This window comes from Methylophaga nitratireducenticrescens, from assembly GCF_000260985.4.
Lineage (GTDB): Bacteria > Pseudomonadota > Gammaproteobacteria > Nitrosococcales > Methylophagaceae > Methylophaga > Methylophaga nitratireducenticrescens.
Genome location: NC_017857.3, coordinates 2,188,914 through 2,362,500, shown reverse-complemented (window position 1 = coordinate 2,362,500; position 173,587 = coordinate 2,188,914). Strand labels below are relative to the sequence as shown.

The following is a 173,587-nucleotide window of genomic DNA, read 5'->3' as shown; positions in this document are numbered from 1 at the left end:
TGAATGAATACTTCATAGTGAACTTGAGTTTAAGTTGATTATAAAGTGTTTAATACACTGCTCTTTAACAAAACGGGAAGTAAAGTAAACAAGGCGCATTATTGTGTTGTCGTGAGACACGGCAATAATGCACGTAAAGAAACTTATGTAGCAAATACATATAACTCAATTTATTTCGGGTTATATGGTCAAGTGAATAAGCGCACATGGTGGATGCCTTGGCGATAAGAGGCGATGAAGGACGTAGTAATCTGCGAAAAGCGTAGGGGAGCTGATAAACGAGCTTTGAGCCTGCGATCTCCGAATGGGGCAACCCACATACCCTTGGGTATGTATCATTAAGTGAATACATAGCTTAATGAAGCGAACCCGGCGAACTGAAACATCTAAGTAGCCGGAGGAAAAGAAATCAACCGAGATTTCCCTAGTAGCGGCGAGCGAACGGGAAACAGCCTGCAAGTAATATTTAACGTTTTAGTGGAACGAGCTGGAAAGCTTGGCGATACAGGGTGATAGCCCCGTACACGAAAAGGCGTTAAAGGTACTAAGCTTGCGACAAGTAGGGCGGGGCACGAGAAACCTTGTCTGAACATGGGGGGACCATCCTCCAAGGCTAAATACTCCTTATCGACCGATAGTGAACTAGTACCGTGAGGGAAAGGCGAAAAGAACCCCGTTTAGGGGAGTGAAATAGAACCTGAAACCGTGTGCGTACAAGCAGTAGGAGCCCCATCACTAAGCTGCTTTAGTGGTGGGAAACGAAAATACCTTTGATTTTGAGGTGGCGAGCGAGAGCGAGCCCAACCCCAAAACAAGCAGTCAATTTACGTTAGAGAGTAAAGAGGCGGTTTTGAGGTGGCGAGCGAGAGCGAGCCCAACCCCAAAACAAGCAGTCAATTTACGTTAGAGAGTAAAGAGGCGGTTTTGAGGTGGCGAGCGAGAGCGAGCCCAACCCCAAAACAAGCAGTCAATTTACGTTAGAGAGTAAAGAGGCGGTTTTGAGGTGGCGAGCGAGAGCGAGCCCAACTCCAAAACAAACAGAGGTAGCTTAGTGATGGGGTGACTGCGTACCTTTTGTATAATGGGTCAGCGACTTAATTTATGTAGCGAGCTTAACCGAATAGGGGAGGCGAAGGGAAACCGAGTCTTAATAGGGCGACTAGTTGCATGGATTAGACCCGAAACCTGGCGATCTATCCATGGTCAGGCTGAAGGTTGGGTAACACTAACTGGAGGGCCGAACCCACGTATGTTGAAAAATGCGGGGATGAACTGTGGATCGGAGTGAAAGGCTAATCAAGCCAGGAGATAGCTGGTTCTCCTCGAAAGCTATTTAGGTAGCGCCTCATGACTCACTCTTGGGGGTAGAGCACTGTTTGGGCTAGGGGGTCATCCCGACTTACCAACCCCATGCAAACTCCGAATACCGAGAAGTGCAATCATGGGAGACACACGGTGGGTGATAACGTCCATCGTGGAAAGGGAAACAACCCAGACCATCAGCTAAGGTCCCAAAATTATGGCTCAGTGGAAAACGAGGTGGGAAGGCACAGACAGCTAGGAGGTTGGCTTAGAAGCAGCCACCCTTTAAAGAAAGCGTAATAGCTCACTAGTCGAGTCGGCCTGCGCGGAAGATGTACCGGGGCTTAAGCCATATACCGAAGCTATGGATGCCGTGCATCTTTAAACTGATTTACGCTTGTCGCTGAAAGCGACCAAGCCCTCCCGAACGTTAAGTTGGTAGGGGTGGAGAAAGCGCTAAAACGAGTTGGTTTAAAGATGCACGGCATGGTAGAGGAGCGTTGTGTAAGTCTGTGAAGGTGAGTTGAGAAGCTTGCTGGAGATATCACAAGTGCGAATGCTGACATGAGTAACGATAAAGGGGGTGAGAGGCCCCCTCGCCGAAAATCCAAGGTTTCCTGCTCAACGCTAATCGGAGCAGGGTGAGTCGGTCCCTAAGGCGAGGCAGAAATGCGTAGTCGATGGAAAACAGGTTAATATTCCTGTACCGGTTGTTACTGCGATGGGATGACGGAGAAGGTTAGGTTAGCCAACTGTTGGATATGTTGGTTTAAGTGTGTAGGCGTGTGCTATAGGAAAATCCGTAGCGCTAAGCTGAGGCATGATGACGAGTCTCAATGGAGACGAAGTAACTGATACCAGGCTTCCAGGAAAAGTCTCTAAGCTTCAGGTAACAAACGACCGTACCCCAAACCGACACAGGTGGATGGGATGAGAATTCTAAGGCGCTTGAGAGAACTCGGGTGAAGGAACTAGGCAAAATAGCACCGTAACTTCGGGAGAAGGTGTGCCCTTGTTAGGTGAAGCGACTTGCTCGTGGAGCTGAAGAGGGTTGCAGTGAACTGGTGGCTGCGACTGTTTATTAAAAACACAGCACTCTGCAAACACGAAAGTGGACGTATAGGGTGTGACGCCTGCCCGGTGCCGGAAGGTTAATTGATGGGGTTATTCTTCGGAAGAAGCTCTTGATCGAAGCCCCGGTAAACGGCGGCCGTAACTATAACGGTCCTAAGGTAGCGAAATTCCTTGTCGGGTAAGTTCCGACCTGCACGAATGGCGTAACGATGGCCACACTGTCTCCACCCGAGACTCAGTGAAATTGAAATTGCGGTTAAGATGCCGTATACCCGCGGCTAGACGGAAAGACCCCGTGAACCTTTACTACAGCTTTGCACTGAACTTTGAACCTACTTGTGTAGGATAGCTGGGAGGCATCGAAGCGTGAACGCCAGTTTGCGTGGAGCCAACCTTGAAATACCAGCCTGGTATGTTTGGAGTTCTAACCTCGTTCCCTTATCGGGAATAGGGACAGTGTATGGTGGGTAGTTTGACTGGGGCGGTCTCCTCCCAAAGAGTAACGGAGGAGCACGAAGGTACACTAAGTATGGTCGGACATCATACGGTTAGTGCAATGGCAAAAGTGTGCTTGACTGCGAGACAGACACGTCGAGCAGGTACGAAAGTAGGTCATAGTGATCCGGTGGTTCTGAATGGAAGGGCCATCGCTCAACGGATAAAAGGTACTCCGGGGATAACAGGCTGATACCGCCCAAGAGTTCACATCGACGGCGGTGTTTGGCACCTCGATGTCGGCTCATCACATCCTGGGGCTGTAGCCGGTCCCAAGGGTATGGCTGTTCGCCATTTAAAGTGGTACGCGAGCTGGGTTTAGAACGTCGTGAGACAGTTCGGTCCCTATCTGCCGTGGGCGTTGGAAATTTGAGAGGAGCTGCTCCTAGTACGAGAGGACCGGAGTGGACGTACCCCTGGTGTTCGGGTTGTCATGCCAATGGCATTGCCCGGTAGCTATGTACGGACGGGATAACCGCTGAAAGCATCTAAGCGGGAAGCCCCCCTCAAGATTAGATTTCCCTGGACTTTAAGTCCCTGAAGGGCCGTAGAAGACCACTACGTTGATAGGTTGGGTGTGGAAGTGCAGTAATGTATGAAGCTAACCAATACTAATTGCCCGTGAGGCTTGACCATATAACCCCAAGTAAGTTGGGCGCGCATAAGAACCAATACTTTACTTCCCGAATTAGCTTACCCGAAAAGTAAGCAGCCAGTTATGCCTGGCGGCCATAGCGAGTTGGCACCACCTGTTCCCATCCCGAACACAGAAGTGAAACAGCTCAGCGCCGATGATAGTGTGGGAGTTCCCATGTGAAAGTAGGTCACTGCCAGGCTTTAATACAAAAAAAGAGCTCATCCAATCGGATGGGCTCTTTTTTTTGTATTGAGGTTTGGAATTGTTCTGTCTTGAATCGGGAAAACAAAAACACCGGGAGTGTTTTTGGACGCCGTCAGGCGCCCGAAGGGCTGAGCCCATGGATGGGCTCAGTCAAAGTAGGTCAATGCACAAACTACTTCTTCAGGGTGGCCTTTTTTATTATTTGAAGTTTAGATAGTGTGACCTACTTGAACGGAGTGACAAAAACGCCAGGACAGGCAATGCTCCCAGCATTGCTTCTGCATACACTCCATCCATGGAGATAAGCGTTTTTGCATGAGCGAAGCGAGCCCGAAGGGTCAGCCACAGGGAGGTGGCTGATAAAGTAGGTCACTGCCAGGCTTTAATATAAAACGATACCCGGTCCTCATAAAGGCCCGGGTATTTTTTTGTCTTGAAGGTTGGCTTTAATCCTGCCTGAGCATGGGAACACCCCATGTGACATTATCGCCAGGACATGCAATGTTCCAGACATTGCTTTGCATACACTCCGTCCATGGAGATAAGCGATAATGGACGCCGCCAGGCGTCCGAAGGATGAAGAGCATGGAGGCACTTCATCAAAGTAGGTTAACGATAACCGCTTATGCGCTCTAGGCACACATCAACTCCCTGTAAATAAATGTCGGGCTTTTACATAAAACACCAAGTCGATATCAGGCATATTGAGTGATATTCATGTGAGTTAGAAGTTAACCATTTGAAGACAAAAAAGGCTCCGTTTAATGACACGAGACCTTTCTAATATTTATTTGATGTGCCAAAAAATAAATCTTTCATAGAACTTGATCTATTTACCAATAATAGTAAGGATAACCAAATCGTGGATGGTGCCAATATCTATTGTGGTAACCATAATAGGGATAAAAACCGTTATAAAAGAACGGATCATAAAAAGGATCTCGCTGAATCGGCTGATACGGTTGCCACTTATACATCGATGAAACTTCTAATACAGGCATGATCAGCTCTTTCTGGTCTACTTTTCTTGTATCCTCTCCATTTAGTGTGCCGGTAAAAGTCAGTAAGGTTCCTTTTTTGTAAACAACAGGATCAATAAATTCTGTTGTTTTTGCCAGAAAACGGCCATCACTTGAGTGATTTATAATTGGTTTACCGTAATGGTTAAGTGGATATTGAACAATTTGCAGAATCGATGCATCATTATTATTTTCCACACTGACTACTTCACCACCCCAGCGAACATTCTGATTAGCAAAGTTTTCAATATGTCCCTGGATTTCGTTAAGTTGTAGATCGTTACTCGGAGCGGTCGTGATTTGCTTTGGGATATTACTACAACCTGACAGTAAAACTAGTACAAAACTTATCACGGAAAATGCAGACATCTGTTTCATTGGCTGAACCCTTGAAAATTGATTTTACCTATTTAGAACAAAACCAATGTAGTATAAGTTTCATAAATAGACTATTAGCGAAGGTGTTTATATATTTAGGGAGTTTTTTCCTAAAAGTGCTGGACGATTTTAATAAATACTGATAATCTTACTGACAATTTTCTGGTTAAACCTCCCATACTTCATATAATCGCGCTCCCCGCGCGCATCCAAGGTAATCCTGATTTTAAAACCCATTTTAGGTAATACATGAATCTGACAGAACTGAAAAAGCAGTCCGCTGCTGAATTAATGGAACTTGCACTTTCCATGAATCTTGAGGGCCTTGCCCGTAATCGAAAACAAGAACTAATATTTGCACTTGTTAAAGCACATGCCAAACAAGGGGATGACGTCTACACTACGGGCGTTTTAGAATTATTACCGGATGGTTTTGGCTTCTTACGTTCACCTGAAGACTCCTATGTAGCTGGACCTGATGATATATATGTTTCACCCAGCCAAATCCGCCGATTTCACTTAAGAACTGGTGATACCATTAAAGGTAAAATTCGTCCACCTAAAGACAGTGAACGTTATTTTGCTCTAGTGAAAGTTGATGAGATCAACTACGAAAAACCAGAAAACTCCCGTAACAAAGTCCCATTTGAAAACCTCACGCCATTGTTTGCCAATGAAAGATTTAATCTTGAGCGCGGCAATGGCAGTACTGAGGATTTGACAGCTCGTATTATCGATTTGGCTGCACCAATTGGTAAAGGGCAACGTGGTTTGGTTGTCGCGCCACCAAAATCTGGCAAGACCATGATCTTGCAATCAATAGCTCAATCAATCGCCTCAAATTATCCTGAAAGCGATCTGATTGTATTATTGATTGATGAACGTCCGGAAGAAGTCACAGAGATGCAACGTTCTGTAAGAGGAGAGGTTGTCTCAAGTACCTTTGACGAACCGGCAACACGACACGTGCAAGTTGCAGAAATGGTCATTGAGAAAGCGAAGCGCCTTGTAGAACATAAGCATGACGTCGTTATTCTGTTAGATTCAATCACCCGTTTAGCGCGTGCATATAATACAGTATCACCCTCATCCGGGAAGGTCCTTACTGGCGGTGTCGATGCAAATGCTCTGCAACGTCCCAAACGTTTCTTTGGCGCGGCCCGAAATATAGAAGAAGGTGGAAGTTTAACCATTATCGCAACGGCCCTGATTGAAACAGGATCACGTATGGACGAGGTTATTTTCGAAGAATTCAAAGGCACAGGTAATATGGAAGTGTTACTTGAACGGAAATTGGCTGATCGTCGTATTTATCCTGCGATTAATGTTACGCGTTCAGGCACACGCCGTGAAGAATTACTGACTAATGAAGAAGATCTTCAGAAGCTGTGGATCTTACGTAAGATTCTGGCTCCAATGGAACCTATTGAAGCAATGGAATTTCTGATGGATAGGCTAAAATCGACCAAAACCAATGTTGAGTTTTTTGACTCAATGAAGCAAGGGTAATTATCGATTTGTTGTCTGGTCAAGCTGTGCCTCCAGCCATTTTTTTAATGGGTCCGACGGCCGCAGGTAAAACAGATCTGGCACTATTTCTGGCTCAGAATCTACCCGTAGAAATTATCAGTGTGGATTCTGCTCTTGTTTATAAACAAATGGATATTGGCACAGCCAAACCGGATGCATTGACTCTGCAGAAGTATCCCCATCACCTGGTGAATATTCTGGATCCTACAGAGGCCTATTCTGTGGGAAGATTTCGTCAGGAAGCGTTGGCGTTAATGGCTGATATCTCGCAACGGGGAAAAATTCCATTATTGGTTGGTGGAACAATGCTGTATTTTAAAACATTACAATATGGCATTGCAGACTTACCAGAAGCTGACACCCAAGTCCGGTCAAAACTGGAGAATGAGCTTCAGCAATTTGGCTTGACGTATTTGCATAATCGGCTGGCAGAAATAGATCCTGTTTCGGCAAAACGTATTCATAATAATGATCCGCAAAGATTATTACGTGCCTTGGAAGTTTATGAGATTTCTGGAAAATCATTGACTGAATTAACCAAAGATTCAGATTTTTTATTGCCCTATGAAGTCATAAAAATAATTCTATCGCCTTTCGATCGAAAAATTCTTCATCAACGAATCGCTAAAAGATACGAAACAATGATGCAAGCCGGATTTATTGATGAAGTCAGAAAACTGTATCGGCGTGAAGATTTGCATCAAGGATTGCCATCAATTCGTGCTGTAGGCTACCGACAGGCATGGTCTTTTCTGCGCGCAGAGTATGACGAAGCCACCTTTATTGAAAAAGCAATTATTGCTACAAGGCAAATGGCGAAACGTCAGCTGACTTGGTTAAGAGCCCAAAAAGATGGTGTCTGGTTTGACAGTGGTACAGATTTACCAGAACAGCAGGTATTGGATTTTATATGTTACAAGCTGGCTGAATCCGATAATGCTTGACGATTCTGTGCAGCCTTTTAGAATGCCTAATATACAACTTGAAGTTTTAACAATAATAACAACGATGGAGTCGACAATGGCTAAAGCCCAATCCTTGCAGGATCCTTTTTTAAATGCATTACGTCGAGAAAATGTTTCAGTTTCAATATATCTGGTAAATGGTATTAAACTACAGGGCCAGATTGATTCCTTCGATCAATTTGTAATTTTACTGAAGAATTCAGTTAATCAAATGGTCTATAAACATGCCATTTCGACTATTGTGCCTGCAAGAAATGTTCAGATAACCCAAGAAGAATAAGGGAGTTTATTGATTGTTTGATCGGCCTGATAGCAATGCAGCATTTGAAGAGAATTCCGAACAGGAATCAGTTGTTTTAGTTCACCTTGATTTTAATGATCGGGGTTTTGATGAAAAACAACAGGAGTTCCTCGAACTGGTTAATTCAACAGGTACCAATATATCAGCCGTAGTACATGGCAAACGTCAGCGTCCTGATTCAAAGTACTTCGCCGGTTCTGGCAAGGTAGAAGAAATAGCTGAACTTGTAGCAGCCAATGACGCTGCTGTAGTGATTTTTAACCACGAACTATCCCCCAGCCAGGAACGAAATCTTGAACAGAGGTTAAAGTGCAGGGTATTAGGCCGTACCGGCCTGATTCTGGACATCTTTGCTCGAAGAGCCCGCTCGCATGAAGGTAAACTCCAGGTTGAACTCGCACAATTGCAGCACCTTTCCACCCGGCTGGTTCGTGGATGGACTCACTTGGAAAGACAAAAAGGTGGTATTGGTTTACGTGGTCCCGGTGAAACACAATTAGAAACAGATAGAAGGCTGCTTGGGCAACGAATAAAGTCACTTAAAAAGCGTCTTGATAAAGTCCGCTCACAACGAGATCAGGGAAGACGTTCCAGACAACGTTCGGGGATACCTGTTGTTTCTTTGGTGGGTTATACCAACGTAGGTAAATCAACGCTTTTTAATCGAATGACGGCTTCTGATGTGTATGCTGATGATCGTTTGTTTGCGACATTGGATCCTACATTGCGTCGATTAAGATTAGCAGATACGGAACCACTGATAATTGCTGATACAGTCGGATTCATTCGCCAGTTACCGCATGATTTAGTTGAATCTTTCAGTTCCACTTTGGAAGAAACACGGGATGCTTCTCTGCTATTACATGTTGTAGACGCAGCTGCCCTCGACAGGGATGAGTTGATGAAACATGTAGACGATGTTCTGCAGCAGATAGGTGCTGACGAGTTACCGCAATTGATTATTTATAACAAAATTGATCGCCTGGAAAATGTTCAGCCAAAAATTGAACGGGATCAGCAAGGAAAAATACGTCGTATCTGGCTTTCTGCGCAAATAGGCGAAGGCCTGGATCTACTGAGGATGGCATTACAAGAATATTTTCCTGAGCAACTCTCAGCGATTGAATCAGTCAATTAAAACGGACTTTTGGTTGCTATCGGCAACCATGTCCGTAAAATAGATTCATTCGGTTTCGACATTGAAAATCATAAATTAAATTTTGGAGCGGTGCATGGCTTGGAATGAACCCGGTAGTGGTGATAAAGACCCATGGGGTAAGCGTGGTGGCGGCAATGAAGGCCCCCCTGATCTGGATGAAGTAGTAAAAAATCTACAGCGTAAGTTTGCCGGGATGTTTGGCGGCAAAGGTGGTGGGAATAATTCTCAACCGCCAGAAGGTAACAATAAAGCCGGATCTATTGGTGCAGGCTTAATCGCCACTATTATCTTATTGGTGTGGTTGTTATCCGGCATTTACATTGTCGAACCTGCTGAGCGTGGTGTCGTTTTACGCTTTGGTCAGTACAGTCACACTTCCATGCCTGGTCCTCATTGGCATTTTCCTTATCCAATAGATAAGGTTGAGGTGGTCGATGTTGCCAAAATACGTTCAGTTGAGATTGGTTATCGTTCAGCAGGAGGCAGACCAGAAAGCAATGTTTTGTCTGAGTCTTTGATGTTGACCAATGACGAAAATATTGTGGATTTAAAGATCGCTGGCCAATATCGCATTAACGATGCGGCGCAATATCTTTTTAATGTGCGTACTCCAGACACCATTCTCCGTCAAATGATGGAAAGTGCCGTTCGTGAAGTTGTTGGTCAATCGACAATGGACTTTGTATTAACTGAGGGACGGAGTGAAGTTGCCACCCGTACTGAACAACGCTTGCAAGCCATGCTGGATGCACATGCTACCGGTTTGACAGTTACCAGTGTCAGTATGCAGGATGTTCAACCGCCTGAGCAGGTTCAGTCAGCTTTTGCAGACGTGGTCAAAGCGCGTGAAGATGAAGTCAGACAGAAAAATGAAGCCGAAGCTTATGCAAATGATATTATTCCTCGAGCTCGTGGACAGGCTTTCCGTGACATTCAGGAAGCCGAAGCTTATAAGAGTCAGGTGGTTGCAAAAGCGAATGGTGAAGCCAGCCGTTTTGTTCAGGTTATGACCGAATATGAGAAAGCCCCGTTAATAACCCAGGAACGTCTCTATATTGATGCTATGGAGTCAGTCTACAGCCGCAGTCAGAAAGTGATGGTAGATATTGATAGTGGTGGAAACAATGTTCTTTATTTGCCTTTGGATAGAATGCGTAGCAGCAGTAATAGTGCTCCTCGAGTGGATTTAAATAACCTGAATTATCCGGCAACTAATAACAACACTACATCCACCACAAATTCCTCTGCTCAGGATGGATCGCGTAGTCGGGGAGGACGTTAATCATGAGTTCTAAATTTACTGCTATTATTTTTATTGTTGTTCTGGCATTGATCACACTGAGTTCAGCTATCTTTTTTGTGGATGAACGTGAACGCGTTATATTGTTGCGTTTAGGTCAAATTGAGCATGCTGATTTTGAGCCGGGCATTCATTTCAAAATTCCCTTTGTTAATGAGGTTCGTCGTTTTGATGGTCGTATTCTCAGTCTTGACGCTACTCCAGCACGTTACCTGACGGGTGAAAAGAAAAACGTTATTGTGGATTCTTTTATCCTTTGGCGAATTTCAAATGTTGCCGACTACTTCACCTCTATGGGTGGAGATGAAGAAAGTGCCAAATTACGGATATCACAAATCATTAAAGACGGTTTACGTGCCGAATTTGGACGGCGGACTATTCAGGAAGTAGTTTCTGGCGAACGTTCAGAAATGGTCAGTGGTTTGATGGATGAGGCAAACCGGATTTCAAATGAGTTTGGCATTGAAGTCGTTAATGTTCGTATTAAACGTATTGACTTGCCCACTGAAGTCAGTTCATCAGTCTATACACGGATGGAAGCTGAACGTGAAAGGGTAGCGAAAGATTTACGATCACGCGGTGCAGAAGAAGCGGAAAAAATTCGTTCAGATGCAGATAGACAACGTACTGTTATTTTAGCAGAAGCCAATCGCCAGTCTGAAATGTTGCGAGGTGAAGGTGATGCAATAGCAACCCAAATTTATGCGGATGCCTACAGTCAAAATGAAAACTTTTATTCATTCTATCGCCGTTTAGGGGCCTATAAGCATATCTTCCAAGGGGAAGACATGCTGGTCATTGAACCCAAAGGTGACTTCTTTAGCAGTTTTAGTGACCTGAATACATTGGAGCAGTGAATGATTCGCTGATTCACAGCCTCTGGCTTGCTACAGCATTAATGTTGATTATTGAAGGGGTTTTACCATTTATAAACCCCGCAGCATTAAAGCGAGTGTTGCTCCAGGTTGTTTCGATGACAGATCAGCATCTACGTATAACGGGGTTGCTGAGCATGGTCGCTGGCGTGCTGATTTTATACTGGGTTAATTAATTTACATGACACTAAAAGAAAGTTGGTTGCTCCCAGAGGGCATCGATGAGTTAATGCCAGAAGAGGCTACACAACTTGAACGAATGCATCGTTTATTAGTTGATCGCATGCAAAGCTGGGGCTACCACCTTGTTGTACCTCCTTTGATAGAGTATTTGGATTCTTTACTAACGGGAACTGCAAAAACCCTTGATTTGCAAACTTTTAAACTGATCGACCAGTTATCTGGCAGGTTGCTTGGAGTGCGTGCCGATATGACGCCTCAAGTTGCGCGAATTGCTGCTCATCGATTACGCAATAATGCAGAGATATTACGTCTTTGCTATATCGGTAGCGTATTGCATACATTACCTGCCAGCCAAGCCAGTTCACGTAACCCTATCCAGTTAGGAGCTGAAATATACGGTCACGCTGGTCCTGAGAGTGATATGGAAAGTATCCAACTTATGGTCGAACTGCTTGAGATTAGTGGTGCTACCGGTTCGATCTCTTTGGATATCGGCCATGTTGGTATTTATCGAGGATTGGCAGATTACGCTGAATTAGATCAAGAACAGGAGCAAGCAATCTTTTCTGCCATGCAACGCAAGGCTTTGCCGGAAATACTCAATTTATTATCAGGATATGCCATTACTGAAACGGCTAGAAGTATGTTGGCAGCTCTGTCTGAACTAAACGGTGATGTCAGTGTACTGGATAAAGCAAAACAGATATTACATGATGCACCTGATTCAGTATTAAATGCTCTCGACACACTCGTTGTTCTGGCTGAGATGGCAAAACAACGGTTACCCGGCATCCAGTTGAATTTCGACTTGGCTGAGCTTCGAGGCTATCACTACCATACCGGCGTAGTTTTTGCGGCATATCAATCAAATTCGGCACAGGCGATTGCTCTTGGTGGCCGATATGACGATATCGGTCAGGATTTCGGTCATGCTCAACCGGCGACAGGCTTTAGTCTGGATTTGAAAAAACTGGTGACCCGTTTTCCTAAGCCGACTGAAAAGCGTCAGACCATATCGACAGTGTGGTCAATGGATCCACAACAACTGGAATGGGTCACAAACTTACGTGAACAGGGCAATATTGTCGTATTTGAGTTGCCTGGCAGTAAAACTCCAAGCGAAAAAAAATTGATTCAACAAGATGGCCGCTGGCAAGTGGTCGAGACAGGAACTAACACGCGTGGCTAAAAATATTGTAGTAATCGGCTCCCAATGGGGTGATGAAGGGAAAGGCAAAGTTGTTGATTTACTGACTGACAGCGTTTCCGCTGTAGTACGTTTTCAAGGTGGGCATAATGCAGGACATACCTTGGTCATTGAAGGTAAAAAAACTATTTTGCATTTGATACCATCCGGTATCTTACGTGAGCATGTTCAGTGTCTTATCGGCAACGGTGTGGTGTTATCACCCGAAGCATTAATCAAAGAAATGAATGAATTAGAATCGAATGGGATCCCGGTTCGACAACGACTGAAAATCAGTGCTGCCTGCCCATTGATTCTGCCATATCATGTTGCACTTGATGTTGCCAGAGAGTCACGTCGTGGTAAAGATGCGATTGGTACGACTGGCCGTGGTATTGGTCCTGCGTATGAAGATAAAGTGGCACGAAGGGGATTGCGTCTGAGCGATCTTGCCAATGAGCAAAAATTTGTGGATAAACTGCGTGAAGTAGTCAGTTTTCATAACTTTGCTTTGATTAATTATTACCAAGCAGCACCGGTGAGTTTTGAAAAAGTACGTGATGAAACCCTGGCTATGCGTGATGTGTTGCTACAGATGGTTGCCGATGTCCCAGCTATGCTTCAGCAGTATTATCTCAAAGGCGATCGCGTTATGTTTGAAGGGGCTCAAGGTGCCCTGCTGGACATTGATCATGGTACCTATCCCTATGTGACCTCATCCAATACCACTGCAGGTGGAAGCGCGACAGGTGCAGGAGTAGGGCCGTGTCATATTGATTACGTATTAGGTATAACCAAGGCATATGCCACTCGTGTAGGTGCTGGTCCATTTCCATCAGAATTAAGCTGTGGCATCGGTAAGCATCTATCTGAAAAGGGTCATGAAAAAGGTTCCACAACCGGTCGTGATCGCCGTTGTGGCTGGTTGGATATGGTAGCCTTAAAGCGTGCCAGCTGGATCAACAGTATAACGGGCTTATGTTTAACCAAACTGGATGTCTTGGATGGACTGGAAACCATTCGTTTATGTGTTGGTTATAAGCGTAGCGGTGAGGACGTAACTGTTTTACCACTGAGCGCAGATGAATTTGAAGGTTGTGAACCGGTTTATATCGATATGCCTGGTTGGCAGGATTCCACTTTGGGTATTACCCAATTTGATGCTTTACCGGAAAATGCTCGCAACTATATTGACAAAATTCAGGAGCTGGCCGGTGTGCCAATTGATATTATTTCTACAGGACCGGATCGTTGTGAAACTATTATTCGCCGTGATTTATTCAGCCTGTAAAATTAGCTAAAAATACAATAAAACGCCCTCCAAAGAGGGCGTTTTTGTTTATGAGGATTATTTTCTATCAGGCGAAATCGCGGCATATATTGCCGAATAATCAGTATTGTCCAAGCCCATTGAGATGGTTTTATCCAGCAGTCGACTGACGCCTTGTAAAGCGGTTGTGTCAAGCCGCAGTTGTTCCCCGACTTCAAGAAACAATTGAGTATCTTTTGCCAGATGTTTGGTTGGAAAATTGGGCTCGCTAAAATTCCGGTTGCGCATACGGTCCAGTTTTTTATCAAAAGTTGGCGCATAAAGAGCGCTTTCGCGGACAATCTGCATAAATTGTTCAACATCAATCTGATATTCTTCAATTAACGCCAGACTTAATGAAAATGTGACAGTCAGACCAGAAATTAACTGATTCATCGCTAACTTAACAGCAGCTCCCCGGCCTGTTGCACCGATATAACGCGGTGTTTCACCGATTATTTTCAACAGGGGAAGTGCCTGACGATAATTATCTTCCATTCCAGCGGCCATCAGAATCAGTTTGCCGCTACGGGCTTCCGGTAAACTCCCTAACACCGGGCATTCGAGATAAGCTGCTCCGGCACTGCTTAGCTGGGTTTCAATATGCTGAGATTGCTTTGGTGCAATCGTACCCATTTGAATAAATAACTTATCAATAAATGCGTTGGGCTCAACACTGTCCAAAACAGTAGCAATCGCATCAGCATCGCTTAGCAGTAAAATAACTATCTCGCTTTGCTCAACAGCTTCACTCGCAGTCCCACAAATTCGGGCGCCTTGGCTACTTAAATCTGCGATCTTTTCAATGCTTCGGTTATAAATGCTCAATTCACATTTCTGATTGAGAAGGTGTTCTGCAAGCGCCTTGCCCATCAAGCCTCCGCCAAGAATGCCTATTTTCATGATGATTCCTCTTTTTGCGTAACGAAAAAACTATTCTTACATAGATGCTGCGTGCGTTGTGGGATACAATATGCGGGCATTTACAGCCGCTACAGGGGAAAACTGTGTATAAAAAAAACATGAGCATCGCTGATTTTGATGACGAGTTGTTTCAAGCAATTGCAGCAGAAGAACAACGTCAGGAAGATCACATCGAATTAATTGCCTCTGAGAACTATACTAGCCCACGGGTAATGGAAGCTCAGGGCTCATTGTTAACCAACAAATACGCTGAAGGTTATCCCGGCAAACGTTACTATGGTGGTTGTGAGCACGTTGATACAGCTGAAACTTTGGCAATTGAACGGGCAAAAACTTTATTCGGAGCTGATTACGCTAACGTGCAGCCACATTCTGGTTCTCAAGCAAATGCTGCCGTTTATCTGGCTTTATTGCAACCAGGTGACACCATTCTTGGAATGAGTTTGGCTCATGGTGGGCACTTGACCCACGGCGCCAAAGTCAGTGCATCTGGAAAAATTTATAATTCTGTGGTTTACGGTATCAGCTCTGATTCTGGTGAAATTAACTACGATGAAGTCGAGAAACTGGCTAAAGAACACCAGCCAAAAATGATCGTTGCAGGTTTTTCAGCCTACTCACGTCTTATCGATTGGCAAAAATTCCGTGATATTGCTGACTCAGTAGGTGCATATTTACTGGTTGATATGGCCCATGTTGCGGGATTGGTAGCCGCTGGACTGTATCCAAATCCGGTACAAATTGCTGATGTGACCACAACTACCACTCATAAAACATTAAGAGGTCCACGTGGTGGTTTGATTTTGGCAAAATCCAATCCCGAGCTTGAGAAAAAACTGAACTCCGCTGTCTTTCCGGGATTTCAGGGGGGCCCGTTAATGCATGTGATTGCGGCAAAAGCGGTGGCGTTTAAAGAAGCAATGTTACCGGAGTTCAAAACCTATCAACAGCAAGTCGTCAAAAACGCTCAGGCGATGGCCAAAGTCTTTATGGCCCGTGGCTATGATGTGATTTCTAAAGGAACCGATGACCATTTGTTCCTGGTCAGCTTTATTGAAGCGGGACTGACCGGTAAAGAAGTCGATGCCTGGTTGGGTAATGCCCATATTACGGTCAATAAAAATGCTGTGCCTAACGATCCGCAATCACCCTTTGTGACATCAGGCATCCGTGTCGGAACACCTGCGGTTACCACACGTGGTTTCAGCGAGCAGGATTGCACCGATTTGGCTGGCTGGATGTGTGATGTTATTGATAGTCATGGTGATGAAAAAGTGATTGCAGCTATTCGTGACAAAGTCACGACGATCTGTAAACGATTGCCAGTTTATTCATAAGTTTGAGCTGACTGATGCGTTGCCCGTTTTGCGGAGCTGAAGATTCTAAAGTCGTTGATTCGCGCCTTTCTTCCGAGGGGGATGCGATTCGACGTCGTCGTATGTGTCAGGAATGTAATGAGCGGTTTACCACTTATGAAACCGCTGAGCTGAGTTTGCCAAGGTTGATTAAGCGCGATGCCACCCGTGAAGCGTTTGACGAAAATAAATTACGTGCTGGGATAATGCGTGCTTTGGAAAAACGTCCTGTCAGCACTGATGCGATTGACCATTCAGTAAAAACCATCACTCGACGGTTATGGGCAACGGGTGAAAGAGAAGTGCAAAGTCGTCTGGTGGGTGATTGGGTAATGGATGCATTACGTGAACTGGATGAAGTAGCATATGTCCGATTCGCTTCTGTTTATCGAAGCTTTCAGGATGTGAATGCGTTTCGGGAAGAAATTGAACGTATGGAAAATCGTGCATTATCTGATAAAGACAGCTGAATCTTACTATCAGCACCAGTTTGTGCCAACGCATCATTCGAATGCGATTACAATCATAACGAACGATAATCGGTGGAGGCACTCCCAATGAGCCAACACGAACAATTTATGGCACAGGCAATACAACTTGCCTGGAAAGGGTTATATACAGCAGATCCTAACCCACGCGTTGGCTGTGTGATTGTTAAAAATGATCAGATAATCGGCCAGGGGTGGCATCATCGCGCCGGTGAAGCTCATGCCGAGATAAATGCTCTGCATGATGCCGGACATGATGCAGAAGGCGCTGATTGTTATGTAACCCTTGAGCCCTGCAGTCATTTCGGACGAACTCCGCCATGTGCTGATGCTTTAATCCGCGCGGGAATTAAACGTTTATTTGTGGCAATGACTGATCCGAATCCGGTTGTTTCTGGAACGGGTATTAAGCGTATCGAACAGGCGGGTATTGAAGTTCATCAGGGGATTTTGCAATCCCAAGCGGAACAATTAAATCCAGGTTTCATTCAACGTATGCGCCTTGGCAGACCTTTTGTGCGAAGTAAAATAGCGATGAGCCTTGATGGTCGTACAGCAATGGCTTCAGGAGAAAGTAAATGGATAACCGGTCCTGAAGCACGAGCCGATGTACAGAAACTCCGTGCGCGGAGCTCAGCGATCCTGACAGGTGTCGGTACGGTGCTGGCAGATGATCCGTTACTTAACGTTCGTCATGTAGATGATTGGTATCCCCATGGTGAGAGCATTCGGCAACCGTTAAAAGTTATTGTCGACAGTGAGCTACGTATGCCGACTTCAGCCCGGATCCTCAATGACGCTAAAGTATTGTTGTTTACCGCATGTGAGCGAATGGTGCGCGCTGATGTGGAAACCCTTGTATTACCTGCACCAAATAATCAGGTTGATTTGAGCGGCATGCTGGCAGTACTGGCCAAGCGTGAAATTAATGAAGTAATGGTTGAAGCGGGGGCAGTGTTAAATGGTGCATTGTTACGTTCACAGTTAATTGATGAAATGATTTTTTATGTGGCACCAAAACTGATGGGGGATGCAGCCAGAGCAGTATTTCATCTGCCCGGCATGGATCGCATGGCGCAAAATATTCAATTACACATTACCGATATACGGGCAATTGGTCAGGACTGGCGTATTACTGCTGTCCCAGAGTACAACGAGGCTTTTTAAATATGTTTACAGGTATTATCGCGGCTGTAGGCCAGCTGAAATCACTGGAATCACGCGGCGGGGATCTTCGTTTGCATATTGATCCGGCCAAACTGGAGCTGACTGACGTAAAACTGGGCGATAGTATCGCCGTCAATGGCGTATGTCTTACCGTGGTTGAAATGTCGGCAAATCATTTACAGTTCGATGTTTCTCAGGAGACCTTACAACGTACAAGTCTGGGGCAATTAACAACCGGTAGTGAAGCTAACCTGGAAAAAGCCCTTGCGGTAGGTGACCGACTGGGTGGACATTTTGTCAGTGGTCATGTCGATGGTTTAGGTGAGGTTATCAGTAAAGCCGCCTCGGCAAGATCCTGGCAATATCGCATAAAAGTGCCTGCCGATCTGACACGATATATTGCTGAAAAAGGCTCCATTTCCATCGATGGTGTCAGTCTCACCGTAAATAGTATTTTCGAAGGTGGTTTTGATATCAATATCATCCCGCATACACTTGAAGAAACCATCATTAAATATTATCAGCCCGGCACCCGAGTCAACCTGGAAGTGGATCTGATTGCTCGTTATCTGGAACGTCTGCTACCTCAGACCGGCTCCACCATCAGCCGGGATTTTCTTACTCAACAGGGTTTTATTCGCTAAATGCAAATCAACAACACCCGGGAAATTATCGACGACCTCAAGCAAGGTAAAATGGTCATTATCATGGATGATGAAGATCGCGAAAATGAAGGTGATTTAATAATGGCCGCCGATAAAGTTAGCGCAGACGCTGTTAATTTCATGGCCAAATTTGGTCGTGGATTAATCTGTCTGACATTGACTGAAGATCGCTGCCGACAATTACGTTTGCCACTAATGGTGACCGATAATAAAACACCTTATGCTACCAACTTCACTGTTTCAATTGAAGCGGCTGATGGTGTGACAACCGGTATTTCTGCAGCCGATCGTGCATTAACCATAAAAAAAGCCGTAGCGCCCAAAGCCAAACCTGAAGACCTCGTGCAACCCGGACATATTTTTCCATTAAAAGCCCAACCTGGTGGCGTGTTAACCCGAGCAGGTCACACCGAGGCTGGTTGTGATTTGGCTTATCTGGCAGGCTGCACGCCTGCAGCTGTTATTGTTGAAATTCTTAATGATGATGGCACCATGGCGCGTCGTCCGGATTTGGAAAAGTTTGCCCAAACCCATCAGTTAAAGATTGGCACAATTGCCGATTTGATTAGTTACCGTTTGCAAAACGAAATGACGATTAAAGCCATGTCGACCTGTGAATTTCCAACCGAATATGGTGATTTCACCTTGCACAGTTATCAGGATGATGTAAGTGGTCAAACCCATCTGGCTTTAGTATATGGTGAAATTGATGCAGAACAGGAAACATTGGTACGTGTGCATATGGCTGATCCTCTAGGGGATTTACTGGCATCAAAACGTGAACCCACCCATTGGCCTTTACCGGATGTGATGCAACGAATCCAGCAAGCCGGAAAAGGTGTTCTGGTGGTATTACGACAGCCAGAACAGAACAAACAACTGGCTGCAAAAATTGCCCGTTATCAGCAGCAGGATCAAGGTGAAGCCGCGCCCTTTAAAGCCAGCTGGGATTTGAGAACCTTTGGTGTTGGCGCGCAGATCCTTGCTGATTTGGGCATACGTAAAATGCGGGTGATTGGCACTCCAACCAAGTTAACCGGTGTTTCCGGTTTTGGACTTGAATTAACCGGGTATGTAGAAGACTGAGCCAGTATTCGTGAGTAATCATATTTACATTGTGGCTGGTGAGGCCTCGGGCGAAGCTCATGCCGCTCGCCTGGTGGCTGCATTAAAGCAGCAGCAACCCTCAATCTATATAACGGGTATTGGTGGTGACAAAATGCGGGCTGCTGGTGCCGATATCGGTATTGACTTTGCTGAATTGGCGGTGATGGGCTTGGTGGAGGTTATTAAGCGTTACCCCAAAATCAAAAACATTTTTAATCAGGTGGTTGCCGAATTACGTCGTCAACCACCGGATTTGCTAATCCTGATCGATTATCCCGGCTTTAATCTTAAACTGGCAAAACAGGCCAAGAAACTCGGCATTAAAGTTTTGTATTACATCAGCCCGAAAATCTGGGCCTGGCGGGCAGGGCGCATCGAACAAATCAAACGTGCTGTTGATCATATGGCTGTTTTATTTCCATTTGAACAGGAAATATATGAGAAGGCAGACGTTGCAGTTACCTGTGTAGGGCATCCTTTAGTAGACGCTGTACATACTGAGTTGTCCAAACCTGCAGCACGTGAAAAGTTCTCATTAGATAAGGATATTAGGGTTATTGGTTTATTTCCCGGCAGTCGTCGCAGTGAAATATCAGTCTTATTGCCAGTAATGCTGGAAGCTGCTGAACGTATTGAAAAACGGTATTTTCCAATTCAGATAGTGATTCCTCAGGCCCCAGGTATTGAGGAAAGCTTTCTGCAACAATATTTGGCTGGATCACGTTTAAATATAAGCGTTATCAAGAATGATTTTTATGAGGTTATTCAGACCTGTGATGCCATTGTCGCAGCCTCGGGAACAGTGACGCTAGAAATTGCATTGCTGGGTGTTCCTCATTTTATTACCTATAAAGTTTCTCCATGGAGTTACCGGATACTCAAACGCCTGGTGAAAATCCCGTATGTTGGGTTATGCAATATTGTGACAAAACAGCCGGCAATTAAAGAATTGCTCCAGGATGACGTTACGCCAGTTCGATTGGAGCAGCAGCTAATGGATTTGCTTACTCATCCCCAACGGCAGCAGCACGCTGAAAACATTCGTCAGCAGGTCAAACAAGCACTTGGCCCACCTGGTGGGGCGGTGAATGCTGCAAAACTTGTACTGAGTTTGATTTAATGCAGTCAGTTGTCTTAATTGCTGGAATAGATGAAGTTGGCAGGGGGCCTTTGGCAGGGCCAGTGGTGACCGCAGCAGTCATACTCGATCCTAATAAACCTATTACAGGATTGACCGATTCTAAAAAGCTCAGTGAAAAACGCCGCGAACAACTTGTACCGTTAATTGAAGAATATGCTTATGCGTGGGCGTTGGGCCGGGCAGAAGTGGAAGAAATTGATCAATTGAATATTTTGCAAGCCAGCTTATTGGCGATGCAACGTGCAGTGGCAGCTTTACCTTATGAGCTTGAACATGCCCTGGTTGATGGTAATTATGCTCCGCAATTAAACTGTCCGGTCACTACCATCATTAAAGGTGATCTAAGTGAGCCGTCCATAGCGGCTGCTTCAATATTAGCAAAGGTTGCCAGAGATCGTGAGATGTTGGTTTTGGATCAACTTTATCCCGGTTATGGTCTGGCTAAACATAAAGGCTATCCAACGGTACAACATCAACAAGCATTAATCGATTTAGGTCCTTCACCAATTCATCGACAGTCATTTGCACCGGTTCGCCGGGCAATGAGATAAATTGATGCAATTTCCAGATATCGCCTTTAAGCATGGTATTATTCGCACCTTATGCTTTCGATAAATTCACTCATCAATTCATTCAAACGGATCAAAGCCGGTAAAAAAAGCCGCGCCGCTGCCGAGGGAGCCGCACCACTTATTGTGCAGCGCTCTGATCATAATATTTCCCGACAGTTAATCAGTCCCAGTGCCTTAAAAGTGCTTTATACCCTTAAAGATGCTGGCTTTGAGGCCTATCTGGTGGGGGGCTGTGTACGGGATTTGTTATTGGGTTATGAACCTAAGGATTTTGATATCTCTACCAATGCTCTGCCGGAGCAGGTGCATCGGTTATTTCGTCGCAGCCAGTTAATTGGTCGTCGTTTCAAACTGGTTCACGTGCGCTTTGGGCGTGATGAGATTATTGAAGTAGCCACTTTCCGAGCGCCTCCTGAAGCTAAAAATCATGTCGATAAGCAAGGTCGTATCATGCAGGATAATGTGTACGGCACATTAGAGCAGGATGCGTGGCGACGTGATTTCACCATTAACGCCCTGTACTACAACATTCGTGACTTTTCGATTGTCGATTACACCGGCGGTATTGCCGATCTGCAGGCAGGTTTGATTCGGTTAATTGGTGATAAACCGGTCAGGTATCGTGAAGATCCTGTGAGAATGCTACGAGCTTTACGCTTTATGGCCAAATTAGGGCTAAAACTGGAAGCTGAGACCGAACAATTAATTGTGGATCTGGCTCCATTACTCAGCGACATTCCTCCGGCAAGATTATTTGATGAAACCTTAAAGCTATATTTAAGTGGTCAGGCGGCAGTAACTCACGAGTTACTTTGTCACTACGGTGTGTTTGATCATCTTTATCCCCAAACCGCAGCCTTATTACATCAGGAAAATAACGGTTTTCCACGTACGTTGCTGATGAAAGCGCTGGAAAATACCGATAAAAGACTGGCTGACAATAAACCGGTTACGCCCGCGTTTCTGTTCGCTGCTTTATTATGGGAGCCATTACGGCAACGTTGGCTTGAACTGAGTAACGAAATGCCCGAAATTCCGGCGATGCAACGTGCTGCTGGAGAGGTGTTGTCTGAGCAGATACAAACGGTTGCTATACCCAAACGTTTCAGCCTGGTCACTCGTGATATCTGGACCATGCAACCACGATTGACACGTCGCCAGGGAAAACGGGCTTTTACTCTGTTGTTACATCCCAAGTTTCGTGCTGGTTACGACTTTCTGGCATTGCGGGCTCAATCCGGTGAACCTCTGCAAGAGCTGACTGACTGGTGGACTACCTTTCAGCAGACATCTGCTACTACGCAGACCGAAATGGTTAACGCTTTAGGTAGCGGCGGAGAGACAGATAAACGTAAACCCCGCCGTCGCCGTCGACGTAAACCTGCTAATAAAAAAGTTGAATAATGCTAGTTTATATTGGACTCGGCAGTAATCTGCAAAACCCCGTGCAACAGATTAAAACGGCAATAAATGATTTACACTCATTAGCCGGAATCACCATCATCACAGTATCCTCATTGTATCAGAGCCCGCCTATGGGTCCAGCCGATCAGCCAGATTACATTAATGCGGTGATCTCACTGGAAACCGCTCTCAGTCCACATCAGTTACTTGATGCTTTACAATCTGTTGAACAACTCCATGGACGCGAACGAAAGCGGCATTGGGGTGAACGGACGCTGGATTTGGATATTTTGCTCTACGGTGATCAAATATTAGATGATGAGCGACTGACAATACCGCACCCAGGCATGCATGAGCGGGCATTTGTGTTATATCCATTGGCCGAAATAGCACCGGATATTGAGATTCCCGGCATAGGTGCTTTGCAGCAAATATTGCTCTCCTGCCCGCAAGGTGATTTACAACAAGTGGATAAAATTAGCTTATGAAAACATTGCCACATCGCTATATTGTTGTCGAAGGTCCTATTGGTGTCGGCAAAACCCATCTGGTTAAAAGGTTGGCTGACAGCTTTTCTGGCAACACCTTGTTGGAAGCACCGGAACAGAATCCCTTTCTGGAACGTTATTACCTGCACCCCAAACAATCGGCATTACCCACGCAATTGAGCTTCTTGATGCAACGTGTCAAATTAGCTAAAACACTGCAACAGGATGATTTATTCACCTCATTGCATGTTGCTGATTTCATGCTGGAAAAAGACCGTTTGTTTGCCCAGATATCTCTCGATGATGATGAACTGGCCTTATACAACATGGTTTACGATAATTTGACCATGCACCATCGGACGCCGGATCTGGTGATTTATCTGCAAGCCTCACTGCCGATCCTGAAAAACCGGATTTCGCAGCGTGGTATCAGTTATGAACAGCATGTTGAGGATGCTTATCTGAAACGATTGGCCGATTCCTATGCTGACTTTTTCCATTATTACGATGCTTCTCCACTATTAATCGTTAATGCTGAGCAAATTGATTTAGTGAAAAGTGAAGCCGATTATCAGCAGTTACTGGATCAAATTTGTACTATCCAGAGTGGTCGCCAGTATTACAATCCTTTGCCAGTGAAAGAGAAAAGCTCATGAGCCGTACCAGTCTCAATCAGCTGCGTAAAATGAAAGCCGAGCATAAAAAAATCGCCGTGCTGACGGCATATGATTCAAGCTTTAGTCACGTTCTTGAACAGGCCGGGGTGGATATTGTATTGGTTGGTGATTCACTGGGTATGGTTATTCAGGGGCAGGAAAGTACTTTACCGGTTACCATTGACCACATGATTTACCATACTGCCAATGTGGTTCGTGGCAGTGAGCGTCTGTTTGTGATCACTGATATGCCATTTATGAGCTATGCCAATATTGATCAGGCTTTGCACAATGCAGCCCGATTAATGGCCGAAGGCGGGGCGCAGATGGTCAAACTGGAAGGTGGAGCAGAGCTGGTTGACTTAATCACCGCCTTAACCCAGCGTGGCATTCCGGTTTGTGGGCATCTGGGGTTATTACCTCAGTCAGTGCATAAGCTGGGTGGTTATCTGGTTCAGGGAAGAGAGCAGTCTACTGCAGATAAAATTCTGCAGGATGCAATTAGTTTGGAAAAAGCGGGTGCCGATATGCTGGTATTGGAATGCGTCCCTGCGGCATTGGCGAAGATTATCAGTGAAGCGCTTACGATTCCTGTTATTGGCATTGGCGCTGGAGCTGACTGTGATGGACAGGTTTTGGTATTGCACGATATGTTAGGTATCACTGCTGGTAAACGTCCGCGTTTCAGTTATGATTTCCTGGCCGACAGTGGTCACATCCCTGCAGCAATAAGTCGTTATGTGGAAGCCGTTAAAAATGGTGAGTTTCCCACAGCTGAGCAACAGTATTAATGCAAATTGTTGAATCGATTCTGGGCCTGCGTGGTCAGATAAAGACCTGGCGTGCTGAACATCAGACTATTGCCTTTGTGCCGACCATGGGAAACCTTCATGACGGGCATATTTCTCTGGTCAAAAAAGCTCAGACCCTGGCTGACAAAGTGGTGGTCAGTATTTTTGTTAATCCATTGCAGTTTGATGACAAACAGGATTTAGCCAACTATCCCCGGACGTTGCAGGCAGATATTGAAAAGCTGACTCAGGTGGGCTGTAATCTGTTATTTACGCCTGATAATGAGGTGATGTATCCACAGGGCAAGGATTTTCATACCTTTATCCATGTGCCCGGTATGGATGACAAGCTCTGTGGCCTGGAGCGTCCCGGACACTTTGATGGTGTTGCCACCGTCGTCACCAAATTCTTCAATATAGTGCAGGCCGATGTTGCGGTGTTTGGTGAAAAGGATTACCAGCAATTATTGCTGATTCGTAAACTGGTGGCTGATTTGAACTTGCCGATTAAAATCGTGGGCGCAGCTACTGTAAGAGAAGATAATGGTCTGGCGATGAGTTCACGTAATCAGCATTTAAACGAAATGCTGAAACAGCAAGCCGCAGCGTTGTATTCAAATCTGCTTGAACTCAAACAACAGCTGGAGTCTGGCAACCAGGACTATTCGGCTTTACTGGCTCAAGCCCATACGCAATTAACTGCTTCCGGGTTTACATTGGATTATATTGATATTCGTCGGGCAGAAGATTTGCAATTGGTTAATCCTGAAGTGGATAAAAAGTTGCGGTTACTGGCGGCGGGACGTGTGGGCAGTGTACGGTTGATTGACAATATTGCCTGTAACCTTGCTTGAGCATTGTTAAAAAGCGATAATATACGGCTTACTAACGGAATTTTGCCAGCTATGCATCTGACACTGTTAAAAGCTAAATTACATCGTGCCTGTGTAACCCATTCTGAACTGGAATATGAGGGTTCATGCGCGATTGATGGCAAATTACTCGAAGCCGCCGGCATTCACGAGTATGAACAAATTCATATTTACAACGTCGCTAATGGCGAACGTTTCGTGACGTATGCCATTCGTGCTGAAGACGGTTCTAATATCATTTCAGTTAACGGTGCTGCGGCACATAAAGCCTCTCCGGGTGATCGGATTATTATCTGTGCCTATACCGCAATGGATGCAGAAGAACTGAAAAGCTTTAAACCGACGCTGGTATATCTCAATGAAAATAATGATATTACCCATATGCGTCATGCCATCCCTGTTCAAGCAGCCTGATTAAAACCCTCCAGATATAAAGGTTTGCGAGACTGTCACCGAACAGTCATCAAACCGTTATTTTTTTGTCATAGGTGTTCTCTAGACTTTGCAGCATGAAGTTACCAGAGAAACCATATGCTCAATATTGAACAAGCTGTTCAACAAAAATTTCCCAATTTTCAAAATCAAAAACCTTGGGTCAGAAAACCGACGTTAGGCTTTCTCCGAAAAATCACTCACGAACAGGAAGTCAATCGTTTCCTGGAGCAGCATAAACAGCTTGAAGGTTTTGATTTTATTGATGAAGTACTGGATTACTTCAATTTCAGTTATAGCATTACCCATCGCCACCGAAATAATATTCCAGCCACTGGCCGCGTGGTGATTGTCGCCAATCATCCATTAGGTGCGTTAGATGGATTATGTTTACTAAAACTGGTGGGTGAAGTCAGGCGTGATGTGAAAATTGTTGCCAATGACATGCTGCTGAACTTTTCGGCATTAAGTTCCTTGTTTCTGCCGGTTGATAATCTCTCCAAATCTACCCGTAAAAGTAGTATTGCCAGGATTGTTGAATGTCTGAACAATGATGAGGCAGTAATTGTGTTTCCAGCTGGAGAAGTGTCACGTATCCGGCCCGGTGGTGTTCGTGATGGTAAATGGAACAGCGGGTTTTTAAATTTTGCCAAAAAAACGCAATCGCCCATTTTGCCGATATATGTTGAAGCCAGAAACTCTTCGCTATTCTATAGCGCCTCGATGGTTTATAAGCCATTGTCAGGCATGATGCTGGCACATGAAATGTTTAATAAAAACTCCAAAACCATCTCGATGCGAGTAGGGGAGTCCATTGCCTATCAGCAAATTGAACAGTTGCCGCTGATAAAGGCCGAAAAAGCCAAGTTATTAAGACGTCATTTATATCGACTGGCCAAAGGTAAAAAACCGCTGTTTGTCACTGAGCAGACGATTGCCCATCCCCAGGAACGTCGGGCAATCAAAAAAGAATTACAGCAAGCTGAATTGTTGGGCGAAACGGCCGACAATAAAAAAATATATCTGTTTGATCATCAATCAAATTCAGCTGTGATGCAGGAGATTGGCAGGTTACGGGAAATTACCTTCAGGCAGGTTGGAGAAGGAACGGGTAAAAGACGTGATTTAGATCATTATGATCGGGATTACCGACATTTAATCCTGTGGGATGAGCAAGAGCTGGAGATAGCCGATGCTTATCGAATTGGTGAAGTCGCACGCATTATGTCTGCTGGGCGAGATATCTATACCAGTGAGCTGTTTCAATTTAATTCAGCGATGCAGAATTATTTTCCAGTGAGTATTGAATTAGGCCGCAGCTTTGTCAGTCCCAAATACTGGGGTAAGCGCAGTCTGGATTATTTATGGTATGGCATCGGTGCCTATCTAAAACGTTATCCAGAGGTGCGTTATCTGTTTGGACCGGTCAGTTTAAGTAATACCTATCCTGATTTTGCCAAGGCGTTGATTGTCAGTTTTTATCAAAAACATTTTGCTGATACAGAAACCTTGGCGACCGCCAGAGTACCTTCAGTGTTTGATATTGAAATACAACAACGGGTAAATGCAACATTAGTTAACCAAAATGCCGAGAGTGATTTCACGGCGATGCGTGAGCAATTGGCGCATATGAATGTAACGGTGCCGATGCTTTATAAACAATACGCCGATATTTGTGAGCCAAGTGGTGTGCGGTTTATCGATTTTAATATCGATGCCAACTTCGGTAACTGTATCGATGGACTGGTGATGGTCGATCTCCAGCAATTAAAACCAGCTAAACGAAAACGTTATCTGGGGGAAGCAAAGGCTTAACCTGTTATCCATGACAGCGTTTAAGTTTTTTGCCACTGCCACAAACACAATTCTCGTTGCGACCCAATTTTATCGGTGGTAAAAACTCGCCATCCAGATAAAACCATTGACCTTGTTGGCGAGAGAATCGTGAGCGTTCGTGTAACTGTCCGATAGGTTTATCGACATAAAAAGCAATAAAATCGACCTCAGCTTGATCGCCAGTTTCGGTATGCTCCAAAATGATTAAACCTAACCATTGGGTGGTTTCCATCGTTTGCTGCAAATTAAGCAAATCATCTGGCTGTCGTTGTGAGGGGTGTATCGTTGTTTGTAAATAGCTCGTGTTGTGCATCACAAACGCACTGTAGCGTGAACGCATTAATTGCTCAGCGTTGGTCGCAACCTGTTTGCCTTGATGCAGAAAGCCACAACACTCATCATAAATAGATTGACTTTGGCACGGACAAAGTTGGTTTTTCATTAGAAGTTAATCTTTATTAAATCAGGGTGTTGAAACTGATAGTTTAATTTCCTCTTAACTTTCTGGTTGCTTATTATTTTGTACTTGATATCGCTTTCGCTATCGAATTCTGGTGATGACAATCCCATTAACTGTCTCGCATAACTGTAAAACTCCCGCTTAGTCGGGTGAGTATCAGCACAGCCATTAAATATTTCACCCCAAGCTTGTTGCTGCAAAATAGCATTGATAATACCTAAACAATCATCCAGATGAATCAAATTCACCGGGGCATCTGCTTGAGGCACACTGCGGCCATTGCGAAAAAACCGGCCAGGATGACGTCTTTTATCAATCAAACCACTGAAACGTAAGATGGTTGTTTGGAAATGTTGGCTAGCTTGAAATTGTTGTTCAATGTGCCATAACACACTGCTGTGATCTTCAGCTTTTTCATCTTCGCTGACTTCACGATTCAGGTTTTGATATACCGAGCTAGAACTAATAAACAATACTTTTTGAATTGGCGATTTTTCAATTTGCTGGATAAGATCAGCAAAACCAGTTTGATTTTTAGAGGTGATGTTGATGATCAGAATTTCGCTATGCAAAAATTCTTGGATATCGGATAACTGGTCAATATCAACATAAAATGCGCTGGCGCCAGCTGTAGCAATTTCAGAGAATCTTTCACGATGTCGAGTTGAAGCTTTTACATGAAAGCCTTGTTTATATAGTTGAGTTGCCAGTGGTAAGCCCAACCAGCCGCTCCCTAAAAGACTAATAGTGTTTATGACGATTTTCTCCTAGACAAAGACAGAATCTGCTTATTGTGCAGCTTGATGTAGATCAAAACAAACCACTTTGTTACTTAGGCTTAACTCACAACCAGGTTATGCTAAGGTTGTGAGCGTTGTCTGGAGTTACCGATGAAACAGCATATGCAGAATCAACCATTCGAAAAGTCCTGGCACCACCTTAGTTCAGAGGAAAGTTTGTCACTACTCGAGAGTGACAAGCATGGTTTGGATTCCGAAACCGTTGAACAACGTTTGCAGCTATTTGGTGAAAATCATTTGCCTAGGGTTAAAGGGCGTTCAGCAATAGCCAGGTTATTTGCTCAGCTGCACAATTTGATCATTTATGTGTTGTTAGCTGCGGCGTTGCTTACCGCTTTGCTGGGTCATTGGATAGATTTCTGGGTAATTCTTGCGGTTGTCATTTTAAACACGCTAATTGGCTTTATTCAGGAAGGAAAAGCCGAAAAAGCGCTTGATGCTATTAAAGATATGCTGGCGCCTCATGCAACAGTAATTCGCAGTGGGCATCGCCTGCGGATTGAAGCCGATCAGCTGGTTCCCGGTGATGTGGTGGTGTTGGAGCCTGGCGATAAGGTGCCTGCTGATATGCGACTTTTCAGTGCAAAAGGTTTGCAAATTCAGGAAGCGGTGTTAACTGGTGAGTCAGTCGCTGTTGAAAAACATCATCAACCCGTAGCAAGTGATGCCGTATTAGGTGACAGGCTGTGTATGACGTATTCAGGCACTTTAGTCACTTCAGGTCAGGGACATGGTGTGGTGGTTGCGACCGGAGCACACACTGAAATTGGCCGTATCAGCGGTATGATTTCTGATATCGAAAATCTCACTACACCGTTGTTACAACAAATTTCCGTTGTTTCTCGCTGGCTGACTCTGGTCATTATGGTGATTGGCGGTTTGGTATTCAGTTATGGTTACTGGTTGAACCAGACACCGGCTATCGAGATGTTTATGATTGTGGTTGGTGTGGCCGTAGCGGGTATTCCTGAAGGTTTACCCGCTATTCTGACCATCACGCTGGCGATTGGTGTACAAAAAATGGCCAGCCGTAACGCCATTATCAGACGGCTGCCAGCAGTAGAAACGCTGGGCGCGGTATCCATTATCTGCTCTGATAAAACCGGTACCTTAACCCGCAATGAAATGACTGTTTCCACTGTGATGAGCTCCGCAAATAACTATAGCGTCATTGGTGTGGGCTATTCTCCAGCGGGCGAGTTTACTATTGATGAGCAGGCCATTGAAACCGAACAGCACGAAATCTTAACGTTGCTTTTACGCTGTGCCGCTATTTGCAATGATTCGGCATTAAAGCGACGTGATGATGACTGGCTGGCCGAAGGCGATCCGATGGAAGCAGCGATGCTTACCGCCGCATTAAAGGCGGATTTTACGCTGGAGGAGCTGAAACAATTTTACCCACGACGTGATGTTATCCCGTTTGATACCGCACATCGTTTTATGGCCACCTTGCATCATGATCATCAGGGACATGATTTTATTGCTGTAAAAGGTGCACCGGAAAAACTCATCGAGCTTTGCCAATTTCAGCGAACTGAACAAGGCGATGTTGAAGTCGATCAGGGTTATTGGCATGTACAGATTGAAAAAATTGCAGCGGAAGGGCAGCGTGTGCTGGCCGTAGCCACTAAAACGGTAGAACAACATACCGGTGAACTGCAGTTTGAAGATTTAGATCAGGGACTGGTGTTACTGGGCTTGATCGGGCTGATTGACCCTCCCCGAGAAGAGGCCATTACCGCTGTCAGTGAATGCCATAAAGCCGGTATTCAGGTCAAAATGATCACTGGAGACCATGCCGCAACAGCCAGTTCGATTGCAGCGAAACTGGGTCTGCATAATACGGATAAAGTGCTGACCGGGCACGATCTCACACAACTCAGTGATGCAGAATTGCAACATGCTGTTAACCAAACGGATGTTTTTGCCCGTACTGCACCGGAACATAAATTAAGATTAGTCAGTGCTTTACAGGCCAATGGCCATGTTGTTGCGATGACGGGAGATGGGGTAAATGATGCTCCGGCATTGAAACGAGCGGATGTCGGAATAGCAATGGGGCACGGTGGAACAGAGGCGGCCAAGGAAGCGGCGGAAATGGTGTTAGCCGATGATAACTTTGCATCGATTGCCAGAGCTGTGCGAGAAGGACGTACTGTCTATGACAACCTGAAGAAAGCCATCTTATTTTTACTGCCCATTAACGGTGGCGAATCATTAAGTATTATTGCGGCAGTAATGGCTGGCATGACCTTACCAATTACACCATTACAGATATTGTGGATCAATATGGTCAGCTCAATCGCTTTGGCGTTATCTCTGGCCTTTGAACCGGGTGAAGAGAATGCCATGAAGCATAAACCAAGACAGCGAGACGAAAAAATGCTCTCCGGTTTTCTGGTGTGGCGTATCAGCTTTGTGTCGTTACTTTTTGTGCTTGGGGTTTATGGCATGTTTTTATGGACCCAGTCTCAGGGGGCGTCAATCGAACAATCCCGAACTTATGCAGTCAACACTCTAGTGGTGATGGAAGTATTTTATCTGTTCAATGTGCGTTGTTTAAACAGTGCATCCTGGTCAATCAAACGCTGGTTCACCGCGCCTATAGTATTTATTTCTATTGGAATGGTCATTTTATTGCAGCTGAATTTTACTTACGCGCCATTTATGAACACGTTATTTGAATCAACACCAATTGGTTTACGCCATGGTACCGAGATCATTGCGGTGGGTATTGTTATGTATTTAATTTTAGAGCTGGAAAAATGGCTACGTCGATTTATGAGCAACCATCATAACGTTGAAGAAACAGCCAGTTAAAAAGGAAAGTTGGTTGCTCTCAATTGCCAAACGGTTTTATTTTCGTCGGGAAAAGTGTTTTATCAAACGGCGAAACACCAAAATGATAAAACCGCTTAAACCAAATAAAATCAATACTATTGGCCAGGGAATAGGGTGTGGTTTTGGATTAACAGGTGGTTGCTCATGAAAAGAAGCTGCGATATTACGTTCAGCTAATTCAAGAGTAACCCATTCATCCCTATCGGCCGGTGCCGTTTCCAGATATTCGCTAAAACTGTATACCGGTGCATCACCATAGACCCGACTTGATGGTATTTGCGGTATTCGGACAAACCAGATGGCCTCAATAGAATCAGCAAGAATTTTTTCGTAGTTAGAAAGCGATCGTGTTGCTTGACCGTTTGTTAAACGTAGTAAATCTTCCCCAATAGCATCAAATGCTACGGCTGGTAACAGGCGAGTGGTTTCGGTCGTCAGATAATCATAAATCTGTCTGGCTGCATTCAGATCCATTTCAATAATAGCCGTATAAAAATAGGCACCAATCGCCTGAACATAGCCGTTTATGCCACGTGTGGGGATATTCCAATCCAATGCACGCAGGGTATCTATGCTGATTCCAGTACAGTTGGCGTCTGCGTGGTTATAAATAAAATAACCCCGATAGAAATAATTCATTACCTGATTAATGGATTGTTGAAATTCTGCTGCTGGCTGACCATTTTTAAGCGTAGCTACCAGCATGTAAGACGGCCGATAATAATTTTGTCCGGCATTGAGGTCTGCCAGATAATTATCCATTGGGGTGACCGCAGCAATAATGCCTTTTTCACTGATGGTTTCCAGATTGTAAAAATTATTGACCAGCCAGCCAGAGTAACTGCCATTATCACCGAACTGGCCGGTCACTACTGCAAAATGCCCTGCCAGAGCTTCATGATCATCTCCCTGAGCACCATTAAGCATCAAGCCTAAAACCTGTTTACCAGCAGCCTCCATGGCAGAGCCGGGCGTTCGCTCCCACAACAGACGATTTTGATGTGGTTGTTGTACGCCGCCATCATCAGCCTGAACCAGAGTTTGCAAATTTTCATCTTCGCTGAGTGGCAATAACTGATAATTGTTAATGGCAAAATCCAGGGGCCAGACGGTGCGTGCGATAAACGCATCATCAGTCATTTTGCCGCGTAAACGGATATCGCGATTTTTAAAAAACTCGGTGGTATTTTTATTCCAGAATGACTGATTTTGTGGAATTTTAGCTATTGTTTCAAAATTGACTTGTGTGCCGTCATCCAGAAGAAGTGATTTACCTGATTTATTGAGCCTGGCTGACTCAATTAATGTAGGGGAAGCAATCCATATGGGTATATTGTCATTAATTTCAGCCGGTTTTTCCAACCATTTGGGAAAGCTGACTGATGCAGAAGCTGGCGTTGGTAGGGAAGCAATAATTTCTTCGTCAAAATACCATTTAGCCTGCTCCGATAGATTGCAGTTTGTACAATTTCCACTGGTCAGTGGAAGTTGTACAATTTCTGCTGAAACAGGATCAAAAAATGGTGTTGACTGTGCATAACTTGTGCCCAGCAACACAATGAACAGGGAGGGTAGAAATGACATGCAGTAAGCATATCATGTGACAGCGTTCTTTTTAGCTTGATGGATTTCGGCCTTTAAAGACTCATCAAGTTTAAGCTGACGTGCAAGCTCATCCAGATACACTTTTTCCATAAAACTATCTTCATCAATCATAATCAAACTGGCCAGATACATTTCAGCGGCCATTTCCTGTGTAGACGCCAATTTGGCAATTTCAGCAGGATTAACCGGTTTTTTTAACTCAGAATCTATCCAATGCTGTAGCTCAGGATCATCAGTGATTTGGGCAACTTGCTGATCAATTAACAAACGTTCCTGATCATTAATATGCCCATCAGCTTTGGCGGCACCAATCATGGCTTGCAGTATTGCCTGACTATGCAATTCAGCTTCTGGAGCGGGTAAGCGGTCTATGGTTTGTGGTATGGCTTGAGGTGCTGTTTGTTGATTGTTTTGCTGCCAGCTCTGATAGGCTTTAAATGCAACAGCACCCAATGCCGCCACACCGCCATATTTCAAGACACTGCCACCCATTTTGCGTGCTTTTTTATTGCCTAGCAGAAGACCTACCGCTGTTCCGGCCAAAGCGCCACCACCAGCACCCGTTAAAAACTGACCAATTTTATTGTCACCGCTATTGGAACCATTATTTTGCTGGTCCAGAAATTGCTGGCCAGTTTGTAAAAGTTTATCCATCAGGCTGCGTGTGTTCATTTGTTAATATCTCCAGGTTTGGATGTAATTTAAGTGGCTTGTCCGCATAATGTGAATCTCTGACCACGGTTATATTAAATTGGTTTTACCTTAACTGAATTAACTTAAATGAAAATGAATCCAGCACATCAACAAGGCTCAGCTAAAGCATTCACCCTTATTTTCTGGTTATTATTAATGGGATCATTGACCTTATTTTTTAATGGTTTTATTGAGCAGAAAAATAACCCAAACCGGCATTTGGTGGAGACGGGGGCGGGAGCTACTGATGTGGTTTTGTTGAGAAATCAGGCTGGACATTATGTCGCGCCAGGATTTATCAATGGGTATGAAGTGACATTTTTGTTGGATACGGGGGCGACCAATATCAGTGTACCAGCGACTATCGCCAGTAAAGCGGGATTAAAGCAGGGGCGGCAGGCCATGGTAACAACTGCAAATGGTGTGGTTCCTGTTTATGCGACAGAATTGGATACTGTGCAACTGGGCGGTATCACCCTGCAACATATCCAGGCACACATCAATCCACATATGTCGGATGATATTGTGTTGCTTGGTATGAGCTTTATGAAGCATCTGGAGATGACGCAACGTGATGGCACGCTGACCCTTAGTTTACCTGGGATCTGAAGGTTGCTCGCTTTTTTCAACAGCCCATTTTTCATAATGTGAGCCGGGTTCACCGGGATGAAAACAACACGCTACCCACACATTGCCAATCAGTTCAGTGATCACTGATTTTGCACCATCACTGGTCTGCCACCATTGGTGAAGTTCAAAACTATCAGGGACAGTGGCATAAATACCTATTTTAAAATCGGGAAAGGCTTTTTGATAAAGGCTGCGAGTGCGTCGAGCATGCACATGACTGGTATGAACGTTGAGTTGGGTTAAGTCAGTGCCGTTGAGAGCCAGCCATTCTCGTACCATCACCGCACTGAGATAGGTGCGTTCCTGTGCGGATTCCGGGGCCGAAATCACAATCAGTTTTTCGGCATCCAGACCCTGTTCCAGCATGAATGCACCAGCCTGTTCGGCATAGGAGGCATGTTCTGGGCTTAAAAAACGCTTATTTGGTCCGCCAGCAGTAATCATGTAGTGATACCCTTCGGCGTTAAATATAGCTAAGGCCGATAACAAACTGTCTTCATCCTGCCAGCCTTCTACTACCAGATAAGTACGATCAGGGACGGGGGCGGTGGGGGCAAGTATAACGGCCAGTTGTCTCAATATAAGCAGACAACTAATGGCCAGCAATACTAAAATTAGTAAGGTTCCCCATATTGTGGGGAACCACAGATGACGTTTTTGAAATAAGACAAATTTAGCCAAGCAATCGATCCCTGATAAGTGTCGTTATAGAAATTAGCAGTAAACTTGTGTTTGTCGATTAACTTTCTTGTCTATAACGCTGATGCAAGATGCCAACGCGTTCCACATAAACTTCGGTTTCAGCAAATGGCGGAATACCTTTGTAGCGCTTGACCGCACCAGGACCAGAATTATAGGCAGCAGTAGCCAGTTTAATATCGCCGTTAAATGTATCAAGCAGGCCTGCCAAATATTTCACGCCACCTTCAATATTTTGCTGAATATCAAACGCATTGGTGACACCCAGATCTTTGGCAGTCCCCGGCATCAGTTGCATCAAACCTTGTGCGCCTTTTTTGGATAAAGCTTTGGCATTAAAAGCAGATTCGGCGTGAATCACTGCACGAACCAGAGCGGCATCAATGTTATATTTTTTGGCCATGGTTCTGACCGTGTCAGCATAATCGGCAGTATTCAGACTGATGGTATGCCAATTTATCTTTGAAGTGGGATTACAGGCATAACATTCATAAGCCAGAACCTCAAAATCACCATTTAACGGTTTCTTATCTGAAAAACTGAAGCTTTCGCCGTCATTGGAAAGCGACTTATAGATGATGGTTTTATTGCTGTTGATGGACGTTGGTTTGCGGACATCGACATCGGCATTGCTAAATTCCACCACACCATCACTGTTACGAACCTGTTTAATATCATTTGCCACCGATTTGCCAGTCAGCAGGAGCGACAACAATAAAATAAAAAAAGCTTATGTACCATGGGGATTAAAAATAACGGCCAGCCGAACCAATGACAATAACAATTAAACCCAGAATGAGGTTTGCCCGAATAAATTTACGAATTTTATCCAGCGCATTGGCTGCGGCAATCCAGTCATGTTCATTAATTGCCCATTTGAGCTTGCGGAAAGGGTTAAAAAAGATATGCATAAACAATAGCATCATCAAAATTCCTAAAAGCAGCATGATATGCACATACATGCCTACAGAGCCCATTCCTCCAAGTAAAAAAATCATTCCAAAACCAGTGACTAGAATGACGATAATTGAAGCCCATACCCAGGGGAAAAAACGTTTGAAAACATTCTCCCAGAGAGGAAGCCGCTGTTGTGGTTCAAGTAGAATACCGGCGGCGGGGCGTAAAAACATATACGCAAAAAACATTCCGCCCACCCATATAACCGAAGCCAGTAAATGTAAAGTGATGCAAATACCCATAATAATTTCTCTAATTAATTGTCGTTATAAATGGAATACCAGCAATTTTTTGCTGCCATTCCAGAGGACCAGTATGATGTACCGAGCTTCCGCGACTATCAACAGCCACAGTGACTGGCATATTTTCTACATAGAATTCTCGCACAGCTTCCATGCCCAACTCTTCAAACGCCACTAATCGTGAAGCTTTAATCGCCTTTGATACCAGATAAGCGGCACCTCCTACCGCAATCAGATAGGTTGATTGATATTTTTTGATTAAATCGACGGTTTGTTCACCGCGTTCGGCCTTACCTATCATGCCTAACAGACCTGTTTTAGCTAGCATGGTTTCAGTAAATTTATCCATCCGGGTCGCCGTGGTGGGACCCGCCGGACCGACAATTTCATTTTTAACCGGATCCACCGGTCCAACGTAGTAGATAAAACGATTATGGAAATCCAGGCCATCTGGCAATGGCTCACCAAGATCCAGCAAGTCGGCAATTTTTTTATGCGCCGCATCGCGACCGGTTAAAAAGTGGCCGGTGAGTAATAAGGTATCACCCGGTTGCCACTGTTTGATCTCATCATGCGTTATTGTATCGAGATTGATATGCTGGGTATTTTCAGCGGCCTGCCAGGTAATTTCCGGCCAGTCGGTTAACGAGGGTGGGGTGAATACTGCCGGACCCGAACCATCCAGCGTGAAATGCACATGACGGGTGGCGGCACAATTAGGAATCATGGCAACGGGAAGCGAAGCCGCATGGGTCGGATAATCCTTGATTTTGATGTCCAGCACTGTCGTCAGACCGCCTAAACCCTGGGCGCCAATTCCCAGTTGATTTACCTTTTCATATAACTCAATCCGCAACTTTTCCGTCGCTGTTTCTGGTCCACGATCCAGCAGATCCTGAATATCAATATCTTCCATCAGGCTTTGTTTCGCCATTAGCATGGCTTTTTCTGCAGTGCCGCCAATGCCAATACCCAGCATGCCAGGCGGGCACCAGCCGGCGCCCATTTTGGGAACGGTTTCCAGCACCCAATCCACCAGACTGTCACTCGGATTCAAAATAGTGAATTTTGCTTTATTTTCACTGCCACCCCCTTTGGCGGCAATATCAATTTCTATCTTGTTGCCGGGCACCAATTCGGTATAAATCACCGCTGGTGTGTTATCACCGGTGTTTTTACGAGTGCCAATCGGATCGGCGACGATAGAGGCACGCAATACATTATCTGGATGCTGATAAGCCTGACGCACACCTTCATTAACCATATCTTCCAGACTTTGATCGGTCTGCCATTGCACCTGCATACCGACTTTGAGAAAAATATTAACAATGCCAGTATCCTGACAAATCGGCCGGTTGTTCTCGGCGCACATCCGTGAGTTGACCAGAATCTGTGCTATTGCATCTTTGGCTGCCGGAGATTGTTCACGCTCATAGGCTTTGCTCATCGCCTGAATAAAATCCTGAGGATGATAATTAGCAATAAACTGCAACGCATCAGCGATGCTTTGTACAAAGTCTTGTTGGCGAATCAATGTCATATTTATGGTGTTGCCAGCTTTTGTTGAATTGCTTCAAGCACACTATCCAAAGCGAATTCATCTGCTTCACCTGACGCACGGTGTTTATATTCAATCACACCGTTATCCAGCCCTCGTTCACCGAGTATCAAGCGATGTGGAATGCCGATAAGCTCCATATCGGCAAAAGCGACACCAGGACGCAAGCCGCGATCATCAAGCAATACATCGACACCAGCAGCAAGCAACTGCTGATAGATTTCTTCGGCTTTATCACGAACCCGTTGTGATTTATGTGCATTAACCGGAACCAATACTACTTCAAATGGTGAAATGGCTTGCGGCCAGATAATGCCATTTTCATCGTTGTTCTGTTCGATAGTGGCTGCAACCACTCGAGAAACCCCAATACCGTAACACCCCATGGTAATGACCTGGGATTGTCCGGTTTCGGTTAACACCACGGCATTGAGTTTGCTGCTGTAATTTTCGCCAAGTTGGAAGATATGCCCCACTTCGATACCACGGGCAATTTCCAATGTGCCCTGGCCGTCCGGGCTGGCATCACCAGCAACTACATTGCGTAAGTCAGCGGTTTCAGGTTCTGGGCAATCGCGGCCCCAGTTCACACCGGTTAAGTGTTTTTCATCTTCATTGGCACCACAGACAAAATCGGCAATATGTACAGCAGCGTGATCGACTACCATTGGAATGTTCAGGCCGACCGGACCGATAGAACCGATATTGGCACCGGTGGCTTCATGCACCTGTTCAGGCGTTACGAACGTTAAAGGTGCAGCAATTAACGGATGTTTTTCTGCCTTGATTTCATTAAGTTCGTGATCGCCACGCAATACCAAAGCGACAACACTGTTTTTCTCAGCGCCTTCTACCAGCAATGTTTTCAGACATTGCGAAGCAGGTACTTTTAAAAAGTTGCTGACAGCTTCAATAGTATGTTTGTGCGGAGTATCAATGGTTTGCATGGTGGCAGATGCTGCAGGACGCTCACCTGCTGGTTTGACTGCTTCAGCCAATTCAACATTGGCAGCGTAATCACTGTTATTGCTAAAGGCAATCGCATCTTCACCGGAGCTGGCGAGCACGTGGAATTCATGTGAGGCATTACCGCCGATACTGCCGGTATCTGCCAGCACCGCACGGAAATTCAATCCGATACGCTGGAAAATGCGCGTGTAAGTTGCATACATATCATCATAGGTTTGCTGAAGAGACGCTTGATCTACATGGAAGGAATACGCATCTTTCATCAGAAACTCACGAGCGCGCATCAAACCAAAACGTGGACGGATTTCATCACGGAATTTGGTTTGGATCTGGTAAAAATTAACCGGTAATTGTTTGTAACTGCGAATCTCCTGACGTACCAGATCAGTAATGACCTCTTCGTGAGTTGGTCCATAGCAGAATTCACGTTGATGACGATCGGTGATACGTAATAATTCCGGCCCATACTTTTCCCAGCGCTGGCTTTCCTGCCACAGTTCAGCTGGTTGCACGGAAGGCATTAATACCTCCTGGGCTCCGGCTTTATTCATTTCCTCACGCACAATCGCTTCGGTTTTACGCAGTACCCGCAAGCCCATCGGCATCCAGGTATACAGACCGGATGCCAGACGGCGGATAAGGCCTGCCCGCAACATTAACTGATGGCTGACGATTTCGGCGTCTGCAGGTGTTTCTTTTAAAGTAGAAATGAGAAGCTTCGAAGTACGCATGGAAAAGGTGATTCCTGATTATTGAATTAAAAAACTGCGCTGACACGCCGTATCAGCGCAGTTGAACTTTGTTAGAAAGTACTATGATCCCAGCCCCAGTTTTGTCGTTCAGAGTCGGTCATACTGATATATACACGGCTGCCACTGACGCCAATTTGCTCTTCAATCATCGAACATAAAGCATCGGATAACGCTTTGCGGTCACTAGGTAGACCAAGCGAACGATAATCCAGAATAGCGGTAGGCTCAGTACTGCCGCCAAAAGACATCGCCGTTTTGGACTCAACAGCCACCATCACATAACTTTCCGGTTTACCAGAAGCCTGCGCTACGGTTTTACTGGCAACTTTAAGCAAGGTTGTTTCATCAGTAATAGGCTGATTGGTTACAATATTTAAATAAGGCATGGTTACTTCTCCTGTTTACAGAATTGGTTAACTTGCTGTTTAAGTGTGCTTATTTTCTGTTGTCTTTCTTCTTCGGTAGGGCGGGTCACATTGCCCTCTGAGTCCATCATGCGCCGACCAGGATTGTCCTGATACTGCTGCAAATTATAGTTGGCAATTCGACAGTTTTCTGCCAAAGCTTCAGCAGCAAGTTCTTCCTGCTGTTGAGTTTGTTGTCTCTCTTCCCGGGCTTCATCGGTTGCTTTCTGTTGTTCAATCAGCAACTCAACTTCTTTTTTAGCCGCTTCCGGATTCATCGATGGTGGAGGTGGTGTACCCATTTTTTCATAGGGTTTATCGACAGGAGGGGTTTGTGAGTAGATGACTTCACCATCATCATCAACCCACTTGTAAGCATCCGCCTGAACTGTCATGGCAATGACAAAAGCAAGACAGCAAGCACTTAATTGCGGTATAAACATCACGGATACCTAATCAAATAAATCGTTATTCTACGCCAAAGCGCTATTTCATAAAATGTCTGATCATACTGTTCGTTTTGAATTAAAAATCCCGGTACAGCAAGGCTCAGCAAATGCCATCGATCTGCTGGCTGAAAGCTGTGAACTTTCTCGTCAGCAAATTAAGCAGGCGATGAGCAAGGGAGCTGTCTGGTTGCAAAAAGGTAAACGTACTCAGCGTTTGCGTCGAGCGACAAAAACCCTGAATTCTGGGGAGGTGTTACGACTATATTACGATAAGCGTTTATTGGACCAGATCCCCGAAGCCCCTGAGTTATTACAAGATTTTGGTAGTTACAGTGTCTGGTTCAAACCACCCGGAATGCTGGCACAAGGAACAGAGTGGGGAGATCATTGCAGTTTATTGCGGGTATCTGAGCTTGCCTTTGATAAACCGCGGCAGAGTTTTCTGGTGCAGCGTCTGGATCGGGAAGCCTTTGGTTTGATGATCATTGCCCATCAGCAAAAAGCCGCGGCGCAGTTATCGACCTTGTTTCAACAACGAAAGATTGAAAAGCACTATGAGATTGAGGTGGATGGTGACGTTCAATGGCAAAAACTGACCGTTAATTCCCCTTTGGATGGCAAACATGCTGTCAGCCATTTCGCTAAGCGTACTTATGATGCTGATAAAAACCGAACAACGTTAGATGTCTCAATCGAAACGGGACGTATGCATCAAATTCGCCGTCATTGCGCATCAATCGGGCATCCGGTCAGCGGTGATTCGCGTTATGGAAGAAAAAGCCAAGATGGGCTGCAGCTCAAAGCCAGCAGTTTGCAGTTTGACTGTCCTATTACCCATAAAAAACAAATATTTAGCTGTTAGGGTCTGTTTATCTTTTAGAGCCTAACTAAGTTGACATTGATCGTTGAGCGGCGTAATTATCCATTGTCGAACTCAATGGAGATGTTTGTAATGAGCAAGACTAAACAGCAGCGGGTTCAGGATCCCGAATACGGTCAGATCGATGGAGATGATGATCGCCGGCGATATCAGCGTCGACAGGGCTTGGATCGACGAGAGTTGATTCGTTTTGATTTGAGTCATGTTAAAAGGCGTTCTGGAAGGGATCGCCGTTTAGTACCCGGAAATCAACAGACCAGAAAAAATCATTAATTCGGATCCGCAAGACGCATTATCCCGCCTATGTAGAGACTTTGGGAAAGGCCCCTTGCTGCCAGAAAAATGAGCAAAGCGGCCCATAACCCGTGATTGCCAAATGGCTGTAGCAGGTAAAAAGCTGGCAGATAGCAACATAATGCTGAAAACAACATGGTGTTACGCATTTCTCGACTGCGTGTTGCTCCAACAAAAAGTCCATCCAGCAAATACGACCATACCGCAATCAGCGGCGCGATAATCACCCAAATAAGATGGATATCAGCATAGTCAATGACCGCATCTATACCGGTTAACAATCGAATAATCCATTCGCCAAGCAGCAGATACGTCAGCGAAAACAAAGCCGCCATTAATACTGACCAGAATGCCGTCAAGCTAAGGGCTTTTCTTAACATGGAGGGGGATTTACGCCCTATGGCCTTGCCGGTTAATGCTTCGGTTGCATTGGCAAACCCATCCAGTACAAAGGCCATCAGAGTAATAAAGTTCAACAGCACACTATTGGCAGCCAATACGGTATCGCCCTGCCGGGCGCCCTGGGTGGTGAACAGAGCAAAGCAGGAGATGAGCAAAAAGGTTCTGATCATCACATTGCCATGAACAGTTAAGCCATGCTGGCTTTGTTGCAGCACTTTCTTACTGAGTGATAAACGAATACCGCTTTTACTTAGCCCGTAATGATTGAGTAATACCAGCCCCATTATCAAACCGGTGTATTCAGCGATAACAGATGCCAGGGCAACGCCATCCACATCCATTCCCAGACCCATGACAAATAAGCCATCCAGCAGAATATTGGTAATATTGATTACCAGCACCATTAGCAAAGCTGCTTTTGACGCCTCACGACCAATAAGCCAGCCGAGTATGGCGTAATTGATAAGTGTCGCTGGTGCGCTCCAGATCCTTATATCAAAGTAGATGGCGGCAAAATGTTCGACATCACCACTACTGTCAACCAGATGCAAAGCCATAGCACGTATCGGCATCTGCAGCAGCAATAATAGCAAGGCAATTATCAATGCCAACCAGATGGATTGCATTAATACAGCCTGCATTTTTGCGGTACTATTTTCACCATAAGCCTGTGATGTCAGGCCAGTGGTGGCCATTCTGAGAAAGCCAAACCCCCAGAAGACAAAAGTGAAAATCATGCTGCCAATCGCTACGGCGCCAAGGTAATGCGCTGCACTGAGATGGCCAACCATCGCTGTATCGACCATTCCCAGCAGTGGGGTAGAGATGTTGGCGATAATCATCGGTCCGGCGATTCGCCAGACCTGGCGGTGCGTTACTATGTGTTCTGTCAAATTAACTATCCATCAATTTAAGCCCGTCATGTTTCGGGTACCCTGGATTCAAAAGTCGATACAGCTTGGAAAACAATGATCTTAACGAATAAAAACAGCATACCCTATGGATGTGAAGCTGATGTGGATTGAATGGTTAAGTTATGCCGCAGCCGGAATGGTGGCCGGTACGCTTGCCGGGCTGTTTGGTATCGGCGGGGGACTGGTAATTGTACCGGTGCTGGTATGGCTTTTCAGCAAACAAGGGCTGCCGGATCAATATCTTATCCATATGGCGGTTGCCACTTCACTGATGACCATTGTTGTAACATCAATGTCTTCTATCTTTGCGCATTGGCGACTGGGAAATATTTCGATGTTGGTGGTTACCCGGTTGGTCCCAGGATTACTCATCGGCAGTTTTGGCGGAGCTCTGCTGGCCAGTTTGATCAGCGGTGATTTGTTGCAGATAGTCTTTGCCATCTTTGCCTTGTTAATGGCATTACGTATTTGGCTACCAAATGCCAGAGCATCATCTCCTGCATTATTAAACCGATTGCCTTCGAGTTTATATGGTTTGTTTAGTGGTGCTTTTTCGGCGCTAGTCGGTATCGGTGGAGGAACATTGATTGTCCCTTATCTGCTGATAGCTCGTCTTAACATTCAACAGGCGATTGGATCCGCTGCATGTTGTGGTTTGCCCATCGCCATTGCCGGTGTGATTGGCTTCATTGTGTTTGCCCCCAGTGAAATAAATCAGCAATCTGCCTGGCAAACTGGCTTCGTACATTGGCAGGCATTTCTCGGTATTATCCTGACCAGTGTGATTTTTGCCCAGTTTGGTGCACGACTGGCGAAGCAACTACCTGCAGTTTGGTTGCGCCGCCTTTTTTCGCTATTACTGATTTGTGTTGCCGCGTATTTTTTCAGTCGATAATGTTAGGGCTTGTTGATCTTTCATCTCCGCCTCTGTTGTGAGCTGAAAAAGCGTCAATCAAGGCACGAGGAGCGCCTTTTGTGAGATACATCCATGTATCTCACCCCAAAGGGGGCTTGCGCTCAAAAACGTTTATCTCCATGGATGGAGTGTATGCAAAAGCAATGTCTGGAACATTGCTTGTCCGGACGTTTTTGTAGTAATTCTAAATAAGTGACGAGCAAAGCTTCCGTATCCTGCTCACGCCCCTGACCTACATCCATGTAGGCCACGCAGACCGGCGCGCGCCTCCCTGGCGCGCCGACATATGGTGGGTAAGGATGCCCAAATGCCGCGATAGCAGGGATAGCAGGGATAGCGATAGCGGCCTGTCCATCCGTGGACATAAGTGGCGCTTTTTCAGTCACAACCCGAAGGGCTGGGACTATTTTTGCGGCCGCCTGCGTTGTATGAAATACATCCCTGTATTTCACCGCTGCGCGGCCAGCTAAGCTGTTCAAATGCGTTCCAGACTCATTTGTCAATCACTTATGTAGGAAGGCTACACTGCGTGCTTTCCGCCTTGTCGGACACAAAAATAGCCGCCAGCAGTGGTGGATATGAAAGATCAACAAGCCCTAAAGAGATATCGGCTTTGATGCTTGGGCAGTTTCTTTTATAATTGGCGGGTTTCTTTTTACCCTAATTTTTTATTGGAGCAATCGCTTTATGAACCTTGACCGAGTCGGCCCAGGCAGCAATCTGCCTGTAGATATCAACGTTATTATCGAAATTCCTGCAAATGCCAATCCGGTTAAATATGAAGTTGATAAAGCTACTGGCGCGCTGTTTGTTGATCGTTTTATGAATACAGCCATGTTCTATCCGGCAAATTATGGCTATGTGCCGAATACTTTGTCTGATGATGGTGACCCGGTAGATGTATTGGTGGTGACGCCATTTCCATTAATTAACGGATGCGTGGTGGCATGCCGTCCGGTCGGTATGCTGAAAATGACCGATGAAAAGGGCGAAGATGCCAAAGTCGTTGCGGTTCCTCATGACAAAATGTATGACCATGTTAAAGACATCAACGATGTGCCGGAATTTTTGCTTAATCAGATTGCACATTTCTTTGAACACTACAAAGATTTGGAAAAGAACAAATGGGTTAAAATCGAAGGCTGGGCAGGAATTGATGCGGCCAAACAGGAAATTGTGGACAGCGTTTCACGTTACCAAAATGAAGCGAAATAATTATCATTGAATTGATAACTAAATCTGTTTTTGCACACGGCGAGCTGATGTATGTCAGTTCGCCGTTTGTCATTTTAAGACTGGAAAAATCATGACACAGATAATTGTTCAGGGACCTCAACTTACTCGGGAACTGGTCGGTGAAATTGCTGAAAAACTATCGGGGCAATGTCAATGGCAAGACAGTTATGCATTGATTGAAAATACCCAGCATGCAGATTTGTCGATGTTACGACAACAGTATGCTGTCGATATTAATGTCCTTCCCGCTGACTTTGAAACAAACGATTGCCGTTTGATAGTAATGGACATGGATTCGACCTTAATTACCATTGAATGTATCGATGAAATTGCGGACTTTATGAATCTTAAGCCTCAGGTTGCAGCGATTACGGAGGCAGCAATGCGCGGCGAGATCGATTTTGAAACGTCGCTTAAACAACGGGTAGCATTATTGAAAGGATTACCTGTTGATATGCTGGATCGGGTTTACAACGAACGCTTAATGCTCAATTCTGGTGCAGAATTAATGTTAAAAACTGTGCAACAGGCCGGAATAAAAACCGCACTGGTTTCAGGTGGATTTACTTTTTTTACTGATAAACTGAAAAAACGTCTGAATCTTGAATTCACACAGGCCAATGTACTGGAACATGAAAACGGTTATCTCACAGGTAATGTAACCGGTGATATTTGCGGTGCTCAGGCCAAAGCCGATTTTTTAATTAAATGCTGCGCCGAACTGAATATTGAAAAGCAGCAGGCAGTGGCGATTGGCGATGGTGCAAATGATCTGTTGATGATGGCTGAAGCGGGTATGAGCGTAGCTTATCATGCCAAACCCAAAGTGCAGGAAGCTGCCGATACAGCTTTGAATCACTGTGGTCTTGACGGTGTGTTGGGACTATTGCAACGACCTTAATCAAAGGCGTAATCTTGAATTAACTGCAGGTGCCCCCATCTGCTACAACTAACCAAATAAAGAGGTAACAACAATGGATATTATGGAGCGTATCAAGCAGGCGATTGAATCAAACCCGGTAATTCTGTTTATGAAGGGTACGCCTGAGTTTCCACAATGCGGATTTTCCAGTCGCTCATCACAGGCGCTGACTGCCTGTGGATCAGAATTTGCTTATGTTAATGTGCTGGCTGATCCGGAAGTTCGTGAAAATCTTCACCGATATGCTGACTGGCCGACTTTTCCTCAGCTGTACATCAATGGTGAATTAATTGGTGGATGTGACATTATTATGGAACTGTACGAAAATGGTGAACTCAAACAAATGGTTGAAGCAGCGAGTTGATTTTTGCCATGGCAGACAAACGTGATCAAGATTGGCAAGCTGAGCATGATTTTACGGTTGCGCCGTCTAAACCTGATTTAAAACAGCCTCCCAAATATCGGGTGATCATGATGAATGATGATTACACACCGATGGATTTTGTGGTGGAGGTTTTGGAAACCTTGTTTGATATGGGACGTGAACGTGCCACACGTACCATGCTGCAAGTGCACACAGAAGGACAGGCTTTATGCGGTATCTTTACTTTTGAGATCGCTGAGGCCAAAGTGGAACAAGTGAACAGTTATGCCCAAAGACATGGGCATCCATTACAGTGCACCATGGAACAGGAATGAGATGGCTGCAAAGATAATAGGCGGATAAGCAATATGCTGAGTAAAGAACTTGAACACACGCTTAGTCAGGCATTCAACTATGCTCGACAAAGGTCGCATGAGTTTTTGACGGTTGAACATCTATTATTAGCCTTGTTGGAAAATGGACAAGCGCTGGCAGTGCTCAAAGCTTGCGAGGTGGATATCAATACCCTGCGTCAGGATTTAACTGATTTTCTGGCCGATAATCTGCCCACATTGGCGGAAGACAGTGATCGTGAAACTCAGCCCACACTAGCTTTCCAACGCATTTTGCAACGTGCTGTAATGCATGTGCAGTCATCTGGTGGAGAAGAGGTTACGGGTGCCAATGTGTTGGTATCGATTTTCTCTGAACAGCAGTCTCAAGCAGTTTATTTACTACAGAAGCAGGATGTCAGTCGGCTGGATGTAGTTAATGCCATCAGCCACGGTGGTATCGAAAGTCTGGCCGAAGAACCCAAAAGTGAAAAAGTGGAAGTTAATGAGGGGACTTCCGAAAGTAAAAGCCCGTTGGCTCTTTATGCGACCAATCTTAATGCTGAAGCGAAGCTGGGTAGAATTGATCCGTTAATTGGTCGTGCACACGAAATTGAAAGAACGTTACAGGTGTTGTGCCGTCGCCGTAAAAATAACCCCTTGTTTGTTGGCGAAGCCGGAGTCGGTAAAACCGCACTGGCAGAAGGCCTAGCCAAACGTATTGTGGATGGCGACGTGCCAGAAGTGTTGGAACAGGCAGTGGTTTATTCACTGGATATGGGAGCGCTGGTGGCCGGTACCAAATATCGTGGTGATTTCGAAAAACGCCTGAAAGCGTTGTTACGCGAAATCAAACAGCAGGAGCATGCCATCCTTTTTATTGATGAAATTCATACCATGATTGGCGCGGGGAGTGCGGGTAACAGTGCGATGGATGCTGCCAATTTACTTAAGCCATTGCTGGCCAATGGTGAATTAAAATGCATTGGTTCAACTACTTATCAGGAATATCGTAATATTTTTGAACATGATCGTGCTTTGGCGCGACGTTTTCAGAAAATTGATGTGCCTGAACCATCCGTTGCTGAAACCATTGAAATTCTCAAAGGTTTAAAGCCTGGCTTGGAATCACACCACAATGTACGTTACTCCAATGCCGCAATTGAGCAGGCAGCAGAGCTGGCCGCCCGTCACATCAACGACCGTTATCTGCCGGATAAAGCGATAGATGTGTTGGATGAAGTTGGTGCTGCACAACGCATTCTGCCAAAGTCGAAACGTAAGAAAATGATTGGCATTCAGGATGTTCAGCAGATCGTTGCCAAGATTGCCCGTATTCCTGCCAAGACGGTTAGCAATGCAGATAAAGATAATCTACGTAATCTTGAACCGAACCTGAAACACGTTATTTTCGGTCAGGATGATGCGATTTCTGCATTAAGTTCAGCGATTAAAATGGCACGTTCCGGTTTGGGGCATCCTGAAAAACCGACTGGTGCTTTCCTGTTTGCAGGGCCAACCGGGGTAGGTAAAACAGAGGTCACCCGTCAGTTGGCGCATATCCTTGGGGTTGAACTGATCCGCTTCGATATGTCTGAATATATGGAACCTCATACGGTTTCCCGTCTGATTGGTGCTCCTCCAGGTTATGTGGGGTTTGATCAAGGTGGGTTATTAACCGATGCAGTTATCAAACAACCGCATGCTGTGTTGTTGTTGGATGAGATTGAAAAGGCTCACCCCGATGTCTTTAACCTGCTATTGCAAGTGATGGATCATGGAACGCTAACGGATAACAATGGCCGTAAAGCAGATTTCCGTCATGTCGTATTAGTAATGACCAGTAATGCGGGCGCCCAGGAAATGAGTCGCAGTTCAATTGGCTTTACCAAACAGGAGCATCATATGGATGGTACGGAAGCGCTGAAACGTGCTTTCTCGCCTGAATTCCGTAATCGTCTGGACGGTATTATTCAATTCCAGCCGCTGACGAAAGAGGCGATTCTGCGGGTTGCTGATAAAGCGGTGCTTGAACTGGAAATGCTGTTGCAGGATAAAAATGTGACCATCGAAATTGATAATGATGCACGTGAATGGCTGGCAGATCATGGTTACGATGTACAAATGGGTGCCAGACCAATGGCACGACTGGTACAGGAAAAAATCAAGCGTCCACTGGCTGATGAATTGTTATTTGGCAAACTCAGTGATGGTGGACATGTAAGAGTTATCCTGAAAGATAATGAACTGGTTCTGGATATCATAAAAGAAACAGAGTCTGTGTAACCCTAAACAAATGACCCGGTAGTGATTTACTACCGGGTTTTTTTATGTCTGTTATATTCCAGAATCCCAGCTTCGCCGGTGTTATATAACAGTAAGTTATTCACCTGTTTCACAAAATCTTCACATCTTTATATAGCAGATGTCGCTAACTCACTGATTAACATAGGCCTAGTCTTAAGTTGTTGAATATAAACATATATTTAAATTTGAGCATTTTTTGACCATTTTGTGCAGAGTGCTTAAATATGAACAGCTTAGCGACTAACTCCAAAGTTAAACACAGACTTATCCACAGAAAATGTGAGTAACTTTACCGTTTGATGACACAGCAAAAAGCAAGCCAAAACCTCAAAAAAATCTTTAGAGCTCTATGCCTTTTTGGGCCCGGATACCATCACGAAATGCATGTTTGACATCCTCAATGCGGCTGACAGTATCAGCCGCTTCAATGATGCTGTCTGGTGCTCCACGACCGGTAATAATCACGTGTTGCATTGCCGGACGTGCAGCTAAATCATCTATTACTTTATCTGCATCGAGATATTTCATTTTCAAGACAATATTTAGTTCATCTAGCAGAACCACGTTGATACTTTCATCCCGTAACATCGTTTTAACAATATCCCAGCCTGCTTCTGCGGAAGCTTTATCCTGTTCCAGATTTTGCGTATCCCAGGTAAACCCATCGCCAACCACATGATAACTGACCTGCTCAGGAAACCGACGATAAAAGGCTTCTTCACCTGTACTCATCGCCCCCTTAATAAATTGCACGATACCGACTTTCATATCATGGCCCAACGCTCTGGCAATCATGCCAAAACCGGATGAACTTTTACCTTTACCGTTGCCCGTTATACATAGCAGTAAACCTTTGTCTCTGGTCGCTTTCTGGATCTTTTGATCCACGACTTCCTTGTGGCGTTGCATGCGATTTTTGTGGCGTTGGCTTTTTTCAGAATCAGTCATAATTTTCCTAAAATAAAACAAAAAATATCAGTAACGCCATTTCCAGCAGTTCCACCATCGCACCGGCCGTATCGCCGGTAAACCCATTTAATCGACGCTCCATCAGGTAGCGTAGCAACAGAAAAATCAATAAGCCAAACAATAGGGCAAACAGACCGATACTAAATAAAGCCAATACACCGATGAAGAGCATCAACCGTCGGGTATGCAATGCAGATTGCTGTTGTTTGAGAATGCTGCCCAAACCATGGGGCCGCACATAGTCAGTGGTTAAAAATAATAATGGTAAAGCGGTGCGGGCCAATATTACAGACCAGATTAATGCCCAGCAGTTCTGCTGTGAGACTAAAACCGTCAGCATGACAAACTTGATCATTAGCACCAATAAGAGTGTCACCACCCCAATGGGGCCGGCTGCGGGGTCTTTCATTATCAATAACGTTTTTGCTGTATCGCCAACACCACCCAACCATGCATCAGCACTGTCAGCCAACCCATCGAGGTGTAGTGCCCCTGTCATAGTCACCCAGGCCGCTAATATCAGAATGGCAGAGACCATTGACAATTGACCGTTAAGGCTCCAGATCAACAGGCTTAAAACAATACCAATCAGTAAGCCAACCATTGGATAAAACAATAATGACCGGCCAATATCCTGTTTTGAAAATTCGCCCTGTAATCTAACGGGCAGGATAGTCAAGAACTGCAGGGCTATTAAAAAAGGTCTCATCCGTTGTTGGCTCCGGCGATAGCCGCTTCTTCAAACGTCGCCATTTGATTGTGCAAGGCACAGGCCATTCTTAATAAGGGTATAGCAACTGCGGCACCGCTGGCTTCGCCCAAGCGCATACCGAGGTTTATTAAAGGTTTTGCATCTAATGATTGCAGTATAGCGCTATGACCAGGTTCAGCACTATGGTGGCTGAACAGAAACCACTGCCGACTGCCAGGACAGATTTGTTCAGCACATAAAGCGGCCACGCTGCTGATAAAACCATCAATCACTACCGGCAGGCCGGTTTTGGCACAGTGCAGATAACTGCCGACCATTGCTGCTATTTCAAAGCCACCCAGATAACGCAATATAGCTAAGGGCGAATCCAAATGACTTTTATGCAATAGCAAAGCTTCTCTAATGATAGTTGCTTTATGAGAGACGCCTTCAGCATTAAGTCCGGTGCCTGGACCAGCCAACTGGCTGGCGGGTAGATTCAATAGCGCACAAGACATCGCACTGGCGGACGTGGTGTTCCCAATCCCCATATCGCCTGCAATATAAATCTGAATACCTTTCTGTAGGCAACATTCCACATTCTGTTGTCCAATCAGGATGGCTTGTTCACATTCTGCTTCGCTCATTGCGGCCTGTTGATGAAAGTTGGCGGTACCATGAGCAATTTTTTGATCCTGAACGCCTTTTATCGTTTCCAATTCAGTAACCGTACCGAGATTAATGACATCCAGCGAACTATTCAAATATTTTGTCAATACGCTGATTGCCGCGCCGCCAGAGGCAAAATTACGAATCATCGCAGCAGTAACAGATTGTGGGAAGGCCGAAATATTTTCCGCCATCACACCATGATCAGCGGCAAACACAGTGATATGTACATGATCGGCTTGTGGAATATTGCCTTGCAATGCCGCAAGGTGTACTGCAAGTTGCTCCAGTTGACCTAATGAGCCTGCTGGTTTGGTCAGTTGACCTTGTCGAGCTAGGGCTATTTCTGCAGATTTTTTATCAATTGCCTTTGGGGGTAAATTTAACCAGTTTTTGAAGTCGCTCATTCAGTTTCCTTTTAAGGTATGTGGTAAACCCGCTACAGTGAGGATGACATTATCCATTAGCGCGGCAAGTTGTTGATGCAGACGGCCGGCCTCATCACAAAAGCGTCGGGTCAATTCACCCATAGGTACAATGCCCATACTGGTTTCATTACTGACCAGAATGATTTCAGCTTCTAATGTCGGCAGGATTTTAAGTAATTGTTTGATTTCAATCGTTAATAACTTTTCATCATCGGCAAGCAGCAAATTGGTCAGCCATAAGGTCAGGCAATCCACCAAAATGCATTTATCTGCATCATCCTGTTGCTGCAATGTAGCGGCAAGATTGAATGGCACTTCGACAGTAGTCCAATGAGCAGGACGTTGCTGTTGATGCAATGCAATACGCTGCTGCATTTCACTGTCATCAGCGCGGGCCGTCGCCACATAGCAGACGTCTAATTTACTGTTGATAGCGCGTTGTTCGGCCAGTCGGCTTTTACCGGATTTTACGCCGCCGAGGATCAGGGTTTTAGCCATTTGCTGCCTTTAAAATAGTCAATAGTGCTGTGGTATCCATATGCTGTTCAACCATTTCTGCCAGTCGTTCAATATCTGCTTCACGCAAAGCATGATAATCCGGGCTGCTGACATTATTCAGTCCAGCCCATTGCAGCAAGGCATCACAGCTTGTTTTCTGTTCAAATAAACCATGCAGATAAGTGCCGACAATCAGTTGGTCTTCGCTAATCGCTCCATCCGGACCATGCGATAACTGTAGCAGTGGACGCAATAACGCTTTGCCTTCGCTGACACCGGCATGAATTTCGTAGCCACTGATGGCAGCGTTATTGAATAATAATTGTCCCTGATTTTGCCGTAATTGTTTCTCGGCATGCAGGGTAGTGTGCATATCCAGTAATCCTAGACCTTTTTTGCAAGTGCCAGGCAAACCTTCAACGCCGGTTGGATCATCAATCTGCTGACCCAGCATTTGAAAACCACCACAAATTCCCAACAGTTTGCCACCGTACCGCAGATGTTTTTGAATTGCTGCGGGCCAGCCTTGCTGTTCCAGCCATTGCAGATCGGCACTGACATGTTTGCTGCCCGGCAGAATGATCAAATCAGCTGGCGGTATCGGTGAATCCGGGCCGATAAATTGCAAATTTACGTTTGGGTGCAGGCGTAATGGATCCAGATCAGTATGATTACTGATACGTGGCATGACCGGCACAATAACATTCAATACATTTTCAGCTTTTTCCACCTGCGTAATATTAATCGCATCCTCAGCTTCCAGATGCAGCCCATGCAGATAGGGCAGCACACCTAAAACCGGTTTGCCAGTGCGTTGTTCCAGCCAGTCCAGACCGGATTGTAATAAGCTGATATCGCCTCTAAAACGATTAATCACAAAACCTTTAACACGCTGTTGCTCAGAAGCTGACAGAAGATCCAATGTGCCCACCAAGTGAGCAAAGACACCGCCACGATCAATATCTGCGACCAGGATAACCGGGCAATCTACCGCTTCTGCAAAGCCCATATTGGCAATGTCCCGATCGCGCAGATTGATCTCTGCCGGTGAGCCGGCACCTTCCACTATCACGACATCATATTGCTGCATCAGACGGGCATGCGATTCCAACACGGCGGTCATCGCGGTTTGTTTATAGTCGTGGTAAAAGCGGGCATCCATATTGGCAATGGCTTTGCCATGAATAATGACCTGAGCACCGGTATCACTGTTAGGTTTCAGTAAAACCGGATTCATATCGATATGCGGCGGCAGATTGCAGGCCTGAGCCTGAACGGCCTGAGCACGACCAATTTCACCACCATCTGCTGTAACAGCACTATTCAGCGCCATATTCTGCGGTTTAAAGGGCGCAACAGAATAATCCTGTTTCACCAGCCAACGACATAACGCCGTCACCAGTGTGCTTTTACCGGCATCTGAGGTGGTGCCTTGTATCATCAGGGTTTTAGCAGTCATGATTGCATAAACTGCTGCAGAGCGGTTTCCAGTCGCAACCAGTCCTGTTCGGATGCTGGTAAGCCAAACCTTAGGGCTGCTGGGCTATCGAATAAGCGACAAAGAATGCCTTGCTGGGCTAGTTGATGATGAATGTTAGGAGCGTTATTAGTTTTTACCCATTGAAACAAGGAACAACCGCCGCTCGGGGGGAGAAGATATTGACCGAGCAGATCAGCCAATCGTTGTGCGTGTTGAGGTAAATACTGACGGGATTGCTGATGCCAGTTGTTATCGGCTAATGCCTGAGAGGCAATCCACCTCGAAACCGAGGCAATAGGCCAGGGACCAGATTTTTCGGCGATTTGCTTTAACAAATCAGGGTGTGTGATCACAAACCCGACTCTTACACCGGCCAGGCCAAAAAACTTTCCCAGCGACCGTAAAATGATTAATCCATGCTGGCAGGGGAGTGGTGCCAGACTTTGCTCTGGTGTGATATCAAGAAACGCCTCATCGACGATCACCCAGCCATTACGCATTTGCAAACGTTGCAGCCAGTTCAACAATCGTTGTCTATCAAACGTTTCACCGCTCGGATTATTCGGGTGAATAACAATCACCACATCAAACATATCAATCTGTTGATCCAGCTCAAAACTTTCCAGCGCGACCACTTCATGACCGGCTTGCTGCCAGCAATGGCGATGTTCCTCGTAAGCTGGCGAAAGGATAGCGACGCGACAAGCGGATCTTAATGTTGGTAAGATTTGTATAGCAGCTTGCGATCCGGCAACTGGCAGAATATGTTCACATTGATAATACGTTTTAGCCTGATCGATTAAAGCATCTTCGTTTTCAGGCAGCCTTGTCCAAAGTTCTGCCGGGATCTGTTCTGGAACGGGCCAGCCGTTTGGGTTGATACCAGTAGATAAATCCAGCCAATCCTTGGGAGCGATACCATATTGTTTGGCATAAGCGTGAATTCGACCGCCGTGATTAAGCATAAATGATCCCCGTAACAATCCCTATAACGGAAAGCCATAACAACACACTGTTAGACACTAATCTTAGAGCACGCCCAATATCGTTTGCTTCAGCAATATTTGATGTGCCGAGCAGGGGACGTTGATGCCATTCGCCGTGATAACAGGCGACCCCACCGAGTTGAACATCCAAAGCGCCCGCACCACTGGCCATTACCGGGCCGGCATTTGGGCTGTCCCATAATGGTGCTTGCTGATTCCAGCAACTCAATGCCTTTCGCGTATTGCCAAGCAGGGCATAACTTAAAGCGGTCAGTCGGGCGGGCACAAAGTTTAATAAATCATCCAACCGAGCGGCCGTTTTACCAAAATAGAAAAATCGTGGGATACGATAGCCCCACATGGCATCCAGCGTATTGACCAGGCGGTAGGCGACCGCTCCGGCTGCACCACCGATAACAAACCAGAAAAGCGCACCAAAAACGGCGTCGTTACCATTTTCCAGCACGGATTCAATGGTCGCTTTATTGACATCAATATGCTCTTTATCCCGACTGACAATTCGGCTGGTCAATGTTCTGGCATGTTCGAGATCGCCTTGTTGCATGGCGTGCAGAATAGGCCGGGCATGATCAAACAGACTGCGATGACCCAGACACAGCGTTAACAGCGCAACGGAAAACAAGGCGCCCCAGAACGGAATCTGGCTGATCAAATAAGTAATAATAGTAATAGGAACAACACAAATTACCAATGCCAGCATGCCGGCAAAAAACTGAAGAAATCGATGCTGATTGGCGTGATTAAAACCTGCTTCGATTTTATTAACCAAAGTGCCAAAACCGACCAGAGGATGTAACCGTTTTGGTTCACCGGCAAACCAGTCAATGATCAAAGCACTGAGCATGATAATAAAGGTCATGTTTTGGTTTTGTTTTCCCAGCGGTTTTCAAAGATAAGCTCATCCAGAGGCTGACGTTGTCGCCAGTTTTCCTGCTCCAGCATGGGCTGTTGGTAAAAATCATCAACATGACCCAGACACAGAATCGCCACCGGGCAGGCACCATCAGGAATCCCCAGTAAATCGGCCAATTGTTTGGGATCAAATAAGGAGACCCAGCCCATACCCAATCCTTCGGCACGCGCAGCCAGCCACATATTCTGAATGGCACACGATACCGATGCCAGATCCATTTCCGGCAGGGTACGCCGACCAAAAACATGCGACTCCCGTTTATCCATCAACGAAACAACCAGCACTTCGGCGCAATCCTTGATGCCTTCGACTTTCAGCTGCAGAAATTCCGACTCACGTTCACCCAACGCTTTAGCAGTCAAAACTCTTTCGTTTTCAACGATTTGATGGATAGCGTTACGGATGCCGGTATCGGTAATCCGAATCACCCGCCAAGGCTGCATCAGTCCTACGCTGGGAGCCTGCCAGGCTGCTTCAAATAGTCGTTGCAGAATATCCTGGTCAATGGGATCAGCAATAAAATGGCGCATATCCCGACGCTCACCAATGGCGCGATAAACCGCATCACGATCCTGCTCATTAAAACGGTATTTATCCAGACTCATGGGGTAAACCAGAGGGCAATGAGTTCAGGGGCTGACGGAAAATAAAAGTGGATATAGCTGGCGGTCAGGCGTTGTTGCTGAAACACGGCTTCACTGACATTATTGCCATTCGGGCATTCAGCATAGACGATGGCCTCAGGCTGATTTTCCAACAAGGAATGGTGGTAGGTATGCCCACGTAAAGTGTGATTATCAAGAGTGACTTGTTGTAAAGCCAAGGCTGTCAGTCTGGCTTGTAGTTTGGCATCAGCTGCCAGCACGCCACACATTTCAGCTTGTTGGCCATGCTTATCGGTTAATGTACGGCACAAATACAGCATGCCACCACATTCAGCCACAACCGGTTTATTGGCATTAATGTGTTCACATATCGCCTGACGCATCGACATATTTTGACTGAGTGTTTCCAGATGCAGTTCAGGGTAACCACCAGACAGATAAAGGCTATCCACCTCAGGCAGCGTTGTATCCGATAACGGTGAAAAAAATATCAGCTCAGCACCCAACGCGGTTAAACAATCCAGATTTGCCTGATAAACAAAGGCAAACGCTGCATCCTTGGCCACGCCGATGCGAATAGCTTTTAACTGTGGCGATAAATGTTCGACAGGAGCGCTGTCTAGTTTGATTTGCGGTAAAACAAAGTTGGGATCGAGCTGAATGTTATCTGCCAGTCTGTCCAGACGCTCACTCAAATCCGTGAGTTCATCAGCCTGAACCAAACCCAGATAACGGCTGGGCAGGCTTTCAGTTTGACGAGACATAGTAGCAAGGCAGGGCAGATCGTCAGGTAAATCAGATGTAAGCATTTCAGCATGTCTGGCACTGCCCACACGATTGGCCAGAACGCCAGTCAACGTCACATCCTGACGAAAGTGGGCTAAGCCGAACGCTAAAGCGGCGAATGTTTGTGCCATGGCACTGGCATCAATCACCGCTAACACCGGGATTCCTAAATTGGCGGCCAGATCAGCTGTGGAGGGAGCGCCATCAAATAAGCCCATCACCCCTTCAATCAGAATGATATCTGCCTGTTTGGCGGCGTCGGCAATCAATTGTCTGGAGTGAGTTTCACCCACCATCCATAAATCAACTTGATAAACCGGATGACCTGATGCAAAAGACAATATCATTGGGTCCAGAAAGTCTGGACCCACTTTGAAAATTCGGACCTGTTTACCCTGACGTCGATAATGCCACGCCAAGGTCGCGGTAACGGTTGTTTTACCTTGACCTGAGGCGGGGGCAGCAATAATCAGCGCAGCGCAGGTTTGCTGCTGCTTTGACATTAACGTAGCTGATTACTGCGCTGGCTCAAATTCGCAAAACGGAAGCTGATCTGAATCACCGCGGCAATGGCGATGTAAAAGCTTAATTTACTCAGGTTGCCAGGATAGGACTGGACAAACCGGGTCAGATACTCAGCCATGTTTGGGTCGATATAACGACCTGAAAACCAGTAAAAACCACCGCCACTGAACAGGCCGGCAACTGCAGTAACCGTCACCAGCGTCATCACCAGTGTAAACAGAGCAGTCCAGTTAAATTGGTATCTGGATTGAAACCAGCGACCTGCCAGCCACAAACTGCCATATGCGGGTAACATAAAGCCATAGGCGGGCGAGACACAGAAATTACTGGCGCCACCTATATATACCGACATTAAATCCAGCACAACAGCCAGACCTAAAAAAGCCGGAAACCACAATTTTGAAGCCAGATAAAATCCGGCGAGCAGAAATACTGCCCAGGAGGCGCTGGGTAAAACATTGATATCGGCGAAATGATGACCACGAGTCATCACCATTAAAAAAGCAAGAAGCGCAGCCACGATCAGTTGCTGACGTTGAGACAATAACGACATTGAGGTTCTCCGATGTGCTCACCCGCACAACTTGGTTAATAGCATTTTCGGTCAACAGACCAGGATATTTCAGGCCGGTCTCCGGACTCATGAGCGGTGCTATCACCGGTTGAACACCTTCCCGTAATAGATACAGTGGCTAACGTTCAATCTGAACTCATTTACCGTTGCGGGGGCAGTGTCGGGTTTATCTATAAATCTGATGCACCGACTTCCCGTTTCATCACTTTCGCGACACCTGAAACTGCCGACAGAATAAGGATTAGCAAGCTATATTGTCAATTTGGAAATCATTTATTGCCCTTATCAGGTTTGACGATAAGCCAAGGGGGATTTAAGATGCGCGCCTCTTCAGGTGCTTTGATATCCATCAGAGTTAAACGGGAAGTTGGTGAAAAACCAACACTGCCCCCGCAACGGTAAACGTTGAAAATGCATCCAATCAGCCACTGCGATTAATCGTGGGAAGGCGGATGTACTGGCGCAAGCCACAACGTGAGTCCGGAGACCGGCCTGAAGTTCATCACAACCAACGTGTGTTGTGTGACTTTATTAATCCGGATCGCGGGTGAGCGTATCCCTAGGAGACAATATGAAACCTTCAACAAAGGCCACGCCTTTGCGTGTCTGTGCACGTCTGACCTTAGCTGCACTGGCTACTTCTACCTTCTCTGTTGCAGCTTTGGCTGAACAGGAATCTCTTGATGCAATGACGATTACCGCTAATCGGATGCCAACGGAAAATGCGTTGGCACCCAATACCGTTATTACTCGTGCGGATATTGATCGTTTGCAGATTAATGATTTACCAACTTTGCTTTCGCGTTATCCAGGTATTGATATGGTAAAAAACGGTGGTCTTGGAAAGGCCAGTAGTTTATTCATACGAGGTACAAGTAACAGGCATGTACTTGTTTTAGTGGATGGCGTGAAGTGGCAGTCTGCTACAACAGGTTCCACAGCGTTACAGGACTTTCCTGTGGAACAAATTGAACGTATTGAAATAGTTCGTGGACCTCGTTCAGGTATTTATGGTTCTGAGGCGATAGGTGGTGTGATTCAGATTTTTACTCGTAAAGGCAAACCGGGTGAGACCAAGCCTTATTTTTCCGCCGGCCTAGGAAGTAAAAATACTCAAAAAGCAACCGCAGGTGTACGTGGTGGTAATGATGATACCCAATACAACTTCTCATATAGTTATCTGACATCTAATGGCATTGATGCATTGGATGGCGATGAATCAACATCAGATCATGATGGCTACCAAAATAAAAATCTTGCATTAAACGTTTCCCACAAACTTAGTGAAAAGTGGTTGGTTGGTGCTAACTTAATTCATGCGAGCACCTATAACGAATATGATGGAATGGAACCTATTTATTCTGACAATATTCAACAGGTTATGGGAATAAATAGTCAGTTAAAAGTTAATGATGTGTGGTTAATGTCTTTTGTTTTAGGAGAGTCTCGCGACAGGTCATTAATTGTTGAGCAAGGCATTAATGGTTCTCGCTACGATACCAAGCATCGTTTTGCTAGTTGGACAAATACATTAACACTATCCAATAGTCACAAGTTGAACTTAGGAGTCGATTACGATCACGATAAAATTGAGTCTGCTCGTGTGTTTGGAGGGGATTACGGTGAAACAAGCCGAGATAATAAAGCAGCTTTCGTAAGTTGGCAGGCCAAAGCCAACCGACATGAATGGTTGTTGAGTGCTCGCTACGACGATAATGAAGCTTTTGGAAGTGAAAATACTGGAACTGCGGACTATGGATATTGGTTATCCGAAGAAATTCAATTTATAGCCAATGCTGGCACAGGATTCAAAGTTCCGACATTCAATGATCTTTATTACCCAGTTTCTGCATTTTCATTTGGTAATCCTAATGTAAAATCTGAGAGATCTACATCGTATGGCTTGGGCGTTAAAGGTGAACACGTCTGGGGCTCTTGGGCTTTAAACACTTATAAAACCAAGATTAAAGATTTAATTAACTGGGCTGCCGTTGATCCAACTAATCCATTTAGCGCGATCACCCCTTCGAATATTGATGAGGCTAAAATCAAAGGAATTGAGTTTGAATTTAACACATCCATAGCAGACTGGTTGATAACCTTTGACGCTTCAGTTTTGCAACCTGATGATGCCAATACGGATAATGTCTTACCCCGACGTTCTAAGCGTTTAGCAAACTTGCATATAGATAAGCAATGGAATAAATGGGGCACTGGTGCTAGTTGGAAACTAAGAGATCATTCATACAATGATGTAGATAATACTCAACGACTGAGTGGTTATGGATTACTAGATTTACGAGTTTCTTACAATATCTCAAATGAATGGCTGGTGAGATTGACTGGGCAAAACATGCTCAACAAAGATTACATAACAACAGCCCAAACTTTTGGTGATTTCTATAATTACAATAATGAAGGGCGAGCTGTGATGTTATCTGTTCATTATCAACCTTAAGTAAGTCTCTGAAATGACGCTCGGCTGAAACTGGCTGAGCGTTAATCCCTAAATTTTTATTTATTCCAATATTAACTCGCCGTTGCATATTATTTTTGATCCATTTTGTAATTTAATAAGAAGCAATATGGATAAAGCTGGTCAGTAATACAGCTTATCTTTTAGAATGGCAGGATTTTCCAGCTATTTCAGAGTTGTCATGACCGATCTTAAAGATAAAGGTTTTGCCACCCGTGCGGTACGTGCCGGACAGGTAAGAACGCCCGAAGGCGAACATTCAGAACCGATTTTCCCAACTTCCAGTTTTGTGTTTGATAGTGCAGAACAGGCGGCAGCAAGGTTTGGCGGTGATGAACCTGGCAATATCTATTCGCGCTTTAGTAATCCAACTGTCCGTACTTTTGAGCAACGTTTAGCGTCTCTGGAACAAGGCGAATCCTGTGTAGCAACGGCTTCAGGAATGTCTGCTATTCTGGCCACCTTTATGGGATTATGCGCTGCGGGTGATCATATTGTGTCGTCACGCAGTGTATTTGGTACCACCCGGGTTTTGTTTGATAAATACCTCAGCAAGTTCGGTTTGCAGACGGACTATGTACCGTTAACCGATTTGACTGCCTGGGAAGCGGCAATCAAGCCCAATACCAAAGCGTTATTTTTGGAAACACCTTCCAATCCACTCAATGAAATTGCTGATTTAGCTGCTTTATCGACTTTGGCTAAGCAGCATGACTGTCTGTTAATTGTAGATAACTGTTTCTGTACGCCGGCTTTGCAGCTACCGTTATTATTCGGTGCCGATATCGTCATTCACTCGGCGACCAAATATATAGATGGGCAAGGACGCTGCGTGGGTGGTGCGGTAGTCGGTGATGCACAACGGGTTGGAGAAGATGTTTTCGGTTTTCTGCGTACGGCGGGTCCAACCATGAGTGCATTTAATGCCTGGACTTTCCTGAAAGGGCTGGAAACGCTGGATTTACGCATGAAAGCGCATTCAGCCAATGCCAATCAACTGGCCCATTGGCTGCAGCAGCAGAAACAGGTTATTCAGGTGTTTTATGCGGGGCTCGAGTCGCATCCAGGTCATCAGTTGGCTAAACAGCAACAATCTGATTTTGGTGGCATTATCGCCTTTGAGGTAGAAGGAGGACAGAAAGCTGCCTGGAAATTGATTAATGCAGCACAATTTATTTCGATTACTGCCAATTTAGGGGATACCAAAACCACTATTACCCATCCGGCTACCACCACGCATGGCCGTTTGTCAGTGGAAGCGCGCGCTGAGTCAGGTATCAGCGATGGCATGATACGCTTGTCAGTTGGTTTGGAAAATGTAGAAGATATTCAAGCAGATATACAACGTGGGTTGGATCTGCTTTAAGCTCGGCAAGCAAATAACTGAACTAACGGCATAAAACCTGCATATTGAGTTTGAAATAAAACAATTCGCGTCAGGAAATCGTCAGTAATGACATTTTCTGCCGCTTTTCAAGTCAAACAGGTTGTTTTTATGCAGAGAATATTTAGGTTCCTACTGGCCCTGCCCATCCTCATCTGGTTTGCGATTCCAGCATTGGCAAATGCAGAAACAAATGCAGATGTGCGCATTATTATTGATGTGTCCGGCAGTATGAAATACAACGACCCTGAGAATTTACGAGCACCGGGTTTACGCCTATTGGGTGGATTGATGCCAGGTGATGCCGAAAGTGGTGTCTGGACTTTTGCCCGCTATGTGAACATGCTGGTGCCATTACAAAAAGCTGACGATACTTGGCGACAACGTGCTCAGCAAAAATCCTCTGAAATTCACTCTCATGGTTTATTTACCGATATTGAGCAAGCGCTGCAAAAGGCCACAGCGAATGTCAAAGCTTCTGATCCAGCCAAGCAACGCAGTATTATCCTGTTATCAGATGGTCTGGTTGATTTGCATCAGGGAAAAGCATCCAGCGATCAATCACGGCAGAACATCATCAATAAGTTGTTGCCACAAATAAAACAAAAAGGCTTTCGTATACACACGATTGCTTTGTCTGAAGATGCTGATCACGAACTGCTTAAACAATTATCACTGGCTACAGATGGCTGGTACCATCAGGTGGATAATGCGGATGAGCTGGAACGTGTTTTTCTGCATTTGTTTGAACAAGCCACTCAACGTGACTCGGTTCCACTTGTAGATAATCGATTTACCATTGATACCAGTGTCAATGAAATGACGATTTTGGTGTTTCGTGAAAATGAAACCGACGTCACCCAACTGGTTCAACCCGATCAAAAAAATCAATCACATGAAACGCATGAGTCCTCAGTAAGCTGGATGCAGGAAAAACATTTTGATCTGATTACCATCGACAAACCAATGTCCGGAGAGTGGTTTATTGATGGCAATATCGATCCGGATAACCGGGTAATGGTATTAACAGACCTGCGAATGGAAACAATTGATCTGCCAAATAATATTCTGGCTGGAGAGCAGTTTGATATTGTCGCCAAATTAACCGACCATGGTAAACAGATTGATCGACAGGATTTTCTGCAACTGGTTACTGCAGAGTTAAGCACTCAACCATTGCAGGGTGAACCGATCAATAACAAAATGACCTTGAATAACCAGACGGCGACGTTTATGGCAAATTTGGGCAAGCTGTTTGACAGTGGACAAAATGATATTGTGATCACCGCAAAGAGTGACACCTTTGAGCGTCAGCGACGGCAATCAGTCAATGTCGTCGCATTACCGTTTGATGTTACTGTGACGCAACTGGACGGTGATAGCCGGAGTCATCGGCTTTCGATGTCTGCTGATGCCAGTATGATTGATCCTCAATCTCTGCAAATCTCTGCTTTACTCAGTGCACCAGATGGCAGTGAATTCCCCTACGAAGTATTACGGCAGTCTGAATCTGAAAATGCCTGGCAGTTGACAGTGGCCGATTTACAACCTGAAACCGCTTATCAATTATCGTTGCAGATTCGGGGGGAAACTCCGGCAGGGCGGAATGTATTTTTACAACCCAAGCCCATTCAGTTACTTGATGAAGCCGCCGGTGCGTCGCTAACAATTACTTCAGAAACGCCGATTGCTGCCGAAAAGGTTAATGATGAGCCATTTGAACCGGTGATAATTGATCCGGTTGCGGATGAGCCTAATGCAGAAATACCGGAATCCACCTTCCAGCTTTCTGACACAGTCATTTTAGCTATTGGTAATGCCGTTATTGTGTTGTTATTAATAATGGGATTCTGGTTTTGGCATCGCAGCCGTCGCCGGCAGCTTTTACCTGGAGACTTATTATAAATGTCGATGACTGATCCGGTTTTCCAATGGCTGGCCTATGAGCTGGCAGCCATCTTTGCTGTTTTGTGTATCTGGATGTTGATCCGCGCGCATCGCAAACACAAACGCACCAAAGCTGCAGCGGCACGCACGGCCAAATTAATCAAAAATAACTACGAGCAACGTGTGGCTGCATTAGGCAGTCAACTGAGTGAGCGCTATGGTTTAAGTGGTGAAGCACTTGATTCAATGGTCGAGGAACTGGTGCTGCGGGAAAAAGAGATTTTTAAATCAATCGTTAATTTGTATTCTGAGCAAGACGAAAAAACACTTCATAACTTTCCAGACCAAATTACCTCACTAACTGACGCCACCCTCAGCATTATGCAGGCTGATATTGAGCAGGAGCCTGATGCCCTTGAGATAGAGGCGGTTGACGAAGAGCCGCTGGCCGAGGAATCTGCGGTTGATACTGAATTACCAGAAGAACCAGAAGTTGATACTGAAACGGAAGAGGAACCTGTAGCAGATTTTGATGGTGTATTTGATGATGAGAATGCAGACACCATTGTTGAACAGATGGAGCAGCTTGATGACGAAACAGATGTTGTCGAAGAGCTAACCGATACAGATGAAATTTTTGATATTGAACTGGCAGATACCGAATCAGATGAAGTCGATGTCGATGATATTTTCGCTCAAAACCAGATAGTTGAGGAGTCTCTTGCCACTGAATCAGATAATAATCCAGCTGATTCGATGACAGATTTTGATTTGGCTGCGGACGAGCAGGCCAAAGAAGATGAACCAGAACCAGAACCAGAACCGGCAAGCAGCTTGATGCGGATGGCTGATTTTCTGAAGACCGACTGGAATCCGGTAATTCCTGATGTTTACGGTAAAACATCCCTTGAAACGGAAGTTGAAGAAAACCAGCCAGATATGGAAACCGAGATAGAAACAGACACAGTCAGTGCAGCGACTGAACCAAAAGGTATGAAGGCCCACTTGAATAAAGCCTGGACCAATCAGGTGCCTGATATCTATGGAAAACCCACAATTCCTGTAGCAGGTAATGAGCAAATAACTGACGACGTGGCAGCCTTTGAACATCAAGAACTGAAATTTCATGCTTTTGAAAGTGATGACTCAGCCCATCAAGGGCTAACGAAGGCAGTTCAGCCAGCCAACATTGAATTAGATATTGAACAACTTGATGACGTGGATTCAGACGCAAAAGATAAGATTTCGGCCACAGAAATCGATGATCTTATGCGTGCCACTGACATGCCGGTAGAAAGTGATTCCAATGATCTTGAGCAGGAAAAAGCAGAGATCGAAAACGTTATTGAAAATGATGCAGAAACCAGCCTCCCTGAAGAAAATAAATTAGCAGAATCTGATATCGATGCCATTGAGTCGCATGATGAGCCTGTTGAACAGATTGAATTAGACAATCTTTTGACGGAGATGGATGAGTCAGTTATATCAGAGCTCACCTCTGAAGACACTGCAGAAACCTTCGAACAAACAGATAGGGTTGAACCGGCGGAAAGTGATGATGCAGCTGACACAACATTAGAAGAAACTCTGCAACAAAATGAACAAGGTTATCAATCTGATACCGAACCAGCTTCGTCTATGGATGAACAGGAGATGATAGCCGAGCAGGCAGCGTCTACTGATCAAAACCAACAGCCATTAGAAGAATCGTCAGAACCTAACACTGAGGCAGAAATAAACAGCTTTGCTGAAGAGTCAGCCAAAACGGACTGGGATACAGACCTGTTTGTAGATCCAGTTGAGCCCGCAGAGATGGCTGAAGATCAGGAAGCGTCTGCCAGTCAGAATTTCGAGGATATATCCGAAAAAGCTGAGCCGTTTGAGGAAATCGAGTCTGAGGAAATCACGGCACAAAATGCCGATGAACAACCCGTACAGCCAGAACCAACAGAAATCGAAAATAATGAAGAAACCGCATCAGTAGATGATTCAATTTCTGAGGAAATTGAGTCTGCAGAGTGGGAAGAGCCGATTAGCCAGCATTCGCCAGAGAGTGCTGATGTAGAGGTTGATTCAACCGACCAATTCTCAGCTGAAGATATGGAGGCAGAAAACTCAATTGAACAACCTGAAGAGTTAGTGTCAGCAGAAACTGAAAATGCTGAAGAAACCTTATCAGTAGATGATTTGGGTTCGCCAAATAGAGAGTCTGATGAACAGGAAGAATCAATTAGTCAGAACTCGGATATTCATTCTGAAGCAGCTGAAACGTTAGAACAATTTGCATCTACTGAAACATTACCAGAAGAATCAGCTGAAACTACCGAAGATATAGATTCAGCAGAAATCAACGCTATCGAAGAAGCTTCAGACATACCTGATTCAAACCTTGAAAGCAGTGAGTCCACTGAGTCAGAAGAACCGATTAGCCAGAATTCATTGGATAATATTAATGATGGGGTTGAATCAGCTGAGCAATTTTCAGCAGAGGATATGCTGGCAGAAAATTCAGTTGAACAGCCTGAAGAGTTAGTTTCTGCAGAAACTGAAAATGCTGAAGAAACCTTATCAGTAAATGATTCAAATCCAGAAAGTCTTGATTTCGTTGAGCTTGATGAATTGATTAATCAAAATTCTCAGGATCCCGCTGAAGAAGCTCAACCCTCCGCTGAAGCTCCACCAGCCGATATGGAATTGAATGATACGTTCTCAGCTGATCAGCATACCACTGAATCAGAGCTAAACAATCAAAGCGACTCGATTGAAGAAGGCCAAACAGAGGACTCTGTTACCGAAATCCAAGCCGAAGCGACACAAGATAATGAGACAGAAAGCTTAGCCGGAATAATGGCCTCACAGCCAAACCATGAAGATGCAAACAGTGGTAACAAAACTAATAATCTTGAGGAAAAGGCAGAAGAGCCATTTAATGAGATTGATAAGCTGCGCGCCAAACTTCGTGAGCGGACTGAAAGATTAAAAGCAGCAAGACAGCAACGGCTTGATGAAACGCAGGCGGAGAATCCATTTACTGAAACAACATTAGAAGATTCAGCCACTCCCAATGAACGTTTTCAGCAATCATCTCCAAACGACGCAACAGATATTGCTGCGCTTCAAACTGATCCATTAGCCGAAAAGGTCGATACTGAGAATGCATCAGAAGAGTCTGTTACCCAAGATGAGCCTTTTCAGTTAACTGAAGAGGAAGACTTACAACAAAAGCTATTAGCTGCACAAATGCCTGAAGATGATGCTGAACAGACAGACTCATATGAAAGCCAAACTCCTGCTGAAGCTGAATTATCATCAATCGAGCCGATGGAAGAGAATGAAGCAGAAGAGGAAAGCTTTCAATTCCAATCCTCAGAAGAATTAGAAGCACCTGTCGATGAGATGGATAATGTTTTTGATGAGGAGGCCGAACTAGCTTCACATGTAAATGAATTGGAAATTTTAGATCAGGATCAAAGTGTAGATAACGAGTCGAATCAACCCGATGATGATGTAGAAGCTACTATTCCACCAAATAAAACACCCTCATCAGAAGCTGACGAATGGGTAGCAGAGCTTTTAAATGAAGAGCAGCTGGCCGATTCAACTAATGATTTGCCGCCAGAATCTTTGACCGAAGATGATTCAGCAAGCGAAATAATGCAGGCAAGTGAACAAATTATTGAGCCAGAAATAGATCGAACTGAAACAATCTCTGCCGAAGCCGAAGCCGAAGCCGAAGCCGAAGCCGAAGCCGAAGCCGAAGCCGAAGCCGAAGCCGAAGCCGAAGCCGAAGCCGAAGCCGAAGCCGAAGCCGAAGCCGAAGCCGAAGCCGAAGCCGAAGCCGAAGCCGAAGCCGAAGCCGAAGCCGAAGCCGAAGCCGAAGCCGAAGCCGAAGCCGAAGCCGAAGCCGAAGCCGAAGCCGAAGCCGAAGCCGAAGCCGAAGCCGAAGCCGAAGCCGAAGCCGAAGCCGAAGCCGAAGCCGAAGCCGAAGCCGAAGCCGAAGCCGAAGCCGAAGCCGAAGCCGAAGCCGAAGCCGAAGCCGAAGTCTCAAAAGAACCAACAAAGGCAGAGTTGGATTTTGCAGCCGCACTGGCCGAAGAACAAGCCCAGGCTGAACAGGACCGTAAGCAGACCCAGTCAGAAATAGCCGGTTTTGATATTCCAGAACAGCCCGAGTTACCTGAACCGGAACGTCTCGAATCATTACTTAAAGATGTTGAAAAGTTGCAGGCGACGCAATCAGATAATAATGCATCACTGATTCCTCCAACCCAGGAGACACCACTTCCGGATCCTGCGCAATTGGAGAACCTGTTGACCGATGTTGATAAATTAACGGCCGTTAAAAAACCGGTGAAAAGTAAAAAGAAACGCAGTGAGTTGCAGGCGATTCTCTCAACAATACCGTCCTTTTCTGGCAGTAATAAAACAAAATATAAATAATCAGAGCATTTTCTTAGGCTCAGATTTTGATCAAATAGTGATATTTTTAAACGGTCTGATTAACGTTTTGCTAAAATTTCCGTCGTTTAAGCACGGGAAAAATTATGTCAGACCAAATTCATCAGGTAGCCATTATCGGTGGCGGTGTCTGTGGCACCGCGCTACTGTATATGCTGGCTGAATATACTGATCTCAATGATATTGTCCTGTTGGAAAAGTATGCCGGAGTGGCCAAGGTCAACTCCAATGGCCGTAACAACAGTCAGACTATCCATTGCGGTGATATTGAAACCAACTACACATTGGAGAAAGCCACTAAAGTAAAGGCCGCCGCTGAGATGCTGGTGAATTTTGCTGCCGATTTAGCCAATGTTGATCAGGTGATTTTCAAATATCCGAAAATGGTTTTAGGTGTAGGCGAGCAGGAATGTCGTCAGCTTCGCCAACGTTACCAGACTTTCCGTGAAGTATTCCCCAAGATGAAGCTATTGGAGAAATCCGATATTGCAACTTATGAACCTTCAGTGGTTATGGTTAATGGCGAAATGCGGGCAGAACCCTGTGTTGCGCTTGCCGTTTTGGATGATTACAGTGCAGTGGATTATCTGCGTTTATCTGAAGCCTTTGTTGATAAAGCCAAAGCAAAAACTGATAAACAAATCCAGTTAGCGTTTAACAGTGAAGTCGATGATATTGTCGAAAAAGATGGCGTGTTTTCGCTGGTCACCGGCGACAAAATCATCAAGGCTCGCAGTGTAGTGGTTTCTGCGGGCGGACACAGCTTATTACTGGCACAGAAAATGGGGTACGGGTTGGAGTTCTCCTGTCTGCCAGTAGCTGGAAGCTTTTATTTCACTCCGCAGGTTCTCCGTGGCAAGGTATATACCGTGCAGAATGATGCGTTGCCTTTTGCAGCGGTACATGGGGATCCGGATGTACTGGTCGAAGGTAAAACCCGGTTTGGACCTACAGCATTATTACTGCCACTGTTAGAGCGTTATAACAACAAAACTTTTTTCGATTTTCTGCGTGTTCTGCGTCTCGACAGCCGGGTAATGAGAGTGTTCTGGGATTTATTCCGGATTAAGGATATTCGCAATTACATCTTTAAAAACTTTCTGTTTGAAGTGCCGTTATTACGTCGCTGGCTGTTTTTGAAAGATGCCCGCAAAATTGTGCCTGGCCTGCAATTGAAAGATATTGAATTTGCCAAAGGTTTTGGGGGTGTCAGACCTCAGTTGATTGATAAAAAGAATGCCAAATTGTTGATGGGGGAAGCGAAGATTAACCCTGGTACAGGCATTGTTTTTAACATGACACCATCGCCTGGCGGCACCAGCTGTCTGGAAAATGCTGAAACCGATATGCGGCTGATTGCCAGCCGTTTGGGTGCAACAATTAATGAATCACAGCTGAAGCAAACACTTCATAAAGCAGCAACAATAAATTAATGGATTCATCACCTTACATTACTGCTGATGGCATGTTCCGGATGAACCAGGAACTGAGTGAACGCTGGCAGCGACGCAGACATGTGGTTCAGGCGCTGGCGGCTGCAGCGGCAGAAGGGGATCGATCTGAGAATGCAGAATATATTTATCGCAAGAAAGAACTCAGAGAAATAGACCGGCGTATTCGCTATCTTCAAAAACGTATTCCCGATTTGATGGTGATTGATCGTATTCCGGATGATCAGGATGCGGTGTTTTTTGCTGCGTACGTGACGCTGTTGAAGGATGATACGGAAGAGGTTCAATACCGTATTGTCGGTCCGGATGAGATTGACCACGCCAAAGGCAATATCAGTGTCGATTCACCTTTGGCGCGGGCGTTATTAAAAAAGCAGATTGATGATGAGGTGAGTATTCAGGTTCAGGATGGTGGTCATCGTTATCTGATTCTGGACATTAACTATTAATTGGCTGCAGGCTGGATGCGATAAATTTCGCCATCATCAGTTGACACATATAACCAGCCTTCAGGGCTTTCAATAACATCGCGAATACGTTTTTTCATTGTTCGCAGATAGCGTACTTCATCGACTGCCTGATTATCCTGAATTTTAACCCGGTTCAGATGCTGTAACGCCAGCGCACCGGAAATTAAATCGCCTTGCCAATCCGGGAAAGCATCACCTTGATATTGCACCAGACCACTGGGGGCAATTGAGGGAATATAAACTTTTACCGGATTTTCCATACCTTCTACTTCTTTTTTGCCAACGGAAACTGGAGCGTAGTATTCCTTGCCATGAGAAGCTTCCGGCCAACCGTAGTTTTTACCGGCTTCAATCAGATTGATTTCATCGCCACCGCGTGGACCATGTTCAATGTCCCATAGTTGCTGAGTCTCGGCGTTATAAAATAACCCTTGCGGATTACGATGACCATAACTCCAAATTTCCGGCAAGGCATTAGTATCTCCCACAAAAGGATTGTCCTGCGGGACACTGCCATCAAGTTTGAGTCGCAGAATGGTGCCATTGTGATTGCTTAGATCCTGAGCTCTATCACGTTCCCCACGATCTCCAATCGAGAAAAACAGATGACCCTGTTGGTCAAATACAATTCGGCTGCCGTAATGCTGACCTTTACTGGTACGAGATTGAGTGACCAGCAAATCGTTCCAATCACTTAGGGTGTTTCCATCCAACTTGGCACGGGCGAGGGTGGTGGCACCCTGGCCGTCTACATCTTTGCTATATGTGAAATAAATCCAGCCGCTTTCTGTATAATCGGGGGATAGAGCAACATCCAGAAAACCGCCCTGTCCAACAGCTTTGACCTTGGGGACGCCACTTATGTTGGTCTTATTTCCTGAATCCAGATCAAGCAGAATTAATTTACCTTCACGTTGAGTAACCAGCATTGTGCCATCCGGCAAGATTGCCATTCCCCATGGGATACCCAATCCATCTGCAACCTTGTCAATTTGCAGCTTTTTATCATTGACGCTACCCGCATGGGCAGTAATTGCAGAGGTTAAAATCAATAAAACAAACAGCTTACTGATCAACTTCATCTAACTACTCCTTAATTTAAGAACTACAGGACAGCATCGAGCAGCCAGGTTTATCTCTGGCCCAGTCTGGGCGTTTGGCTGCGTAATGATCATACTGTGGTTGTTCATCATAAGGACGGTGCATGACCTCCAGAAGTTCATCAATCATGCTGTAATCACCCTCATGGGCTTTATCAATCGCCTGTTGTGACAAGTAGTTGCGTAATACATATTTCGGATTAACCAGATTCATTCTGGCTTTTCTATCCTGGTCACTGGTGCCATCCTGTTGCACACGTTGCTGATACTGACGCAACCAGTCACAGATATCTTTTTTATCTTCTTTCGATAAGGCATCTGGGGCGTAATAAGCTTCCATCAACGGTTCCAATAGTGCTTCATCGCTGAGGTCCTTCTGTTCACAGCTCACATCGGCTAATCGGCGATAGAAAATCGTCATATCGGTTTCAGCCAATAACAGAATTTTCTGTAACTGCTGATTCAATTCATGATCATCATCACCCTGATACTCGTTCAGTCCCAGCTTGTCGGCACGCATCTGTTGCCATTTATTGGTGTAGAGCTCGACATAATCGGTAAGAATCTGTTGTAACGGCTCAACTTCATTAATCAATGGATATATCGCGTTGCCGAGTTGCAGCAGATTCCACTGGGCAATCTGCGGCTGATGCCCAAAACGGTAGCGTTTACCAGTGGCATCGGTGGTGTTAGGCGTCCAGTCGGGATCGTAATTATCAATCCAGCCATAAGGGCCGTAATCAATAGTCAGTCCTAAAATCGAAGTGTTATCAGTGTTTAATACGCCATGCACAAAACCGACACGCATCCAGTGCACTACTAAATCTGCTGTGCGTTCACAGACTTCTTTAAACCAGGCCAGATAAGTTTCTTTGGAAGGTTCTCCCAGATGCGGAAAATGATGGCGAATGGTGTAATCGATCAATAAACGAAGATTGTCGATATCGCCTCGCGAGTTAAACAATTCGTAATTACCAATGCGCAGGAAAGAAGGCGCGACTCGACAGACAATCGCACCCGGTTCAGTTTGCGGCCGGCCATCGTAAAACATATCGCGAACTACGCCTTCTCCGGTTGTGATCAGACTCAAGGCACGGGTTGTGGGTACACCAAGATGAAACATGGCTTCACTGCAGAGAAATTCACGAACGGATGATCGTAATACCGCTAAACCATCAGCCGAACGGGAATAGGGGGTTTCACCTGAACCTTTAAGCTGCAGCATTTGCAACTGGCCGTGAATATCCTGAACTTCACCGAGATTGATGGCACGGCCATCGCCCAGTTGTCCGGCCCAGTTGCCAAATTGATGTCCGCCATAGCACATGGCATGGGGTTGCATGCCTTCTAGCATTTCATTACCGGCAAATACATTAGCAAACTGTCGGCTTTCACAATCTACCGGTCTGATGCCTAAGTCGGTAGCTAAATCCATGGAATAAGCGACCAGTTTAGGATCGGCGACAGGCGTAGGGTTCACAAAGGTATAACAGGCACCAAGCACCTGACGGCGAACATTTTCGGTATCCGGATCGGCGGGGAGCTCCCGTACAAACCGGTTATCGAATTGCAGCCGTGTCATTGGCGTGGTAGTGGCGTCGTTGGGATTAAATTCTTCAGTAGTCATAGGCCTATTACAACAGATAGCAGCCGGCGAAAACACCGGCTTTTCGTATTGTTATTGACTGACTAATAGAGTCGGAAAGTTCCTAGAAAAGGACTTAGGGTTTTAGCCCAAGGCTTTACGTTGCTGCTGTAACTGACTTAACGACTGTTCCAGCTCGGCCAGTTTTTCACGTTCTTTGGCAACAACATCTGCGGGCGCCTTGGCAACATAATTTTCATTACTCAGTTTGCCCGCTGATTGTTTGATGATTTTATCCAGTTTGCTGATTTCTTTGTCCAGACGGGCAATTTCAGCATCCTTATCAATCAAGCCTTCTAGAGGAATCAGAATTTCCATTTTACCAACCAGTGCAGTAGCAGCAGCAGGCGCTTCGCCATTTAAGTATTCAATTGCATCTAAATTAGCTAATTTTTTCAAAAAATTCCCTCGAATATCTACAAGGGTTTTATCTATATTATCAGCATTCTTAAGAATTACTTTTAGACTTTTCTTTGGAGCAATGTTCATTTGTGAACGAATGGAGCGAATACCATTTGTAAATTTCATCAACCATTTCATTTCTTCTTCGGCAACCAAATCAATTTTGCTGCTATCAGCAACAGGATACGGCTGGTTAATAATGGTGTTGCCGGATTTACCAGCCAGTGGCGCGATGGTCTGCCAGATTTCTTCGGTAATAAACGGCATAAACGGATGTGCTAAACGCAGCGTGGCTTCCAATACCCGAACCAGGGTACGGCGGGTGCCACGTTTGGCGACATCACTGGCTGCATTATTATTTAAAACTGGTTTAGACAGCTCCAAATACCAGTCACAATAGTTATTCCAGATAAACTCGTAAATCGCCTGTGCCGCCAAATCAAAGCGATAGCTGTCGATAGCGCGGGTAACATCCAGTTCAGTTTGTTGTAATAACGAAATGATCCAGCGATCCGCCAGACTGAGTTCGACTTCAGCGTTATCAATGCCGGTATCCTGATCTTCGGTATTCATTAATACGTAACGCGCTGCATTCCACAGTTTGTTACAAAAGTTTCGATAACCGGCAATGCGATTCATATCAAAATTGATATCACGTCCGGTAGTGGCTAGAGAGGCAAAGGTAAAGCGCAGCGCATCGGTTCCGTGCGGTGCGATACCTTCCGGAAATTCCTTGCGAGTAGCTTTTTCAATCTTGGCGGCCAGTTGTGGCTGCATCATGCCACTGGTACGTTTGGCAACCAAAGATTCCAGATCAATACCGTCGATAATATCGATGGGATCCAGAACATTACCTTTGGATTTGGACATTTTCTGGCCATGTGAGTCGCGCACCAGACCATGGATATAGACTTCTTTGAATGGCACATCATCCATAAATTTGATGCCCATCATCATCATCCGGGCAACCCAGAAAAAGATAATGTCAAAACCGGTCACCAAAACACTGGTCGGATACCAGGTTTTCAAAGCCGCATCATCAGCCGGCCAACCCAAAGTGGAGAAGGGCCATAACGCTGAAGAGAACCAGGTATCTAAAACATCTTCATCCTGTTTCAGGCTGATTGCATCATCCAATTGGTGTTTTTGGCGGACATCGGCTTCATCATGACCAACATAGATATTGCCCTGTTCGTCATACCAGGCAGGGATGCGGTGTCCCCACCAGATTTGTCGTGAAATACACCAGTCCTGAATGCCATCCATCCAGTTATAAAAGGTTTTATCCCAGTTGGCTGGGACAAATTTAATTTTACCTGACTGTACCGCTTCAACTGCCGGAGCCGCCAGTACATCAGCTTTGACATACCACTGATCAGTCAATAATGGTTCGATAACAGCATTAGACCGATCACCTCGTGGCACCATCAGTTTATGGTCCTGAATGGTTTCCAGTAAGCCTAATTCTTCAAAATCGGCAACGATTTGTTTGCGGGCTGCATAGCGATCCAGACCGCGATATTTTTCCGGTGCATTGTCATTAATGGCAGCATCAATGGTCAGAATATTGATTTGTTCAAGATTGTGACGATTGCCAACTTCAGCATCGTTGAAATCATGGGCTGGAGTAATTTTGACGCAGCCACTACCAAATTCCGGATCAACGTAGTCATCGCCAATGATCGGAATTTCACGGCCGACTAAAGGCAAGGTGATGGTTTTGCCAATCAGCTGTTTATAACGTTCGTCTTCCGGATGTACTGCTACAGCCGTGTCACCGAGCATAGTTTCCGGACGGGTAGTGGCAACTACCAGATGACCACTGCCATCGGTTAACGGATAACGGAAATGCCATAAATGACCAGCTTCTTCTTCTGATAATACTTCCAAATCAGATACGGCGGTATGTAAAACCGGATCCCAGTTCACCAGACGTTTACCGCGGTAAATCAAACCTTCTTCATGCAATTTGATAAACACATGTTTGACCGCTTCGGACAGATTGTCATCCATGGTGAAACGATCTCGAGACCAGTCCAGAGAGGAACCAAGACGACGTAGCTGACGGGTAATATTGCCACCGGATTCGCCTTTCCAGTCCCAGACCCGTTCAATAAAGGCGTCACGGCCTAAATCATGGCGGGTTTTACCTTCGGCATTTAACTGACGTTCCACTACCATCTGGGTGGCGATACCGGCATGGTCAGTACCCGGTTGCCACAGCGTGTTATCGCCTTTCATGCGGTGATAACGAGTCAGCAAATCCATGATGGTGTTATTAAACCCATGACCCATATGCAAACTGCCGGTGACATTTGGCGGCGGCAACATAATGGCGTAGGGCGTGCCTTCGCCAGAAGGTTTGAATTCGCCGTTTTGTTCCCACTGTTGATACCAGCGTTGTTCTATTGCATCGGGATTATAGGTTTTGTCCATGCGTCTCTGCGTTTATCTGTTCGGAAAAAGAAAAGCGGGCATTATACCCGCTTAATGTGTGCCCGGTCATGAGTGAGCCGGAATGTGTTAATTGTTTATTTGATGCGTATCGAGATGATAGCCACGATCCTTGTAAAACTGATAGCGAACGCGTCCCTGTTTTTTGATTGCTTCATCGCCATTAATAATTTCGGCCAGCCGTTCAAACTGACTGAAAAATAATGGTTGAACCGGGTTTAAATTGATTAATACGTCCATCAGTTTTGGTGGCGCTATATTTTCATGGCTAATCAAAACTGGCGCTTCGATTTTATTATCTGTCGCTAAGACCTGATGCGGGACAAAACTGTCTGGCCGAAAAGCCCATAAAGCCTTATCCATCGCTTCACTCTGGTCCTGATCCTCAGTATGAATAAACACCTGATGACCCTGTAGATAAGCTTTTTCCGCCAGCCGGCAGGCAAATTGCTGCCGGTCAAGCGGATCGGTTGAACCTAAAATATAAAAACTGACTTTAGTCATGAACGAATTATCAGTCTTCCAGGCGGTTCAGGATATATTGCATCAATAAGGGCACTGGACGACCGGTTGCGCCTTTTTCCTTGCCGCCATTCCAGGCGGTACCGGCGATATCCAGATGTGCCCATTTAAATTTCGCAGTGAAACGGGACAAGAAACACGCCGCTGTGACACTGCCTGCTTCCTTACCGCCGATATTGGCGATATCGGCAAAATTACTATCGATTTGTTTTTGATAGTCATCCCACAATGGCAATTGCCAAGCTCTATCAAAACTATCATTACCTGCTTTGAGCAAGTCATCAGCCAGATCCTGATTGTTGGTCATCAAACCCGAAGCATTATTTCCTAACGCAACAATAATGGCGCCAGTCAAGGTAGCAATGTCAATAACTGTTTCGGGATCAAAGCGTTCGCTGTAAGTCAGAGCATCGCACAAAATCAAACGTCCTTCAGCATCGGTATTTAATATTTCAATGGTTTGCCCCGACATACTGGTCACGACATCGCCAGGTTTATTGGCTTCTCCATCTGGCAGGTTTTCAGAGCTTGGAATGACACCGATAATATTGATCGGTAACTGTAATTCAGCAACCGCTTGTACGGTACCTAACACACTGGCCGAACCGCACATATCGTATTTCATCTCATCCATTCCCTGAGAAGGTTTGAGCGAGATACCGCCTGCATCAAAGGTTAAACCTTTTCCAACCAGTACTATGGGCTTACTGTCACCGCCACCACCATAATTCAGCGTGATCAGTTTGGCGGGTTGGCGGCTGCCACGGGAAACTGAAAGTAATGATCCCATGCCCAATTCGGCCATATCGCTTTCTTCCAGCACATCAACCGCCAGATTGTCATAATCCTGTCCCATTTTGATGGCTTGTTCTGCAAGATACGATGGAGTGCAAATATTGCCTGGTAAATTACCCAGCTCACGAGCCAGATTCATACCTTTACCAATAGCGGCCCCTATTTCACAAGCTTTTCCCAGAGCATCAATATCTGCTTCACTCGCCATAAATCCGAGATGGGTAAGCGGTTTTTCAACCGGTTTGAACTGGCTTTTAGTCTGGCTGTAGCAATATAGAGCGGTTTCTGTATTGATAACTGTTTGACGAATTTTCCAGGCAGTACTGCGCTCCTTAACAGGTGCTTCTGCTAAACAGCTTACAGCTTGTGCGGCAGCACTTTCATTTAACCATTTGGCCATTGCAATACAGGCTGTATTAAAATCATTTTCACTGATTTTTTCGAATTTGCCACAACCAATCAGTAATACTCTTGGGCTGGAAATACCTTGGATATCCTGTAACAGCATCGTTTGACCTGGTTTGCCATTAATGTCACCACGTTCGATAACACGCTGAATTAATCCTTTACTTGCGGTGTTTAATGTTGCCGCTGCAGGACTGAGTTGGCCGCCTTCAAATATGGCAACAGCAATACAGTCAATTGATTGTGTTGGTAGAACATCTTTGGTCACAAAATACTGCATGGATTTCTCCTGTTGATGTAGATGGTTTAGACTGCGTTTTTTATTGCAGTGAACTGACTGCCTATTCTAACGAAGACCATTGAATAATGCCCGTCCTAAGACAAATATTTGTTGAACGTTTTAGCCTGATTGACCGATATATGCTGCGAGAGTTTTTAATTTCTCTGACAGCCGTCATCGGTGTGCTATGGCTGATTTACGTAGCGACACGTTTTGCCCGCTATCTGGCTCAGGCGGCTGTGGGCAATTTACCGGCAGAAGTCATTTTCAATCTGCTATGGCTGAATTCCTTTGGCGCGTTATCCGTATTACTGCCGATTGGTACTTTTTTAGCAGTATTGCTCAGTTTGTCACGAATGAGTTCAGATAACGAACTGACGGTGATCGCAGCCTGCGGTATTGATGGTAATCGTATATTACGCAATGTTGTTGTTTTCAGCGGTGCAATGGCGATTATTACCGGCTCTTTGGCATTGCTGATTGTTCCAGATGTCTTATCAGGGCGCTATGAAATCGAACAGAAAGCCAAAGTGGCTGCTAACACAACGGGACTGATTGCGGGCAGTTTTAAAGAAAGCCAGAATGGTGATTGGACCTTCTATTCACAACAGCTCAGCGAAGATAAAACCCATATGGAAAATATCTTCATTGAAATTCATCGAGATGAAAAGCCTCTTATATTTAGAGCCAAGCGGGGACGTTTTGATATTGAAGCCGAGAGTGGCGATAAATATCTGGTTTTAGAAGATGGCTATCGCTACGAAGGTAATGCTGGTGATTTGGATTTCCGTATCGCGGAATACGCAACACATAGTATGCTGATTGAACGTGGCGAGTCGGTCCAGGTTCGTGAAAAACATAAATCCCTACCCACTGCGGTGTTATGGGAGCGCGGAGAACCTCAGGATTTGGCTGAAATTCAGTGGCGGGTTTCCAGCGCTGTTATGACGGTCATTTTGAGTGTGATAGCCATCACCCTGGCACACACTGGACCAAGGCAAGGACGTTATGCCGGATTTTTCCCAGCGGTATTGGTCTATGTGATTTATAGCAATTTATTAGGTGTGACCCGGGCGTGGGTGGAAAAAGGTGATTTAGCTCCGTGGATAGGAGCGATTTGGGTACATCTTTTAATGATTAGCATTATGTTGATGTTACAAAATCGCCTGAAATTTAAACGATTCTGGCAACAACGTAAGCGACTGAAAACAGCATGATTTTGCAACGTTATATTAGTAAAACCATCTTAGCTAGTACGGCTCTAGTATTGGTGGTATTGATGTCGCTATATACCTTTATGGATTTTATTACCGAGCTGGATGATCTGGGAAAAGGTGATTATCAATTGTTGGATGTATTGGCCTATCTTGCATTGTCGATGCCTAAAAGAATTTATGAACTCCTGCCAGTTGCTGCTTTGCTGGGAAGTGTGATTGGTTTGGGAACATTGGCGTCGCAAAGTGAATTGGTGGCAATGCGGGCGGCCGGCATCTCAGTGAAAGATATTAATAAAGCCGTTTTGATGGTTGCCGGTATTTTAATGGTTATTGCTGTCGTTCTTGGTGAGCTGGTCAGACCTATTACGGAACAAAAAGCCTTGCAGATCCAAACTGCCTCACAAACAGGAACCGAGGGAAGTCATTCTGAATTTGGTTTTTGGACTCGTGATGGCAATCACTTTAACCATATCGAACGAATTCATCGCGATGGCCGCTTTGAAGGTATTAAGGTCTATGAATTTGATGATAAACATCAATTGAGGATTGTGACTAAAGCCAGGGAAGCTCGTTACGATAACAATGAATGGCTGATGTTTGATGTAGTACAAAGTACGATTGATGAAAATGGCGTGGAGGTGAGGGCGATAGAACGGGCCAAATGGCGCTCAAAACTTAATCCTGGCATGTTGAATATTGTTGTGGTCCCACCCGAATTTTTGCCGGTATGGAATCTGATGGAATATGTTTCATATCTGAAGTCCAATCATCAGGCGGTAAGTCAATATCAATTGGCATTCTGGAGCAAAATTATGATGCCATTGAGCTCGGCTGTGATGGTGTTTCTGGCCGTGCCGTTTATCTTCGGTCCATTACGTTCAGCTCCGATTGGTGGACGTATTCTGGTTGGTGCTCTAGTTGGGATTGGCTTTCATTTATTTAACCAGAGCTTCCAGCATATGGGTCTGGTTTTTGGTGTTTTACCATGGTTGGCGGCCTCCCTGCCAACAATCATCTTTGCCGGCATCGGCATGGTGATGCTGCGAAGAGCCCGTTAGTTAAGTGAGCTTTCACGAATTTCATCATCCAGGTGGTGTGTTTTTAGGATTTCAGTAAGCTGTTTTATATGTGACTTCACTTGAGTACTTGCTGCTTTGTAAGCCTCTGGATCATTCTCACGAAAAGACACCATCAGATTGACAGACACTTCCTTGAGTTCGGTAAAAATCAGTGTAAGTTCTTTTTCAGGACGCTCTGCTAAAAATTTTTCGTTGCTTTCTGCAACATGCTGATTTTCTGCATCCAACAGACTGAAATTTGGTAAAAATCCCCTCAGATGCCATACATTAAATCCCCGAGGGTCTTTTTTTTGTTGGAATAGTTGAAAATAATTATTGAGCAAATCCACCTGAGCGTAATAACGCTGACTCATCCTGCTCACATACTGCGGTAAATTATTTTTATCCAACACCGCAAACTCAGCTGTAAAGGCTTGTGTGTTTTCGTCATTTGCCTCTACTGAGGATATAGACATAAACAAACACAACAAACACAGCCATACCAGTGGGATAGCTGATTGTTTGGATAATATAGGCAAGGGGGGAATCGTGCTGGAGAAAAAATGGACTGTCATATTGCTCACTCTATTCAAAAATGTTGGCTGATTATCAGTGAGCAAACTGGCGAAGTAAAGAAAATACAAAATCCTGTGAAACAAAAAAGGCGATGAGAAAAATCTCACCGCCTTTTAGCAGCAATTAGCAATGACTTTACTGACTGCCTTATATGGCGTCCCCAAGGGGATTCGAACCCCTGTTACCGCCGTGAAAGGGCAGTGTCCTAGGCCTCTAGACGATGGGGACCTAAAACTGTTTTCTTTCGTTTCTTGGTGGAGCTAGGCGGGATCGAACCGCCGACCTCTTGCATGCCATGCAAGCGCTCTCCCAGCTGAGCTATAGCCCCCGAAAGGAAGCGCATACTATAGGGATTGAGTTTTTTTCTGTCAACAGAATATTTCAAATAATTTACATGGCCTCCTGGGATTCTCACGGAGAATGTGGTGCATGAGATGCTAGCTTGGGTGCGTTAATAAAGCTAAGTTGTTGATGAAAGGTAATTATATGATTTATGACCGTTATGATCAGTTAGGGAATTTGATGAAAGCATATTTCTGTGCGATAAATTGAAAGTTATTTATTGAATAGAGAAGGCCGTTTTTTCGGTCATCAAGGCTCACCGGGGATATTGATGCGCAAACTGATAATTCTATCTGCAGGTTTTGTTTCCTGTTTTGCTCCTCCTGTTTCCGCAGAGCCATACCATGTGCCCAGTCACTGCCCCCGACCAGACGCCGATTATTTTCTTGCTGAAGACGCACTCACTGAACAAAGTGATGTTGATGTTCAAGCGGATACCGCTCAGTTGGTTGATTTGGGTACTTCGGTTTTTACCGGCAAGGTTGATGTGCGTCGTGGAGGGCAGCAGTTAAATGCCAATCGTGCCACTTACAATCAAACCACTGGTAAAGTGACTGCTCAGGGTGATGTACGTTTGCGCGATAGTCAGATGTCGATATTTGGTGATCAGGCGGAGTGGAATCTCGATGAAGATCGCGGCACGTTGATTGATGCCGAATATCAAACCAAACAGATGAATGCGCGCGGGGAAGCGAGTCATGTGACTCGTCAGGGTGTGCAGTCAACCCAATTAAAAAACGCAACCTATACAACCTGTATGGAAGACGATGAATTCTGGAAACTGAAAGCCGGAGATGTCGATCTGGATCACGAAGAGGGTGTCGGCCGGGCTTATGATGTTGTTTTGCGTATAAAGGACGTTCCGGTTTTTTATACGCCATATATCAGTTTTCCGTTAAGTGATGAACGTAAATCAGGTTTCTTGATCCCTTCAATTGGTAGTTCCAACGAAACCGGTTTTGATGTCAGCACACCTTATTACTGGAACATTGCACCGCAAATGGATGCGACTCTGACACCACGTTATATGTCAGATCGTGGCTTGATGTTGAATGGTGAGTTTCGTTATCTCACGTCGCAATCTGAAGGCTTGATTGATGCAGCTTTTTTGGGCAGTGACAGTCTGCGTCAGAATGGTGATGAAATAAATCCCAACTACAATGAAGACCGGAAACATTTTTCATTTCAGCAAAATGGGCATTATGGCAGTAGCAACCGCTGGCGAACCCTGGTTGATTATAATTATGTATCGGATCGGGATTATCTGGAAGATTTCAGTAGTAATTTAAGCTTGAGCAGTACCACGCATTTAAACCGATTATTAAATGTAAATTATTACGGTGATATCTGGAATTTCGGAGCAAGAGTGCAGGGATATCAAAATCTGCTGGAAGATGTTGAAGATCCTTATCAACGATTGCCGCAATTAACATTGAATGGTTTACTTCCTGATCAGGCGTATGGACTTAGCTATGAATTCAAATCCGAATTTACCGCTTTTGATCATGATAACAGGGTTTCAGGGCAGCGGTTCAACCTGGAACCAGGTATCAGTATGCCGATGGGTACAGCTGGCTTTTTTATGACACCTCGGGTCGCGTTAAAGCAGAGTTACTACTCGCTGGACAACCTGAGTGGTCAAACCCGTTTTGAAGACAGCACTATTAATCGGACTTTACCTGTTGTCAGTCTCGATAGTGGATTGGTTTTTGAACGGCCCCTTAAATTTGCTGGTGATAGCTGGATTCAGACTTTAGAACCACGAGCATTCTATCTTTATATTCCCTATCGTAATCAGGACAATATTCCACTTTTTGATACCAATCTGCGTACCTTTGGTATGGGCAGCATGTTCAGTCATGATCGTTTTACCGGGCCTGATAGAGTTGGTGATGCCAATCAGGTAACAGTGGGCTTGACCAGTCGCTTTATTAATGAAGAAACGGGTCGTGAAAAATTACGAATGACATTGGGACAAATTCAGTACTTTTCGGATCGCAAAGTTAATTTAAGACAGGATGTCAAAGAAACCCGCTCAGATTCTGACTTTATTGCTGAAGCTGTGGCAAGTATTACAGAAGAATGGGCGCTGGCTGGACAGATTCAATGGGATCCTGACAGCACCACCTCTAATATGTCTTCGCTGCAATTACGCTATCGCGGAGAAAATGGTGGTGTATTCAACATTGCTCATCGCTATCGGCGGGATGATGGCTTGAACCGTTTCCCGATAGAGCAGGCTGACGTATCAGGAAGTCTGCCGATTAATGATCAATGGAGCATTATTGGCCGTTATTATCGTTCTTTAATGGATAATACGACGTTAGAAGCTTTGGCAGGTGTTGAATATCATAGTTGTTGCTGGGCTACCCGAGTAGTTTTTCGAGATTATATTAATGATATTGATGCCGACAGTCGCAATAAAGCCATCTATTTTGAAATTGAGCTGAAAGGCCTGGGGCGATTTGGTAAGAAATCCGGTGGCCTGCTTGAGGAAAGTATTCGTGGCTATGAATAAATTCCGGACAACAGGCTCAAATTTCAATCACTCATTTAATCATTAACTCGGTAGCTACTTTTAATGATATTTAGGTCTTAGTCGCTTTGAAACGCTATAATACCGGCCATCAATTTACGGAGTTTGTATAGTTCATGATTAAATATTTGCTTGTCGGCTTATTGCTTGCGAACAGTGTATGGGCAGCGCCGCTTGATCGTATTGTTGCGGTTGTTAATAATGAAATTATTCTGGATAGTGAGCTGGTCGACATGGAGCAGACAGTACGTCAGCAGCTTCGCCAGCGTAATGCCGCAATACCTTCCTCTGATATTCTACGCCGACAGGTCCTTGAACGACTCATCATGCAAAAACTGCAATTGCAACGTGCAGAAATGTCGGGTATTCGGGTGGCAGATGACGCATTAAATGCCGCTGTTCGACAAATTGCTGAAAATAATAACCTTACCATACGGCAGTTTCGTGATGCGCTTGAAAGTGACGGCTATGATTTTACTGAATTCAGGGAAACGATTCGTGAAGAAATGATTATCAGTCGGTTGCGTAAAAGCGAGGTTGAAGATTCTATCGTTGTTTCTGAGCGAGAAGTTGATAACTTTTTGGCGACCCAAAACCTGCAAGGTGATTCTGAACAGGCATTCAGGTTATTACATATTTTAGTGGGTGTGCCTGATGCACCAACACCCGAACAAGTACAGGAAGCGGAAAAAAAACTAACCGTTATTCAAGATTTACTGGCAGAGGGCGGTGAATTTTCAGAAATTGCTGCAGGGTACTCCGATGGGCAAAATGCGTTGGAAGGTGGTGACCTAGGCTGGCGTAAACAGGCTGAACTGCCAACCTTATTTGCCGGTGTGGTTCCTAATCTGTCCGTAGGTGAAGTGAGCGATGTTATTCGAAGCGGCAGTGGTTTTCATCTCATCAAACTGGCCGAAAAACGCAGTGAGGAAACGCACCTGGTTAAACAAACAAAAGCTCGCCACATTTTAATCAAAACCAACGAGCTGGTGACTGATGAAGCTGCCGAAAAGCGACTTCAGCAATTACGTGAACGAATTCTCAATGGTGAAGACTTTGCCGAGCTGGCAAAAGCACACTCTGAGGATACTGGCTCTGCGATTGAGGGTGGAAGTCTTGGCTGGACCAGCCCCGGTGTTATGGTGCCCGAGTTTGAAGAAGTTATGAATAGTTTGGCGGAAGGTGAAGTGAGCGATGTTTTCCAAAGCCGTTTTGGTTGGCATTTAATTCAGGTCGAAGAGCGCCGAGAACAAAATATGGCAGATGAATTTAAGCGCAATAAGGCACGTGAGCAGTTAAAACAACGTAAAGTTGAAGAAGAGCTTGAAAGCTGGTTAAGAGCAATGCGTGATGAAGCCTACATAGAGTATCGTGAGCTTTGAGTGATATTTGCCGCATAGCACTGACTTCAGGTGAGCCCGCTGGAATTGGCCCCGACCTATGTATTCAGCTGGCACAACAGGGCCAACGCCATGAAATAGTCGTTATTGCGGATCCAGAGCTGCTTCAGCAACGTGCAGATGAATTATCGTTACCATTAAAGCTGGTTGAGTTTGATCCGAATTCGGACCCTAAACCAGGTGAAGCTGGTCGTATTGTCTATCTGGCGAGTAAACTCGCAGAAAAAGTGGTGCCTGGGAAATTGAATCCTGCTAATTCAGCCTATGTAATTGATACATTGCAACTCGCGCTGAATGGCTGTCTTGATGGGACTTTCGATGCTGTTGTTACCGCACCGGTGCATAAAGGTGTCATTAATGATGCTCAGATTCCATTTAGCGGCCATACCGAGTTTTTCGCTGATGGTGCTGGTGTCAATAAAGTTGTGATGATGCTGGCAACACCTGAACTTCGTGTGGCGTTGGCAACAACACATTTACCACTACGTGAAGTGAGCGATGCTGTTACTCAACAGAGTCTGCTGCAAATCATGCGCATTCTGGCCAATGGTCTGCATTTTAGCTTTGGATTAAAACACCCACGAATAGCAGTATGTGGTTTAAATCCGCATGCTGGTGAGGGCGGACATCTGGGGGCAGAAGAACAAACCGTAATCGAACCTGCAATTAAGCTCATACGTGAGCAAGGCTATGAGTTTAACGGTCCATGGCCAGCAGACACTATTTTCGTGAAGTCTCGCCTTGCAGAGTATGACGCTGTATTAGCGATGTATCACGATCAGGGGCTGCCGGTGCTTAAGCATCAAGGTTTTGGTGATGCTGTGAATATTACTCTGGGTCTCCCATTTATCCGAACTTCGGTTGACCACGGTACCGCTCTTGATCTTGCCGCTTCAGGCAATGCAAGTGCAACGAGCCTCCAGGCTGCAATCAATATGGCGGAAACAATGTCATTATCCAGAAGAACTGCATGACTGATCAGCGACATTATCCGAAAGCACGCAAACGATTTGGGCAGAACTTCTTGCAGGATGAAGCCGTTATAGCGGATATCATTGCTGCAGTAGCCCCTCAAAAAGATCAGCATCTGGTCGAAATAGGGCCGGGGCGCGGGGCATTAACGGCATCATTACTGGAAGGTGCTGGATTACTGGATGTGATTGAACTGGATCGTGATTTAGTGCCAATATTGCAAAACCAGTTTAAAGACGCCGCTAATCTGCATATTCATCAGGCCGACGCTTTGGAATTTGATTTCAGCGTATTACCCTGGAATGATGAAAAATTAAGGGTGATTGGCAATCTGCCCTACAACATTACTACGCCCTTATTATTTCATTTGCTGGAACAGGCTCCACTGATCGAAGATATGTGCTTTATGCTTCAGCGTGAGGTTGTAGAGCGCATTTGTGCCGCGCCAGGTAATAAAAGTTACGGTCGGTTAAGTATAATGATTCAATACCAGTGTATGGTAGAACAATTATTTATTGTGCCGCCTACAGCCTTTGATCCTCCGCCTAAAGTGGAGTCAGCCATCATTTATATCCAACCAAGAAAACAGTTTTTAGGTGGCGATGTTTGTATAAAAACATTAGGTAATTTAGTGACCCAGGCATTTAGTCAGCGTCGAAAAACCATCGCTAACACTTTGAAAAATAGTGTTTCCCTGGCAGCGTTGGAGGATCAAGGAATCGATCCAAAACTTCGTCCAGAAACCATATCAGTTGAACAATATGTTGCTTTGGCTCAATCTATAAGTGCTTAAAATAAGTATAGCCTATATAAGTAAATGCTTAAGTGCCGATTTAGCAAGAGTTTAGAGGCTGTTCGCAAAAAAACATGATGGTGATTGACACTAATGTTTTACTGTCTTGACACACTGTTTTTGCTGTAGTTAGATACACACAACCAATAAGGTGCGCCAGGATATATAGTGTGTCTTTTGGGATTTCAATACATAATATAAACGACACGAGGAATTAAGCTGTGAATAAATCTGAATTAATCGATGCAGTTGCTGCGGCCGCAGACATTTCAAAAGCGAAAGCAGCTCTGGCTGTTGACGGCGTGACTTCTGCAGTCACCAAGGCGTTAAGTAAAGGCGATCAAGTTACTCTGGTTGGCTTCGGTACTTTTTCTGTTCGTGAGCGTGCTGCTCGTACCGGCCGTAACCCACGCACCGGCGAAGAAATCAAAATTGCAGCTGCTAAAATTCCTGCATTTAAAGCTGGTAAAGCCCTGAAGGATGCTGTAAACTAGTTTCTTTTTTCTGGGGTGCTTAGCTCAGCTGGGAGAGCATCGCCCTTACAAGGCGAGGGTCGGGGGTTCGAACCCCTCAGCACCCACCAGGAATATCAGGAGCGGTAGTTCAGCTGGTTAGAATGCTGGCCTGTCACGCCGGAGGTCGCGGGTTCGAGTCCCGTCCGCTCCGCCAATACAAAAGAAGGGCGCATTCTATGCGCCTTTTTTTTTGCTTAAATTAACCCACATTCGTGAAGAAGGTTCACTCCTATGTTGCATTTCATACGTGATCGCGCCCAAGGTTGGATTGCTTGGTTTATTGTTGGCTTAATCAGCATTCCGTTTGCACTCTGGGGGGTGAACTCTTATGTCTCCGGACCAAGTGACACCATCGTGGCTGAAATTAATGGTGAAGAAATCACTCAGCCGGAATTATTACAAGCCGTCCAGCGTTATCGGGACCAAATGCGTGAAATGATGGGCGAAGAATTCAATCCCGAAATGTTTGATAATGCTGAAATCCGTTATGTCGTTCTGGATGACCTTATCGAGCAACAGCTAATTCGTTCTGCTGTTGATGATCTTGGCCTTCGAATAAGTGACCGTCAAATTGCCCAATTCATCCAACAAACTCCCGCATTTCAGCGTGATGGCACATTTGATAGTGAACAATATCAAATGGTCCTGGCCAGAGCAGGTTTTACTCCGACATCTTATGAAGCAAGTCTGCGTGATGATCTTTTGGGGCAGCAGCTGGTACAAAATATTGAAGGCAGCACGCTGGTCTCTCAGGTTGAGGTAGAAAGGCTATTAAAACTGGAAAATCAACAGCGCAAAATTGCCTTTGGTGTGGTTAAGCTTGAAGCTTTTCTTGATGAAACAGAAGTTGATGAAGCTGATGTTCGTGGTTTCTTTGATGCAAACCAATCAAGTTTTACTTCACCGGAACAAATTTCACTCGATTATCTGGAGCTGTCACTTGATGAAATTTCATCACAAGTAAAAGCAAGTGATGAACAGCTGCAACAATATTATGTTGACAATAAGTCACAGTTTGTTGGTCCTGAACAGCGCCGTGCCAGCCATATCTTAATCGAAGATAATGAAGAAGCAGAACAGATCCTCGCTGAAATCCAATCCAAACTTGAAGAAGGTCAAAGCTTTGAAGAGCTGGCAAAAACATATTCAATCGATGTTGGTTCAGCATCTTCAGGTGGAGATTTAGGTGCTATTCAACGTGATGTTATGGAACCGGCTTTTGAAGAGGCAGTGTTTGCTTTACAGAATGTTGGCGATATCTCTGAACCGGTTAAAACGGAGTTTGGCTACCACATCATTCAGTTAACGGATATTGATCAATCCAGCAATATAGAGTTTGCTGATGTTAAAGATGAAGTTGAGCTGCAATACAAACGTCAGCAGGCTGAACGCCAGTTTTATGATAAAGCTGAAGAGCTGGCAAACCTTACTTATGAGAACCCTGAAACATTGGATATCGCCGCGGAGAGTTTAACGTTGGATATTCAAACCTCAAGTTTATTTACTCGTAGTGGAGGTAGTGGAATTGCTGAAAACCCTGCAGTTGTGAAAGCAGCATTTTCAGATGATGTATTGAATCAGGAGCTTAACAGTCCAGTTATAGAGTTATCTGATACTCGATTAGTTGTCATCCGTAAGAACAGCTACGTTGAAGCGACTGTTCTGCCATTTGACTCCGTTGCTCCAGCGATTACCGAGCAGCTTCGTTATCAGCGCGCCAGCGATCTAGCCTATATTCAGGGGGAAGCCAGACTGCAGGAGTTAGAATCTGGTGCATCAGCTACAGAAGTTTTTCCTGATACCTGGCAGCCAGCCGCATATTATGGACGTGATAGTCAGGACATCAGTGCACAAATCCTCGACAAAGCCTTTAGATTACCTAATGCTGAATCAACCCAATATGCCGGTTTCACTACCGAGAACGGTAATTATGTTGTGATAGCAGTAAGTGATGTGAAACAGGGTTCAGTTGAAGATGTAGAGCCTGAAATGCGTGATGGATTGGTATCCAATCTGACCAGACTGAACGGTAGCGTCGAAGTGGCAGCATTCCTCAACACATTACGGAGTGAAGCCGACATCGAGATTTATGAATCACGGGTCACATCAAGCGAAGAAGAGTAGTTCGCTAATATTACTTACTGAAAAAGGCGCTTTAACGCTAGACGTTAAACTAAAGTGTTGCTATAAACGCTTAACGTCCAGTCTATAAAGGGCTCTTAAAAGAAAAGGCATCTTCAAATAATTGAAGGTGCCTTTTGCTTTGATGTATCAAAGGTCAGTTCGGGCTTGTTGGTGCAGATCTGGATGGGCTGCGCGAGTAGCCATAATTAGCTAACTGCTCATCAGCCTCATCCGGCATCATGAAAGCCCGCTGCATTAACCTTATTTCCTGGCTATCAAGGCCGGCATGCCTGGCAAACTCTTCGTATCGAGCTGTGGTAGCAACCACCTGATGAACGATCTCGATGGCATCACCTTCAGACAGCCTAAAATGTTTTGCCTGGTCGATTACAAGCCCTAGGTTGAGTTCATTATTTGTCTCACTGATATTGAGACTAAGCCCTGTTCCTTCCGGATTTGGGTTAATGTCATAGGCCGGAGACAGCTTCCAGCCGGATCCGTCATGTAAAAACCCATGATTTCTTAAGTGATCATCCGTATTTTTTACAGCCACGTTGAAGACTATACGTCGGAACAACTCAGCCAGATCGGGCTCAATGTTCACCCCATAACGGCTGATAAAGGCAGCAAGTTCCAGATAGCTTGCTGGATGGTGATGTTCAGGATCAGGTGATTGAAAATAACCGCCGCCCTGATCGGCTTTGTCATCGTAATAGCCAAGCTGGGTTATCGCCGAAGCGAAGTGAACACGAACCAGTGAACCCTCACGTAACGTGCGGTCAAACCGCTTTGAAAGATACGTTGAATACTGACTCGTAAACTTTTTTACATCACCCAGGCTCATATCAAGGCCAGCTTCGGTAGCTATCTGACCGGTCACATATTCCCAGGCGCCAACATCGTACTCATCCATCTTGCTGGGAAACTTGGCAATCCAATACCCATCCTCATCAAGAACGCAGGCTTTGGGCCTCGCGCCACCCAGTGAAGAGCCGGGTGCGATCAGCATGTTCAGCCAGCGGCGATACTCAGCCAGTTCTTCATCAGAAGGAATGGATTTATTCTCCTCTACAATCTTTGCTGCATGCTCCAGCTCTCCCAGGCTGGCGACATGGGGCGCAGCCAATGAGTCATTGTCACTCAAGAAAGGCCCTTCATTATCCAACTTGTAACGAAACCCACCCATCCTGTAACTGTCATGCACGCCCAGCAGGAAATCTGACTCATACAAGGTCTGCTCTTTCCTGCTATCAAGTCTTGCATCAATAGCCTCGTGACGTTTCATCAGCAACTTTCCCCACCGGTCAGGGGCAGAATCAAGAAAGGCGCGGAAATTGTCATTGCCTGAACGGGGGAACAGATCCCCCTTATAAAGCGAAAGCTCCGGATCGATTTCCAGGGAATGAGGAGACGCAAGCCATTCTTCGGCATAGTTGAACCGATAGGCTTCTTTCCCCCTCACAACGTCAACCGTCAGCTCTCCGACGAAAATGGTGCCAGGCAGTCCTAGCCAGTCAGCATAAACTTTTATTCTTTTCATTTAGTCGCGATCCTTGTGTTTTTGAGCTTAATATCAGCAAGCTTCCGCCCTAGCTCGTCATCCGCCGCCAGCTTCAGAAAATCCTGCTCTTGATGAAGTACGGCAAGCACATTCAGGTAATGACCAATGGCGACAGACGGACTCCCCTTCTCAATATTAGAAACGGTCAGGCGCGTTGTATCAGCACGCTCAGCGACCATTTCCATGGTGAGATTACGGCGCTTTCTGGCCAGCATGATGTTTTCCCCCATCTGCTGCAGGATCCGCTCCCGCGCAGGTAGGAGAACGGGGGATTTTCCTCTTTCGTTTTTCTTGCTCATGATTAATTTACCATGCATAGATGTATATAAATGCATAGCATATCAAACATTATCAATGATGCAAGTCTAACCAAAGAGGCTCATTTATCTCGGATATTCTGTCTATTTGATATAAAAATGCGCCACCATTGGTGACGCGTAAAACTCTTGGGTCTAGCCACGCTTTAAATTTAACGCCTAGGCTTTAACGCGCCTTTTTTATAACTAACGTATCAATGACTTTGGCTCCAACACTGTCACCCCAGATATTGACTACAGTACGGAATCGATCCAGAAACCAGTCCACTGCCAGTAACAGTGCAATACCATCCAATGGCAAACCTACCGCACTAAGCACGATGACCATGGTGACCAGCCCTGCTTCAGGGATTCCTGCAGCGCCGATGGCCGCAAGCGTTGCCGTAATAAACACAATAATTTGTTGGGTCATCGTCAAATCAATGCCATAGGCCTGAGCTATAAATAACACTGCAGCAGCTTCATAGAGTGCTGTGCCATCCATATTGACCGTACTGCCCAGTGGCAAAACAAATTTGATGGCTTTATCACTTACTTTATTTTCACGTGCATTTTCCATCGTAAGTGGAAGTGTGGCTGTTGAACTGGCTGTACCAAAGCCGGTCACCAGGGCTCGACTCATACCCAGTAAGTAGCTAAAGCCTTTTCCAGCAATCAGTTGCAAGAGTAAAAGAAGAAAACAAAAGTGGATGAGAAGCCCTGTCAACACGGTGACTACATGCCAACCCACTGCCTGAATTTCCCGGAACAGTGCATCGCCTCCACCGGCCAGTCCCAGTCGAGCAGCAATCAAAGCGAAAATACCGATCGGCGCAAAATACATTATCCATATCACCAGTTTCATCATGGCTTCATTAATTCCATCAAAAACGGCAAAGACGGGTTTGGAACGTTCGCCAATCGTTGTTAACGCCATCGCAAATAATATGGCAAAAACTATAAGCGGTAATAACTGCATCTCAGTGGCAGAGGCGAATAGATTTGGTGAGATCAACGACATCACAATATCAGATGCGCCGGTTCCCTGTTTTTCCAAAATACGCTCTGGAACCGTGGCATCACCTAGTTCAATACCTGCACCGGGCTGGATGATGTTTACGACTACCAAGCCGATGAATACTGCCGTAGCAGTTGTTAAAGCATAATAGAGAAGGGTGGAGCCACCTAAGCGTCCCAGTTTACGGATATCGCCAAGCGCACCAATACCGCTGATAACAGACGCTACAATCAGCGGGATAATCACCATTTTCAACGCATTGAGAAATAAGTCACCCAGCCAACCGATTTGTAATGACAGGTCACCGAAAAACCAGCCAAACAAGACACCGCTGATGGCACTCAGGATAATCAAAATCAATAATATGATGGCATGTGAGTGTGGCATTGGCTGCTATCCTCAAATGTATAAGGGCTAAAACAAAAACAGGGCTGAAAGCCCTGTTTTTGTTAACTGAATGAACATCGGTAAAAAATTACTTATCGCCAATACCGACAATATTGTAACCACCGTCAACATAGGTAATTTCGCCGGTTACCCCGGATGCCAGATCGGAGCACAGGAAAGCACCTACATTGCCAACTTCATCAATCGTGACATTACGACGCAATGGTGCATTACGTTCGCCATAGGCCAGCATCTTGCCAAAATCGCCAATACCGGCAGCAGCAAGTGTTTTTATAGGGCCTGCAGAAACAGCATTGACACGAATGCCTTCCGGTCCTAATGAATAAGCCATATATCTGACAGTGGCTTCCAGAGCGGCTTTTGCGACCCCCATAACGTTGTAATTATCGATAGCACGTTCGGCACCCAGATAGCTCAGTGTCAATAATGAAGCATTACGGCCAGCCATTAACTCTTTACCCGCTTTCGCCAATGCAGCAAAGCTGTAGGCACTGATATCATGTGCAGCGGCAAAACCTTCACGTGTCACACTGTCAACAAAACTGCCTTGCAGTTGTTCACGGGGAGCAAATGCGACCGAATGAACAATACTGTCCAGCCCATCCCATTGTTTGGCCAGGTCATCGAAAACAGTTTTGATTTGCTCATCACTACTAACATCGCAAGGAAAAATTAATGCTGGATTGGAGCCACATTCTTCAGCGATTTTTTCGACGCGGGATTTGAGTTTGTCATTTTGGTAAGTAAAAGCTAATTCAGCACCTTCACGTGCCATGGCATGCGCAATACCGGCAGCGATAGAACGCGAGCTGGCAACGCCAACAATCAATACCCGTTTGCCTTGTAGAAAACCCATGAAGTACTCCAGAAATTTTAAAACCGATAAACTTACCTGATTTTGGCAGGTACTGGAAGAGGCGAGCAGCTTACATTCCCGTTATACTCCCTATTTGCCTGGTTTCAACGTTGGATGGTTATGCCCCGATTTTCTGTTGTGCTCTTCTGGATAGTTATTGCATTGCTGACCGGTTGTGATATATCGGCTATCAACTCTCCATACCCTGCAGCTGAGAGTGAAAAAACGGTCAGTTACAGCTCCTTTATGTTGCGTCCAAAACATCTTGATCCCGCCCGTTCCTATTCAGCAAATGAAAGTCTGATTACAGCGCAGATATATGAGCCGCCCTTTCAATATCATTACCTTAAACGTCCGTATCAAATGGAACCATTGACCGCAGCCAAAATGCCGGAAGTGGAATTTTTAGATAAAAATCAACAAGTATTAGCGGGATCACAACAGACAGCAGAAAATATCGCTTTTTCACGTTATACGATTACCCTGAGACCCGGAATAGCCTATCAACCACATCCGGCATTCGCTCAGGATGCGTCTGGACAATGGCTATATCACGATCTGGATGAACAGAACTCCAATCATCTGAACACGATTATGGCTTTTCCCGAGCAAGCCACCCGGGAATTAAAAGCGGCTGATTATGTATATCAAATTAAACGGCTGGCGCATCCAGAAGTGCATTCACCCATTTTAGGCTTAATGAGTGAACACATTGTCGGTTTGGGAGATTTTGCCGCCACTCTCAATAAACTGCAGCAACAAGGTAAGCCGCTGGATTTGCGGGAATTACATATCGATGGGGTGGAAGTTATTGATGATTATCAATACCAAATTACTGTTTATGGTCAATATCCCCAACTGAAGTACTGGCTGGCAATGCCATTTTTTGCGCCTATTCCCTGGGAAGCCGATGTGTTTTACCAGCAGACTGTCTTAAAAGATAAAAATATCACGTTAGACTGGTACCCGATTGGAACGGGAGCCTATCAGATGGTAGAAAACGACCCTAACCGGCGCATGGTGATGATTAAAAACCCCAATTATCACGGTGAAATTTATCCCAGTGAGGGTAATCCTGGCGATGCTGCAGCTGGTTTACTGGATGATGCCGGTTTGCCGATGCCATTTATCGATAAAATTATTTACACCCTGGAAAAAGAAAGTACTTCTTACTGGGGGAAATTCATTCAGGGTTACTACGATATCAGTGGCTTAACCTCCGACAGTTTTGAACAGGCCATCCAGGTTTCTTCAGGTGGGTCGTTTGGGCTAAGCGAAGACATGATGGAAAAAGGTATTGATTTACAGGCTGCTGTTGGCACCACTACCCATTATATTGGGTTTAATATGCTGGATTCGGTAGTGGGGGGAGACAGTGAACGAGCACGCAAACTGCGTCAGGCAATTGCAATTGCGATAGATCAGGAGGAATTCGTTTCCATTTTCTTTAACGGACGTGGAATTCCTGCACAGGGACCTATTCCTCCGGGCATTTTTGGTTATCGTGAAGGCCGGGAGGGATTGGATCCTTACGTTTATGAATGGCGGAATGATGCGGTGCGCACCAGGCCCATTTCCTTTGCCAAAGAATTACTCGCGGATGCCGGATATCCCAATGGTCGAGATGCTGAAACAGGGCAACCGTTAGTTTTGTATTTTGATGTTTCTGCTGTTGGACCGGATGCCAAGGCCCAATTGGACTGGATGCGTAAACAATTTCAAAAACTCAATATCCAGCTGGTGATTCGATCAACTGATTACAACCGTTTTCAGGATAAGATGCGTCGCGGGCAAACGCAGATATTCAAGGTTGGCTGGAGCGCTGATTATCCGGATCCGGAAAATTTTCTGTTTCTTTTATATGGACCAAATGCCAAAGCCATTCATAATGGTGAAAACAGTGCAAATTACCAAAACCCGGAATTCGATAAATTATTTGAGCAGATGCGGGTGATGCCTGATGGTGATGAGCGTCAGCAAATTATCGATAAAATGGTGGATATTGTTCGCCATGATGTGCCGTGGGTATGGGGATTTCATCCCAAACAGTTAACGTTGTTCCACGCGTGGAATAAAAATATCAAACCCAATCTGATGGCAAACAATACATTAAAGTATCATCGAATTGATCCGCTATTACGGGACCAGTTGCGGTCGAAATGGAATCAACCGACCATCTGGCCGCTGATTTTGCTGTTGTTTATTTTTAGCCTGGCAATGTTGCCAGCTGTTTTGATGTATCGTCGAAAAAAACACCAACAGGCTGTCAATAGTTGATACTGTTGATTTTGCGTATCATCCGGTACAATTAAACGCGAAAATTGTTCTATGACTTCAGGTATGACTTAATCAGGGAGAAAAGCACGTGGATTTGGCTACTTTACTGGGTTTTTTAATAGCCTGGAGTCTGATTATCGCCACCATTGCTCTTGGGGCAGCGGCGAGTACTTTTGTTAACACACCTTCTTTCATGATAGTTGTTGGCGGCACCTTTGCTGTCGTCATGATGCGCTTTACCCTAAAACAGTTCATCGGTTCAATGAAAACGGCGACCAAAGCCTTCTTGCATAAATCTGAAGATCCTTCTGAAATTATCACCAGTGTCGTTGAGTTAGCCGGTATTGCCCGTAAAGAAGGTCTGCTGGCATTAGAGCGGCAAGAAGTTAAAAATCCTGCACTGGCACTGGGTATTCGAATGCTGGTCGATGGTCATGAGCCGGCTGTGGTCAGAAAAGCCCTGAACACGGAAATGAATGAAACGGTCAATCGACATAGCATCGGTCAACAGATTTTCCAGCAAATTGGTGATGCCGCTCCGGCGATGGGAATGATCGGTACTTTGGTTGGTCTGGTTCAAATGTTATCGAATATGTCCGATCCGAAATCAATTGGTCCAGCGATGGCGATTGCATTATTGACAACCTTATACGGTGCAATGATTGCCAATATGTTTGCTTTGCCTGTAGCCGATAAGCTTGCACTTCGCAGTAATGAAGAGCTGATGAACAAAAGTATTATCATTGAGAGTGTGATGGGAATTCAGGAAGGTCAGAACCCGAAAGTATTGGAAGAGTTACTGAAAAATTATCTTCCGGCTTCAAAACGGGATGCTGAAGCACCAGCTCCAGCCGAAGCTTAATCAGCTGACGACGGCAGAATTCTATGAGTGAGTCTGAAACGCAAAGTTTCAAAAAGCAGCAAAAGAAGGGGTTGCCTGCCTATATGGCGACATTTGCCGATTTAATGTCGTTATTAATGTGTTTCTTTGTGCTGTTGTTATCTTTCGCCGAAATCGATGCCATCAAATATAAAATGGTGGTTCTGTCTTTGGAAAAAGCGTTTGGTGTGCAGCGGGAGGTAGTAGCTGAAGCTATTCCTAAAGGCACCAGCATCATTGCACAGGAATTCAGCCCGGGCGAGCCTAAACCTACACCGCTGAATATTGTCAGACAGGAAACCACTGATGATACGAAAGATGTGTTAAAAATCACCATGGATGCCGAAGCTGTTGCCGAAGCTCAGGCAAAGCAGGTGGCCGAGGAGGTTGAAGAGTTTAAAGAAGCACTTGAATCAGAAATACAGCGTGGTTTGATCGTTGTAGAAAATCAGCTCAACCGTATTGTTATCCGAATTCGTGAGCGCGGTTCCTTTCCTTCTGGCGATGCCACATTGAATCAGGATTTTGTCCCCATTTTGAAAAAAATTAATGAAGTGTTGACACAGACTGACGGCCTCATTGCGGTGGCAGGCCATACTGATAATATTCCCATAAATACTTCCCGATATCGGTCCAACTGGGAGTTATCAACTTCCAGGGCCACTTCAGTCGTCCATGAGCTGCTCAAATACAACACCATTCCACCAGAGCGTTTTGTGCTCGAAGGCTATGCCGATACCCGGCCATTGGCCCCAAATGATTCTATTGAGAATCGGGCAATAAATCGTCGTGTTGAAATTGTGGTTCTAAAAGGGTCGCTGGACAGCGAGCTGACCAAGTCAATTGATGATTTGATCCAGCAGCACGATGCAATAGAAAGTGAAATCCAACAAGTCCGCTAGACTTTCAAAGAATGACACATGAACATATATAGCACTGCAAACAATGGTATTATTTTGCAGGTTTTTGATATTTGTTTTGACAAGATTCAGATGAGCAATAAATAAAAAAACAAACGGCAAAAAGCTTTATATTTGAAAAAGGCGACCATACAAGAATAATAAAATCGGTTGTTAAAAAGTGCTGCAAAAAAAGTAAGGGGTAAACATGCAAAAAATTTCCGTAGAAACAGGAATCGTGATCCCATTGGATCGACCAAATGTCGATACGGATGCCATCATCCCAAAACAGTTTTTGAAATCAATAAAACGCAGTGGTTTTGGTCCAAATCTATTTGATGAATGGCGTTACCTGGATCATGGTGAGCCGGGACAGGATTGTAAAGATCGTCCGCTTAATCCCGATTTTGAATTGAATCAACCACGATATAAAGATGGGACGATATTACTGGCACGTGAAAACTTTGGTTGTGGATCGAGCCGTGAGCATGCAGTTTGGGCGCTTGAAGATTATGGTATTCGGGTGATTATTGCGCCCAGTTTTGCTGATATCTTTTTTAGCAACAGCAGTAAAAATGGCATTCTCACAATACAACTCGATGAACAGCTGGTCGAAAAACTATTTCATCAGGTTGAGGCTACTCCAGGTTATAAGCTGACCGTTGATTTGCCAGAACAGAGCATTTTGTTGCCTGATGGTGAAGTCCTGCATTTCGAAATAGACAGCTTTAAAAAGCATTGTCTGATAGAAGGTCTGGATGATATTGGTCTGACCCTGCAGCATACTGATGAAATCAAAGCTTACGAGGCCCGTCGTCGCGAACAAACGCCGTGGCTGTTTTCCTAATATTTTTTCCATTTATAAGTAATAACATTCATGACAAAGAAAATTGCAGTATTGGCCGGTGATGGAATCGGTCCGGAAATTGTTGCCGAAGCGGTAAAGGTTTTAAATGCTTTTAAACAGGATGGTTTGGCGATTGAACTTGAATACGGTTTGATTGGTGGTGCTGCCTATGATGAAACTGGTAGTCCACTTCCTGATGAAACCTTGCAGATGGCTAAACATGCAGATGCCATTTTGTTAGGTGCAGTGGGGGGCTATAAATGGGAAGCACTGGATATCAGTGTGCGTCCTGAAAAAGGTTTATTGGGTATTCGTTCACAATTAAACCTTTTTGCTAATTTACGTCCGGCTTTGTTATATCCACAATTAGCAGATGCATCCACCCTGAAACCAGAAGTTGTGGCTGGTCTGGATTTAATGATTGTCCGTGAATTAACTGGCGGGATTTACTTTGGTCAGCCCAGAGGGATCCGTACTCTGGAAAATGGCGAGAAAGAAGGCTACAACACACTGGTGTATCGCGAAAGTGAAATTAATCGCATTGGACGCGTGGCGTTTGATATTGCCCGTAAAAGGCAAAGCCGTGTTTGTTCGGTGGACAAAGCCAATGTATTGGAATGCACGGAATTATGGCGTGAGACGATGACAACATTGTCCAAAGACTATGCCGATGTCGAGCTTAGTCATATGTATGTTGATAATGCAGCAATGCAGCTAGTGCGAGCGCCAAAGCAGTTTGACGTTATGGTGACCACCAATATGTTTGGCGATATTTTGTCAGATTGTGCGTCAATGCTGACCGGTTCGATTGGTATGTTGCCCTCTGCGTCGCTTGATGAAAACGGCAAGGGAATGTATGAACCTATTCACGGTTCAGCCCCTGATATTGCTGGTCAGAACATTGCCAATCCACTGGCAACGATTTTGTCAGCTGCTATGATGTTACGTTATACCCTTGACCAGCCAGCTTTTGCAGATCGTATTGAAAAAGCCGTAAGTAAAGTTCTGGATCAAGGTTTAAGGACAGCAGATATTTTCTCCGCGGGCATGACTCGCGTGACCACTGCTGAAATGGGCGATGCCGTTGTGGCAGCGCTGTAACAAATGAATTTAGGTGGAAATGTGGCTAAACAAATTGATGTTGCTGTTGTAGGTGCTACTGGTGCTGTTGGTGAAACCATGCTGGATATCCTGCATAAGCGGAATTTTCCGGTAGGTAAAGTGTATGCATTGGCCAGTGAGCGTTCAGCTGGCTCAACTGTGCAGTTCGGTAATAAATCGATAATAGTTGAAGATCTGGCCGAGTTTGATTTTTCCAAAGTACAGATTGGCTTATTTTCACCCGGTGCCAGTGTTTCTGAAATCTATGCACCAAAAGCGGCGGCTGCAGGCTGTATTGTTATCGATAACACTTCACAATTTCGTTATGACGATGATGTTCCACTGATCGTGCCCGAGGTGAATCCAGATGCGGTGGTCGGTTATAAAAAACGTGGCATTATCGCCAATCCAAATTGCTCTACCATTCAAATGCTGGTGGCATTAAAACCAATTTACGATGCGGTGGGGATTACTCGTATTAATGTTTGTACCTACCAGGCAGTATCTGGAAGTGGCAAACCTGCAATGGACGAATTGGCTAAGCAAACTGCTGCTTTATTAAATGGTCGTCCCGCAGAGGCTGAAGTCTATCCTAAACAAATTGCTTTTAATGTTATTCCGCAAATTGATGTTTTCATGGATAACGGTTACACCAAAGAAGAAATGAAAATGGTTTGGGAAACTCGTAAAATCATGGGAGACAATACTATTCAGGTCAATCCGACTGCTGTTCGGGTGCCGGTTTTTTATGGACATTCAGAAGCCATCCATATTGAAACTCGTGACAAGATTTCTGCTGAAAAAGCCAAGGAATTGCTATCAGCCTTTGACGGTATAGTGGTCATTGATGAACATAAAGATGGTGGTTATCCAACTGCTGTCACAGATTCTTCTGGCCAGGATCCTGTATATGTAGGACGCATCCGTGAGGATATTTCACATCCAAACGGTTTGAATTTATGGGTCGTCTCAGACAATGTCCGCAAAGGTGCCGCTCTGAACAGTGTGCAAATTGCCGAGCTACTGGTAGAAAAATACCTCTAACATAGCTGAGAGCGTCAAGGAAGGGGAGTTAAATGAAACAGAAAACGTTGACCAGTTTGTCAGTAGTTGCGGCACTTGGTTTCTTAACTCCCTTGCCGGGTTTCGCTTTTGGACTGGGACAGATAACACTGCAATCTGCCATGAATGAACCGTTCAAGGCAGAAATAACCGTTAATGCCCTTCGGGATGATGAACGAGGTAATCTCGAAGTCAGGCTGGCCTCTGTAGAGGATTTCGAGCGTGCAGGCTTGGATCGTAGCTTTTTATTGACGCAACTGAATTTTGAAGTGGTTGAAGAGAGTGATTCCACTCGAATCCTGGTCACCTCAGATATTCCAATCAAAGAGCCTTTTTTGGGATTTTTATTGGCGGCCACTACCGGACAAGGGAAATTACTTCGGGAATATACGGTACTGCTGGATCCACCTAAAGAGCTTTACCGAGGTCGAGAGAGTAGTGTTTCAACACCCTCGTCAGCCACTCTGCAAACTGTTCCGTCTGTGCCACGGTCGACCTTGTCAGTCCAGCCCAGTATTACGGATTACAAAGTTCGCTCACAAGATACCTTATGGAGCATCGCTGAAAGAACCAAACCCTCAGCAGATATTACGATGCAACAGATGATGTTGGGATTACTTAAAGCAAATCCGCGGGCATTTCAACAAAACAATGTGAACAGCCTGTATGCAGACAGCACGCTTAGAATCCCGATAACGGATGAAATTATCCAAATTTCTCCCAATGAAGCAAAGACAATCATCGATCAACAAAATCTTGCCTGGCAAAATCGAAATCGTGCTTTCACACCTGCTCCGACGTTGTCGGCTAATAAAGCAACACCGCCACTGGCAAATAGTATAGCTGCTTCAGATAGTGAAACAGAAGCGATAACTGCTGATGATGCTGGTCAATCCACAGTGGGTGCTGGTGAAAAAAGCGCTGATACTGAAAATGCACGGCTAAAGTTGATTACAGCTAGCGAAAACGACTTGCTGGAAACAGACCCTGAGATAAATGGCGATCCGGATTTACAACGGATTAGTGAGCAATTAACGCTGGCACAGGAAACCATCGAAGCACAAAATCAGGAAAATATTGATTTTAAAAATCGTATGGATGCGTTGGAGCGTCAGCTGGATACCATGCGACGTCTTATTTCGCTCAAAGATGCGGATATGGCAAGATTACAAAGTCTGCTGGAACAAGATGATGCTCAGATGGACCTGGCTACACTGGTTGACGAAGCGAATGCGATTCTGGAAGGCAGCGAGGTTGAAAATAACGCAATCAATACTGCCAATCAAACGGATGTCGATAGTGAATGGCAACCGACTATTATTGATAATGACGAGACAGTTTCAGAATTGGCTTCTCAGAAAAAGGCGACGCTAGAGACTAATGAGGAATTATCCAGAGGGGTTGTCTTAACTGAAACAACTGACGCTGATGAAAGTACGCTTGATTTAGCGATCTCAGAATTAACGGATCAGGAAGATACGTCTGCAACTGACGAAGTTATACCCCAAGATAAAACAGCTTCGGAAGCATTTATCGATACAGCGGATGGTGAGCAAACGAATACCAATCCCGAGGAAAGTAATGATGATGTAGCAGAACTCGAATCAGCTTCAGCTGAGCTAGATGCTGCAATCGATGAAGCTGCTCAGATTCTGGATCTGGACCAACAGCAAATGGACTCACTCTATCAGCGAGTTCAAGCCTTTGTAATAGCACATAAAGTTGAATCATTATTGGCAATTTTATTATTGCTATTGATTATCTGGATGGTTATCCGCCGCGGGCAGCGCGAAGTCAGTTGGGATGATGCCGTCAGTAAAATCAAGAAAAACAAACCGGTTACTCCGGCTGCTGAAACCGGTAGTATGAACATTGTTACCCCTGTAATGAATAGCGTGGAAATCCCTCCTGCCACTGAAAGCAAAGCCCAGTCGGTTGATGAGTTAGTCGCACAAGCCGATATGTTTGTGGGGTATGCAGATTATGTTCAAGCAGGAACTGCCCTTGAACAAGCACATCAACAGGCACCTTACGATAAAGAAGTTGCAGCAAAATTGATGTTTATTTACTACAAACAACAAAAATCTGCAGATTTCATTGCAATACTGAATACTTCTGGAATTGATGAAACCCACCCGCAGTGGCCTGAAATCAGAAGCTGGGGGAACCAGTTACTGCCCCATAATCCACTATTTGCGGAGCCAGTAGAGATCACCGAAGAACAAGACGATATTACTGAGGAAATTGCAGAACAAACGGAAACTGAGTTCAGCGCTGAAGAAGATACCACTTCAGAAGTTGCGATGGATTCTTCAACTGATCCTGAGATTGAGAAATCCGATCATATAGAGTTTAATTTGGATGATTATAAAACGGAAACCGCATATGTCTCGCAGGCTGATGAAATTTATCAGCGTGATGACGAAGACATGTTGCAGTTTGACAGCATTTATGATTCTGCAGAAAAAGAGGCAGAGATTGAACCGGACTCCCCTGTGTTTGCCGAAGACGATGATCTGAGAGTTAATCTGGATGAGGATAATGTACTTCAACCAGACTCTTCTGCACCGGAAATTCTCGAGCTGAGTATTGAAGAAACAGAAGAAGCAAATACCGCAACAGAAGAGCCTGAAGAAATTGTATCGCTTGATTCTCTGGATTCTAATGAATTGGATTTATCGGCGTTTGAAACTGAAGATCAGACTGCCACAGAAACGGATGATGTTATTGAAGATTATCTAAATTTAGATAGTAGTATTGATGATGAAGAGCTGGACTTTGATCTTAGCGACTTTGATTCAATCGATGAAGCTGAAACTAAACTGGATCTGGCAGCAGCGTATTCAGATATGGGTGATCCTGAAGGTGCCAGAGGTATTCTGGAAGAAGTACTTGAACAGGGTACAGATGAACAGAAAAAACGGGCACAAGAGCTGCTCGATGCTTTGTCTTAACGAGTATTGTTGTGAGGTTAGCATTAGGTGTCGAATATGACGGCAGTCAGTTCCATGGTTGGCAGTTTCAGCCCAAACAACGGACTGTGCAAGGTGAATTACAGAAAGCCGTATCATTAGTCGCTAATGCACAAACCGAAGTATTTGCTGCCGGGCGTACAGATACCGGGGTACATGCGTTAAATCAGGTAGTACATTTTGATACTGAGGCAGTTCGAGAGGAACGTAACTGGCTGTTAGGCTTAAATTCCAACCTACCACATGATGTCTGTGTTAAATGGGTCAACCCCGTTTCTGAAGATTTCAATGCCCGTTTCAGCGCAATAAAACGCCGCTATCGTTATTTAATCCTCAATCGTGACAGTCGCTCCAGTGTTCATCATCAACGCATGTGGTGGGTATACAAACCACTTGATGAACATAAAATGCAGCAGGCTGCCAATAGTCTTTTGGGTCAGCATGATTTTTCTGCTTTTCGAGCACAGGAATGTCAGGCCAAAAGTCCGATAAAAACGCTTGATAAATTGATTGTCACACGCCGAGATGATTGTATTGCTGTTGATGTTGAAGCCCGTTCTTTTTTACACCACATGGTGCGTAACCTGATGGGAGTGCTGGTTCCAATTGGCGAAGGAAAAAGACCTGTTGATTGGGCATGGCAAGTTCTGCAAAGCCAGAATCGCAATATGGCTGGCGTTACCGCACCGCCACAGGGTCTTTATCTGACAGATGTGATTTATCCAGATGAATTTTCCTTGCCAACTGTGTCAGGTTTTCCGGTGCTCTGGTAAAGTACTAAGCTAACTTCTGGAAAGCTGACAACCCCAAATGAGAACCCGCGTTAAAATATGTGGCATTACGCGTCGACAAGATGCTGATTTTGCTGTTAAAAGCGGGGTAGATGCTATCGGACTGGTTTTTTATGAACCAAGTCCTCGCGCTGTGACAATGGCACAGGCTGCCGCAATTACTGCGCAGCTACCACCTTTTGTTTCAGTTGTCGGTTTGTTTGTTGATGCGACTCCAGAAAAAGTGCTACAAACGCTTGAACAGGTTCCATTAAGTTTGTTGCAGTTTCATGGCAATGAATCTGCAGAGTATTGTGCTCAATTCAATATGCCTTATATCAAAGCCGTGCGTATGCAGACTGCAACGGATTTAATACAGGCTGCCAATCATTTTTCCGGGGCATCGGCTTTATTGCTGGATAGCTATCAACAAGGTGTGCCGGGGGGAACCGGACAGACCTTTGACTGGTCCATGATTACTGCAGTTAGCAAGCCGTTGATATTAGCGGGTGGTCTGACAACTGAAAATGTTGCAGAAGCTATTCGGCAGGTCTCGCCTTATGCAGTTGATGTGAGTGGCGGTGTAGAAGAGTCGAAAGGACTTAAAAGTAATAATAAAATAAGCGCATTCATGCGAGAGGTGGCAAATGCCTGATATACAGATTGATGACTATTTTAAAAACTACCCGGATGAATTAGGTCATTTTGGACCTTATGGTGGTCGCTTTGTTGGCGAAACCCTGATGGGTGCTATTTATGAGCTGGAAGAAGCTTACAAACAGTATAAAAATGATCCAAACTTCCAAGCTGAAATGGATAAAGATCTGGCCGATTTTGTAGGCCGTCCATCACCTATATATCATGCTGAAAACTGGACAAAAAAACTGGGCGGTGCACAGATCTATCTCAAGCGTGAAGATCTCAACCATACTGGTGCCCACAAGGTTAACAACACGATTGGTCAGGCTCTGCTGGCAAAGCGGATGGGTAAAACCCGTATTATTGCTGAAACAGGTGCGGGACAGCATGGTGTCGCAACCGCTACGGTTGCAGCTCGGTTAGGTATGGAATGTGTGGTTTATATGGGCGCTGAAGATGTTGAGCGCCAGGCGATGAACGTTTACCGGATGAAGCTTTTAGGTGCAGACGTGGTACCAGTTCAGTCCGGTTCAAAAACACTCAAAGATGCACTGAATGAAGCCTTGCGTGACTGGGTCACCAATGTGGATGACACCTTTTATATTATCGGTACGGTTGCTGGCCCACATCCTTATCCAGCAATGGTACGGGACTTTCAATCAGTTATTGGTCGTGAAGCCCGTCAGCAAATGATCAATACCACTGGGAAACTGCCCGATACACTGGTTGCCTGTATCGGTGGTGGGTCGAATGCAATTGGCCTGTTCTACCCATTTATTGAAGATGAATCTGTTGCAATGATTGGCGTTGAAGGTGCTGGTCATGGTCTGCAGACAGGGCAGCACTCAGCTCCGCTGTCTGCCGGAACTCCCGGCGTATTGCACGGCAATCGCACTTACCTGATCCAGGACGCTGCGGGACAAATTACCGAAACCCACTCCATTTCAGCCGGGCTGGACTATCCTGGCGTCGGTCCTGAGCATGCATGGTTGAAAGATATCGGCCGTGCACAATACGTTACAGTCACGGATACCGAGGCGCTTGATGCTTTCCATGAACTGACACGCACTGAAGGCATTATTCCGGCTCTGGAAACCAGCCATGCATTGGCGTATGTTTCAAAATTAGCCCCAACGATGTCAGCGGATCAAAGTATTCTTATTAATGTTTCAGGGCGTGGTGATAAAGACATGCACACGGTTGCAGCCATGGCTGGTCTGAATTTCTGAGGAATATAAAATGAGTCGTATTAAAGAATGTTTTAAAAATCTTCAGGCAGATGGGCAAACTGCTTTAATCCCTTATGTGACGGCAGGTGATCCTGAACCATGGGTAACCGTACCACTGTTACATGCTTTGGTGGATGCCGGTGCCGATATTATCGAACTGGGTGTGCCTTTCTCTGACCCCATGTCGGATGGCCCTGTGATCCAAAAAGCCTGTGAACGGGCATTGAAAAATGATGTCACGCTGGATTCAATTCTGGATATGGTGAAACAGTTCAGAGAGAAAAATAAGCATACGCCAATCGTGCTGATGGGATATGCCAATCCCCTTGAAGCAATGGGTTATGAAAAGTTCGCCAAAAAAGCACAGGCTGTCGGGGTGGATGGGGTGTTGACTGTTGATATGCCTCCGGAAGAGTCTGATGAATTCCTGCGCCTGATGGACGTACATGATATTGATACGATTTTCCTGGTTGCGCCAACAACATCGGCACAGCGTATGCAGAAAATTGCCCAATATGCCAAAGGCTTTATTTATTATGTTTCGATCAAAGGTGTGACGGGTGCTGCCGCATTGGAAATTAATGAAGTAACCGCCAAACTTGAAGAAATTCGTAAATACACTTCGTTACCGGTTGGTGTGGGGTTTGGTATCAGAGATGGCCGCTCAGCCGCAGCTGTCGCGGAAGTGGCTGATGCTGTAGTGGTGGGCAGTACTTTGGTACGTTGCATAGAAGAACATTCCAATCGCCCACAGGAATTACCCGCAGCAGTAGCAAGTCTGTTAGCTGAAATGCGTCATGCAATTAATGCGCGTGATTTAGCCAGCGTCTCGGCCTAATAAGCGATAAGGTGACAAAATGAGTTGGTTTGAAAGATTACTACCGTCGAAAATCCGCACCAGTGGCCGCAGCCGCTCGGTACCTGAAGGTGTCTGGTGCAAATGTCCGGCATGTGACAATGTGCTTTATCGGGCTGAGCTTGAGCGTAATCAGATGGTGTGTCCCAAATGTGATCATCATCAACGGATAAATGCCCGTGATCGACTGAAAAGTTTTCTTGATGAAGAGAATCGCCAGGAAATTGGGACCGAAGTTAAGCCTGTCGACACCCTTAAATTCAAAGACAGTAAACGCTATCGTGATCGTATTACCCAGGCGCAAAAAAATACCGGTGAGAATGATGCATTGTTAGCCATGCAAGGCACGCTTAAAGACCTGCCTGTTGTGGTTGTTGCGTTTGATTTTGGTTTTATGGGGGGCTCAATGGGCTCCGTGGTCGGTGAAAAATTTGTCCGTGCTGCAAAGGTTGCTTTAGCGAAAAAACTGCCGTTGATATGTTTTGCCGCCAGTGGTGGAGCACGCATGCAGGAAGGCCTGTTTTCACTAATGCAAATGGCAAAAACCAGTGCCGTTTTATCACAACTTGAAGAGGCTGGAGTCCCGTTTATTTCGGTGATGACCGATCCTACTATGGGTGGTGTTTCAGCCAGTCTGGCAATGCTGGGTGATGTCAATGTGGCTGAACCTAAAGCCTTAATTGGTTTCGCGGGTCCACGCGTTATCGAACAGACCGTTCGTGAAAAATTACCTGAAGGTTTCCAACGCAGTGAGTTTTTGCTGGAACATGGTGCCATCGACATGATTATTGACCGCCGTGAAATGCGCGATCGTCTGAATAATCTGTTAACCATGATGCAAAATCGTATTGCTGTTTAAACCATAGTTTATGCGATTTAATAGCTTGCCACAGTGGCTGGCATGGCAGGAAAAGCTTCATTTTACTGAGATAGATCCCGGCCTGGATCGGGTTCGTGCTGTCTGGCAGCAGATGTATGACGACAACAAACTGCCTTTTCGGGTGGTGACGGTTGCCGGCACCAACGGTAAAGGCTCTTCTGTTGCGTTATTGGCCTCTATACTCTCAGCTGCCGGCTATCGAACAGCCTGTTACACCTCGCCGCATCTATTGCGTTATAACGAACGCATCGTAGTGGATGGTCAAACAGCAACGGATCAACAGATATGTGAAGCTTTCGAGCGGGTTGATACCGCACGTGGTGACATTTCTCTGAGTTATTTCGAATTTGCCACGCTCGCTGCAGCAGATATTTTCTGTAGACAGAATATTGATATCGCGATTTTGGAAGTGGGTATGGGCGGACGGCTTGATGCGGTGAATCTGTTTGATGCCGATATTGCGTTGATTACGCCGATAGGTCTGGATCATACAGTTTGGCTTGGCGATACCCGGGAAAAGATTGGTATTGAAAAAGCCGGGATAATGCGAGAAAAGAACCCTGTCGTCTGCAGTGAACATTCCCCACCAGTCACCGTTATTGAGATTGCTCAGAAATTAGGCTCGCCAGCGTATATTGCTGGCAAAGACTTCAATGCACAATCCGATAAAAATGTCTGGCACTGGCAAAATGCCGAGTATCAGTTCACGGGATTACCATTGCCGGCTTTATTGGGTTGCTATCAAATTCAGAACAGCGCGGCTGTGCTACAAGTCATCAGCCTGCTGAAAGATTCCGGAATGGAAAAAATCAATGAAACAGCTATCCGTGATGGATTGGCTCACGTCCGACTGGCTGGTCGTTTTCAGATGATTGATGGACCCATTACCCATATTTTTGATGTAACACATAATCAACAGGGTGCTGAAAATCTGGCCAAACTATTAACGGAAATTCCCTGTCATGGCAAAACCCATGCGGTGATTGCCATGTTGCGTGACAAAGACAGTCAAGCGGTTTTTGATGTCTTGATTCCAGTGATAAATAATTGGTTTCTTGGTGGCTTAAATGGAAGCCGGGGGCAGTCTGCAGAAGATTTGGCAACTGGCCTGCAAGGTAAAATTTCCAATGATCGCATTCATACCAGTGAAGTAGTGGAACAGGCCTATGATCTGGCTTTAGCTAATGCTATTGAAGGGGACCGTATCTTAATTTTTGGCTCATTCCACACAGTAGAAGCCATCATGCGGCATATACCAGATTTCATTAATGAACCGTTATCTGCCTCAGCTTGAGGTGTCGTGATACAGGGCCTTAATTTCCTTATCATACCGTTGCTCAACCAGCGCACGTTTAACTTTTAAAGTAGGCGTCAGCAAACCATTTTCAATCGTCCAGGGTTGCAAAGTCAGATGTACTCGCCGAATCCTGGCATAGGCCGGAAATTCAAATAACCACTGTCTGAGTAAGCGCACAAAATGCTGCTGTAAAACTTTTGAGCCAAGACTTTCATTCTGCAAGGGATCCAAACCAAGTTGTTGTGCAATCTGCGGCCAACTTTCGCCATTAATGACCAGTAAAGCGGCCAAATAAGGCTGCCCTTCACCGACCACTAAAGCCTGATCAATCAGGCCATTGCTGACTATGGCGGCCTCAATATCAGCAGGCGGGACTTTTTCGCCATTATTGAGCACCAGAATATCTTTGATTCGGCCAACAATATAAATATGTCCGCTTTCGCTGATGTGGGCTTTATCACCGGTATGCAGCCAGCCATCAGCATCAATAGTCTGTGCCGTGGCTTTGTGATTATTCCAATAGCCCAGCATATTGCCCGGACCTTTTACCTCAAGCTCTTCATCCTTGCCGATACGAACTTCTACACCCTGAATAGCGCGACCTACGCTGGCCGGATCATTGCTGGAAGGTTCATTAACACTAATCACTGGGCTGGTCTCAGTCAGGCCATAACCTTGTAGCAACACTAAATCCAGTCCAATAAACATTTTAGCGGCGTGGACGGGTAAAGCAGCGCCACCACTGACAGCTAAACGCAGTTTGCCGCCCAGACGCTGATGAAATTTGGTCACAACCAGTTTATACAGCAATGGCCATAACAGCAGAGAAGGCGACCAATATTTCCGACCCTGTTGGTACTGAAAGCGTTTCCAGCCGACCTCCACCGCCAGTTTGAAGATCCGACGTTTAAGCCAGCTGCCTTCAGCAAGTTGTTTATGAACTCGATCATAAATCCGTTCAAAAATCCTGGGCACAGCAATCATGATGGTGGGTTGAACTTGTCGCATGTCGTCAGCAAGCAGGGGAATGCTACGAGAGAAGACTACTTTTGAACCAGCCATCATCGGCAAATAATAGCCGCCAGTTCGCTCCAAAGTGTGCGACAGCGGTAAAAAGGACAAGAAAACATCATCAGGCAGGATTTCAAAAAACTGCAACGAACCATAGGCAACCGACAACATATTATGATGGCTGAGCATAACCCCTTTAGAACGGCCAGTGGTGCCAGAAGTATAGATAATCGATGCCAATTGTTCAGGTGCACAGTGGGGTAGATTCAACTCAGCAGCAGAGGCTGTATCAAGCCAGTTCTGCAGCGATGTCATGGATGATTCGTTATCTGTTATCGATTCATCATGGAACAGGACTATCCGTTTAACAGCGTGTTCTTCGGGTAATACGGCTTTAATGGCTGACCATTGTCTGAGACTGTTCACCAGCAGTAAACGTACATCAGCATCCTGTAATATATATGCAACGTTATCCGGTCGGTCATCGGGGTAAAGTGGCACCACTATCAGCCCCAGACTTAAGGCTGCCAGATCGAAAAATATCCACTCTTTGCTATTACGTAAATTGATTGCAACCCGATCACCTTTACGCAGATTTTCCTGCTGCAGCGCTTGTTGCCAATGGGTTATTTCATCAGCAACCTGTTGCCAAGTTAAGCTTTCCCAGCTTTTCTTATCATTATCAAAAAAGCCATAGGCGTCTTTATCAGGACTTCTTTTTATCCGTTCACAAGCTAAGCCATACAGCGTTTGGGCCTGATCCGGAGAAATGTAATCATGAGCAGCAGACATGATTAATCAAAGAGCCACCGTAGTTGAACGCCGACGATATCGACAGAACTTTTATATTTACCGGATAATTCATATGTTTGAGTGCCACTTGTGAATGTATCCTCAATGCTGCTGTCTTTCATAAATATATGAGTATAGGCGGCATCCAAAATTATATTATCGCTATAGTGATAACTTGCCCCCAATGCTAACCAGGTACGATCACTGTCCGGAATTCGAGGAGTTCGACGTTGCGCATTGGGAATCGGTGTTTCATCATAGGCGACGCCCGCCCGCCAGGACCATCGGTCATTAGCTTTATATTCCACGCCCAGCCCGTAACGCATAGAGTTTTCCCAGTCTTCTTCTTTAAGCGTATTTAGCCTGGAAACGTCAGAATTAATTTGCAACTCTTCAAAACGGCTCCATCGAGTCCAACTGGCATCGGCCATAACCGACCATTGTGAATTTAATTGGTGAACCAGAGCGATTGATGCCGATTCAGGCAAGGTTACCCGGCCGCCAACATTTCCATCCTGAAAGCCAGCGGCTGTTGCTTGAGTATTCACATTTTCCGGTATGCGAAATTCACCTTCACCGGTTAAATCATGCGTTATTTTTGAACGATAACTTAAGCCCATGCGTGTTGCTTCAGTAAACTGATAGGTCATACCCAGGTTATAACCCCAGCTCCAGTCATCGGCAGTGACTTTTACCCGTCCATCGTTGCCTTGGGAGTTACCTAGAAAAGAACCAAAGTTAGCTGCCTGGGAGAGTTCCAGATCGATATATTGCAGATTTACGCCAAAGCCCAATGATAGTTTTTCAGTCACTTTAAAAGCAATGCTGGGATTAATATTAAGCGTAAGCAGATCCGAACGAATCGCATGATAACGCCCCTGCCAACTATCGCCATAGTCAGTCACCAGCCCGAAGGGCGCGCCAACACCAATACCTACGACAGTCTTGTCATTTAACGGATGGGCATAATAAAAATTTGGAACTGCTGCCAGTTCACCGGCATTACTGCCATCACCCCCCGTTAATGGTGTGCCATTGACATTAGAACCGCGATCAGAGAATTCTGCTCGGGGTGCGATCAGATTGAGCCCCATATTCATTTCTTTACGGGATAAATTTGTCATGCCAGCCGGATTAAAAAAAATAGTGCTGGCATCATCCGCCACTGCAGCACTGCCTGAAAAGGCTCGTCCCAACCCCGTAATGCTTTGTTCTATCAGGGCATAACCCGCTGCGGCTGCAGAATTACTGGCTGCCCCAAATAAAAGATAAAAACCAAATTGGGTTGTTCGGGACATGGTCATAGCAGCGTTACCTGGTAAGAGTTTTTGAATTAAGGAGCAAAACTAGCTCAAGCATGCAAATGAAGCAAGTTTGTAATAATTAACGACGCTGAAAAAGTAAATCCCAAACCCCATGTCCCAAGCGATGGCCGCGTTGTTCAAACTTGGTTAATGGCCGGTAGTCAGGCCGGGCAATATAATCACCAGCATCACTGGTATTAATAAAATTCTTACTTGAAGACAGATCCTGCAACATTTGTTCTGCATAATCCTGCCAGTCTGTTGCCATATGCAGAAAACCACCCGACCGAATTTTTTGTGCCAGAACGTCAACAAAAGCTGGCTGAATAATTCGGCGTTTATGGTGACGTTTTTTATGCCAGGGATCAGGGAAGTAAAGTTGAACACGTTGCAGAACATTATCGGCAATCTGGTTTTTGAGCAACTCCACAGCATCAGTGCAAGCTACACGGAGGTTCGTCAGGTTATTCTCTTCGATAGCTTTTAATAATTGGCCCACACCAGGACGGTGCACTTCCACACCAATAAAGTTGTACTCAGGTTGCTGAATGGCCATTTTGATCAAAGACGCGCCATTACCAAATCCGATTTCAAAGACCACTGGAGCATGGCGTCCAAATAGCGTTTGCATATCGATGGGTTGACCATCTGCTTCAATACCAAATTTTGGCCATAAAAAATCCAGCGATTTTTGTTGACCGGGCGTTAATCGTCCCTCGCGTTTAACAAAGCTTTTTACCTGACGGAGGCGTTTACCTTCAGTCATTTAACTCACCTTTAATTGAGTAACAACACATCGATCTGTCGATGAAAATAGCGTCACATCATACCCAAGCGCTATTGGAAAATCCTCATGACAGCGTCTTTTGCTGTCGAAGTTTGCAAAAAATAATGATTTGAATACCACCATTTTGCAGAAGTTATGACTGGAAAGTTGTCACAAAATCAGAAAATTATTGAAGAGCCAATCCTGCATTTTTCTGCGACTGTTGCGGTATGATGACTGAAAAAATAAAAATATTTATCCAGGTAGGGATATGAGATATGCCCAGAAACAGTGCGTAAAAGAGTGATAAGGACTATAATGCATCGTCTGTATATTAGTTCTGATGGATTATCGCTGCTGCAATCAAGCGGCCTCAAATCCCGCTACTTCGATAGTACAAGTAAACGAAAAAGAGACTTAACTTTATGGTTCATCCAGTTTTAGACTCGCTCACCAACGAAGTGATCGAAAGAAGTAAAAAAACCCGTACGGCTTATCTTGCTCGTGTTGACGAAGCTGCAGGGCAGGGTCCTCATCGTCTGACGCTTGGCTGTGGTAATCTGGCTCACGGTTTTGCTGCTTGTGCAGCAACTGAAAAAAGCGATCTGGCTGGTGACAAAAAAGCCAATATTGGCATTATTTCAGCCTACAATGACATGCTGTCAGCACACCAACCATACAAGGATTTTCCACCTTTAATTAAAGAAGCCGCTAAGGAAGCGGGCGGGGTAGCTCAGTTTGCCGGCGGCGTCCCAGCCATGTGTGATGGTATTACGCAGGGCTATCCCGGTATGGACTTATCATTGTTCAGCCGCGACGTAATTGCCATGGCCACAGCAGTGGGCCTCAGTCACAACATGTTTGATGCGGCAATGATGCTGGGTGTCTGTGACAAGATCGTACCTGGCTTGTTAATTGGTGCGTTGAGTTTTGGTCATTTACCGACTATTTTTGTGCCTGCTGGCCCGATGCCAAGTGGTCTGCCGAATAAAGAAAAAGTTCGTATCCGCCAATTGTTTGCTGAAGGCAAAGTAGGTCGCGAAGAACTGCTTAAAGCAGAGTCAGAGTCCTACCATAGTCCCGGTACTTGCACTTTCTATGGTACGGCCAACAGCAACCAGATGATGGTTGAAATCATGGGGCTGCATTTGCCGGGTGGAACGTTTATCAATCCTAATACCCCGTTACGTGATGAATTAACAAAAGAAGCAGCGCGCCAGGTATTGAAATTTACTGCGCTGGGTAATGATTACCGTCCGATTGGTCATATGATTGATGAAAAGGCGATTTTAAATGCCATTATTGGTCTGTTGGCAACGGGTGGTTCAACTAACCACACCATGCATATTGTTGCTGTGGCCCGGGCAGCCGGTATCTTAATTAACTGGGACGATTTTGATCGTCTGTCGCAAATCATTCCTTTATTAAGCCGTGTCTATCCAAACGGCAGTGCCGATGTGAATCACTTCCAGGCCGCTGGTGGCATGGGCGTGTTAATTCAGGAATTATTATCTCAGGGCTTGTTACACGAAGACATCATTACGGTCGGTAATGAAAAAGGCTTGAAACAATACAGTCAGGAGCCAAAAATCATTGATGGCAAACTGATTTGGCAGGAAGGTCCTAAAGAATCTCTGGATAAAGACGTTATTGGCACGGTTGAACAACCATTTGCCAAATCAGGTGGTGTACATCTGATTAAAGGTAATCTGGGACGTGGTGTATCGAAAGTTTCTGCGGTAGATGTTGAACATCGTGTTGTAGAGGCGCCTGCTTTGGTTTTTGACGATCAGGACGATGCGGTTGCTGCCTTCAAAAATGGCGAACTGGAAAGAGACGTTATCGTGGTGTTACGCTTCCAGGGACCAAAATCCAATGGTATGCCGGAACTGCATAAACTCAGTTCACCGCTGGGCGTATTACAGGATCGTGGATTTAAAGTGGCGTTGGTCACTGACGGCCGTATGTCTGGTGCGTCGGGTAAAGTGCCATCTGCCATTCAAATGTGTCCTGAATCTGCAGAAGGTGGTCCGCTGACCCGAATCAAAGATGGCGATATTATTCATCTCGATACCGAAAGAGGCATTATGAACGTGCTGGTAGATGATGAAGAGTTTAACGCCCGCCTGTCTTGCATGATGGCCAATACTGAACATCATTACGGCAGCGGTCGTGAATTGTTTGACAGTTTCCGGGCAGGCGTTTCTTCAGCTGAAGAAGGCGCTATCAATATGTTCAACGTTGAATAATCTTCACCAGAATTAGGGATATCTATTTTTTATGAGCAAAACGATTCACGAAATTATGCAAGTCTCACCGATTGTCCCGGTGATGGTTATTAATAATGTTGAACATGCGGTGCCATTGGCCAATGCGTTGGTCAAAGGCGGTCTGAAAGTATTGGAAATCACGCTGCGTACTGATGCAGCGCTGGAATCCATCCGTCGTATCAAAGCTGAAGTGCCAGATGCGATTGTCGGTGCAGGGACCATTATCAACATTGAAACGTTAAATGCAGCGATTGATGCGGGTGCAGAATTTATTGTCAGTCCTGGTACCACAGACACCTTGATTGAAGCGGCATTAAAAACCGGTGTGCCTTTATTACCGGGCGTAGCCAACCCTAGTGAAGCCATGCGCTTGTTAGAGCGTGGTATTACCGCAATGAAATTCTTCCCGGCTGAAGCGGCTGGTGGCGTACCCATGCTGAAATCAATTGGTGCACCAATTCCACAAATTCTGTTCTGCCCAACCGGCGGTGTTAGTCAGAAAAATGTGAAAAACTACTACAGCTTACCTAACGTAGGTTGCGTAGGTGGTTCATGGATGTGCGCAGCGAATCTGGTAGAAGCGGAAAACTGGGATGAAATTACCCGTTTAGCGGCTGAAGCCATTGAGCTTGCTACTAACTAAAAGCAACTGGATTTAGTTAGATTAAAACCGGGCTGGTTTATCCGCCCGGTTTTTTTATGTTCTTAAATCACAATGCCGCGTTCCAGCCAGTCCTCTATCAACTGTTTTGCCCCCAGTGACACCACTTCGGGGTTAGGATGCTGCAACACCTCAGCAATCGCTTCAGCGGCTTGCTGGCCAGTCTGACCTTCATCTAATAGATCAAGTAACCGTGCACTAACGGGATTAAGCTCAATAAACTTCACCTGATCATCAGCATTTCGATATAACAACAGAAAAAACGGCGTTTCGGCAGCTTTATCAGGCAGATTATCCGGCGCGATTTGATGCACGGGGTAATCATAGGCAAAGGTCCAGCTTAGGGGAGAGCGTTGCAGAGAGAGTTGCAAGATATCTTGCTGTTCACTCACTTCACGCTTCACAAAATCCGCATTGGCAATTCCGAGCGCCAACTCAGCCCATTCGTAATGGGCGAGCTCAGCAATAAAAGGCATGGTTTGATACTGCTGCGGATGTTCTTCGAGATAGTGAACAAACTCGCGGGCAATATCATTAAATAAGGGCGAACTGCACCGATGCTCACGAATAAAATCACGTGCCAGTTGATGCCAGGCCGTTTCCCCCAGAATTTGCTTCAATACCGGACAGGCCGTACTTAAGAAGCTTTCAATATTGTTATAAATCAGTCGCTGATAAATCGCCATGCGCCGCGATTCAACATCGGCAGGCTCGGGAACAGAACTCGGATCACGCAGATGGGCGGTGAATTGCTGTTGGGTAGTTTTAAAATCAGGCGCTTGCTGCATGTTCAGATCGATATTGTGATTGGATATATCGAATGTGGCCGACTTCATCAAACAATGTACTGAGATCGGGGATATTAAAATCTCGTTCCAGCAATGTCGGAATCACCCCATGTTGCTGGTAAGTGTGTTCCAGCAACCGCCAAACTGGATCAATTACATCTGCGCCATGGGTATCGATAATGAGATCTTCGGCTTCATTATAGTGACCGGCAATATGCATGTAAGCGATACGTTTACTGTTAATCGCGTCAATATAAGCTTTAGCGTCATAACCGTGATTAATACTGTTTACGTAGACGTTATTCACATCAAGTAACAACTCACAATCGGCTTTTTCCAATATCGCATTGATAAATTCAATTTCGTCTATCTGCCGACCCGGTGCCGCGTAGTATGAGACATTCTCGATAATCAGTCGGCGTTGCAGAATATCCTGAACCCGAAGAATGCGTTCTGCGACATGCTCGACAGCTTCGTCAGTGAACGGTATGGGCATCAAATCGTAAAGGTGACCCTCATCACTGCAATAGCTCAGATGCTCACTATAGAGTCGAACCTGATGCTGATCCAGAAAGTGTTTAATACGTTTAACAAACGCTTCATCCAGCGGAGCAGGGCTGCCAAGTGATAACGAAAGACCATGACACAGCATCGGAAAGTGTTCGCTGAATGCCTGCAGTTTTTTGCCCAGCCGACCACCCATTTCCATCCAGTTTTCCGGTGCGACCTCAATAAAGTCGATAGGCGGGTGATCCAGCTGCATGATTTCATCAATGAAACTGCGTCTTAAACCCAGACCAGCTCCATTAACTGCATAACCTTGTTTTCTCATGCTGAAACTCTTATTAATTGCAGTAATTAAAAAGATGCATCTATGGGCTGATTGTTACAAATAAATTCCCAACTGCTCTTTTAGGGCGCCTCAGGAATCTCAAACATCGCACGATCAACACCAACATTTCCGGTTTTAGCATCGTATAAATAGACTACAGCTTTATAGTGGCCAGGCTCAGTGATAGTAGTTTTACCGCTGAACATTCCAGTCGGGCCGGTAAAATCCAGAGCGACTTCATCAATGGTTTTCTCGTCACGCATCAGAATAGCTTTGGCTTCATAATTATCTGCCTGCCAATGGCCGTCTTTGGTGATAGGGCAACCGCACAGCAATGAAGCTTTGGTATAAATATCTACCTGACCATTCTCCAGAACCCGGGTCCAGGCATCCACAATAAAGCCGGTCAAGGTAATGATAATGCCATCACCCAGAATATCCTTTCCAGGCACCACCCAACTGGTCACGCTGGCTTCCTGATAGGCCTGCTGATAACCATAAGGGCCGATTAATTTGAAGCGCAGTAATCTTGGCGCATCAATATCCACTTTCGCTAAAAAACCGGCAGTTTTATCATCAGTCTGTCGTTCGCCACGTTTTAACGGATTTTCGATAAGCACAGCGGTATCGCCAGTGCCACCGTTAATCCATCCTTCATCGAGAATTTCACCTGTTTCAGCATCTTCAACGATAGCGCGGATACCGCCGACACTGGTGCCAATAAATTTCGAATCAACCGCTTTCGCTCTCACCATGATCTCTGTTTCAGCAGCGATAGCTGACAGGCTGACCATCATTAGCGCAATAATTACCCAAAAGCGTGTGTACATATCTTTCCCCCTCCAGACCTGTGTTATTTAATCAATCAGCATCATTCGATGCCGCAGACCATGCATCATAGCCCCCAATCATTGAATAGACATTGGTAAAACCAAGCTGCTGCAACGTTGCCGTCGCCAATGCACTTCTACCACCGGATTTGCAATACACCACGATAGGACGCGTTTTATCCTGAAAATCCGGATGTGTTTCTACTGAAAACTCAAGCATGCCGCGTGGAATATGTCTGGCATCAGCGATATGACCCTTAGCGAACTCTTCAGGCTCACGTACATCCAGAGCAATGCTGTCATCATCCAGCATTTGCTGTGACTGAGAAACACTGATTTGCTGTATGGATGCCTTTGCTGCCTGTACCAGATCCGATGCTGTTTTTGCCATGCGATACTCCTGAATGATTTAAATCTGTGACCATAGTAATCATTAATAGTTGTCAAAGAAACCAATTGCTTGATAACCCAATTGAGGGTTGCGCTGTTACAATGTTTTTTCTTTAATTTTGTAACTTAGCTGAACCAACATCTGCCAAAGCCATAATGCTTTTATGACCTAATCCAGAATGTTATATCAGTGCCTGAGACAATTATGCTGGCCTATATTATTCGCCGTATCCTGTATGCCTTTCCCATACTGTTGGGTGTCAATGCACTGACATTTGCATTGTTTTTTATGGTCAATACGCCAGATGATATGGCGCGGATGCAATTGGGCGAACGTTACATTACCGAACAGGCGATTACGACCTGGAAACAGGAACGCGGTTACGACCAGGATTTGCTGTGGAATGAATCGGCTGACGGTTTCGAAAAACTCACCGATACCATTTTTTTTGATAAATCGCTGGCGCTATTCAGCTTTGAATTTGGTCAGGCCGATGATGGACGAGACATTGGTGAAGATATCAAAACCCGCATGTGGCCCAGTCTGGCGATTGCCATTCCGGTATTTATTGTTGGCTTGCTGGTCAATATTACCTTTGCGTTGATGATGGTGTTTTTTCGGGCAACCTATGTTGATCTCGGTGGGGTAGTGCTGTGTGTCGTATTAATGTCGATATCCAGTCTGTTTTATATTATCGCCGGGCAGTTTGTCATCGGCAAAGTCATGCAGCTGGTGCCTATCTCGGGCTTCGGTGAGGGGGTCAGTACGATAAAATTCCTGATTTTACCGGTAGCGATTGGCATTGTTTCAGGTATTGGCTCGGGATCGCGCTGGTACCGCACTTTATTTCTGGAAGAAATTTCCAAGGATTACGTTCGCACAGCCCGAGCAAAAGGCTTATCGGAAGTGCAGGTTTTGTTTAAACATGTTTTGAAAAACGCGATGATTCCAATTCTGACTGGCGCGGTAGTGGTAATACCAACCCTGTTTATGGGCAGTCTGATTCTGGAGTCATTCTTTGGTATTCCAGGCTTGGGTAGCTATACCATTGACGCTATTCATGCCCAGGATTTTGCCATTGTGCGAGCCATGGTTTTTCTTGGCTCAGTCTTATATATCGTAGGTCTGTTACTGACCGATATTTCCTACACTTTTGTTGATCCACGGGTACGAATGGATGGCTGATTCAAATATTGATATACGCATCCGCGCTTTACAATGTCTTTTGATTAATGATGCCGCTGATAAAGCGCTGCAGACACGGCAACTGGCTGTTGAATGCCGCGAACAAGGTTATGTCATTCAGCATCAGCCAGTGGATGTTCCAGCGATCCCAGGCAGACCGGATAAGCCCGACCTGGTCTCGCCACGTGACTTACCCCGGCGACGTAATAATCAGCAGACCGGTCATACCACGTTGATTCACGCCATTTGCCATATCGAGTTTAATGCCATTAATTTAGCGTTGGATGCCATCGCTCGTTTTGCCAATATGCCAGATGATTTTTATCGTGACTGGTTGCAGGTTGCCGATGAGGAAGCCAAACATTTTTCAATGCTCTCTGCACATTTACAGCTGGCAGGGTATGCCTATGGAGATTTTCCGGCACATGATGGTTTATGGGAAATGGCACAGAAAACCCATCACGATCCATTAACCCGCATGGCACTGGTACCAAGGGTATTAGAGGCGAGGGGATTGGATGTGACGCCTGGCATGATGAATAAACTGCGTGGCAGTGGGGATCTGGCTGCGGTAGAAATTCTTGAAGTGATTTTGCGCGAAGAAATAGGTCACGTATCAATCGGCACACGTTGGTTTAATTATCTTTGTGAGCAACGCGATCTTGAGCCGACATCGACATTTACCACCTTATTAAAAACTTACTTTAATGGTGAGATACGTGGGCCATTTCATATTGCAGCCCGTAAACAGGCGGGCTTTACTGATGCAGAATTGGATTGGTTAGAACTCAATCGCTAGCGGCTTCAGCTGTTTTGTTTTTCTTTTCCATTTCAGCTTTTTGCCGTCGTGATTCTTTGGGATCTGCAATCAATGGACGATAAATCTCGATGCGATCCTTAGGGCTGAGCGTAGCATTTAGCTTACAGATTTTGCCAAAAATCCCGACTTTATCTGTTTCAAGATTGATTTGCGGATAACGTTCCAGAATACCGGAGCGTTTGATCGCTTGTTCCACCGACGTTTTATCAGGTACTTCCAATGACAAAATCACCTGCTCATCCGGCAGGGCATACGCCACTTCTACGGTTATTAATTCAGAGTTAACGTGTTCCATAAATTTCTCTGGCGCGTACACAAAAAGCTTCAACTAATGAACCGGATATCTGAGTGAATACCGGACCCAATGCCAAATCCAGCAGACGGGTGGAAAATTCAAAATCCATATCCAGCTGTACCCGGCAACCTTCATTATCCCCAATCGGGCTGAACTGCCAGAAACCTTCTAAATGACGGAATGGACCATCAATCAGTTCGATACGAATTGATTCACCATGCTGCAAGGTATTGCGGGTAGAGAATTCATGATGGATACCTCCTTTGGCAATATCCAGTGTGGCACAAATCACCTTATCGCTTTTATTGATAATTTTACTGCCACGACACCAAGGGAGAAAACTTGGATAAGCTTCAACATCATTAACCAAATCAAACATCTGATCAGGGGTATACATCACCAGTGAACTGCGCGTAATAGTTGTCATTTAGTGTTTCTGTTGACCTCTAATTAAAATAATCAAAGACGAAATCCAATACGCCTGTCAAACTCACAAACACGACAAAAATCGCTATTGGCGTGACATATCGAACCAAAAAACGCCATTCATGATAGATCAGGTAGGATTTAATCCCCAGCTCTTCCTGAGTACTACGTTGTGACATGGTCCATCCAGCAAATATTGCAATGAGCATGCCTCCCAAAGGCAACATAATATTGGCAGTCAGATAATCCAGCAACTCAAAGGCCGTCATATCGAGCCAAGTCCAGTCTTTCAACACATTAAAGGAGAACAAGCTTAACAGCCCCAGCAACCAGACCAGTATACCGACCCAGATGCAGGCATTAAGCCGTTTTATCTCAAAGTTTTCGACAAGCCAAGTAACGACTGGCTCAACCAATGCAATCGCTGAACTTAATCCCGCAAAAACCAACAACAAAAAGAACATAGCACCAAAAAATGCGCCATTCTCCATATGGCCAAAAGCAATAGGAAGCGTTTCAAAAATCAAACTTGGTCCGGCACCAGGTGACATTCCATTGGCAAACACTAATGGGAAAATTGCGAGACCAGCCAGGATCGCCACAGCTGTATCCATAAAGGAAATCGCCAGAGAGACTTTTAAAATTGAGGCCTTTTTTGGTAAATAGGAGCCATAGACCATAATGGCGCCCATTCCCAGACTTAACGTGAAAAAAGCATGGCCCATTGCTGTTAAAACACCTTCAGTTGTAAGTCTGGAAAAATCAGGTTTGAATAAAAAAGTTACTGCCTGGTTAAAATAAACACCAGTTTGGTAGGCATAAGCCACCAAAATCAACAGGATCAGAAATAACGCTGGCATTAAAAACCGAACAGACTTTTCCAAACCGCGCTGTACACCACGACTGACAATCAACATCGTTAACATCATAAAAAGGGTATGCCAGGCCAGCAGCTTTTCAGGATCTTGAATTAATGCCAGATGCAGGTTGCGTGCACCATCCGGTGTGACGCCTTCAAATACTCCAAACAATAAACGGGGAACATAAGCGATTGCTTGACCCGCAATCACGCTGTAATAAGAAAGGATTAAAAAACCGGCCAAAACGCCACCGAAACCAAGATATTTCCAAAGGGAGGAGGCTTTTTCTTCTTCAGCCAGACTGGCCAGACTGTTAAAAGGATTTTGCCGACCGCGTCGACCAATCAGAATTTCCGCCATCATGATGGGAACACCGATGGCAAAGATACAGGCAAGATAAACCAGAACAAATGCGCCACCGCCATATTCACCAGCAATATAGGGAAATTTCCAGATATTTCCGAGGCCAACAGCCGCCCCCGTGGCTGCAAGAATGAAGGCCCAGCGTGATGTCCACTCACCATGAACCGATTTTAACGGTCTACTCATATCACACTCATTAAAAATAAATAGCCTCGATTCTCGGCGAATTTCCTAAAATGCTCAAGCCAAGCAGCAATAGGCACATGTATAATGCCTTGATGGCCACCAAGAAAAAACCACAAAACACTGATAACACTATCGCCCGTAACCGGAAAGCGCGTCATGAATTTTTTATAGAAGAAAAATTCGAGGCGGGTTTGGTGCTGGAGGGATGGGAAGTCAAAAGCTTACGTGAAGGCAAAGCACAGCTGAGTGATAGCTACGTGCTGATTCGTCATGGCGAAGCCTGGTTAGCCAATGCACTGGTTACCGCATTGAAAACAGCTTCTACCCACGTCGTTCCAGAACCACAACGCGACCGTAAACTGCTGCTCAATCGTAACGAGCTAAATAAGCTGATTGGCGCAGTTGAGCGCAAAGGTTACACCTTGATCCCCCTTGCCATGTATTGGAAGCGGGGCAAAGCCAAGGTCGAAATTGCGCTGGCTAAAGGCAAGCAAATGCACGACAAGCGCGCCACCATGAAAGAACGCGATTGGCAGCGTGATAAAGAAAGACTGTTTAAAAATATCTAAAGAGATCGTCACGGAACTTTAAAATCCGTATAATGACAAACGTACAACAAACCTTTGGGGGCGACCTGGCTTCGACGTGGGTTACGAAACCTAAGGTGCATGCCGAGTACTCCAGTTCTTCTCGTAAAAAAGATTGGAAAAATATAGTTGCTAACGATAACAACTACGCACTAGCTGCTTAATAACCAGTGAATGCCGTCCGACCAGATCCGTGCTTGTGCGTCTGGTATCGGGCGTCGACTCTCACAAGATCGTCTTGACGTATGCTTGGTACTGATTGACTAAAACCTAACAAGATCGCTTCATGTTTTCCCTGTTCATCGGGTAGCTTGAAGTTAAATTAATAGATGAAATAAGCATGTAGAGCTGAAGGCAGAGGATTTGCGGACGCGGGTTCGATTCCCGCCGCCTCCACCAAAACAAAAATAAACCACCTTTGGGTGGTTTTTTTGTGCCTGAAGATCGGCGATCAACGATTCAGATTTCAATACCAAAGTCGAGAATTCATTAAATAATGATCGTTAAACTTGTAACAACAACCTAGTGGTATTTAGTAAGTCCACATATCTCATATCTTCACCACTCAATACCCATTTTTGCGAACTCAAACCATGGATTCTCAAAAAAAGTGGTTTATACTCCGTAAAAAGATGAAGTTAAGAATGTTTTTTAAAATTTAATTTAACTAATAATTGAATAAAAAGATTCTTCCTCATTTTGGTTTGTTAATTGATAGTCAATCCAAACTGTATTGTTAAGATGAATACAGTTAAAAATGGCCCGGAATGAACCGGATAGAAGGATTTTGCTTTGGCAGAGATTATCCCCAGTCTAAGTCGAGAAGTTTTATCCAGAATGACATCTGGTGAAAAGCGGCTTGCTACTCGTCTGAGAAATTTCCTGGAAGATGACTATCTATGCTGGTATGACATCCCTATAGGGAAAAGACGACGTTATCCTGATTTTATAATTTTGCACCCCAGCCGAGGCTTATTATTTCTCGAAGTAAAAGACTGGAAAGCTTCAAGCATAAAAAAAATAACCAAAGAAACGGTAGAGTTGTTAACTATTAATGGCTTAAAAACTGTCCCCAATCCTTTTGTGCAAGTCCGCCAGTATGCCTATCAAGGAATTCGTCTATTAGAAGCGGATAAAGAATTAAGGCAGAAAGGCTCAAAGTATGACGGCAATTTAGTCACGCCATATGCCCACGGCGTTGTGTTTACCAATATCACTCGCAATCAAATAGAAGCAGCTATTCCAGCTGAATACAGAGAAAAGCTACTTCCTGATCATTTAATGATTTACAAAGACGAGATGACAGAGTCTGTTGATCCCGAAGAATTCCAAAAAAGACTCTGGGATATGTTTCCCTATCAGTTTCAAACCAAACTCACCTTGCCTCAAATTGATCGAATACGATGGCATTTATTCCCTGAAGTACGCATTTCTCAACCTAGCCAGGAAAATCTATTTGGCACTCTCATCAATCAACCTGATACACCTGAGGATCTGTCGACGCTGAGTGAACAGATTCCAGACATCATCCGCATAATGGATATTCAACAAGAGCAACTAGCTCGGAGCCTGGGAGAAGGACACCGGGTTATCCATGGGGTAGCTGGCTCGGGTAAAACGTTGATACTCGGTTATCGTGCTGAATTACTCGCTAAATTGACCAACAAACCTATTCTTGTACTGTGTTTCAATATTACGCTTGCAGCAAAATTGCGAAGCTTTATGGTAAGCAAAGGTATCTCCGACAAAGTGAATGTTCATCATTTCCATGATTGGTGCAGCCAGCAATTAAAAACCTATCATGTAGATGTCTTAGCTGGCGATGAGCCCTATTGGGAACGACAAGTCATTTCGGTTATCAATGGCGTTAGTAAGGATGATATTCCTCGCGCACAATATAGCGCAGTGATGATTGATGAAGGCCATGATTTTGAGTCAGATTGGCTAAAACTTGTTGTTCAGATGATTGATCCCGAAACCAATTCATTACTCTTACTGTGTGACGATGCCCAGTCCATTTATAAGAAAAAATCAGGCCTGAGCTTTAGTTTGGCTAGTACCGGGATTCAAGCCCAAGGTCGAAGTACAATTTTAAAATTAAATTATAGAAATACCCGGGAAATACTTGCTTTTGCTTATGATTTTGCTAAAGAATATTTCGGAGCAAGCCACGATGATGTTGATATTCCTTTGATCCAGCCAGAAGCTGCTGGCATTCACGGTGAAAGACCCACTGTGCATTTTCTCAAACAATGGCAAGACGAAATCAGCGATACCATAACTTGTATAAAAAAATGGCACCAGCGAGGAGGAGAGTGGCGAGACATGGCTATTTTATTCGCTGCAAATTATCAAGGCAAAGCCATTGCGGATTCGTTACACCAACATGGAATTCCCTATTCCTGGTTAGGCTCAAAAGAAACTAAACATGCATATAACCCGACCAAAGATAGTGTCTCTGTCTTGAGTATTCATAGTAGTAAAGGGCTGGAATTTCCTGCTGTAGTAATCGTTGGCATAAGCCAACTGAAACAAGATGATATTAATGCTGAAGCTCGCCTACTTTATGTGGGCATGACCCGTGCCCAGAAACACCTGCATATGACCGTTTCTCAAAAAAATCTTTTAACAGAGCGAATTCTCAAAATAGCGAGTTAATGCGAAGTGAATACCTCTCCAATATAGATCGGAGAATGGCAATGACAGAATCGACAATCGCTACGCATATGGAAATTTTACAGGTTAGCTAATAAGCTAAATTTACTTGGGGTTCCGAGAAGAACTGTACGAAACGGTAACAATGACATATAAATGAGTTCATCCCTGAATTTTTATATATCGGCAGCTAACAGGTTATATCGAAAAAATTAATCGTGAATCATTCACGATTAATGAATCCAATATAATACAGTCGTAAAAGAGCTGATATTTCAATATCTTATTTGGAGTGGATTTGGTTCGTTATATTTATGATCCATTCACGTTAATAATTATTATGAGGTCGCAGACCTCATAAACATACTGTTAAGCAGCTGTAATAAGTGAAGGAGTCAATTTTGGCAAACCCACCGAGATCACATTATTCTCCAAAATTTGCCAACAAAGCGTGGGCCGAAAATGGCGGCTATATATCTTATTTCAGTTGCTCATATAGTGGTGAAGTTAAGAAATCCCCTAAAGGCTGGAAGCAATGGGGTATAAAGCGCGGCTTATACTCTTGGGCAGTAGAAAATGCATTGGATCAAAATTTGGAGACGTTAGCTGGTCCGATCTATCAGAAAATAATTAGTTACAATGAGCTATCCGAAGATGAGCGTCTTACCTGGTCTCAGTTCATGCTGTCGCAATTGGTTCGCACGCCGACCTATATGAAATATGAAAATAAAGCTCGTGAACTTTTTGGTATAGCTGAAGAGCCAAAGCATTGTCGTGTGGGCTGCAAGGATTGTTTGGATCTAAATTTTGTGGCTAATAGAGATTGGTGCCTACTTTTGGCTCATGAGGATGACTTTTTTGAAAGAAGTGATAATCCTATATTGCAAACGGGCTTCATTGAATTGCCGGATACCTGCTTATTCTATCCACTTACTCCTAAAATCTGTTTCGTCGCATGCTCAATGTCAAGTGGTTGGAACGCATTCACAAATAAGCCTAATGAAACGTGTGGCTATCAGCTAGCTAAGGGCGGTGCTCACTTATTTAATTTTCACTTGGCAAAATCGGCAGGAGAAACTCTAATTATCTCTCCGAAAGATGACGGAGTCATTGCCGAGAAAATGTATGGTGATATTTTGGGTCTTTACCCACAGCCACCATTCTCTCTTCATGTGCTAGATGATAATGACCCTGAAAACGCTTTTGAAAGTATTCGAAAAATTATGAGCAACACAGATGGCTTCGAATATCCAAATTGGCAATTAGATGAAATTGAGCCTTTCTATCAGAGGAGCCACAGTGCGGGCGCTGCTTAACAAGTTGCTGCACTCGGAAAAATTACTCGCTACGCTCCCAATTTTCCGGTGAGCAAAGCGTTAGGTGTCTAATATGGATGATATTGAACTCCGAAAGGAAATGTTTGCTTGGTATGGCGCAGCAATGTATGCAGCCCAACTGTTTGAAGTTGAGTTGGTCACTTTGCTGCTTGGCTTAAAGAGACTTAGAGATCCAGATACAGACCTAGATGAGTATGATGACCTTGATGCATTGCTTAGTCGTAAAACTCTCGGTGCGCTCTTGAAAGAACTAGAAAAGCATTGTGTGCTAGAACTAGAATTCAAAGATATGCTCATCGGCTATAGAGATCAAAGGAATTTCCTTGCACATGAGTTTTTCTATGCCCGAGCAAACGACATGAGAAGCAGAGAAGGGTTCGAAAGACTTACTGAGGAGTTGCAAGAGGTGGAACATCAGCTTCGCACTGCTGACCAGATCACAATGAAAATGTCTGAGAATGTTCGCAAATCCAGCGGTATTAATGAAGAGAGTTTTCAAGCTTATGTGCAATCACAACTTAAATAAAACTATCTTCGTATCAATCGCACCTAACAAACGCAGTCACAAGGACAAAATTTTTGCTGCGTTCCAATTTTTCCTGTGCTGCGGGTGTTTGGCCGATAATCTCTTCTTTAAATTTCTCGTGCCGTATAAATACCGATAAATAAAAATTGGCAAAATATATGATGTTGTCTTTACAGCAGGCCGCTATGAAAATAGCGTCAGATGCACTAAAAAAACACCAACGTCATATCGTGTAGAAAGAGTTGACGGCACAACGAGACTGATAGGACAGGACTCCATTAGGGAGTTGTAAGGATTTTAAGTCAGAACGACTAGTCTGTACGTTTAATACCTGTCGGTTTCGCCTTACCAAGTCCAAGAAACCGAGTTGATCTGTTCCCTGATTTTTCTAGTAAGCTGCATTAATATTGTAAATACCCAATATGGGGATTATAGTACCCATATTGGGTATTTTATTAATGGTGTTTTATGTCAGTAACATCCATCGCTGAAGCATTGTTTACAAAAACACAGCAACGTGTTCTGGGTTTGTTATATGGCAAACCTGATAAAAGGTTTTATACGAACGAGATTGTTCGCATGGCTGCAATGGGGCGGGGCACCGTTACACGAGAACTGGAAAAACTTACTAGCTCTGGAATATTGATTAGTACGAAAGAAGGTAATCAACAGTACTATCAAGCAAACTCAGATAATCCGATATTTGATGAACTGGTGGCGATTGCAACAAAGACATTCGGTGTCGCTGATGTAGTTCGTCAGGCTTTAAAGCCAGTTAATGATAAGATTTTATGTGCCTTTATCTATGGCTCCGTCGCGAAGGGCGAGGCAAAGGCTAAAAGTGATATTGATCTGCTGGTTATTTCTGATAAGTTGGCTTATGCGGACTTGATGGAATGTCTTGTTGACGCTGAAAAGACTTTATCGCGACCTATCAATCCTTCTGTTTATGAATTAGAACAGTTCAAACAGAAATGGCAGGAAGATAATGCATTTATTTCAAAGGTAATGGACCAACCGAAGATTTGGCTGAAGGGATCAGAAAATGACATTAGCGCATCTGGATAACCTAGTAAAAACTAACAATTTAAAAATAGAACCTGCAGATCAAAAAGAATTTGATGGCATGGTGATTTCTGCCAAACGCCGTTTGCAGGATGCCAATGTGGAAAGCTTATCCGACGATAGCCGTTTTTCATTAGCTTATGGTGCCGCACATGCTTTGTCTTTGGCGTCGATGCGTTGGCATGGATACCGCTCAGACAATCGTTATCTGGTGTTTCAGTGTTTGGAACACACAGTAGGCATGACAACTAGCAAGTGGCGAGTGTTAGATAAATGTCATAAGCAACGCAATTTGGCTGAATATGAAGGTCACCTGGAAATTACGCCACAGCTACTGGATGAATTGATTGCTATAACGAAAGAGTTATTAACGTTGGTTGAAGAGTTGGGGCCAATTGCAAAATAACGATCAGTTGTTGCTGAAAGTGCAACAACTGATCAGAAAAATTATTTCTATAATAGAGGCTCAATCAATAAAACCAATTCTTTTCTTAAGATAGCTTCCAATTCGGCCGAACATAATGACAGGTATAGCCAGTTGGATAGTGTTGCAGATAATCCTGATGTTCGGGTTCGGCTTCCCAGAAATCACCGACGGGTTCCACTTCAGTAACAACTTTGCCAGGCCATAACCCTGATTGATTTATATCTTCAATAGTCTGTTTGGCAATTTCGGCTTGTTCATCGTTGGTGAAATAAATCGCAGAGCGATAACTCATGCCTCGATCGTTACCTTGTTGATTTGGTGTGGTCGGGTCGTGGATTTGAAAGAAGGATTCGAGTAACTGTCGGAAACTAATCTGTTCGGGATCAAAGATAATTTCAATTGCTTCAGCATGTGTGCCATGGTTTGGATAAGTGGCATTTGGAATATCGCCGCCGGTATAGCCGACTCGCGATGAGATAACGCCAGGCAATTTACGAATCAAATCCTGCATACCCCAGAAGCAGCCACCGGCCAGTACGGCACGTTCGGTATTTGTCTCGCTCATTTTGTTTCACCTAAGGTTTCTGAAAACAGATTTTTAAACTCGTCGTAACCTTCTGCTTCAAGCTCTTCAACAGGAATAAACCGCAGGGATGCTGAGTTGATGCAATAACGCATGCCACCGGCTTCTTCAGGACCATCGGGGAAAACATGACCTAAATGACTATCACCATGCACTGAGCGCACTTCAACACGCCGCATGCCCAGGCTGTCATCAAAATTTTCGTTCACATTTTCACTTTGCACTGGACGGGTAAAACTTGGCCAGCCGGTTCCGCTATCAAACTTATCAACCGAAGCAAATAAGGGCTCACCCGAAACCACATCGACGTAAAGCCCAGCTTCGTGATTGTCCCAATAAGCATTATCAAATGGCGGTTCAGTACCACATTGCTGGGTTACGTAATGTTGTTCAGGTGTGAGTTGTTCAACGATATTGGGCGATTTTTTATAATCTTTCATTGGACTTAGCCTCTATGCTTATTAGCTTGGACGTTTTATAAACACTATAGGCAAATTACAGCGCTGTTTGTTCACAATCGTGTTTGGATTAATTAATTGAGCAACCAGGCAGTTCAATAAGCTTTTGCTGGATGATGGCGTATTACGACTTGCCCGATTATTGTTAGCTACACAGGATATTGCATTATTGGCGCCAATGATTAAACGCGAAATCCATTACCGGCTACTTAACGGTCAATATGGCAACGTCATTGCTCAAATGGCCCAAACCGGTAGCCATATGCAACGCATTTCAAATGCTATTGAGGTGTTAAAAACGAATTACCACAAACCGATTAAAATTGAAGACCTGGCGACTCAGGTAGGCATGAGTATTTCGTCTTTTCATAGCCATTTCAAAGCGGTTACCGCGATGAGTCCATTGCAATATCAAAAACGACTCAGACTACTTGAAGCGCGAAAAATCATGTTGGCCGAGACGCTGGATGCTGCCAGCACGGCCTATCAGGTTGGCTATGAAAGCCCGTCACAATTCAGTCGTGAATATGTCCGTATGTTTGGGCATCCACCTAAACGGGATATGATGCTTCTGCTACGCGAGCGGACCATTGCCTGATTAAATTAATCATTAACAATCAGCTTCCACTACCTCAATACGGCCAACATCTTCGTTATTTTTATCGGAATAGACATAAACAAGTTTCGCACCCGCCTTTAGAATAGGCTGCATATCAGCATTACTGCAGAGGCTGGCGAGCAATTTGGGTTTGATATCCTTAAGTACCGCCGCCGGATTCACATTGTCTATAGTGACATTGGTTAATGAATAATAATAAGTCATCAAATCACCGGGACCGGCTAAAGCCTTATTAAGCTGGGTTTCGTCATCAATTTTGATGGGCGCTCTGGAATTAATTAATTTTTCAGCCTCCATAAAACCTTCCTCGATCGATGCTTCGGTAGGCAGTTCCTGACCATTGTCAGAGGTTAGGTAAGGTGAAGGCGTATTTATTAAACGCGAAGCTATCATGATAATAGCAACGAACAGAATTATGCCGATGACGAAAAGTAACTTTTTATTCATGATGCTGCCCGGTGTCTTTTTGAGGTTTAAGGATAAATAGAATCCTTGCAAGCATACCGATGCATCACTCAAATACAAAATTATCTATAGGGCAACATTCTCATCGTTAGCGACCGATTACACCACCATCATCTTTGGTAATAAGTACTGTAGTGGAACGCGGACGGGTTCTGCCATCGCTGGCAGGATAGCTTAGACCAGGGTGCTGAATGTTCACCCACATCGCTGTATAGTCCGGGCTCCAGGTAATCCCGGTAATTTCACACCCCCTGGGGCCAACCATAAAGCGTTTAATTTCCCGAGTTTGTGGATTGGCACATAACATTTGATTACAGCCCATGTTTTCCATCACCGGATCTTCATCATCGTAATCCGTCAGAATCCACAAGCGACCATCCTTATCAAATCCCAAGCCATCGGGCGAAGAGAAGATATCACCCTCGATATTTCCAACTAAATGCTCAGCAACCGGCTTGCCATCAGCATTCTGTGTCCCGGCTTTTTCACCTGCCACCACAAATAATTCCCATTGAAAGCTGATAGCCGCTGGATCGGCCTGATCTTCCTGTATTTTGATTATCTGACCATGTCGATTATCAGGACGGGGGTTGGCGGCATTAAGAGCGAATTCCGTGCCCCGCAGGTAATTATTGGTTAACGTGACATAGACGTCGAGGTTATGCGGGTTCACGGTTGCCCATTCAGGTCGATCCATGGGCGTTGCACCTAATTGATCCGCTGCCGCACGCGCATTTACCAATACTTCAGCCTGGCTGGGAAAACCATTTTCTGCGGTTAAACCTGAATGACCATGCACTAATGGCAACCAGCGACCTGAACCATCATTATTAAAACGGGCAACATATAACGTGCCATGATCGAGCATATCGCGATGTTTATGAGGTTGGGTCTTATCGAAACGTTGTTGCGGCACAAACTTATAGACATATTCACCACGGGTATCATCACCCGAGTAAAAAGCCATTTGGCCATTTTCAGCTAAGGCTGGCGTGACACCCTCACGACAGAATCGACCAAAAGCAGTGCGTTTGATTGGTTTACTGTCAGGATCAAAAGGATCGATCTCAACCACCCAGCCAAAGCGATTGGGTTCGTTGACATAGCCTTGATGGGGAAGCTCGGCATTAGGTGTTGCATCAAACCGTTTATCTACGCTAGACCAGCCATAGCTTTTGGTTGTTTTTCCCGTGGAAATGCCATAACGATGATGTGAAACACGAGACTGGTAATCCGTTGCATCCTGATTCACAAAATAGTTATGCCAATTTTCTTCACACGCCAGGTATGTGCCCCATGGGGTAAAACCATTCGAACAATTGTTCAGGGTGCCGATGATTTCCATCGCAGCAGGATCATCGACGGTTTTTAACAAGTCATGACCGGCCAATGGACCACTGACATGCATGATGGTCAGTGCCGAAATACGCCGGTTATAAACAGAAGGGTAGACGCATTGCCATTGACCTTGTTTATCTATTTTCACTTCAATCACACTGACACCATGGGCAGCCTGTTCTTTTTTAACATCATCTAAACGACGTTTACCATCGATAAACGTAATTCCATCCTTATGCAGAGTCGGATTTGTGTATTCATGATTAATGACCAGTAAACCACGATTATTGTCGTCCGGAAAAGCAAAAAAATGCATACCATCATGGTTCTGACCGGCTTGTTTTAACTGCTCTTGCCAGCTATTTAAAGCATCTGCATTCCAATCGGTTGCCCCTGTGACAACAGGATCACCCCAGGAAAAAAACGGTTTTGCCTGATAGCCGTCAGCCACAACGACGTGATCAAATCCCGGATCCGTTTGAGGCTGGATGCTGTTAAAGCCAATAAAGGGGATATTCAGATTGTTTTTGCCAGCTGCAAACACCAGATTTGACGACAAATTTAATCCAAAAAAGCCCATTGCCGCCGCATTTAAACTGCCTTTCAGGATTTGCCGTCGTGATAACACAACATCATTCAAACTGGGATGATCGCTGTGATTAACGGCGATATCATCATGCGCTGACATGTGTTGATGAAAGTCGGAAGAGGAAGGCTTATTCATAGGAGGTTTATTTTTCATTAGTGGATACGATATTCAAAAGTATTATGTACATTGTTCACTGCTACCGCATGACCATTCACCATTCTGGGCGAATAACGAAAGGTTTTGGCGGCCTCTAAAGACGGTTTTTTAAATAATGGATGACAGTTCGCTAAGACTTCAGGAGACTCCACATCACCCTTGGTATTGACGGTATAACGCACCGTGCAATCACCTTCCAAGCCTTTACGTAAAGCCCCCCGTGGATATTCTGGAGCCTGTTTTTCTATCGGTTTATAGCGTTCGACTGAAAATGTCTCGCTAGCATCATCATTTAAGGAATCATACTGCTTAACTGGTGTCTTTGCAGCGGTATTGATAGGTTTTGATTGCTGCGCCAAGGCTGGTTTAGGCAGAGTTTCAGCTGGCTGAGAGACCCGTTTTTCAAGTTGTTTGACGACTTTTTCGACGACCTTTTTTTCAGGTTTTTCCAGTTTTGGTTTAACTTCCTTTTTTGGTGTTGGTTTTTTCTCTTCAACACGTTTGAAAGTCAATTCATTTTCAACCACGGGTTTTGGTTCCGGTTTTTTTGGGGCCACCGGTGTCGGTTCAAACACAGGCTGAACCGGTTCCGGGATAGCCATCGGAACCGGCTCAACCGGTTTGGTTTCGGGAACAGGCTTGGACAGCCTCAACATTTGAATTTTGATCGTACTCAGTTTGGGCTCATCCTGCTGAGCTGGACTCCATGAGTTCAATAACAATCCGGCCATGGCCAGATGAAATAAACCGACCAATAATAATGTCGATGTTTTTACTCCATCATTCTCTGCTGGTGGCGTTAAAAAACGATCATCATAGAATCCTGCATCAGTCATCAGGCGACTCCGTAATCAGCCCGACATCTTCTATACCGACTTGTTGTAAGGCCGCGATGGCTCTGACTACGGACGCATAATCAGTCGCTTTGTCACCACGGATAAAGAACAGTAAATCAGGGTGCTGCTGTCTGATTTGTTCAATTTTCATCACCATTTCGTCCAAGGTGACTGCTTGATCAGAACGAGACTGAATATCAACCTCAGTGCCAACATTCCAGTAATAACTGCCATCAGCCACTACCGATAAGCTCAAAATGGTTTTTTGACTATCCGTGGGTAACGCTTCAGCAGCAACTTTGGGTAGTTCCAGTTTGACGCCTTGCACCAGCAGGGGTGCTGTGACCATAAAAATGACCAATAGCACCAGCATCACATCAATATAAGGCACCACATTCATTTCAGCCTTCAGGGCATGTTTGGTAACGGGTTTTCTTAACATGATGAATTCACGCGACTTTAGCTAATGGTGTGCGATGCATCACTCGCTGCAGGCGGGTGATAAATTCATTACCAAAATGGTAATAGCGCGTACTCAACGCACCGGCACGTTTACTCAGCTGATTGTAAGCAACCACCGCGGGTATCGCGGCAAACAGACCAATCGCTGTGGCGATCAGCGCTTCAGCAATGCCCGGAGCGACGGTATTTAACGTGGCTTGTTCCACTTGAGATAAGCCAATAAATGAATTCATGATGCCCCACACCGTACCGAACAGACCGATATATGGGCTGACTGAACCGATAGTGGCTAAATAGGAAAGGCCTTTTTCCAATTCAACTTCCTGTTCGCCAATATTGACTAACATGGCGCGTTCAACATTTTCGACAATTTCATCTTGTGGCACAGCATTCAGTTGTTGATATTTTTCATACTCCAGCCAACCGGCCTGAAAAATAGCCGGTATCGCCTGGTAAACCGCTATGCTAGGCAGAACAGCATCCATCTTGTTCATATCAGCAGTTTGTCTGAACTGTTGTTGAAATTGTCTGTTTTGTTTTTCCAGACGGCCCAATACTTTGGACCGCCAGATAATCAAATACCAACTTACCATCGAGGCTAAAACCAGGATAATCATCACTATTTTGACCAGCAGACTGGCATCGCTGACCAGCCCCCACATCGTCATTTCATGCATAGTTGTGTCCATGACTGACTCCTTATTTCGTTTTGGCAGACAGGCCCAGCTGGTCAGCAATATCTGACCAAGGCACATATTTGAAATTCTGATTTTCTACCGGCATACGGTTACGTCCGTCCTGAACTACCAGCATGCCTTGTTCCCATGGTTCACCAAGATTGACGCTGGTGACATCCAGACCATCGGTTTCCGATACACCATCAATACCTAACTCAGTATTAAAGCCAACTCGGAATACACCACGGTAAGCAAATGGGGGCAGGGCATTGAGGATGACATAACTATCATTACCCTGACTGGAGACGACTAGATAAGCTTCTTTTTCGGATTGATATAACGATATACCCTCAATATCGGCTTTCAGGTGCTTACCGACGGGCATTACTTCCGTCAGATCAGTTGGCTTATCAGCACCGGCAGCTAAAGCCCAGACCGCTTTATTTTCTTCACCAACAAACAAACGATGCTTTTTATCGTCCGCGACACAGCCTTCGGGTTGTGAGCTCACGCTGAATTCACGCACCTTTTCAGCATCAATCTTGCCGTGATTATCTTGCATTAAATACTGGAAAAAACGCCCGTCTTTATCATTAACAATGGTGTAGATATCGCCGGCCTGATTTTTATACATACACAAGCCATAGATATCCTGACTGGCTGTTGCCACTTCACCTAACTCACTGACGAAACCAGAAGCGGGGTCAATCGCAAACACATGCAATGCGTTATGGTCACGATTACTGGCCACCGCCAAATCAATCTCTTCACCGTTAAACATAAAGCCGGAGCGCACATCGACATTATTTACTCGGCCGACTGGCAGGTTTTGTCGGATTTTTCCTTTCAGGTCATAAACCAGCAAACCACCTTGTTTATCTGCACCTAAAACCAGGCTCTGCTGAGGATTCTTTTGGTTGACCCAGATAGCCGGATCATCTGCGGCATCACCCAAACTAGGCACAGGATCGGTTGCTTGCTGTGGTTTTATCATCGGGATCACAGCATCTTGTGCTGTGTCTTGATGGGCCCATGGCAGAGTGAATGTGCTTAAACCATCATCATGTTGAACCATAATGGTTAAATTTTTATCGTTTAGCCGAGCACTGATGTTTTCGGGATCAGAAAGATCCGCTAACGGAAACTCAGCTTGATGCTGCCATTTTCCATCGGTATCAAGAAAGGTATGCAATTGTTTAGCCTCAGAATCGAGTACGAATAAGCCACCCGGTACGATGGCCATTCCCATTGCACTCTCTGTAAGTTTCCCAAAGGGCTGAGTGAGTGCGACTGGTTCACGGATCAGATCTGCCTCTGGATCTGCTTGATAGGCCCAGATCCCCACGTTTTCTTCATTGATATACATCAGGGATTGTTTGTCATCGACCTGACAATATTCACTGTTAGGTGGCGTACTCAAGCTACGAATTAATTTAGGCTGTGCAAGGGGAGAGGTGGCATCAGCCACTAACCATTGCTCTCCATGACCTTCTTCACCTACCAGAAACAAAAAGCCATTGTGTGCTTGATCCTGATACAGACATGCACCATCAATTTTAAATGCCGGTTGGGGTAAGTAAACGGGGTTAGACCACTGTTGTGTGTTTTTATCAAGCAACACAACCATGGCTTGTTGACGATCCGCATCGACGCTGGCCAGCAAAAGTCCGTTATCAACCCGGCGTTGATCGATACTGCCAAAGTTACCTTTTAACAGGCTAAGCTGCTTTCCTTTTATGTCTTCAATGGCAATGCCTTTATTTTCATAAGACACCAGACGATCCGCCGCAGGCAATATCAATGGTTGAGTTAACAATTGGGCGGCTTCAATCTGGTGACTGTCACTGTTTGAAACAAGCTTTAACGAAGCATCAGCCATCGCCGTAAAGGATGTTGCCATCATTAAACATGACGCCAGTAAGGTCAGCTTTAGGTTGAATTGGTTTTTTTTCATTTGGTTCACTTTAAAATTTGATAATCAAGAAGGTTTAGAAATTGGTTAAGGTAAAACCCAGCTTGATGGTCGGACCATATTCTTCATATTGAGCGTTGTATGAACTGCTGCGGTTGTAGACATAGAAGCTTTCGTCGGTGATATTTTTCACTTCAAGACTGATTTGAGCATTTTTGCTCAGAAAGTAACTGGCACCGAAATCAATAAATGTCTGTGAGTCAACATATTGATCCAGATCTTTTTTATCGATGGCGGCGACTTCGGATAAATAAGACGATTTATAATTGGCTGATAAACGCATGCTGAGTTTGTCGTTTTCCCAACCCACCATCAGGTTACCAACTTGTTTGGATTGTCCGGGAAGATCGATATCACGCGTTTGACCCAGCCCTTCGATTTCAGCATCGGATTGACTGAAAGTCGCATTAGCGCCGACCAATAATCCATTCCACGGTGCGGGCAACCAACTCAGTTTTTGAGAATAGGCTAGTTCGATACCGTAAACTTCAGCGGAATCACCATTGGCAAACGTTATCGCTTCATCAAAAGCATCAAATAAACCACCGGATTTTGATACATCAGTTTCATATACAAAGTCTGAGATATCTTTATAGAAAACATAGGCCGAAACTGCACCCGCCCGACCCATATAATGTTCAATACCCAAATCCAGGTTTTTCGAGGTCATTGGATCCAGCTCTGGATTACCAAAACTGGCTTTATCACCACTTTCGATAGCAAACCCTGGTGCCAGTGCTTCAAACGTTGGTCGAACTACGCTATTGGTCCAGGCCGCACGAATTTGTGTTTGATCGTCTATGTAATAACGACCATGCAAGCCCGGTAGCCAATGGTGATAGCTGTTTTTACTCGAAATGGTTTGGTAATCACCATCTCTTAATCCAGTACCTTTAGCCTTAAAGCGAGTGCCTTCATAACGCAGGCCAGCGATGATAGTCCAGTCATCCAGATCTAGGGTATTCATCACATAAGCCGCGTTAATGTCTTCATTCATCACATAATCATTAATACGTGATTCTTCTTCGTTGACGTTATCGGCTTTATTCAATTTGTTAAGTAAAGCCTCAACAGCTGAGCTGCTGATGCCGTTCCCGAACTGGTTCAAACTATAATCCACATTGCCAGCGCTGTATGCCGCCAGACTGGTATCGTTAGTACCGAAATCTTCAAATTCCCATGCTTCCAGGTCATTATCTTTTTCACGACGTGATAATTTGCCACCAAATTTGACTTGCGAAGCATAGCCCTGCAAATCAAAGTCTCTGGCAAGATCAAACTTGATGTTTTTTTCGGTATCGGTGGTTTTCTGTTGTTCCCATTCCACGCTGTCTAACTCGAAACTGGCAGGATCATAATAATCAGCACCAGCGTTCAGTGTGGGTTTAGAAGTACTGCTATAGCCAACCCCATCAAAATCACCGACAAACTTGGCACCCGCAATATGGCCGGGTGAATCTTCACTGGCTCGGCTGTAGCCAATTTGTCCATTTAGGGTCCACAAATCGATGGTTTTTTCACCACCAAAAACATAGGATTGGATCTCTTGGGTTTCTTTGCGATCTTTTACTTCACGAAAACCTTCAGCACCGTCGCCGGATTCATTGGGGAGCAGGGGATCATCAAACTCCATACCCGCCGCATTACGCGTTTCAGTATCGGTAAACTGGCTGAATAGAGTTCGCAGATAATAGTTAGTATGGATATCCGCTTTGTAGTCAAAGTTAACCCCCAGTCCCAGCCGTTCACGGGTGATTTCATAATCACGCTGTTCCAGTTCTTCTAAACGCGGGCTCCCATCAAAATCCCAGGCCCCACCGGTTTCAACGTTATCCGAACCGAAATCACGCTTTTGCCAGCTCAGAGCAGCAGCAACGCCAAAGTTATCAACCCCTTCGCCGATACTAAAGATATTACTGAAGGCACCAGATCCTTTGGGACTGGTTTGATCAGTATTGTCGTCATAGCTGCCTTCAGCAGACAGGGTGTAGAACAATCCATCATGATCAAACGCCGATAAGCTTCTGACATTGACCGTGCCGCCGAGGGAGTTGGCATCCATATCGGGTGTCAGTGTTTTCACAACAGAGAGTGACTGAATCAGTTCGCTGGGTAACACATCCAGTGCAACGGCACGTGTGCCATCCTCTGGTGAAGGGATATTAGTGCCGTTGATCGTGACAGCATTTAACTCCGGTGCCAGTCCACGCACCGTGACAAAACGTCCTTCACCCTGATCATTTTCAACTGAAACGCCAGGCAAACGTTGCAAAGCTTCGGCCGCATTATCATCAGGTAATTGACCAATACCATCGGCGTGAACCACGCTTTCAATGCTGTCCGAATTACGTTGTTCATTCAGTGCTTTATCAATCTGTACGGCTTGACCGAAAACCTGCACCTTTTCCATATTTATTTCATCGGCTGCATGAACGCCATTACTGAAAACGCTCGCTATGCTCAAAGCAATCAGACTGAGTTTATGACTCGGCCGCTGTGTTGTATCAACTGTCACTCTCATAAAAATACCCTTGTCGTCATAGTGGTGGATGGCGGCAAGTCTATGGACGGTAAATGACAGATCGATGACAGATGAAAATAAAAATACTTAAAATCAATAACTTATAGAGGTTGTTGGGCCTGTTTAGAGCTTATATGACTGAGAAATATAGCGTATTTAAAAATTAAGCAAGCAAGTTTAAAGAAGTAAATATTCCATTAATTCAAACAGTTAAATAACATTCAGCCAAAAGCGTCAGTATTAATTTGGGAAAATAATTCAACTTTTTGTGAGCTGATTTGACTGGTTAAGATGTAATGAAGTTGTCATTTTTATAGCGTAGTTTCGCCGAAAACAACCTTACAACACCTTTTAAAAAGTCGGCTAAATCAATGAAAAAAAGAGCTTTTTTACAGACTTACTATTCTTATGGCCTCGCTATAGCGATTGGCATTGGTTTACTAATTATCAGTGTGTGGGGAGACCTGAAACCTACCGTTGAAATTAGCTGGCTGGATGTCTTTTCAGAAGGGGGAATGGTCATTCTTGCCTTATTCTGGTTGGCGTTGTTATTACGCAGTCGACCGGCAGGCAGAGTGACCCAATTACTGGCACTCGGTTTATGTGCCATTGTGTTTTCATGGTCAATGGATGTGGCGGATGAATTTATCCGAATGCCATCGACACTTATCTGGCATAACTGGTTAGAAAGCTTACCTATCCCTATCGCATTAGTGCTGCTGAGTATTGGTATCTATCACTGGCATCAGGAAGAAATCGCCATCAGTGCACAAATGGTAAAACGTGAACGTTATTTTCGTGAGCACCGTTTATTCGACAAATTGATTCCAGTGGGTGGTGCGGCATATTTAAAGAAACAATTAAAACTCTCATTGGCTGAAAGTAAAAAACTCCAGCAACCGCTTGCCCTAATTGCCGTTGATCTGGATAACTTTAATATGATCAACCGACGCTATGGCGCAGAAGAAAGTGATCACATTTTGCAGCTGATTTGTCAGTTATTGCTGCTAAACCTGCGAGATGAAGACCTGATTTGCCGTTTAGCGGGTGATCGCTTTGTGGTGTTGTTACACAATACCTCTGAAAACGAAGCGCAGCAGATGAGCATGGATTTACAAAATGCTGTCGCCAGCTTTGCCTACCGAACCAGAGAACATCATCAACGGGTATTTCTTTCAGCCACTGTGGTCACCACCATGGCAAGAACTGATGATTCTGACTCGCTGATTAAACGTCTGAATCTTGAGATCAGCAAAACCAGACAACAACCGTCAAACGCCATTTAAGCAAATGACACCGCTGATCAAAACGCTTGGTTATGAAATAGACACGGCGTGCATTGCGACACATCATCAACCGGCTGTGCTGGTGGAGTTTGCCTTGTCACGTGAGGTGGATAGTCGGCAACTGTTGAGAAGCACCCGTATCCAACTCGAAGATTTCAGACTGGCTGAAAAACGCATCAGTCCAGATCAATACCTCACCTTAATCAGTAATTGCCGCAAACTCGTCAACGCGGATGACACCAGTTTTTTATATGGGCAACGCTTATGGCCGGGCTGTTTCGGTGCCGCGAGTCAGGCATTACAGCTGGTCAGTAATCTGCGTCAGGCGATAGAAATCATCTGTGAATTTCACGCCATTTTATCGCCGGTGTTTACCCCACGCTTTTATGCAAATGAACAAGAGCTATTTATATTCTGGCAAGACGCAACCGGCAGCGATGAACAACAGCAGTTTCTGCTTGAAACACACATGACCGCGTTCATCTCAATGGTGTCCTGGTTATCGAAAGAGAAAATGCCCTGGCATTTTGAATTCACCTATCCAGAACCCACCTATATCGAACAATACTGGGTAAATCTGGGGCAGGATCTGGCATTTAATCAACAAATGAATTGTATGCGGTTACCTATTGAGTTTCTCGATAAACCCTGGCCAAACGCCTCACAGCTCAGTATTCACGGCGCACTTAAAGAAACCCAGAAACAGCTGCTATCGCTGCACAGCTCGCAAAGCTTTATTGATCAGCTTTATGACTATATTCAAACGCATATCCGACAACCGCTTAATTTGGAAAAAGTCTCAGCCGCATTTGGCATCAGCCCCGCCTCAATGAAACGAAAATTGAAAAAGCACCACACCACCTTCCAGCAGCAAATCGACCTGGCACGAAAAAATACCGCCCTTTATCTGTTTCAGGTCAAACACTTCAATAACCAGCAAATCGCCGAATACCTTAGGTTCAATGATATGAACAATTACCGCCGAGCCTTTAAACGCTGGACGGGGCTGTCGCCGTATACCTTGTTCTGAGTTGTCACGCGGTTGGATCAGCTCACACCCCAATAAATTCATCCAGTAAATGACATTTGATTGTCACCTTAAATCTCGCGTATTTGTTATCCTTGCCAACTGCACAAAAAAAGAGCGTAAGGATGCCAATACCCGATTTTCAAACCGTGATGTTGCCGGTGATCTTGTGCCTGAAAAATGGCGCTGTGATTCATGCCAAAGAAATTCGTTCGCAGATTGCTGTGGATTTCAATATGACCGACGAAGAAAGGCAGGAATTACTGCCTTCGGGTAAGCAGACCGTGATCAACAACCGTATCGGTTGGGCCATCACTTATATGAAAAAAGCAGGGCTGATTAAATCGGCAGGAAAAGCCCAATATCAAATTACCGAACTGGGCAAAAATATTCTGGCGAGTCAGCCACAACGCATTGATGTGAAGTTTCTCAACCAATTTGAGAGTTTCAAAACCTTTCATCAATCTAAGCCAACCGATAAACCAGAAGATAACGAACTAGCCAAACCATTGTTTGATGCCGAAACACCGGACGATGTTCTCAATCAGGCTTATCAGGTGCTCAATAAAAACCTGGCTGAAGAGCTGATAGAAAACATCAAATCTCTGACCCCAGCTGCTTTTGAACAATTGGTTATCGAGTTAATGGTGGCTATGGGCTATGGCGGTGCTCGCAACGACGCCACATTGCAAACGCCCCTCAGTAATGACAACGGTATTGATGGCATTATCAATGAAGATAAACTCGGCCTCGACACCATCTACCTGCAAGCCAAAAAATGGGAAGACACTGTTCATCGTCCCGAAATCGACAAGTTTATTGGTGCATTAACCCGCCAGGGTGCTCGCAAAGGTGTATTTATCACTACCTCCGAATTCTCTCAAGGTGCCAAAGATGCTGCTCGCGGATTGAATATTTCAGTGGTGCTGATTGATGGTAAAACCCTCGCCAAGCTGATGATCGAATATGACCTTGGCGTTAGTATTCAGGAAACCTATCACGTGAAAACCATGGATTCGGATTATTTCGACCGTTTTTGAAAATGAAAAAATCTCTAAACATTTTTCAACTCAATTATCTCAGCAAGGATTGCTAATCATGAATGATCAACAAATACAGCTATACACTTCCCCAGATGGGAAAACACAACTTGAAGTGACCCAGGATGCAGAGACACTATGGTTAACGCAATCACAAATGGCCGAACTATTCGGTACAAAGCGACCTGCTATCACCAAGCATCTTGGCAATATTTTCAAAACTGGTGAATTGGATGAGAAAGTGGTGTGTTCCATTTTGGAACATACCACTGCACATGGCGCAATAGCAGGTAAAACACAAACAAATAAAATCAAGCATTACAACCTTGATGCCATTATCTCCGTGGGATATCGCGTTAATTCTAATCGTGCTACCCAATTTCGCATATGGGCTACGCAAACACTTAAACAATATCTTGTTGAAGGCTACACCCTCAATCAAAAACGCTTAAAAGAGCGTGGTATTGAGTTTGAGCAAGCACTTAACCTGCTTTCTCAAACATTAACCAATCAACAACTCATTAATGATGATGGGCAAGCAGTTATCAGCGTAATTAATGACTACGCACGAAGCTGGAGTTTGCTGCAAGGCTATGATGAGCAAAGTCTCAAAGCACAAAGTAATAAACAAGTCGATATGCAGGCATTGGTTTTGGATGACACACTCAAAGCCATAGAGCAGCTCAAGAAAGAACTCATCAGTAAAGGTGAAGCGACGGCGTTATTCGGACAGTTAAGAGGTGATGGTTTAGCCTCGGCGGTTGCAACCATTGAACAAGGTTTTGGTGATGAGCTGTTTTACCCTAATATTGCCAGCCGAGCAGCTAACTTACTGTATTTTGTTATCAAAAATCATCCATTAGCCGATGGCAATAAACGCACTGGATCATTTTTATTTCTCTGGTACTTGAGGATAAACCAACACTTACTTGCTAAACCAGTTGAGCAATTGATAAATGACAACACATTAGTTGCCTTAGCATTATTGGTCGCTGAGAGTAAGCCAGAACAAAAAGAACTGATGATTAGACTGGTCGAGCATTTTACTTTGCTCGCGAAATAACGGAACCCAAATGACTGAAGATCAAAAAAAGAAACTCGAACAAAAACTCTGGAATATCGCCAACGAACTACGTGGCAAGATGAATGCTGATGAATTCCGTGATTATTGCTTAGGGTTCATCTTCTATAAATACCTGTCTGAAAAACTACATACTTTTGCCAACGGCATTATGGCTGAGGATGGCATCGACTTTATGGCGATTGATGAAAACAGCCCACAAGGGCAGGAAATGCTTGAGGCCATCAGCGAAGAGTCGATTGAGGAATTGGGTTACTTTCTAAAACCGTCAGAACTGTTCACCAGCCTCGCCAAACGTGGCGCACATAAAGTAGAAGATGCCAACGCAGACGATGATGTGGTGGTAGATAACTTTATCCTCGACGATCTCAGCAAAGTATTAAACAGCATTGAACGCTCCACCATGGGAACCGAGAGTGAAGATGACTTTGATCACCTGTTTGAGGATCTGGATCTGACTTCAACCAAACTTGGCCGTACCGAAGATGCCAAAAATAAACTGATCGCTAAAATTCTGGTGCATCTCGACAACATCGATTTTGCCATCAGTGACAGCGAAAGTGACGTGTTAGGCGATGCCTACGAATACTTAATCGGCCAGTTTGCAGCCGGAGCCGGTAAAAAAGCCGGTGAGTTTTATACGCCACAGGCGGTTTCCACCATTCTGGCCAAGCTGGTCACAAATGGCAAAACCCGCTTGAAATCGGTCTATGACCCAACCTGTGGATCGGGTTCCTTGTTATTGCGTGTGTCCAAAGAAGTCGAGCATGTTGGTGACTTTTATGGCCAGGAAATGAACCGCACCACCTTTAACCTGGCACGGATGAATATGATTTTGCATGGCGTGCATTATCGTAACTTTGATTTAAAACAAGAAGACACGTTGGAACACCCACAGCACATCGATAAAAAGTTTGAAGCCGTGGTCGCCAATCCGCCTTTCTCGGCCAAATGGAGTGCCAGCAAACTGTTTGAAAGCGATGATCGCTTTGCCCGCTATGGCAAACTCGCACCGGGTTCCAAAGCCGACTTTGCCTTTGTACAACATATGCTTTATCAGCTTGAAGAAAACGGCATCATGGCTGTGGTGTTGCCGCATGGAGTGTTATTCCGTGGTGCAGCAGAGGGCCATATACGCCGTTACATTATTGAAGAAGGCAACTGGCTGGATGCGGTCATTGGGCTACCGGCCAATATCTTTTACGGCACCAGCATCCCCACCTGTATTCTGGTGCTGAAAAAATGCCGTGAACATCCCGATAATATTCTGTTTATTGATGCCAGCAATCACTTTGAAAAGGCCAAAAACCAGAATTATCTGCGACCAGAACATATTGAGAAAATCATCACGGCGTATCGTGAACGTAAGGATGAAGCAAAATACAGTCATGTAGCATCCCTAAGCGAAATCAGTGAAAACGACTACAATCTGAATATTCCGCGTTACGTCGATACCTTTGAAGAAGCTGAACCAGTTGATTTAGCAGCCGTAACGGCAGAGTTAAAAAAGCTGGATAGCGAGATGGTAGCATTGGATGAGAAGATTCAAAGCTTTTGTACTGAACTGGGTATTGAGACTCCGGTGTGATGATAACAACGAGCAAGAAATTAATACCAGAGCTTAGATTTCCAGAGTTTTCTAATCAATGGGTCGAAGAAAAAACATCTTATTTTTTAAAGCGAGTAAACAATCCAGTAAATGTTTTAAAGGATAAGGAATATCGAGAAATCGGTGTTCGTTCCCATGGTAAAGGGATATTTCATAAAAAAATAATTAACGGAAAAGAGCTTGGTGATAAACGTGTATTCTGGGTCGAAGTTCCAGCATTTTTAGTGAACATTGTCTTTGCATGGGAACAAGCTGTAGCTGTCACATCTTTAGCAGAAAAAGGTTTTATTGCATCACACAGATTTCCAATGTTTGTTCCTAACAATCAAAGGTCAGATCTTAATTTTGTTAAATATTTCTTTTTTAGACCTCGCGGAAAGTATTTGTTGGAACTTGCATCCCCTGGTGGCGCCGGTAGAAATAAGACTTTGGGGCAAAATGACTTTGCAAAGTTAAAAGTTGTTTTCCCTAAAATTGAAGAGCAGCAAAAAATCGCAGAATTTCTGAGTGCTGTGGATGACAAACTCACTAATCTGCGTCGTAAACACGAGCTGCTGGAAATTTATAAACGCGGTTTGATGCAACAACTTTTCTCACAACAGATTCGCTTTAAACAAGACGATGGTTCTGATTTTTCGGGTTGGGAAGTGTTCAAGCTAAAATTCATTTTTGAAAGAATTAAAAATGGCACTTCAACAGAGCAATTAGATGGTAGTGTTGGTGTAAAAATAACAAGAATTGAAACAATTTCCTCTGGTGAAATAGATTTATTGAAAGTGGGACATGCTAAATATAATGATAGTCTAAATGACTATAAGATGTGCAAAGGTGACATTCTTTTTAGCAATATAAATAGTGTTAAACAAATTGGGAAAGTAGCTTATTACAATATGGATGAAGATTTATATCATGGAATGAATTTGCTGCTTTTAAGAACTAGAAAAAAACTATTTAATCCAAGAATGATTTTTGAACTTCTTAAAACTTCAAAGTTAAAAAATAGATTTGAGAAAATTTGTAATAAAGCGGTTAATCAAGCAAGTATTAATCAAACTGAATTAGGTAAGGAAGAAGTTTTTATTCCGACAGATATTAATGAACAACAAAAAATTGCCGATTTTTTACAATCCATTGATAACAAAATCGAAGCAGTCGCCAAACAAATTACTCAACTTGATACCTTTAAAAAAGGCTTATTACAAAAGCTGTTTGTTTAACCGGAGAACGTGATGTCAGAAGATATTCGCTGGAAACAACGCCTCGATAACTGGAATCGGGCATTACAACAGTTAGATCGGTTTATGGCTTATGAAACCTTGAATGAACTGGAAGAGCAGGGTTTGATTCAAAGCTTTGAATACAATCATGAGCTGGCCTGGAATACGCAAAAGGATTTTCTGCAGGATCAAGGCTATGTGGATTTGTTTGGTTCAAAAAATGTGGCGCGTAAAGCCTTTGAAGTCGGGCTGATAACAAATGGCGAAGTCTGGCTGGATATGATTAAAAGCCGTAATCTGTCTTCGCATACTTATAACCGTGCAGTGGCACGTCAAATCGTCGATGCGATTGTTAACGACTACTATGCTGCATTAACCGAATTAAACCAAAAACTGAATAAACTGGCCGAGCAAGATACGTGACCAATTCTGTAGAGAACTCCTATGGTCTGAGTGCCCAAACCATCTCGGCGATTCACGCCGCTTTGGCAACCTTTCCCAGTATTCAATCAGCGGTGCTGTATGGCTCACGAGCCAAGGGAGATTATCGGCCCAATTCCGATATCGATCTGACTTTGCATGTAGATGCATCGGCCTCTGAGCATTTGCTGTTTGAGGTGATGGGGGCGATGGAAGAGCTGGATACGCCCTATAGCTTTGATATTTCGTTGTATCAGCATATTGATAATGACAATCTGAAAGATCATATCCAGCGAGTCGGTGTGGAGTTTTACAACGCAGCAAAATACCAACAGCAAACACAGCTTGTGAAACAGCAGTTGGGTACTAAAGACAAAGGTGCCCAATCCGAGGCACAGCTGGAAGCCGGGTTGGTCAATCGACTGGTCAGTCTGGGGTATGAACGGATAGTCATTGAAAGTGCACAAGCCCTAAAAGCCAACTTAAAACGTCAGTTGGAAATTCATAATTACGACGCGTTGAATGGACAGCCGCTCAGCGAGGCAGAATTTACTAAAGTTCTGAATCATCTGGATAAAGGCAACGTATTTCAGCGCGCCAAAACCTTACGGGATCGGTTTCAGTTTACCCGTGATGATGGCAGCAGTTGTTATCTGCAATTTATGAACACGGCACATTGGTGTCAGAACCAATATCAGGTGACGCATCAGGTCACGCAAATTGGTAAATATGAAAATCGTTATGACGTGACGTTATTGATCAACGGTTTGCCGTTGGTGCAAATCGAGTTGAAACGTCGTGGTATCGAACTGAAAGAAGCCTTTAATCAGATTAACCGTTACCAGCGGCATAGTTTCTGGACTGATAGCGGTTTGTTTAATTATGTGCAGCTATTTGTGATCTCTAATGGGGTGAATACCAAGTATTACGCCAATAATCGCAAACAGGATTTTAAACAGACGTTTTATTGGGCCGATGAGCAGAATAATCTGATTACTCAACTTGATGCCTTTGCCGATGTCTTTTTGGAGAAGTGCCATGTCTCCAAAATGATCAGCAAATATATTGTGCTGCACGAATCAGACAAAATTCTGATGGTGTTGCGACCGTATCAATATTACGCCGTCGAAGCGATTGAAAATCAGGTAAAAAACGGTCGAAAACACGGCTATATCTGGCACACCACCGGCAGCGGTAAAACACTGACCAGCTTTAAGGCCGCGCAGATCCTCACCAAATTGCCCAAGGTGTATAAAGTAGTGTTTGTGGTGGATCGGGCTGATCTGGATTATCAAACCACCCGTGAATTTAATTTTTTCAGTGAAGGCAGTGTGGATGGCACAGACAACACGGCGTCACTGGTCAAACAAATGGCCGGTGAAAATAAGCTGATTGTCACCACCATTCAAAAGCTCAACACTGCGATCAGTAAGCCTCGTCATGAAGCAGCGATGGAGGCATTACGTGATAAACGGGTGATCTTTATTTTTGATGAATGCCATCGCTCGCAGTTTGGTGAAACGCACAAGAATATCGTCAAGTTCTTTACCAAGGCGCAGATGTTTGGCTTTACCGGTACGCCGATATTTGTTGAAAACGCGACATCAAATGAACATGGCAAACGCACCACCAAGGATTTGTTTGGTGAGTGTTTGCATAAATATGTGATTACCAATGCCATCGCCGATGAAAATGTACTCAAATTTTCGGTGGAATATTGGGGCAAGCTGAAACGCAAAGACGGCAGCCTGATTGATGAGCAAGTCGATAAAATCAATAAAAAACAATTCTTTGAGAGTGACGCCCGTATAGAAGGCGTAGTGGATTGGATTATTGCCAACCATAACCGTAAAACCCATAACAAACAGTTTTCGGCAATGCTTTGTGTCAGCAATAAAGACATGCTGATCAAATATTACGAGACGTTTAAACGTAAAAAAGCTGCTGGTGAGCATGATTTACGTGTGGTGACGATATTTACCTATGCCGCCAATGAAGAAGATGAAGATGCCAATGGGCTGATTGGTGAACCGGATTTTGATATCAAAACCGATGATCCCAAAACCCGTCACACACGTGAAAAGCTGGAAAGCTATGTGGCCGACTATAACGCGATGTACCACACCCAACACTCGGTAAAAGACAGCAAAGCGTTTTATATCTATTACAAAGATATCGCCAAGCGCATAAAAGAGCGTGATAAGGAAAGCTTTCAGGATAAGGACCGTGCCGATATTCTGCTGGTGGTGAATATGTTTCTCACTGGTTTTGATGCCAAAAAGCTCAATACCCTGTATGTCGATAAAAATCTCAAATATCACGGTCTAATCCAGGCTTTCTCACGTACCAACCGTATTTTGGGCGAGCTGAAATCACAAGGTAATATCGTCTGCTTCCGTAATTTGAAAGACAACACCGATGAAGCGATAAAACTGTTTTGTGATACCAATGCCAATGAAGATATTTTGATGGAACCGTATCCATTTTATGTCGAACGGTTTAATCACGAACTTGAGCAGGTATTGGCGTTGGCAAACACACCAGATGCGGTTAATGATCTGAAAAGTGAAGATGCTCAATTCGCTTTTGTACAAGCCTTCCGGCAGTTATTACGCACCTTGAATAAACTGAAACCCTTCACCGATTTTACATGGTCGGATTTGCAGCTGGATGAGCAGACTTTTGAAGATTTCAAAAGCAAATATCTGGATATTTATGATCGCTCGCATGATAACGAACCGGGCGCGTCCATTCTCGAAGAAGTCGATTTTGAACTGGAACTGATTCACCGTGATGAAGTGAATGTCGCCTATATTCTTAAACTGCTGGGCGATATTCAGGCCAGCAAAACTAAATCAGGCAACCAAGCCGATGCGGATAAAGCGCGTCAGGATGTCATGAGCTTATTGGATAAAGAAGTCCAGCTGCGCAGTAAACGTGAACTGATTGAAAAGTTTATGCAGGAATATATGCCGCAGATTACGCCGGAACAGGATTTGACCGAAATCTTCGCGGGCTTTTGGCATAAAGAAAAACGGCAGGCGGTCCATGCACTATGTGAACGCGAACAGCTGAATAAAGATGCCGTATATCGCATGATTGATGACTATAACTTTACCGGCAAAGATCCGTTGCGGGATCAAGTGTTCTCTGCACTGAACTATCAGCCAAAACTGATGGAACGTAAACGTATTTACACTCGTATTCTCAAAGAATTCAAAGACATCATTGAAGCCTTTGAAGATCACACTGGCAGTATTGGTGTCGGCGAAGATTCAGCGGATTATGATGCCACTACCTTACGGTCGCTGGCACATCCCATTGGGGATCAAGTGATCTTTTTTACCGATGAAGTCAAAACCGCTCGGCAAGCAACTGAGTTGGCCCGTTTTGTTATTCATACCGATCAACCCTATGAGCAAGGTATTGCTAGTTTGAGTATTTACCCCGAGGGCGGTGAACTGCTTGGCCGCGGGGTGATTAATCAGGCGATTCTGACTGAGTATTTTCAGCTGACCAGTGAGTTTCAAATGCTGTTAACACAATATGAACTGGATTTCAGCCAGCCGGAAAACGCACAACAAGGCACCTTGTTCTGGTCGCTTAGCGAAGCCCGTCAAGGCAGCACGATTCTGGAATTTGTGTTGAATGTGTGGGGCTATAGCACGGCTGTTGGCGAAGCCATATTTGAATTTCTCAATGCCTGCGGCGGCGCGGCGGCCGGTTTGTATGTGCTACGCGAAACGATCCGTGAAAAATATTCAACTACCCAAAAAGGTACAGATGCTGAAGCAGAAACTTCCATTATTATCAGTGAAAATATCGAAGCCGAATTAGCCAAAATCAAACGTGACAGAGAATAAAATCCAGACCACTTTTTAGACTTGATCTCGTTCCCACGCTCCTGCGTGGGAATGTTTTTTCTGGGTTGAAGCGGTTTCCCACGGAGGACCGTGGGAAACCGCCGGAATTAGCTAAACAACTTAGCGTGACTGCATCCGCTCAATTGTGGTGGTCAATACGCGTTTCATTTTATCGGTCGCGCCGGTAAAGGCTTGTTTGATGCTCGCGGCGTCATGGGTGACCACGTTGGGCTGGTGACCTTCTATCCGAGCTTCGATCAGACAACGAATATCATCCGCACCACCCCGGTTCTCACTGTTTTGATCGCTTAGATGTACTTCGACACGAGTGACGTGTTCATCGAATCGTTGCAGAGAATGTTGTAACTCCTCACGAATAGAGTCGGTGAGCGTGTCATCGCCTGGAATATGGCGATCGGTATTAACCTGAATTTGCATGCAACCTCCATTGAGTGAAATAAAACGTTTGCCATTCTGTGACAATAACGATTATGAAACATTCCGCTGGTTACTACATCTGGAATGATCAGAGCACCGTAAAAAACTCGTTCCCACGCTCCTGCGTGGGAATGTAAATGGGGTTATTCAACCCAGTTTGATACTATGTTTCGGCTTTTATTCTTGATAGTCCATACCTATGCCACACATTCTGCTCGACAAAATGCACCTTCCTATTATTCAGGCGGCTATCAATCTGGGTGATTGGCTGCTTAGTCTGGAAGCCCTTTCAGATCAGGATAAAACTGCCATTAAAGCTGTGCAGGACGCACTGCAAAAATTGCCGGAAATGGACGATGATATTTTGGCGATGTATGGATTCAGCTTTGAACGTGGCGATGCCGATGATGGATTAGTTCGGGGCTGGGATATCTCACTGGAATATAATGCCAATGATCCCAGCCAGCAGGGCGGATTAGAGCTTTTCAGTTCGTATATTCCACTTCCAGACACGACGGACCCAGCGATATTAGCTGAAAAGAAACAGCGCGAAGTGTATTTCCATTGGCCGGTTGGGGACATCTGTCGTTTTATCAGGGCGGAACAGGCTCAGCAATGGATTGATGATGTTAGTCAACCGTTGCAGTTTATCGAGGCGGGTGATCGGCTGCGGATTGAGGTTGTGTATCAGAACTTTTATGCAGAGCATGAATATCCGCTGATTTAAGCTATTTTCAATCAACATTTTGTTTTTCAGATAATGAGTATTACGTTATGACCATCGGTTTGAATCCAGGTTATTTATCGTTGGATTCCGTTAGCTGAGGGTTAGGGCTTGTTTCTCTTTCAGCTCACAACCCGTAGGGCTGGGACTATTTTTGCGGCTACTGCGTTATATTAAATATATCTCTGTATTCACGATCAGCTAAGTTGTTCAAATATTTGACAATCACTTATATGGGAAAGCTGCGGGGAGCTTTCCACCTTGCTAGACTCAAAAATAGCCGTCAGCAATGGTGGATATGAAAGTTCAATAGACTCCAGTTTTTTATGATTTTGCTGGGCGTCATATAAACATTGTATTTTGGTTAGTTATTCAAGACAGGAAAGCAATTCGTTTGGAAAAATTCAAGCAGCTGGGCATTCGTCTGGTTGAATCAAAGCACATGCTCTGGGGCGTGGCCTTTGCTTCATTTATGGAGTCACTGATCGTCCCCATCCCACTGGAAACTATTTTGATTCCGCTGATGCAGGCCCGCCGGAATCTGATCTGGGCTATTAGCACCATGGCATTACTGGGCTGTATCCTTGGTGCGGCGCTGGGGTATGTGACTGGCTACTTTGTGTTTGGTCTGATCGGCGATCAAATGATTGCTCTGCTATCGACGCCCGAGCAGTTTGAAACTATTCGTCAGCAAATCCATTTACATGGTTTCTGGTACGTCTTGAGTGTCGGCGTTACGCCGATTCCATTTCAGATTGCCATGCTGGCGGCGGGTGTGACGGGCTATTCTTTTTTGCTATATATACTGGCGACCACCATTTCTCGTGGTCTGCGTTATTTTGGTCTGGGTTTTTTGGTGTGTCTGTTTGGTAATCAGGCGCAAAAAATGTTTGAAGACCACAAAACCGGTGCGTCGATTTTTATTATCTTGTTGATTGGCCTTATCTGGAGCGTGTTGTTATTCAGCTAGTGAATTATTCCTTGCCTGATAGGGAAGCGATTCGTACACTTGATTAACTGTTTCAATTAATCAAGTTATTTATGACAACTCGTTCAAATACGCATGGTGGTCGGCGCGTTGGTGCCGGACGCAAAAAAGGCTCTGTGATCAAAGAACCGACGACCGTGATGCGGATTCCCGAGAGTCAAAAGCCTGTGATCACTGATTTTCTGGCGGCTTATCGATGCAGACAATCTACTCCATTGCAAGGCCAGACAATGGTATTTGAACGTCCACTCGTTGCACCCGCTAAACGCAGCTGGCCATTGTTCAGTTCCAAAGTGGCGGCGGGTTTTCCTTCGCCTGCAGATGAACATGTCGAAAAGCGGCTGGATGCCAATGAATTCCTGATTGATGACGAAGAGGCGACTTTTTTTGTCACCATTCAGGGCTATTCAATGAGCGAAAGTGGTTTATTGCCCGGCGATAAAGCGGTGGTGGATCGCTCTAAAAATGCCAGTATCGGCGATATTGTGCTGGCGGTAGTCGATGGCGAATTTACCATTAAACTGCTGGCGAAAACCAAACAGGGTGGTCCACGATTACTGCCGTCCAATCAGTCAGGCGAGTATAAGCCGATTGAAATCAAGGACGGTATGCAGTTTGAAATCTGGGGTGTGGTCACCGGTTCGTTTCGACGGTTTAAATAAGATGTCACGCAATATTGCCCTGATCGATGTCAATAATTTCTACGTCTCTTGCGAGCGGGTATTCAACCCAAAACTGGCCGGTAAGCCGGTGGTGGTGCTCAGCAATAATGATGGCTGTGCAGTCGCGAGAAGCAACGAGGCCAAACTGCATATTCCAATGGGTGCACCGTGGTTTAAGTTTCAACAAATGGCGAATGAGCAGCAGATCGTCGCGTTATCATCCAATTATGCGCTGTATGCCGATATGAGTAATCGGGTGATGCGGATTCTTAATCAGTTTTCGCCCGATCAGGAAGTGTATTCAATAGATGAATGTTTTCTGGATCTGACTGGTTTTCAGCATCTGGATTTACTGCAATATGGCCAGCAGATCCGTCATCGTGTGGCGAAATGGACGGGGCTTCCGGTCAGTGTCGGTATCGGTGCCAGTAAAACCCTGGCGAAACTGGCGAATCATTGTGCTAAAAAACGATCTGAATTTGATGGAGTCTGTGATTTTAATCAGCTGAGTCCAAGCCAGCTTAACCGTTTGCTGGCAGAGTTAGATGTCGGTGAAGTGTGGGGCGTTGGTCGTAAACTGACATTGAAGCTGAAAGCGCAGGGCATTCAAAGCGTTTTAGATTTAAAACAAGCCAATGCCGACACATTGCGCCGCCAATATAGTGTGGTGATGGAAAAAACCGTACGTGAACTCAACGGTATCAGTTGTCTGGAGCTGGAATATGCCATCAGTGACAAAAAGCAGATCTTGAGTTCGAGAAGTTTTGGCATTCCGGTGACGGATATGAATAGTCTGGTCGAGTCGATCAGCCTTTACACCAGCCGGGCAGCAGTCAAACTACGTAGACAGCATTCGGTGGCGCGGATGATTCAGGTGTATATACGTTGCAGTCCTTTTTGCAGTGGGGAGGCTTTTTACGGTAATAGTCTGATGGTAGCGTTGCCGATGGCTTCTGATGACACACGAGTATTAGTCAAACATGCGTTGAGTGCATTGAAAAAGATGTATCGGCCGGGATTTAACTATGCCAAAGCTGGCATTATGCTTACCGAACTGCAGCCGAAAAGCGGGCAGCAGCAGGATTTGTTTGCGCTGAATCAGGAACCTAAATCCGAGAATTTGATGACGGTGATGGATGTGATTAATAACACGATGGGCCGGGACACCTTGCAATTGGCCAATCAGGGCTTTAAACGTCCGTGGAAAATGAAGCAGGAACATAAAAGTCCGAGCTACACAACAAAGTGGGGAGAGGTATTAACGGTCAGTTAAATAAACGCTTTTTAGCCACTCTTATCACAGTTAAATGAAACAAAAGTGATGGTGAGAAAGTAAGGCGAGTATCATCAAAGCATCGCGCCAGATATGTTCTGGCCGAACTAGGGCTTGTTTATCTTTCATCTCCACCTCTGTTGTGAGCTGAAAAAGCGTCAATCAAGGCACGAGGAGCGCCTTTTGTGAGATACATCCACGTATCTCACCCCATTGGGGCTTGCGCTCAAAAACGTTTATCTCCATGGATGGAGTGTATGCAAAAGCAATGTCTGGAACATTGCTTGTCCTGACGTTTTTGTCGTTATTCTAAATAAGCGACGAGAAACGCAGACCGGCGCGCACCTCCCTGGCGCGCCGGCATATGATGGGCAAGGATGCCCGAATGCCGTGGTAGCAGGGATAGCGATAGCGGCCTGTCCATCCGTGGACATAAGTGGCGCTTTTTCAGTCACAATCCGAAGGGTTGGGACTATTTTTGCGGCCGCCTGCGTTGTATGAAATACATCCCTGTATTTCAACCGCTGAGCGGCCAGCAAAGCTGTTCAAATGCGTTTCAGACGCATTTGTCAATCACTTATGTAGAAGAGCTACACTGCGTGCTTTCCGCCTTGTCGGACACAAAAATAGCCGCCAGCAGTGGTGGCTCTGAAAGATAAACAAGCCCTAGGAGAGATGCTGATGAAAATGTATGGAAGATTTGCTGCCATGATCCTGACATCCACTCTGGTGATGTTCGGTTTAATGTACCTTAATACCTATCAGGCTGATCATGCGTTTTTTAGTGAAACCCGAAGCTATATGGCTCTCATTATGGGGGCAACCATGGCAATAGTGATGTTGAGCTTTATGCTGCATATGTATTCCAATATCGCGGTTAATATCATTATTTATCTTGTCAGTATTGTGATTTTTGCGGGCTCACTCTGGCTGGTAAGGAGCCAAACCACGGTTGATGATGTGTCTTATATGAAAGCCATGATTCCACATCACTCGATCGCAATTTTGACCAGCGAAAGAGCACAGATTAGTGATCCACGAGTACGTCAACTGGCCGATGAAATTATTGAAGCGCAACGCCGGGAAATTGATGAGATGAAAGTGCTGATAAACGATCTTCAGGACGAGTAAAAAAACGGATTGAAAGTCTGTCTGCATTAATTGAGCAACAAGATAATACGGAAAACATATTTATGCGAACATAGCGTTTTGTTTAAGTGGATATAGTATGAATGCAATTGGTTTATTTGATTATTGGATCATCGCGATTGCCGCATTGTTTGTCATTGTGAATCCATTAACAACGGCATTTATGTTTGTATCGCTGTTGCCTCGTACTTCAGAAACCACCCGTAAGGCAGTTGCTAAACGCTCTAGCCTGATTGCTACCGGCGTATTTTTTGTTTTTGCCTTACTGGGTGGTCTTATTTTCAAGATATTTGGTATTACCATTGAGGCGTTTCGTATTGCTGGTGGCCTGATTCTATTTGGTATTGCGATGAGCATGATTCACAAGGGACTGGATGAAGGTGAGACCAGCAGTGCATCGGATCCGGCAATAGAAGGCAAAATTGCCAAGGACATATCGGTGATACCGTTAGCAATTCCATTTATGAGCGGACCGGGAGCCATTGCCACGGTGATGATTTTGACCAGTGAGGCACCAACAGCCTGGCATTTAATTGTGGTGTTTGCAGCGATTATGCTGACCACAGGCTCGTGTTATCTGGCAATGGTGTACTCACATTTTCTGGTGCGTTATCTGGGAGAAACCGGCAAAGAAATAATTACCCGAATTTTTGGCATTATTCTTTCGGTCATTGCTGTGCAGTTTGTCATCAATGGCGTACTGGAGATTTATGCTGGATTATAGTCAGTAAAGTCTGAGACCCACTTTAATGATTTTATCGCCATCTACCTCATTGACCACCCAATGAATGCCATGCCAGTCCACATCATCACCCACTACCGGATGCCCACCGACCCGACGGGAAATAAAGTCGCTTAATGTCATACCATGTTCAGCAGAACTGATAACCAGTCCATAGGCTTTTGCGACATCTGATAATAAGGCATCGCCTCGCAGCGTAAATGATCCAAAAAATGCCTCACGATTTTTCAGCTTTGAATGACCACTAAAGATTTGATTCAGTGCATCCAAATCTTCATTGCGACTTATCACACAAATGGTGTCATTCAACTTCAGTTCAGTACTGCCTTTGGGATGCAGCATCACGTTATTACGGAATAATGCCGATATCAAGGTCCCAGAAGGGAAACGCAGTAAGCGGATCTGCTGACCATCAAGTTGTTCGTTCTCAATCCGATAAACGAACATTTCATAATCATTTGTCGGCAAAATGCCCAAGGCTCCCTGATGATTTGGTCTGATACCTATCGGAACCTCTACCCGCATCCAGCGTGCCATTAGTGACAGGGTGCTGCCTTGAATTAGCAGTGAGAGTAAAACGACAGCAAACGCAACATTGAAATACAACGAGGCATTTTCCACTCCACCAATCACAGGGAAGATAGCCAATACGATGGGCACCGCTCCACGTAAACCTACCCACGAAATAAACCCCAGTTCACGCCAGCGAAAACGAAAGAAAGGTTTGATTGACAGGAATACCGCGATTGGTCTGGCGACAAAAATCAATGCCAATGCGATAACCAGTGAGGGCAGAGCGTATTGCAATAAATCACTTGGATTGACCAGCAAACCTAAAATCAGAAATAAACCAATCTGACTGAGCCAGGCCAGACCATCATGTACAGGAAGAATAAAGTTTAAATGACGACCTGGTTGATTACCGATCATCAAACCACAGAGATAAATGGCTAGAAAACCGCTTCCACCAATGACTCCGGTTAAACCAAATACGCTGAAACCCAGGGCCAGAGCCAACATGGCATAGAGTCCCGGCGCTAAATCCATCCAGTTGAGCAATTTTGCAATTAGCCAGCCACCACCGATACCGATAAGCAGGCCAAAACCGAATTGCTGGAATAAAAATAAGACCGTTTCCCATGCACCGCCGATTTCACCAGTCATTAACTCGACCAGCATAATGGTCAGGAAAATCGCCATAGGATCATTGGTGCCGGATTCAATTTCCAAGGTGGCACCAACCCGTTCATTCAGGTTTATTCCTCGTCCGCTAAGCATGGAAAATACCGCAGCCGCATCGGTTGAACCGATAATGGCGCCGATCAATAACCCTTCAGGCAGCTTGAGATCAAATATCCACATTGCCAGAAAGCCGATACTGCCACTGGTTAGTAAAACACCTAATGTCGCAAGGGAAAGTGCTGGTTTGAAGCCGGCACGGAAGGTTTTTAAACGGGTACGTAATCCACCATCCAGCAAAATCATCGCCAGAGCAAGATGGCCAATCAGAAAAGCCAGGGAGTAATCATCAAACTGAATTCCCAGAACACCCTCTTCACCAGCCAACATGCCCAGGGCTAAAAAGATAATCAGTAACGGCAGGCCAAACTTTGATGAAAGACGACTGCCGAGAATGCTTAAGGAAATAAGCAGGCCGCCGAGTAGAAAAAGTGTATTGATAAAATCCATATTAAACCGAGGGTCTGTTTATCTTTAAAGCTACCATTGCTGGAGGCGAGACTTTTTCCAACACGGCAGAAATGGAGAGATGTCGCCATCCTGCATAAGTCATTTTCAACACAGTTGGAATAACTATAAGTTCAATTATTACATACCCATTCAGTCGATTGTCTGTTGATTTAACTGTAAGTGATATTTTTCATAAATTAAAAGCCATGCATAAAAAAACCAGCATAGCCGGCTTTTAGGGTTTGCTTGTCTTTCATCACCCCCACTGCTGGAAACTGTTTTTCCAACTCACAAATGGCATTCCTCGCGCCTTGAGTGGTGCATTCAGTGACAACAGGGACGGTTATGGAAGATCATCAGACACTGGATGGAAAAATAAATTTATATCGGTTCAAGAAAAGGATAATCGATATAACCTTTTGCATCACCACCATAAAAACTGTCTGGATCCGGTTGATTCAGAGGAGCATTTTTGGCAAAACGTTCAGGAAGATCCGGATTAGCGATAAACAATTTGCCAAACGAAATCAGATCAGCTTTGTCATCTTTCAGGGCTTTGTTAGCAGATGCATAATCATAATCACTGTTGGTCATATAAAGACCATTCCATAATTTACGCAAAGAGCTGACATCAAAATGAGGGCCGGCAGCACCAGGAGTTTCAGCGCCCATTTCAGTAACATGCAGATAACCGAGTCCAAATTTATTGAGCGCCTTCACCATATAACTGAAAGTCGCCTCGGGATTGGAATCATATAAATCATTAAATGGCTGCAGCGGGGAGAGGCGTATCCCCACTTTTTTGGGATCCCATATTTCGCATACTGCCGCAGTGACTTCCATAATTAATCGCGCGCGGTTTTCAATACTGCCACCGTATTGATCATCACGTTTATTACTTCCATCCCGGAGAAACTGATCCAGCAGATAACCATTGGCCGCGTGAATTTCAACGCCATCAAAACCGGCTTCAACCGCACAGCAGGCTGCATGACGATATTGTTCAATAATCCGTGGGATGTCGCTTGTTTCTATAGCTTGGGGTGTTTCATAGGGTTTCATGCCTTCATAGGTATAGACTTCACCCGCTGGTTTGATGGCAGAAGGTGCCAGCGGTTTCATACCATTTGGCAGCATTGAGCTATGTGAAACCCGACCACAATGCCAGAGTTGCACAAAAATAAGACCATCCTCACGATGCACGGCATCCGTTACTTTTCGCCAGCCGTTTACTTGCTCGTCATTATGAATTCCGGGGGTCAGCGGATAGCCCAAGGCATCATCTGCAATTTGTGATCCTTCGCTGATAATCAGACCGGCACTGGCACGTTGCTGATAATAAGTAACATTCATTTCAGTTGGTACTAAACCTTCACCAGCTCTGTTGCGGGTTAATGGTGCCATGACCATTCTGTTCTTCAGTGAAAGATCCCCAATTTTAATAGGAGATAATAAATCAATCGCCGCTAATTGGCTCATAAGTACCTCTGAAATAATGGTGAAAGGAGTTGAATGGATAATCCTTTGAAAAGAAGCCCTTGCAGGAAGACGTTAATAACAAGTTTAACTCTGTCTGGAAGTTCGATTTAAACTGAAATAACTTTTATGTGAATTAGCCGCTGCTATAAGCGGTAACATTCCAGCATGAGAAACGGGAATTAAAGACCCAGTACTTAACTACAAAACCATCTATTAGCTATTGCTGTTCAGCTTTGGCTTTTTGTTTGGCTTCGAGTTGTGATTTAAGTAACTCCAACTTTTCTGGAACAGGATCACAACTATCTTCAGCACTTCCACATCGTGAACAGTTTAATGCAAACCAGGCCGCATCGATGACATCACTTCGGATTTCTTCTTCAACCTGATTTGCTGTACCAACCATTGAGCGAGCGCGGGTTTGAATATACCCATACTGATTTTTGCATTGCATCACATCCATTGGCTGCTTGAAGTCATATAATTGATGTATTTCCAAGCCAACCTGATATTGGTAAAGCATTTCCTGATAAACCAGTTTTAACGGATCACCTGATCCTAACTGAGAGATCGCCCCAGCATTTGCCAGCATTGGGGAACAGAGTAAAAGCAGAATTAATTTTTTCATAATATTTTCCAGGAAAATTTCCTATATATATGATATAGCTTAATGGAATTTTAGACTATCTGCATCGGCAAAATCCTGACTGTAAAACTAACGAAGGAATTAAGCCTAATAAATGTAATCTAAAAAAGATAAGGTGAGTATTAAGTGAACAGAGGACATTCAATTATGGCAAACGGGTTGCAAGCCATTACGCCAGAATTTGAACAAATTCATTTTGCTATTGGTATCAGTCCAGTGGGTAATGTGCTTGTTGGTGAATCTGCAAATGGTATTTGTGCCGTTTACTTGGGCAAATCAGCTAAAGAGCTAATGGTCTGTTTGCAGAAACAGTTTCCAACGGCAAAATGTGTGGATGGGGGGAATGGGATTAAAAATACGCTTTCAAAAGTGATTGAAATTATTCATAACCCACAAAAAAACACGGATTTTAATCTGGATCTGCGAGGCACACCTTTTCAACAACAAGTCTGGCAAGCCTTACTGGAAATACCGGTGGGTTCAACAGTGTGTTACAGCGATATTGCTGAAAAACTGCATAATCCCGGTGCTGTAAGAGCCATTGCCAGTGCCTGTGGAGCCAATAATATTGCGGTTATCATCCCGTGTCACCGCGTGATTCGCAAAGATGGTGCAATTTCCGGTTATCGTTGGGGAGTAGAGAGTAAACAAGCGTTGTTACGCCGTGAGCGATTGATGTTGGCCTAGGGCTTGTTTATCTTTCATCGCCGCCTCTGTTGTTACTGAAAATGCTCCAATCAAGGCACGAGAAGTGCAGTTTAGTAATTCTAAATAAACGACGAGCAAAGCTTCCGCATCTTGCTCACGCTCCTGACCTACATCCATGTAGGCCACACAGAGTGGCGCTTTTTCAGTCACAACCCGAAGGGCTGGGACTATTTTTGCGCCCGACTGCGTTGTATGAAATACATCCCTGTATTTCACCGCTACGCGGCCAGCTAAGCTGTTCAAATGCGTTCCAGACTCATTTGTCAATCACTTATCTAGGAAGGCTACACGGCGTGCTTTCCACCTTGTCGGACACAAAAATAGCCACCAGCAGTGGTGGATATGAAAGATCAACAAGCCCTGATGATTACAGCAGATTTATTTACTGATAATGACATTAAAGATTGTGATGAGATCCTGCCGGATGTCTACCTTCTGAAAGGTTTTGCGCTTCAACAAGCGTCACAGTTATTAATTACCATTGAGCAGATTAATGCCCAATCAACTTTTCGCAAAATGCAGACACCAGGCGGATTTTATATGTCGGCAGCAATTACCAATTGCGGTGATGTGGGCTGGCACACCGATCGCCATGGTTATCGATATACCGCAATCGATCCACTGACAAATTTGGCCTGGCCTGAAATGCCGCAATGTTTTCGTGAGCTTGCTGAAACAGCAGCTCAGCGTTGTGGTTTCTCTGACTTCAATCCAGATGTTTGTTTAATGAATCAATATGAAGTCGGGGCCAAGATGGGGCTGCATCAGGATAAAGATGAGAAAGACTTTTCTCAGCCAATAGTCTCAGTCTCGTTGGGTTTGCCTATCATTTTTCAGTTCGGTGGTGCCAGCAGAAACGATCCAAAGCAACGTATCCCACTTGAACATGGCGATGTCATCGTCTGGGGCAGGGCTGCGCGTCGATATTATCATGGTGTATTAACCTTAAAACCCGGCCAGCATCCACTGACCGGGCCATATCGGTATAACCTGACGTTTCGTAAGGCAAGCTAACTTAGCTTAAGCCAACTTTACGCACTAGTTCCATTGTCCGCATGCTGTAACCCCATTCATTGTCGTACCAGGCATAAATTTTCACCTGAGTTTCATTAGTGACCATTGTCGATAGGGCATCGATAATACTGGAACGCGGATCGCCCCGATAATCACTGGATACCAGAGGTTGTTCCTCATAGCCCAAAATACCGTTTAATTCATTTTCTGCTGCAGCTTTTAATAGCGCGTTGACTTCTTCGACCGAGGTGGCACGTTCAACTTCAAACACACAATCTGTTAATGAAGCATTGGCTAATGGCACCCGGACAGCATGCCCATTGAGTCGCCCTTTGAGCTCGGGAAAAATTTCAGTAATGGCGGTAGCACTGCCAGTGGTGGTGGGAATCAAATTAGTGCCGGACATGCGGGCCCGGCGTAAATCTTTGTGGGGAGTATCCATAATTGACTGAGTATTGGTCAGATCATGAATGGTAGTAATCATGCCATGCTTGATCGCCAGATTTTCATGAATAACTTTGACGACTGGTGCCAGACAGTTGGTGGTGCAGGAAGCGGCCGTGACGATGGAATGTTTATCGGCATCATACAGATCATCATTAACGCCCATTACAACATTTAAAACACCAGGCTGTTTGACCGGGGCTGTAACGACAACACGTTTAACTCCCTGATCCAGATAGCTTTGCAATAACCCAGTGTCGCGCATTTTGCCGGAAGCCTCTATGACTACATCACAAGCTGACCAGTCAGTGTCATCAATAGCTTTATTTGCAGTTACAGCAAGCGTTTTATGGCCAACAATAATAGTGTTGCCATTGGCTTCTGCCCGGTGATCCCAGCGGCCATGTACCGAATCAAAATTTAACAGGTGGGCATGGGTTTCAGCATTACCGGCAGGATCATTAAGTTGCACAAACTCAATATCTGCCCAGTCCCATGCGGCACGTAAACATAATCGACCGATACGGCCGAAACCATTAATACCTACTTTGATTGTCATGATAAATTCTCTTTTTTGGGAAACCAGTGTCGGGTGCAATTGGCGAAATAGACTAACGTCAACATGACCGGCACTTCGACCAGAACACCCACCACAGTTGCCAGAGCAGCGCCGGAGTGAAGCCCGAATAATGAAATAGCAACGGCGACGGCCATTTCAAAAAAATTGGATGTGCCGATAAGGCATGCCGGTGCAGCAACATCATGCTGGAGACGCAGTTTGATCGCTGCGAAATAAGCTAACGCAAAAATTCCATAGGTTTGAATCAACAGTGGAATTGCTATCAGTACAATAATGAAAGGTTGTTGCAGAATGGTTTCAGCCTGAAAGCCAAATAAAAGCACTACAGTGGCCAGTAATCCCAGAATTGACCAGGGTTTGATGTGATTTAAAAAGCGGGATAACTCAGGTAATCCCTTGTTTTTGATAATATGTTGTCGAGTAAAAAAGCCGGCTAACAACGGTAACAAGACATATAAAACGACTGAAATCAGCAAGGTTTCCCAAGGTACGGTCAAATCAGTGATACCAAGTAAAAATGCGGCAATCGGTGCAAACGCAAAAATCATAATAATGTCATTGAGCGACACCTGAACCAGCGTGTAATTAGCATCACCTTTGACCAATTGACTCCAGATAAACACCATTGCTGTGCAGGGAGCCACGCCGAGTAAAATCATTCCAGCAATATATTCATCAGCCGATTGGGGATCGACCCATCCGGCAAATAAGACTTTAAAAAATAGCCAGCCCAGTGCAGCCATAGTGAAGGGTTTGATTAGCCAGTTGATGACCAAAGTCAGCCAGATCCCCTGAGGTCGTTTGCCAATATCTTTAATCGCCGTGAAATCCACCTGCACCATCATTGGATAAATCATTAACCAGATGAATATCGCGATCAGCAGATTGACATGAGCATATTTCAGGCTGGCAACCAGATTGAACAGGCTGGGAAACAGATTTCCCAAAAACAGACCAGCCAGAATACTCAGCCCGACCCAAACCGATAAATAGCGTTCAAATATGCCCATCAGGATAAAGCTCCTATGCGTTTAATTTCAGCGCTGAGTTCAGAGGCAGATAACTCAGCTGGCATTAATTGCAGTAATGCACTGATGCGAGCGTCGAGCAAACTGATTAATTCATCGAAAGTCTGATTTCGCTCAAACGGATCCACTACTTTGGAAGCGTCGGTCAATCCCCAATGTCCTTTCACAGCCTTGCCAAACCAGACCGGGCAGCTTTCACCTGCAGCCTGATCGCAAACAGTGATAACAACATCTGGTTGATAATCTTTTAAATCATCCCAGGATTTGCTGAATAAACCATCAACGCTATAACCATGTTCCTGCAATTTGGTCAGTGTTTCAGGGAAAACGTTACCCGCAGGGTTGCTACCCGCACTGGCCACAATAAACCTGGTATCCGCAAGGTGTCGGAAAATGGCCTCAGCAAGAATGCTTCGGCAGGCATTGTGTGTGCAAAGAAATAAAAATTTGAAAGGTGTGGTTGTCATAACATATGTTTATCCATATATATTTAGCGAAAATTTTTAGCAGCAATTACCCAAGCGTTGTAACTTGGTTAAATCTTCTTTGAAGAAGTCAGGTTTACTCTGATAAGCCGCACTAATGGACTGTTGGGACCAGGCGGGGAGTTCAGGATTAAGTCGATAATAAACCCACTGTCCCTGACGTCGATCCTGTAATAGGCCATTTTGTCTCAGAAGTGCCAGATGACGTGAAATTTTTGGTTGGCTTATTTTCAGAGCTGACATCAGCTCACATACGCAAAGTTCGCCCTGATCAACAATCAGCAACACCATACGTAGCCGTGTCTCATCGGCCAGACATTTGTGAAAACTCAGTAAGTCCATAACAAAGTTATATTTGAATATTCATATATGCAATAAATCATATATTATATTTCAGTTAAGTCAATCCACTAATTGCCAGCGTTCATCGCCAATTTGAAAAATATCACCAGCAACCATTTGTCTGCGTTTACGGGTTTCAACTTCACCATTCACTTTAACGTGCCCCTCGGCAACGATATTTTTTGCTTCGGCACCACTGTCAGCAATGCCTTCAAATTTAAGGATCTTGAACAGTTCTACCGAGCTTTTGGTGATATGAACGGGTGTTATTTCTTTGGACATGGAAGTTTCCTGTTATTTTGTAAAAAACAATCGTTAGGTCACGTTTTAACAATGTGACTCACTCTACAATCAACACATTCGAAAATGGCGTAATGAAAGGAAACATGGCCATGAAATATTCAGGGTCTATTGATTTTTCAGAGCCACCACTGCTGGAGGCTATTTTTTTGTCCAACAAGGCGGAAATGATGCGATGTAGTGATCTACATAAGTCATTTCCAACGCCGTGGGGCAAAAAAATAGTCCCAGCCCTTTGGGTTGTGACTGAAAATGCACCACTCTACGTTACTCGTCATTTATTTAGAATGACTACAAAAACGCCGGGAGCGTTTTTGCGCGTCAGCCCCAATGGGGTGAGATACATGGATGTATCTCACAAACTGCATTCCTCGCGCCTTGATTGGTGCATTTTCAGTCACAACAGAGGCGGCTATGAAATATCAACAGACCCTTGTTAAATTGTTTCAGTTTTCAATTGTCCTGATGATGTTATACCCCGTGTATTACGTTTGGGAAACGGATAAGATTTATTCTGCCTGTCAACAAGTGAAACCCGGTATGACTTATCAAGAAATGGTAATCAAATTGGATCACCATTTTGGCCTTGGCCTTAGCAGAATAACGGGTGATTATTCTCAGGGAGAAAAATGGCAAGGCTGGGTTGAGTCTCACGCATCGTTGGCCGGTTACGCATGTGAAATAAGAGGTTCTGGTAATCAAATTGCGGGAGTGAGAATTGTAAAAGGTAAACAAATTGCCCCCTGAAAAAAGTCTTTCAGGGGGCAATAAACATTAACCGGCTGCGTAGTTAATCAGAATACCTGCTGCTACCGCTGAGCCTATAACCCCGGCTACATTCGGGCCCATGGCATGCATTAACAGGAAGTTATGTTTATCGGCTTCCAGCCCCAGCTTGTTGGAAACCCTGGCCGCCATGGGGACTGCTGATACACCAGCAGAACCGATTAACGGATTAATTGGTTCTTTGGTTATTTTATTAAGTATTTTAGCCATGATGACCCCCGATGCCGTACCGATAGAAAAGGCCACCATACCAAGCAACAGAATGCCTAATGTCATTTCATTCAAAAAGCTTTCTGCACTTAATTTGGAACCAACCGCAAGGCCCAGGAAAATCGTCACAGTGTTGATCAGTGAGTTCTGAGTAGTATTGCTCAGGCGATCCACCACCGCACATTCTTTCATCAGATTACCAAAGCAGAACATACCTAATAATGGTGCGGCATCAGGCAGGAAGAGAGCGACCAGAATCAGGATAACCAAAGGGAAAACAATTTTTTCCCGTTGTGATACATGACGCTGCTGGTGCATACGGATTTTACGATCTTTTTCATTAGTCAGCGCACGCATAATCGGTGGCTGAATCAACGGTACCAATGCCATATAGGAATAAGAGGCAACAGCAATAGCACCCAGCAAGTCAGGTGCAAGCTTACTGGCAACATAAATCGATGTAGGCCCATCAGCGCCGCCGATAATACCAATGGCTGCAGCATCGGCCAGACTGAAGTCGAAGATACCGAAAGTAGAGAGTAAAACTGCCCCCATTAACGTTGCAAAAATACCAAACTGAGCTGCAGCTCCCAGAAACAGAGTTTTAGGATTGGCGAGCAGGGGACCAAAATCAGTCATTGCGCCGACACCCATAAAAATGATGAGCGGGAAGGCGCCGCTTTCAATACCAACCACATAAAACAGGTGCAAAATACCACCTGCCTCAGCTAAGCCGGCTCCCGGAATATTGGCAAGCACGCCACCAAAGCCAATTGGAACCAGTAATAAAGGCTCAAAGTTTTTCTTGATTGCCAGATATAACAACAACATGCCAATCAGGATCATGATCCCCTGACCAGGTTGCATTTGATAGAAGCCAGTGGCCTCCCAAAGATGTAATAACTTATCCATTAGAGTAGCCCTTAAGCGATAGAAACGAGGGAGTCACCAACTTTGACAGTGTCACCTGGTTTAACATTGATTGAAGTCACCGTGCCGTCGTGTTCGGCTACTATTTGTGTTTCCATTTTCATCGCTTCAAGGATAAGCAATACATCGCCTTCTTTAACCGATTGGCCTTGAGAAACCATGATTTTCCAGATGTTTCCGGACAATGGTGCTTTTACCGCAACACCTTCGCTTGCTGCTGGTTGGCTAGGCTGTGGAGCTTGAGATTTATCAATCTGACTAATATCACCACCTTCATTGACCTCAACAACATATTGCTGGCCATTAACGGTGATGGTGTAGGTTTCTGGCGAGCCTGCCGATTTGGCTGGAATGGAGGATTCGTGAGTGGATTCCGCGGTTGGCAACGGTTCAAATGCATCAGGATTGCCACGATTTTTAAGAAATTTGATTGCTGTCTGATTAAATAACGCAAAGGTTAAAACATCATCAATCTGCCTTTCACCTTCTTCGAGTTTAAAGTCTTCTGTTTCGGCAAGTGAGATTAATTCACTGGTCAGCTTTTCCATTTCATCTTCAAGCAAATCGGCGGGACGACAGGTAATTGCTTGTTCATCATTAAGCACACGTTTTTGCAATTCAGCATTAAATGCTGCCGGAGCAGAGCCATATTCACCGCGTAAAACACCCTGTGTTTCTTCGGTGATGGATTTATAACGTTCACCGGTTAATACATTAATAACGGCCTGGGTACCGACAATTTGCGAGGTAGGCGTTACCAACGGGATAAATCCGAGATCCTCACGCACGCGAGGAATTTCATGTAACACTTCATCCATTCGATCCAGCGCATTCTGTTCACGCAACTGGCTTTCCATATTGGTCAACATGCCCCCAGGAACCTGGGCTACCAGAATGCGTGAATCAACCCCACGTAAACTTCCCTCAAACTTGGCATATTTTTTACGAACATCGCGGAAGTACGCAGCGATTTCTTCTAGTAATTCGATATTCAGACCGGTATCACTGTCTGTATCTTCAAAGATGGCTACAACCGATTCAGTTGCCGAATGACCATAGGTCATCGACATTGAGGAAATGGCAGTGTCGACATTATCGATGCCAGCTTCAACACATTTCATGATGGTGGCTGTCGACAGACCGGTAGTCGCGTGAGACTGCATATGTATAGGGATATCAATGGTTTGCTTAAGACTTTTAACAAGTTCATAAGCTTTGTAAGGCTTAAGCAAACCAGCCATATCTTTAATACATAATGAATGGGCACCCATATCTTCAATGCGTTTTGCCATATCCAGCCACATTTGCAAATCATGTACCGGGCTGATGGTGTAGGCCATGGTGCCTTGGGCATGCTTTTCATTATCCAAAACGGCTTTGATAGCAACTTCAAGGTTTCTCGGATCATTCATAGCGTCGAAAACGCGGAAAACATCTACGCCATTAATGCTGGCTCTTTCCACAAATTTACGCACCACATCATCAGCATAATGACGATAACCCAATAAATTTTGCCCGCGCAGTAACATTTGTTGTGGGGTATTGGGCATGGCTGCCTTAAGACTGCGGATGCGATGCCAGGGATCTTCACCAAGATAGCGGATACAGGCATCGAATGTTGCGCCACCCCATGTTTCGACTGACCAGTAACCTACCTGATCCAGTTTGTCGGCAATTGGCAGCATGTCATCTAAACGGAGTCGGGTAGCGAAAAGTGATTGATGGGCATCACGCAGAACGACATCGGTAATGCCAAGCTTTTTATTTGCTTCGGTCATATTATGGCCTTTGATTAAACTACTAATTCATGGAGCGACTTGGCGTCACTTGTTTTTTCGGTATTTGTGTATTGCACTGGATAAAACCGTGAGTAATGTTGAATCCTGAGAAGAGTGGGATTGTTGGTTGGACTTCGCTGACTGATTCCGACCTAATACAGCGGTTGGGGCCGGAATACCTTCAGCAGGAAGGGCACCAACACTTTTTTCATAGCGTGTAATTATCCACGACATTAATGTCGTTACCAGCACTAATACGGTCAAAAACACAAATACAAAACCCATGCCGGTCAGCATGAGCGTTAATCCTTCTGACATAAGGGTGGATTCTTCCATCTGTTTGCCTCTGATTTTTTTGGATAGTTAAAAGCCTGCAGCGTATTCAACTGTAAACAGCCGCAAAGTATAGCATTGTTGATTTAAGTCAGATATTTCCTTTATGCCAAATGCTGCTTATAAGCTGCAGTAACAACGATGTAAGCATATTCACTATCACGATTCATTTAGCGACCGGAGCGGCAAATCCTACTTCAATAATGCAATTAAAACCGGAATGGAGGTAGGGCTTGTTTCAGAAGTTAATCGATAACCTTATATAACAAAAAGCTTTTGCCGCTGGTGGAATATAAATATGACGGCTTTGGTTTTGGGCTTGTTGATCTTTCATATCCACCACTGCTGGCGACTATTTTTGTGTCCGACAAGGCGGAAAGCACGCCCTGTAGCCTTCCTAGATAAGTGATTGACAAATAAAGTCTGGAACGCATTTGAACAGCTTAGCTGGCCGCGTCGCGGTGAAATACAGGGATGTATTTCATACAACGCAGGCGGCCGCAAAAATAGTCCCAGCCCTTCGGGTTGTGACTGAAAAAGCGCCACTCTGTGTGGCCTACATGGATGTAGGTCAGGGGCGTGAGCAGGATACGGAAGCTTTGCTCGTCGTTTATTTAGAATAACTACAAAAACGCCGGGACAAGCAATGTTCCAGACATTGCTTTTGCATACACTCCATCCATGGAGATAAGCTTTTTTGAGCGCAAGCCCCAATGGGGTGAGATACAGGGATGTATCTCACAAAAGGCACTCCTCGTGCCTTGATTGATGCTTTTTCAGCTCACAATAAAGACGGAGATGAAAGATCAACAAGCCCTAGATCTTTTGAAAAAGGAATTATCTGGCTGTATTTATACTGCTGCAAAAGTGCAACTGCTACCATGGAAATAGTGAAGATGAACTGGTGAGAACATTACCACTCATAGCAACACTTGTTTTCACCGAAAATATTTAACACTGACGCGTTTGAATTATGAGGTCTGGATGACACCTGGAAAAGATGATTTTTGGTTCCTGCCGCTGGGAGGTTGTGGCGAAATAGGCATGAACCTTAATGTGTATGGACATAACGGGCGTTGGTTAATTGTCGATTGTGGTGTCACGTTTCAAGCCGAGGTGGATGAATTTGGTGAATCAATCAATAGCCAAAACCCACCGATTCAAATGGCTGATCCGCAATTTCTGATTGACCGTCGTCAGCAGCTGGATGGCCTGATTATTACCCATGCTCATGAAGATCATATTGGCGCAGTGCCTTATCTTTGGGAATACTTCCGGTGCCCGGTTTATACAACGGCATTTACCGCTGAAATGTTACGGCGCAAGCTGGTTGAACGAGGTCTCGCAGATAAAGTGCCGGTCATTGTGGTTGAAGCTGATGCCAAACGACAGATCGGCGTATTTCATGTGGAGTGGTTAAAACTGACTCATTCAATTCCCGAACCTTATGCATTGCTTATCTCGACAGCAGCAGGAAAAGTATTTCATACCGCGGATTGGAAGCTTGATAAAGGTCCGGTGGTGGGTCCGGCATATGATGCAGGCACCTTTCAAAAGTTAGCTGAATATCAGGTTGATGCCATGGTGTGTGATTCGACCAACGCCAATGTGCAGGGTTGGTCAGAATCAGAATCAAATTTATACAAAGGTTTGAAATTTCATGTTGAACAGGCCAAAGGCAGAGTAGTGGTTGCCTGTTTTGGCAGCAATATCGCCCGGTTACATACCCTGGCAAGAATTGCTGATGAAACTGGTCGACATTTGGGCCTGCTTGGACGCTCTTTAATTAACACCGTGTCGGCTGCCAAAAATGTTGGTTTATGGAACAGTGTAAAAACGTCGGTAGATTCAGCACATTTGGGCTTTTTACCGGCACATACGGTTTTATTGGTGGCGACCGGAAGTCAGGGGGAGCCGCGAACAGCCTTACATCGTCTGAGTCTGAACAGTTTTCGGGATATGCAGTTATCACCGGGCGATACTGTTATTTTCAGTTCAAAAGTAATTCCCGGAAATGAACTGGCGATTGCCACATTGATAGAACGGCTTAAAGTCATGCAGGTTGATGTGATTGATATTGATAATAGCGCGCTGCCCATTCACGCCTCGGGACATCCTGCCAGTGAAGAACTTAAAACCATGTATCAATGGGTGCAACCGCAGTGTGCGATCCCGGTACACGGCGAGTTAATGCATATGAAAGCCAATGCCAAAATTGCCAAAGCCAGCGGTGTGAGACAACAGCTTTTGGGACAGAATGGTGATTTGTTTTATATAGCGCCGGTTAATGGCATTCGTCGTGGAGCGGTAAAAACAGGACGCTGGGGGCTGGTTGATCGCAAGGAATTAAAAAAGCTTTAAAACATCAGTTGAATTTAAGCCTTGGCGTCAAACGCAGGGCCCCGGCGTTCTGAAGAAACCCGTCTTTCTATCCGCGTTTTCTGTTTACGCTTGCGACGTTCACGACGCTGCCTTCGCTCTTCATGAATTGTGTGCTGGGTTTTTTCCGCAGACGCCTGTCCAGGGTTAACCGGTTGAGTGCTGTAGGTAATTAAAAAGTTGTTATG

General features: G+C 44.9%; 155 protein-coding genes, 4 tRNA genes, 2 rRNA genes, 1 other RNA gene, 1 pseudogene and 2 riboswitches (1 of these 165 running past the window's edge). Of the genes and pseudogenes, 94 read left to right on the top strand and 69 right to left on the bottom strand.

Going from position 1 to position 173,587, the window contains the following annotated elements; all coding sequences use genetic code 11:
* Positions 1 to 186 precede the first annotated feature (186 nt).
* Together Q7A_RS11195 and rrf are read left to right on the top strand one after the other, a co-directional pair.
* A 23S ribosomal RNA gene (locus tag Q7A_RS11195) occupies positions 187 to 3,507 on the top strand.
* Positions 3,508 to 3,592: 85 nt separating this feature from the next.
* Positions 3,593 to 3,707: ribosomal RNA gene (gene rrf / locus Q7A_RS11190) — 5S ribosomal RNA — on the top strand.
* An 838-nt stretch (positions 3,708 to 4,545) separates the two neighbouring features.
* Here the strand turns inward: rrf and Q7A_RS11180 are convergent.
* Positions 4,546 to 5,109: a Slp family lipoprotein gene (locus tag Q7A_RS11180; RefSeq protein WP_014707467.1), complete on the bottom strand. Its 564-nt coding sequence runs from the start codon at positions 5,107 to 5,109 to the stop codon at positions 4,546 to 4,548.
* A gap of 249 nt (positions 5,110 to 5,358) precedes the next feature.
* On the opposite strand from Q7A_RS11180, the gene rho reads away from it, so the two are divergent.
* The 9 genes and pseudogenes from rho (at position 5,359) to Q7A_RS11135 (ending at position 13,899) form a co-directional block, all read left to right on the top strand.
* Positions 5,359 to 6,618 (top strand): transcription termination factor Rho, encoded by a 1,260-nt coding sequence (rho, locus tag Q7A_RS11175; protein ID WP_014707466.1) that lies wholly within the window; start codon positions 5,359 to 5,361, stop codon positions 6,616 to 6,618.
* A 47-nt stretch (positions 6,619 to 6,665) separates the two neighbouring features.
* A complete protein-coding gene (gene miaA / locus Q7A_RS11170; RefSeq protein ID WP_041355182.1) occupies positions 6,666 to 7,583 on the top strand; it encodes a tRNA (adenosine(37)-N6)-dimethylallyltransferase MiaA in 918 nt (305 codons plus the stop codon).
* A gap of 76 nt (positions 7,584 to 7,659) precedes the next feature.
* A pseudogene (gene hfq / locus Q7A_RS11165) lies at positions 7,660 to 7,869 on the top strand (RNA chaperone Hfq); the annotation flags it as partial.
* 28 nt (positions 7,870 to 7,897) lie between these two features.
* On the top strand, positions 7,898 to 9,043 hold the full coding sequence (gene hflX / locus Q7A_RS11160) for a ribosome rescue GTPase HflX (protein WP_014707463.1): 1,146 nt from the start codon (positions 7,898 to 7,900) through the stop codon (positions 9,041 to 9,043).
* Positions 9,044 to 9,137: 94 nt separating this feature from the next.
* Positions 9,138 to 10,346: an FtsH protease activity modulator HflK gene (gene hflK / locus Q7A_RS11155; RefSeq protein WP_014707462.1), complete on the top strand. Its 1,209-nt coding sequence runs from the start codon at positions 9,138 to 9,140 to the stop codon at positions 10,344 to 10,346.
* A 2-nt stretch (positions 10,347 to 10,348) separates the two neighbouring features.
* Entirely contained in the window at positions 10,349 to 11,221 is an 873-nt protein-coding gene (gene hflC / locus Q7A_RS11150) for a protease modulator HflC (RefSeq protein WP_014707461.1), read from the top strand.
* Complete coding sequence (locus Q7A_RS11145; protein ID WP_041354576.1) at positions 11,218 to 11,415, top strand: DUF2065 domain-containing protein; 198 nt, start codon at positions 11,218 to 11,220, stop codon at positions 11,413 to 11,415. The genes hflC and Q7A_RS11145 overlap by 4 nt, the downstream gene beginning before the upstream one ends.
* A 5-nt stretch (positions 11,416 to 11,420) precedes the next feature.
* Entirely contained in the window at positions 11,421 to 12,611 is a 1,191-nt protein-coding gene (locus tag Q7A_RS11140; protein WP_014707459.1) for an ATP phosphoribosyltransferase regulatory subunit, read from the top strand.
* Positions 12,604 to 13,899, top strand: a complete 1,296-nt coding sequence (locus tag Q7A_RS11135) for an adenylosuccinate synthase (RefSeq protein ID WP_014707458.1) — start codon at positions 12,604 to 12,606, stop codon at positions 13,897 to 13,899. The genes Q7A_RS11140 and Q7A_RS11135 overlap by 8 nt, the downstream gene beginning before the upstream one ends.
* Positions 13,900 to 13,956: 57 nt before the next feature.
* On the opposite strand, the gene Q7A_RS11130 is transcribed toward Q7A_RS11135, so the two are convergent.
* Positions 13,957 to 14,820 carry an NAD(P)-dependent oxidoreductase gene (locus Q7A_RS11130; protein WP_014707457.1) on the bottom strand — a complete coding sequence of 288 codons (864 nt, stop codon included), beginning with the start codon at positions 14,818 to 14,820 and terminating at the stop codon, positions 13,957 to 13,959.
* A gap of 104 nt (positions 14,821 to 14,924) precedes the next feature.
* Between Q7A_RS11130 and glyA the strand changes: the two genes are divergently transcribed.
* The 14 genes from glyA (at position 14,925) to Q7A_RS11060 (ending at position 27,794) form a co-directional block, all read left to right on the top strand.
* Positions 14,925 to 16,178, top strand: a complete 1,254-nt coding sequence (glyA, locus tag Q7A_RS11125; RefSeq protein ID WP_014707456.1) for a serine hydroxymethyltransferase — start codon at positions 14,925 to 14,927, stop codon at positions 16,176 to 16,178.
* A 14-nt stretch (positions 16,179 to 16,192) separates the two neighbouring features.
* Positions 16,193 to 16,666 carry a transcriptional regulator NrdR gene (gene nrdR / locus Q7A_RS11120; protein WP_014707455.1) on the top strand — a complete coding sequence of 158 codons (474 nt, stop codon included), beginning with the start codon at positions 16,193 to 16,195 and terminating at the stop codon, positions 16,664 to 16,666.
* An 87-nt stretch (positions 16,667 to 16,753) separates the two neighbouring features.
* Positions 16,754 to 17,851, top strand: a complete 1,098-nt coding sequence (gene ribD / locus Q7A_RS11115; protein WP_014707454.1) for a bifunctional diaminohydroxyphosphoribosylaminopyrimidine deaminase/5-amino-6-(5-phosphoribosylamino)uracil reductase RibD — start codon at positions 16,754 to 16,756, stop codon at positions 17,849 to 17,851.
* Positions 17,852 to 17,853: 2 nt separating this feature from the next.
* Entirely contained in the window at positions 17,854 to 18,495 is a 642-nt protein-coding gene (locus tag Q7A_RS11110; RefSeq protein ID WP_014707453.1) for a riboflavin synthase, read from the top strand.
* Complete coding sequence (gene ribBA / locus Q7A_RS11105; protein ID WP_014707452.1) at positions 18,496 to 19,602, top strand: bifunctional 3,4-dihydroxy-2-butanone-4-phosphate synthase/GTP cyclohydrolase II; 1,107 nt, start codon at positions 18,496 to 18,498, stop codon at positions 19,600 to 19,602. It abuts the gene before it with no gap.
* Between the two features lie 10 nt (positions 19,603 to 19,612).
* Positions 19,613 to 20,743: a lipid-A-disaccharide synthase gene (gene lpxB / locus Q7A_RS11100; RefSeq protein WP_014707451.1), complete on the top strand. Its 1,131-nt coding sequence runs from the start codon at positions 19,613 to 19,615 to the stop codon at positions 20,741 to 20,743.
* Complete coding sequence (gene rnhB / locus Q7A_RS11095) at positions 20,743 to 21,315, top strand: ribonuclease HII (RefSeq protein WP_014707450.1); 573 nt, start codon at positions 20,743 to 20,745, stop codon at positions 21,313 to 21,315. The genes lpxB and rnhB overlap by 1 nt, the downstream gene beginning before the upstream one ends.
* A gap of 51 nt (positions 21,316 to 21,366) precedes the next feature.
* Complete coding sequence (gene pcnB, locus Q7A_RS11090; RefSeq protein ID WP_014707449.1) at positions 21,367 to 22,740, top strand: polynucleotide adenylyltransferase PcnB; 1,374 nt, start codon at positions 21,367 to 21,369, stop codon at positions 22,738 to 22,740.
* Positions 22,740 to 23,228 (top strand): 2-amino-4-hydroxy-6-hydroxymethyldihydropteridine diphosphokinase, encoded by a 489-nt coding sequence (folK, locus tag Q7A_RS11085; protein WP_014707448.1) that lies wholly within the window; start codon positions 22,740 to 22,742, stop codon positions 23,226 to 23,228. Before pcnB ends, folK begins: the two co-directional genes overlap by 1 nt.
* Entirely contained in the window at positions 23,225 to 23,884 is a 660-nt protein-coding gene (locus tag Q7A_RS11080) for a deoxynucleoside kinase (protein WP_014707447.1), read from the top strand. Before folK ends, Q7A_RS11080 begins: the two co-directional genes overlap by 4 nt.
* On the top strand, positions 23,881 to 24,675 hold the full coding sequence (gene panB / locus Q7A_RS11075; RefSeq protein WP_014707446.1) for a 3-methyl-2-oxobutanoate hydroxymethyltransferase: 795 nt from the start codon (positions 23,881 to 23,883) through the stop codon (positions 24,673 to 24,675). The genes Q7A_RS11080 and panB overlap by 4 nt, the downstream gene beginning before the upstream one ends.
* Positions 24,675 to 25,529 carry a pantoate--beta-alanine ligase gene (gene panC, locus Q7A_RS11070; RefSeq protein WP_014707445.1) on the top strand — a complete coding sequence of 285 codons (855 nt, stop codon included), beginning with the start codon at positions 24,675 to 24,677 and terminating at the stop codon, positions 25,527 to 25,529. The genes panB and panC overlap by 1 nt, the downstream gene beginning before the upstream one ends.
* A gap of 51 nt (positions 25,530 to 25,580) precedes the next feature.
* On the top strand, positions 25,581 to 25,961 hold the full coding sequence (panD, locus tag Q7A_RS11065; protein WP_014707444.1) for an aspartate 1-decarboxylase: 381 nt from the start codon (positions 25,581 to 25,583) through the stop codon (positions 25,959 to 25,961).
* 117 nt (positions 25,962 to 26,078) lie between these two features.
* Positions 26,079 to 27,794, top strand: a complete 1,716-nt coding sequence (locus Q7A_RS11060) for a GNAT family N-acyltransferase (protein ID WP_014707443.1) — start codon at positions 26,079 to 26,081, stop codon at positions 27,792 to 27,794.
* A gap of 4 nt (positions 27,795 to 27,798) precedes the next feature.
* On the opposite strand, the gene Q7A_RS11055 is transcribed toward Q7A_RS11060, so the two are convergent.
* Together Q7A_RS11055 and Q7A_RS11050 are read right to left on the bottom strand one after the other, a co-directional pair.
* Entirely contained in the window at positions 27,799 to 28,257 is a 459-nt protein-coding gene (locus Q7A_RS11055; protein ID WP_014707442.1) for a YchJ family protein, read from the bottom strand.
* Positions 28,257 to 29,021 carry an NAD(P)H-binding protein gene (locus tag Q7A_RS11050; RefSeq protein WP_269147707.1) on the bottom strand — a complete coding sequence of 255 codons (765 nt, stop codon included), beginning with the start codon at positions 29,019 to 29,021 and terminating at the stop codon, positions 28,257 to 28,259. The genes Q7A_RS11055 and Q7A_RS11050 overlap by 1 nt, the downstream gene beginning before the upstream one ends.
* 144 nt (positions 29,022 to 29,165) lie before the next feature.
* Here Q7A_RS11050 and Q7A_RS11045 point away from each other — a divergent pair, with 144 nt between their 5' ends.
* Positions 29,166 to 31,898: a cation-transporting P-type ATPase gene (locus Q7A_RS11045; RefSeq protein ID WP_014707440.1), complete on the top strand. Its 2,733-nt coding sequence runs from the start codon at positions 29,166 to 29,168 to the stop codon at positions 31,896 to 31,898.
* Positions 31,899 to 31,934: 36 nt separating this feature from the next.
* Here the strand turns inward: Q7A_RS11045 and Q7A_RS11040 are convergent, their stop codons facing one another.
* On the bottom strand, positions 31,935 to 33,503 hold the full coding sequence (locus Q7A_RS11040) for a hypothetical protein (protein WP_014707439.1): 1,569 nt from the start codon (positions 33,501 to 33,503) through the stop codon (positions 31,935 to 31,937).
* A 12-nt stretch (positions 33,504 to 33,515) separates the two neighbouring features.
* Complete coding sequence (locus tag Q7A_RS11035) at positions 33,516 to 34,196, bottom strand: tellurite resistance TerB family protein (protein ID WP_014707438.1); 681 nt, start codon at positions 34,194 to 34,196, stop codon at positions 33,516 to 33,518.
* A gap of 108 nt (positions 34,197 to 34,304) precedes the next feature.
* Between Q7A_RS11035 and Q7A_RS11030 the strand changes: the two genes are divergently transcribed.
* Positions 34,305 to 34,826 carry a retropepsin-like aspartic protease family protein gene (locus Q7A_RS11030; protein ID WP_014707437.1) on the top strand — a complete coding sequence of 174 codons (522 nt, stop codon included), beginning with the start codon at positions 34,305 to 34,307 and terminating at the stop codon, positions 34,824 to 34,826.
* Here the strand turns inward: Q7A_RS11030 and Q7A_RS11025 are convergent.
* The 7 genes from Q7A_RS11025 to Q7A_RS10995 all read right to left on the bottom strand — a co-directional run bounded on the left by Q7A_RS11025 (position 34,812) and on the right by Q7A_RS10995 (position 40,871).
* A complete protein-coding gene (locus Q7A_RS11025; protein ID WP_169712029.1) occupies positions 34,812 to 35,528 on the bottom strand; it encodes an ElyC/SanA/YdcF family protein in 717 nt (238 codons plus the stop codon). The two genes, Q7A_RS11030 and Q7A_RS11025, sit on opposite strands and share 15 nt — an antisense overlap.
* Positions 35,529 to 35,586: 58 nt before the next feature.
* Positions 35,587 to 36,231, bottom strand: a complete 645-nt coding sequence (locus tag Q7A_RS11020) for a lytic transglycosylase domain-containing protein (protein ID WP_014707435.1) — start codon at positions 36,229 to 36,231, stop codon at positions 35,587 to 35,589.
* Between the two features lie 61 nt (positions 36,232 to 36,292).
* Positions 36,293 to 36,745: a CopD family protein gene (locus tag Q7A_RS11015; RefSeq protein WP_014707434.1), complete on the bottom strand. Its 453-nt coding sequence runs from the start codon at positions 36,743 to 36,745 to the stop codon at positions 36,293 to 36,295.
* A gap of 10 nt (positions 36,746 to 36,755) precedes the next feature.
* Entirely contained in the window at positions 36,756 to 38,285 is a 1,530-nt protein-coding gene (locus tag Q7A_RS11010) for a fumarate hydratase (protein ID WP_014707433.1), read from the bottom strand.
* 2 nt (positions 38,286 to 38,287) lie between these two features.
* Positions 38,288 to 40,003: a proline--tRNA ligase gene (locus Q7A_RS11005; RefSeq protein ID WP_014707432.1), complete on the bottom strand. Its 1,716-nt coding sequence runs from the start codon at positions 40,001 to 40,003 to the stop codon at positions 38,288 to 38,290.
* A gap of 71 nt (positions 40,004 to 40,074) precedes the next feature.
* Positions 40,075 to 40,410 (bottom strand): phenylpyruvate tautomerase MIF-related protein, encoded by a 336-nt coding sequence (locus Q7A_RS11000; protein ID WP_014707431.1) that lies wholly within the window; start codon positions 40,408 to 40,410, stop codon positions 40,075 to 40,077.
* Positions 40,411 to 40,412: 2 nt separating this feature from the next.
* Entirely contained in the window at positions 40,413 to 40,871 is a 459-nt protein-coding gene (locus Q7A_RS10995; protein WP_014707430.1) for a DUF4124 domain-containing protein, read from the bottom strand.
* 55 nt (positions 40,872 to 40,926) lie between these two features.
* Here Q7A_RS10995 and Q7A_RS10990 point away from each other — a divergent pair, with 55 nt between their 5' ends.
* Positions 40,927 to 41,739, top strand: coding sequence for an RluA family pseudouridine synthase (locus Q7A_RS10990; protein WP_014707429.1), 813 nt, complete (start codon positions 40,927 to 40,929; stop codon positions 41,737 to 41,739).
* A 90-nt stretch (positions 41,740 to 41,829) separates the two neighbouring features.
* Positions 41,830 to 42,030, top strand: coding sequence for a hypothetical protein (locus Q7A_RS10985; RefSeq protein ID WP_014707428.1), 201 nt, complete (start codon positions 41,830 to 41,832; stop codon positions 42,028 to 42,030).
* On the opposite strand, the gene Q7A_RS10980 is transcribed toward Q7A_RS10985, so the two are convergent.
* Entirely contained in the window at positions 42,027 to 43,346 is a 1,320-nt protein-coding gene (locus Q7A_RS10980; RefSeq protein WP_238595908.1) for an MATE family efflux transporter, read from the bottom strand. The genes Q7A_RS10985 and Q7A_RS10980 overlap by 4 nt on opposite strands.
* A 106-nt stretch (positions 43,347 to 43,452) precedes the next feature.
* Between Q7A_RS10980 and Q7A_RS10975 the strand changes: the two genes are divergently transcribed.
* From Q7A_RS10975 to clpA, 6 genes are all read left to right on the top strand, one after another.
* The gene (locus Q7A_RS10975) at positions 43,453 to 44,262 is read left to right on the top strand and encodes a sulfite exporter TauE/SafE family protein (RefSeq protein ID WP_014707426.1); all 810 of its coding nucleotides are present in this window, start codon (positions 43,453 to 43,455) and stop codon (positions 44,260 to 44,262) included.
* A 708-nt stretch (positions 44,263 to 44,970) separates the two neighbouring features.
* Positions 44,971 to 45,498, top strand: coding sequence for an inorganic diphosphatase (gene ppa, locus Q7A_RS10965; RefSeq protein WP_014707425.1), 528 nt, complete (start codon positions 44,971 to 44,973; stop codon positions 45,496 to 45,498).
* A 91-nt stretch (positions 45,499 to 45,589) separates the two neighbouring features.
* Positions 45,590 to 46,420, top strand: coding sequence for a phosphoserine phosphatase SerB (serB, locus tag Q7A_RS10960; RefSeq protein WP_014707424.1), 831 nt, complete (start codon positions 45,590 to 45,592; stop codon positions 46,418 to 46,420).
* Between the two features lie 73 nt (positions 46,421 to 46,493).
* The gene (gene grxD / locus Q7A_RS10955) at positions 46,494 to 46,805 is read left to right on the top strand and encodes a Grx4 family monothiol glutaredoxin (RefSeq protein WP_014707423.1); all 312 of its coding nucleotides are present in this window, start codon (positions 46,494 to 46,496) and stop codon (positions 46,803 to 46,805) included.
* Positions 46,806 to 46,813: 8 nt separating this feature from the next.
* The gene (gene clpS / locus Q7A_RS10950; protein ID WP_041355176.1) at positions 46,814 to 47,140 is read left to right on the top strand and encodes an ATP-dependent Clp protease adapter ClpS; all 327 of its coding nucleotides are present in this window, start codon (positions 46,814 to 46,816) and stop codon (positions 47,138 to 47,140) included.
* 33 nt (positions 47,141 to 47,173) lie between these two features.
* Complete coding sequence (gene clpA, locus Q7A_RS10945) at positions 47,174 to 49,423, top strand: ATP-dependent Clp protease ATP-binding subunit ClpA (protein ID WP_014707421.1); 2,250 nt, start codon at positions 47,174 to 47,176, stop codon at positions 49,421 to 49,423.
* A 360-nt stretch (positions 49,424 to 49,783) separates the two neighbouring features.
* Here the strand turns inward: clpA and cobO are convergent, their stop codons facing one another.
* From cobO to Q7A_RS10895, 10 genes are read right to left on the bottom strand one after another with little or no spacing between them, the layout of a single operon-like run.
* Complete coding sequence (gene cobO, locus Q7A_RS10940) at positions 49,784 to 50,392, bottom strand: cob(I)yrinic acid a,c-diamide adenosyltransferase (RefSeq protein WP_014707420.1); 609 nt, start codon at positions 50,390 to 50,392, stop codon at positions 49,784 to 49,786.
* A 7-nt stretch (positions 50,393 to 50,399) separates the two neighbouring features.
* The gene (locus Q7A_RS10935; protein WP_014707419.1) at positions 50,400 to 51,122 is read right to left on the bottom strand and encodes an adenosylcobinamide-GDP ribazoletransferase; all 723 of its coding nucleotides are present in this window, start codon (positions 51,120 to 51,122) and stop codon (positions 50,400 to 50,402) included.
* Positions 51,119 to 52,180 carry a nicotinate-nucleotide--dimethylbenzimidazole phosphoribosyltransferase gene (gene cobT / locus Q7A_RS10930; protein WP_014707418.1) on the bottom strand — a complete coding sequence of 354 codons (1,062 nt, stop codon included), beginning with the start codon at positions 52,178 to 52,180 and terminating at the stop codon, positions 51,119 to 51,121. The genes Q7A_RS10935 and cobT overlap by 4 nt, the downstream gene beginning before the upstream one ends.
* Positions 52,181 to 52,699 (bottom strand): bifunctional adenosylcobinamide kinase/adenosylcobinamide-phosphate guanylyltransferase, encoded by a 519-nt coding sequence (gene cobU / locus Q7A_RS10925; protein WP_014707417.1) that lies wholly within the window; start codon positions 52,697 to 52,699, stop codon positions 52,181 to 52,183.
* Complete coding sequence (locus Q7A_RS10920) at positions 52,692 to 54,158, bottom strand: cobyric acid synthase (RefSeq protein WP_014707416.1); 1,467 nt, start codon at positions 54,156 to 54,158, stop codon at positions 52,692 to 52,694. The genes cobU and Q7A_RS10920 overlap by 8 nt, the downstream gene beginning before the upstream one ends.
* On the bottom strand, positions 54,155 to 55,144 hold the full coding sequence (gene cobD / locus Q7A_RS10915) for a threonine-phosphate decarboxylase CobD (protein WP_014707415.1): 990 nt from the start codon (positions 55,142 to 55,144) through the stop codon (positions 54,155 to 54,157). Before cobD ends, Q7A_RS10920 begins: the two co-directional genes overlap by 4 nt.
* Positions 55,137 to 56,045, bottom strand: a complete 909-nt coding sequence (cbiB, locus tag Q7A_RS10910) for an adenosylcobinamide-phosphate synthase CbiB (protein ID WP_014707414.1) — start codon at positions 56,043 to 56,045, stop codon at positions 55,137 to 55,139. Before cbiB ends, cobD begins: the two co-directional genes overlap by 8 nt.
* Positions 56,042 to 56,704 (bottom strand): 5,6-dimethylbenzimidazole synthase, encoded by a 663-nt coding sequence (gene bluB, locus Q7A_RS10905; protein ID WP_014707413.1) that lies wholly within the window; start codon positions 56,702 to 56,704, stop codon positions 56,042 to 56,044. Before bluB ends, cbiB begins: the two co-directional genes overlap by 4 nt.
* On the bottom strand, positions 56,701 to 57,993 hold the full coding sequence (locus Q7A_RS10900) for a cobyrinate a,c-diamide synthase (protein WP_014707412.1): 1,293 nt from the start codon (positions 57,991 to 57,993) through the stop codon (positions 56,701 to 56,703). The genes bluB and Q7A_RS10900 overlap by 4 nt, the downstream gene beginning before the upstream one ends.
* On the bottom strand, positions 57,993 to 58,568 hold the full coding sequence (locus tag Q7A_RS10895; protein WP_014707411.1) for a hypothetical protein: 576 nt from the start codon (positions 58,566 to 58,568) through the stop codon (positions 57,993 to 57,995). Before Q7A_RS10895 ends, Q7A_RS10900 begins: the two co-directional genes overlap by 1 nt.
* A 55-nt stretch (positions 58,569 to 58,623) precedes the next feature.
* Positions 58,624 to 58,825, bottom strand: a riboswitch (cobalamin riboswitch).
* A gap of 79 nt (positions 58,826 to 58,904) precedes the next feature.
* Positions 58,905 to 59,099, top strand: a riboswitch (cobalamin riboswitch).
* Positions 59,100 to 59,160: 61 nt separating this feature from the next.
* Between Q7A_RS10895 and Q7A_RS10890 the strand changes: the two genes are divergently transcribed.
* From Q7A_RS10890 to greB, 6 genes are all read left to right on the top strand, one after another.
* Complete coding sequence (locus Q7A_RS10890; RefSeq protein ID WP_014707410.1) at positions 59,161 to 61,047, top strand: TonB-dependent receptor domain-containing protein; 1,887 nt, start codon at positions 59,161 to 59,163, stop codon at positions 61,045 to 61,047.
* A 199-nt stretch (positions 61,048 to 61,246) separates the two neighbouring features.
* Complete coding sequence (locus tag Q7A_RS10885) at positions 61,247 to 62,431, top strand: O-succinylhomoserine sulfhydrylase (protein WP_041355172.1); 1,185 nt, start codon at positions 61,247 to 61,249, stop codon at positions 62,429 to 62,431.
* An 87-nt stretch (positions 62,432 to 62,518) separates the two neighbouring features.
* A complete protein-coding gene (locus Q7A_RS10880; protein WP_014707408.1) occupies positions 62,519 to 64,354 on the top strand; it encodes a vWA domain-containing protein in 1,836 nt (611 codons plus the stop codon).
* Positions 64,355 to 68,776 (top strand): midas domain-containing protein, encoded by a 4,422-nt coding sequence (locus Q7A_RS15300; protein ID WP_089418534.1) that lies wholly within the window; start codon positions 64,355 to 64,357, stop codon positions 68,774 to 68,776.
* A 104-nt stretch (positions 68,777 to 68,880) separates the two neighbouring features.
* Positions 68,881 to 70,227 (top strand): FAD-dependent oxidoreductase, encoded by a 1,347-nt coding sequence (locus tag Q7A_RS10870; protein ID WP_014707406.1) that lies wholly within the window; start codon positions 68,881 to 68,883, stop codon positions 70,225 to 70,227.
* The gene (gene greB, locus Q7A_RS10865; RefSeq protein ID WP_014707405.1) at positions 70,227 to 70,694 is read left to right on the top strand and encodes a transcription elongation factor GreB; all 468 of its coding nucleotides are present in this window, start codon (positions 70,227 to 70,229) and stop codon (positions 70,692 to 70,694) included. The genes Q7A_RS10870 and greB overlap by 1 nt, the downstream gene beginning before the upstream one ends.
* Here greB and Q7A_RS10860 read toward each other — a convergent pair.
* The 5 genes from Q7A_RS10860 to Q7A_RS10840 form a co-directional block, all read right to left on the bottom strand.
* Positions 70,691 to 71,797: a PQQ-dependent sugar dehydrogenase gene (locus Q7A_RS10860; RefSeq protein WP_014707404.1), complete on the bottom strand. Its 1,107-nt coding sequence runs from the start codon at positions 71,795 to 71,797 to the stop codon at positions 70,691 to 70,693. The two genes, greB and Q7A_RS10860, sit on opposite strands and share 4 nt — an antisense overlap.
* A gap of 16 nt (positions 71,798 to 71,813) precedes the next feature.
* Positions 71,814 to 73,442, bottom strand: a complete 1,629-nt coding sequence (locus tag Q7A_RS10855; RefSeq protein ID WP_014707403.1) for a protein adenylyltransferase SelO — start codon at positions 73,440 to 73,442, stop codon at positions 71,814 to 71,816.
* A 102-nt stretch (positions 73,443 to 73,544) separates the two neighbouring features.
* Positions 73,545 to 76,298, bottom strand: a complete 2,754-nt coding sequence (locus Q7A_RS10850) for a valine--tRNA ligase (protein ID WP_014707402.1) — start codon at positions 76,296 to 76,298, stop codon at positions 73,545 to 73,547.
* 87 nt (positions 76,299 to 76,385) lie between these two features.
* Positions 76,386 to 76,820, bottom strand: coding sequence for a DNA polymerase III subunit chi (locus Q7A_RS10845; RefSeq protein WP_014707401.1), 435 nt, complete (start codon positions 76,818 to 76,820; stop codon positions 76,386 to 76,388).
* Between the two features lie 10 nt (positions 76,821 to 76,830).
* Positions 76,831 to 78,318, bottom strand: coding sequence for a leucyl aminopeptidase (locus tag Q7A_RS10840; RefSeq protein ID WP_014707400.1), 1,488 nt, complete (start codon positions 78,316 to 78,318; stop codon positions 76,831 to 76,833).
* A gap of 86 nt (positions 78,319 to 78,404) precedes the next feature.
* On the opposite strand from Q7A_RS10840, the gene lptF reads away from it, so the two are divergent.
* Positions 78,405 to 79,535: an LPS export ABC transporter permease LptF gene (gene lptF / locus Q7A_RS10835; protein WP_041354567.1), complete on the top strand. Its 1,131-nt coding sequence runs from the start codon at positions 78,405 to 78,407 to the stop codon at positions 79,533 to 79,535.
* Positions 79,532 to 80,593 (top strand): LPS export ABC transporter permease LptG, encoded by a 1,062-nt coding sequence (gene lptG / locus Q7A_RS10830; RefSeq protein WP_041354566.1) that lies wholly within the window; start codon positions 79,532 to 79,534, stop codon positions 80,591 to 80,593. The genes lptF and lptG overlap by 4 nt, the downstream gene beginning before the upstream one ends.
* Here the strand turns inward: lptG and Q7A_RS10825 are convergent.
* From Q7A_RS10825 to Q7A_RS10815, 3 genes are all read right to left on the bottom strand, one after another.
* On the bottom strand, positions 80,590 to 81,168 hold the full coding sequence (locus tag Q7A_RS10825; protein WP_041354564.1) for a hypothetical protein: 579 nt from the start codon (positions 81,166 to 81,168) through the stop codon (positions 80,590 to 80,592). The two genes, lptG and Q7A_RS10825, sit on opposite strands and share 4 nt — an antisense overlap.
* Before the next feature lie 153 nt (positions 81,169 to 81,321).
* Positions 81,322 to 81,397 (bottom strand) — tRNA-Glu (locus Q7A_RS10820).
* A 24-nt stretch (positions 81,398 to 81,421) separates the two neighbouring features.
* Positions 81,422 to 81,497, bottom strand: a tRNA-Ala gene (locus Q7A_RS10815).
* Between the two features lie 285 nt (positions 81,498 to 81,782).
* Here Q7A_RS10815 and Q7A_RS10810 point away from each other — a divergent pair.
* From Q7A_RS10810 to Q7A_RS10775, 8 genes are all read left to right on the top strand, one after another.
* Complete coding sequence (locus tag Q7A_RS10810; RefSeq protein WP_014707396.1) at positions 81,783 to 84,029, top strand: LPS-assembly protein LptD; 2,247 nt, start codon at positions 81,783 to 81,785, stop codon at positions 84,027 to 84,029.
* A gap of 134 nt (positions 84,030 to 84,163) precedes the next feature.
* Entirely contained in the window at positions 84,164 to 85,429 is a 1,266-nt protein-coding gene (locus Q7A_RS10805; protein WP_014707395.1) for a peptidylprolyl isomerase, read from the top strand.
* Entirely contained in the window at positions 85,426 to 86,421 is a 996-nt protein-coding gene (pdxA, locus tag Q7A_RS10800) for a 4-hydroxythreonine-4-phosphate dehydrogenase PdxA (RefSeq protein WP_014707394.1), read from the top strand. Before Q7A_RS10805 ends, pdxA begins: the two co-directional genes overlap by 4 nt.
* Positions 86,418 to 87,212, top strand: a complete 795-nt coding sequence (gene rsmA / locus Q7A_RS10795; RefSeq protein WP_014707393.1) for a 16S rRNA (adenine(1518)-N(6)/adenine(1519)-N(6))-dimethyltransferase RsmA — start codon at positions 86,418 to 86,420, stop codon at positions 87,210 to 87,212. Before pdxA ends, rsmA begins: the two co-directional genes overlap by 4 nt.
* Before the next feature lie 221 nt (positions 87,213 to 87,433).
* The gene (locus tag Q7A_RS10790) at positions 87,434 to 87,706 is read left to right on the top strand and encodes an HU family DNA-binding protein (RefSeq protein ID WP_014707392.1); all 273 of its coding nucleotides are present in this window, start codon (positions 87,434 to 87,436) and stop codon (positions 87,704 to 87,706) included.
* 13 nt (positions 87,707 to 87,719) lie between these two features.
* Positions 87,720 to 87,795: transfer RNA gene (locus tag Q7A_RS10785), tRNA-Val, on the top strand.
* A 9-nt stretch (positions 87,796 to 87,804) separates the two neighbouring features.
* A tRNA-Asp gene (locus tag Q7A_RS10780) sits at positions 87,805 to 87,881 on the top strand.
* 77 nt (positions 87,882 to 87,958) lie between these two features.
* Positions 87,959 to 89,851: a SurA N-terminal domain-containing protein gene (locus tag Q7A_RS10775; RefSeq protein WP_014707391.1), complete on the top strand. Its 1,893-nt coding sequence runs from the start codon at positions 87,959 to 87,961 to the stop codon at positions 89,849 to 89,851.
* A 154-nt stretch (positions 89,852 to 90,005) separates the two neighbouring features.
* On the opposite strand, the gene Q7A_RS10770 is transcribed toward Q7A_RS10775, so the two are convergent.
* The 4 genes from Q7A_RS10770 to Q7A_RS10755 all read right to left on the bottom strand — a co-directional run bounded on the left by Q7A_RS10770 (position 90,006) and on the right by Q7A_RS10755 (position 93,990).
* Entirely contained in the window at positions 90,006 to 91,391 is a 1,386-nt protein-coding gene (locus tag Q7A_RS10770) for a type II toxin-antitoxin system HipA family toxin (RefSeq protein WP_014707390.1), read from the bottom strand.
* Complete coding sequence (locus tag Q7A_RS10765) at positions 91,388 to 91,711, bottom strand: helix-turn-helix domain-containing protein (RefSeq protein ID WP_041354562.1); 324 nt, start codon at positions 91,709 to 91,711, stop codon at positions 91,388 to 91,390. Before Q7A_RS10765 ends, Q7A_RS10770 begins: the two co-directional genes overlap by 4 nt.
* Positions 91,712 to 91,895: 184 nt before the next feature.
* Positions 91,896 to 93,113: a dicarboxylate/amino acid:cation symporter gene (locus Q7A_RS10760; protein ID WP_014707388.1), complete on the bottom strand. Its 1,218-nt coding sequence runs from the start codon at positions 93,111 to 93,113 to the stop codon at positions 91,896 to 91,898.
* An 88-nt stretch (positions 93,114 to 93,201) separates the two neighbouring features.
* A complete protein-coding gene (locus Q7A_RS10755; protein WP_014707387.1) occupies positions 93,202 to 93,990 on the bottom strand; it encodes an enoyl-ACP reductase FabI in 789 nt (262 codons plus the stop codon).
* A 120-nt stretch (positions 93,991 to 94,110) separates the two neighbouring features.
* On the opposite strand from Q7A_RS10755, the gene Q7A_RS10750 reads away from it, so the two are divergent.
* The 13 genes from Q7A_RS10750 (at position 94,111) to folC (ending at position 109,696) form a co-directional block, all read left to right on the top strand.
* On the top strand, positions 94,111 to 96,267 hold the full coding sequence (locus Q7A_RS10750; protein ID WP_202971529.1) for an ABC transporter substrate-binding protein: 2,157 nt from the start codon (positions 94,111 to 94,113) through the stop codon (positions 96,265 to 96,267).
* Between the two features lie 88 nt (positions 96,268 to 96,355).
* Positions 96,356 to 97,129 (top strand): flagellar motor protein PomA, encoded by a 774-nt coding sequence (gene pomA / locus Q7A_RS10745; RefSeq protein WP_014707385.1) that lies wholly within the window; start codon positions 96,356 to 96,358, stop codon positions 97,127 to 97,129.
* 23 nt (positions 97,130 to 97,152) lie between these two features.
* Complete coding sequence (locus Q7A_RS10740; protein WP_014707384.1) at positions 97,153 to 98,049, top strand: MotB family protein; 897 nt, start codon at positions 97,153 to 97,155, stop codon at positions 98,047 to 98,049.
* Between the two features lie 205 nt (positions 98,050 to 98,254).
* Complete coding sequence (gene leuD, locus Q7A_RS10735) at positions 98,255 to 98,893, top strand: 3-isopropylmalate dehydratase small subunit (protein WP_041354560.1); 639 nt, start codon at positions 98,255 to 98,257, stop codon at positions 98,891 to 98,893.
* A 30-nt stretch (positions 98,894 to 98,923) separates the two neighbouring features.
* Entirely contained in the window at positions 98,924 to 99,994 is a 1,071-nt protein-coding gene (leuB, locus tag Q7A_RS10730) for a 3-isopropylmalate dehydrogenase (RefSeq protein ID WP_014707382.1), read from the top strand.
* Between the two features lie 21 nt (positions 99,995 to 100,015).
* Positions 100,016 to 101,038, top strand: coding sequence for an aspartate-semialdehyde dehydrogenase (locus Q7A_RS10725; protein WP_041355167.1), 1,023 nt, complete (start codon positions 100,016 to 100,018; stop codon positions 101,036 to 101,038).
* A 32-nt stretch (positions 101,039 to 101,070) separates the two neighbouring features.
* Positions 101,071 to 104,010, top strand: a complete 2,940-nt coding sequence (locus tag Q7A_RS10720; RefSeq protein WP_014707380.1) for a FimV/HubP family polar landmark protein — start codon at positions 101,071 to 101,073, stop codon at positions 104,008 to 104,010.
* An 11-nt stretch (positions 104,011 to 104,021) separates the two neighbouring features.
* Positions 104,022 to 104,801: a tRNA pseudouridine(38-40) synthase TruA gene (truA, locus tag Q7A_RS10715; protein ID WP_014707379.1), complete on the top strand. Its 780-nt coding sequence runs from the start codon at positions 104,022 to 104,024 to the stop codon at positions 104,799 to 104,801.
* Between the two features lie 37 nt (positions 104,802 to 104,838).
* Entirely contained in the window at positions 104,839 to 105,453 is a 615-nt protein-coding gene (locus Q7A_RS10710; RefSeq protein ID WP_089418532.1) for a phosphoribosylanthranilate isomerase, read from the top strand.
* Positions 105,446 to 106,666, top strand: a complete 1,221-nt coding sequence (trpB, locus tag Q7A_RS10705; protein ID WP_014707376.1) for a tryptophan synthase subunit beta — start codon at positions 105,446 to 105,448, stop codon at positions 106,664 to 106,666. The genes Q7A_RS10710 and trpB overlap by 8 nt, the downstream gene beginning before the upstream one ends.
* A 10-nt stretch (positions 106,667 to 106,676) precedes the next feature.
* Positions 106,677 to 107,504, top strand: coding sequence for a tryptophan synthase subunit alpha (gene trpA, locus Q7A_RS10700; RefSeq protein WP_014707375.1), 828 nt, complete (start codon positions 106,677 to 106,679; stop codon positions 107,502 to 107,504).
* Between the two features lie 19 nt (positions 107,505 to 107,523).
* Positions 107,524 to 108,381 carry an acetyl-CoA carboxylase, carboxyltransferase subunit beta gene (gene accD / locus Q7A_RS10695; protein ID WP_014707374.1) on the top strand — a complete coding sequence of 286 codons (858 nt, stop codon included), beginning with the start codon at positions 107,524 to 107,526 and terminating at the stop codon, positions 108,379 to 108,381.
* 10 nt (positions 108,382 to 108,391) lie between these two features.
* Positions 108,392 to 109,696: a bifunctional tetrahydrofolate synthase/dihydrofolate synthase gene (folC, locus tag Q7A_RS10690; RefSeq protein WP_014707373.1), complete on the top strand. Its 1,305-nt coding sequence runs from the start codon at positions 108,392 to 108,394 to the stop codon at positions 109,694 to 109,696.
* On the opposite strand, the gene Q7A_RS10685 is transcribed toward folC, so the two are convergent.
* The 3 genes from Q7A_RS10685 to trmB form a co-directional block, all read right to left on the bottom strand.
* Entirely contained in the window at positions 109,688 to 111,502 is a 1,815-nt protein-coding gene (locus Q7A_RS10685; RefSeq protein ID WP_014707372.1) for an AMP-dependent synthetase/ligase, read from the bottom strand. The two genes, folC and Q7A_RS10685, sit on opposite strands and share 9 nt — an antisense overlap.
* Before the next feature lie 2 nt (positions 111,503 to 111,504).
* Positions 111,505 to 112,806, bottom strand: a complete 1,302-nt coding sequence (locus Q7A_RS10680) for an OmpP1/FadL family transporter (protein ID WP_014707371.1) — start codon at positions 112,804 to 112,806, stop codon at positions 111,505 to 111,507.
* 79 nt (positions 112,807 to 112,885) lie between these two features.
* Positions 112,886 to 113,572, bottom strand: a complete 687-nt coding sequence (trmB, locus tag Q7A_RS10675; RefSeq protein ID WP_014707370.1) for a tRNA (guanosine(46)-N7)-methyltransferase TrmB — start codon at positions 113,570 to 113,572, stop codon at positions 112,886 to 112,888.
* A gap of 425 nt (positions 113,573 to 113,997) precedes the next feature.
* Here trmB and edd point away from each other — a divergent pair, with 425 nt between their 5' ends.
* Positions 113,998 to 115,821, top strand: a complete 1,824-nt coding sequence (edd, locus tag Q7A_RS10670) for a phosphogluconate dehydratase (protein ID WP_014707369.1) — start codon at positions 113,998 to 114,000, stop codon at positions 115,819 to 115,821.
* 31 nt (positions 115,822 to 115,852) lie between these two features.
* Entirely contained in the window at positions 115,853 to 116,485 is a 633-nt protein-coding gene (locus tag Q7A_RS10665; RefSeq protein WP_014707368.1) for a bifunctional 4-hydroxy-2-oxoglutarate aldolase/2-dehydro-3-deoxy-phosphogluconate aldolase, read from the top strand.
* A gap of 62 nt (positions 116,486 to 116,547) precedes the next feature.
* Here Q7A_RS10665 and Q7A_RS10660 read toward each other — a convergent pair whose 3' ends face one another.
* The 4 genes from Q7A_RS10660 to Q7A_RS10645 form a co-directional block, all read right to left on the bottom strand.
* Complete coding sequence (locus tag Q7A_RS10660; protein ID WP_014707367.1) at positions 116,548 to 117,291, bottom strand: HvfC family RiPP maturation protein; 744 nt, start codon at positions 117,289 to 117,291, stop codon at positions 116,548 to 116,550.
* Positions 117,275 to 118,123: an HvfB family MNIO-type RiPP peptide maturase gene (locus Q7A_RS10655; protein ID WP_014707366.1), complete on the bottom strand. Its 849-nt coding sequence runs from the start codon at positions 118,121 to 118,123 to the stop codon at positions 117,275 to 117,277. The genes Q7A_RS10660 and Q7A_RS10655 overlap by 17 nt, the downstream gene beginning before the upstream one ends.
* Before the next feature lie 80 nt (positions 118,124 to 118,203).
* Complete coding sequence (locus Q7A_RS10650) at positions 118,204 to 118,953, bottom strand: hypothetical protein (protein ID WP_041354557.1); 750 nt, start codon at positions 118,951 to 118,953, stop codon at positions 118,204 to 118,206.
* A 31-nt stretch (positions 118,954 to 118,984) separates the two neighbouring features.
* Positions 118,985 to 119,344 (bottom strand): rhodanese-like domain-containing protein, encoded by a 360-nt coding sequence (locus Q7A_RS10645; protein WP_014707364.1) that lies wholly within the window; start codon positions 119,342 to 119,344, stop codon positions 118,985 to 118,987.
* A 204-nt stretch (positions 119,345 to 119,548) separates the two neighbouring features.
* Here Q7A_RS10645 and Q7A_RS10640 point away from each other — a divergent pair, with 204 nt between their 5' ends.
* Together Q7A_RS10640 and Q7A_RS10635 are read left to right on the top strand one after the other, a co-directional pair.
* On the top strand, positions 119,549 to 120,529 hold the full coding sequence (locus Q7A_RS10640; RefSeq protein WP_014707363.1) for an ABC transporter permease: 981 nt from the start codon (positions 119,549 to 119,551) through the stop codon (positions 120,527 to 120,529).
* Complete coding sequence (locus Q7A_RS10635; RefSeq protein ID WP_014707362.1) at positions 120,522 to 121,328, top strand: ferritin-like domain-containing protein; 807 nt, start codon at positions 120,522 to 120,524, stop codon at positions 121,326 to 121,328. Before Q7A_RS10640 ends, Q7A_RS10635 begins: the two co-directional genes overlap by 8 nt.
* Here the strand turns inward: Q7A_RS10635 and Q7A_RS10630 are convergent.
* The 3 genes from Q7A_RS10630 to Q7A_RS10620 are packed head-to-tail and all read right to left on the bottom strand — an operon-like array spanning position 121,318 to position 123,479.
* Positions 121,318 to 121,644: an RnfH family protein gene (locus tag Q7A_RS10630; RefSeq protein ID WP_014707361.1), complete on the bottom strand. Its 327-nt coding sequence runs from the start codon at positions 121,642 to 121,644 to the stop codon at positions 121,318 to 121,320. The genes Q7A_RS10635 and Q7A_RS10630 overlap by 11 nt on opposite strands.
* Entirely contained in the window at positions 121,631 to 122,071 is a 441-nt protein-coding gene (locus Q7A_RS10625; protein ID WP_014707360.1) for a type II toxin-antitoxin system RatA family toxin, read from the bottom strand. The genes Q7A_RS10630 and Q7A_RS10625 overlap by 14 nt, the downstream gene beginning before the upstream one ends.
* 19 nt (positions 122,072 to 122,090) lie before the next feature.
* Positions 122,091 to 123,479: a sodium-dependent transporter gene (locus Q7A_RS10620; RefSeq protein ID WP_014707359.1), complete on the bottom strand. Its 1,389-nt coding sequence runs from the start codon at positions 123,477 to 123,479 to the stop codon at positions 122,091 to 122,093.
* A 92-nt stretch (positions 123,480 to 123,571) separates the two neighbouring features.
* On the opposite strand from Q7A_RS10620, the gene smpB reads away from it, so the two are divergent.
* From smpB to Q7A_RS10585, 7 genes are all read left to right on the top strand, one after another.
* The gene (gene smpB / locus Q7A_RS10615; protein WP_041355163.1) at positions 123,572 to 124,048 is read left to right on the top strand and encodes an SsrA-binding protein SmpB; all 477 of its coding nucleotides are present in this window, start codon (positions 123,572 to 123,574) and stop codon (positions 124,046 to 124,048) included.
* A gap of 56 nt (positions 124,049 to 124,104) precedes the next feature.
* Positions 124,105 to 124,465: a transfer-messenger RNA gene (gene ssrA / locus Q7A_RS10610) on the top strand.
* A gap of 393 nt (positions 124,466 to 124,858) precedes the next feature.
* Positions 124,859 to 126,724, top strand: a complete 1,866-nt coding sequence (locus tag Q7A_RS10605; protein ID WP_014707357.1) for a 3'-5' exonuclease — start codon at positions 124,859 to 124,861, stop codon at positions 126,722 to 126,724.
* 398 nt (positions 126,725 to 127,122) lie between these two features.
* The gene (locus Q7A_RS10600; protein ID WP_014707356.1) at positions 127,123 to 128,037 is read left to right on the top strand and encodes a DUF4238 domain-containing protein; all 915 of its coding nucleotides are present in this window, start codon (positions 127,123 to 127,125) and stop codon (positions 128,035 to 128,037) included.
* A 73-nt stretch (positions 128,038 to 128,110) separates the two neighbouring features.
* The gene (locus Q7A_RS10595; RefSeq protein ID WP_048480992.1) at positions 128,111 to 128,584 is read left to right on the top strand and encodes a hypothetical protein; all 474 of its coding nucleotides are present in this window, start codon (positions 128,111 to 128,113) and stop codon (positions 128,582 to 128,584) included.
* Positions 128,585 to 129,052: 468 nt separating this feature from the next.
* Positions 129,053 to 129,652, top strand: a complete 600-nt coding sequence (locus tag Q7A_RS10590) for a nucleotidyltransferase domain-containing protein (RefSeq protein ID WP_014707354.1) — start codon at positions 129,053 to 129,055, stop codon at positions 129,650 to 129,652.
* On the top strand, positions 129,630 to 130,055 hold the full coding sequence (locus tag Q7A_RS10585; RefSeq protein WP_014707353.1) for a hypothetical protein: 426 nt from the start codon (positions 129,630 to 129,632) through the stop codon (positions 130,053 to 130,055). Before Q7A_RS10590 ends, Q7A_RS10585 begins: the two co-directional genes overlap by 23 nt.
* Before the next feature lie 85 nt (positions 130,056 to 130,140).
* Here Q7A_RS10585 and msrA read toward each other — a convergent pair whose 3' ends face one another.
* Both msrA and msrB read right to left on the bottom strand, forming a co-directional pair.
* Positions 130,141 to 130,641, bottom strand: coding sequence for a peptide-methionine (S)-S-oxide reductase MsrA (gene msrA, locus Q7A_RS10580; RefSeq protein ID WP_014707352.1), 501 nt, complete (start codon positions 130,639 to 130,641; stop codon positions 130,141 to 130,143).
* Entirely contained in the window at positions 130,638 to 131,099 is a 462-nt protein-coding gene (msrB, locus tag Q7A_RS10575; protein WP_014707351.1) for a peptide-methionine (R)-S-oxide reductase MsrB, read from the bottom strand. The genes msrA and msrB overlap by 4 nt, the downstream gene beginning before the upstream one ends.
* Positions 131,100 to 131,223: 124 nt before the next feature.
* On the opposite strand from msrB, the gene Q7A_RS10570 reads away from it, so the two are divergent.
* The gene (locus Q7A_RS10570; RefSeq protein ID WP_014707350.1) at positions 131,224 to 131,715 is read left to right on the top strand and encodes a helix-turn-helix domain-containing protein; all 492 of its coding nucleotides are present in this window, start codon (positions 131,224 to 131,226) and stop codon (positions 131,713 to 131,715) included.
* A gap of 12 nt (positions 131,716 to 131,727) precedes the next feature.
* Here Q7A_RS10570 and Q7A_RS10565 read toward each other — a convergent pair whose 3' ends face one another.
* The 7 genes from Q7A_RS10565 to Q7A_RS10535 form a co-directional block, all read right to left on the bottom strand.
* Positions 131,728 to 132,183, bottom strand: a complete 456-nt coding sequence (locus Q7A_RS10565; RefSeq protein ID WP_041354556.1) for a hypothetical protein — start codon at positions 132,181 to 132,183, stop codon at positions 131,728 to 131,730.
* A gap of 106 nt (positions 132,184 to 132,289) precedes the next feature.
* A complete protein-coding gene (locus Q7A_RS10560; RefSeq protein ID WP_238595907.1) occupies positions 132,290 to 134,281 on the bottom strand; it encodes a PhoX family protein in 1,992 nt (663 codons plus the stop codon).
* Complete coding sequence (locus tag Q7A_RS10555) at positions 134,281 to 135,120, bottom strand: energy transducer TonB (RefSeq protein WP_014707347.1); 840 nt, start codon at positions 135,118 to 135,120, stop codon at positions 134,281 to 134,283. The genes Q7A_RS10560 and Q7A_RS10555 overlap by 1 nt, the downstream gene beginning before the upstream one ends.
* Positions 135,113 to 135,562 (bottom strand): protein TolR, encoded by a 450-nt coding sequence (gene tolR / locus Q7A_RS10550; RefSeq protein ID WP_014707346.1) that lies wholly within the window; start codon positions 135,560 to 135,562, stop codon positions 135,113 to 135,115. The genes Q7A_RS10555 and tolR overlap by 8 nt, the downstream gene beginning before the upstream one ends.
* A gap of 7 nt (positions 135,563 to 135,569) precedes the next feature.
* Positions 135,570 to 136,271 (bottom strand): protein TolQ, encoded by a 702-nt coding sequence (tolQ, locus tag Q7A_RS10545; protein WP_014707345.1) that lies wholly within the window; start codon positions 136,269 to 136,271, stop codon positions 135,570 to 135,572.
* Between the two features lie 10 nt (positions 136,272 to 136,281).
* Entirely contained in the window at positions 136,282 to 138,213 is a 1,932-nt protein-coding gene (locus Q7A_RS10540) for a phytase (protein ID WP_151903923.1), read from the bottom strand.
* Between the two features lie 34 nt (positions 138,214 to 138,247).
* Positions 138,248 to 140,752 (bottom strand): TonB-dependent receptor, encoded by a 2,505-nt coding sequence (locus tag Q7A_RS10535; RefSeq protein ID WP_014707343.1) that lies wholly within the window; start codon positions 140,750 to 140,752, stop codon positions 138,248 to 138,250.
* Positions 140,753 to 141,123: 371 nt separating this feature from the next.
* Here Q7A_RS10535 and Q7A_RS10530 point away from each other — a divergent pair, with 371 nt between their 5' ends.
* The 8 genes from Q7A_RS10530 (at position 141,124) to Q7A_RS10495 (ending at position 152,295) form a co-directional block, all read left to right on the top strand.
* The gene (locus Q7A_RS10530) at positions 141,124 to 142,038 is read left to right on the top strand and encodes a GGDEF domain-containing protein (RefSeq protein WP_014707342.1); all 915 of its coding nucleotides are present in this window, start codon (positions 141,124 to 141,126) and stop codon (positions 142,036 to 142,038) included.
* A 4-nt stretch (positions 142,039 to 142,042) separates the two neighbouring features.
* On the top strand, positions 142,043 to 143,068 hold the full coding sequence (locus Q7A_RS10525; RefSeq protein ID WP_014707341.1) for an AraC family transcriptional regulator: 1,026 nt from the start codon (positions 142,043 to 142,045) through the stop codon (positions 143,066 to 143,068).
* Positions 143,069 to 143,190: 122 nt separating this feature from the next.
* Positions 143,191 to 144,105, top strand: coding sequence for a restriction endonuclease (locus tag Q7A_RS10520; RefSeq protein WP_014707340.1), 915 nt, complete (start codon positions 143,191 to 143,193; stop codon positions 144,103 to 144,105).
* 58 nt (positions 144,106 to 144,163) lie between these two features.
* A complete protein-coding gene (gene rhuM, locus Q7A_RS10515) occupies positions 144,164 to 145,168 on the top strand; it encodes a RhuM family protein (protein ID WP_014707339.1) in 1,005 nt (334 codons plus the stop codon).
* A 10-nt stretch (positions 145,169 to 145,178) separates the two neighbouring features.
* Positions 145,179 to 146,774: a type I restriction-modification system subunit M gene (locus Q7A_RS10510; protein WP_014707338.1), complete on the top strand. Its 1,596-nt coding sequence runs from the start codon at positions 145,179 to 145,181 to the stop codon at positions 146,772 to 146,774.
* On the top strand, positions 146,774 to 148,012 hold the full coding sequence (locus Q7A_RS10505) for a restriction endonuclease subunit S (protein ID WP_014707337.1): 1,239 nt from the start codon (positions 146,774 to 146,776) through the stop codon (positions 148,010 to 148,012). Before Q7A_RS10510 ends, Q7A_RS10505 begins: the two co-directional genes overlap by 1 nt.
* Positions 148,013 to 148,024: 12 nt before the next feature.
* Positions 148,025 to 148,435, top strand: a complete 411-nt coding sequence (locus Q7A_RS10500) for a nucleotidyltransferase substrate binding protein (RefSeq protein ID WP_014707336.1) — start codon at positions 148,025 to 148,027, stop codon at positions 148,433 to 148,435.
* Positions 148,432 to 152,295 carry a type I restriction endonuclease subunit R, EcoR124 family gene (locus Q7A_RS10495; RefSeq protein ID WP_014707335.1) on the top strand — a complete coding sequence of 1,288 codons (3,864 nt, stop codon included), beginning with the start codon at positions 148,432 to 148,434 and terminating at the stop codon, positions 152,293 to 152,295. The genes Q7A_RS10500 and Q7A_RS10495 overlap by 4 nt, the downstream gene beginning before the upstream one ends.
* Positions 152,296 to 152,415: 120 nt before the next feature.
* Here the strand turns inward: Q7A_RS10495 and Q7A_RS10490 are convergent, their stop codons facing one another.
* Positions 152,416 to 152,733 (bottom strand): HPF/RaiA family ribosome-associated protein, encoded by a 318-nt coding sequence (locus Q7A_RS10490; RefSeq protein ID WP_014707334.1) that lies wholly within the window; start codon positions 152,731 to 152,733, stop codon positions 152,416 to 152,418.
* Positions 152,734 to 152,932: 199 nt separating this feature from the next.
* On the opposite strand from Q7A_RS10490, the gene Q7A_RS10485 reads away from it, so the two are divergent.
* The 6 genes from Q7A_RS10485 to Q7A_RS10460 all read left to right on the top strand — a co-directional run bounded on the left by Q7A_RS10485 (position 152,933) and on the right by Q7A_RS10460 (position 158,253).
* On the top strand, positions 152,933 to 153,460 hold the full coding sequence (locus Q7A_RS10485; protein ID WP_014707333.1) for a hypothetical protein: 528 nt from the start codon (positions 152,933 to 152,935) through the stop codon (positions 153,458 to 153,460).
* Positions 153,461 to 153,851: 391 nt separating this feature from the next.
* Positions 153,852 to 154,427 (top strand): YqaA family protein, encoded by a 576-nt coding sequence (locus Q7A_RS10480; protein ID WP_014707332.1) that lies wholly within the window; start codon positions 153,852 to 153,854, stop codon positions 154,425 to 154,427.
* Positions 154,428 to 154,498: 71 nt separating this feature from the next.
* Positions 154,499 to 155,107, top strand: coding sequence for a LexA family protein (locus Q7A_RS10475; protein ID WP_089418531.1), 609 nt, complete (start codon positions 154,499 to 154,501; stop codon positions 155,105 to 155,107).
* A gap of 1 nt (position 155,108) precedes the next feature.
* Entirely contained in the window at positions 155,109 to 156,380 is a 1,272-nt protein-coding gene (locus tag Q7A_RS10470; RefSeq protein WP_014707330.1) for a Y-family DNA polymerase, read from the top strand.
* 681 nt (positions 156,381 to 157,061) lie between these two features.
* Positions 157,062 to 157,511 (top strand): DUF305 domain-containing protein, encoded by a 450-nt coding sequence (locus Q7A_RS10465; RefSeq protein ID WP_014707329.1) that lies wholly within the window; start codon positions 157,062 to 157,064, stop codon positions 157,509 to 157,511.
* 97 nt (positions 157,512 to 157,608) lie between these two features.
* Positions 157,609 to 158,253, top strand: coding sequence for a MarC family protein (locus Q7A_RS10460; protein ID WP_014707328.1), 645 nt, complete (start codon positions 157,609 to 157,611; stop codon positions 158,251 to 158,253).
* Here the strand turns inward: Q7A_RS10460 and Q7A_RS10455 are convergent, their stop codons facing one another.
* The 3 genes from Q7A_RS10455 to Q7A_RS10445 form a co-directional block, all read right to left on the bottom strand.
* On the bottom strand, positions 158,254 to 159,960 hold the full coding sequence (locus Q7A_RS10455) for a potassium/proton antiporter (RefSeq protein WP_014707327.1): 1,707 nt from the start codon (positions 159,958 to 159,960) through the stop codon (positions 158,254 to 158,256).
* 381 nt (positions 159,961 to 160,341) lie between these two features.
* Entirely contained in the window at positions 160,342 to 161,439 is a 1,098-nt protein-coding gene (locus Q7A_RS10450) for an alkene reductase (protein ID WP_041354553.1), read from the bottom strand.
* Between the two features lie 217 nt (positions 161,440 to 161,656).
* Positions 161,657 to 162,064: a hypothetical protein gene (locus tag Q7A_RS10445; protein ID WP_014707325.1), complete on the bottom strand. Its 408-nt coding sequence runs from the start codon at positions 162,062 to 162,064 to the stop codon at positions 161,657 to 161,659.
* 165 nt (positions 162,065 to 162,229) lie between these two features.
* On the opposite strand from Q7A_RS10445, the gene Q7A_RS10440 reads away from it, so the two are divergent.
* Positions 162,230 to 162,769: a methylated-DNA--[protein]-cysteine S-methyltransferase gene (locus tag Q7A_RS10440; protein WP_014707324.1), complete on the top strand. Its 540-nt coding sequence runs from the start codon at positions 162,230 to 162,232 to the stop codon at positions 162,767 to 162,769.
* Here the strand turns inward: Q7A_RS10440 and Q7A_RS10435 are convergent.
* The gene (locus Q7A_RS10435) at positions 162,740 to 163,057 is read right to left on the bottom strand and encodes a hypothetical protein (RefSeq protein WP_151903921.1); all 318 of its coding nucleotides are present in this window, start codon (positions 163,055 to 163,057) and stop codon (positions 162,740 to 162,742) included. The genes Q7A_RS10440 and Q7A_RS10435 overlap by 30 nt on opposite strands.
* A 75-nt stretch (positions 163,058 to 163,132) precedes the next feature.
* Between Q7A_RS10435 and alkB the strand changes: the two genes are divergently transcribed.
* Complete coding sequence (gene alkB, locus Q7A_RS10430; RefSeq protein WP_014707322.1) at positions 163,133 to 163,804, top strand: DNA oxidative demethylase AlkB; 672 nt, start codon at positions 163,133 to 163,135, stop codon at positions 163,802 to 163,804.
* 1 nt (position 163,805) lies between these two features.
* On the opposite strand, the gene Q7A_RS10425 is transcribed toward alkB, so the two are convergent.
* Genes Q7A_RS10425 through Q7A_RS10405 form a run of 5 tightly spaced genes read right to left on the bottom strand, consistent with a single transcriptional unit; the run spans position 163,806 to position 166,965 of the window.
* Positions 163,806 to 164,807 carry an ArsJ-associated glyceraldehyde-3-phosphate dehydrogenase gene (locus Q7A_RS10425; RefSeq protein ID WP_014707321.1) on the bottom strand — a complete coding sequence of 334 codons (1,002 nt, stop codon included), beginning with the start codon at positions 164,805 to 164,807 and terminating at the stop codon, positions 163,806 to 163,808.
* Positions 164,804 to 165,838 (bottom strand): ACR3 family arsenite efflux transporter, encoded by a 1,035-nt coding sequence (gene arsB / locus Q7A_RS10420; protein WP_014707320.1) that lies wholly within the window; start codon positions 165,836 to 165,838, stop codon positions 164,804 to 164,806. Before arsB ends, Q7A_RS10425 begins: the two co-directional genes overlap by 4 nt.
* Entirely contained in the window at positions 165,838 to 166,323 is a 486-nt protein-coding gene (locus tag Q7A_RS10415) for an arsenate reductase ArsC (protein WP_014707319.1), read from the bottom strand. Before Q7A_RS10415 ends, arsB begins: the two co-directional genes overlap by 1 nt.
* A gap of 36 nt (positions 166,324 to 166,359) precedes the next feature.
* Complete coding sequence (locus tag Q7A_RS10410) at positions 166,360 to 166,683, bottom strand: metalloregulator ArsR/SmtB family transcription factor (protein WP_041354549.1); 324 nt, start codon at positions 166,681 to 166,683, stop codon at positions 166,360 to 166,362.
* Between the two features lie 60 nt (positions 166,684 to 166,743).
* On the bottom strand, positions 166,744 to 166,965 hold the full coding sequence (locus tag Q7A_RS10405; RefSeq protein WP_014707317.1) for an RNA-binding S4 domain-containing protein: 222 nt from the start codon (positions 166,963 to 166,965) through the stop codon (positions 166,744 to 166,746).
* A gap of 432 nt (positions 166,966 to 167,397) precedes the next feature.
* Between Q7A_RS10405 and Q7A_RS10400 the strand changes: the two genes are divergently transcribed.
* Complete coding sequence (locus Q7A_RS10400; protein WP_151903920.1) at positions 167,398 to 167,730, top strand: hypothetical protein; 333 nt, start codon at positions 167,398 to 167,400, stop codon at positions 167,728 to 167,730.
* Positions 167,731 to 167,757: 27 nt separating this feature from the next.
* Here Q7A_RS10400 and Q7A_RS10395 read toward each other — a convergent pair whose 3' ends face one another.
* Genes Q7A_RS10395 through Q7A_RS10385 form a run of 3 tightly spaced genes read right to left on the bottom strand, consistent with a single transcriptional unit; the run spans position 167,758 to position 171,023 of the window.
* Positions 167,758 to 168,891, bottom strand: coding sequence for a sodium ion-translocating decarboxylase subunit beta (locus Q7A_RS10395; protein WP_014707314.1), 1,134 nt, complete (start codon positions 168,889 to 168,891; stop codon positions 167,758 to 167,760).
* Between the two features lie 11 nt (positions 168,892 to 168,902).
* Complete coding sequence (gene oadA / locus Q7A_RS10390) at positions 168,903 to 170,687, bottom strand: sodium-extruding oxaloacetate decarboxylase subunit alpha (RefSeq protein WP_014707313.1); 1,785 nt, start codon at positions 170,685 to 170,687, stop codon at positions 168,903 to 168,905.
* A gap of 45 nt (positions 170,688 to 170,732) precedes the next feature.
* On the bottom strand, positions 170,733 to 171,023 hold the full coding sequence (locus Q7A_RS10385; protein WP_014707312.1) for an OadG family protein: 291 nt from the start codon (positions 171,021 to 171,023) through the stop codon (positions 170,733 to 170,735).
* Positions 171,024 to 172,004: 981 nt separating this feature from the next.
* On the opposite strand from Q7A_RS10385, the gene Q7A_RS10375 reads away from it, so the two are divergent.
* Entirely contained in the window at positions 172,005 to 173,381 is a 1,377-nt protein-coding gene (locus tag Q7A_RS10375; RefSeq protein WP_014707311.1) for a ribonuclease J, read from the top strand.
* 14 nt (positions 173,382 to 173,395) lie between these two features.
* Here the strand turns inward: Q7A_RS10375 and Q7A_RS10370 are convergent, their stop codons facing one another.
* A protein-coding gene (locus Q7A_RS10370) for a hypothetical protein (protein WP_151903919.1) crosses the window boundary here: on the bottom strand, positions 173,396 to 173,587 show its 3' portion. It continues 24 nt past the right edge of the window; only the last 192 of its 216 coding nucleotides appear in the window; its start codon lies beyond the right edge, outside the window; its stop codon occupies positions 173,396 to 173,398.

Coding starts and splice junctions, on each gene's coding strand:
- trpA (WP_014707375.1), top strand. CDS start 106,677: ATGAGTCGTATTAAAGAATGTTTTAAAAATCTTCAGGCAGATGGGCAA.
- Q7A_RS10825 (WP_041354564.1), bottom strand. CDS start 81,168: ATGACAGTCCATTTTTTCTCCAGCACGATTCCCCCCTTGCCTATATTA.
- Q7A_RS10640 (WP_014707363.1), top strand. CDS start 119,549: ATGCTGGCCTATATTATTCGCCGTATCCTGTATGCCTTTCCCATACTG.
- Q7A_RS11110 (WP_014707453.1), top strand. CDS start 17,854: ATGTTTACAGGTATTATCGCGGCTGTAGGCCAGCTGAAATCACTGGAA.
- Q7A_RS10425 (WP_014707321.1), bottom strand. CDS start 164,807: ATGACAATCAAAGTAGGTATTAATGGTTTCGGCCGTATCGGTCGATTA.
- Q7A_RS10765 (WP_041354562.1), bottom strand. CDS start 91,711: ATGAGCAAGAAAAACGAAAGAGGAAAATCCCCCGTTCTCCTACCTGCG.
- Q7A_RS10860 (WP_014707404.1), bottom strand. CDS start 71,797: ATGAAGTTGATCAGTAAGCTGTTTGTTTTATTGATTTTAACCTCTGCA.
- grxD (WP_014707423.1), top strand. CDS start 46,494: ATGGATATTATGGAGCGTATCAAGCAGGCGATTGAATCAAACCCGGTA.
- Q7A_RS10505 (WP_014707337.1), top strand. CDS start 146,774: ATGATAACAACGAGCAAGAAATTAATACCAGAGCTTAGATTTCCAGAG.
- Q7A_RS10625 (WP_014707360.1), bottom strand. CDS start 122,071: ATGACAACTATTACGCGCAGTTCACTGGTGATGTATACCCCTGATCAG.
- bluB (WP_014707413.1), bottom strand. CDS start 56,704: ATGAGTCTGGATAAATACCGTTTTAATGAGCAGGATCGTGATGCGGTT.
- Q7A_RS10740 (WP_014707384.1), top strand. CDS start 97,153: ATGAGTGAGTCTGAAACGCAAAGTTTCAAAAAGCAGCAAAAGAAGGGG.
- Q7A_RS11045 (WP_014707440.1), top strand. CDS start 29,166: ATGAAACAGCATATGCAGAATCAACCATTCGAAAAGTCCTGGCACCAC.
- Q7A_RS10450 (WP_041354553.1), bottom strand. CDS start 161,439: ATGAGCCAATTAGCGGCGATTGATTTATTATCTCCTATTAAAATTGGG.
- Q7A_RS10755 (WP_014707387.1), bottom strand. CDS start 93,990: ATGGGTTTTCTACAAGGCAAACGGGTATTGATTGTTGGCGTTGCCAGC.
- Q7A_RS10900 (WP_014707412.1), bottom strand. CDS start 57,993: ATGTCAAAGCAGCAGCAAACCTGCGCTGCGCTGATTATTGCTGCCCCC.
- Q7A_RS10850 (WP_014707402.1), bottom strand. CDS start 76,298: ATGGACAAAACCTATAATCCCGATGCAATAGAACAACGCTGGTATCAA.
- arsB (WP_014707320.1), bottom strand. CDS start 165,838: ATGGGCATATTTGAACGCTATTTATCGGTTTGGGTCGGGCTGAGTATT.
- edd (WP_014707369.1), top strand. CDS start 113,998: ATGGTTCATCCAGTTTTAGACTCGCTCACCAACGAAGTGATCGAAAGA.
- Q7A_RS10400 (WP_151903920.1), top strand. CDS start 167,398: ATGAAATATCAACAGACCCTTGTTAAATTGTTTCAGTTTTCAATTGTC.
- Q7A_RS10805 (WP_014707395.1), top strand. CDS start 84,164: ATGATTAAATATTTGCTTGTCGGCTTATTGCTTGCGAACAGTGTATGG.
- lptG (WP_041354566.1), top strand. CDS start 79,532: ATGATTTTGCAACGTTATATTAGTAAAACCATCTTAGCTAGTACGGCT.
- rho (WP_014707466.1), top strand. CDS start 5,359: ATGAATCTGACAGAACTGAAAAAGCAGTCCGCTGCTGAATTAATGGAA.
- tolR (WP_014707346.1), bottom strand. CDS start 135,562: ATGTTAAGAAAACCCGTTACCAAACATGCCCTGAAGGCTGAAATGAAT.
- rsmA (WP_014707393.1), top strand. CDS start 86,418: ATGACTGATCAGCGACATTATCCGAAAGCACGCAAACGATTTGGGCAG.
- ribD (WP_014707454.1), top strand. CDS start 16,754: ATGAGCCAACACGAACAATTTATGGCACAGGCAATACAACTTGCCTGG.
- Q7A_RS10895 (WP_014707411.1), bottom strand. CDS start 58,568: ATGTCGTTATTGTCTCAACGTCAGCAACTGATCGTGGCTGCGCTTCTT.
- Q7A_RS10720 (WP_014707380.1), top strand. CDS start 101,071: ATGAAACAGAAAACGTTGACCAGTTTGTCAGTAGTTGCGGCACTTGGT.
- Q7A_RS11080 (WP_014707447.1), top strand. CDS start 23,225: ATGAAAACATTGCCACATCGCTATATTGTTGTCGAAGGTCCTATTGGT.
- rnhB (WP_014707450.1), top strand. CDS start 20,743: ATGCAGTCAGTTGTCTTAATTGCTGGAATAGATGAAGTTGGCAGGGGG.
- Q7A_RS11055 (WP_014707442.1), bottom strand. CDS start 28,257: ATGAAAAACCAACTTTGTCCGTGCCAAAGTCAATCTATTTATGATGAG.
- hflK (WP_014707462.1), top strand. CDS start 9,138: ATGGCTTGGAATGAACCCGGTAGTGGTGATAAAGACCCATGGGGTAAG.
- Q7A_RS10530 (WP_014707342.1), top strand. CDS start 141,124: ATGAAAAAAAGAGCTTTTTTACAGACTTACTATTCTTATGGCCTCGCT.
- Q7A_RS10385 (WP_014707312.1), bottom strand. CDS start 171,023: ATGGAAGAATCCACCCTTATGTCAGAAGGATTAACGCTCATGCTGACC.
- folK (WP_014707448.1), top strand. CDS start 22,740: ATGCTAGTTTATATTGGACTCGGCAGTAATCTGCAAAACCCCGTGCAA.
- cobU (WP_014707417.1), bottom strand. CDS start 52,699: ATGGCTAAAACCCTGATCCTCGGCGGCGTAAAATCCGGTAAAAGCCGA.
- Q7A_RS10555 (WP_014707347.1), bottom strand. CDS start 135,120: ATGACTGATGCAGGATTCTATGATGATCGTTTTTTAACGCCACCAGCA.
- Q7A_RS10510 (WP_014707338.1), top strand. CDS start 145,179: ATGACTGAAGATCAAAAAAAGAAACTCGAACAAAAACTCTGGAATATC.
- Q7A_RS10590 (WP_014707354.1), top strand. CDS start 129,053: ATGTCAGTAACATCCATCGCTGAAGCATTGTTTACAAAAACACAGCAA.
- Q7A_RS10775 (WP_014707391.1), top strand. CDS start 87,959: ATGTTGCATTTCATACGTGATCGCGCCCAAGGTTGGATTGCTTGGTTT.
- folC (WP_014707373.1), top strand. CDS start 108,392: ATGCGATTTAATAGCTTGCCACAGTGGCTGGCATGGCAGGAAAAGCTT.
- Q7A_RS10760 (WP_014707388.1), bottom strand. CDS start 93,113: ATGCCACACTCACATGCCATCATATTATTGATTTTGATTATCCTGAGT.
- Q7A_RS11005 (WP_014707432.1), bottom strand. CDS start 40,003: ATGCGTACTTCGAAGCTTCTCATTTCTACTTTAAAAGAAACACCTGCA.
- smpB (WP_041355163.1), top strand. CDS start 123,572: ATGGCCACCAAGAAAAAACCACAAAACACTGATAACACTATCGCCCGT.
- Q7A_RS10660 (WP_014707367.1), bottom strand. CDS start 117,291: ATGCAGCAAGCGCCTGATTTTAAAACTACCCAACAGCAATTCACCGCC.
- Q7A_RS10500 (WP_014707336.1), top strand. CDS start 148,025: ATGTCAGAAGATATTCGCTGGAAACAACGCCTCGATAACTGGAATCGG.
- Q7A_RS10475 (WP_089418531.1), top strand. CDS start 154,499: ATGACAACTCGTTCAAATACGCATGGTGGTCGGCGCGTTGGTGCCGGA.
- msrB (WP_014707351.1), bottom strand. CDS start 131,099: ATGAAAGATTATAAAAAATCGCCCAATATCGTTGAACAACTCACACCT.
- Q7A_RS11015 (WP_014707434.1), bottom strand. CDS start 36,745: ATGGGTATTTGCATCACTTTACATTTACTGGCTTCGGTTATATGGGTG.
- Q7A_RS11030 (WP_014707437.1), top strand. CDS start 34,305: ATGAAAATGAATCCAGCACATCAACAAGGCTCAGCTAAAGCATTCACC.
- Q7A_RS10710 (WP_089418532.1), top strand. CDS start 104,839: ATGAGAACCCGCGTTAAAATATGTGGCATTACGCGTCGACAAGATGCT.
- Q7A_RS10845 (WP_014707401.1), bottom strand. CDS start 76,820: ATGACTAAAGTCAGTTTTTATATTTTAGGTTCAACCGATCCGCTTGAC.
- Q7A_RS10540 (WP_151903923.1), bottom strand. CDS start 138,213: ATGAAAAAAAACCAATTCAACCTAAAGCTGACCTTACTGGCGTCATGT.
- Q7A_RS10635 (WP_014707362.1), top strand. CDS start 120,522: ATGGCTGATTCAAATATTGATATACGCATCCGCGCTTTACAATGTCTT.
- Q7A_RS10995 (WP_014707430.1), bottom strand. CDS start 40,871: ATGTTTATACCGCAATTAAGTGCTTGCTGTCTTGCTTTTGTCATTGCC.
- hflC (WP_014707461.1), top strand. CDS start 10,349: ATGAGTTCTAAATTTACTGCTATTATTTTTATTGTTGTTCTGGCATTG.
- Q7A_RS10920 (WP_014707416.1), bottom strand. CDS start 54,158: ATGACTGCTAAAACCCTGATGATACAAGGCACCACCTCAGATGCCGGT.
- lptF (WP_041354567.1), top strand. CDS start 78,405: ATGCCCGTCCTAAGACAAATATTTGTTGAACGTTTTAGCCTGATTGAC.
- Q7A_RS10485 (WP_014707333.1), top strand. CDS start 152,933: ATGCCACACATTCTGCTCGACAAAATGCACCTTCCTATTATTCAGGCG.
- clpA (WP_014707421.1), top strand. CDS start 47,174: ATGCTGAGTAAAGAACTTGAACACACGCTTAGTCAGGCATTCAACTAT.
- Q7A_RS10630 (WP_014707361.1), bottom strand. CDS start 121,644: ATGGAACACGTTAACTCTGAATTAATAACCGTAGAAGTGGCGTATGCC.
- Q7A_RS10470 (WP_014707330.1), top strand. CDS start 155,109: ATGTCACGCAATATTGCCCTGATCGATGTCAATAATTTCTACGTCTCT.
- Q7A_RS10680 (WP_014707371.1), bottom strand. CDS start 112,806: ATGACCATGTCCCGAACAACCCAATTTGGTTTTTATCTTTTATTTGGG.
- Q7A_RS11140 (WP_014707459.1), top strand. CDS start 11,421: ATGACACTAAAAGAAAGTTGGTTGCTCCCAGAGGGCATCGATGAGTTA.
- panD (WP_014707444.1), top strand. CDS start 25,581: ATGCATCTGACACTGTTAAAAGCTAAATTACATCGTGCCTGTGTAACC.
- clpS (WP_041355176.1), top strand. CDS start 46,814: ATGGCAGACAAACGTGATCAAGATTGGCAAGCTGAGCATGATTTTACG.
- Q7A_RS10490 (WP_014707334.1), bottom strand. CDS start 152,733: ATGCAAATTCAGGTTAATACCGATCGCCATATTCCAGGCGATGACACG.
- Q7A_RS10855 (WP_014707403.1), bottom strand. CDS start 73,442: ATGACTACTGAAGAATTTAATCCCAACGACGCCACTACCACGCCAATG.
- Q7A_RS11010 (WP_014707433.1), bottom strand. CDS start 38,285: ATGACATTGATTCGCCAACAAGACTTTGTACAAAGCATCGCTGATGCG.
- Q7A_RS15300 (WP_089418534.1), top strand. CDS start 64,355: ATGTCGATGACTGATCCGGTTTTCCAATGGCTGGCCTATGAGCTGGCA.
- Q7A_RS10990 (WP_014707429.1), top strand. CDS start 40,927: ATGTCTGATCATACTGTTCGTTTTGAATTAAAAATCCCGGTACAGCAA.
- Q7A_RS10565 (WP_041354556.1), bottom strand. CDS start 132,183: ATGAATAAAAAGTTACTTTTCGTCATCGGCATAATTCTGTTCGTTGCT.
- tolQ (WP_014707345.1), bottom strand. CDS start 136,271: ATGGACACAACTATGCATGAAATGACGATGTGGGGGCTGGTCAGCGAT.
- Q7A_RS11180 (WP_014707467.1), bottom strand. CDS start 5,109: ATGAAACAGATGTCTGCATTTTCCGTGATAAGTTTTGTACTAGTTTTA.
- Q7A_RS10975 (WP_014707426.1), top strand. CDS start 43,453: ATGGATGTGAAGCTGATGTGGATTGAATGGTTAAGTTATGCCGCAGCC.
- serB (WP_014707424.1), top strand. CDS start 45,590: ATGACACAGATAATTGTTCAGGGACCTCAACTTACTCGGGAACTGGTC.
- Q7A_RS10405 (WP_014707317.1), bottom strand. CDS start 166,965: ATGTCCAAAGAAATAACACCCGTTCATATCACCAAAAGCTCGGTAGAA.
- Q7A_RS10890 (WP_014707410.1), top strand. CDS start 59,161: ATGAAACCTTCAACAAAGGCCACGCCTTTGCGTGTCTGTGCACGTCTG.
- Q7A_RS10650 (WP_041354557.1), bottom strand. CDS start 118,953: ATGTACACACGCTTTTGGGTAATTATTGCGCTAATGATGGTCAGCCTG.
- Q7A_RS11130 (WP_014707457.1), bottom strand. CDS start 14,820: ATGAAAATAGGCATTCTTGGCGGAGGCTTGATGGGCAAGGCGCTTGCA.
- alkB (WP_014707322.1), top strand. CDS start 163,133: ATGAAAGATCAACAAGCCCTGATGATTACAGCAGATTTATTTACTGAT.
- Q7A_RS10520 (WP_014707340.1), top strand. CDS start 143,191: ATGCCAATACCCGATTTTCAAACCGTGATGTTGCCGGTGATCTTGTGC.
- cobD (WP_014707415.1), bottom strand. CDS start 55,144: ATGCTTAATCACGGCGGTCGAATTCACGCTTATGCCAAACAATATGGT.
- Q7A_RS11060 (WP_014707443.1), top strand. CDS start 26,079: ATGCTCAATATTGAACAAGCTGTTCAACAAAAATTTCCCAATTTTCAA.
- Q7A_RS10935 (WP_014707419.1), bottom strand. CDS start 51,122: ATGAGACCTTTTTTAATAGCCCTGCAGTTCTTGACTATCCTGCCCGTT.
- nrdR (WP_014707455.1), top strand. CDS start 16,193: ATGCGTTGCCCGTTTTGCGGAGCTGAAGATTCTAAAGTCGTTGATTCG.
- Q7A_RS10445 (WP_014707325.1), bottom strand. CDS start 162,064: ATGAAAAAATTAATTCTGCTTTTACTCTGTTCCCCAATGCTGGCAAAT.
- panC (WP_014707445.1), top strand. CDS start 24,675: ATGCAAATTGTTGAATCGATTCTGGGCCTGCGTGGTCAGATAAAGACC.
- Q7A_RS10410 (WP_041354549.1), bottom strand. CDS start 166,683: ATGGACTTACTGAGTTTTCACAAATGTCTGGCCGATGAGACACGGCTA.
- Q7A_RS10810 (WP_014707396.1), top strand. CDS start 81,783: ATGCGCAAACTGATAATTCTATCTGCAGGTTTTGTTTCCTGTTTTGCT.
- Q7A_RS10395 (WP_014707314.1), bottom strand. CDS start 168,891: ATGGATAAGTTATTACATCTTTGGGAGGCCACTGGCTTCTATCAAATG.
- Q7A_RS10440 (WP_014707324.1), top strand. CDS start 162,230: ATGGCAAACGGGTTGCAAGCCATTACGCCAGAATTTGAACAAATTCAT.
- Q7A_RS10560 (WP_238595907.1), bottom strand. CDS start 134,281: ATGAAAAATAAACCTCCTATGAATAAGCCTTCCTCTTCCGACTTTCAT.
- greB (WP_014707405.1), top strand. CDS start 70,227: ATGGATTCATCACCTTACATTACTGCTGATGGCATGTTCCGGATGAAC.
- Q7A_RS10455 (WP_014707327.1), bottom strand. CDS start 159,960: ATGGATTTTATCAATACACTTTTTCTACTCGGCGGCCTGCTTATTTCC.
- Q7A_RS10535 (WP_014707343.1), bottom strand. CDS start 140,752: ATGAGAGTGACAGTTGATACAACACAGCGGCCGAGTCATAAACTCAGT.
- panB (WP_014707446.1), top strand. CDS start 23,881: ATGAGCCGTACCAGTCTCAATCAGCTGCGTAAAATGAAAGCCGAGCAT.
- Q7A_RS11040 (WP_014707439.1), bottom strand. CDS start 33,503: ATGTCATTTCTACCCTCCCTGTTCATTGTGTTGCTGGGCACAAGTTAT.
- ribBA (WP_014707452.1), top strand. CDS start 18,496: ATGCAAATCAACAACACCCGGGAAATTATCGACGACCTCAAGCAAGGT.
- Q7A_RS10870 (WP_014707406.1), top strand. CDS start 68,881: ATGTCAGACCAAATTCATCAGGTAGCCATTATCGGTGGCGGTGTCTGT.
- Q7A_RS10375 (WP_014707311.1), top strand. CDS start 172,005: ATGACACCTGGAAAAGATGATTTTTGGTTCCTGCCGCTGGGAGGTTGT.
- Q7A_RS10840 (WP_014707400.1), bottom strand. CDS start 78,318: ATGCAGTATTTTGTGACCAAAGATGTTCTACCAACACAATCAATTGAC.
- leuD (WP_041354560.1), top strand. CDS start 98,255: ATGCAAAAAATTTCCGTAGAAACAGGAATCGTGATCCCATTGGATCGA.
- cobT (WP_014707418.1), bottom strand. CDS start 52,180: ATGAGCGACTTCAAAAACTGGTTAAATTTACCCCCAAAGGCAATTGAT.
- pcnB (WP_014707449.1), top strand. CDS start 21,367: ATGCTTTCGATAAATTCACTCATCAATTCATTCAAACGGATCAAAGCC.
- Q7A_RS10595 (WP_048480992.1), top strand. CDS start 128,111: ATGGATGATATTGAACTCCGAAAGGAAATGTTTGCTTGGTATGGCGCA.
- Q7A_RS10525 (WP_014707341.1), top strand. CDS start 142,043: ATGACACCGCTGATCAAAACGCTTGGTTATGAAATAGACACGGCGTGC.
- trmB (WP_014707370.1), bottom strand. CDS start 113,572: ATGACTGAAGGTAAACGCCTCCGTCAGGTAAAAAGCTTTGTTAAACGC.
- Q7A_RS10665 (WP_014707368.1), top strand. CDS start 115,853: ATGAGCAAAACGATTCACGAAATTATGCAAGTCTCACCGATTGTCCCG.
- Q7A_RS10770 (WP_014707390.1), bottom strand. CDS start 91,391: ATGAAAAGAATAAAAGTTTATGCTGACTGGCTAGGACTGCCTGGCACC.
- Q7A_RS10685 (WP_014707372.1), bottom strand. CDS start 111,502: ATGTCTGCTGCTCATGATTACATTTCTCCGGATCAGGCCCAAACGCTG.
- Q7A_RS10885 (WP_041355172.1), top strand. CDS start 61,247: ATGACCGATCTTAAAGATAAAGGTTTTGCCACCCGTGCGGTACGTGCC.
- Q7A_RS11035 (WP_014707438.1), bottom strand. CDS start 34,196: ATGAACACACGCAGCCTGATGGATAAACTTTTACAAACTGGCCAGCAA.
- Q7A_RS10645 (WP_014707364.1), bottom strand. CDS start 119,344: ATGGCAAAAACAGCATCGGATCTGGTACAGGCAGCAAAGGCATCCATA.
- miaA (WP_041355182.1), top strand. CDS start 6,666: ATGGGTCCGACGGCCGCAGGTAAAACAGATCTGGCACTATTTCTGGCT.
- Q7A_RS10465 (WP_014707329.1), top strand. CDS start 157,062: ATGAAAATGTATGGAAGATTTGCTGCCATGATCCTGACATCCACTCTG.
- Q7A_RS10585 (WP_014707353.1), top strand. CDS start 129,630: ATGACATTAGCGCATCTGGATAACCTAGTAAAAACTAACAATTTAAAA.
- trpB (WP_014707376.1), top strand. CDS start 105,446: ATGCCTGATATACAGATTGATGACTATTTTAAAAACTACCCGGATGAA.
- Q7A_RS10460 (WP_014707328.1), top strand. CDS start 157,609: ATGAATGCAATTGGTTTATTTGATTATTGGATCATCGCGATTGCCGCA.
- Q7A_RS10620 (WP_014707359.1), bottom strand. CDS start 123,479: ATGAGTAGACCGTTAAAATCGGTTCATGGTGAGTGGACATCACGCTGG.
- cobO (WP_014707420.1), bottom strand. CDS start 50,392: ATGACTGATTCTGAAAAAAGCCAACGCCACAAAAATCGCATGCAACGC.
- msrA (WP_014707352.1), bottom strand. CDS start 130,641: ATGAGCGAGACAAATACCGAACGTGCCGTACTGGCCGGTGGCTGCTTC.
- Q7A_RS10415 (WP_014707319.1), bottom strand. CDS start 166,323: ATGACAACCACACCTTTCAAATTTTTATTTCTTTGCACACACAATGCC.
- leuB (WP_014707382.1), top strand. CDS start 98,924: ATGACAAAGAAAATTGCAGTATTGGCCGGTGATGGAATCGGTCCGGAA.
- Q7A_RS10880 (WP_014707408.1), top strand. CDS start 62,519: ATGACATTTTCTGCCGCTTTTCAAGTCAAACAGGTTGTTTTTATGCAG.
- Q7A_RS10655 (WP_014707366.1), bottom strand. CDS start 118,123: ATGAGAAAACAAGGTTATGCAGTTAATGGAGCTGGTCTGGGTTTAAGA.
- Q7A_RS11000 (WP_014707431.1), bottom strand. CDS start 40,410: ATGCCTTATTTAAATATTGTAACCAATCAGCCTATTACTGATGAAACA.
- rhuM (WP_014707339.1), top strand. CDS start 144,164: ATGAATGATCAACAAATACAGCTATACACTTCCCCAGATGGGAAAACA.
- cbiB (WP_014707414.1), bottom strand. CDS start 56,045: ATGACCTTTATTATCATGCTCAGTGCTTTGATCATTGACTGGTTTGCC.
- ppa (WP_014707425.1), top strand. CDS start 44,971: ATGAACCTTGACCGAGTCGGCCCAGGCAGCAATCTGCCTGTAGATATC.
- accD (WP_014707374.1), top strand. CDS start 107,524: ATGAGTTGGTTTGAAAGATTACTACCGTCGAAAATCCGCACCAGTGGC.
- Q7A_RS10985 (WP_014707428.1), top strand. CDS start 41,830: ATGAGCAAGACTAAACAGCAGCGGGTTCAGGATCCCGAATACGGTCAG.
- Q7A_RS10750 (WP_202971529.1), top strand. CDS start 94,111: ATGCCCCGATTTTCTGTTGTGCTCTTCTGGATAGTTATTGCATTGCTG.
- oadA (WP_014707313.1), bottom strand. CDS start 170,687: ATGACCGAAGCAAATAAAAAGCTTGGCATTACCGATGTCGTTCTGCGT.